This window comes from Neisseria sp. MVDL19-042950, from assembly GCF_030504625.1.
GTDB lineage: Bacteria > Pseudomonadota > Gammaproteobacteria > Burkholderiales > Neisseriaceae > Neisseria.
On the sequence record NZ_JAUKWH010000003.1, the window covers coordinates 1 to 227,548 of the forward strand.

Genomic DNA, 227,548 nt, shown 5'->3' on the forward strand with positions numbered 1-227,548 from the left:
CTACGTGCGCCTGTTGCCGTCTGAAAGACAGTTCAGATACCCGATTATCGGGTATCTGAGGGGAATAAAAGGATATTTAGAACGGAAAACAGCCGAAACCCTGTGTTTGGTTTTCGGCTGTTGGGTAAAGGGGCTATTTTGCAAAGGTCTCAGGCCGTCTGAAATATTTTCAGACGGCCTGTTTCTTATCAACGTTCCCGCAAAACGCAGAAATATATCGTAAACGGTATTGCCGCCACGGTTTCGGGCTATTTCGGATTTATTGACAGATTAATCCACCCTTGTCCGACATGCCGTATGCCGTCTGAAACTTATTCGTTGGAATACTTTGTTTTACGTTACAATGCAGCTTCTTTTAATGATGATTTTCAAAAACATGCTGTATCAATTATTGCGTGATATGTGGGACATATTACGTTTGCGCTATAGATCTCCTACCGAATATCTCTACACTCTGCCTGTATTATCGGCCGTATTGCTGCTTATCGGCTTGGTTAATGCTGCCGGAATGTCGCAACTGTTCGGCAAAAGCACGGCGGCAATCATATTTTCCGTATTACTGAGTATTTTTAAATGGCTGCTTCTCAGTCGCGCGATGAGCGGAGTGCTCCACTATTATGGCTCACCCAAACTGCCATTTTTGGGGTTTGTGTTGGCAACGGAAGCACTGGTTATTCCTGCGCTGCTCGTGTTTTATGTACCTGCTCTCGGCTCAATCGGTATTTTTTGGCAAGTATGGACTTTTTGGGTGCAGGCCATCGGTTTCATGAAAATGGGACAACAATCCGCCTGGAAAGTATTACTGGGCTATATTGTCTATCTGGTTGCTTTGATGTTTTTCGGATCTTTATTGATACTGTTGTTCACTCAGATGGGTTGGATGGATTTACAGAGTATTAATGAACAGGCGAACGCCATTTGGGGAGCATCAACCAAGACTCTTTAAAAAAATTAAAAATTGAAGCGGATAAACAGCCATGCGAAACCGCTTCGGTCTTTTTATATTATGTTTTTTTATTGAAAAGCCGACATATTTTCATATGTCGGCTTTTCTGTTTTCAATTTTTTATTTCAACAAATACAAGTTGTTCCTACAACATATCCGATTAAACACTCTTCACAATCCAATTTGATATTCTTGGATTTTATACATCAAAGCCCGTTTACTGATACCTAAAGCTTTAGCCGTACGTTCCCGATTACCATTATGCTTTTTCAACGCCTCGCGAACCATACTGCATTCATAATTTTTCATCGACTCCCGTAATGTTTTTTGATTTACCCCTTCTTCATCCGTAGTATCCGGTTCTGCCAAAAGGCGTTTACTTTCTCCCAATACAACGGGGGGCAAATCATCCGGATAAATAGACAGCCCTGTCGACATGATTACTGCATGTTCGATTGTGTTGGAAAGCTCGCGAACATTACCGGGCCAAGTATAGGATTTTAAAACTTTTATTGTGCTTTCATCCAATTCTAAAAAATTATGTTGATGCTCGACACAAAACTTCTGCACAAAATGCCGAGCCAATAATGTGATATCTTCAGGTCTCTCGCGCAACGGCGGTAACACCAGCGGCATAACATTTAAGCGATAAAATAAATCCAAACGGAATTTATTCTCTTCGACAAGCTCCGCCAAATTACGATTTGTAGCGGCAATAAGGCGAAAATCCGTTTTAATGGTTTTACTGCTGCCAATCGGCTCAAACTCTCTTTCTTGCAAAACACGCAACAACTTTACCTGCAGATTGGTAGACATTTCACCTACTTCATCCAAAAACAATGTCCCGTTGTGAGCCCTTTCAAACAATCCTTGCTGACGGCTTTGTGCTCCCGTAAATGCACCCTTTTCATGACCGAACAAAGTACTTTCAAGCAGACTTTCCGGCAATGCACCACAGTTGATTTTAATGAAAGGCCCTGCAGCCCGCTCACTGTAATGGTAAATTGCTTTTGCTACCAACTCCTTACCGGTTCCACTTTCACCCGTAATTAAAACAGTTGCATTGGTTTGGGAAACTTTAGCAATCTGTCGGCACAATTCCATCATTACCGGACTGCTGGTTAAAATTCTCTGAGGATTTCCTTCTTCGTCGTAAAGTTCCAATTTATCAATAATGAAACTTTCTTCTTGGGATGACTGTTTATATTGCAGAGCCTTTGCGACCAGCGCTTGTATTTCATCCAAATCAAACGGCTTGATAATGTAATCGAATGCACCGGATTTAAGCGCAGTAACAGCCGTATCTACTCCGGCGTAGGCCGTCATCAAAATGACAGGAACATCCGGTCTTGCATTTTTTAGATGCTGCAATACCTGTAAGCCATCCATTTCCGGCATTCGGATATCCAATAAAACCAAATCAATAGTTTCATTAAACTTATCAACGGCCTCTTTGCCGCTTTTTGCCGATTCTATTTGATGACCACTCTCTTCCAATACGATGGAAAGCAATTTTCTGACGTTCTCTTCGTCATCAGCTATCAATATCTTCATATACTATTTTCAAAATTTTTATCTTCAAATGGAAGGAAGACTAACCGTGGCTACGGTTCCTCCATTGATATTATTTTTAATCTGGATTGTCCCTCGGTGTGAAGTAACAATCTTTTCTACCATCGCCAAACCCAATCCGGTACCTGAAGGCTTTGTAGTAAAAAAAGGTGTAAACAAATGGTCTTTGAGATCCTCGTTAATACCACATCCTGTATCAATAATCTCAATATATTGGCAATGACTGTCTTCTGAAAGGTATGTTTTAATTGTTATAGTTCCCTCGCCCGAAATAGCCTGAATCGCATTAATAATTAAATTTAACAACATTTGTTTAATCATAGCCGCATCTAAATAAACTGGCGGCAACGAATCATCCAATATTAATTCAAAATGAATGGTCGGAGAATATTTGGATGTATTCACCAAAATCAATGTATCTTTAATTACCTGATTAAGAGAAGCAGGAGAAAAATAATTCTTATGCGGTTTTGATAAATCCAATAACTGACGGATAACTTCGTTAATCGAATCTACCTCCTTCAAAATAATATCAATATATTCTTTACGATGCTTTTCAGATATATCGTTTTTCTGTAAATACTGCACAAATCCCCGGATAGCAGTTAATGGATTACGGATTTCATGTGCAACTCCGGCCATTAATTCTCCAATTGCGACCAATCTTTCAGTTTGCTGAATAATCCGTTGCATTTCTTGCTGCTCGGACAAATCCTTAAACACCAGCACTGCGCCGATGATTTTCCCATTATGGTTTTTCAAATGACTGGTACTTAAGCTGAGATGAACAACTCTGCCTGAAACCGGAAAATCCATTTCAATGCCTAAATGATTAGTACCATTATGCAATGTATCTAAAAGTGGGCTTTGATAATTTTCATCATCAATGATTGAATGATACGGTTTACCAATGACATCACTACGTTTATACCTAAAAATCTTTTCGGCTGCCGGATTCAGCATGGTAACCAAACCATTGTTATCTACTGTAACAACACCATCAATGATGCTATCCAAGATCATTTCATTTGTTGATTTACTTTCATTAAGTGCCAACGCAAGCTGGTTTATTCCTTCGACAATAGCATTCATTTCACCCTTAATATTTGGTAAAGGAGTACGCAAGTCCAAAGGAAGTTTCTTTAATCCCTGCCTAATGATATCTATATCAGTATTCATCCGACGGGAAAGAACCCATGTCAGAACAATACTGGAAATTAATCCGAGCGAACATACCAATACTATACGTTTGTCTAAACCCATCGCTTGAAGACTGATATCTTCTGCCAATTCGTTAGTCCAAATATATCCTTGTATTTTTCCGCTACGGATAATCGGCACCATCGCGTTCATAATATTGCCGCGTACTTGCGGACCTTGCCACACAAGCGGCTTACCGGAAGACATGACCATTCTCCCCGGATGGTCATTTGAAATTGTGATTCCGACCTTATCGCCATATTTAATATGCGGCCCATACACAACTACCGCATCAAGCCCGCGATGGTAGTAACCGGCAGCTATTTTAGGATTATTTTGTAAAATTCTTTCCAAATAAGGGGAAAGTTTATTATTTAATTGTTTGATTTGCTCATCCCGTGGTAACTTTGAGTTAACCTGATCGAAAGTTTCCCCCAACTCTAAATCCAACACATGCGCGATGGTAAATAATTTTTGCTCTTTTTCTTGTAACAAAAGAGCAATACCTTCCCTTTCGACCAAATAAGCGATAGAAAAAATTGAAATACAAGTCAGGAATACGCTGAGAAACATAATTCTGATGCGTAATTTTTCCGGATATAGCTTCTCTCCAAGACGAAGCATTATTCCCCTTAAATAGGATTTGAAAGTCATTGCAGGTGCAAATCTCCATGTTTCTATAAAACAGGCTTATACCTGATTTAAATCAGGTATAAGCCATTGTTATGACGAAAAATTAATTAAATACGCTCAATAATCATGGCAATACCCTGACCGCCCCCGATACAGAGGGTAGCCAAACCAAGATTAACATCGCGTTCAATCATACCATACAACAAAGTCACTAAAATACGGGCACCGCTAGCACCTACAGGGTGGCCTAAAGCAATGGCACCGCCATTCACATTAGCCTTGTCTAAATCAAAGTTCAACTCACGTCCTACTCCGAGGAATTGAGCAGCAAACGCTTCATTGGCCTCAATTAAATCAATATCCTGTAAAGTTAATCGGGCTTTTTCCAATGCTTTTCTAGTAGCCGGTACCGGACCTAAACCCATAACGGAAGGATCAACCCCCGCACTAGCATAACTACGAATTCGGGCTAATGGTTTTAATCCCAATGCTTTGGCTTTACTTTCTTTCATAACCAACAATGCAGCGGCACCATCGTTAATGCCGGAAGCATTTCCAGCCGTTACCGTACCGTCTTTTTTGAACGCGGGTTTGAGTTTAGCCAACCCTTCCGCCGTACAATCCAGCTTCGGATATTCATCTTTTGAAACAATGAATTCACCTTTTCGAGTTTTCACTACTACGGGAGTGATTTCTTTTTCAAAAGCCCCGCTCTGCAATGCTTTTGCCGCCAGTTTTTGTGAGCGCAAAGCAAATTCGTCTTGCTCTTGACGACTGATACCGTATCTTTCTGCGATATTTTCCGCTGTTATCCCCATATGGTAGTGGTTTATCGCACAAGTCAACCCATCTTCAATTAAAGAGTCTCGAAGCTGTTGATTACCCATACGGCATCCTGAACGGATATGGCTATCCAACAAGAAAGGAGCTTGGCTCATATTTTCCATACCGCCGGCTACAATAATTTCAGCATCACCATTGGCAATCGCTTGAGCAGCCAACACTACACTTTTCATACCTGAACCACAGGCTTTGTTGATGGTAAAGGAAGAAATATGCTCTTCAATCCCTGCTTTTAAAGCAGCTTGGCGTGCAGGATTCTGACCAATTCCGGCTTGCAAGAGATTTCCCATGATAACTTCATCAATGGCGGTTTTATCCACCCCGGCTCTTTTCAAAACATCTTCAATTACTACCGCACCAAGATCTACCGCGCCAACACCTGCAAATGCTCCGTTAAAACTTCCCAGCGGGGTTCTGGCTGCGCTTACAATAACAATATTTTCCATTTTTCAAATCCTTATATAGGTCACAAGAAATATAAACCAATCACAAAGATCGGGGCAGTAAAGATCAATGCTGTCATGCAATAACCCATCACATCACGCACACCCAAACCGGCGATACCAAGGGCGGGCAATGCCCAGAAAGGTTGCGCCATGTTCATCCACTGCTCACCATATGCAATAGCCATAGTTGATTTGCCAAGATCGGCACCAAGCGCTTGAGCGGCAGGGATAACGAACGGACCTTGGATAACCCAGTGGCCACCACCTGAAGGGACAGCAAAGTTAATCAAAGCAGAACTGAAGAAAGTGAGCACAGGGAAAGTATCTTTAGTGGCAATATTGATGAAAAATTCAGTGATCAACCCACCGAGACCGGAATGCTCCATCATCAGTTGAATACCGGCATAAAAAGGGAATTGGATGAGAATGCCCGAAGTGCTTCTTGTCGCATTAACAACGGCACGCATATAAGCCATCGGAGTGCCGTGCAACAATATTCCTGTAATCAGAAAAATAAGGTTGACGTTGTTAATGGTCAGATTGAAGCCATTCTTGTAGAAATACATCCCCAAGTAACCATATCCCAATGCGCCGATGGCATAAGCAAGCAGGCGACTTTCTTCCATACGTTCGGCTAAAGTGGCATCAGGGCCGAGTTGTTTGGTAAACACCGGATCGGGAGCCAGCAATGCGGGATCTATACTTCTTGCTTCACCTTCTTTAGGCATCATCATGCGAGTAATGAAAGGTAAACACAGAACTAACAAACCGATGATGAAGATGTTGTAACCGGAAAAGAGCGTGGAAGAAGCCGGAATAATGCCTTGCGGATTACTTTCCGTGATCATGAGATGGGCAACCGGATTGCCGGGAGTGGCGGCCAGCAACGGCATGGAACCGGAAAAGCCACCTCCCCAAGTCATGAAACCTATATAGGCACAGGCAATCAGAAGAGCATAATCGGTACCCTTGATACGTCTTGCTACTTCTTTGGCAAACATCGCGCCTACTACTAGGCCAAACCCCCAATTGATGATGCTGGCAATCGCCCCCATGAAGGTAACGAGCATGACACCTTGTGCCGGTGTTTGTGCTATTGAAGCCGTACGCCCCAAAAACGACTTAACCAGCGGAGACGTGGCAAGGGCATTACCCGTTACCACAATCAGTGCCATTTGCATACCGAAACCGAGTAGGTTCCAGAACCCGTCACCCCACATATTGACAAGATCAACAGGGGTACTGTCGGTTAATCCCCAAGCACACAGAAAAGTGACAAAGGAGAGAAGGACGGCAAAGATCAGCGGGTCAGGCAAATATTTGCTGACCAGTGTCGTCATCACACGGGAGACTTTGCTGATCATGATTCCAGTCCTTTCCGACTAATGCACATTTCTTTAAAGTCGTCGCAAACAACAAAATCGGCTTCGGTATTTGCTTTAATGGTTTCGAGGTCTACGCCTGGTGCATGCTCGGTAAGAACCAACTGGCCATCGATGAATTTGAATACCGCCAACTCAGTAACAATAATGTGCACTTTTTTTCTTGCGGTAAGCGGCAGGGTGCATTGTTTGAGGATTTTTGAGCTACCGGATTTAGAACAGTGTTCCATGCCGATAATTACTTTGCGGGCACCGGTAACCAAGTCCATGGCTCCGCCCATGCCGGGTACCATCTTACCGGGCACCATCCAGTTAGCTAAATTACCTTCCTGATCCACTTCCAATCCGCCCAATACGCAAGCATCCACATGCCCGCCGCGGATCAGAGCAAAAGAAAATGCGCTGTCAAAAGTGCAACCGCCTTTCTTAATACTGCAAGGCTGGCCGCCGGCATTTACCATGTTCGGATTTGCTTTTTCCGGATCAAAAGCAGCCAAGCCTAAGAAACCATTTTCAGACTGCAAAGTAATTTCCACATCATCCGGCAAATAATTCACAACTTGCGTGGGTAGCCCAATGCCTAAGTTCACTACATCACCGTTTTTCAATTCCATTGAAATTCTGCGGGCAATCAATTCTTTAGCGTTCATAATCAAGCTCCTTATTCCGGGTAAACAATGTAATCAACAAGTGCAGCGGGAGTAACCACTTCATCCGGTGAAATTTCGCCAACACCTACAACCTCTTCTGCTTCAACGATTACTGTTTTCGCAGCCAATGCAATTAACGGGTTAAAGTTTTGTGCGGCCAATTCATAAACAAGATTACCCTCCTCATCAGCTTTTTTTGCTTGCACGATTGCCAAATCTGCTTTGAGCGGAAGTTCCAATAGATAATCGATTCCGTCTACTTCAATCTTTTGCTTTCCTTCCTCAACAACAGTGCCAATACCGGTTGGCGTTAAGAAACCACCCAAACCGGCTCCCCCCGTACGAATGCGTTCAGCCAAAGTTCCTTGCGGAACCAATTCCACTTCCATTTCCCCTGCAATCATCTTCTTACCTGTTTCAGGATTGGTACCGATGTGAGATGCAATGACTTTTTTCACACGGTTATTTACAACCAACGGGCCCACGCCGGTATCAACCAAAGCCGTATCGTTACCGATTAATGTCAAGTCTTTAACGCCTGAGTCCAAAATCGCTTGAACCAATTTGGCCGGAGTACCAATACCTATAAATCCGCCGAACATAATCGACATACCATCAGATAAGTGATTTTGTATTTCGGATATTTTGATTCTCTTTGTTGCCATAACAGACCTCCAAAACATTTAATTAAACAATTGCACAGCAAGTGCTGTTACTAAATGTTTAGCAATCCATATGCCAAGATAGAATTTATGCAATATATCGATACAACTTATTAATACTTATATGTTTATTTTTCAAATAAAAAATGACTTCAACATTTTATTTGTTAGCGGCCATGCAATTTTTTGCACTTGGTATGCAATTTTTTTCGCCCTTTTTACTTCAAAAAAGAAAAAATTTGCATGAATTAAGACAGAAAGCCTTTTAAGACTTACTTTCCACTTGTACCGATAACAATATTTCGATAACAAGCTGCGGCGATACGACGAAACACAAAGTTACCATCTTCCTTACGGAATGATTGCAATCTTTATAAGGCTGAGTTTCGGCATTACATACTGAATTTATTGGATTGGAATGGAATCTATATTCGATTCGCTTTTTGACAGATACTTTTAAGATAGGCATAAAATAATTTTACGCCATTGGGATGTTTTGTTTTCCAAGAAATTATGATTTTAAAATGAAGAAATTCCCTTATATAACCAGATATGAAAAGAAGCTGGGCTGCTACACACAGGTTGGTTGCTTTGCACAAAGATTGCATTTTAATTCAAAGCTTCTCTGCTTATTTCTATCATCAACAGCCCGCTTTATTATTATGCTATACGTCATCCGCACAGAAAAACGTATGTAGCAACTGAATGGTTTCGCTAACCCGTCCATCGGCAATGTAATACAAGCGTTCCCGATGGCGTACTTCGCAATTGACCAATCCGGCTTCACGTAACAAAGCCAATTGGCTTGATGTTGCAGCTTGGGGCAAGCCGGTCATTTCTGCCAGCTCGGTAACATTCCGGCGCTGATCCAACAAAGTGCAAAGCACCGTCAAACGGTTGGTATTAGCAAGCAATTTTAAGAAGGCAACAGCTTCATTACATTTGGAAAATAAATCTTCCATCATTCATTCTCTTCACTTCGATTTCAAAAATATGTGCTGCACTACGCAAGCACTTCGGCAAATGGGAGATACAGCTTTATCCCATCTGCGAATCGATTGTACAACGATTTAAAGGTTGCCGACTCGGAGTTTACAAACTGATACACCTCACCGGTAAATCAGTATGCCTCCGATATCGACAACCCTTTAATCACTCTGCTTTAAAAGAAAGAAATAAAATCTTTCTAAATTAGCAGATTAACAAACTCCTCTATTCCACAGCGTAAAGGCCAGCAATCTGGCCATACCGCAAAATCCGGTTATACCGGCCACCAACAAACTGACAACAATCTGAACTTGCCGCATCAGCTCTATCGGTTGCGAAGTATTGATTTGCGTCGGCTGACCGGCGGCTTTCCAGCCGTCCAAACCTTTTTCCAGAATATAAGGTCTCTTTGCCGTTTGTCGTCTGTGCCAATAAATCGACAGCCCCTTTGGTACGCATGCCCGATTTGCAGTGGGAAATCAGACAATCCGCCTGCGTCGCTGCTTTCGGCAAGCCTTGCATTTGCAATTGGGCTAAAGGCTGCAATACTGCGCCTTCAATATGTTCGCGGCGATATTCGTCCGGCCGGCGGATATCAATCAATAACGCCCCTCGGGTAACTTTGTTCGCGGCATCGGCTGCCGTAATGGTAGAAATAGCCATAAATCTTTCTTTCTAATACCGCAATCTTGCCGCACAAAACCGGTTTTGGCCGGTGCGGATTAAACGCTTCAAGCGGTACGTTTTCCTTTATTTTTTATTGAGCGGGCAAGTGTTAATGCCCAGCAAAGAATACACAACACAATAAGACATCAATCCGGTTGCAAGCGGGATTACGCCCAGCCAACCCCACCAGCCGATCACTCCGGTAGCGGCCATTATCATCAAAGCCGCTCCCGCTACAATACGCAATACTTTATCGATTCCGCCCACGTTGCGTTTCATAACGCCCTCCTTGCTTTTTAATTTAAGAATGATTTTCATATAGAAAAAATTCCATATATGTAAAATAATATATAAGGTTTTGCAATGTGTCAAAGTGATTTTCGGACGGCCTTTTGAAAAACAACAGCCGAAGCGCGCTTCAAACACGCTTCGGCTGTTTGACACTGATTCATCGGCTTATTCGCCGATTTTCAGTTTACTCTTCATACGCGCTCATCGGCGGGCAAGAGCATACCAAATTTCGGTCGCCGTACACATCATCCACCCTGTTCACGCTCGGCCAGAATTTGTTTTCGCGCACATAAGGCAGCGGGAACACGGCTTCTTCGCGGGTGTAGGGGTGTGTCCATTCGCCGTCGGTTACGTTGGCGGCGGTGTGCGGGGCGTTTACGAGCGGGTTGTCGTCTTTCGGCCATACGCCGTTTTGTACGTTCAGCACTTCCTGTTTGATGGACTTCAGCGCGGCGATGAAGCGGTCGAGTTCGGCTTTGCTTTCGCTTTCTGTCGGCTCGATCATCAGCGTACCGGCCACGGGGAACGACACGGTGGGGGCGTGGAAGCCGTAGTCCATCAGGCGTTTGGCGATGTCGGTTTCGGTGATGCCGCTTTCGGCTTTGAGCGGACGCAAATCAACGATACATTCGTGCGCGACGCGGCCGTTTTTGCCGGTGTAGAGAATCGGGTAATCCGCGCTCAGTTCTTTGGCGACATAGTTGGCGTTCAGCAATGCCCATTGGGTGGCCTGCTCCATGCCGGTTTTGCCCATCATGGTGATGTACATCCAAGTAATCGGCAGGATGCTGGCGGAGCCGTAAGGCGCGGCGGATACGGCGCTCATGCCGTCGGTTGTGCCTTCCACGGGCGATACGGTGTGGCTAGGTGCGAACGGGGCGAGATGGGCTTTCAAACCGATGGGACCCATGCCTGGGCCGCCGCCGCCGTGCGGGATGCAGAAGGTTTTGTGCAGGTTCATGTGCAGCACGTCCGCGCCCACTTCGGCGGGCTGCATGATGCCGATTTGGGCGTTCATGTTCGCGCCGTCCATATACACTTGGCCGCCGTGGTCGTGGATGATTGTGCAGATGTCGCGAATGCCTTCTTCGTACACGCCATGGGTGGACGGATAGGTAATCATCAGCGCGCCCAAGTTTTGTTGATGCTCGGCGGCTTTGGCTTTCAAGTCTTCGATATCGACGTTGCCTTTTTCGTCGGTTTTCACAATCACCACTTTCATGCCGAGCATTTGCGCGGTGGCGGGGTTGGTGCCGTGTGCGGATTGGGGAATCAGGCACACGTCGCGGTTAGGCTGGCCGTTGGCTTCGTGATAGCGGCGGATAGACAGCAAGCCGGTGTATTCGCCTTGCGCGCCTGAGTTCGGCTGGATGGAAATCGCGTCAAATCCGGTGATGGCTTTGAGCTGGTCTTGCAAATCGGTGAGCATCTGCATGTAGCCCGCCACTTGGTCGCGCGGGGCGAAGGGGTGGATGCTGCTGAACTCGGGCCATGTAATTGGCAGCATTTCGCTGGTGGCGTTCAGCTTCATGGTGCAGCTGCCGAGCGAAATCATGCTGCGGTTCATTGCCAAGTCGCGCTCTTCCAGCTTTTTCAGGTAGCGCAGCATTTCGTGTTCGGTGTGGTAGCTGTTGAACACGGGGTGCTGCAAGATGGCATCTTTTCTCAAGAGGCCGTCTGAAAGTTTGCTCGAGGCTTTTTCAGACAGGCATTGTGTTTTGCCGGTGAAGAGCTCCACCAGCTTGGCAAAATCGTCGGCGGACGTTTCTTCGTGGAATGCCACGGCCAACACGTTTTCGTTCACTTGGCGCAGGTTGTAGCCCGCGTTTAAGGCGGCCTGATAAATCTCTTTGGCTTTGGCGCCGCAATCTACGGCCACGGTGTCGAAGAACACTTCATGCACCACTTTGAGGCCGTCTGAAACCACCGCGTCGGCAAACGCAGCCGCCAGCGCGTGAATGCGGTTGGCAATGCGTTTCACACCTTCGGGGCCGTGGTAAACCGCGTACATGCCCGCCAAATTGGCCAGCAGAGCCTGCGCGGTACAGATGTTGGAAGTCGCCTTTTCGCGGCGGATGTGCTGCTCGCGGGTCGATAAAGCCATGCGCAGCGCGGGTTTGCCCGAAGCGTCTTTCGACACGCCGATAATACGGCCGGGCGACGAGCGTTTGAATTCGTCTTTAAACGCAAAGTAAGCCGCATGCGGGCCGCCGAAGCCCATCGGCACGCCGAAACGCTGGGTGTTGCCCAAAGCAATGTCCGCGCCCAAAGAAGCAGGCGATTTCAGCAGCACCAAGCTCATCACGTCGGCCGCCACCGCCACAATCACGCCTTTTTCTTTCAGACGGCCTACCACGGCTTCCAAATCGCGCACATCGCCGTCTTTGCCGACATATTGGAACAGCGCGCCGAAGAAATCGCCTTCGGAGGCCGTCTGAAAATCGCCTACCACCAGCTCAAAGCCAAAATATTTGGCACGGGTTTTCATCACGTCGAGCGTTTGCGGATAAACGCGCTCGTCCACAAAAAATTGATTCGATTTAGACTTACTCACGCGCTTGGCCATCGCCATCGCCTCGGCCGCCGCCGTCGCCTCGTCCAACAACGACGCGCCCGCTACTTCAAAGCCGGTGAGGTCGATACACATTTGCTGGAAGTTCAACAAAGCCTGCAAACGGCCTTGCGCCACTTCCGACTGATAAGGCGTATAAGCCGTGTACCAGCCCGGGTTTTCCAGCACGTTGCGCAAAATCACATTCGGCAGGCGGGTCGGGTAATAACCCAAGCCGATATAGCTTTTGTTTACCTTGTTTTTCGCCGCCACACCTTTGAGCTTCGCCAACGCATCGGCCTCGCTCAAGGCCTCGGGCAGATTGAGTTCAGACGGCATACGGATGCTTTGCGGCACGGTATTGTCGATAAAACCGGCCATGCTGCTTTCGCCGAGTGCTTTCAATAGCGCCGCTTCGTCTTTGAAACTGATGTGGCGTGATGCAAATTCGTTTTGGTTAAACAAATCTTTGAAATCCATGATTTTTCCTTTGTGGATGAATTAAAGTTTGATTGGAGGCCGTCTGAATAATTTCCGATTATTTCAGACGGCCTGATTCTTTAGCGAACCGATATCTGTTTGTTATTTTTTCTTTTTCAGACGGCCATATACCCAACTAAATAATGCAAGCAACATGCCGCCGGCTGCAACCCAAAGCGCCGGTTGCATATGCTTCCGCAACGTTTGTTCAAAAACCGCCGCTTCCTGCAACACATTCTGCCTGTTGTCCACATACAATTTTCCGCCTCCCAAAGGTAATACATATTGAGCGCGGACGACACGGTATTCACGCCGCTGAAAACGTACCAAAGTCAAATCCACTTGCGTTAATTCGACATTTCTCATGCTTTCGCTGCACAGCGTATCTTCAAGACCGTTACAGGAAACCGGTACGGTACCGCCTTCCGGCAAATACCAGCGCAAAAAGTGTGCGCAGCCGCTTTTATTACATTGAAACACGCTACGGAGCCGTGCATCTGATTGGCTGATTTCCTTAATATTCAGGCCATACCGCAGCGTTTGTCTGTTCATAGCATACTGAAAACCGTAAACCGTCAGAGCACATACGGCAACCGCCAGTCCCAACACCATCATTCCGACAGCATGATTGCTTTTAGTCGGAACGGGCTGCACATAGACCAAACGCAAACCCAAACGGCTGCATAAGTTTTTTACCAGCGAAACCATCTTTTTTTGCGATATAAAACCGTCGCAAACAAACAATTCGCCTTTTTCGCCCTGCTGCGCATGGGTCAGATGAACTGCCCCCATGTCGCACCATAAACCGTATTGTCCGTCCAGCTGCCATGATTCATCCAAACGGCCTTTGGTGTAATAAGCAGCAGTTTTTTCCTGCACGTCCAAACAAATGCAACGCTTCGGATTTATACTCAAACCGACATAAAAAAACCAGAACACACTGGCAAACAATATCCTATCCAAAAACGGCCAAACCGTATCTCTTGGCAACGCCAACACGTCGAACCAAAACAAAGCGTCAAGTATCCAGCAAACTACAAAAAACAGATTGACGCCGCGCAAAACCGCCGCGCTCAACATGGGCGGATACATGGAAAACCAAAGCAATGTTTTGCCGATTGCCAGCTCCGCACTCAAACGCTCGAGCATTTGACGGCTGTTTTCCCGAAAAACATATTCGGGAATTTGCCGAGCGGGAATGTTTAAGCTGTCTGTTGATTTATCCATTTTTCAGACGGCCTCCAAAGGTTTGATGGCCGCTCCCTCTGGCGACACTTCCAAATACCCGCCCTGCGCCCCATACCAATCCGGCAGCACATAACGCTTCACCGTTCTGCCGTTGAAAGTATGCTCATGCACATCCGGCCGGTGCGTATGGCCGTGGATGATGGCTTCGGCCTGCGGATAACGGCTTAAGGCCGTCTGAACGCCGCGTTCGGTAACGTCGGAAATCGGCGTTTGCCCCACTTGCCGTTTCCTCCGTTTGCTGGCGGCACGGATTTTGGCAGCGATTTTTCGGCGGCGGCTTTGCGGCAGGGCAAGCAGCAGTTTTTGCAGCCACGGCCGGCGTATGATGCGGCGGAAGCGTTGGTAGGAAATATCGTCGGTACACATTTCGTCGCCGTGGGTAATCAGATAGCTTTTGCCGTAAAGTTCGACGGTTTGGTTTTCAGGCAGCAGCGTCATGCCCGCTTGGGCGGCATAACGTTTTCCGAGCAGAAAATCGCGGTTGCCGCAAATAAAATATACCGGCGCGGTTCGGCCGAAGTCTTTTAAAGCCGAGGCCGTCTGAACGGCGGTGTCGCTTAATACGTCATCGCCCAGCCATACTTCAAACAAGTCGCCCAGTATGTAAAGCGCATCTGCGTTGCCCCGCCAGTTTTCCAGCGCTTGGAAAAACAAACGGTTCAATTCCGGCGTGTCGTCGGACAAATGCAAATCAGCGATAAATACGGTTTTGGGCATCATGTTTTATTCGGATATTCAAAATTGCGGCATTCTAGGGTGTTTAAATTCTCAAGGTAAAGTGTGCGGTTGTTTTCAGACGGCCTTCTTCGCCATCTTGGTTTTTACCATGCCTTTGCCTGCAATCAGCAAAGCCAGCGCTTGCACGCCCAGCAACACCCACACCACGCCGTGCCAGCCGCTTTGTTGGTATGCCAGCCCGCACAGCCACGCGCCGAAGGTGCCGCCGCCGTAGTAAGCCATGTAATACAGGCCCGAAGCCAGCGACCGCCCTTCTTTTACGTTGACGGCGATATAGCTGATGGTAGCTGCCTGCGTAACGAACACGCCCGACGACATCAGCACCAGAGCGACGACAATCCCCGCCAGCGGTTCAGCCGACGTAGCCAGCACGCCGGTCATGGAAACCACCACCGCCGCCATAACCGTGCGCGCGCTGCCGAAACGGTTAATCAGTTTGGCCGATAAAGGCGTAATCACCATACCGATTAAATACACGGTGAAAATATTGGCCAAGCTGCCGCTGTCGAGGCGGTAAGGTGCTTCGGCCAAATGCAGGTTGATGTAGGTAAAGCAGCCGACCAGCGAACACAGCACACAAGCCCCGAGCGCGCAGGCTGTCAACACGTAACGGTTGCGCAGATGGCCGCCCAGAGTGTTCAAGGCCGTCTGAAAATCGGGTTTCGGCACAAACCGTTTCGACTTCGGCAACTGCTTCCGCACAAAAAACGCACCGGCCAAACTCAGCACTGCCATCACGTAAAATGCTGCGCGCCAACCCATCATTTCGCTGAGGTGGCCGAGCAGAAACCGCCCCGAAAAGCCGCCCAACACCGTACCCGCCACATACAGCGACATCAGCCGCGCCAATGCCGTGCCGATAAACTCCTCGCCGATGTAAGCAATCAGTACCACCGTAATCCCCGGCACGGCGATGCCCTGCAAAAAGCGGTAAAACATCATCTGCTCGATGGTTTGCGACGTGGCCAGCAAAGCCGTCGGCACGCCGAGAAACAACAGCGAGCCGACAATAAAGATTTTGCGGCCGGCCGCGTCGGAAAGCATACCCATAAACGGCGACATCAACGCCACGCCGAGCACTGTCGCGCCCACCGCCAAACCCGCCTGCACTTCGGTTGCGTGCAACTCCCGTATCAACACCGGCAGAACGGCCTGCACGGAATACACTTGGATAAATGCAAACACGCCAACCAGCGTAACGGCGAGCATCAACAAAAGGTTGGGTTCGGCATAAGACGGAGCGTCGGTATTCATGAAATCTGCTTTAATCGGTTTAAGACGGCATTTCGGCCGATTCGGTTATCCTTCCGCCCATTTCGGTTTGTGCCGCAATACTTCCGCATAAACCGGACAATTTTCCGCATGCGCCCCTTTGAGATAGCCCGTGCTCATCAAAAATTCGTTCACAATCTCGCCGCCGACAAATTTGAAATGCTTTTTAAACAGTTTCGTCCATTCGGGCAGGCTTCGCGGATGGTGGCGGTCGAGCCAGTTTTTAAAAGAACCGTATTCGCGCTGCAATGCCAAAATCTGCCCGGCGTTGTAAATGGCGGCATTGATTTTCAAACGGTTGCGGATAATGCCCGCATCGTTCAGCAAACGTTCGCGGTCGGCCTCGGAATAGGCGGCAACGGCGGCGATATCGAAACCCGAATAGGCCGTCTGAAAAGCCTGCTGCTTTTTCAGCATCAGCGTCCAGCTCAAACCGGCCTGGTTGATTTCCAACACCAGCCGTTCAAACAATGCGTTGTCGTCGTCGATGGGAAAGCCATAGGCATGGTCGTGATAGTGTTTGTTCGGGTTGTCCGTGCCGTGCGGCAAGGCATTGGCAAAATCGCAATAACTCATTTTCAGACGGCCTCTTCATCTCTTCTTCATTCAACCGCTGCCGACTAACGGCACAAAGCGGCGATGGTTTCCGCCGCACGCACGCACTCTTCCACATCAGCCACCAGCGCAATCCGCACGTAGCCTGTGCCGGGGTTGCCGCGCTCGGTATCGCGCGCCAGAAAACGCCCGGGCAGCACCTGAATCGCCGCTTCGCGCCATAATTTCCGTGCGAACGCCAAATCATCGCCGTCCGGCACTTTCAGCCAGATGTAAAACGAAGCATCCGGCATGCCGACATCGAATTTTTGCTGCAATATCGGCACCACTTTTTCAAACTTTTCCTGATACAGTCGGCGGTTGTCGTTAACGTGTTCTTCGTCGTTCCAAGCCGCAATGCTGGCACGCTGTATCGGCACGCCCATTGCGCTGCCGTGATAGGTACGGTAAAGCAGAAAGGCTTTGAGCAATTCGGCATCTCCGGCCACGAAGCCGGAACGTAGGCCGGGCACGTTGGAGCGTTTGGAAAGGCTGGTGAACATCACCAAGCCCTTGTTGCTGCGCCCCAGTTGTGCGGCGGCCTGCAAACCGCCGATGGGTTTGTCGTCGCCGAAATAAATTTCCGAATAGCATTCGTCGGAGGCAATCACAAAGCCGTATTTGTCCTGCAAGGCAAAAAGCTCTTTCCAATCGTCAAGCTGCATCACGCTGCCGCTGGGATTGTTGGGCGAGCATACGAATACAAGTCGGGTACGCCGCCAGATGTGTTCGGGCACTTGCGCCCAATCCGGCATGAAGTCGGGGGCATTACAGTTGGCAAAATAGATTTCGCCGCCGCCGAGCAATGCCGCGCCCTCGTAAATCTGATAAAAAGGATTCGGGCTGACCACTATCGGTTTGAGGCCGTCTGAAACGGGCTCCAACACCACTTGGGTAAAAGAAAACAAGGCTTCGCGGCTGCCGAGCACGGGCAGGATTTCGGTATCGGGGTTCAGCACCAAGCCGTTGTAGCGGCGCTTTGCCCAATCCGCGCAGGCTCGGCGCAGTTCGGGCAATCCGGCGGAGAGCGGGTATTTTTCCAACTCGCCCAAAGAAGCGGTAAGCGCGTCGGTAATCACTTTGGGCGTAGCGTGTTTCGGTTCGCCGATGTGCAGCGGCACGGGTTTCATGCCTTGCGGCGGTTCGATGCCCTGCATGGCTTCGCGCAGGCGGGCAAAGGGGTAAGGTTGGAGGCGGTTTAATAAAGGGTTCATGATTGGCACGGGAAAGCTGGTTCGGAGCGGGTTATCTTAACATTATTCAGTATGGTTTTGGGGAGCTAATTCGGTGTTTTTCCTGCATAAAAAACCGCAGTTATGCACAGGGGCTGCCGTTTCTCCGCAAAAAAGCCGGCCGGTCGGGAACGATAAGCCCGATTTTCCGTACCGTTTTGGCAGGCGGCCGCAATCTATGATTGAATTTTGTGAAAAAAATCAAGCTGCAAAAATATAATTCATACAAAAACAAATATTTTTCACAAAAAAATCTCTTTTTTATGTTGATTTCAATGGCTTAAGCCCATAACCTAGCAGCAGTTGAAAAATAAAGAAGGCCGCGAATCATGATCTCAAGCCAAAAGAAACTCAGTTTTGAATTTTTCCCCACCCGCACGCCCGAAGGCCGCGCCAAACAAGTGGTAACGCGCAAGCAGCTCAGCCAGTTCAATCCTGAATTTTTTTCCTGCACGTCCGGTGCGGGCGGTTCGACCAAACAAGGCACGATGCAGGCCATTCGGGATATCTTGAGCGAAGGCGTGCCCGCCGCGCCGCATCTGCCGTGCGTGGGCATGCACCACGAAGAAATCGTTGATTTATTGAACGAATATAAAAAAATCGGCGTTCGCCATATTGTTGCTTTGCGCGGCGATATTCCGTCGGGTGTCGGCGTGGGCAGCGAAGGGCTACGTTACGCCAACGAGCTGGTTTCTCTGATTAAAAACGAGTTCGGCGACGATTTCCATATCGAAGTGGCCGCCTACCCCGAATATCATCCGCAGGCACGCAGCGCGGAAGACGATATCAATAATTTTGTCCGCAAAGTCAAAGCGGGGGCGGACTCGGCAATCACGCAATATTTTTACAATGCCGACGCTTATTTCCGCTTTGTCGACGACGTAACCGGCCGCGGCGTGGATATTCCCATCGTGCCGGGCATCATGCCGATTGCCAGCTTTTCCAAACTGGCGCGCTTCTCCGATACTTGCGGAGCGGAAATTCCGCGCTGGCTGCGTTTGAAACTGCAATCTTATGCCGACGACACCGCTGCCATTAAAGCGTTGGCTTTGGACGTGGTTACGGAAATGTGCGAACGCCTGCTGCGTGAAGGTGCGCCCAGCCTGCATTTTTACACGTTGAACCAAGCGGGTTTGGTATCGACGATTTGCCAACGGTTAGGTTATTGATTGGATTGGGTTTGCAGCCGAGTTTGCAAACAGAAGCGATTTAAAGGCCGTCTGAAAACCGCTTAAAAGTTTTCAGACGGCCTTACCATTTGCCCGCACGTTGCCGGTCGTTTTGCGCCAAAGTGTCGGCGTATTCGCTCAAGGTTTGGTATTTGCGGTCTTGCTTCAAGCTGTCCGCCACATAACTCAAATGCCCCTCGGCAACCCGCGCCGCTTCGTGCGGCTGTTTGTTTTTAATCGCCTCGTAAAGGGCGCGGTGCTGTTTGATAAGGGTGGGACACGGATCGTCGATTTGGGCAGTGTGCATGATGTGGCTGCGGGTGGAGCGGTAAAGCATATTGAGCAGGCTGCCCGACAAATGGGTAAACAAGATGTTGTGCGCAGCTTGGGCGATGGCCTGATGGAAGCTGAAATCGGCTTCGGCCTGATGCTCGCGGTTTTTATCCCGATACGCCTGCTCGAATTTTTCCAGCCAGAATTCGATCCGTTTCAAGTCCGCGTCGATACGGCGTTCGGCGGCAAGCGCCGCCATGCAGCCTTCCATACTGCGGCAGAAATCGAAAACATCGGCTTCCCAATCGGGATGGCTGCCGAGCAGGTTTTGCCAATCGTGCAGAAAATCCTGCTGCGACTTGGTGGAAACATAATACCCGTCGCCCTGCCGGGCTTCGAGCATGTTACGCGCCACCAGCATTTTCAACGCCGCACGCACGGAAGGTCGGGACACGCCGAACTCTTCCGCCAATTTGCGCTCTGGCGGAAGCCTGCTGCTGACGGGATACTCTCCCGACACGATGCGCTCTTCCAAAATATTGAGGATTTGCTCGCTGAGTTTTTGAGGTTTGATCAAAATATTGGCATTCATAAAAGTATCGCAGGCCGTCTGAAAAAGAGATTGATTTTGGTATAAAGAGTTTACCAATTTATATCTAAGGTTGCATTATAAAATGCTTTAGAAAACTACATCACACTACTTTTTTATGCTTTTTACGCGAAAACAGGCATTTTATTTTTCATCTTTACAATAATATATAAACATTTTTTTATTATAAAAATCATAATATTAAATTTTCATATGGCAAAATCTGACAAAACGGGCACGTTTTGCCGTTTATTTGCCGTTTTCAGGCTATTGACCGTCAATGTAACTTTTCGTAAAGTAAAAAGCGCTTTGAAAAATTGGTTATACCAATTTGCCAATTTCTTTCCCTGCAAAATCAGCCGGGAAATAACAAATTCACTGAAACAATAACGACACTTCATCTCGGAGAGGATTATGAGTATTCTTAATACGTTATTGGCTTTGGCACCGATTATCACCGTGTTTTTGCTGTTGGTGGTATTCCGGTTGTCGGCCAAAATCTCAATGGCTGCGGCTTATGTGGTTACCGCACTGCTGTCTTTGTTTGTTTGGAACGCTTCCTTCAATGTGGTTGCCGCCGCCACGTTTAACGGCGTGGTAATCGCTTTAACTATTCTCTATATCGTGTTCGGCGCGATTCTGATGCTGAACACGCTCAAAGAAAGCGGGGCGATTCATTCTATCCGCGAAGGCTTTATGGGTATCTCGCCCGACCGCCGCGTGCAGATGATTATTGTGGCATGGCTGTTCGGCTCGCTGGTAGAAGGCTCTTCTGGTTTCGGCACGCCTTCGGCTGTCGGTGCGCCGTTGCTGCTGGCATTAGGCTTCCCTGCGATGGCTTCGGTAATGGCGATTCTGATTATCCAATCGGCTCCGGTATCGTTCGGTGCCGTCGGCACGCCGCTGTTGGTGGGCGTATGGTCGGGTATCAGCAATAAAGACGACATTACCACCGCCGTTGCCCCTCAAACCGTAGAACAATACCTGTTGCAGATTACCGGCAACGTAGGGTTGCTGCATGCTTTGGTGGGCTTTTTGATTCCGCTGATTCTGTGTGGCATGCTAACCCGCTTCTACGGTGAAAAACGCTCGTTTGCCGAAGGCTTGAAAGCATGGAAATTCGCACTGTTCGCCGGCGTTGCTTTTACTGTGCCTTATTATCTGGTTGCCCGCTATATGGGGCCGGAATTCCCTTCTCTGGTGGGCGGCTTCATCGGCCTGCTGCTGGTGGTGCCTGCGGCCAAACGCGGTTGGTTCGTGCCTAAAGAAACATTCGATTTCCCGCCGCAGGAACGTTGGGAAAGCCGCTGGGTAGGTACCATCGACGGCAAACGCCATGATGATGACGATACGCCGTCTTTCTCGGTATTTCGTGCGTTTTCACCGTACTTCATCGTTATCTTCCTGTTGATCCTGACCCGTGTGATTCCTGAATTGAAAGCGTTTCTCACCGGCGATCTGACCACCATCAAACTGGCCAATTTATTCGGCACCTCGATTACCAGCAAAGTGCAATTCGGTTATTCTCCCGGCACGATTCTGATTATGGTGGCGATTATGTGTATCTACATCTTTAAGATGGACATCAAACGCTTCCAGCGCGGTTGGGGCGATGCCGGTAAAACGCTGATTGCCGCGGCTCCCGCACTGTTTTTGGCCGTGCCGATGGTACAAGTGTTCATCAACTCGCAATCCGGCGATACAACCGCCGCCGATGCTTTGCCGGCCATGCCGATGGTGTTGGCTCAGAGTGCGGCGTATTGGTTCAGCAGCGTGTGGCCAAACATTTCTCCGTGGATCGGCGCGCTGGGGGCGTTTATTGCAGGCTCAAACACCATCAGCAACATGATGTTCTCTTACTTCCAATTCTCTACCGCGCAGCAAATCGGGCTGAATACCGATCTGTCTTCCGTGGTGGTGGCTTTGCAGGCGATCGGCGGGGCAGCCGGTAATATGATTTCGGTACACAACGTGGTGGCCGCGGCCGCAGTCGTGGGCTTGTTGAACCGCGAAGGCGAAGTAATCCGCCAAACGCTGATTCCGATGGGCTACTATGTATTGCAGGCCGGCTTGATCGGGCAGGCGCTGATTACCGGCAGCATAGGCTGGTGGGTTGCCGCCGTCGCATTGCCGCTGCTGTTCTTTACGGTTATGTCGCTAACCGGCAAAAAACAGTAACCGCCGTTTGTTGCAAATTTCAAAACGCCCGCTTCCGACAAGCGGGCGTTTTTTTCGACTAACGAAGCAACGATATGCCATAGCAATTATGCTTAATGGGTTTAAATTAACATAAATTCTATTTAAAACATCAATTTTGGCATTATCTTGCGAAATTTTAGAAACTAAATAAAACGAGATTACTCTCACTACACAATGCAGCTTAACCTGCATCTGTTCGGCTTTAATGCCGGTTACGGTTGTCCGGTTCGCCGGATCTCCGTCAATCAATTGAAGAAAGGATTTATTTCATGAAAAAAGTATTAATCGCTGCTGCTTTTGCCGGTCTGATGTTGTCTGCTTGTTCAAGCAGTAAAACTGAAAAAGCTCCCGAAGCCAATCTGACTGTTGAACAAGCCATGCAAGAATGCCAGCAAGTTGTTGGCACTCAAGACCGTGCTGCTTTCGATGCTTGCATGAAAGATAAAGGTTTTGAGCGTCCGGCTGCCGATGCCGGCGCAGCTGCTCCTGCTGCTCCCGCAGCTCCCGCTCCTACCAAGTAATCAGGTTGCGGAGAAAAACGGCTGCCCCGCTCTGGCAGCCGTTTTTCTATCGGCGGAGGCCGTCTGAAAAGTTGTTTTCAGACGGCCTCCGTGCATCATTGATGCCTTAAACCGCTTTGTCCGTATAAAGCGGCACGTTGGTTATTTTGCTCATTTCGGCCACATAAGCCTGTACGTTCGGCGGCAGTTGCAAGCCGCGCACAATGGTCAGATTGCGCAGAATGGGAAACACCAAAATATCTTCCATGCTCCATTCGCCGTTTAAACCGTCGGCCCGTTTAACCAACGGCTCGAGCACGGCTAAATCCGCATGCAGCCCATCAAGATATCGGCGGGTGTCGAGCAGATTGGTTTCAAAATTACCGATATTCTGCTCTTTTTTGCGGACGAAATAATCAATCGCCGCTTGCGTGGCAAATTCCGGCAGGCCGATAAGCACATCGCGCGGTTGGATCAGCTTATTGGCGTATTCGTCCACCTTATCCAACCAAGCCTGTATTTCGGGGCGGATTTCTTCTTTCAGACGGCCTTTCCCTGCCAGCCCGTCGACAAAGCGCACAATATCCAAACTTTCCCCCATATGCGAACCGTCGGGCTTTTGCAGAATCGGCACCTGTTTGGCACCTATCATGCCGATGGGCGTATCTTCGTCGTCGTTCAACAAAACCACCTCTTCAAACGGTATGCCGCGCAAACCGAAAATCATGCGCGCACGTATGCAGAAAGGGCAATGGTCGTAAGTATAGAGTTTCATCATGGCTCTCCGAATCATCGTTTCCAAATAAAGATATGACCGAACCTTAGCACCGCAGGCCGTCTGAAACAACTTTTTCAGACGGCCTGCGGTATTGTGCAAATACCGTAGGCCAACCGTGCCGGCGAACAAGCCGAACTACCGCTTGCCCCAACAGCCGATTCCCGCCATAATCAAACCCGATGCAGGAGAGCGCTACACCGTATTACACGGCAAGCCACCGAAGGCGCAGACACCCTTAAATCGCTCAGGTAAAAGGACTGCATTCGTCAAATCATCTGGAGAGCGGCGCGGCTGCGCCCACCGAAGGGGAGAAGGCCGTCTGAAAACATTCGGGCGAACACACAGGCATTCGATTCAGACGGCCTGTTGCCGAAAATCTCAGGTTCAAGGACAGATAGGGGCGCGTGAAAAGCATCGCAGCCCTTAACCTATGGAGAACCAGAGCAATGACTACCCTCAAAACCACCCCGTTCAACCAAGCCCATAAAAACGCAGGCGGCAAACTTGTCGATTTTGCCGGCTGGGAGCTGCCCGTCAACTACGGCTCGCAAATCCAAGAACACGAAGCCGTGCGCACCGACGCAGGCATGTTCGACGTATCCCACATGCTCGTTTCCGACATCAAAGGCAGCCAAGCCAAACCATGGCTGCAAAAACTGCTCGCCAACGACGTAGCCAAACTTTCGTTCGTCGGCAAAGCCCTCTATTCCGCCATGCTCAACGACAACGGCGGCGTGATGGACGACCTGATCGTTTACCGCACCAACGAAGCCGAAACCCAATACCGCATCGTATCCAACGCCGCCACCCGCGAAAAAGACTTGGCACAATTTGCCAAAGTCGGCGAAGCGTTCGGCATCGAAATCACCCCCCGCTACGACCTCGCCATGCTCGCCGTGCAAGGCCCCAAAGCCATTGAAAAACTGCTCGCCGTCAAACCCGAATGGGCCGAAACCGTCAACGCGCTCAAGCCCTTCCAAGGCGCAGATTTAGGCAACGACTGGTTTGTCGCCCGCACAGGCTACACCGGCGAAGACGGCGTAGAAGTGATTCTGCCCGGCACCGAAGCCACCACCTTCTTCACCTCCCTGCGCGAAGCCGGCGTACAACCCTGCGGCCTCGGAGCACGCGACACCCTGCGCATGGAAGCCGGCATGAACCTCTACGGCCACGACATGAACGACGAAACCAGCCCCCTGCAAGCCGGCATGGGCTGGACGGTGGATTTGAAAGACGAAAACCGCGACTTCATCGGCAAAACCGCCCTCGTCGCCCTCAAAGAAAAAGGCGTGGACGTGAAACAAGTCGGCCTGCTGTTGGCCAAAGGCGGCGTATTGCGCGAAGGCATGGAAGTCGTTACCGAACAAGGCAAAGGCATCACCACCAGCGGCGTGTTTTCCCCCAGCCTGAAACAATCCATCGCCATCGCCCGCGTGCCCAAAGCCTTTGAAGGCGACGCGGCCAAAGTGGTGATTCGCGGCAAAGAAGTGGACGTGCGCGTGTTGAAACTGCCGTTTGTACGGAATGGGCAGAAGCAGTTTGATTGAATGCTGGTTTGAAAATGTGGATATAAATATCTAGGTTGGGTTGCAGCTTGTAATCTAACCTCTTCATATTAGTTTTTAGTTCCAACTTATTGATCGAAAGGGAAGTAAATGTTAACTCATGAACAGATTGCGGAAGCTAAAAAAAAGACTAAATATACTAGTGAAATACTTCATGAGCATGATGATTGTATTCGTATTGCTTATGAATGGTTTGATGCACAAACTAAAACCAAAACAATCAACAAGAACCACATGCCTAGACCATTAAAGCATTTAATTGAGCGATGGGGAGGGCGTTATGTATCAGAATCAGATGTGCAAGTGGCTGCTACTTTGCATCCTGAGATAAAGGGTGAATATCCATATTACAATATTAGCGTTAAATTAACTGAACCAAAAAGATCTAGATTATTGGGTATAACAGAAGCGTTCACTCATGATTACAATCAAAGACATGACCCTAGTTCGTATAAAAAACAAGAACAAGAGTAAAGCAGTAAGTCAGTAGGTTGTATGCCACCGGCACGCACGCGTTGGCTGGGAATGGTTGAAACCGCGTGCGCGGCTTAGGCCGCACACCCTACTCGGTGCAAGCAAGTGTTGTTTTAACATACCAAACTTTCAGACGGCCTTTAAACCAAGAGGCCGTCTGAAAAAGATAAAGCGGTATTTTCAGGCAGGCTGACTATAAGGCCGAACACAAGAGGATTCACACGATGCGTAAGATATTATTTTTGGCTGCTGTTTTGTCGTCGCTGGCTTTAACCGGCTGCGATGCGAAAGATGCTTGCTTGGATCAAGGCGGCAGCTATAATGAAACCACCAAGCAATGCGAGAAATAGTCAATCAACTTAACTTTTACACGGCGTTGCTGCGGCTTGCTGCCTTGTATTAAAAATGTGTTCATTGACGGTAACGGCAGTGTTAATTTTGAAACCTATGGAGAACAAACCATGAGCAATATCCCCGCTGAATTGAAATATGTGTCCAGCCACGAATGGCTGCGTTTGGAAGCCGACGGCAGCGTAACCGTGGGCATTACCCATCACGCGCAAGAATTGTTGGGCGACATCGTATTTGTAGAGCTGCCCGAAGTGGGTGCGAATCTGGCTGCGGAAGAGCAGGCCGGCGTGGTGGAATCGGTGAAAGCGGCTTCCGATGTGTACGCGCCGATTGCCGGCGAAATCTTGGCGGTGAACGATGCTTTGGTGGATGCGCCCGAAACAGCCAACAGCGAGCCTTACGGCGCAGGCTGGTTCTTCAAAATCAAACCGGCCAACGCTGCTGATTTGGACGGTTTGCTGACTGCGGAACAATACGCTGCGGAAATCGGCTAACCCATCATGGAAAAGAGGCCGTCTGAAAACTTTGCTTTCAGACGGCCTCTTCCAATCGGGTTCGGTTAATCAAATATCGCCTTGCGCTTTGATTTTCTCTGCGCCGAATTCGAGCTTGCTCAAGGCCGAAAGATAGGCTTTGGCGGTGGCCACCAACACATCGGTGTCTGCGCCCTGCCCGTTTACCACGCGCCCGCCGCGGGCCAACCGCACGGAAGTTTCGCCCTGACTTTCGGTGCCTTCGGTAACGGCGTTCACGGAATAAATCTGCAAGCTCGCGCCGCTGTTGGCTACGCTTTCAATCGCTTTGAAAATCGCGTCCACGGGGCCGGAGCCGGTGGCGCTGGCTCTGTGTTCGGTGCCGCTTACGCTGAATACCACTTCGGCAACGGGCTGCTCGCCGGTTTCGGTGGTGATTTTTTGCGATATGAATTTGTAATGGTCGTGCGAGAGATTAACCATTTCGTCCGACACCAGCGCATGCAGGTCTTCATCGAAAATCTCGCGTTTTTTGTCGGCCAGTTCTTTAAAGCGGGCAAAAGCGGCGTTCAATGCTTCTTCGCTGCCCAAATCGATGCCTAAATCCAATAGTTTGGTTTTGAACGCATTGCGGCCGGAAAGTTTGCCCAAGGTCAGGCGGTTGGCCGCCCAACCCACCGATTCGGCCGACATGATTTCGTAAGTTTCGCGATGTTTCAACACGCCGTCTTGGTGGATGCCCGATTCATGCGCAAAAGCATTTGCGCCCACAATGGCCTTATTCGGCTGCACGGGATAGCCGGTAACGGTTGAAACCAATTTGGACGTGGGCACGATCTGCGTTGTGTCGATACCGGTTTCCAACCCGAATACGTCATGACGGGTTTTTAATGCCATCACCACTTCTTCCAAACTGGCATTGCCCGCGCGCTCGCCCAAACCGTTGATGGTGCATTCCACCTGCCGCGCGCCGCCCGACACGGCAGCCAAAGAGTTGGCTACGGCCAAACCCAAATCGTTATGGCAATGCGCCGACCACGTTACCTTGTCGCTGCCTTGCGTTTTGGCGATCAGTTCACGGAAAAACACTTCGGTGCGGTGCGGCACGGAATAACCGACGGTATCGGGAATATTAATCGTGGTTGCCCCCGCTTCAATTACAGCACCGCACACCTCGGCTAGGAAATTCACGTCGGAACGCAGCGCATCTTCGCACGAAAACTCCACATCATCGGTATATTCTTTCGCCAGCTTCACTGCTTTTACGGCCGCTTCCAACACTTGTTTGGGCTTCATTTTCAGCTTGTATTCCATATGCAGCGGACTGGTGGCGATAAAGGTGTGAATGCGGCGGTTAGCTGCCGGTTTCACTGCTTCGCCCGCAGCACGGATATCGCGCTCGGTAGCACGTGCCAACGAGCACACGGTGGCTGTCGTCAATGCTTTGGCAATGCTGTTTACCGCATCGAAATCACCGGGGCTGGCTGCGGCAAAGCCTGCTTCAATAACATCTACGCCCAATTTCTCCAATTGGCGGGCAATGCGGATTTTCTCCTCTTTCGTCATGGCGGCACCGGGCGATTGCTCGCCGTCCCTCAAGGTGGTGTCGAAAATAATCACGCGGTTGTTTTGCGGCATGGTCTGTTTCTCCAGAGATATTTGTTGTTGTAAAAAAGCGTTCAAATCCAACGGCCTGCCTTGTGCTTCGGCCAATGCCGTCAGTTTCTGCAATTGATTGAGTGGCAACGACCCGCGCGTGCGCCACTTATAAATGGCCGCCGTACTCGCCGCATGTTCGGGATCGTGCTGTTTCAACGCTTCGGCAAGCGCATTAACGCCGCCGAAATAAGCGATTAAGCGGTCAATGTCTAATTGCATGATATACCTTTGTCCAATTTTATTCAGATAGTGATTCGGATGAGCCTGATTATACGCAAATCAGACAAAACGACAACAATTAATTCAATTCCTTCAATCAATCTTTAAAGTTCAAATTTTTATCTACATTTTGTCTAAATTGTTTTCAGACGGCCTCATAAAGATATGAATACGACCCGATATGCGGCAGCGGAAAAAGCCATCAATATTTCATACCGATAACAAGGCAGTGGACACGGCACACAATGCAGAAACGGTATTCAAATAACGATTTTGCAAAATTTCCGGTTGATCTTTTTGACAGGGAACTTATAAAGCCGCTTACGCAACTTCGGGTTCTGCCGATTTGTTATAACGATAAAAAACTCCAATTGCCGGCACCATTTCCGATGAATATCTCTATGGCGCCCTCTCACGTCAATCATCACGTTGGCAATCAGATCCAAACACAAACTGAGGCATTTAGTCGGGCGCACATAAAAATAAAGCACACCGAAAAGGTGTGCTTTATTTATTGCGGCATGGATGAAAAATCAAATTTTTCCGCCTGATTGGTTCACCATGTAAGTAACGGCTGCTTTAACTTCGTCATCGCTCAAGCTCGAATTACCGCCTTTCGGAGGCATAACACCGCCCTGTTTGCCGGTAAAGCCTTCGATAGCATGCTTAAACAGCGTTTCTTTACCTTGTTTAATGCGGGGAGCCCAATCGGCATTGTTAGTAATTTTCGGAACATTAGGAATTACCGAATTGGCATTATGGCAAACCATACATATGCTTTCGAATATTTTTTTACCTTCTGCCTCAGATACCGCCGGACTGCTTTCGGATTTAGTCGCTTTTTTAGCAGCAGAAGGTGCAGCCGCCGCTGCTCCGCCTCCGGCAGACTCTTCGAGTTTACCGCCCGATTGGTTCACCATATAAATAACGGCTGCTTTAACTTCGTCATCGCTCAGGCTCGGATTACCGCCTTTAGGAGGCATAACACCGCCTTCTTTACCGGTAAAGCCTTCAATGGCATGTTTAAACAAGGTTTCTTTGCCTTGCTTGATGCGGGGAGCCCAATCGCCGTTGTTGGTAATTCGCGGCACATTAGGAATGGCTGAGTTTGCGTTATGGCAGGCCATACATGCGCTTTCGAATACTTTTTGGCCGTCTATCGCAGGTGCAGATACTGCCGGGCTGCTTTCCGATGCAGCCGTTTTGTCGGCAGCAGGAGCGGCCGCAGCATCTCCTACGGCAGGCACTTCGAATTTACCGCCGGACTGGTTTACCATATGGGCAATGGCGCGTTTCAATTCGTCGTCGGTCAAATCGGCTGCCCCGCCTTTGGCCGGCATGGCATTGAAGCCGTTCAATGCTTTGTTGAACATTGCCTCGAAACCTTGGGCGATACGGGGAGCCCAATCGCTGTTATTGGTAATTTTAGGTGCGTTGGGTACGTTGCTGTCGGCTGCGTGGCACTGGATACATATTTTTTCAAAGATTTTGTCGCCCGTGCGCTGCCCCACGGCAACGCCGTCGCCTTGGGTAACTTTGCCTACTGGCGTGATTCGTGTTTCAGTGGCAGATTGGGTACTTTCTTCTACGTCGCTGTAATAGCCGCTGGTTGCTAGCTTCACCAGAAAAAACAATACTGCAAGCAAGATAACGATGCCGCCCAAAAGGGTGGTTAATGCAGAGCCTTGGGCTTTATTGTTGTTCAGTTGATTCATGTGGTTGGCCTCGCCGTTTTTGGTAGGTTGTGACGAAAAATTTAAGTTGTCATTTGTCTGGATTTGTTAATTTCAATTAACAATAATTTGCTGGATTATACTGAATTCACGGTGTCTTTCCAATCTTTCTGATTGGGCTTTTTCTAAAAAAGTTTGCCGGTTTTATTTGTCGGGCCAAAGGCCGTCTGAAAAGCCCTGTATTATTCATATAACCAATTTGGATTGTGTGCATGCTGCAAATGTTTTGCCAATTTTGCGATTTTACGCTAATCTTACATCTTTTCGCACCCATAGCTCAGTTGGAAGAGCGTCAGTTTCCGAAGCTGGAGGTCACAGGTTCGATCCCTGTTGGGTGCGCCACAAATAATTCCAATCCGGCCGCACGCAACTTTAGGTTGATAAAGTAACACCAGCATGCGGCATCTTTTTTTAAGGCCGTCTGAAAATATATTTTCAGACGGCCTTAATCATATCGAAAAGCATTGTAGTTTACCGTAGTAAATTTTTATTTTGATAAAAATCAACAAGTAAGGGCTTTATGAATTTTTTATGTTAACAGATGAAAGTTTTTGTCTTGCCCGACATAGTGTGTTTAGGTTATCTTGCAATTTCTTCACTTTAATAAACTATAAAGCGTCTGAATCTAATTGATTGGGTTGCTTGGTTGTCGCCGTTTTCCTGTAATGCGCGTACCCTAAACCGTTGCTTGCAGGAATTGCATTACAGGTGCTGTGGCGAGGCCGGTTGCTCCTATTGGTTTACACGCAGAAATAGAGGCTGACATGCAATTATCAGGAGCACAAATACTCGTGCAAAGTCTTAAGGCCGAGGGCGTGGAATATGTTTTCGGCTATCCGGGCGGCGCAGTTCTGGAAATTTACGACGCGCTTTTCCAATTCAATAAATTAAAACACATTCTAGTACGACACGAGCAAGCAGCCGTACATGCTGCCGACGCTTATTCACGCACCAGCGGCAAAGTGGGCGTGGCATTGGTTACATCCGGCCCGGGTGCAACCAATGCGGTTACCGGCATCGCTACGGCATATTCGGATTCCATTCCGATGGTCATCATCACCGGTCAGGTCGGTACGCCTGCTATCGGCACCGATGCCTTTCAGGAAGTCGACACGGTGGGCATTACCCGCCCCTGTGTGAAACACAATTTCCTTGTAACCAATGTCAACGAACTGGCTCCCACCATTAAAAAGGCGTTTCAAATCGCTGCCAGCGGCCGCCCCGGGCCGGTAGTGGTAGACGTTCCGAAAGATGTTACGCAGGCGATGGCGAAGTTCAGCTATCCGCAGGAAGACATCTTCATCCGTTCCTACCAGCCTGTTACGCAAGGCCATACTGGACAAATTAAAAAAGCCATACAGATACTGGCCTCTGCCAAACGCCCTTTGGTGTATTTCGGCGGCGGCGTGGTGCTGGGCAACGCCCATCAAGAATTGGTTGATTTGGTGCGTTTAACAGGCATGCCATGCACAGGCACATTAATGGGCTTGGGAGCCTACCCGTCAAGCGACCGCCAATATCTCGGCATGCTGGGCATGCACGGCACTTACGAAGCCAATTTAGCCATGCAAAATGCCGACGTGGTGTTGGCCGTCGGAGCCCGTTTTGACGACCGCGTTATTTCCGTGCCGTCCAAATTCCTCGACAAACCTAAAAAAATCATTCATGTAGATGTAGACCCTTCAAGCATTGCCAAGCGCGTAAAAGTGGACGTGCCGATTGTCGGCGATGTGAAAAAAGTGCTTTCGGAAATGATTTGCCTGTGGAAAAAGCAGGAATTGTTGCTGAATCCGGCTGCATTGGAAAAGTGGTGGGAAACTCTGGAAACTTGGCGCGGCAGAAACTGCCTGTGGTTTGAATGTGAAGACGAACTCATCAAACCGCAATACGTCGTTAAAAAACTTGCCGAAGTTACCAACAATTCTGCCATCATTACTTCAGACGTGGGCCAGCACCAAATGTTCGCCGCCCAATATTATCCGTTCGAGCGGCCGCGCCAATGGCTGAATTCAGGCGGCCTCGGCACGATGGGCGTGGGTTTGCCGTATGCGATAGGTGCCAAACTTGCCGCACCCGACCAAGATGTGTTTTGCATTACCGGCGAAGGCTCGATTCAAATGAATATCCAAGAGCTTTCCACCTGTTTCCAATACAAACTGCCGATTAACATCGTTACCCTGAATAACGGCTATTTGGGCATGGTGCGGCAATGGCAGGAGCTGTATTACAGCAACCGCGAATCGGAAACTTATTTTGATTCGCTGCCCGATTTTGTGAAATTGACCGAAGCCTACGGGCATATCGGCATCCGTGTTGACAAAAAATCCGACGTAGAAGGCGCGTTACGTGAAGCCGTCAAGCAAAAAGACCGTTTGGTATTTTTGAACTTCATCACCGACAAAAAGCAAAACGTATTCCCGATGGTGGGCAACGGCAAAGGTCTGGATGAAATGGTGCTGCCGCCGCACATGCGCGAAACACCGATGGATTCCGACGTAAATGATGTCAAAGACCGTGATTACGATATAAGGAGCGTGCCATAATGCGACACATATTATCTATCTTGATGGAAAACGAATCGGGCGCAATGAGCCGCGTTGTCGGTCTCTTTTCGGCACGCGCTTATAATATCGACTCACTGGCCGTTGCCGCCACCGAAGACAAAACACTTTCCCGTATGACGATTGTTACCCATGGCGACGACACCGTGCTGGAACAAATTACCAAGCAGCTCAACAAACTGGTTGAGGTCGTAAAAGTGGTGGATCTGAATGAAAGCCGGTTTGTCGAACGTGAATTGATGCTGGTAAAAGTGCGCGCAATCGGCAAGGACCGCGACGAATTTCTGCGCCTGACCGAAATCTACCGCGGCCACATTGTCGACGTTACCGATAAAAGCTACACCATCGAAGTTACCGGCTCCTCCGAAAAACTGGATTCCTTCTTGGAAACCGTAGGCAGGGCCCAAATTCTTGAAACCGTGCGCACCGGTGCGGCGGGCATCGGTCGGGGGGAACGTATACTGAAAATCTGATTGGACCTTTCAGACGGCCTGCAACATATGCAAAACGCAACAGGCCGTCTGAAAAACAAATAGGAGCATGATTATGCAACCCGTGAAAATTGTCGCCGCCATTGTTATCAAACCGGAATACAGCCAAGAATTGTTCGACGTATTCCAACGATTAGTATTGGCCAGCCGGCAAGAAGCAGGCAATTTACGCTATGACCTTCATCAAGATATTGAAAATCCGGACCGCGTGGTATTTTTCGAAATCTGGCGATCGCAAGCCGCGGTTGATGCGCATGCCGCCACCGTACATTTCCAAGACTTTCTTAAAGCCATCGAAGGCAAAACCGAGAGCTTGGAAATCATACAAATGCACGACATCTCCGACAATTCAAGCCAATAAAAGCCTTTAATTCAAACATTTATTCGACAAAGGAAACAATATGCAAGTTTTTTACGATAAAGATGCCGACCTATCCTTAATCAAAGGCAAAACCGTAGCCATCATCGGCTACGGTTCCCAAGGTCATGCTCACGCCGCCAACCTGAAAGATTCCGGCGTAAAAGTAGTGATTGGTTTGCGTCGGGGAGGATCATGGAAGAAAGCCGAAGCAGCCGGCCATGACGTACGCAGCGTTGCCGATGCCACCAAAGCCGCCGATGTGGTAATGATTCTGCTGCCGGATGAAAACCAGCCGGTTGTGTATAAAAACGAAATCGAACCGAACTTGAAAGAAGGCGCGGTTTTGGCGTTTGCCCACGGTTTCAACGTCCACTACAACCAAATCGTGCCGCGTGCTGACTTAGACGTGATTATGGTTGCTCCCAAAGGCCCCGGCCACACCGTGCGCAGTGAATATTTGAAAGGCGGCGGTGTGCCTACTCTGATTGCCGTTTATCAAAATCAATCCAGCAAAGCCCGCGATATTGCCCTGTCTTACGCGGCAGCCAACGGCGGCACCAAAGGCGGTGTGATTGAAACCAACTTCCGCGAAGAAACCGAAACCGACCTGTTCGGCGAGCAAGCCGTATTGTGCGGCGGTGCAGTTGAACTGGTGAAATGCGGTTTTGAAACATTGGTAGAAGCCGGCTATGCTCCCGAAATGGCTTACTTCGAGTGCCTGCACGAATTGAAACTGATTGTGGATTTGATGTACGAAGGCGGTATCGCCAACATGAACTACTCAATTTCCAACAACGCCGAATACGGCGAATACGTTACCGGCCCCGAAGTGATTACCCCTGCAACCAAAGAGGCCATGAAAAAAGCCTTATACCGTATTCAGTCGGGCGAATATGCAAAAATGTTTATTCAAGAAGGCGCAACCAACTACGCCAGCATGACCGCCCGCCGCCGCTTGAATGCCGATCATCAAATCGAAAAAGTCGGCGCACAATTGCGCAGCATGATGCCGTGGATTTCCAAAAACAAATTGGTTGATCTGGATAAAAACTGATTAGTAAGAAATCTCTGCTAAAAAATAGCCGGATAATGTTTACGGGGTTGCTTTATACAGCTCGGTTTGTGCTGTTGTATCGCGGTATGCCGTAACATTATCCGGTTGTTTTTTTATATCGGCCCGAACGTGTAAAGGTTAAACGGGCACAGAAAAAAATATATGAGGAGGATTTATGGATGCTTTATCTGATCATGTTTTCAAATCGCTCAAAGAAATGGGCATTGATTATGATGTCGTACAACATCCGCCGGCCTTAACAACCGAAGAAGCCGACCGCTTTATCGAAGGCAAAGAAGGGGTTCGAACCAAAACTTTATTTTTAACCAATCGCAAGAAAACGGCCTTTTATTTAGTGGTTACAGATGATGCCAAGCGTTTGGATATGGACAAGCTGACGGACTTACTGCAAGCAAACAGGTTGAGTTTTGGCTCGGCCGAACGGCTAAAAGAAAAAATGGGGCTCGAACCGGGCGTGGTATCGTTATTCGGCCTGTTGAACAATAAAGATCATGACATTAAAGTGTATCTCGACAAAGAAATACTATCTCAGGAATGGATAACGTTTCATGGAAATGAAAACACCAATACTGTGTTTATCAAAATGGAAGACATGTATCGATTCTTAAAGCACCTTTCCTACGACTATCAAATCATCGATTTATAAAAAGAGGCCGTCTGAAACAGTGTTTTCAGACGGCCTCTTTACCTTTAAACAGCATCTGCCGATAGCAACCCAGCTTGGTACAGGCTATTCTTCTTCCATATATTCTATATGGTAAATCAACGGCCTGTTGGATTGGTAAACTTCCCCCTCTACCCGCGGATGCGTACCCAAGCCAGTGGAGTCGAGATTACCGTATTGGCCTATCATCGGCAGCGTTTTTTTCAGCAATTCGTCGCGCTCCGTTTCATCAAGCTCTTCCACATCTTTAACGGGAGGGTTCTGACGAACTTTGGTTTCATACTGCCGCACTGATGCAGCCACTTTTTCCGAGCTGACAACCGGCGTTACCGAGCTGACCGCCCTTGCAGGATGGCCGCCGCGGCCGGATTCGGAAGCTATCTGCTTGGCCTGATGCGACATTTTTCTAACGGAATGATGCCGTTCAGGGCGGGCGGAAGACGGCGTAACTTTAGGCTCCTTTCCGAATTGTCTGGCAGCCTCCTGCTTGCCGAGCTCAACGGCTGCCGCAGCAGGCTGTTCGTCTATGTGTGCACAAGCGGTCAAGGCGGCTACCGATAAACAGATGCCCAAACAACGGCGCTTTTGGAAATTGATAAAACCGAAAATCATCGAAAAATCCTTTCCTATGCCAATTTCAAGGACGGGTTAGGAAATTTGACTGCGGTAGCATTTTTTCTGCAATTGCAATTCCGGATAAGCCAAATCAGCCACCCACAAACTGGCAGCATCCAATAATACCTGCTGTGCACTTTGCACGCTTTCGATTTGCCCCGAAGAGAAAGAATACCCTATTCCGGGTTCCGTACCGGAAAGTTGCAAACTAAACTCTTTTCGAGTTGCGGAATATTTTAAATCAAAAGAAGTGGCATAAGCGATGGTATTGGTGGAAGGATCGGTTACATTCACGGCAAAACTGATGATTTTCGATGAATTGCTAACTCCGTAATCCAGATTACCGTTCACGCGTGCTTTGCTTTGTGAAGCATTCGCTCCTCGTCCTCTACTGAAAAAATCTTCATGATCATTGCGGGTAAAAGCACCTTCAATCGGTATCAGTTGCAAATAAGAAGCAGGAGGAAGCCCCGCATGGGTGCGTCCGAAATTCATCGAAGCCAAATTCCCTTGCTGGTACGCTTTCAGATAATCGGTATTAACCAAACCGAACGCATTGATCCCTATCGGCCCGTTCACCGCTCGGAAGATAATCGGCTCTTCTTTAACAATTTTTGCCAATGTTGAAGGAAACAATGCGTGAATACGTGTTCTCAAATGAAATGCGCCCGAATCAGCCAAAGGGCTGCTCAATGCTTGCGGCCGTACGGTGCCGTCCGTAATACCGGAAATAATAAATAGCGACACCCGAGGAGTTTTCGGCGAAAACTCGCTCAGTAATTTACCCGCACAATCCAAAGATTTATCTAAAGAAGATTGCGTATAGCTTGGAGTTGCTCGAGTAGAAACAAAATCTATCGATTGCGAAGAACAACCGGCAGTCAGTAAAGCCAAACTGAACATTTTCAAAAAAGAAAGCTTCATAGTTCCTCATTTCTTATCAAGTCGCTTACCTTAACCAGCTAATGGCAGCCTTGAATATCAACTTTTCCAATGTAAGCCTTGCTTATAATTTTTATCTTATTTGCTTTGTGTTCAGGAACATTCGTAGTGTCCACATGGTTGGCATAGAATGCACATCTGGGTTTGACAATATTGTCCACGTAAAAAGATCTACCGGTAGAATCAGTAACATGATAGCCATCGGTTTTGGTTTCTTGGGGACGTACCCGAGCCGCATAAATCATCATAGCCGGAGTGGTCGGGCTTCTGGAGATAGGAATTTGGGGAACGCCTGGATGTTCTGCCAAGGCAGGTAAAGAAGTTCCGCCAATCAACAATGCGCATAGCAACCAATTTGATTTTTTAGTCATTTCATTCTTCCTTCCCTTTTTAGCAAACTTCAATGTACCAAGTCGGCAGACAGCCATAAACGCTGCTGCCGACTCATATCACCTCATACAAGTGTTTTATTGCAGAGTGATTACGTTAACACCTTGAGTGTTAGAATTACCACCTTTTACATGCAGGTTTACGCGATCAAAAAAAGCCTCTTGCTCAACTTTGCTGTTTTTAGCAGCAACATTTGCTACGTTTGCACCTTGAACGGAAAAAGCAGCATCTTGCAATTGCAGATTTAGAGTTTTACCCACTACCCCTTGTTGCACATTGTCAACGCTTTTCGCATCAGCATCTACAACGTTAATACCTTGGATATTATAAACACCTTCTTTAATAGTCAAATGTGCTTGATCATTGATAAATGCAGCTTGTGCGAATGAACCTGCAGCGAAAGCAGAAGCGCTCAGACCCAAGCCAGCCAATACGACAACAGCAGAAACAAATTTATTCTTCATGATATATATTCCTTTAATAGACAGGTTTCATAAGCAGACCATTTATGCTAAACGATTTATTTAGCATGTTTAAACGGTCAGTTACAAAGGAGATTGTAAGACTCCCGACATTTAAGAAACTAACCAAACCACACCAAATCACAACAACACCTAAAAAAGTGTCATTTAATTCAATGTGTTCAATTGATTTCTTGAGTGAATTATAAAACAGCCTAAAAAAATTTCCATAACATGAACAATATTAATTCTAGTTATCAATATATGATGTAAGAATTTTATTATATGAATTTTATATGCATAACACATGAACATTCTTCATTAGGCCTCATGCACATTGACTTGTAATTTAATAACGAAATATTACGTTTTACAGTATTTTAAGGAATAATTTTTAAAAAACATTAAATGTTAAACAAATTTTTACATTATTTAATTTTCCTTTTCTATTATAAGACGAAAAAATATAAAAAAAGGCCAATATAACCATTAAATTATATTAGAGCTACTGCTCTTAATTTAATTACTTTATGGTTACATAATTTATTTTCCTATACTGTGTCGCCTTGTCCGCTCTCAGCATTTCTATTACCTACAACTCATTGTATCTATGGAATAATTATCTTTACTACAATCAAAAATCATTTGTTACATTATTTCCTGATACTAAAATCATTAATATATTTACATATAATTATTATTTCTACATTAACTATAAAGAAAGCCGTGCAAGACTATCTAACTTGCACGGCTTTAATAGCCATCAATATAATGAATAAAAAAACCCGAAAAATCTTTTCATCGGAATATACGGAATGCAAAATTCACAAAACTACTAACCGCCATCTTTCCGTATTACCTATATACTCCATATTTACTATATATAATGCCTGCGCTTGCTATGGCACAACTCCTTGAAAGGTCTTATAGTATTTTCAATGCTCATAATCCATTCAATCCCAGCCATTTTTCCAAGTCTTCCGCACTGATCCCCCCTTTATCTTCAAAATCGAGTTTATTGATTTGGCGGCGTTTCCCATATTTGGCCAAAACGGGCGTGCCTGTTAAGTTATATTGCTGTTTGAATTCAGCCCAAGCAAGTTTATCTTGATTTAACCGATGAACGTTGACAAAGTAGATTTTGTCTTGCAGTTTGCGATCACGGATATAACGTTTGAGCAACGGTTCGAATGCATTGCAATCTCCGCAACTCGGCCGCCCTATATAGGCATAAAACGTTTCTCCTTTGGCTACTTTAGCTTTGAAATTCTCAACAGTCAGGCTGTTCAGTTCGAAATAGATATCGGAATAAGTACTTTCCAACCTTTTCGTGTTTTCTGCGGAAAGTTTGACAGCAGTTTGCGCCTCGGCAAGCTGGTCGCGCAGGGTTTGGATTTCATTGGCGGTGCTACTGCAGGCAGCAAGCAATAAAGCAGATAAAATAAGGACGAAAGTTTTAGGTTTCATCGTCAGGCTCCTGTTGTTTGAAAGGCGGCCGGTTGTTTGAAACGGTTGGAATAAAAGATACTGTTTGATGTTGCTTTCAAATGATAAGGCCGTCTGAAATATACGCTTTTTCAGACGGCCTTTACCGTTTAATCAGATAAAAGTTGATTTAGCCCAACAATACACTTGCCTACCTATATTTTCAGACGGCCTATTCTTAGGCGGTTATCAACCATTCACTGATAACTGCTTTAATACTATTGTATCTGACCATATCGGCATCGCAGCCAACCTGCTTCCTCATAATCAAAAATTATTGGTCGGCTATAACTGCTCTATCGCTATCGGCTTCAAACGATACAAATAAGTCGTTTCCTTACTGCGGGCAAAAGCCAACGGGTCATTAACATCAACAGCCTTGCTATGGATCGGCTTGGTTTTCAGTACCTCCACCACCTCCAGAGAGGCCGTCTGAAAGCATTGTTCGAGAAAATCGGCAGCACACAAATGCAGATGTTCGGCCAAATCCGACATTACCAGCCATACTTCGCCATTTTCATGCAAATGTTCGCAAACGCCGTTTAAAAAGCCTTTCAGCATGGTGTTGTCGGGATCATAAAGGGCAGACTCGATGGCGGAAGTCGGCTTTGCCGGCAGCCACGGAGGGTTGCAAACAATCAAATCGGCACGGCCCGCGGGGAATAAATCAGCAGCTTTGATACAAACTTGGCGGTCAAACCCAAGCCGTTGCAGATTGGCTTGCGCACAGGCAATGGCACGCGGATTGGTATCGGTTGCGGTAATATCGGCAATACCGCGCTTGGCAAGCAACATGGCAATAACTCCGCTGCCGGTGCCGATATCGAAAGCCGTTTTACAAGCCGGCGGCAACGGAGCCTGAGAGATTAAATCGAGATATTCCCCCCGCAACGGAGAAAATACACCGAAAGGCACATGAACGGTATTTTCCAAAGCAGGAATATAAACACCTTTTTTATGCCATTCGTGGGCACCTATAAAGCCGAGCAACTGATTCAATGGCAGCAAGAACGGTCGGTTGTTTTCTTCGCCGTACACATCAAGCAACGCGGAATAAACATCGGGAGCACGCGGCAGATTCAAAGTAAAACCTACGCCGATTTCCACCGCAAGCATGTTCAGAACACGGCTTTGTTGTGCCTGTTGCATGCGATAAATATGAAAGGCCGTCTGAATATCGGCTGCTTTATTGGAAACAGGCTTGCGCACACGTTTTTTCATGGCGGCCAAAACTTGCTTGGCATTGTGGAAATCACCATTCCACACGCTGGCAATGTGGGCGTGGGCATTTTTAAGTATCTCGGCCGCACCGGTTTCATTCAGATAAACGGCTTGTTTAGGCGGCTTTTGCGAGCTCTCGTTACGCCATTCGATTCGGGCGGCACGGTCGGTAGGTATCAAGTGGCACATAGTCAGCAGAAAGTATCAAAGTGGCAGCAGTTTACTATATTTCCACAAAGGTTTCAGACGGCCTTTTCTTCTTTGACTAAACCGAAAGCCCTGCATGATAAGCCTGCAAAGTTAATCCCTACCCTAATAAAAACCTTAAGTGCTTTATCAATATCACAAATGCCCCTTATCATCCGACTTAACGTACATTTCCCTGTCGGATTGAGCCGATATTCCCGAAACAAGCATCACCATCGATTTCCAACTTGCCAATACCATCCGATTTCTCTATAATACGCGCCTTATTCGGAATGTAGCGCAGCCCGGTAGCGCACTTCGTTCGGGACGAAGGGGTCGGAGGTTCGAATCCTCTCATTCCGACCAAACATTTCAGGCAGCTTGGTTCAAACAAGCTGCCTGATTTCATTTTCAACAAATGCCGTCTGAAAACCTTTGCAAAACAATAACCATAAAACATACCGTTCTGTCGATTTACCGTTAGGAAAATCTCAAAAATTACCTTACAATACCTCTTCTCCCGCGAAACAACCATTCATTAGAGTAAAGACCACGCTATGCGATATGCCAAAATTCTCGGAACAGGTAGCTATTTACCCGCAAACCGCGTCAGCAATGATGATTTAGCCAAAAAAGTGGACACATCGGACGAGTGGATCACCACCCGAACCGGCATTAAGTTCCGCCACATTGCAGACGATAGCGAGAAAACCAGCGATCTGGGCGCAGAAGCCGCCCGCCGGGCATTGGCAGACGCAGGCATCGGCGCGGAAGAAATCGACTTGATTATTGTGGCCACTTCCACACCGGATATGCAGTTCCCTTCCACCGCCACCATTATTCAAAGAAAACTCGGCATCGCAGGCACAAGCTGCCCCGCATTCGACGTACAAGCGGTGTGCGCAGGGTTTATGTATGCATTGTCAACGGCCAACGCCTACATCAAAAGCGGCATGGCTGAAAAAGTGCTGGTTATCGGTGCGGAAATTTTCAGCCGTATTTTGGATTGGAACGACCGCACCACTTGCGTACTGTTCGGTGACGGCGCAGGAGCGGCAGTGCTCGGCGCATCCGACGAACCGGGCATTATCCACAGCAAATTACAAGCCGACGGCAATTACATCGATCTTCTAAACACACCCGGACAAATTGCCAACGGGCAGATTTGCGGCACGCCGTTTTTAAAAATGGACGGCCCCGGCGTATTCAAATTCGCCGTTAAAATGCTGGCAAAAGTAGCCGACGATGTCATCACCGAAGCAGGCTACACCGCCGAGCAAATCGACTGGATTGTGCCGCATCAAGCCAACAAACGCATTATCGAAAGCACGGCCAAACATCTCGGCCTGAGTATGGATAAAGTGATACTGACCGTTCAAGAACACGGCAACACATCCGCCGCTTCCATTCCCTTAGCCTTGGATAACGGCATTAAAAACGGACAGATCAAACGCGGACAACACCTGCTGCTGGAAGGTATCGGCGGCGGTTTTGCATGGGGGGCAGTATTATTAAAATACTGACCGTTTATATAGAGGCCGTCTGAAAGTTTTTTAAGACGGCCACACGGGAGCCCGGGGAGTATGCTCCTGATTAAAATAAATAATTTTAAAGATAAAAATGAACAAAGAAACACATTACGGCACGGTAACCCATTGGTTCCGCGAACTTCAACGTGGATCTATCCTATCTGACGATCACGGCGGGCAGCGCATCTATATAGATGCGCGTTCGCTGAGTTTGGATTATCTGCTTCCGGCCAGCGGCGACCGGATCAGCTTCAGCCTTTTCTACGACGAAAAAAACCGCCTGTGCGCAAAATCCGTCGAATTACTGCCTCCTCTGGTAGAAAACGAGCGAACCGAAGTATCTCTGGCCGAATGGGATTTCCAGCAAAACGGCGGTTACGGCATCCACAACATTCAGAAAACCACCCCGATATTCATACTCGGGCAGTTTCTGAATGATCAAACCCGTGTTCCCGAAGAAGGCGAAACTCTGGAAGGGCGGCTCGTCAAGCACAGCAACGGCCAATGGTTGATGACCGAAATCGACATTATCGAAAAAGAACCTGCAAGCCCGGAAGTGCCGCCCGAAATCATGCTGCCGCCGGAAACGCTTCCTACCGTTGCGTCTCCATCGGAAACCCAACCGGAACACCCGGTCAAACCTGCTTACAGTGCAGCCAAACCCTTACCCCACAACAAAGTGCTGAGCGGGCATATTGTCAGTTGGGACGATGAAAAAGGTTACGGCTTCATCCACGCCGACGAACGCGGCCAAACCGTTTTTTTCCATATTTCCGCCTTCCATTACGCCACCCGTCGTCCCCAAATAGGCCAGCCGGTCAGCTTTTATTGCAACCGGCCCGTCGGCGGCGAACCTCAAAAAGCGATCAAAGTGGTTTTAAGAGGGCATGAAGCATCCTTATTCTCCGACCGCCCCTACGATTCCCACAGCTTTAATTTGAATATGAAAAAATTGTTGTGCTTCGGCACTATCGGCACAGCCTATCTGCTGGCGGTCGCCTTCTTTTCCGTTAAACTGGCCATTGTTTATCTATTGGCCAGCATCGTAGCATTTTGGCTTTACCGCAACGACAAACAAACTGCCGTTACCCAATCCCAAAAACCGAGCAGCGGCTATATCGGCCGCATACCGGAACAAAAACTGCACCAAATCGGCTTGATCGGCGGCTGGCCGGGGGCTTTGCTGGCCCGCGCCTTATTCAACCATAAAACCCGTAAAACTTCTTTTATCTGCATATTTTGGGTGATGGCCGTCTTAAATATTGCCATCACCTACGCCATACTGATACATTACACCGATAATCCGATTGCTTCATTTTTGAAAAACTAAAGGAATATCATGTCTTTTGCATTCTTCTTTCCCGGCCAAGGCTCGCAAAGCCTCGGCATGATGAACGGTTTTGCCGGCAACGCTACCGTGAAAGCCACATTCGACGAAGCATCTGCCGCCCTCGGCCAAGATTTATGGGCGATGATAAACGGAGAAGATGCCGCTCCCATCAATGAAACCGTTAATACCCAACCTTTGATGCTGGCCGCCGGCGTTGCCACTTACCGCGCTTATTTGGAAGCCGGCGGCAAAACACCCTCCGTGGTTGCGGGCCACAGCTTGGGCGAATACACCGCGCTGGTTGCAGCGGGCGCGTTGGAGTTCGCCGATGCTGTCAAACTCGTCCGCCTGCGTGCCGAGTTGATGCAAAGCGCCGTACCGCAAGGAGAAGGCGCAATGGCGGCGATTTTAGGTTTAGACGATGATGTCGTACGCCAAGTCTGCACCGATGCCGCACAAGGCGAAGTGGTGGAAGCAGTTAATTTCAACTCTCCCGGGCAAGTAGTCATTGCCGGCGGTACTGCCGCAGTAGAACGTGCCATGAATCTGGCAAAAGAACAAGGTGCCAAACGCGCCCTGCCCCTTCCCGTGTCGGTGCCGTCGCATTGCAGCCTGATGAAACCCGCCGCTGAAAAATTGGCCGAGGCATTGAAAAACGTAACCGTCAACCAACCGCAAATCCGCGTAATCCATAATGCAGACGTTGCCGCTTACGACGATGCCGACCAAATCAAAGACGCATTGGTCCGCCAACTCTACAGCCCTGTGCGTTGGACGGAAACAGTCAACGCCTTGGTTTCAGACGGCATTACCCAATCTGCCGAATGCGGGCCTGGCAAGGTATTGGCCGGATTGGCCAAACGCATCAACAAAGAGGCCTCATGTGCAGCCTTAACCGATGCGGCACAGGTTGAAGCGTTTATCGCCGCACACAACAATTGATCGGTTAACCTTTTCAGACGGCCTCCGAAGCAATCCTTCCGGCCGATATCAATCATGTCAGAAATAGCACGCTCTTCCGTCTATATGGATGATTAGATAAATTACTCCAACTATGGTATAAGGCCGTCTGAAATTAACCGTAAAAAGGAAATACAATGAGTTCACAAGATTTAAGCGGCAAAGTCGCTTTAGTTACCGGTGCATCACGCGGTATCGGTGCGGCCATCGCCGACACTTTAGCCGCCGCAGGAGCGAAAGTGATTGGTACGGCCACTTCTGAAAACGGCGCAACCGCCATCAGCGAACGCTTGGCACAATGGAACGGCGAAGGCCGCGCTTTGAATGCAGCCGAAGAAGGCAGCATCGAAACCCTGATTGCAGAAATCGAAAAAGAATTCGGCAAACTGGACATTCTGGTGAACAATGCCGGCATTACCCGCGATAACTTGTTGATGCGCATGAAAGAAGAAGAGTGGGACGAAATCATGCAAGTCAATTTGAAATCCGTATTCCGTGCCAGCAAAGCCGTTTTACGCGGCATGATGAAACAGCGCAGCGGCCGCGTGATCAATATCACTTCCGTGGTAGGTGCCATGGGCAACGCCGGCCAAACCAACTACGCCGCAGCCAAAGCCGGCTTAATCGGTTTCTCCAAATCTATGGCCCGTGAAGTCGGCAGCCGCGGCATCACGGTAAACTGTGTTGCTCCCGGCTTTATCGATACCGACATGACCCGCGCCCTGCCCGAGGAAACCCGCAAGATGTTTGAAGCCCAAACTTCTCTGGGCAAATTCGGCGAAGCTCAAGATATTGCCAATGCCGTGCTTTTCTTAGCCAGCGATCAGGCCAAATACATTACCGGACAAACCCTGCATGTTAACGGCGGCATGTTGATGCCTTAATCCGATACATGGGCAAGAGGCCGTCTGAAAATTTTTCAGACGGCCTCTTTTTCAGATAAATATTATTTTGAGATAAACCCGTTATACTTTAAGATTAATTTTGACGCAGCGCGAACTTAACACCGGCACAAAGCAGCAACCCCGAATGTTAAGTTCTCAGCCAGCCATCAATCGATCCACCACCCGCCCATCAACTGATATTGATTTAAAACATGCACACCATTTCCCTCGCCCCGATCGTTATCGTACTACTGGTTGCGGTTATCGCCGTTATCATCTGCCGCAAGTTCAACATTCCTTCCATGCTCGGCTATTTATTATCAGGTTTTCTGGCCGGCCCCAGCGTGCTGCATCTGATTCCGAAAAGCGAAGCAACCGACTATTTGGGCGAAATCGGTATTGTATTTCTGATGTTCAGCATCGGTTTGGAATTTTCCCTGCCCAAACTCAAAGCCATGCGGCGTTTGGTGTTCGGCTTGGGCGGCATGCAGGTTGTGATAACCATCTTGGCGGTTATCGGCATTTTATTGGCAAGCGGCACCAAGTTTAATTGGGCTTTCGCCGTAGCGGGCGCGTTAACGATGTCGTCCACCGCCATCGTAAGCCGCATTCTTTCCGAAAAAACCGAACTGGGGCAACCCCACGGGCAAATGACCATGGGCGTATTATTGATGCAAGACATCGCCGTGGTTCCGCTGATGATTCTTTTACCCGCTCTGGCAGGAGGCAACAGCGGCAATCTGTGGCTGGAACTGGGTTTGGCCGTATTAAAAATGGTAGCGACACTCGGCGTGTTGTTTTTCGTCGGCAGCCGCGTCATGACCCCGTGGTTCCGTATGGTTGCCAAGCGCAAATCATCCGAACTCTTCATGATCAATGTATTGCTCGTTACTTTGGGTGTGGCCTACCTAACCGAACTGGAAGGTCTTTCGTTGGCCCTCGGCGCATTTGTAGCGGGCATGCTGCTTTCGGAAACGGAATACCGCTTCCAAGTGGAAGACGATATCCGCCCGTTCCGCGATATTCTGCTCGGTTTCTTCTTCATCACCGTCGGCATGAAGCTGGATATTCAAGCCTTGATTAACGGCTGGCAGCTTGTGCTCATCTTGCTCGGCATTTTGATTGCCCTCAAAGCACTGGTCATCTCCCTGATTGCCTACCGCATGCGCTACACCGTCGGCGACAGCATGAAAACCGCTTTCTATCTGGCACAAGGCGGGGAGTTTGGTTTTGTTATACTGGCGGTTTCCAGCAAAATCGATATGGTTTCCACTGAATTGGAGCAGGCTGCCACTGCCGCCATCTTGCTCTCTATGATTATTGCACCGTTTATTTTGAATGGCAGCGACAAGCTCGTGAATAAATTGGTGAAATCGAATTGGGACATGAAAGCCGTCGATCTGCAAAACATGCTAATCGCCACCATGAGCAAATCCGACCATGTATTGATTATCGGCTACGGACGCGGCGGACAAACCATAGGCCGTATTCTCGCCCAAGACAACATCCCCTATTACGCGCTTGATTTGGATGCCGAACGCGTACAAATTGCCCGAAGCGCGGGCGAGCCGGTTTCTTTCGGCGATGCCAAACGGCGCGAAGTGCTTGAAGCCGCCGGTCTCAGCCGTGCCAAAATGGTTGTTATCACGCTTAACAATATGCTCGAAACCCAGCATGTCCTCGACAATATCATGAGACTCCACCCCACCATGCCCGTGCATGTGCGCGCCGTTAGCGACGATTACCTGCAAGTTTTCACCCACATGGGAGCGGAAGAAGCAGTATCCGACACCAAAGAAACCAGCCTCGCACTCGCCTCATATGCCATGTTGGGTGCAGGATTATCGTATCAACATGTTCATCAAACCATCATGAACATCCGCCGCAGCCGCTATGCCATACTGGAAGATTTGTTTGTCGGCAGCGACGACGAATCCGGTTTCTACGATGAAAGCAACAGCATCAGCCGTTATGCATTCACTCTTACCGACGAAGCCTATGCCATCGGTAAAAACACGAGCGAACTTCCACTCAAGCATCTCAATGTCAAGCTGTTATTTGTGCGCCGCCATACCCACCGCATTGAAGAGTTCGATGAAAACTTCCGCTTGGAAGCAAACGACATTCTGGTCGTGGCAGGGAAAAAAGATAAAATAATTTCCTTTGAAAACTGGTCTTTACAAGGAAACTGATAAAACCTTAAAAAAACCGCTTGCATCGGCTATCAAGTTTTGGTTTAATCACGTTCTCATAGCGACACGGGTGATTAGCTCAGTTGGTAGAGCGTCTGCCTTACAAGCAGAATGTCGGCGGTTCGACTCCGTCATCACCCACCAAGTTTCTTGTGCGGAGTGGTAGTTCAGTTGGTTAGAATACCGGCCTGTCACGCCGGGGGTCGCGGGTTCGAGCCCCGTCCACTCCGCCAACTCAAATAAAAAAAGCACCGATAATTTCGGTGCTTTTTTACTTCAAATGCCTGCTTCTATCTTAAATAAAACGCCTGCTCTTATAGATATAAATAGAGGCCGTCTGAAAACAATAAAAGCCCAAGCAACCATAAGCTCGGGCTTTTACTATTTTGATGATATTCCTTACTATTCCAATACCACCTCTACGCGGCGGGCCTCGGCCTTATTACCACTGCCTTTTGCATTCTCAGGCTTACGCAATTCAATCTGAGATTCAGGCACACCTAAAGCCAAAAGTGCATCGCGCACGGAAAAAGCACGCTGCTTAGACAACTCTTCATTTTTCGCTTTATTACCGGTTGAATCATGAAAACCCGATACAATCGCCTTCTTGCCCTCACGCACACCGGCCAGCACATCTTTCAAAGCATCATCGGCACCTTGTGCCAAATCTGCTTTACCGGTTGCAAAATAAAACTTCACGATACCATTCTCAACAATCACTTTGGCATCGCTATCAACCTTATTTTGCATTTCAGATTCGGCAGCCAATACCACTTCGGCCGGACTGCTTGCCTCAATTTCCGCAGAAGCCGCAGCTTCGGAAGCTGCCGCTTGTTCAGCCGAAAGTTCTGTCGTTTCAACTGATGCGGCCCGGTCAGATTCCACTTGCACCACTTCAGTTTCACCATCAACAGACTTCGCCTCAGGATCCCATGCAGCAAAAAACAATACACCCACAGTAGCCAAAGCCGCAGCCGTACCGGCCACCCATAGTCCCAAACGTTGCTCTTTATTTTCGTTATCCGACATCCTAAATTCTCTCCTATCTAAGTAAACAAATCATATTAAACAACATTTAAAATCTTTTTCATTATACCCAACTTACCGCAGATACAACAGACAAGCCCTATTCAACTACCTGACAAAACAGTAGAATAACGCACTTAATTTCTGCTAACGATACCAACAAATTTACCATGCTTACCTTCCAACAAATTATCTTTAAATTACAGAATTTCTGGGCCGAACGCGGCTGCACCGTCTTACAACCTTTTGATCTGGAAGTCGGTGCCGGCACCAGCCACCCCGCCACTTGCCTGCGCGCATTAGGGCCCGAACCGTGGTATGCCGCTTACGTGCAACCCAGCCGCCGCCCCAAAGACGGCCGCTACGGCGACAATCCCAACCGCCTCCAGCACTATTACCAATTTCAGGTGGCCTTAAAGCCCGCCCCTGCCGACTTCCAAGAGCAATACCTTGATTCATTGCGCGAACTCGGCATCGACCCGCAAGTACACGATATCCGTTTTGTTGAAGACGACTGGGAAAATCCCACTCTCGGCGCATGGGGCTTGGGCTGGGAAGTATGGCTCAACGGTATGGAAGTAACCCAGTTTACCTACTTCCAACAAGTCGGCGGCCTTGATTGCTCTCCCGTTTTGGGCGAAATCACCTACGGCATCGAGCGTTTGGCTATGTATCTGCAAGGCGTGGAAAACGTGTATGACTTGGTATGGTCCAAAACCCCCGACGGTCAAATCATCACTTACGGCGACGTTTACCACCAAAACGAAGTGGAACAATCCACCTACAATTTTGAATACGCCAACGTCGAACTCCTGCTGCAAAACTTCAACAACTTCGAAGCCGAAGCCAAGCGCTTGCTGGAGGTGGAAGACACTTCGTTGGCACTGCCCGCCTACGAAATGGTACTCAAGGCCGGCCACACCTTTAACCTGCTTGATTCCCGCGGTGCCATTTCCGTAACCGAACGCGCCACCTACATCGGCCGCATCCGCGCTTTAAGCCGGATTGTGGCACAGAAATTTGTGGAGAGCCGCGAGAAATTGGGTTTTCCGTTGATTAAGGATAAAACTGTTTAAAACAGGCTTTAAGACTATGAGTAAAGTACCTTTTGATTTGAAACCAAATGACATTATTAAGCGTTCAGAATTACATGATAAATTTGGTGGAAGTCGTCAAAGTGGCATTTCTCCATCTTTAAAGTCGAATAGCGTTTTTATTTTCACCAATCCTGAACATGGTGAAGAGCACGGTTACTATGATAGCTGGGATAAAAATGGCCAAGTATTTCATTATTCAGGCGAAGGTCAAACTGGCGACCAAGAAATGAAACGTGGCAATAAAGCCATCTTTCAACACAAAAGCGATAATCGTGCTTTATATGTTTTTCAGCACACTGAAAAAACAGGCTATGTTCGTTATATTGGTGAGTTTCAAATTGACGAGCTAAAACCTTATTCGGTCAAACAAGAACATAGCACTAACAATGGCCCCAAACGAAATGTGTTCATATTTCATTTAAACAAACTGAAATAATTTCAGACGGCCTAAGCAAAAAATTAAACTTGAAAGCATCCCAAATGACCCAAACCCTGTTAATCGAACTCCTTACCGAAGAGCTCCCCCCCAAAGCCCTCAACAACTTGGGCAACAGCCTTGCCGCTTCCATCGTCGAAGGCTTGGAAAAAGAACAATTTATCGAAGGTGCGCCCGAATATACCGCCTACGCTTCGCCCCGCCGCTTGGCCGTGCAAGTGAAAAACGTTAAAGCTGCACAGGCCAACCGCTTGGTGGTGAAAAAAGGCCCGAGCGTTGCCGCCGGCATGAAAGACGGTGTGCCGACCAAAGCGTTGGAAGGCTTTGCCCGCTCTTGCGACACCGATATTGCCAGTCTGAAAATCGACAACGACGGCAAACAAGATGTGTATGCCTACGAATTTACCCAACAAGGCCAGCCTTTGGCGGCCTTGATCAGCGACATTTTGGCGCAAGCCGTGAAAAAGCTGCCGATTCCCAAAGTGATGCGCTGGGGCAGCAGCACACATACCTTTGTGCGCCCGGTACACGGTTTGGTGGTTATGCACGGCGCAGACACCGTACCGGCTTCGGTATTGGGTTTGAATAGCCGCAACCACACCCTCGGCCACCGCTTTTTAAGCAGCGGCGACATCGTATTCCCAAATGCTGACAGCTATGCCAAAAAAATGCGCCATGAAGGAAAAGTGATTCCTTCGTTTGCCGAACGCAAAGCCGCCATTCAGACGGCCTTAAACGAACAAGCAGGCCGTCTGAATGCCACGGTCGCCGCCGACGAAGCCCTGCTCGACGAAGTAACCGCGCTGGTGGAATGGCCGGTGGTGTTGGAAGCGCAGTTTGAAGAACACTTCCTCGCCGTGCCGCAAGAATGCCTGATTCTCACCATGCAGCAAAACCAAAAATACTTCCCACTGCTCGATCAAAACGGCAAGCTGATGAACCGCTTCCTGCTCGTTTCCAACCTGCAAGCCGAAGACCCGAGCCACATCATTCACGGCAACGAACGCGTATTGCGCGCCCGCCTCGCCGATGCCGAATTCTTCTATAAGCAAGACCAAAAAGCCACTTTGGAAAGCCGCCTGCCCAAACTGGAAAATGTGGTGTACCACAACAAACTGGGCAACCAAGCCGAGCGCATCAGCCGCCTGATGAGCATCAGCGGCCACATCGCCAAAGCATTGGGCGCCGACGTTGCCGTTACCGAACGCGCCGCCCGCTTGGCCAAAGCCGACCTCGTTACCGAAATGGTCGGCGAATTCCCCGAACTGCAAGGCACCATGGGCAAATACTACGCCCGCTTGGACGGCGAAAGCGAAGAAATAGCCCAAGCCATCGAAGCGCATTACCAACCCCGTTTCGCCGGCGACGACTTGCCGCAAAGCACAACCGCCACCGCCGTGGCGCTGGCCGACAAACTGGAAACCCTCGTCGGCATTTGGGGCATCGGCCTGATCCCCACCGGCGACAAAGACCCCTACGCCCTGCGCCGTTCCGCACTGGGTATCTTGCGCATGTTGATGCAACACGATTTGAACATCAACGACCTGCTTCAGACGGCCTACAACAGTTTCCCGCAAGGCAAACTCGCCGACAACACCGTTGCCGAAGTCGCCGAATTCATGCAGGCGCGCTTGGCCGTGCTGCTGCAAAACGACCATCCGCAAGACATCGTCGCTGCCGTATTGGCCAAACAACCCAGCCGCCTGAACGATCTCTCTGCCAAACTGCAAGCCGTGGCCGCGTTCAAACAACTGCCCGAAGCTGCCGCCCTTGCCGCCGCCAACAAGCGCGTGCAAAACCTGCTCAAAAAGGCCGATGCCGAATTGAGCGCGGTAAACGAAAGCCTGTTGCAGCAAGACGAAGAGAAAGCCCTGTTCACCGCAGCACAAGCCCTGCAACCGAAAATCGAAGCCGCATTGGCCGCCCAAGATTTTCAGACGGCCTTATCCGCTTTGGCTTCGGTGAAACCGCAAGTGGATGCCTTCTTCGACAATGTGATGGTAATGGCCGACGATGCCGCCGTAAAACAAAACCGCTTGAATCTGTTGAAACAACTGGCGGATTTGATGAACGCCGTGGCAGATATTGCCTTATTGGGAGAATAGCCCGATTCAACCGGATAAACAGGCCGTCTGAAATGCATTTTTCAGACGGCCTGTTTATCTATTAATGTCTATATTTTTGATACAATACCGAATCTATATCATCTTGCGGCCTGCAGGCCGTCTGAAAACAAAGCCCGCCATGTACGACCATATCAGCTTCCATACCGCGGAAAACTATCCGACCGACCTGCCTAAAACCCATGCCGCCCACCATATCGGCTATTACTATGCATGGGCCGTTTCGCAAAATCTGCACAGCCCCGAAGCCGAAACGTTGCCGCAGTTTGACGAGCTGCAAAACGGCACCGTTTCCGGTGCAGAATTCGTACTGAAACAACTAAAAGGCGGTATCGATAAAACCTGCTTCAACGACTTAGGCAACCGCTTCACCCAGTATTACTACGACGATGAAGATGAAGGCTATGGAAACTTTATGACTGATTATTTTCAAACATTGGGCATCGAAAGTGAAAACGAATTCTATCGCACTCAAGATAATCGAGAAAATCAAAGCCTCCTGAATCAAACTTTTCAGACGGCCTTTGACAAATGGTTGGACAGCTTAAAACCGTAACCCCCCCGACTCAAAGGGCATACTTACTATTACGAACTCGATAAAAACGGAAATGAATCATGGCTATATTGGTTACAGGAGGAGCGGGCTTTATCGGTTCGCACACCGTTGTATCGCTCGGAGAAGCAGGATACGACATCGTGATCATCGATAATCTCTGCAACTCTTCCCCCAACATCCTTCCGCGCCTTGAACAAATGATTGGAAAGAATATCCCTTTTTATCACGGCGATATTCGCAACAGAGAACTATTGCAACAAATATTTGCCGCCCACCCTATTGAGGCGGTAATACATTTTGCAGGATTAAAAGCCGTAGGCGAAAGCGTAGAACAGCCTCTTAAATACTATAACAACAATGTTTACGGCAGTTTGGTACTCATCGAAGAAATGAGCAAAGCCGGCGTTTTTAACATCATTTTCAGCTCTTCCGCAACCGTTTACGGCACACCTCCGCGCATACCGGTTACCGAAGACATGCCGACCGGTTTAACCGCCAATCCATACGGCCAAACCAAGCATATAGTAGAAAATATCTTGAAAGATACTGCTGCTGCCGATACCCGTTGGAGTGCCATTATATTGCGCTACTTCAACCCAGTCGGCGCACATGAAAGCGGTAGAATCGGCGAGAGCCCGCATGGAATACCCAATAATCTCCTGCCCTATATCTGTCAAGTAGCTTCAGGGAAAATCGAACAACTCAAAGTATTCGGCAGCGATTACCCTACCCCCGACGGCACGGGAATCCGCGACTACATCCATGTTGTCGACTTGGCAGAAGGCCATCTGAAAGCCATGCAAGTCAAACAAAACCAACCCGGCCTTCATATTTACAATTTAGGCACGGGAAAAGGGCATTCAGTATTAGAAATAGTTAAAACTTTTGAAGAAACAACGGGTATAACCATCCCTTACACCCTATGCCCGAGACGGGACGGCGATATCGCCGAATATTATGCGGACACAAAAAAAGCCAATCTTGAATTAGAGTGGAGTGCCCAGCGGAGTTTGCAAACCATTATGCGGGATGCCTGGCTTTGGCAATGCAGCAATCCTCACGGATATGCCAATTAAGCATTCTTCTTTATTTACCTTTTGTGCCGACATGCTCTTCATAACAGCTTACTGCGCCATCGTTAAAATACATCTAAATATACCAAGAGAATCCGAGATTTGATTATGCTAACGAATTACGTTATCAGTATTAAAACTGCTATAGAACGCAGACGGCATCTTCAACAACAATTTGCCCAACAAAATATTCCTTTTACTTTTTTCGATGCCTTAACTCCTTCTGAAACGTTAGATCAAGCCATCCGCCGGCACCTTCCCAATCTGGCACATGCCGATCATTTGACCTCCGGTGAAAAAGCATGCTTCATGAGCCACGTTTTATTATGGCAAAAATGCATTGATGAAAATCTGCCATATATTGCCGTTTACGAAGATGATGTTTTGTTAGGAGAAAATGCCGCTTGTTTTTTGCGTGATGCAAGCTGGCTGGATAAGCGTTTTTCTTCAGAACATACTTTCATCGTGCGCCTTGAAACTTCTTTATTGCCTTCGGTGTATTATCCCTGCCCGGCAGTATTACCGCATGTAAACCGACATTTTTCCTTACTCGGAAGCACGCAGTGGGGGACTGCAGGATATATTATTTCGTTTAAAGCAGCACAATTACTCCTTCAAGTATTGCCCACCTTTACCGACGAAGAACTCAAGGCAATCGATATCTTGATGTTCGGCACACTCATACTCCGCCCCGATTTATTAATCTGCCAAATGGAACCGGCCTTGTGTATACAAGAAGACAAATATAATGAAAAAATCACTCTGCACAGCCAACTGGAACAAGACCGCAAAGAAAAACACATCGCCTTACATGCAGAACCTCCCGTTCCAGCACCGCCGAAAAAATCATGGAAACAGCGTTTAATTCATGCTTTAACAAAAATCAGCCGCGAACGTGAAAAATATCGGCAACGGATTATTGACGAATATATCGCTGAGTGCGGGGATATACTCAAACAACATGAAGATAGCCGGAAAAAAATCGTCCCATTCCAATAAATAAAAGGCTTGCTCATTCTTTTAAATAGATAGAAACTAAAAAATAATGCATTTATTCAAAAAATTGATCGTTTTACTTTGCGGACGTAAAAAGCCTTGTCGGAATTTCGACTTCAAAAACGTCTCTTCGATCCTTATCCGTCCTTTCGGCTATGCTTTAGGAGACGCGATGATTCATCTTGCCTACGCCCGCCAATTAAAATCAATATATCCCCATGTCCGCCTCGGTGTGTTAGTAGGCCGAAACCGCGATATTTTCGCCCAAAGCCCTTTGTTTGACGAACTCGTTGACGATTCATTCGCGAGCTATTGGCGCAACCGTAAAAAATGGCAACTGATGTTGGATCTTTGTGAAACATTCAACACTCCGAATCTGATTGCCGACGCTGTTTTGGCTCCCGAAGCTGTGATGATTTTTTCCAAACAAAACAAAAAACACTATAATTTGGACAATATCTCCAATTACGATTTCCGTTGCCCGTTTAATCCCGACAGCCACGTTATCGAACATTTACGCACATCCAAATTTGCTGAATATTTCGATATTCCGCAAGTAAAACCCGAATTGTCGGTTTCACAAAGTGAAATCGATAAAATTATGGCTTTTTGGCAACCTGATACAGCCGCAAGCAATAGCACGATTAAAATTTTAGTTGCTCCTCAAGGCAGTTTTAAAGCAGGCAAATATATTCCCGAAGAAGAACTTGCGGCCCTATTAAACCAATGCAACAAAGAATATCTGCAATATGTCCGATTTATCATGTGCCGTACCACTAACAGCGAAGCATATTTCAATCGGTTAAAAAGCCTGTGTAATTCGAATGTAGCCATTTCCTTGTCTCCTCCCACCCGCTTAGGGCAATATCTGGCGTTGGCAGCATCGGCAGACATCGTTATCGGCGTAGACAGTGGTACAGTCCATTTGGCATGTGCCCTAAAAAAACCTTTATTAAGCTTTTATGCCAACCACAACTTGCACTTATGGCACCCGCTCCCCCACGACGGCGTACCCCATTTGATGGTTGTTGCGCCATCGGAAGATAAAAATTCTAAGGAAACTCGCAATTTCCCGTTGGAACAAGCTGCTGATTGGTTAAATACACAAATCAAAGCACACTTAGCCTAATAATACGATCATTTATTTTCCATAAGGCTGTCTGAAAACAACGGCTAAGGAATATTTAAGCATGAAACCAAAATTATCTAAGCAACTCGTTATCCGTTTGTTTGGGCAAAAGAAACCTTGCCCGGATTTTAATTTCGAACAGGTGGAATCGATTCTGATCCGCCCCTTGGGTGATGCGGTAGGCGATGCCGTAATCAATCTTGCCTATGCTCGGCAACTAAAAGATATGTATCCGAATTTAAAACTCGGCATATTGGTTACTGATAGGAACAAAGATATTTTTGCCCATTCCGATTTAATAGACGAACTCATTGAAAAAAAGCCTGCCAACTATTTGAAGCATCGTAAAAAATGGCAGTTGATGCTGGACTTTGAAGAGCAACTGGACAGCCGCAGCATTATCGCTGCGTCTGTATTGTCTCCCGATGCTGTCATGATTTTCAAAAAACGCGACCGCAAATATTACAGCATGCAAAACATCCGCAACTACGACTTCTACTGCCCTTACAATCCGGACAACCATGTATCCGAGCACTTATGCACTTCCAAATTTGCAGAATATTTCACAATTCCTCAACCACATTCATATCTGTCTATTCCCGAAGCAGAACAAAATCAGGTTGTTCCATATTGGCAGGAAAACGGTTCCCGCAAAGTCAGGATATATATTGCACCGCAAGGAAGTGTCAAATTCAAGCGTCTACCTGAAAACGAATTGGCTGAACTTTTAAACAAATGCGATAAATCGCTATTGCCTAAAGTACAATTCGTAATGTGCAACTCAAAAAACAGCGAAGAGTATTTCGCCCGTTTGAAATCGTTATGTGATCACGATATCCCTTTGATTTTATCACCCAAGACTTCATTGCCCCAATATGTTGCCCTTACCGCTTCTTCAGATATTGTTATCGGTGTCGACAGCGGCACCGTTCATCTTGCCTGCGCACTAAGCAAACCTTTACTGAGCTTTTACACTAGCCATAATATCCACTCGTGGAGTCCTCTACATAATGAAGGCGTTCCTCATTTGATGGTGGTAGCGGAATCCGGCATGAGAAAGTCGGAAGATGAATTGGCAAGTTGGACGGCAAGAGAAAAATTTCCTCTGGATAACGCTACACAATGGCTGAATGCACAAATCAGCGAACAAATTGCTAAACATCCTGTTCAAACGTCCCAACCAACTACAACATAATATCAGGCCGTCTGAAAGACCCTTATGCCTCAAAATATCGCCATCAGCATCAACCGTTTCAACCGCGGCGGCGGCATGGAAAGCTATACATTTGATTTAGTGCGCGGACTCACGGCAAATAATATATCTGTGCGCGTGTATGCCACACGTTTCGACACTTCCCTGCCCGAATACGCGCAAATCGACGCGCAAACCGTCAACCAAAAGCGCACTCCCAAAAAACTGCGCCCGTTTTTCTTTGCGCGCCAGTTGCAGAAACTGCGCCGAAACGGTGAACGGCTGATCGCCTGCAATCCCAGCGACCACGCCGATATTTTCGTCTGCGGCGGCACGCATCTGGGCTATTTGCGCGGCATGCAGCAGCAAGCCACCCTGCTCGACAAACTCACCATCCGCCGCAACCGCACCAATTACCGCACCGCCAAATCCATCATGGCGCATTCCGCTTTGATGCAGCGCGAGCTGGTCGAACTCTACGGCGTAAACCCGAACAAAATCCGCGTGGTGTACCCGCCCGCCGACACGCAACGCTTCTTCCCCGTGCCCGAAGAAACCGCCAACCTCCGCCGCAAATACGGCTTTGGCGAAAACGAAACCGTGTTCCTCTTCCCCTCCACCGGCCACAAACGCAAAGGCTTGGACATGCTGGCAAACTTTTTCGAACACACCCGTTTGCCGGTTAAACTTGCCGTGGCCGGTTCGCCGCTGCCCCGCCCGATGAACAATGTCATCGAACTCGGATTCTGCAAAAATATGCCCGAGCTTTACCGCGCGGCGGATTACACCATCATGGCCTCGCTCTACGAACCGTTCGGGCTGGTGGGCGTAGAATCGGTATTGAGCGGCACGCGCGTGGTGTTGTCCGACAACATGGCCTGCACGGAAGTGATGAACGACCATGCCGGTTTCTTCTTCTCGCGCACGCGCCCTGAAACATTGGCCGCCGCCGTGGAACAAGCCGTCGCCCTCAAACAAAGCGGCACGCACAAACTGGCCGACCCGCAACAGGCATTAACTTACAATCCCTCTTTAGAACAGCACATTACCGAGCTTCAAGCCATGCTTGAGGCCGTCTGAAAGGTATCGCATACATGAAACTGATTATTCTCGACCGCGACGGCGTGATTAACCACGACCGCGACGACTTCGTAAAATCCGTCGACGAATGGGTGCCCATCGAAGGCAGCATGGACGCGATTGCGTTTCTCGCCGAAGCGGGCTACACCATCGCCGTGGCCACCAACCAATCCGGCATCGGCCGCAAATTCTTCACCGTGCAAGACCTGACCGAAATGCACACCAAAATGCACCGCTTGGTACAACAGGCCGGCGGTAAAATCGACGGCATCTGGTTCTGCCCCCATCTTGCCGACGACAACTGCGACTGCCGCAAACCCAAGCCCGGCATGATTATCGACATCATCGAACGTTTCAACGCCGATGCCGCCGAAACCTGGCTGGTGGGCGACAGCCTGCGCGATTTGCAGGCGATTGACGCGGTCGGCGGGAAATCCGTGCTGGTGCTGACCGGCAAAGGTAAAAAAACGCTGGAAAGCCAAGGCGACGATTTGCCCGAAAACACCCAGATTTTCGACAACCTGCTGGCGTTTTCCCAATATTTGATGCAGGAAAACGCATGGCGGCAGGCCGCAGAAGAACAGGCCGTCTGAAAACCCGTTAAAGAAAGCTCCCGATGCTCTATATCCGCAATCTGATTTACTGGCTGGTATTGGTATTGATTACCCCGCCGATGTTCACCCTAATCATCCCCATCGCCCTGATTCCCAAAGGCGCCAATCACGTCGGGCGGGCGTGGGCGCTGATTTTGGTGTGGATGCTCAAACACATCATCGGCCTCAAATACCGCGTCATCGGCCGTGAGAACATTCCCGACCGCCCGTCGATTATTTGCAGCAAACACCAATCGGGCTGGGAAACGCTCGCCTTTCAGGAAATCTTTCCCCTGCACGTTTTCGTGGCGAAAAAAGAGCTGTTCAAGCTGCCCTTCTTCGGCTGGGGTTTGAAACTCGCCAAAACCATAGGCATAGACCGCAACAACCGTGCCCAAGCCAACCGCCAACTGCTCGAACAAGGCATGGTGCGGAAAAAAGAAGGCTTCTGGATCACCATCTTCCCCGAAGGCACACGCCTGCCGCCGGGCACGCGCGGCAAATACAAACTCGGCGGCGCACGCATGGCGCAGATGTTTGAAATGGACTTAGTGCCCGTCGCCCTCAACAGCGGCGAATTCTGGCCGCGCAATTCGTTTTTGAAATACCCGGGCGAAGTTACCGTCGTGATCGGCAAGCCCGTCGCCTACGACAGCGGCACGGCTGAAGAATTGATGAAGCAATGCGAAAACTGGATTGAAAGCCAACAGGAAAAAATCGACGGTGCCGGGCCGTTTGCTGCCAAAAAGGCCGTCTGAAAGCGAGCCTTGTGAGCTTCGTTAAAACGAGCTTGGCAGGTTTCGCCAAAAACACTTTCCAGACGACAAGCAATCTGCGTAGGGGCGGATGACACATCCGCCCGCAATCGGGTTTCAGTAATGCGAATGTAAATCCCGCAACGGTTTGGTTCTTGAAACCGGTATCTTTAGAATGCTTACCGCCCGACAAAGTTATCAGGCCGTCTGAATGTTTCAGACGGCCTCAACACCCACCCGACATCATATAAACCATATGAACAGCGACACCTATTCCGCCCTCATCTTCGCCCTACTGGTTACCCTGATCGGCGGAGCCTATTTCAACCGCGGTCTGCGCGACGCAGGTTTTTCAACCAACGCGCGTGCCGCCTTGCTTGCCGCGGGAACCGCCGTGATTATCGGCTGTGCGCTCCGCTATCTCGGCCTGATTTGACATGCAGCTTGCCCACACCCTTTCAGACGGCCTCGACATCACGCTCCATCTGAAACGCAGCGCCAAGAAAAACATCATTTTGCGGCCGTTGTCAGCAGCCGCTATCCGCATCAACATCCCGCCCTATCTGAGCGAACGGCAACTGCGTCTGTGGCTGCAACACAACGAGCCGCTGATTCTCCGCACTCTCCACCACATGCCGCCCGCACCCACGCCGCAAACCACGCCCGAACGGATTTGGTATCGTGGCGAACACCACCAACTCCACACCCACGCGCAACACCATATCAGCCACCAACCGCCGCACTTTCTGCTGCCGGAACAACCGTGGGCGCAGCAAAAAACGCATTTGCGCCGCTTCCTCACCGAACGCGCCGCCGAAACCCTGCTACCGCGTTTGCAGCAACACGCCCACGCCCTGCAACTCTTCCCCGCCGCCACCGCCCTCAGCAACGCCAAAACCTTTTGGGGCGTATGCCGACGGCGCACCGGCATCCGCCTGAACTGGCGTTTGATCGGCGCGCCTGATTTCGTGATTGACTATGTGTGCGTCCACGAGCTTTGCCACCTTCCCCATCCCGACCACAGTCCGCGGTTTTGGGCGCTGGTCAACCGCCACACGCCCCACACCACCAATGCCAAGCAATGGCTGAAGCAACACGGTAACGAGCTGTTTTTGCTGGATTGATGCGGGCAATACCGCCATCCGTCCCCACCGTAACGGCGGAACCTCGGAATCATAAAATGCAACTCTTGCAACCGCTCCGGAACGGCAGAGGCCGAGACCTTTGCAATAACATAAGTTACTAAAATTTTATGCTCAATAAAATTTTTAAAATGAAAAACCTTTCTGATTTTCCCACTTTTTTGCTCAAAATCAGAAAGGTTTTAGTCAATTGAAAATTTCTCAGCACATTTTTATGCGTCAAATTTCGTTAACAGACTATTTTTGCAAAGGTCTCAGGCCGTCTGAAAACATGTTCAGACAGCCTCTCCGTTATCCGACGATACGGTTTACACCCGATCAAACGCCGCGCAGCAATTCATTCACGCTGGTTTTGGCACGGGTTTGCGCATCCACTTTCTTCACGATTACCGCGCAATACAGGCTGTGGCTGCCGTCTTTGCTCGGCAGGCTGCCCGATACCACCACCGAACCGGCAGGCACGCGGCCGTAGTGGATTTCGCCGGTTTCGCGGTCGTAAATTTTGGTCGATTGGCCGATGTACACGCCCATCGAAATCACGCTGCCCTCTTCTACAATCACGCCTTCGACGATTTCCGAACGCGCGCCGATGAAGCAGTTGTCTTCAATGATGGTCGGGCTGGCCTGCAACGGCTCCAACACGCCGCCGATGCCTACGCCGCCACTCAAATGCACGTTTTTACCGATTTGCGCACACGAGCCGACAGTCGCCCAAGTGTCCACCATCGTACCTTCGTCCACATACGCGCCGATGTTCACATAAGAAGGCATCAGCACCACGTTTTTCGCCACGAAGCTGCCTCGGCGTGCCACCGCCCCCGGCACGACGCGGAAACCGGCGGCTTTGAACTCTTCTTCGCTCCAATCGACAAATTTGGTCGGCACTTTATCGAAATACTGGTTCACGCCGTCGTTTTGCACTTCGTTGTCTTGAATGCGGAACGACAGCAACACGGCTTTCTTCGCCCACTCGTTCACAACCCACTTGCCGTCTTTTTTCTCGGCAACGCGCAAAGTGCCGGCATCAAGCTGTTTCAACGTTTCTTCAACTGCCGCTTTCACTTCCTCGCTAACGGTGGCGGGCGTGATATCGGCACGGTTTTCAAATGCTGTTTCGATGATGTTTTGTAATGACATGATTCTGTCCTGAGTTAGTTAAATGGAAACGGAGGCCGTCTGAAGATCAGGCAAAGCCTTTCAGACGGCATTATATGCCTAAACCTTTGCAAAGCCACCCGTGCGGAGCAATCCGATGTTCGCAGGCGGCATGCAACGCAAACACGCGGCGCAAACGGCAACTTTGCAAACGTTTCACACCGCAAAACCGGCACCGGCATCTAACAATCCTGCGAAATAATCCGCTATACATCAATACCGTTATGCGCAATCAAATGCCTGCTTATTTTTTTGCGCAGCGGCATTACCGTCAGCTTCTTCAAGGCCGTCTGAAAATCCTCGAATGCCATCTGCTCCGAACCGAACCGCGCCAAATGGTGCGTATTCTGCTGGCAATCAATCAGCTCGATACCGCATTGCGCCAGATGCGGCACGGCGCGGGCAAACGCGATTTTGGAAGCATCGGGCTGTGCGGCAAACATCGACTCGCCGAAAAACACCCGTCCGATTTGCACGCCGTACAAGCCGCCCGCAAGTTTCAGACGGCCTTCCCCATCGGGATACCAACACTCAAACGAATGGGCATGCCCCATTTCGTGCAGTTTGATATAAGCCTGCCGCATCGACCAAGTAATCCATGTGCCGTGCTGTTCCGCTCTTGGCGCGGCGGCGCAGGCGGCAATCACGGCGGGAAAGTTTTCGTTTACGGTAACTATATAAGGCTTGTTGCGTAAGGTTTTTTTCAGCGAACGGCCGATATGGATTTTTTCGGGATACAGCACGGTGCGCGGCGACAACGCCCACCAGCACACGGGTTGGCCGTCTGAAAACCACGGAAAGATGCCCTGCGGATACGCCGCCAGCAACCGTTCGGGGCTTAAATCGCCGCCCACGGCCACCAACCCTTCCCGCTGCTCGATGGCCTCCCGCACATCGGGAAAAGCCTTGCTGTTATGGTTGAGTAAAGGAATATCCATGTGTCAGGCGGTTTGAAAAAATGGCACGATAGGTTGGAAAATCTGATTACGGCGAAACGGATTTACCGCGGCCTTAATACGTTTCAGACGGCCTCAATATCATTAAGGCCGTCTGAAAAAAACGGTGTTTTACGTTCAGCGCGGGGTTTTCTTTTGGCAATTTCCGCAGATACCGTACATATACAAAGCATGGTCGACAACGCGGTAGCCGTTTTCTTCGGCGATTTTCTCTTGCAGTTCCTCGATTTCTTTATTATGGAATTCGGTTACCACGCCGCATTTCACGCACACGATATGGTCGTGATGGTCGCCTTGGTTCAACTCGTACACCGCTTTGCCGGTTTCAAAATGATGGCGGAGCAAAATACCGGCCTGCTCAAACTGGGTCAGCACGCGGTAAATGGTGGCCACACCGATTTCAATGCCTTCGTCCAACAGAATGCGGTAAACGTCTTCGGCACTCAAATGCGCATCAGCATGCGTTTCGAAAAGGTCTAAAATTTTCAGGCGCGGACCGGTTACTTTTAAGCCGTTGTCTTTTAACTGCGCGATATTGTTGAAATTATTTTCCATAATTGTATCCTTTCCCGTGTGGTGCTATTCTCGTTATAATACGCACTTTTGGCTCCTTTGCCCACTATAAGATGATAGAGGCTTTCAATTACCCGAACCTTTTCCGGCATACTGATACCTAACGGATTTTCAACGAAAGGCAAAACCGTGAACAAAACCTTATGTCTCACCCTAGCCGCCCTGCTGGGCTTAGCAGCCTGTTCTGCCGAACGGGTATCCCTGTTCCCTTCGTACAAGCTCAAAGTCATACAAGGCAACCAGCTTGATGCCCGTGCCGTCGCATCGCTGCAACCCGGCATGAGCCGCGACCAAGTGCAGCTTATGCTCGGTACGCCGCTGTTGCGCGACCCGTTCCATGCCGACCGCTGGGACTACACTTATAACATCGCCCGCAACGGCGTGGTGGAAGATATACGCACCCTGACCCTGCATTTCAGCAACAACCAATTGGTTAAAGCCGAGGGCAACGCCATCGAATACGCCATCCAGCAGCTTCAGGCTGAAGAGGCGGCCGCCCAAAAAGCGCAACAACAGTAACAGGACTGCAACATGACCGCATTGAAAGTAGCCGTTGCCGGTGCAGACGGCCGCATGGGGCGCGTATTGGTGGAAGCGATTAACCGCCATCCCGATACCGTATTGAGCGGCGCACTCGAGCACAGCGGCTCCGCCGCAATCGGCTTGGATGCCGGATACGCCGTCGGCCTGAACACCGGCATCGCCATCAGCAGCGATATTGATGCCGTGCTGAAGGCAAGCGACGTATTAATCGACTTTACCCGCCCTGAGCCGAGCTTGGTTTACATCGAAAAATGCGCGGCGGCGGGCGTAAAAATGATTATCGGCACCACTGGTTTCGACGAAGCGGGCAAAGCCGCCATTCAGACGGCCTCTGAAAAAACCGCCATCGTATTCGCCGCCAATTACAGCGTGGGCGTAAACCTCACCTTTCACATTCTCGATACGGTTTCCCGCGTGCTGAACGAAGGCTACGACATCGAAATCATCGAAGCCCACCACCGCCATAAAGTCGACGCTCCCAGCGGCACGGCCTTGCGTATGGGCGAAGTGATTGCCAACGCTCTCGGACGCAACCTGAAAGAATGCGCCGTTTACGGCCGCGAAGGGCATACCGGCGCGCGCGACCCGAATACCATCGGCTTTGCCACCGTGCGCGGCGGCGATATTGTCGGCGACCACACCGCCCTTTTCGCCACCGACGGCGAGCGCGTGGAAATCACCCACAAAGCCAGCAGCCGCATGACGTTTGCCGCCGGAGCGGTGCGCGCCGCCGTTTGGTTGCGCAACCATCCGCACGGCTTGTTCGACATGCAGGACGTACTGGGGCTGAAAAACCGATAAGCCGTTTTAACTAAGCAACCGAAGAAGGCCGTCTGAAAATTTTCAGACGGCCTTCTTCGGTTAAACAGGCAATGCAAGCCGGAATCTTAATCCGCAATCACATCAAAATTGTTGTCGGCAAACTTGGTATCCGGCACTTTCACAATCAACGGATCCACTACGCCGATGGCTTTTTCATCTTTGCCCGGATAATCCAACGCATGCAGGAAATAGCGGATACAGTTCAAGCGTGCGCGTTTTTTATCGTCCGACTTAACGATTGTCCACGGCGCGTCGCCCGTGTGGGTGTGGAAGAACATCGCGTTTTTCGCATCGGTATAATCGTCCCAGCGGTCGAGCGACTGAACATCGACGGGGGAAAGTTTCCAGTGTTTCAGCGGGTCGTCGCGACGGGAAATAAAGCGGCGCAACTGCTCTTCCCTGCTTACCGAAAACCAGAATTTAAACAGATGGATACCGCTGGAAACCAGCATACGCTCAAATTCGGGCGTTTGGCGCATAAACAGCAGATATTCGTGCGGCTGGCAAAAGCCCATCACACGCTCCACGCCGGCACGGTTGTACCACGAGCGGTCGAAAAACACCATTTCGCCCGCCGTCGGCAAATTTTGGATATAGCGTTGGAAATACCACTGTCCGCGTTCGGTTTCAGTCGGTTTTTCCAAAGCCACCACGCGCGCGCCGCGCGGGTTCAAATGCTCCATATAACGCTTGATCGTACCGCCCTTGCCCGCCGCATCACGGCCTTCAAACAGGCTTACGATGCGTTGGCCGGACTCTTTTACCCAGCTTTGAACTTTCAGCAACTCGATTTGCAGCTTTTTCTTTTCCCTCTCATAAACACTGCGGCTCATGCGCGTGCGGTAAGGATAACTTTCCGGCAAAGGAGCGGAGCTGGAATCTTCATTGGTAATGCGGCCTTTATGTTCCAAAACCGCTTTTTCAAAAACCTTTAATTCTTCTTTTTTCTCCCCCAGATGAACTTGTTCAAACGGCTTTAACTGGTGATCGGTCATGCAGCGCTCCTTGTATGTTAATCGATTGGAAATGTTTAATTCTTTGGAACTATTCTACTCCTATTTACATAAACAAACAAAAAACTACATCGTACTAGACCGCTTTTTACCATGTCGCCGCCACTTTTTTTTGCAACAGAAAAACACAAGAACGCCCGCGCCATTACCGTTATAATACCGGCTTTTATCCCGCCCTCCCGCCATGCCTTATTTCGCGCTCCTAGACGACGCAGCCGCCAACCGCGCCAAACTTTACCAAACCCACACCGGCAGCCGTTTTTTCACCGCCGCCGACCTCGACGGGCTGGATGCCGCCCTGCGCGAAGGTTGGCAACAAGGTTGGCACGCCGTTTTGTTTGCCGACTACGAATTCGGCCTGCCGCTGCTCGGTCTGCCCGCCCAACCGCCCGCCCATCTGGCCCTGCATTGGTTTGAACGCTGCACCGAAACCAACCCCGAAACATGGTTCGCCCAATCCTGCACCGACGAATCCCCCGCCGGCATCAGCACCCCCGCAAACGACACCGCCGAAGCCGACTACCTGCAAGCCGTGCGCGACATTCAGACGGCCATCGCACGCGGCGACACCTACCAAATCAACTACACCACCCGCCTGCACCTTACCGCCTACGGCAACCCCATAAAACTCTACCGCCGCCTGCGCCAACCCGTACCCTATGCCGCCCTGAGCCGCCTGCCCGACCACCGCGGCGAAACCCGCTGGACTTTATGCTTTTCGCCCGAACTCTTCCTCAAAATCGGTTCAGACGGCCTTATCACCACCGAACCCATGAAAGGCACCGCCCCCATTCTCAACGACGGGCAAGACGAACAACGCGCGCGCGATTTGCAGGCCGACCCCAAAAACCGCGCCGAAAACATCATGATTGTCGATTTACTGCGCAACGACCTCGGCAAAATCGCCCAAACCGGCCGGGTGCGCGTGCCCGAACCCTTTAAAGTCTCCCGCTTCGGCAGCGTGTGGCAGATGACCACCGCCATCGAAGCACAAGCCAAACCCCACATCGGCGCGGCCGACATTTTCCGTGCCGCCTTCCCCTGCGGCTCGATTACCGGCGCGCCCAAACGCATGAGCATGCAGATTATCCGCGACATCGAAACCGCCCCGCGCGGCCTCTACACCGGCAGCATCGGCTTTCTCAACCCCTGCGGCAGCGGTTTGGGATTCAGCGGCACCCTCAACGTCGTAATACGCACCTTGCAGCTCACCCCGCTTTCAGACGGCCTCTACCACGGCGTGTACGGCGTAGGCTCAGGCATCGTCGCCGACAGCGTGCCCGCCGACGAATACACCGAATGCCGCTGGAAAGCCCGTTTCCTCACCGACCTCGCCCCCGAGTTCGGCATCTTCGAAACCATGCGCGTGCATCAAAAACAATGCCCGCTGCTGCCCCTGCATTTAGGCCGTCTGAAACAATCCGCCGCCGCCCTGAACCTGCCGTTCGCCGACCATATCGAACAGCAGATACACGGCTACCTCGCCCAACTACCCGACCACGGCCTCTACCGCATCAAGGCCGTCTTAAACCCTTCAGACGGCCTCAGCCTCAGCCATGCACCGCTGAACGAATTGCCGCCCGAGCAAACAGTATGCCTGTCCGCAACCCCTTTGCCGCCGCAAGACTACCTGCGCCGCTTCAAAACCACCTGCCGCAGCATCTACGACCACGGCTGGCAGCAAGCCGAACGGCAAGGCGCGTTTGACAGCCTGTTTTTCAATTCAGACGGCCTCCTGCTCGAAGGCGGCCGCAGCAACATCTTCATCCGCCTCGGCAACGAATGGCACACCCCCGCATTGGATCTGGACATCCTCAACGGCGTGATGCGCCAAGCCGTACTTGCCGACCCGCAAACCCACCTCGGCACCGACACCGTGCACCAAAGCCGCATTACCCGCGAAATGTTCGCTCAAGCCGACGAAATCCGCTTGAGCAACGCTTTGCGCGGAGTGTTTCCGGTGAAGATTGAAAAAACATAACCCGTAGGGCGGGCATCCCTGCCCGCCGTGTATTTTCAAATATCACACGAACGTCAGGGGGAAAAAAGCTGTGCCTACAGCGGCGGGCAGGGATGCCCGCCCTACGTCGAAAATAAAACTAAGGCCGTCTGAAAATTTTCAGACGGCCTTTATTTCAGAATAAAAAAATCGGAACCCTATTATTTCTAGGTTCCGATTTTTCAAGTTAATGGCGATTACTTGGGAAGAAGGACACTGTTTGATGCGCCATAGGCTCCGTTGTAGCCTTTGTGCTCGCCCTCTTTGACATTGTAAACGCCGCCCAAATCAGCACCGCCGGGGCCGAAGAAGCCGCCTTTGGTTTCAATATTGTTTTGCGTACCGCTGAACGTATTGCCTTTGATTTCGCCGCCGAATTTCAACGGAGAACGGTCGGCTTGGCCGGAAATATTCGGCGGGGTGATGGTTATATCTACGGTTTTCTTGCCGAAATCTACAATAGCTTTGGTGGTGGCTCTGTTATATTTGCCGTCTTTGCCGTAAACCGCATGACCGTCATATGCGTATTTTGCTGTTCTATACATCGTTTGGGTTGGATTACCCTGTACAAACAGGTGCGATTTGCCGTCAACGGTATAAACGCCATAACGGACGTTTTGAAAATGGTCTTGGCGTGGATCAAGACCGGTGCTGCCAACAAAACCTTTGCCTTCCGCTGTATAGCCGCCATTAGGGAAATCACGTTGGGCCAAAGGACGCATACTGATTCCGTTTGTTTTATCTTGCGCACTTGCCAATAAAAGAATTTTGGTTCCGTTGAGCATGAGTTCGTTGAACGCCTCAGTTTTTGGAGGAAGCTGGCCGGTTACTGTACCGCTAGCATTGTCGATGCTCAATAAAATACCGTTTACCGATTTACTGTCCATGAAATCTATTTTTTTGGAATCATTGGCAGCAAAGCCTTTCGCCAAAGCCTCTGCAAACGAACCACCTTTTTCCGGCTGGGGTTTAGGGTTATTATTCGCTTGATTTTTGGCATTTTCTTCAGCTTTTTTGCGTTCGGCTTCCGCTTTAGCCAACTCTTCGACTTTTTTACGTTCGGCTTCCTGTTTGGCTAACTCTTCGGCTTTTTTGCGTTCAGCTTCCTGTTTGGCTAACTCTTCGGCTTTTTTACGTTCAGCTTCCTGTTTGGCCAACTCTTCGGCTTTTTTACGTTCAGCTTCCTGTTTGGCCAACTCTTCGGCTTTTTTGCGTTCGGCTTCCTGTTTGGCCAACTCTTCGGCTTTTTTGCGTTCAGCTTCTGCTTGAGCTAACTCTTCTTCTTTGCGTCCGGCCTCCGCTTTGGCTTGCTCTTCGGCGTTTTTACGTTCGGCCTCTGCTTTAGCCTGTTCTTCGGTTTTCTTACGTTCGCCTTCCTCTTTCTCCTCTTTTTGATTTTGAGCTTGGTTTTGATTATTTTGAAGCGTAGACAAAGAAGACGGTACAGAACCTCCTCCTGAAGAGCATGCGTTTAAAACAATTGCGCATGTAACCGCCAAAACTGTTTGTAATGATAATTTTTTCACTGAGCTACTCTCTCTATAAGAAATTTAAAAAAATGTGTGTAAACAAAAAAGATAAATCAACCGGAATCATTAAAAACAAAAATCACGATCTGCTTTATCCGTTCAAAATACAATAATTAACAACATTATTAGTATTTCTTTAATTTTATCAAAAAATAATAATAATTATCAATACTTGATATAAATTTTCGAATTTCTTTAAAAAACACTTTAAATTTAGGTTTGCGTATACCTTTCTTTCTCCTTCTTACAGCGATTCTCGATCCGAATGTTGGAAACACTACATACAACATTCAAGCCGCCTAGCCTCCGGCCAGCCAATAAAACCCATACATTCAACCATCCCCTATAAAGCCTCTGAAAAATAACCGTTTTACATTGGCTCCAGGCCGTCTGAAACATGATATAGTGCACGCGCTTTACCATTTTCAGACGGCCTGTTACATCATGGACACATCTACGCTTTACCTTATCCTCACCGCCCTTGCCGCCGCCTTTCTCGGCATCCTCATCACTGGGCTGATCCTGCGCAACAAACATCAGGCCGAGCAAAGCCGCTTGAACAGCCAGCTTGCCGAACGCACCCAGCAATACCAGTTCGCCGCGCAAGAGCAGGCGGAGGCGGAAAACGCGCTTGATGCCCTGCAAAAGCAGTTTCAGACGGCCCAAACCGCCCTTGCCGCCGCCGAAACCCGCAGCAGTCAGATCGAGCCGCTGCAAAACGAGCTGGCGCAAAGCCGCCGCCACGCGCAGGATTTGCAGGCTGAAATGCAGGAAATCCACAGCCGCTTTGCCGCCGCCAAACAGCACATCGAAGGCTTGCAGGCGCGTGAAAGCGAATTAGGCCGTCTGAAAGAAGAGCACGCCGGCTTGCAGCAAATCGTGGCCGATTTGAAAGTGCGCAACGAAAGGCTGCACACCCAAATCGAGCAGGAACGCCTCGCCTCGGAAGAAAAACTCGCCCTACTGAGCGAAGCACGCCAAAGCCTTGCCGACCAGTTTCAAAATCTCGCCAACAACATCCTCGAAGAAAAAACCAAACGCTTCACCGAACACAACACCGAAAGCATCAACCGCCTGCTCACCCCGCTCAACGAGCGCATGGGGCAGTTCAGCCAACTGGTGCAGACCACCTATGAAAAAGAAGCCAAAGAGCGGCTCACCCTTGAAAACGAACTCAAACGCCTGCAAACCCTCAATACCCAGCTTCACACCGATGCCAAAGCCCTTACCGACGCGCTCACCGGCGTGCAAAACAAAACGCAGGGTAACTGGGGCGAAATGATTCTGGAAACCGTGCTTGAAAATTCAGGTTTGGTGAAAGGGCGCGAATATTTTGTTCAGACGGCCTCCGTGCGCCACGAAGAAGACGGCAGCACCCGCCGCCTGCAACCCGACGTGCTGGTCAACCTGCCCGACAGCAAACAAATCATCATCGACAGTAAAGTATCGCTTACCGCCTATGTGCGCTACACGCAGGCGCAAACGCCCGAAGAGGCCGAGCGTGCACTCGCCGCCCACGCCGCCAGCGTACGCGCCCACATCAAGAGCCTGTCGCTCAAGCAATACAGCGATATCGAAGGCGTGAACACGCTCGATTTCGTGTTTATGTTTATCCCCGTCGAACCCGCCTACCTGTTGGCCTTGCAACACGACGACAACCTGTTTCAAGAGTGCTTCGACAAACGCATCATGCCCGTCGGCCCCAGCACCCTGCTGGCGACGCTGCGCACGGTGGCGAATATTTGGCGCAACGAGCAGCAAAACCAAAACGCCATCGCCATCGCCGAAGAAGGCGGCAAGCTGTACGACAAATTCGTCGGCTTCGTTACTACGCTGGAAAGCGTCGGCAAAAACATCGAGCAGGCGCAAAGCCAGTATCAAGCCGCGTTCAAACAGCTTTCCGAAGGCCGCGGCAATCTGGTGAACCGCGCCGAAAAACTGCGCAAACTGGGCGTGAAAGCCTCGAAACAGCTTGAAAAAAATCTCGCCGAACGTGCACAGGAACCGGAACGGCGGCTGGACGCACCCGATGACGGCGGCGACACGCAAACGGATTAATCTCCACCGCATTCTTCAAGCCGGCACCCCCGCAGTACAAAGAGGCCGTCTGAAAACGAGCTTTGCGAGTTTCGCTAAAACTTTTTCAGACGGCCTCCGCATATCCGCCGCATATTGTGCCAAGCAGCCGAATGAAAACCGGCTGAAACTCAAAATAACGTATCATTCGGCCATAATCTGCCGCTTTTCGATTTGACTTATATTAAACAGGCATTAAACAGACAAAAAACTTTCACATTATCTGTATCTTTTGGTTTATCCTAAGCGGAATTTTCTAATCGGAGGAATCAGCTTATGAATTTTCACAGCGACATCATCATCGTCGGCGCAGGCCCTGCCGGATTAAGTTTTGCCGCGGCATTGGCAAACAGCGGGCTGAGCATCACAATAATCGAAAAAAGCCCGTTGGAATCACTGCAAAACCCCGCATACGACGGCCGCGAAATCGCGCTTACCCATCCGTCGAAAGCCATCATGCAGCAGCTCGGCATGTGGCAGCTTATTCCCGAAAACGAAATCTACCCGCTGCGCGATGCCAAAGTATTGAACGGGCAGTCTTCCTACCAACTGCACTTCCCGCAACCCACCGAAGCCCGCGGCAAACCCGCCGACTGCTTGGGCTATCTGGTTTCCAACCACAACATCCGCAAGGCCGCCTATGATGTGGTCTGCAAACTGGATAACGTTTCGATCGAGTGCGGCAGCGGTGTGAAAGACGTTCGAACCGGCCCCGAACAAGCCGAAGTGGTTTTGGAAAACGGCGAAACCCTAACCGCCCGCCTGCTGGTTGCCGCCGACAGCCGTTTTTCACAAACGCGCCGCCAGCTCGGTATCGCTTCCGACATGCACGATTACAGCCGAACCATGTTCGTCTGCCGCATGAAACACACCCTTTCCAACCACCATACCGCCTACGAATGCTTCCACTACGGCCGCACCATCGCCCTGCTGCCGCTGGAAGAGCATTTAACCAACACCGTGCTCACGGTAGACAGCGACCAAGCGGCGAGCATTCAAAACCTCAGTCCGGAAGAACTCGCCGCCAGCGTTAAAAAACAACTGGGCGGCCGTTTGGGGGATATGGAACTGGTGAGCACCATCCACTGCTACCCGTTGGTCGGCATGCATGCCCAACGTTTTTACGGCACCCGCAGCGCGTTGATCGGCGATGCCGCCGTAGGCATGCACCCCGTTACCGCCCACGGCTTCAACCTCGGCCTTTCCAGCGCCGACATTTTGGCCAAACTGGTGTCGGAGGCGGCCAAACAAAGCAAAGACATCGGAGCCGCTTCGCTGCTTTCGCAATACGACAGCAAACATATGCTCCAGTCGTGCCCGCTTTATCACGGCACCAATATGCTGCTGAAGCTGTTTACCAACGAAACCCCGCCCGCCAAACTGCTGCGCGGTTTGGTTCTGCGCGTGAGCAACAACCTGCCGCCGCTCAAAAAACTGATTACCCACCAGCTAACCGGCTGATAATGGAAGAAAGGTTTTAAAAAGGCCGTCTGAAAAGAATTTTTCAGACGGCCTTCTTGTTTATTTATACCTGCCTACCCGTGCCAAAAATAACGCACGATATGGAAAAACACCGGCGCGGCGAAACAGACCGAATCCACCCGATCCAACATACCGCCGTGGCCCTGAATCATATTGCCCCAGTCTTTCACACCGTAATCGCGTTTGATGGCCGACATCACCAAACCGCCGAAAAAGCCCATCAAACAAAGTACCAGCCCGATCAAGGCCGCCTGAACCGGTGAAAACGGCGTAATCGGCGACATCAGTACCGCCACCAGCACGGCCGAAGCAATGCCGCCCACCGTGCCGGCCACGGTTTTGGACGGCGACAACGACGGCATGATTTTGCGTTTGCCGATGGTTTTGCCCCATACGTATTGCAGCACGTCGCTCGACTGCACCACCGCAATCATAAAAATCAACAGCAGCACATTCTGCTCATGCGGAAAATCATCCAAGTGCAGGCTCATCAGCGCCGGCACGTGCGACAGACAGAAAATCGAAATCATCGCCGCCCACTGCGTTTTGGCGGTGCGCTCCAAAAACTGTTCGGTTTTACCGCTCAGGCTGGCGATGATCGGCAGCAGCAGAAAACCGTAAACCGGAATGAAAATGGAAAACATGCCGTACCACTCGGTGAGCACGAAATAATATTGCACCGGCAGCAGCAGGTAGAAACACGTTACCATCACTTTGTAATCGCTGCGGCGTTGGTAAACCAACGTGAGAAACTCGCGCAAAGCGGCGAAGGAAATCAGGAAAAACAGAATCACCGTGCCGGTTTTGCCGAACCAAAAAGCCAGCAGCAGCACGATGGTCATGATCCACCACGCATAAACGCGGGCGTTCAGGTTGGCGATAGTCGGATTATCTGCACCTTTTTTACGCTTCAGCCATTGCCCGATCACACCGGCCAAGACCAAAACGGCAAAAATCACCATGAAAATATAACCGGCCTGCGGCGGGATGGCGTGCGTGGAAACGGTGGAAACAAACGGATTCATGCTGCGTTCTCCTGATTATCGTGAAACAAGGCTTGTTGTTGTTTTTCAGACGGCGCAAGCGCCAATAATGCGGCACGGGTGCGCAGCAGAAATGCCTCTTTGCCTTCGTTTTCCTGCAAGGCGATTTCTTCGCCGATGTTCACATCGCACAATAACGGCACCGGCAGAAACGTGCCTTTCGGCAGCACATGGTTGATGTTGTCGATCCACATCGGCACGAGACGGACATCGGGATTTTCGCGCGCCAGATGATAGATGCCGCTTTTGAACGGCAGCAGCACGGTATCGTCGTCGGTATTGCGAGTGCCTTCGGGGAAAATAATCAGCGAATCGCCGTTTTGCAGCGCGGCAGACATCTGCCCCGTTACTGTGCGCGGGTCGCTGCCGTCGCGGTCGATCAACAACGCATTGAACACGTTTTGGATAATAAAGCGTTTGATCTTGCCGCCCAACCAGTAATCGGCTCCGGCAACCGGCCGCACGCATGCCCGCCAGCGGCGTGGCAGTGAAATCCACACCAGCACAAAATCGCCGTGGCTGCTGTGGTTGGCGTAATACACTTTTTTAGCGGGAGAAAATTTGAGGCTGTTCGCCGCTTTGGGACGCACGCCGGTGATAAAAGACACAAATAGGCACAACGCTTGGTCGGTCAGCCAAGCGAGCTTTTTCTTGAAAAATTCCATCGCGTTTTCCTGCTTTAGTATAAAAATCGAATTTTGTTTTATGGCCGGAGGCGGCAGGCAAAACTGCCCTGCCTACGCTGTTGCCGAAGCTACCGATAGATAATCTGTACCGCCAATATACCGCATTGCACGGCGGTTAAGCAGATACTTTTTTTCAATAATTTCAACGCTCCCAAACAACGTTGCGGCATCTCGGCCGCGTTTGCCGCACGCCCGAGCCCCAGTACCGCGCGGCATTCGTCGAAATTTTCGGGTTTCAGACGGCCTGAAGCAAAGTCGGCAAACAGGCGGCGGTCGAAATCCATACGCAGATGCAGATAAACCAACACTGCAAACAGCAACACCTGCACCGCGCTCAAATAGCCGCCGTTCCAGATTGCCGAAGCGAACAGCAAAACATTCCCCACCGCCGCATAGCGCGTGCTTGCCAGCAAATGGGCGGTGGTTTGCGCCAAAGCATACCGTGTATTTTCCGCCATCAAACCGCTCCGTAAACTGCGCCGTCAGGCAGGGTTTGCAAATCGACTGCCGCCAGAACCGCCGCGGCGGTTTCAGACGGCAGCACCATCTTCGGCCTGGCCTGCTTCACAACGGCTAACGCGCTTTCCAAATCGGCGCAACCGCCGTATTTCAGCAGCCAAGTCAGCACCACTGCCGCACTGCGCCCGTAGCCCAGCGCACAACACACCAGCACCGGCGCACAGTTCCGTTCAATCAGCTTGTTCAGCACATCCGCCGCCCGGGCCAAATTCGCGGCGGGTGGCGGCACCATGTCCAGCATGGGCAGGGAAACATAGTTTTCAGACGGCCTCTTAACAGGCAGTTCGGCGCACACATCTAAGGCCGTCTGAAAATTATTGAGCGCAAGCATGCTGCCGATATGCACTTTGCCCCGCACCACTTCCGCACTTAACGGCTGCCCGCGCAGCCACAGCAGCATGTTCAGATAAGCACCGACACGGTGCGGCAACAGCAGCAAAGCCGCCGCCAAAGTATGCCTGCCGTTTTCCTGCTTCTGCATGGCAGTCACACCGAAACGTGCGTAAGCCGCTGCCACCAACAGGCAGGACGCGGCAAGCCAAAGCAGCCACAGCCACGCGCCGCCGAATGCCGACAACGCCGCAAAAACAAGGGCGAGCAACAGATAAAATCCCGTCCACAAGCGATGCCGTCTGAAAACACGGATACGCGCACGCAAAGGCGATTCGGCCGCTTCGTTCTCCCGCCACGGCAAAGCCCACAACACCAGCGCGCCGGCCAGCAAACCGGTGGGCACGTCGATGAAATGATGCTGCCACGTGGTCAACACCGATACAGCGATTAACGCAAACCAAGCCGCCCAAAGCGCGCGCAAATACCTAGGCAAACGGTACCAATAAAACCGCCCCACAATCAGCACCAAAATAATATGCAGCGACGGCGCTTGGTTGTACGGCTGGTCAAACGCCGCCAACGAAGCGAACAGGCCGTCTGAAAGCCCGTCCGTCGGCGGTTTTGGCCAAGTAAACTGCAAAGGAAACAGCAGAAAGCACGTTACCGCCAACGCCTGCGCCGCCAGCAGTTGCGCGATATAGCGGTTTTGCTGGCGCGTATCGGCGCACAGAAAAAACGCCAGCGCATACAGCACATTGAGCGACCAATACGGCACGATGGTCCACGCCCCAAACGGGATACCGTGCTCCCAAGCAAAAGCGATTTCGGGCACGCCGCTACGTTGTGCGGCAAACCAGTTGGTAAAACCGTAGGTGGTGTAAAACAACACCCCTACGGCTAAGAGTTTGATTAAAGTGGTTTTAAACGCGGGCTTCATATTTTCAGACGGCCTCTACGCCTTTACCGCCAAACTCACGGTAAAGATGCCGTCTTCGTCAATCCATTGGTGGATTTTCGTAAAGCCCGCCTGCTCCACCAATTGATCCATTTCCTGCTGGCTGCGGCGGCGCATCACCCAGTTGGGGCTGCCTTCTTTGTGGCTGGTCAGTGCGCGGGCAATCATTTCGAGCTGCGGATGCCACGGCTGGCCGGTGTAGATGAGGTAGCCGCCGTATTCGAGTGCGTCGCAGAAGCCTTTGAGCGAGCGCATGATTAAGTCGTTGTCGGAAAACAGTTCGTGCAGGCCGGAGACGATGCCGAGCGTGGGGCGTGGGTTGAGATTTTGGTAGTTGGCACGGTCGTAGGCGTTCGCTTCTTCAAAAGTAACGATGTCTTGTAGCTTTCGTTCGGCAATCAGTTTGCGCCCTGCTTCCACGTTGACGGGGCTGTAATCGCGCAGGCGCACGCCGTCGGGCAGGCTTTCGGCGGTGAGTGCGTCGAGCACATAACGCCCGTGGCCGGAAGCGATGTCGAGCACATGCACGGGTTTGCCGTGTTCGCGTAGTTCTGCAAAGGCCATCTGAATGGCTTTGCCGATGTTTTCTTTGCGTTGGCGGATGCCGCGCCAGCCGATGGCGTTGAGATAATATTTGTCGACCGCTTCGCCGAATTTGTTGGTGCCTTGCGGTTGGTTGCGGTACACATAATCGAGGGTGCTGCCGGAATCGAAACCGGTTTCTTTGCCGATTTTCAAGCCTTCGCTCCAGTTTGCGCCGAGGCCGATCAGCCAGCGTTGCGCCGCCCAGTATGCGCCGCGCGGGGTGAACGGCGACAGCGGCGTGGCCAGTTCGTCGGCTTCGCGGCGGCTGTCGCTGTGGATATGGGCGCGGGTAACGTCGACGGTTTGCAACGATTCGCCGAAACGCTCGCGGATAAAGCGGCGCATTTCGACAAACGCGAGTTCGCGCTTTTCTTCGCCGAGGGTGTCGTGATAAAAGCCGCTGAAAATGTGGCGTTCTTTAATGTGGCTGCCGAGGCGGTTGTAGAAATCGTGCTGCGGTTTGTGATGCACCACCCAATCGCTGCCAGACACCAACAACTGTATCGGCGTAGTGATGGCTTGAGCATCGGCCACCACGCGCTCGGCGGCATCGTACAAACCCAACAGGATACGCACGGAAATGGCGCGGGCGATCAGCGGGTCGTTGTCGTAGCTGGTTTGGCGTTCTTTGTTGTGGGTCAGGTAGTGTGATTTAACATAACTGTTCACAAAGAAATTGCCGCGCCATTTCTGCATCAGTTTCAAGCCGGTGCGGGCAAACGGCACATACAGTTTTACCTTGAACGCGGGCGAGGCCAACACGGCGCAGCGGATTTTCGGGGCGTAATCATGCAGCCATGCCGACACCAGCATGGCACCGACGCTTTGGGCGATAACGGCGATGTTTTCCGGTTTAATGCCGTATTCGCGCCCGATGTGCTGCACGAAATCCTGAATGTCGGCCACCGACGTGCCCAAACTTGGGCTGTCGCCGCGTTCGCCCGGGCTGTGGCCGTGGCCGCGTGCGTCCCAAGCGAAATAGGCGAAATCGTCGAAGCCGAGTTCGTCGGCCACAAACATCATGCGGCCGGAGTGTTCGTGCCCGCGGTGGAACAAGATGACGGCTTTATCGTTGCTGCCGTCCTGTGCGGGGCGGTAGCGGTAGAAAAGTTTGGTGCCGTCGGCGGTAGTAAATGTTTTTTGTTGTTCTTGCATGATGTTTCCTTACTCAAATAAGGGATAAGTTTTTCAGACGGCCTCTTGCAAGCCGTTACGGATACGCCGCACGCAGGTATAAACCAGCAATGCAGCCAACAGCCACATACCCCACTCCAGCCATTGCGGAAGGCCGTCTGAAAGCGCATACCACAAGCCCAAAGTGCCGAACAAAAACGCGCGGTCGCTTTTACCCACCGGCCCGTCGTAACGGCGGCCGTTGCCATGCACCTGACCGAGCACGCCGCACAATTCGCTCATTGCCGCCAACCAGATAAACAAGCCGATCTGCACACCGCTAAACGGAGCGATAAACGCAAACGGCAGATAAAGCGCGGCATCGGCGGCCACATCGGTCACTTCGTTCAGATAACCGCCCAGTTTCGACTGCTGGCCGAACTCACGCGCCAGCATGCCGTCGACCGCATTCAAGGCCATGCGCACAAACAACCACACCGGCAGCAGCCAAAACCATGCCGGCGTATCGGCAAAAACACTCAGCCACACGCCGAGCGCAATCGAAACCGCACAGGCAAACAGCGTTACCTGATTGGCGGTAACACCCCGCACATACAAGATTCGCACCAGCGGGCGCAACAGATTTTGAAATTTGGGTTTGAGGGCGTAGATGCTCATAGAAAAATGAAGAAGATTAAAGAGTTAAGAGACCACCTAAAAAACTTAACAATATGTTATCATTTTCAAACAAAGATATTCCAGACTACACTCCCAACGGTATATTTCTATGACTGCGGGGTAATGCCAATCTTTAAATCATAAAAAAACAAAAGCTGTTTTTCCCGCCAAAGCCTGCCCGAACCGCTCGCTTCCCTTTTGCAGTCGCAACAAAAACAGCCTGTACCTGCGTTAAAAACAAAAAAGTGCCGGATATTTCTATCCGGCACTATCGGCATATCGACATTTGATGAATTCAGATTACCACTCGAAATTCACACCTACGTTGTAAGACCCGCTACCACCTTTTTTGGTATTGAACGCCGCACCCGCTTTGGTAGCGAAGTGTTCGTTAAAGCGGAAACCGGTACCCACGGCAACGGCAGTTTCAGAGCCGTATCCGCCTACGGCAGCAGAAACGTTCAATTTGCCTACGTTATAAGGTTGGAACAACCCGCCCAAGGCAGCTTGCGAAGCCAAACCGCGGCGTATTTCTTTATCAAGCTGTTGGATTTTGGCAGCATTTTGTGCCGTTTTCGCTTCAACACGGTCAATCGCGTTTGCATTTCTCCTAACACCGCCATCAAGCTGTCTTATGGCTACCGTATTGTCATTAATTTTTTCGTTCTGAACCCTATCTGCCTCTTTAAGCTGAGCAGCCTCCTCTTTATTAGCCTTTATATCCTTCGCAAAACTGCCGCTGTTTATGCTTAAAATTTCCAATATTAAATTACGTTCGTTATATTGCTTTTGAAGATCGGCGATACCTTTCTCATTTTGTGTCGTCCTTGTTTCAACACTTCCCAATCGTGTATCAGCAGCTTTTTTGTTAGCGGCAATATCCGCTGTATTTTTATCGATTTGCTCTACTTTTTTCGGATCAACGCCTTTACCCAAAGAAATTCGTTTAATGGCTTCAGCATTTCTCGTAATACCGCCATTAAGCTGATTTATGGCCGTCGTATTGTCGCTAATTTTTTCGTTCTGAACCCTATCTGCCTGTTTAAGCTGCATAATATCACTTGCATTTTTCTTAATACGAGCATCAAAATCATTCGATTGATTATTCTGCCCCATCGCATAAGCCTGTCCTGCAAAAACAGTGAATACTGCTGCCGCAGTTAATGAAAGCAAAGTACTCAAAGATTGTTTTTTCATTTTAATATTCCTTCAGATTGACTAGAAAAAAACGGATGCCGGCGGGCATTACTGCATAGTTGTGAGCAGACGTAAAACTACCGGTAAACGATCTCCCCGGATACCACCGCCTATTGCATAGCCAAATGACGTAGAAATAAAAAAATTCTTACTAATATTTTAGATAAAATATGTTAATATTTGAAATATGTTACTTACAATGGAACTAAAATTCCCATACTAAACAATCCATTAATTATCACTCTAAATATTAAAACACAATTTTCCATCCTGCTTTGCCAACATACCGAGGCCGTCTGAAAGCGAAGTGCCGTCGGTTTAACCTAAACGGCAGTCTTCACATTCAGACGGCCTCAAACCTTTTCGTGTATAATTTCCGGTTTCTTTTCAACGCGGTTCGAAATCCTCCCGCGATACCAAAACTAGGAACTTTAAATGCAACACGAAAAAGCACTGGTCATCTTTTCAGGCGGCCAAGACTCCACTACCTGCCTGATTCAGGCGATTCAAACCTACGGCCGCGAAAACGTACAGGCCATCACATTCCAATACGGCCAACGCCACGCCGTCGAACTGGATTGCGCCCGCCGGATTGCCGAAGACTTAGGCGTCGCACAAACCGTGCTTGATTTAAGCCTGATGCAGCAAATCACCCACAACGCCTTAATGGACGACACCGCCGAAATTCAGACGGCCTCAAACGGCGTGCCGAATACTTTTGTCGACGGCCGCAACGCCCTGTTTCTGCTTTACGCCGCCATTTACGCCAAAAGCCAAAACATCAAACACATCATCGCAGGCGTGTGCGAAACCGACTTTTCCGGCTACCCCGACTGCCGCGACGTATTTGTGAAATCCATGAACGTTACCCTCAATCTGGCCATGGACTACGCCTTCCAAATCCACACACCGCTGATGTACCTCACCAAAGCACAAACATGGGCACTGGCCGACCGCTTGGGCTGCCTCGACTACATCCGCAAACACACCCACACCTGCTACCACGGCGTAACCGGCGGTTGCGGCGAATGCCCTAGCTGCGTGCTGCGCGAACGCGGGCTGGCCGAATATCTGGCCGCAAAACGGCCCTCCTCAACATAAACCAAGCCGTAAAACACAAAGGAGCAACCATGAAACAACTATATATGTTTTACCTCGGCGGCAACGCAGGCCGTTCCAATATCGAAGTACACGACGTACAGTTTGCCGTATGCAGCGATTACCGCGAAGCCATTCCCGAACTGAAAACCGCTTGGTTCGGCGATACCGACAAAATCCATATCGACGGCTGGCAAACCGTAAGTTGGGCCGACGGCTACGACATCCGCCTTTCAGACAAGCCGTCTGAAAGCAAAGAACGCCTGTATTTCGTCAATGTGGGCGGCTACACCGCCGAAACACTGGCAGAAGCCCATGCCTTCGGCCTCTTTGTAGCGGCAAACCCGTCCGAAGCCAAACAAAAAGCCTTGCAAAGCCTGTTGCCCGACCATACGCTGCAACACAGAGACAACCTGAAAGACATCGACAACCTGCTTGAATTAAGCGAAATCAGCGGCCTGCATATCCACCTTGCACCCAATCCCCACGGCAAGCCCGACGAAATCGGTTTTCAAGGCTATATGCCGATTTAAGAACATTAAAACAGACACAAGGCCGTTTGAAATTCAGACGGCCTCACCCATACAAACCATGAAAATCACCAAAATCTTCACATTCGATTCATCCCACATGCTCGACGGCCACGACGGCAAATGCCAAAACCTGCACGGCCACACCTACAAACTCGAAGTCGTCGTTTCAGACGGCCTCATACAAGGCGGCGCGAAAGACGGCATGGTCATAGACTTTTCCGATCTCAAAACCATCGTCAAACGCACCATCATCGAGCCGTTCGATCACGCCTTTATCTACAACGGCAACAACCCGCGCGAAAGCCAAATCGCCGCCCTGCTCGAAAGCTGGAACATGAAAACCCTGCGGCTCGGTTTCCGCACCACCGCCGAAAACATGACCGTGGAAATGTTCGGCCGTCTGAAAAACGCCGGCCTGCCCGTCAGCCTGATCCGCCTGTGGGAAACGCCCACATCCTGCGCCGAATACGACGGGGAATAACGACGCCATGACCGAAATCCGCCCCGAAAACCCGCAATACCGTATCGTCGAAATCTTCGAGAGTCTGCAAGGCGAAGGCTACAACACCGGCATGCCCGCCGTATTCATCCGCCTCGGCAAATGCAACCTCGCCTGCTCGTGGTGCGACACCGACTACCTCACATTCAACATGATGAGTTTGCAGGATATTTTAGGCCGTCTGAAGAACCATACAGCCCGCAACATCATCATCACCGGCGGCGAACCCACCATCCAGCCTCACCTCGATATTCTGCTCGACGCGCTCAAAGCCGAAGGTTACACACTCTGCATCGAAACCAACGGCCTCAACCCCGCACCGCCGCAAATCGACTTTGTCGCCACCAGCCCCAAAGCCTGCTACGCCGAAAAATACGAAAAACAGTGCATAGCAACCGCCGACGAAGTACGCATCGTGGCCGACGGCGACGTGCTGGCCTTTTGCGAACGCATGGAACAAAAAATCCGCGCCAAACACTACTACCTCTCGCCCTGCGAGCAAAACGGCGAAATGAACATCTACGACACCATCCGCCAAATCGGACTGCTCAACAGCCGCCCCGATGCCCTCGCGCATTGGAAACTGAGCGTGCAAACGCATAAATGGGCGGGGATCGAATAGCCGCCATCAAAAGGCCGTCTGAAAACGAGCTTTGCGAGTTTCGCTAAAACTTTTCAGACGGCCTGCCGCTTCATTTGCCAAACGGAAACGTTATACATTAGAATCCGCAACTCATTTATTTTTTAATAAATTGCAGGAGAAAACAAAATGTCTGACATTCAACAACACCACACTAACCTACCCCCCATGTATCAAAACACCGCCGCACCCGCCGTCGGCTTGGGAGAATGGATTGTTACACTGATTGTGCTCATGATTCCGCTGGTAAACATTATTATGTTATTGGTATGGGCGTTCAGCAGCGGCACCAATCCGAGCAAAGCGAATTTCTGCAAAGCACAATTATTGCTTATGTTGGTTTCAATCGTGATTGCGATGGTTTTGTTTTTCGGAATGGGGCTCGGCGCAGCTGCAATGCAGCAGTAGGATTCCATAAGTTTGACAAAGAGGCCGTCTGAAAACATCTTTTCAGACGGCCTCTTTAGCTCCGCTTCAGGTCAAAAGCCATCATAAGCGCATTACGCTCAACACGCCTTTTACTTCGGCCAAGCTCGCCAGCACCCGCGGCAGGTCGCTTACCTGACGCACTTCCAGCGTAAACCGCATACTGGCTTCCAAATCGCGCGATTGGGTTTGCACGGCGGTTACGTTGAGCTTGTGGCGGGCAAGGGTATCGGATACGTCGCGCAACAGGCCGCTGCGGTCTTGGGCGCGGATTTCGATATCGACGGCAAACACCTGCCCTTCCTGCTCCCCTGCCCAGCTTGCGGTAAGCACTTTATCGGGCGACTGTTCGGCCAGATGCTGAAACGATGGGCAGTTGCTGCGGTGTATCGAAATGCCGCGCTCGCGGGTAACGAAACCGACGATATCATCGGGCGGCGCAGGCTTGCAGCACTTGGCCAACGTCGTCAGCAAACCGTCTTCGCCGTCGACCAACACGCCGCCGTGCCCGCCTTTTTTGATTTTAGACTGTTTGACGATGGTGGTTTCGCTCAGCGGCTCCGGAGGCGGTTCCACCAATGTGCCGCAGGCTTTTTGGATGGCACGCGGGGAAATTTCTCCCTGCCCTACGGAGGTGTATAAATCGTCGATTTTTTTGAAGCCGAGTTTTTCCGCCAAATCTTGCAAATTGGGTTTGAGCGACACTTTCAGTAACTGTTTGTCGAGCTGGTTGCGGCCGTTTTCACGCACGGCATCGGCGTTTTGCTGGCGGATAAACGCGCGGATTTTGCCGATGGCCTTATTACTTTTCACCCAACCTTCGTACAGCCAGTTTACCGACGGTTTTCCTTCTTTGGCGGTAATGATTTCTACACGCTGGCCGTTTTCGAGCGGGGTGGAAAGCGGCACAATCTGGCCTTCCACTTTTGCGCCGCGGCAGCGGTCGCCGATGCTGCTGTGAAGTGCGTAGGCAAAGTCAATCGGCGTTGCCCCCACCGGCAGCGACAATACTTTGCCGTGCGGGGTCAGCACATAAATGGTGTCGTTAAACAGCTCGGTGCGGAAGGCGGATGCCAAGTCTTCGCGGTCGTTATCGGCCATGTTTTCGCGCCAGTCGAGCAGTTGCCGCAACCAAGCGATTTTCTGCTCGTAGGCGCTGTCGCCTTTGCCGCCTTCTTTATAACGCCAGTGGGCAGCCACGCCGAATTCGTTAAACTGGTGCATCTCGAACGTGCGGATCTGCACTTCCACGCCTTTGTCTTCCGGCCCGACAATCACGGTATGCAGGCTCTTATAGCCGTTGCCTTTGGGCTGGGCGATATAGTCGTCAAACTCGCCCGGCACGGGTTGCCACAGGCTGTGGACGATACCGAGCGTGGTATAGCACTCCGGCACGGTATCGACCAGAATCCGCACGGCGCGGATGTCGTAGAGCCCTTCGAAATCGAGCTTCTTCTTAACCATTTTTTTATAAATGGAATAGATGTGCTTGGGGCGACCGGCCACGTCGTAGTGGATGCCGTATTTGTCCAGCTCGGTTCGCAGGGTTTGCAGGAAATCTTCGATATATTCCAACCGTTCGGTGCGTTTTTCATCAAGCAAACGGGCAATTTCGCGGTATTTTTCGGGATTTTGATGGCGGAAACCCAAATCTTCGAGCTGCCATTTGAGCTGCCACACGCCCAAGCGGTTGGCCAACGGTGCAAAAATATCCAGCGTTTCTTTGGCCAAAGCACGCTTTTCTTCGCTGTCGGGCAGCGTGCCGATAAAGTGCATGGTGCGGGTGCGCAAGGCGAGCTTAATCAATACCACGCGGATATCCGACACCATCGCCAACAGCATTTTGCGCATACTCTCGGCTTGCTGGGCGCGCTCTTCGGGAGTGTTGAGGTTGTTCACACGTGCAAACTGCGTGAGCTTCTGCACTTCGTCGATACCTTTTACCAGATTGCACACTGTGGCGTTGCATTGCCCGGTTACTAATTCCTGCCAGTTGCCGCAATAAGAAGAAATATCGGCCAAAACGGTGGCGGCTACGGCATCGGGAAGCAAATCCATGTCGGCCACCAATTGGGCGGACCCCATCAGATTGCCGAGCAAAGGCTCGCCGTAAGGCGTAAGTGCGTCGAAAGGATAATGCTGCTCGGCAAGTTTGCGGGCGTTCAACAATAATTGGGCATCGTTTACGGGAAGTTTGGCGACATACTCGTCAAACCACCGGCGGTAGTTGTCCAAATCAGGAGTGATGCTGCTGGGAACTTGTCTGATATTAGCCATTGTTTTGCCCGACGGATTTTTTATAGAAAGGTTATTGTAGCAGGTTGTATCGGCTGTTTGATATAGCAGGAAAATCAAATCGTTTAAGGGGTCTTCCCTTATATTGCGTTAACGCTCCAGCATGTTGTCCCTCATAATTATTCCGCCGCAGGGCCTGCAAACCGTGTTTTACCCGTTTTGCAAAGATTGTTTGCCGTCTGAAAATCTTTTCAAACGACCTTTTAACCAAATGAACCAGAAACGGTTTATATCCCTACACATAATTTTAAAAAGCTATGTTGTTTTAAACTATTGTGCGTTAAGTTAAATTAGAATATATTAAGACTGTGCTTCCGGCACAACACCCATTCAGAAGAAAAAAAGGTATCAGCATGGCACAAATTACTTTAGATAAAACCGATCTTAAAATTTTACAAGTCTTACAGGAAAATGGCCGCCTGACCAATGTGGAGCTTTCGGAACGCGTGGCTCTGTCGCCTTCCCCCTGTTTGCGCCGTCTCAAACAGTTGGAAGACGCGGGCATCATCCGAAAATACGCAGCTTTGCTTTCTCCTGTATCCGTGCAACTCGGCCTGCAGGCATTTATCCGCGTTTCCATCAATAAGGCCAGTGAAGCACGCGATAATTTTTCAGCCGCAGTGCAAAGCTGGCCCGAAGTATTAAGCTGCTTCGCGCTCACCGGTGAAACCGATTATTTATTGCACACATTTTTCACTGATATGAATGCGTTTTCACATTTTGTACTCGATACTTTGCTTTCGCATCCGGGCGTTGAAGATGCCAAGTCAAGTTTTGTATTGAAAGAAATCAAAAATACAACCGCTTTGCCGCTCAGCCATTTGCAGCAGCAAGATTGACGGCGGCATCCGGCTGAAAAACAAAACAGGCCGTCTGAAAGTTTAAGCCCGCTTTCAGATGGCCTGTTCCTTTTATGGCCGAAAAGCTTTATCATTAGAAGCTATTATTAATATAAGTAAAATATATACACTCATGTCAATCTCTGACGAAACCGTTATCGACCATACCTGCCAATGGCTGGAAAAAGCCGTTATCGGTTTAAACCTCTGTCCGTTTGCCAAAGCGCCATACGTTAAAAACCGCGTACGTATCGCAGTAAGCCATGCCAAGCATCTGGATGGTTTCTTGGAAGATCTTGACCGTGAATTGCAATTGCTCGCCGCCTCCGAGGATGAAATCGAAACCTCTTTACTGGTTCACACTACTTTATTCGGTGATTTTTTGATTTTTAACGATATGTTGGACATTGCCGATGCAGCGGTTGCCGAAAACGGTTTGGAAGGCGTGATTCAGATTGCGCCGTTTCACCCCGATTTTCAGTTTGAAGGCACGGACGCAAACGACATCAGTAATTACACCAACCGTTCCCCCTACCCCACCCTGCATCTCATCCGTGAAAGCAGCATCAGCAGAGCGGCCGAATCGTTTCCCGATGCAGAGGCCATTTTCGGGCGGAACATCAAACTTTTAGAAGAAATGGGGCAACAAGGCTGGGATGATTTGAATATCCCGCGTTGTCCCCTCCATAAAAAATAATTAGGGAAAACTATGGTCTTACGTTCTGTATTTTGGTTATTCGGTGCATGTGCACTGCTATTGGGGATTATCGGCATCTTCCTGCCCGTGCTGCCGACTACGCCTTTTGTTATTTTAGCGGCCGCATGCTGGGCCAAAGCATCGCCCCGCTTCCATCGTTGGCTCCACCAACACCGTCTCTTCGGCCCCATGGTTAAAGATTGGGAAGAACGGCGTGCCGTCCCCAAAAGGGCCAAACTGTTCGCCTTTTCAATGATGACCGCTTCCTGCACCTTTCTATGGTGGCAATTTCCCGAACGCTGGTGGGTGGCCGCTGTTTCGTCAATATTCTGCTTCTGCGTCGCCGTATGGATGTGGCGGCTTCCGCATGCCTGAACCGCAAAAATCATTTTTGCTTTAAACATCGGATGGAGGTATCCGTGCCGCAAACAAATGCGGGCGGAGGTATTCTTACGCCCCGCCCGATCATAAATAAATTCCAATACCGTACGCCAATTTATAGAAAAATTGCCGTCTGAAACCCGATGCCATCGTTTTAGACGGCCTCTTCAATATTCGACACAATTTTCTGTTTTTACAAGCAAAGTCTCCCTTAGGCCGTCTGAACTGTGTAAAAAACATTAACAAAAACCCGTGAAAACTGGAACCGGCATTGTTTTTCTTTTACAATTTGCCACATTACTGCTTTTCAAAGCTGTTTCTCAAAGTAAATCTGGACTTTAATTTTCAAAGTTATGCACATGGCAAGTAGATTGCTCATGCATCTTGCCGAAAAAAGTGCTGCAAGCGTTTCAAACAGACTTACTGCATACCGAAATTCAGCCGCATCTGTTTTCAGACGGCCTGAATGTGTTATCAAAATAAAAAAGGAAAGCTGATGCGTTTTCAATCCGCCCTTCTACCCTTGCTACTGATGCCGTTGGCAGCCCAAGCTGCCGATTTTGACGGTGCCAGTTTGAGCATGCTTTGGGGTATTCCCTTTCTTCTCATTTTGTTATCCATCGCTACCGGCCCGTTGTTCATGCCGCGCTTTTGGCACCACCATTTCGGCAAAATCACGGCTTTTTGGACCATTGTTTTCTTAATCCCTTTCGTTGCCGTTTTCGGTTTGAATGCCGGGATACAAACCGTAGCGCATGCCTTGGTTGAGGAATACATACCGTTTATCCTGTTATTATTGGCTCTCTATACGATTTCAGGCGGCATTTTGGTATGGGGTAATCTGCATGGTAGTGCGCGCCTGAATACAATTATTCTGGCCATCGGCACGGCTTTGGCATCTATCATGGGGACAACCGGTGCTGCGATGCTGCTTATCCGCCCGCTGCTGAAAGCCAACGACAACCGCAAACACCGTGTGCATGTGGTTGTTTTCTTTATCTTCCTTGTTGCCAATATCGGCGGCGGCCTCACACCGCTCGGCGATCCTCCACTTTTCTTGGGTTTCTTAAAAGGAGTCGACTTTATGTGGACGGTACAGCATATGCTTGTGCCGGTATTACTGAGCTCAGCCATCCTGCTCACCATATTCTATTTTCTCGACCGCCATTTCTTCTCACTTGAAGATGAAATAGAAGCACCGGATCCCACCCCCGACAGCAAATTGCAAATTTTCGGCAAATGGAATTTCCTGCTGCTGGCCGGTGTAGTAAGCTCGGTATTGATGTCCGGCCTATGGAAACCCGACCACCCGGGCTTCGAAATTTTCGGCAGCCACTACTTGCTGCAAAACTTGGTACGTGATTCAATCCTGCTTGCTTTAGCCGTTATTTCATTGGTTATCACCCCCAAACAGGTTCGCTCCGGTAACGAATTCAACTGGGATCCGATTTTAGAAGTCGGCAAACTGTTCCTCGGCATTTTCATTACCATTGCTCCGGTGCTGGCTATTTTAAAAGCCGGAGAAGCAGGTGCATTCAGCCCGCTGATTGCTTTGGTGCACGACGAAGCAGGTAATCCCGTCAACGCCATGTATTTCTGGATGACCGGTATCTTATCTGCATTCTTGGATAATGCACCGACTTATCTCGTATTCTTCAATATGGCCGGTGGTGATGCCCAAGCATTGATGACAGGGCCGTTATTCCATACTCTACTGGCTGTTTCAATGGGTTCCGTATTTATGGGAGCACTGAGCTACATCGGTAACGCACCGAACTTTATGGTGAAAGCAATTGCGGAACAACGTAAAGTAAAAATGCCGAGCTTCTTCGGATACATGGCTTGGTCTTTCGGCATCCTTGTTCCATTGTTTATCGTACACACCTTTATTTTCTTTGTTTGGCAGCTTTTATAAACCCAAAGGAGTACGAAAAAGGCCGTCTGAAATATTTCAGACGGCCTTCTTCGTATAAGTATCACCTTTTCTCTACCATAACCATGCCGGCAACGGTGGCGTTTCAATGCCCCATTCAGGAGGATAATCCACTCCCGTCAAATATAATCCGTCGGGCATAAAAGTCGGCGGAGCTTTCAAACGGCTCTTTTCCTCAATTAAATCGGCAAATCCTTGCACGCTCAAACGCCGGTTTCCAACATATACCAGCGCCCCCATAATATTGCGTACCATATGGTGCAAAAATGCGTTGCCATGTAAATCCAAAGCCATTAATTCGGGCGTACCGCTCAATACTGCACTATACATCGTTTTCACAGGAGACTTTGCTTGACACTCGGAAGCACGGAAACTGGAAAAATCATGTGTACCCACTAAAAAAGCAGCGGCTTTTTGCATGGCTTCCATATCCAACGGAGTATGTATCCATCCGGCCCGCCCTACCAATAAAGGAGAACGTACAGGAGATGACTGCAACACATAACGGTAACGACGGCCAAAAGCATCGAAACGGGCATGAAAGCGGCCATCAGTCCGTCGTGCTTTCCATACTGCAACCCCCTCAGGTAAATGAGTGTTAACACCCCGTACCCACGCTTGCTCAGAGCGGTCTGCCATAGTATCAAAATGCACCACCTGCGCCGTTGCATGCACTCCGGTATCAGTGCGCCCCGCAACAACCACATGAATCTGCTCACCAGCAATCCTGCTTAACGCATTTTCTAAGGCGGATTGCACAGTAGGAATATTTCCCGCCTGTTTTTGCCAACCATAAAAACAACCGCCATCATAGGACAACATTAACGCCCAACGCTGGGCAGAGTTTTCATTTTCTTTTTCAACTTCAAACATTTTTTAAATTCATGGAAATATATTCTCGATAAATACCTTAAAAAAACGAGCTACCTTATTGAATAAATTGCCTTTAATAACACAAAACTAAAGATTATTTTACGGCACTCTCTACCGTCATCCAAAGAAAAACAATTTCACAAACCCTTAAATGACAACAGTACCGGTTATCCTCACCGATACTGCATACCTCGGATTGCCTTTTACAGTTGTTTGGTTGTTTGATTCTATTGCCGTATCTCAAAATGGCTTTAATTATACTGTTTCAAAACTAAACCAAAATACACAAAACAATAGTATATACAAAAAAATAAACTTATTTTTGATACAAGGCCTCAAGCCGACAAACCCTACAAATAATACGGAACTGATCTGTTGCCGCTTTATCGGCTTACAAAATTGTTCTCTTTGAACTAATGCACAACAACGCAATAGCAAGTTAAATTTATTCACAATAAAGGTTAATTGAATAATCCTACGGTATACTCCAATTTCTTTTCCCTATACATATATTGTTCATGCAGCTCACTACACGATTATCCGATTTATCTATTGAAAAAAAAGATGCCGTCCTGATCAGACGGCATCTTTATCAAAAATTAGTTATCCAGCTCTTCCAACATCGTTTTCGCTCTTGCAAAAATATCACCACTTGATTCTTCCAATAGCTCCAACAAGGTTTCTCTAGCTGCTTCAGGATCGCCAATTTCCATATACATCTGCGCCAATTCGTATTTAGCTTCCAACGGTGCGGTCATGCCTACGGATTCAGAAATAAATCCACTTCCACCGCGAGTATCTTCATCAGCTACATTGATGCTTTCCCATTCAATGGTTTCGCTGTCATCCGCATCCGTAACCACTTCGACATCGGCAAAGTCTTCACTGTCTTGGAACGCAATACCATCATCTTGCATTTTAACATCAAACCATTCAGAATCGCTTGATGCCGCCACAGAAGAGTCTGCTATCTGTTGCTGTTGTTCCGCTGAAGATTCTTCACTATCTACAGTTGCCGAAAGCTCCTCTGCAAGTGCGGCCTCCGTAGAAACATGAAGTTTATCTTCTCCTACGGGTACCTCGTCTTCTTTGGTAACGGTAGTGAATTCCAACGGCTCCAAGTTAGAAGCAGATTGCACTTCTTCTTGTTCATCTGCTTGGATATCCAGTGGTTCAACTACAGAAGAAATGGCATGCTCTTCCTCTGAAGCATCGCTTATTTGAACTGTTTCAGTCTGTAATTGATCAATTCCAGCTTGTGCTTCTTCAGAGTAAACATCCAGCTCAATATGCCCAACTTCTTCCTGCTGAGTTTCTCCAACAGGTTCTTCAATCTCAGGAGAATCTGCTTCAATATCAACTACATTATCAATCTGCTCAGGAACTTCTTCTTTAACAGCTTCCAGTTCCACAGCAACATGTTGATATGCATTTTCAGGTTCAGGCTCATATACACTTTCTGTGGACTCAATTTTGTCCCAGTCAGCATATTTACGTTGCTCCGTTTCTTCATCTTGAGTCAACGCCCCGGATACGATCCCCCCTTGTTGGCGATCAATTGAACCTAAATCTAAATTGATATTCTCTTCAGTTTCTTCAACAGGTACATTTTTTGCTTCAGTAAAGAAAATTTCGTCGTCGAAATCATCTTCTACGCTTAACTCATCAGTCCCTACACCGTCTTTCTTGGGCATCAATCCTGCCCGAGCCGCTGCCAAACTTGCAGCCGCTTTTTCACGGTTCAAAGGCTCGATATGACTCGGATGTGCTACGGGCTGGTGTGTACGAATCTCTGATATATCTGATGGCTGCTCATCAAATAACTGTTCATCTTCCTGAATATCATCACTATATTCTTCATATTCTTCATCAGCAGCTTTTCTCTTGCCGGCTTTCTTCAATAACAGCAATAAAGCAATTAAACCTAAACCGCCGAATAGCAACCAACGCCACCACCCACCGGACTCTGTTTCACTTTCTGCATCCGCTTTCGGAGCTTCAACAACAGATGCCGGCAAATCAGATGCTGCCGGAACTTCTACTTCAGAAGCTGGTACCGGTACAACCTTAGCAGCTTCTGTTTCTGTAACTTCTGAGGCCGGGACTGGAACTTCAATCAATCCTGTTTCTGCCGGAGCAGATGCACTAGGAGTAGAAGCAGATGGCTTTTCAACAGGAACCTGGGATGTAGGAGCAGAGGCTGCACCAGGAATAGCTGAAGGCTCTTGTGTAGCAACTTGAGCTCCCTCTTTTGCAAACCGCTTTAATTCTGCCGCAGAAGGAATATTGAGAATAGCACCTGCAACAATTTGGTTTGCATTTCGATTTTTAAATGATTCGGGGTTAGCCAATACCAACGCTTGAACTGTTTGGCTTACCGTTAAACCATTCGGACGAATTCTACTGGCGATAGCAGTAAGAGTTTCGCCCTTGCGAACTGTGTATTCGCCTTTCAATTGGGGTTCAGATCTGCTATCCGCTACTGTTTTTTCAGTCGACGCTACAGCTTCTGATCCCTTATTGGTATTGGTTTTATCAACAGAATCAGTTTTTTGCTGTGCTTGCTTAGATTGCTTTTGCTCCTGAGCTTTTTTATCTTTGAGTTTCCCAGTTCCGGAAGAAGTAAGCTCAGATTTTTCTGCATCAGGTACTGTTGAGAAAATACGATCACGAACATTTTGTTGTTCTTCAGCAACGGAAGCACGTTGTGTATTTTCTGGAGAATAGTCAGGGGGATCTATAATGGCTGTGTATTGACGCGACTGAGCCCCGACATTGATTTGGAACACCAATACCGGGTCTTGCACAGGGCTGTTAGAACGGATGTTGATAATAGCATTGTCACCAGATTTTCTAACACTAGTACGCAAGCTACCATCTGAAAGGGAGGCTGCCCCTCCATTCAGCAAAATCTTGGCTTCTTCCCCTGTTACCGTTACCGTACCGGCAAACGGTTCGCCAAGATTCGATTGCACATTTAAACCGCCCAACCCTGCAACAGCAGAAAATGACGTTATCAAAGCCACTGACGCAGCAATCAGTTTGATTCTATGATTATTTTTCAAATTTTATCCCCTGTTCAAATTCGCAGTTTGGCTGCCTTACACTATATAGGCAGCATGATATATTCTAACCGCCTACTCTGCCAAGCAAATTTGCTAATTTATGTAAACATTAAACCAGAAAATGCAACTTTATAACCACTCTACGTTTCCTTTTGGGAAAAATCTGACAATCGGCTCTTTTTCAAGACAGCCTGAAACCTTTGCAAATAATTTCATCATAAACAGTTACAACCGAATGACAAGATTTCAAATGTTTTTATTTCAATATTTTCCAAACGACATTTCAAGCAGTCGCTAAATTTACTACTATCAATCCTACTCTAAGAATTAATAGTTAAATGATTAATTTCATTATATCTATTGGGCAATAATCAGTTACGGCAATTATATAATATGCCCTAATATCTTAGCTTTAAAGATAACTCTATTAACTACTAATTAGTTACCCATTTCAATTTTAATCATAGTATAACCGTATAGCCCAAATTATTCCATTGGTAAAAATTATTATATCGCACAATCCCCAAAGTCAATTACGTATCCACTTTTCAATAGTTGATAGCTTGATTTGTAAAAGTAACTATATTTATAAAAAATCCTCTAAATCTACTGAAGATGATTTAGAGGATTAACTTACAAGCACAACGGTTCACTTTAATATATTAATATCCTAGCGACGGTGCACTAAGCGGTAGTAGGTTTCTCCATCTTGGATATAACCTAAATCCACTCGTGCGATTTCTGCGATGGCATCTTGTCCTTCAGCCAAATCTTCCACTTCTGCCGACAATGCACCGTTACGCAAAGTGAGCGCCTGATTTTTCTCTTCCTGCTCCACAACTTTATCCTGCAAGCGCCACATATCACGCCAACCGCCTTTGGAAAGCCAAAGACTGTATTGGAACCATATAATGGCTGCGATTAAAACCAGTGTTACCCACTTCATATGTCGATACCTTATTTACCCAATTGATAGAAAGCAGCTTTGCCGGGATAGTAAGCAGCTTCGGCCAACTCTTCTTCAATACGCAACAGTTGGTTATATTTGGCCATGCGGTCCGACCGACTCAATGATCCGGTTTTAATCTGCATACAGTTCGTGGCAACCGCCAAGTCGGCAATGGTACTGTCTTCAGTTTCACCCGAACGATGGCTCATCACGCTGGTATAGCGGTTGCGTTTGGCCAACTCAACGGCTTTCAAAGTTTCACTCAGTGTACCGATTTGGTTCACTTTTACCAACAACGCATTGGCAACGCCTTTTTCGATGCCTTCTGCCAGAATTTTCGGGTTGGTTACGAATAAATCGTCACCCACCAGTTGCACTTTGCCGCCCAATTTTTCAGTCAGGTGTTTCCAACCTGCCCAGTCATTTTCATCCATACCGTCTTCAATCGAAACAATCGGGTAAGTGTTGACCAATTTAGCCAAATAATCGGCAAATTCTTCACTGCTCAAAGCCAAACCTTCCGCGCTCAGATGGTATTTGCCATCTTTGTAGAACTCGCTGGAAGCGCAATCCAAAGCAAACAACACATCTTCACCCGGCACATAACCGGCAGCCGTTACCGCCTCTTGTATTAATTGTAAGGCTTCTTCATGGCTGCCCAAGTTCGGTGCGAAACCGCCTTCATCACCAACGGTAGTCGGGAAGCCTTTGCTGTCGCACAATTTTTTCAGGGCATGGAAAATTTCAGCACCGCAGCGCAAAGCTTCGCGGAAACTTTTGGCTCCCACGGGCATAATCATAAATTCTTGAATATCCAAACTGTTGTTGGCATGAGCACCGCCATTGATCACATTCATCATAGGCACAGGCATTGCCATCGGGCCGGCACCACCCAAATAACGGTACAGCGGCAAACCGGCATCTTCCGCAGCCGCGCGGGCTACAGCCATAGACACAGCCAATGTAGCGTTTGCACCCAAACGGCCTTTGTTATCGGTGCCGTCCAATTCAATCATTACTTGGTCGATATAACTTTGCTCGGAAGCATCCAAACCGATCAAGGCTTGAGCGATTTCATTGTTTACATGCTCCGCCGCCTGCAACACACCTTTGCCCAAATAACGGCTTTTATCGCCATCGCGCAGTTCCAGTGCTTCTTTTTGGCCGGTTGACGCACCTGAAGGTACGGCGGCACGACCCATTACGCCGGATTCCAGCAGCACATCACATTCAATGGTGGGGTTACCGCGGGAATCCAAAATTTCGCGAGCAAAAATATCAATAATCGTACTCATAGGAAATCTCCTGTATATAGTAATGAATGACCAATTCTTTTTCAGACGGCCCCATATAGCAACCAATCCGAACAATCTTGAAATAATATTACATCGAGGATTATACCGAACTAAAGCTGTCTCAAACGGGTATCCAGATAATAAATCCAACAAAACTTGTCAGATATCAAGGCCGTCTGAAATATTGCTTTCAGACGGCCTCATTTTTACCCTACATCAGCGATGGTAATTCGGCGCTTCTTTAGTGATTTGTACGTCGTGTACATGCGACTCGCTCATACCGGCCGAAGTAATTTCCACAAATTCCGCTTTTTCGTGCATTTCAGCGATGCTAGCGCAGCCTAAGTAGCCCATACTCGAGCGCAAGCCACCCATCAATTGATGGATAATCTGTACAATCGGGCCCTTATATGGTACACGGCCTTCAATGCCTTCCGGCACATACTTATCGGCATTGTCTTCCTTATCTTGGAAATAACGGTCGGAAGAACCTTGGCTCATTGCTCCCAACGATCCCATACCGCGATATGATTTGTAAGAGCGGCCTTGATACAGTTCGATTTCACCCGGCGCTTCTTCCGTACCGGCAAACATACCGCCCAACATCACCGTGCTGGCACCGGCAGCCAACGCCTTGGCAATATCGCCGGAAAAGCGGATACCGCCGTCGGCAATCAACGGCACACCCGTACCTTTCAAAGCCTCGGCAACATTATGAATCGCCGTCAGTTGCGGCACGCCCACTCCGGCCACAATACGGGTGGTGCAAATCGAACCCGGGCCGATACCTACTTTTACCGCATCCGCTCCGGCCGCCACCAAATCGCGTGCCGCTTGAGCCGTAGCAATATTACCGCCGATAACCTGAACTTTCGGAAAGTGCTGTTTTACCCAACGCACACGATCAAGCACGCCTTGGCTGTGGCCGTGGGCGGTATCCACCACCAACACATCCACGCCGGCTTCAACCAATGCTTTCACACGCTCGTCGGTATCCGCGCCGACACCAACCGCCGCACCCACGCGCAAACGGCCGTCTGAATCTTTATTGGCATTGGGAAATTCCGTGGTTTTCAGAATATCTTTAACCGTAATCAACCCTTTCAGTTCCCATGCTTCGTTCACAACCAATACACGCTCCACCTTATGATCGTGCATCACATCGCGCGCATCCTCAATACTGGTGCCTTCGGGCACGGTAACCAATTGGTCCCGCGGGGTCATAATGGCAGAAACCGGCTGATCAAGACGTTTTTCAAAACGTAAATCACGATTGGTTACCAAACCGACTACTTTGCCGTTCTCAACCACCGGCAAACCGGACATTTTACGCTTACGTTTCGCCAGCATTTCCACCAAATCACGGATCGGCATTTCGGGCACAATGGTTACAGGGTCTTTAACAATACCGCTTTCGTGGCGTTTTACCTTAGCCACTGCTTCGGCTTGACGCTCCGCCGTCATATTTTTATGAATGATACCGATTCCGCCTTCCTGAGCCATAGAAATGGCCAGCTTGGCTTCGGTAACAGTATCCATGGCAGCGGAAAGCAAAGGAAGATTTAAGGTGATTTCACGGGTGAGAAGGGTTTGGAGCTTAACGTCTCGCGGCAGCACTTGGGAATGTGCGGGAACCAACAAAACATCGTCAAAGGTATAAGCTTTTTCTACGATACGCATGATGCTCGAGCTTTCAGTTTGTGCAAGATGCACGGCATTGTATCAAATTTGCGGGGCGCTTAATAGCAGTCGCCGCCATTTTATTACCCGCCCGGCCTTAGAAAAATCGTCATGGAAAGCATGGTACTTCGTTGTAAGGATGCCGAAATAATGAACGGTTTATTGCAAATATGATTACAATTCATGACAACAGTTTTACAAAACAGTACAATATAGGCCGTCTGAAAACAAAACAGAAAGAATAAGACCATGCACATTACCCGTTTGGCACAATTTGTTTTACTCGGCAGCCTTTTCGCAGCCGGCCCCCTTTCCGCTGCAGAAGTGTACACTTGGAAAGGCAAAAACGGCAGCATAAGCTATTCCGACGTACCGCAAAACCTCCAACCTTCCCGCGCGGGTACCGTCAACGTGCGCACCCATACCGTTACCCCTTCCGCCTCCGCCCAATCCGCTTCGGCGGATGGCGACTCTTTGGCAGACAAGCAAAAACAGCTTAACGACCAAATTGCCGAAGAAAACAGAAGGGTTGAAGAACAGAATAAAAAGATTGAAGAACAAAACCGCCAATTCAAAGAAGACAACTGCAAAACAGCCCGCCTGAACCGCCAGTTTGCCGAAACAGCACGCAGCGCCAACCGTGACGAACTGATGAAGCGCTACGATGCCGACGTTTCAAAATATTGTAACTAATCCGCTTTAACATGATGCCGTCTGGAAATTTTTTTCAGACGGCATCATTCTTGTTCCATCCGAGCGGGAGCGCAGACTGCCGAATAGCGGCATTCCTGTATCAACACCAACAGGCCCATTGATTTCCCGTATAATTCAGGCCGTCTGAAACCTGAATCCGCCTCCTGCCGTGTCCACTCCGTTCGACTTAACCGTTTTTTTGAAAAACCTGCCGAATCTGCCGGGCGTTTACCGCATGCTCGACAAAAGCGGGCAGGTTTTGTACGTCGGCAAAGCGGTCAACCTGAAACGGCGGGTGTCGAGCTATTTTCAGAAAAGCGACCACTCTCCGCGCATCACCTTGATGGTGAAGCAGGTGCATTCGGTGGAAACCACGGTTACCCGTTCCGAAGCCGAAGCATTGATTCTGGAAAACAATTTAATCAAAGCCTTATCGCCGAAATACAACATCCTTTTCCGCGACGACAAAAGCTATCCTTATCTGATGCTGAGCGGGCACAAATTCCCGCAGATGGCCTATTACCGCGGCACGCTCAAAAAGCCCAACCAATATTTCGGCCCTTATCCAAACGGTTACGCCGTGCGCGACAGCATTCAGATTCTGCAAAAAGTATTCCGCCTGCGCACTTGTGAAGACAGCGTGTTCGAACACCGCGACCGCGCCTGCCTGCTGTATCAAATCAAACGCTGTTCCGGCCCGTGCGTCGGCCACATCACTTACGAAGACTACCAAGCCAGCGTGCGCGAAGCCGTTACCTTTCTCAACGGCAAAACCGGCGAACTCACCCAAACCCTGCACCACAAAATGAATCAAGCCGCCGCCGCGCTGCAATTTGAAGAAGCCGCCCGCTACCGCGACCAAATCCAAGCGCTCGGATTAGTGCAAAGCCAGCAGTTCATCGACAGCAAAAATCCCAACAATCCCAACGATATTGACCTGCTGGCGCTGGTGGTGGAGCAAGGCAGCGTGTGTATTCATTGGGTCAGCATCCGCGGCGGGAGGCATGTCGGCGACAAAAGTTTCTTCCCCGACGTGCGCAACGATCCCGAACCCAACGGGCAGGATTACGCCGAAGCCTTTGTCGCCCAACATTATTTAGGCAAAAGCAAGCCCGACATCATCATCAGCAACTTTACTTTGCCCGAAGTTCTTCAGACGGCCTTAAACGAAGAACACGGCAAGCAAATCCAATTCGTTACCAAAACCATAGGCGAGCGCAAAATCTGGCTGAACATGGCAGAGAAAAACGCCAAACTCGCCATTGCCCAACACCGCTTGCAGCACAGCAACCAGCAACATCGCATCGAAGAACTGGCACGCGTGTTAAACATGGATTCAGACGGCCTCCAACGTCTCGAATGCTTCGACATCAGCCACACGCAAGGCGAAGCCACCATCGCTTCCTGCGTCGTGTACGACGAGCAAAACATCCAACCGAACCAATACCGCCGCTACAACATCACCACTGCCAAAGCAGGCGACGACTACGCCGCCATGCGCGAAGTGCTTACCCGCCGCTACGGCAAAATGGCCGAAGCCGAAGCCAACGGTGAAACCGTCAAATGGCCCGATGCCGTCTTAATCGACGGCGGCAAAGGGCAGGTCGGCATGGCTGTCGCCGTGTGGGAAGAACTCGGCCTGCACATCCCCATCATCGGCATTGCCAAAGGCCCTGAACGCAAAGCCGGCTTGGAAGAACTGATTTTGCCGTTCACAGGCGAAACCTTCCGCCTGCCACCCAACAGCCCCGCCTTGCACCTACTGCAAACCGTGCGCGACGAATCCCACCGTTTTGCCATTACCGGCCACAGAAAAAAACGCGACAAAGCCCGGGGAAGCTCATCACTCAGCGAAATTCCCGGCGTAGGCACCAAACGCCGCCAAGCCCTGCTCACCCGCTTCGGCGGCTTGCGCGGCGTAACGGCGGCCAGCATAGAAGACTTGGCACAAGTCGAAGGCATCAGCACCGCATTGGCCGAAAAAATTTACGAACATCTTCATTAAAGCAAACAGGCCGTCTGAAACATTCAGACGGCCTCGAAACACGGAGCAGCTTTTCAGTAATATAGCTGTGGTTAATATTGGTCTGTTTCGACAACCTTGCCGCATGAAAATCGGAGTGCCTATACCCTTTTGCTGACATCGAACACTATTTCCGCATCAAAAGTAGCACCCACACAGGCGCAAACCCGCCGACAACCAATAAATTCGCTATAATAAACATCTTTTTTCAGACGGCCTGCCTATCGGCATGCCCAAAGGCCGTCTGAAACATCATCATCTTCGGAAAGCAACCCCAACATGCCGTGGAACATACCCATTTTCCTTACCTGGATGCGCGTTTTACTCATTCCGGTATTTACCATACTGTTTTACCTGCCACACGGATGGCTGGATATGCAAACCATCAACTGGACTGCGGCAATCATCTTTGCCGTGGCCGCCGTTACCGACTGGTTTGACGGCTTCCTCGCCCGCCGCTGGAAGCAAACCTCCGACTTCGGCGCATTTCTCGACCCAGTTGCCGACAAACTGATGGTAGCCGTTGCCTTGCTGCTGCTCGTCAGCCTCGGTCGCACCCACGCCATCTTCGCCATGATCATCATCGGTCGCGAAATCACCATTTCCGCCCTGCGCGAATGGATGGCACAAATGGGCAAACGCAACAGCGTCGCTGTTGCCACCATCGGCAAATTAAAAACCACCGCACAAATGGCAGCCATTTTGCTGTTGCTCATCGGTTTGCAGGATTATCGCGGCTTTAATCTGCTCACCGTCGGTAACATATTGATGTGTATCGCATCTGTATTAACCATCTGGTCGATGTTCTATTACTTGAAAATGGCATGGAAAGAATTTAAGCATTAAAATCCAACAAAACCCTTGACAGTAAATTTTCAGATACTATAATAGCTTTCTCTTTTGCCTAAGCCCACAAGCAGAAGCAAAACCCAAGCGGGAATAGCTCAGTTGGTAGAGCGCAACCTTGCCAAGGTTGAGGTCGCGAGTTCGAGACTCGTTTCCCGCTCCAACAGCTTACATTTGAATCCAAGCGGGAATAGCTCAGTTGGTAGAGCGCAACCTTGCCAAGGTTGAGGTCGCGAGTTCGAGACTCGTTTCCCGCTCCAACAGCTTACATTTGAATCCAAGCGGGAATAGCTCAGTTGGTAGAGCGCAACCTTGCCAAGGTTGAGGTCGCGAGTTCGAGACTCGTTTCCCGCTCCACAATATCAAGCCGTTTACACCACTTAAGCGGCTTGAATAGCTTTAAGGCGGGATAGCAAAGTGGTTATGCAGCGGCCTGCAAAGCCGTCTACGCCGGTTCGATTCCGACTCCCGCCTCCATATTTTCAAATACATCCCTTCATGGCGGGGTGGCAGAGTGTTTATGCGATAAGGGGTGCAACCCTTATACAGGCCGGTTAAAATCCGCGCCCCCGCCTCCAAAGATATTTATCTTTGATATCTAAACAAACAGATATAAAAGATAAAGCCCGGGTGGTGAAATAGGTAGACACAACGGACTTAAAATCCGTCGACCCTAAACAGGTCGTGCCGGTTCGATTCCGGCTCCGGGCACCATAACCATCATGATTTTCCTAAGAAAATTATCTTTTCGTATCAAATAATCCTCAAGCAAAATCTTTCCGGTTAAAGTTACTGTGACAAATTTGTGTCGTCATTTTGCGAATGGCTCACCAAATCAGACAGTATTTGAGCATGTGACTGCAAATGCTCCGACGACAGGTGAGCATAGCGTTGAACCATAGACAGTGTTTTCCATCCACCCATCTCTTGTAACACCCTCAATGGCACTCCGCGTTGAACTAACCAACTTGCCCATGTGTGTCTCAAATCGTGCCATGTGAAATCTGTTATGTTGGCCAACTCAAGACTTCTCTTCCAGTACCTACTATTTATACCAACAATAGGATTTCCACGTTTGTTTACGAAAACGTACTCGGAATGTTTTCCTATCTGCCGCTTTAAAACCTCAATTGCGGCATCATTCAAAACAACACCCAAAGCTTTCCCAGCTTTCATCTCATCAGGATGGCACCAAGCAACTTTACGATCTAAATCTATTTGGTCCCACTTAAGATTTAAAACATTGCTTTGTCTTAAACCAGTATTGAGACTAAATATAATCAAATCAGCAAAGTATCGTGGTTTTGCCACCACTATAAGCCTTTGAGCTTCAGCAGGCTTTAACCAGCGTACTCGCCCTGCATCCTCCTTATATTTTTCAATGAAAGGTGCTTTGTCTATCCATTTCCATTTTTTTGCAGCTGCATTCAAAATAGAAATGATAAGAGATAAATAGCGGTTCTTCGTGCTGTCTTTGCATTTCAGATTGCCTACCACATTCATCACGAACTCGTTATCAATGTGATGCAAATAAACGCCTCTGAATTGTGTCAGCATTCGTATTTTTGACTTATCGTCATCTATACTTCTTTTTGCCGCCTTTTCTTTAAGCCACTTTAAAGCGGCTTCATCCCATAAACGCTTGGGCTTTTCGCCAAGTTGGGAAACCCGCCAAGCATCATGCTTGAGTTTATCTCTCAGTTCTTCGGCTGATTTTTTGTCTTTTGTGCGAGCAGAGCGTCTAACTCTTTTTCCGCTGGGTGTTGTAAAGTCAATGTACCAGACACCGTTCCCACGGCGATATAATCCTTCAGTTTTAAGCATTTTTCTTCACTCCTGTTAGCAAGTGAAGCCTGCAATTGCTCATTCTCTTGATTAGAAAGGAATGCGTCAAGTGCACGCTGTGTAATGCAATATTTCCGTCCCGGTTTTGAGGCGTTCAGACGGCCTTCACGGATATGCTCTCGAATCGTTTCGGGATGGCATTTGCAATATGCAGCAGCCTCTTCAACATCATATGTATTCATAGCGGTTCACTCATATACTGTTTCATACACCGTGTACGTTGCTGTTTTTAGAAATTCGGCCAGTTTTCCAATGGCAAGATGCCGTTTTATTTTCGGCTCGAGTATCAAAAAAATCTTGGGGCTGACGTAAAAAAACAGGCAGTAAAATCTGCCTGTTTCTGTTTGTACCGGCAACAGCCGGTAGTGCGGATAGTTGTTCTCCGGCGGAGTAAAGCCGGGCTGTGTTTTAATGGTACGGATACTTGGAGTAGCTTCGCTTAGCATAAATACACCTCAAAAAGTAAGGTAAGACTTTGGGTATTTATAAATCATTACTCTTCTTTTAAGAGGAGCGATCTAAAGAATATATTAAACAAACAGTAATCCATATAGTATTCAAAAAACCTATGTTTAATAAGAATTCAATATTCTCTAGCTTAAATATCGTACCATTTAAGATATAAAGCAGACTTAACAATACCTGTAAACCAAAACCTACGGACAATAAAAAATTTGCAACAATCTTCATGCTCTACTCCTTACTACGGGCTATTTAAAAACGACAACCCCGACCAGTAGCAGCAATCCGATACCCCAAGCCGCAGAAACAAACATCAACAGCTTTTTCAGACGGTCTATAAAGGCCGCATTAGCAGCCTCTACGTCCCTTACAACACGTTCAGAAACCGACGCATACACACGATTTTCAGTTCCCTGTATTTGATTGTTGGCTTGCTGAGCCAGCTCAATCAAAAGCTGTTCGCGGTAGGTTTCAAGTTTTGCAGCGGCTGCCGTGATGTTTTCGGCATGGGCGGCAATAGCTTCGGCGTATTGCTCTTGATGAGATGAAAGCTGTGCAAAAGCTTCATCAAACATCTTTTGTTGCATAAGAAGAACCGCCATTACCGGATCATCTTTGGTGATACGAAGACTGGTAAGGCGGAATACTTCAGATATGATGTGGTCAGTTTTACTACTCATCGACCGCACCGTTTTGCTGATTCACCCAAATGGGAAGATTTTTTAGTTGTGCGAATAAGTCGCGTTGAACTGTACGCAGGCGTTGGCGAGTCATAATGCCGAAGTCAGGCGATGCGTCAGCTTCATTGAAAGTAAGGTTGGCAGCTGTCATGGCTTGTATGTCTTTACCAAATGTGTCGGGATTGCGCCGTGGAAGGGAAACGATGCCGATAATTTTGTTTTTGTTGTCTTTATAGACAGGTAGATCGGTAAAGTTTTTTCCTTCCGGTGATTTGACATCTCCGTTAAATTCGTTTGACCAAACCACCACTTCGGCATCAATAGCGCCCAATGTTTGCTGAAGCCCGAAAATACAGTCTCTAAGTGCCTACCCGCCCATTATAGGCACATGCAGTATCATGCGAACCCCGCTCTCTTTCAAAAGTTCGTCCATATGATTCTCTGCCATATATGACATCAAAGGTACAAAAGTTGCCGCTCCGTTATCCACTACAGCCATGCCGTCAGCCTCAATCATCTTCTCGATCAAGCTATCGAAACGACGAGTGTCTATGATGTTATCTGCCGTCATAATTTTTATCATTTCGGTTTGCAAAGCAGTAAAACGGCTGAACGTCTGATTCACAGGGTCTGTATCGAAGCAGTAAACGGGGATTTCCTCATTAGCCGCCGCTTTTAAATACTGAGCGAGCAAGGCTGCCGTCAAAGATTTGCCCACACCACCCTTGCCCTGAACAATCAAATGAACTTCTTTCATTGTTATTTCCTTTTATCAAACGGCCACCAGCGGCCAATCTTTTTACACATTAAAAAACGCCCTAAATCAGGCGCGCTTTAGTCTGTAAAAAGACCGGCGGAGAATGCTAACTCCGCCGGTTGAAGTTGCTCCGGTAGGGTTGGATGGAGGAATGAAACCGGAGCCGAGTGAACTATTTCATATCTACCCAACGCCCGCCTTCTTTTTCATTGCCGACATATTTCACTTTTTCGCCCACGGTCGTCCAACCGTGTTCAAAATAGGCGTTGCAATAAGATGGTTTTGCATTTCGGATATAGCTTTTAGTCACATATTTGTAATCCCAATCGCTGCGCCGCCCGATTTTGTCGGGGATTTTTTCTGTATAAGTCACTCGGTTAACGCGATTAAGCTCGGCTGCATCGCAACGGCCGGCACCGTTGACCAATGCGTTTACCAAGTCGGGCATGTTTTGTTCATTGCTGCTCGGACAAAGATTCAGGAAGTTCCGGCGTGCCTCAAGCGTTTTGTGGAATTTTTTATGCCGGATGTCAAAATAACGTTTAATTGACGCCGCGCACTCATGCGGTCGATCGCCAGTGGATAAACACAGAATGGCTTCACACGCCAGCTTGGTGTCGCCGGTCAGTACATCTCCCGCTTGAGCCGGGAGAGATGTAAAAATAGCGGCTGATGCCGCCAAACTTGCAAGGATTTTCTTCATTGATAACTCCAATTGACTTAATTCCGCAAAGAAAGGGTAATCGCCATACCCCTATGGATGATTATCCTTTTAAACAAGAGGCTGCTTTGGAAACAAAGCGTTTTTTTATTGCCATTTAACTGCCTGCACCGTGTAGCCGGTTCCTTTTTCGGCCGGCACGATATTCGCGCAGGCATCAGGATCGTTTTTCAGCATAAATAGGTCAACCTGCCGCGATGCGGCTTCGAGTGAATCGTAAGTACCGATAACCGATACCGGCACAGGCTTGCGGATTGGTATATTGAACATAGTCGTTCTCCTTTTACGTAAAATTGGTGGATGAAAAAAGGCCGTCTGAAAATCATGGTTTCAGACGGCCTTTGTTGTAAGGCGGGCGTTTCAATGTCCGTGTTAAGATTGGATTTCCACATCTTCTCTTTACACAAAACAGGAAACGCCCATGAAAGAATATCAAAACGCACCTACGTTATGCGAAAGCATAGCGATTATTTTAGTGCTTATCCTTTATTACTACTTCAGCATGAACGGAAATATCGTTTTTGCCCATTGCGGTTTTTTGATCTTTTCAGTATGGACTTTTTTTCAAAAACGTAAGCAAATTATTTTTAAAGTTCGCAGGGTAGTAGGTTTTTTCATTTGCTCCGCAATGTCGTTTTTCGTAACCAAGATGATTGCAACTTGGCACTTCAATAACAAATATGGAATTTTTAAGGAAAATCTTGATTTTTCAGTTACTGCGTGGGCAGCTTGTATTGCTTGTACCGTTTTGCTGTGTATTCCTTTATTCTGCCAATCAATCAAATTTGCATGTCAAGCATTTCATTCAGGGAGCATCATTCTTTCCTTTCGTTATGCTATCTATTCAGGCTCATGCCTCCTACTTATCGTTATTTTGGGCTACGCCTACCGAAAAGTGGAGCAATACGATTTATGGCTGCTATGGCTGGATGCTTACCGGTATTCAGATTGCGGAATGATACAAAACGGATATGCCATTCGTAAAAATAGCGAAGCCTGCTATCAATTTATTTTTCAGTCTTTATTTCAGACGGAATTGAGGGAATATCCTGCTCCCAAGCCATAGGAAAACATTCAGCAAGTTGTTGTTCTGCCTGCTCACTATATTTCAACCTGTCTTCCGTAAAGGTTTTGCCAAGACTATCCGTCAATTCCAATCTGCCCGTGCGGCTGAATGTGATACGGCAGATTTTTTCAGATGGCCGGTAGAACGTCTCTTTCCCAATAATTGCGCCATTATCCCAGTAGAAGCCGTTTTGCCCAAAGCGGAATACCTGATCTTCGTCTGTGTAGGAATAAGTAAGAAAAAGCATGTCGACTAAGAAAAAGATCATCAAGCCGATATAGAAATAATACGCTGCCGTTTCCCTCCCGAACGGAAAACCGAACAGCAAGTGTTTATCAAACAGACAGGAAACAATAATCGGTAAAATACCGAATATTAAACCTGCAAAATAATTCTCATATTGAACACGTGGTACTTTTTTTAAATCGTATTTAAAATGCATGGACATCGCAATCTCCTTTAGGGCGAATGGTAAGCAGAAAAGCGGGCCTTCCACCCGCCCGAACCGGACGCGAGGTCTGTAAGCGTCTTCCCACCCCCTTTCGGCCGGAGCAGGTCGAACTCTAAAAGGCTGATTGAGTGCGTTAACGCCCTGCCAAAGGCGAACTGTGGTGTGCGAAAAAACATAACGGAGGCCACACCCGAGTCGCTTGCTGCATCCTCCCTGCCGAATGGGATTCAGCCCCAACCTCCGTTATGGTGAGGCCGTCTGAAAATCATCTTTCAGACGGCCTGCTAAAACTACTTAAAAAAATCTACGAATTGCGCTTTGAAATCAGCAGCTTCTTTTTCAATATCGATATCGAGTTCCTTAATCAGCGGGGAATCGAGCAAGTACCATGCAAACTTGTGTCGATAACGATTAGCAGTACCGGCAAGAGCAATGCTTTCTTCCACATTTTCACGGTTCATGTTGAAAAGCTCTTCACCCAATGCCAAATAACCGCCAACTTTCTGCTCATAGAACACAGTGATCTCGTCGGCTTTGTCTCGCAACAATCTTATTTCGTCTTTCATAAAATGCTCCGCTATCCGTTTCCCAAAAGCAAAGCCCGCTTATTAATATAAGCGGGCTTTTCAATATTGAGACCGTCTGAATTATTCGGGCATAAACTCGTCATTTAAGATGTCGGCCATACTCCAAATCGCCTGTTCGGGGAAGGTGTTTTCCAACTCGGTTCCCCGTAATGCAGCAGCCACGCCGTATGACCATACATCTGAGCAAAATTCACTATCTTCCAACCTGCTTTTCAAGCTGGGGGATTCAGCAAGAAGCCTTTTAATCTTAAGCCGTTGCTCTTTAATGGTTGCTTTCCAAGAATTACCCTGCCGTTCAGGCTGAAACTTCCATTTCAGCAAATGGCAGATCAAAACCTGCAAACGGCTTTCCAAAGCCCGCTGTTCGCTTTTGCCCATATCCTCGATTTCCTCGGCCAAGTTCCTAAAATCAATATTGTTTACCAACCCCGCCCGCAACAGGCCTGCCTGCTCGGCAGCCCATGCGGCGAAGTCGGTTTCATAAGAAGTCGACATTGTTCATTCCTCCTTAAAATCAAATGCCTGTATTAGTTAAATCATATCATATTTATAAAAATCAATGGGTTTGCAAATCTACTTATCCGGCTCAATTAAACCGTCATAAAAATAACTTTCGTTACTTTCTCAAAAATTCGGTGTAAAATACCCACACGGAAGCCCGCTTTAACAAACGGGCTTGGGTCTGGGTACAGACCTAAGACGGTGTGCGAGACCGTCTTATAAAGAGTGTGCATCTAAAGAGTGTGCATCATCGGCACACTGAGGGCGGTAAAGCCCTGATTCTGCCCGCCAAGAGGCAGCCTCAAAAAATCAGTATGTAGTTTGGAGCTTGTCCGTAGATTATCGCTCCGCATCGGGGATACGCCCCGATTGTCAAATACGTTCAACAGCCGCCTGTTACCGGACGCTTCACTGCGCTACCCGGATGCGCGGCTTTTCTTTTGGTGGCGTGTTGAATGCCGCCAGCAACCGTTTGTGCTCCCACCGTTTCAGCGGTTTTGCTTACCCAAAGGCTCGAAGCCTTTTCTACGCCTGCCGCGTTGTTCCTGAGTGAAGCCTGCATTGGTTTTCAAATAAGGAACGGCACGGCTCCGAAGGCCGGTTGCTACGATTTCGAGTTGTTAAAGAACTATTCGGCATTACCCGTTGACTTAATTTTAAGATAACTTAAATTTAATCGCAAGAATTATTTTAAGAATACTTAAATTATAAACATATCTATCTGAAAAAAAAGGAAATTTGATAAATAAATAAGCCGTCTAAAGTGATTTAGACGGCTATAAAAGAATCAATATTTATGAATATGATAAAAAAGTGATTTTAAGTCATTGAAATTACAGAATTTAGATGAACATGGAATCTAATTGAAGTTAAATTCATCTTTTTCTTCGATAAATTCTATGCTCAACTAATATTCCGATGATCTGAATTTCTGCTTCATTTGAAGAGATAGTTGGGTAGTCAAGATTTAATGGCTGAAGACTGAACTGCCCAATATTGTCAATTTTATATTTTCTGAACAATACATCATCTCCAACTCGTGCTAATACAAACTCGCCAGGCTCGGGTTTCACAGCAATATCAATGAAAATAGTATCTCCTTCTAAAAACTCGTTTGCCATTGAATCACCTTTTAGAGTAAAGGCGAATGTTGATTCTGAATTTTTCAGTTCACTTATGATGAAGTCTCCTGTTATTGGTATAAAAGGAGTTGCAACATCAAGATTTCTAATGTCATCGTAGCTCAAAATAGGAATTTGTGTGGCGGTAATGCTCGAGATTAGTTTTACGTTTGTAGTCTCTCCTTCACCGCCTTTTAAAAGCCAACCAAAATCACAACCAAATAAAGCTGATAACTCATATAAATTTTCAGCATTAGGCTTGGTTGTATTTGATTCCCACTGTGAGATAGCAACATGGGATACATCCTTCAATTTTTTCGCTAAGTCTTGTTGGGTCAAATTCATATCTTTTCTAAGTTTACGAATTCGCTCACCGATAGTTTTCATCTGCACAATCAAATCCAACTCTCAATTTTTCAAGGTTTAAGTTATCTTAACTGATGTTGATTTAAGTGTTCTTTATACATATAATTTAAGCAAACTTAAAAAAGAAAGTTCAATGATGCTTACGAAAGATGTTATCGACTTTTATGGAACTAAAATCGCGGTAGCAAGGGCGTTAGGTATTAGCCCTTCGGCAGTTACTCAGTGGAAAGAGATAGTCCCCGAAAAACAGGCATACCGCATTCAAAGGATGACGGGGGGTAAACTAAAAATAAATCCCCGTCTATATCAAGTACAAGAAGTCTTAAAAGCAAAGAAGCCGTAAACGAGAGTGGCTTTCCATGCTTATTTCTGAACTGCGCCCACGCCTAACCAATAAATTCGTGCAAGTCTATGACGAGTTTATACCCCTATACGCACATAAAAAAACAGAGCCTGTTACGGCTCCGTTGTATGGCGGTTGTTGCGGTTGTTTATGCCTGCATGGGGATAATGTGGTCGATTTCCTGTTTCAGAGACTGTTCCGCCATTTTCAGATCGTAGGCGTTTTGCAGGTTCAGCCAGCTTTGTGCATCGCCGCCGAAATAGCGGGCAAGCCGCAAGGCGGTGTCGGGACTGATGCCCCGCTTTTCGCGCACGATGTCGTTAATGCGCGGTGCGGGCACATGCAGGGCGACAGACAGGGCGTTGGCCGTCATGCCCAGCGGAATCAGGTATTCTTCGCGCAAAATTTCGCCGGGGTGTATGGGTCTCATCTGGTTATTCATGGTGGCTCCTTAATGGTAATCAACAATTTCAACATCGTAGGCATGTCCGTTTTCAAAACGGAAGCAAACCCGCCATTGGTCGTTGATGCAGATGCTGAACTGTCCGATACGGCTGCCTTTGAGTGCTTCAAGCCTGTTGCCGGGCGGGGAACGCAGAAAATCCACGGTAACAGCAGAATCCAACATTTGCAGCTTGCGTTCCGCCGTCTTTCGGATAGCCCTGAATTTCAATGGGCAGCGGCCTTGAAACAGTTGCTCGGTATGTTTGCAGTTAAAAGTTTGAATCATGGATATATTATATAACGCATAGCGTTAAACGGAAATCATTAAATGCTTATCGCTGACCTGCGCCCACACCTAAGCGAAAAATTCGTCCAGATCTATGACGAGTTTATGCCCGTGTGCGCACATGATTTTCAGGCGGCCTCGTTTCTATCTAATCTATTTTGGTGGAGCGATGTGGCCGATAAAGAGCCGAAGCGGTGCGGCTGGCTCTACAAGACCGCTGCGGATTTGAAGCAGGAACTCGGTCTGACACGGCGCGGCTATGAAAAAGTACGCCGCACCCTGCTTAAGCTCGGCTTGGTGCAATATCGGCGTAGCGGTGTCCACGGTAAGATGCACTGGCTACTCAATTGTGAAGTGCTGTTGGCCAAAATCTACGAATTGCGGGGCATTCCCGTTCCCGAGGCGAACAGCCGCTATCACTATGACCGAGATAATTACCGACTGCCGAAATTCATTCCGCTGGATTTGTGGCACAACTATCTCGATATGCGGATTGAGGCCGGTAAAAAAGCGGGCACAGGGGCAAAAAAAACCGCCATTAAGCAATTGGCGGCATTCCACAATCAAAATCTCGATATTCGCCCCATTATGGAGCGGAGTATTCTTAAAGGCTGGTTAGGTTTTTATCATAACGATAACAACCAACCGAACAGGCCGTCTGAAGCGGCATTGAAAGCACAGGAAGAACGCACGCGGCGAGAACTGGAGGCAGCTGCAAAAGAGCGTCAGAAGTACGCTCCACAGCAAGAAAAGCCCGACAAACCCCCGCCCTCAAAACCTGATCTATCAGGTAATGACGGGTATCAAGCAATACAAAACTATTTGAAAAAAGGCGGTATGAAATCAGGCTAATAAGACCTGACGCCATACCGCGCCTTGTCTTTACCCAAACGTCTTAAACAAATGGTTTTCACCCTGCTTTTGAGCGATTCAAAGGCATTTTGATACGGTCGATGCACTGCATTGGCCGTTTTTTTATGCTTTTTTCGTAAATTCGGGTATTGAGGCCGTCTGAAACCGGTGGTATCCGTTTTCAGACGGCCTTTTCTATTGCTACAATTTATTCAATTAAATCATGTCTTTGTACATATTGTACAAAGTACACTGAACATATTGAACAAAGAACTTTGTACGCCGAGGACAATATCTATACAGAGATCACATCAGAGATCACTTACAGATATTAATAAGGCCATTCGGCCTGATGATTTTTTGTGCAATTCTTTTTTTGTTTTGGAAATAACCGTTTAAAGTGTTTAGCAGGCGGGATATTCAGATTTTTTGTGGATAAGTTGGTTTTGGAAGGCATATTTTTGACACCCAAATCCAAAGTATCTACAATGTAGATACATATCAATGGGAGTATCAGTATGAAGTTACAGAAATGGGGAAACAGCGCGGCAGTGCGCTTTCCCAAAGAGATTATTAGCCAGCTCGGTTTGCAAATTGGTGATGAACTGCAAACCGAAGTCAGAGGGCAAACTATCGTGATTAAGGCAGTGAAACGACCACGATATAAGCTGTCTGAATTGCTGTCAGAGATGCAAGGTGATGTCTCTCGTGTTGAAGGGTGGGAAGAAATGCCGGATGTTGGCAAGGAGATTGCCAAATGACGTATATCCCGGAAAAAGGCGATATTATTCATCTCCGATTTGACCCGGCATCAGGAAAGGAAATGCAGGGAGATCATTTTGCTTTGGTGGTATCGGCCAAAGCATTTAACAAAGCGATGGGACTGGTTTTTGCCTGCCCAATTTCACAAGGTAAAGCCGAAGCCGCTAGAGGGATGCTTTCCAGCCTGCTCGGATCCGGAACCCATACTCAAGGAAATATTCATTGCCACCAGCTCAAATCTCTTGACTGGAAGGCACGAAAAGCAGCGTTGAAAGAAAAAGTCCCTGATTACGTAGTGCAAGATGTTTTATCCCGCATTGCGGCTATTTTGGAACTTGATTGAAAATGGTGATTGGAAGCCGTCTGAAAAGATTCAGACGGCTTTTTCATAACCAAAAAGTCCTTTTACTACAATTAATTGAATAAGGATCACATGTGTATTTGTGAATAAATTCGATAAGACTCAGACTAAAAGTAAGGTATAATAAGCCTTACTTTAGAATGAAAATGAAAAGGAGCAGTTATGGCGACGACTTTGAAAATTACTGCGAAAAATCAAGTAACGTTTAAGAAAGAGTATTTACAGCACCTAGGCATCGGTACTGGTGACGAGTTAGAGGTGTTAAAACTGCCTGGCGGAGAACTCAGAATCAGGGCAAAACAAAACCGATTAAAATCTGCCCGTGATTTTGCCGGTTGTATGGAAAATGTTGCCGGTGTGCACTTAAGCGTTGAAGAAATAAATGAGGCAATTGCGGACGCTGCCGCTGAATCAGGAATTGCAGGATTGGAGAAAAATGTATGAGCAGTTTGGCTGTTGATACGAATGTATTGGTCAGATTGTTTATCGGTGACGATAAAAACCAGCAGGAGACGGCTATCCGTTTATTTGAGGCTAATGATGAGATTGTAATTCCGACCTCAGTATGGATGGAAACGGTGTGGGTTTTGCTTAGGGCTTATAAAATACCGTCAGAAACGGTAGTAGCCCAGCTCAGAAACTTTATCGGCTCAGTGCCGAATTTAGTCGTGCAGGAAGATGAAGTTGAAGCAGGACTGTCTGTAATGGAAAACGGCGGCGATTTTGCTGATGGGGTGAATGAATATCTTGGCAGCAGGTTGGGTGCGGAAAAATTTGCCACTTTTGATAAAAAAGCGGTTGGCATCTTAAACAGACTGGGTAGGCCGGCGTTGTTGTTGAAATAAGGTTATTTTGTGATGGAAAAGCCGCCTGAAAGGTTTCGGGCGGCTTTTTTAGTAGAATTGATATATGTACATATAACCTGTACAATAAAATCATACCTAAATTTGGAGATGAAAAATGGACAATGTAGTCAGTTACACCGCTGCTCGAGAAGACTTGGCCAACATCATGACCAAAGTGTGTGATGATCATGTCGTTACACATATTACCCGCCGCAACGGTGGCAATTGTGTTTTGATGTCGGAAGAAGAGTACAACTCAATTATGGAAACGCTTTATCTGTTTGGCAACCCGACCAATGCTGCCCGTTTGGAGCATTCTTTGGCTCAAGCCGAGCGTGGCGAGTTTGTGGATGTCGAATTATGAAACACCGCTTTACCGCAGATGCAGCAGAGGACTTAGCCTACTGGGTAAAGCATGATGGACGCAAGGTGGAACGGATTAAAGTTCTGTTGGACGATATTAAAATCAACCACCCTAAAGGCATCGGTAAGCCGGAGCCACTTAGGCATCAGAAATCAGGTTTGTGGTCGCGTAGGATAGATCGGGAACACAGACTGGTTTACTCCGTAGAAGAAGATACGGTAACAGTTTATGCTTGCCGCTTTCACTATGGACGTTAGGTACAAGTTTTTTTGAAGAGGCCGTCTGAAAAGATTCAGACGGCCTTATTTACATCAAATTTTTCGCATCAACTTCAGAAGGTTTAAATTTAAATTTCCGAGGCTCACCCGGCGGAGTTTCAGGGGATTCTGAATTAGCCTCATTTGTTGGCTTAACATTACCAGAGATTTTTACAGTTTGTTGGGCTACATCTAGTTGCGTTTTTTGCACTTCTTCTTGCTGATTTTTTGTCAGGACACTCTCGGTTATCTCCGATTTTTCCGAAGACGCCTGACTAGGAATTTTCTGATTCTGCCGCACAGATTTTTTTTCATCAGTTTCTGTCCGGCTACGGATAAACCAGTTTAACGTAGTCATCCCCACAGTAATGCCATTCATCTTCAAAAAATCTAGTATTTGCTGCTGGGTGTAACCATGAGATTTAAGCAGCAGAATATCTTCTCGGTACGGTTCCAGCTTTGAACTTCTACCTCTTTTCTGATGAGCTTGAATAAATTCGGCTGCTGATATTTTCGGCATACTAATCCTATCCAATTATTATCTAAATTAATCCAATAAAGTCTATATTTATCTATAAATATATCAATTAATATCTATTTTTGTCTAGCTAAATATCAAATAAATACCAATAACAATCTAATCAATATCTATCATCATCTAATTAATATCCATATAAAACTATTTGTAACTAATGTAATCTAAAATTGCAAACGTTACTATCTAAGTCCGCGCGTACCTCACCCCTGCTAAAAACGCAAAATTTCCCAAATAAACCAATTTTAAAACTAGACGCAGGATAGGCAACGAGTGCCAAAAAACGCCCTAAAGCGTTTTAAAAAATTCCGCCAAGGCGGAAACGCCGCAGGCGGCTGTCCCGTAAACAACCATCGGGGGCGGTCGCCGCCGTGTTGTCTCCAGATGTCTAAATTTCAAAGCGCAAAAAGTCCAGACCAAGACGAGTGTCTTTGCACGTCTTCCACCTTTCCCACCACGCCGCTAGGGGCGCACCGGACAAAGATGAAAGCCGCACAAAGCCAGTCTGGACTTTTTGCGCTTTGAAATTTTTAACGACATCACAACACGGCGGCGACCGCCCCCGATGGTTGTGTGTTGTTAATTATTTCGCATGAAAGGAATGACTATGGGATTGGACATGTACGGCTACACCATGCGCGCCGAGTTTGCGGGCGACCGACAAACCGATGTAATGCCGCAAACCGATGAAGAGCGCGAGCAAGCGCAGTTAACCGATATTGCCTACTGGCGGAAATTTAATCATCTGCATGGTTGGATGGAAGAGCTTTACAGAGAAAAAGGCGGGCAAGACGAAGTGTTTAACTGCCGAACGGTAAGGCTGGAGTTAGCGGACTTGGTACGGTTGGAGCAGGCGTTGGACAACGACGAATTGGAATATACGCCGGGCTTTTTCTTCGGTGGAGAAGAGGTGTACCCCGAAGACATAGAAGAGACCAAGAAATTTATTGCAGCCGCCCGCGAAGCCATAGCAAACGGCTTGGCAGTCTTTTATGACAGTTGGTGGTAATCGTTAACCATGTTTCAGACGGCCTGTTGAGGCCGTCTGAACGACACAACGGAGATTAAACGGTATGGCCGACATCAATAAAGAGATTGTCAGACTGTTTCAGTCGTTTGGTACAGCCTATCGGGTTGCGGATTTATTCAGGGATTTTATTGAAGTAACCGCCATTGTATTAATTAACCAATACGCATTTGACGATAAATGGGAGCATCGGGAGAACCGTTACCACGAAATCCGCAAACAGTATGCGGAAAGTGATTTTAAGCGGTTTGCTGAAATACTGGGCTTATTGATTGTTGAAACCCATAGCCACAGAGAACAAGGCTTATTTGCCGATATTTTAGGCTGCCTGTATATGGATTTAGGTTTGGGCAACCCAAACAGCGGGCAATATTTTACCCCTTACAACATCAGCAAACTGATGGCGGCCATTGTTAATCAGGATTTGGCCGAAAAGCTGAAAACCGAGCCATTTGTAAGCGTTTTAGAGCCTACCTGCGGCAGCGGGGCGAATGTGATTGCTTTTGCCGATAAAGTTTCTGAGCTGGGCTACACACCTGCATAGCACATGGCCGCTATCGGAATTGATATTGATGCCTTGTGCGTTTGGATGTGTTTTATCCAATGTGAGTTATACCGTATCCCTGCCAAGATTGTGCATGGCAACAGTTTGACGAACGAATTTTGGGCAGTTTGGTGTACTGCCGATTGGATACTCGGCGGCTTCGGTCAGGCAATGGCAGACAGAATATCCGCCGACAAGAAAGAAGCCGCAGAAAGCAAAGAAAATCTGATTACGGTAATTCCACAGCGCATGTTTACGCTTGAGGAACAGCTTGTTTTATTTTGACTGTTTCAGACGGCCTTAAGTGGCCGTCTGAAAAGAAAGGAAGTAGCGATGAAATACCACTTTCAATATGGATATACAGGTACGCGCGAGATAGTTATTTTTTTAGATGAAGAAGGACTACAAGACAATATATGGGCTGATGATGATGGGGATATTTGTGTTTATAAGGATTTAACGGTTACGTTCGATATAGACCGTTATTTACGGCTGATGCAACATTTAAAACCCTTGCAAGAAATTGACACACAATTCGGGCGGGTACACATGACCGCGGATATTGAAAGTAAGAGCGCGGCCGAGACTTGCAAAATACGCGGTACATTTATAGAGGTGTACTACAAAGGCAACCTTTATATAGATGCACGTTGGTATTGCGATTGGTCGATGATTGATTTTGGTGTGTATTTAAACATGCCGAATCAGTTTTACACCGACCCCGCAGCATGGTTTGAAAAAGAGATTGCAGCGAAAGGGATTCAAAAGGCTAAAGAAGTTATGGAGGCGGAACAATGCAAGTAAACAATGTTGACCATATTCTCACTCAAATATCAGAACTTCACCCGAAGCAAATGCGGGAAGTATTTATGACGATGTGGCGCAATATGGACAGTTTAAACGATGGTTTAACCGCGGACGACTGCATAGAAATTTTTGCTTCGGCCTTAAAAGGCAGTTCCGATTTTACTTACGACTTACTGGCTCAAACATGTGAGGATTACAGCGTCGGTACTATGACGGAAACATTTTCATTATTGCCCCGCGCAACGTATGACAAGTTGTTTTCAGACGGCCTGAAAGGGGATATTCCACCTAATACAAGGCTGGATACGGTAGCTTTAACTAATCTGTTGATGCTTGAAAATGTCGCCAATGTGGAGGCCAGTATTAGAAATGGTTGTATAAGAGCAACACATTTCATAGGCTCTGATGGAAAATTTATCTATGATACAGGGATTGATGATGAAGAAAATCTATGGGAAATTGACGAATTTAGAGAAGCATACCCTAAAACGTGGTGGACAATTGAGCAAGTAATCTTTAATTTTTGATGTAGCAGGCCGTCTGAAAAAGACGGTTTCAGACGGCCTGAATATGGCAGATGGGAAACCCGTTTGTCAAAATCCAGCCCGCAGCAGCCCCGTTCCCGGCTCCGTACCTCCGCCCGAAACGTCCCCACGCCCCCAAGCCGGACTTGACCATGCCGACCGCTCCGGCACCTGCGGCAACCTACGCAACCGGCAAGCCCAAGCCCGACTTGCCCCCTCCTGCGGGAATTATCATCATTTTTTTCTTATTTATTATTAATGTATGCTACTCCCCAATAAAATCATTCATTTGTTCTCGCAACCAAGATAAAAATTTAATTCTGCGATAATCAGTTTCAAAAGCTATCTCTGATAGCAAATAATATCCAGATCCATCCTCCTTGAAATCATAAGGTGCGATTAATATTCCTTGCTTTATTTCGTCTTCGACCATCAGCTCAGAAGCCATAGCGGTTCCCAGTCCCGCGATTGCAGCTTGAATGGATAGATAAAAGTGTTCAAAAAACATATTCTCTTTACATGAAAATTTATTTCCATGACACTTCTCCCAATCTTTCCATGCATGAGGGCGTGTGTATGTATGCAACTTTTTTGTATCCGTAGCAAGTGAAGGGATATGTACCGGCCCCATTCTTTCATTACACAAAAATTCCGAATAAATTGTTTTAGGCCATGAAAAGTCATTTCGCCGTATAGCCACATCAATCTTTTGATGATGAAAATCTACTTTCCCCCCAGCCGCTAAAATCACCACATTAAAGCCAAACTCCTTTGGGAAACGAGTAATTCTAGGAATTAACCATCTCATCGCCAAAGTAGGTTCGCACGAGACCACCAAATCTTTATCTTTACCATGATCTAATTTAGTTAATGTGCTTTGGAGTTCTGAAAAAATGTACTGGCAGGATTCATATAATATTAATCCTGCAGAAGAAAGTCGGAGATTACGGCCTTGCTTAACAAATAATGTTTCATTCAAGTGCTCTTCTAGAAGCTTTAATTGCTTGCTTACCGCACCATGTGTTACATGAAGTTGCTGCGAAGCAGCAACTAGACTTCCATATTTTCCAACGAAATAAAAAAACTTGAGTGCATTAAGTGGTAATCGTCTAATGTTTTCCATAATCTCACACATGAAAAGATAATAATTCGATTTTTTTAGTTTAAATTTTGGAGCAAAATTCTTCGCACATAATGGCTCATACAATTTCAAAGCGAGGAATTATTATGATATATCAAAATATTAAATCGAACTCTTCATCTATTGAAACCATCAAAGAGCAAGTTAAAAGTAACTATTTCTCACACATTCCTTCAGAACAAGCAAGACAGATTATTGGAGAGATTCTACTGCATTATCCTTCTAAAGAATCAATAAATGAATTTATCAACACTTGGTTCAATTTAGAAGAAGACACTTTCATGGCTGATGGAGGTAAATATCGTGAAAGAACACATGCGGTTTTCGCTTCGTCGGTATCCGACAATTCGGTGTGCCTATTACTGTACCAACCACATTTCCAAACAAAATATTACAATGAGCTAAATGGAGGGGTAGCTAGATACTTTAAAGAAATCCCTGAACAAGTGTTAAAAAATGAGGTGTTTGAGGGATTGATGAAATTTGCCTACCTACTATTTTCAGGGCTTAAACCTACAAACTATTTTATTGAGATCCATCAGTTCCGTATAAAAGCTAAAGAAGGTGTTATCGGATTACCCACGCCCGAAGGTATCCATCGTGATGGCGTTTCATACGTTTTAATGGCGATGGTTAAAAGAAATAACGTTCAAGGTGGAGAAACGACAATTTACGATTTAGATAAACAACCATTAGCACAATTTACCTTAATGGATACTTTGGATATCGCTATTGTAGATGATACAAAAGTATTCCACGGTGTATCTCCTGTTTACAAACATTCAGCAATTGAAGGCGAAGCATATCGAGATATATTAGTTATCACCTTTAAAGAAACGGATTAAGTCATGCAAGAACTCATAGCCGTAGCCTTAATTACCATACTTGCGGTTATCAGTCCCGGTGGGGACTTCGCCATGGTCACTAGAAACAGTTATCTGCATGGCAGGAGAGCAGGAGTATTGACATCTTTAGGTATAGCTTCTGCCGTTTGGATCCATGTAGGTTACACACTTCTAGGTGTCAGCATATTGTTGCTCAAATTTCCTACATTGTTTCATTTTATAAAGATATTGGGCGCAATTTATTTAGTTTATATCGGATTTAAAACATTTAATCATCACAACGTAACCGTGGATTTAAATGCCTCATCAAAGACACTTAGTGATATCGAAGCATTTAAAAATGGTTTTGTAACAAATGCTTTAAATCCCAAAACAACTCTATTTGTATTGAGTACGTTTACTCAAATAGTAAAACCAACCACTTCTATTTACATCCAATTAGGGTATGGGGCATTTATGTCTATTGCACATCTAATTTGGTTTGTATTTGTAGCGGAGGTGTTATCCAGCCCATTAATTAGAAATAGATTATTGCAAAAACAGAAATATGTTAACCGTTTTATCGGAGCAATTTTAATTTTGCTGGGTGGAATGCTGATATTTTCATCAATTCCGTTTTGAGCGAAATTAAACAAGGAGAAAATATTATGGAACGTTTTGCTTTTTTAGACTTGGAAGGGGTCCTGTATCCCGAGATTTGGGAAATTTATGCACACAAGCTTGGATTGCCGGAGTTGGGCAAAACTACTAGAGAAGAACCTGATTTTAAAAAATTGGTTAGTGAAAGAATCAAAATACTGAAAAAAACAATGTCCAATTGCAACATCTATCCACGTTATCTAAACAAATTAAGCTACTAGATGGTGCCTTGGACTTTGTAAAATCCTTACAAAAAATGCATTTTGACATTTATATTGTTACTGATGCCTTTGTGGAAATTATTGGGGATAACGTTAAAAATTTGGGAATATGTAATATTTATCCTAACCACTTTATATGTGATGAGTCGGGGTATATTACTGACGCGATTTATATGCGAGAAAAAGGGAAATATGAAGTCTTGGAACAAATATTAAAAGAGAAGCGAAACGCTTATTCTATTGCGATAGGCGATACTTTTAATGATTTCACTATGCTTGACTATGCAGATGATGGCTTTTTGTTTAATCCTTCTCCACAGGCTTTGTTGATGGCTTTCCCAAATTTTAGAGTAGTACGAAACTATGATCAGATAACAGAATATTTAAAAGGAAAATTAGAATAGGGTATATGAAGTATTTCTTTATTGAGTATTTACAAGTTATTTATCAATTATCCTTTAGAAACAATAATGAGGTTGACGCATGAGGAAAGTTAAAATTACAGAAGCATACTGCGTTGAATTGGGAGATGTAGTAGACATTGACCGTGCTCATGAAGAATCTATGAGAGGAGGAGCACCTTATAAAAGATTTGAGTTTCTGTGCTCTGACCCTAGATGCAGGGAAAAGGGTGTGAAAATAATAGGGGTAAACTACGATAAACCTATCTCTCAACAGCAAAATGCAATGCATTTCCGAGAAAATCACGAATATAAACATCATCCCGATTGTGAATGGGTAATCATGCATAATTACCTGAGCCACCCATCTCCACACCCGGGTGAAACAGAACGTTTAGCTGTAATCCGGCAACAAACTTACAATACAGTTTCTGACTGGATTACAACATACACACCTTATGAACCTGATACCGGGGTTCGTACAGAAAGCAGTCCAGTAACTGTTTTGGGTTCAAATACAGTCAATCCCTCTTCCCAGTCCCAAGACAAAATACATACGGGCAGCCATGGAAGAACAACTCATTCCTTTCAAAAAATTTGCCAATATCACTATGAACTTGCAAAAGTACTGCCAAATTTAAATGACTTAAAAGAAATCCCATTGCACGTAATAGGCTTAGGAGATACCAATTTCTATAAGTATTTTCGGTTAATCAAATATGCATTAATACTGGACAATGAAGAACATGAGTATGACTGCATATTATTTGGCCAGCTTTCCAACAATAATGGAATAAAAAAATATGGAACAGGTTTTAGAGTTAAGTTCTGGGCGAAAATAAATGAGCTAGCAGTCACTATTTATATATCACCAGAGCAAATACGCGAATACCGCCATCGTAATGCTCTGCTTGATATATTGAACAATCATGAGAAATTTGAAAGTTTGACCGCGTATTTTATACCAAAGCCTAACATCGTTACTGAGTATAAATTTGATTCCGGTTGGAAGGAAATACAAATAACCATCTCTGATTTGAATTTTTTTAGATTAATTGGTACGCCTAAAAAAACATAATTGATTGTTTTCAGATATACAAGTATCCAGCTCGTACTGATGAAGGATGAAAGTGACCAACTTATGAATATCGACTGTATCCAGCATTTGAATATCCGCATCCTCAGCTTTTTTTAATCTCTCAAAAAGCTCAGAGGGCCAAACATTCTCTCTTCCTACCGCCAGCGTCAGAGAAAAGGTTTCTCCGTTTAATCCGTGCATGTCCACCGCAGAAAAACAACCATCTTTATAACGGTAAAAATCCCAATGGATTTTATCAATCCCGTTCAGATGTTTATCAAGATATGTAGTCAATTGATTAAGTTTGGCTACACACTGTGGGGTTATTTCATCTCGCCCCAGTGTTGAATCAAAAATATAATTTGTGGTGTATTGATGTAATTTGTTTTTCATATCAGATTCCTTTTTGATTTCTAGTTTGCTTAATTGCCGAATAATAATTTAGGAAACTCCTGTCGAAGTTCCCCATTGAGCAAACATCCATTGGCACGCTTACTGCGCTTTATGCCGTCTGCTCCCCAGCTGCCCCATTGTTTGAAGAAAAACGCGGCTCCGGCAGCTTCGCATTGTTGCCGGATGTTATCCGCCCAAGTAGGGAACATCCGTCTTGCTTTGGAGCCGGATTCCCCGCCGACGATAACCCACTCGATGTTTGCAAGGTTTAAAGGCCCCAAATCTTCCAGCAGCGGTTCGCAGGAAATAAAACGGACGGTTGCCGGAATATTCCTCAGCAGTTCGATCCGGGGCAGTCCGTAACGCCGGTCTTCTACCGATACGCCGAGCCATACGTTTTCGGGAACGGTTCGCGTAGCGAAGTATTCCGCCATTCTTTCCGCCCGTTTGGTCAGCACCTGATAAGTGTGCTGCGGTGTTTGCCGGATGGTTTCAAAAATACGGTCGATGTAGGCAAACGGTACGTCTTCGTGAAACGTGTCGGACATGGAGTTCACAAAATAAACCGCCGGCTTTTTTCTATCGGCGGGTTCTTTCAGACGGCCTTCCATCAGGGTAAGGGCAAAACCGTTTTCATAACCGGGCGTGTTCATGGACTGCAAACGCTTCGCCATTGATTCGGCGTAGCAGTTTTTGCATCCGGGCGATATTTTGGTACAGCCGGTTATGGGATTCCATGTACGTTCCGTCCACTCGATATTGCTGTTGGCCATAAAAACTCCCCCAATATTAAAAGCCGATTGCCTGCTGCGCTGTCCGCTGTTCGTGCAAATTGACGAAAGCAGGATTCAATTCAATACCTATCCACTTTCGCCCCAAGCGGTTGGCCGTTTCCGCAACCGTGCCGCTGCCTGAAAACGGATCCAGCACCCAATCACCCGGGCGGGAACCGGCCAAAATACACGGCTCGATCAGTTTCGGCGGGAAAGCCGCCAAATGGTCGTGGCGGGCGGCTACGGTGGATACCGGCCATACGCTGCGCTTGTTACGCAGCGGCCGGGCAGGTGTGTGCTCACGGTTACTGCGGTGTTGGGTTGCACGTTGGCCGGGATTCGGCATTGCCGTATATTTTCCTTTCGTCCGGCAGAAATCATTTTGCCGGTTTGCACCGGGGCGGTCGTAACTGTCCGATGGCTCCCGGATGGCTTCGTGATCGAAGTAGTAACGGCTGTTTTTGGAAAGCAAAAAGAGATATTCGTGTGAGCGGACGCAGCGGTCGGTAACGGATTCGGGCATCGGGTTGGTTTTATGCCAAATGATGTCTTGGCGCAGATACCAGCCGTCTGCCTGCAAAGCCAGGGCGACACGCCACGGAATGCCGATCAGGTCTTTGGCTTTGAGGCCGTCCGACAGCGGTGTGCTTTTCAGACGGCCTGTCAGTTGGACGTTTGTCTGAAACGAATCTTGATACCCGCTAAACGGGCTGCCGTCGGCATTGCGGCCTTTGCCGCTGCCTGCATAACTGTCGCCGAGGTTGAGCCATAAGGTTCCGTCATCGGCCAATACATCACGCACCATACGGAACACTTCCACCAAATTGCCGACGTACTCATTCACGGTCGGTTCCAAGCCGATTTATCCGTCATAACCGTAATCGCGCAAACCGTAATACGGCGGTGAGGTAATACAGGTTTGGACTTTCACGCCTTGTCGGGTCAGCCGGGGCAGCACTAGGCGGCAGTCGCCGGTAAACAGGCGGTCATTGTCAGGTTGGGCGGAAGAAATCATGACTACACCTTTCATACTCGAAAGGCAGGCAGGGACAACTCCCAAGCCTGCCTTTGTTGATATATGGAACACCATTTGCCGCTTTAATTCTTGCCGCTGTTTTCCATTTCATGTTGCAAACGGTCAATTTCCGCTGCGATCAGCGCACCGGCGCGGACGAGATTTTCAATCGGGCTTTGCAGTTTCCATGTATTTTCACTCCACGGCCATCCGCGCGGGCATTTGTCGGATTGTGTCGAGGCGGCTTTCGCATAAGCCAATGCCGCCTCGACCAGCTCGCCGTTACGGTAGGCCATGTCTTTTTGCGTGGTGAAACCAAGATCATCGATTTGATGGCGGCGTTCTTCTGCGATCAGTTCCACGCCGGAAAGATTAGTCTTCATAAAAGCTCCTTATATAGAATTAACGGACTACGCCGTCTGAAAAAAAAAAGATGCTTCCCGACAGGAAACATCTCTCTAAAAAAACGCTACTGTGCAAATTACCGTGATATGTCGTTATCTTGTCTGTCTTGATCGTGTGGGCTGAATTGCTGTTGCTGCTTATCGTGTGCAGGCTTGATGCCCTTAACGGTGTCGTACTGGTTTTGCGCTTTGGTATCAAACGATTGCCCGGCCACTTCTTTTGCCAGTTGGCTGATGATGCGGGCTTCGGTTTTATTGCCCATCTTGTATAGTTCTTTGGCTATTAGGCCGTATTGTTCCAGGACAATGCCGCGCGTCTGCATGGTTTCTTTTAGATACGGATGCTTGGGGCGGTCACTATTTTTCAGGGCTTCCATCAACTCAACCGCCTGTTGCCTTGCCGCATTAGACAATACACCACGTTGCCGCATGGCGCGCAGCAGGCTGTTTTCCGGTTTCTGTACTTTGCCCCGGTGTTGCCGCTTGGTGGCCGCACACATCACGCCTTCTTCGCGTAACTTTTCGGCAAACCGGACACGCCACTCGAACAAATCGGCTTTGCGCGGGTTGAGCCGCCGCCCGAACTCGTCCCGCATCAACACGCATAAGTGGACGTGTGGGTGTTTCGGTTCGTCGGAATCGTGGCTGTCATGGTGCAGTCCGAACACATAATGATGCCCGGCAAACTGTTCGGCGGCGAAGTTGCGGGCGGCATTCAATACTGCGTCCGGCGGTGTGCCTTCGGGCATGGACAACACTATGTTCAGGGCTTCTTTATGCTTGCTCTCTTCGGGGATACCGAGTTTCCGCCAATCGTCTGCAAAACCCATGACCGCCCGTTTGCCGACCAGCTTTTCGCCGGATTGCGTTTCCAGCGGCACTTCGCCGTTACGCGATACATAATCCAAATGGTTGCGGACACCGCGCATACCTTTGGAGTTGTTACTGAGCCGCTTGGGGATTTTAACCATCACTTCGGGATGTTTAAGTGCGGCGGCGCGCAAGTTGGCCAAACCGCTGCCGGGCTTCAACGGCTTGGCGTTGCTACGGCGGCTACTGCCGAAATACAGCCCGCCGTCTTTTTTGGCTTTGACGGCACGGGTTTTATAGCCCAAAAACCAATCGTCTATTTTACGGTGCAATGTCATCATCACTCCTTTCCGGCTACTCCCGCTTCCTGCGGCGGTTGGTTTGCAGCACATGGTTTACCCTGCCGACGTGTGCATCAATGAACTTTTTAAGTTCGGTAATCTGTTGGCTGCTCAAAGATACGTTTTCGCCCGCATTCAGGCGGCGGGCGATTTGGTTGAGATTGCGGCCTATCATGACCAACTGGTAGTTAGACTGCGACAGCACATCGGCTTCAAATGCCGACAAAATCGGATGGTGCGAGATATGGGATTGGATAATGTCTCTGACAACATCGTTGATGGAGCCGCGACGTGTCTCCGCTGCCGCCTCAAGATAGGCGCGGTCTTTATCCGGTAGGCGCAGGGTGATGCGCTTTTTACATTTGGGCGGTGGCAGTTGTACCGGATCGGGTTCGGCGGCCGCTTCTAACTCTGCCTGTAACAGTTTTTTGGACAACAAAGACACACTGGCTTTTCCGTAACGTTTAAAGGCCACTTCGCGAAGAGAATGTAATTCGTGTTCTTTTAGACCAAATACCCTGACAGGTATTGATTTCGCTTGGTTAGCTGTATCATTCATAAATCATACATCCCGAAAAAGCCTGCATCCACGACAGATGCAGGCCAATCTACGACCGCTATTCAAAATCACCGCTCAATACCGGTTTCAGTTTGCCGCTCCGGCGTGGTCTCATATTTGTTTGCGACTGCCTGAGTTTGCGAACGGTAAAAATTAATCCTTGCCTGTAACTGCACGTCAGCGGGCAGGCCGGATATGGTTTTTTCCAACGCATGTTCCAAAACGGTGCGGTGCTGTTTATCCGCTGTGGACAAAGTGGCCGTCTGCATCAGGTATAGATGTTTGAGTACATTCAGGCTGCCTTGCGTACTTTGCTCCGCTTCACCATTGGAAAAGGCCGTCTGAGCTATTTCAGACGGCCTCATTGAGCTACTTAAACTTTTTTCAGATGGCTCTGTAAAGAGACCGTCTGAAACATTGTCCGGCGAAGCAGATTGCCATGCTTTATCGGCAACGGTATCTTGAGCGGGGTTTTCCATACTGTTTGTTTTCAGCGTTTTTTCGCGTTCCTGCTTATGCAGGGTACGGATATGATTATAGGTATCGCGGAATTTGGCGTATTGTTCCCCTTTAACGCCTTGCAGATGGCTGTAACCGAACTCCTGTTTGTCTTCGTGCCACACAATACGGGCTTTTTCCACGCCCGGCACGAAAAAGCGGTTGGGATATTTGCGCCACTGCGTAATTTCTCCCGCTTCCAACATAGGCTTTAAAAATTCGGGAATCGGGGTGCGTGCGACATGATCTATTTTCCGCTGCTCCCGCTCGATGGCCGCCTCTGTTTTTTCGATGCTTTTTTGAAGGGTGCGCAAACTCTCGTTCTGCCGTTCCCAACGGTTCATGGTCGCTTGGCCGTTGCGTTTGTCGTTAAGCGGTTGGCCGTTTGCAGACTGTACGTCGTCGAAATGCGCCTGTAATTTGTTGTCGAAAGCAGTCTGCTTTTTGGCCAAAGACTGCTGCAAAATCTCCATGCGTTTACTGCCGGCGGGTTTGCTTTCGTTCTCCATACACTTTCTCCGAAACAAAATAAGCCCGAACTGAGGTGTCCGGGCGGTATGGTTCAAATGTGAATAAGGCCGTCTGAAATTTCAGACGGCCTTTTGACAATTGCAGATTGTGAATACGGATTGATTTACTCATCAGGCCATTTTGGCCATTGGGGCAGTACGGCAACAACGGTCAGGTGGTTTTCTGATACTGTGTAAACTATGCGGTAGCGCATTAGAAATAATTCACGGGTACCGTTAACGATTCCCGGTTTTCCCATTTGAGGTTGAGTTGCTGCCAAATCTAATAACCGCTTCATTTCCGCATAGGCTTTTCGGGCCGAAGCGGAACCGGCATAATCCCGTCGGGCTGCCAAAAGCTGCTTGCGCTGCTGTACGGCCTTATCCGTCCATTCTACCTGCATCTGCATTTCTTTCTTCATCAGCCCATTGCTCCAATAATGCTTCCATTTCCCGATCAACTTCTTCCCCGCTACGCACTCTGCCTGCGGCAACATCGGCCAAGCCTTTTTCCACTTCCGCCCTCACATAGGCCTCATAACGCTGCTTTTCAATGAAATCGCGCATAAATTCCCGTACCAGTTGGGAGGCATTGCGATCAGACAGGCGGGCAGCTTCCATAAATGCCTCTTTTTCGGCATCAGGAACATTCATAATAAATTGTGCCATTTTCAATCTCCTTTCAAGAATATATATATACAATATATATCAGGAAGTTTTTCCCATCAACTGACAATTCAGCAAAAGGCCGTCTGAAATTTCAGACGGCCATAGGCGATAAACAGAATATAAGGTTACGGATATTCTTTCCGTACATGAAGTACCGACAGGATTTTCACACGGCTTGGGGATACTTCGTAAATAATCAAGTAATTGGGGTGTATCACATATTCTCTGGTATCGGCCACGCGACCTTTTCTGCCTATATACGGCAGAGTGGACAAATGCTGAACCGAATCATGTATCAGCAAATCCATTTCAACGGCTGCATGAGGGTTGTCTGCAAACATAAAGTCGAGAATATCGTCAACATCAGACAATGCGCCTGCCGACCATTCAATGATGTGCATTTTTCAGGCGTTCCAGTCTCTTCATCCGTTGCTGCTCAAAGTGCGCCAATGCTTCTTCATGGCTGACTGTGGGAGCAGCACGGGCGGCCTCGACCTTGTTTTCAAGCCATTGCAGGTAAGAATCGGCTTCGTTCGGAGAATCGAATTCCGAAAGTCTCGGATCAAGTTTCAATGCGGTTTCTGCCATCGCGGAACCTCTTTCAAAAGATTGGATAGGGCTATCGTGCCTGATACGGCTTTGTTTTGTCAATGGATAAGGCCGTCTGAAATTTCAGACGGCCATATCTCGAGACGGCTGCATTAACGCTCGATTTCCATTTCTTTACCTTGCGAACGTTCATGCCGTTGGTTGCGTTCGGTTGTTTGGTTGGTCGGCGTTTGCTGATGGGCGGGCTGCTTAATCGGCTTCGGCAGTTTCAGCTTGGAACCGCTCATCTGTTTGGCCGTATGCTCGTAATAGTTTGTCAGTGCCAACGTGCGGGCATCGCCTTTCAGACCGCGTATGGTATCCAAGACATTCCGCTCGTGCCATTGCAGGTGCTGTTTGTTGGCCTTCGACAATTTGGACGCTTTATCCATATACACCGATCGTGCCGAAATAAAGTTGGTTTCCAGTGCGGCCGTTTTCATACGGTTGGCCTGTACGACCACTTCGGAGCGGATTTCGGATTGTCCGACGGCTTGCAACGGCACACCCGGTTGCGTGTCGGCGGCAGGAGAAGAATTGATCGTGGCATCGGACGGCAATTCATTCTGCGCCATCATCTTATCGGCTTTCGACAACATCTCCACGTCGGGCTTGGCGGACACCTTCTCCGGTTCGCCTTTAGCAGGTGCTTCTTTTTCCTGCTGCTGCCGGTGGTCTTGCACGATTTCCATGCGAAACAGATTGCGCTCGACTTCTTTTTTCTCGGTACCGGTGATTTTTCCGTTTTCATCGCGCACGTTCACTTCGATTTCAACCGGTTGTTTACCCAACTTGTGCAAATGGATGCGGTCGCCGATTTCGGCTCCGCTGCGTGCCATTGCATCCGGTATATCCACGCCCCACACGGTACGCTCCTTGCCCTCTCTTTCCAGCACGATATACGGACTGATTTGCTCGTTGGGGTTGTGGCGATAGTGTGCCGTGCCGACATCCACAATCCGCTCTCCCACTTCTGCGGCCGCTGCGGTTTTGGCCGCTACACCCGCTTGGGTTTCAGACGGCCTTTGCCGCTTGTCGCCGGGATACGGGGCGGGTGCGACTTTTTCCTTTACCGGCTCTACCGTCGGTGCGTGTTCGGGCTGCGGTTCGATGGCATTCAACGACCGCTCTTGGCGCATCCGCTCCAACAAGGCCAAGTCTTCGGGTTTGGGGCGGTATCCAGTGGTGCGGATACCCCGGCTTTCAGCCGCCACATACATCATGGATTTAAACTCTTGGCTGCCGCTGATTTTGATGCTGTCCCAGCCTTTCTCTTTGGCCACCTCAAGCATATCGTTGATGGTTTGCATGTCAGTCTTGGCGGTGCTGATTTTTTTGCCCGCGTCGGTAAACATCACGGTGGTATGGTTGGCCGCCGACAAATACTTTCCACCGGCTACAACGTAACGGCTTTCAATGCTCTCCGGCGGGATGCGGTAATTCAGATCGGTTACGGGCTTTTTTACGGTTGCAGCTTCCGGCTCCGGTACAGCGTCGTTTTTTTCCGCTTGGTCGGGTTCGGATGTTTGTTCGGGCGCGTTACCCGGTAACGGGGATTCCCACCCTTCAGCAGTTTTGCTGAACGGCACCAATTCACCGTCATGGGTTAAACCTTCATATCCGTAAATATCCCCTGCATTATCCAAGTCAGCTTGGATTTCCTGCGGGGTCTTTCGCAAATATTGGATATTGGTGCGCGGGTCGTACATTTCATAATGCCTGAAATCGCCTTCATAATACGCACGGCCGGATACTCCGTCGGCGGTACGGCCGCCGCCAAAAACGTGATCGGGATCGACACCCTGATAAGGTTCGGGTTCTTTAGCCTGACGTAACGAAGCGTATTCGATCGTGTTTTCCGGCAGAGGGTTTTTAGACGGCTTCTCCGGTGTAGCTTCCGTCTCAGGTGCATCGTGTTGATTACTGTTCATCTCCTGCTCCTGCTTATGTAAAACAGAAGCCGCCTCGGTTGAGGCGGCTTGGTGTGGCGGTTCGGCGGGCGGCGGCGCGGAATAGCCCGATAAGCGGGCTTCTTCGGCAACTACGGCTGCCCACTCTTCGTCGCTGATGGCAGGCGCGGCGGCAGGTATCGGCTCGGCTTGCGGCGTGGCAGCCGGTGCAGTTTCAGGCCGTCTGAAAACCGATTCCATTTTTTCACGGACGGCTTCGAGACCGGCCAAATGGTGCAAGTCGTTAAAATCGCTAGGCAACTTGGGACGGCCTTGTTCGTCCATGCCGTTTTCTTGCTGGTATTGTCTGATTTGGGTCATGGTAAATTCCGGTTCGACAACCTGTGCCCGACCGCCGAAGTATGCCGCTGCCTGTAAAGCCTTTTTCATACCTGTCTGACTGGCATCGTTATCTACTGCAAGCGTAATAGGTACGTTTTCAGGCAGACTTTTGGATAAACGTTCCGATACCGTTACCATATTTCCGGCATTGAACGCCACGATTACGGTTTTACCCGTAGCTTGATGGATACTTGCCGCCGTCGCTAAACCTTCGGCGATAACGATACCGTTTTGCGTGTTGGCGGCGTCGCCCACTACCGCGAAGCCGCCTTGTACTTGGCCGTCAGCCAAAAACCGTTTGCCGCCGTCCTGATTGATGGACTGGACGTTGACAATCTCACGGTTGTAATACACGGGCACCAACAGATTATTGTCGCCCTGATACATGTTTTGTCGCAGCCCGGCAATTGTGGCCGGATCCGTAATGCCTTTGGCTGCCAAATAGGGATGGCTGATTTGGGCAGGTGTAGCACCCGCCCAAATCCGTTGGGCGAGATGTTTTACTTGTTCCCGACGTTCGGCTTGGGCTTGTTCTTCGGCCAAGCGGGTTGCCTCCCGTTCGGCCTTAATCCTTGCCTGCTCTTCGGCTGACGGCTGCGTGTAAGGCTTGTCGGGACGGTAGCCGTTAAGCCGGGCATCGTGGAACAGCGAACCGATGGAGCGTGTCGGGTTTTTAATGCTTTTCCATACGCTGCGTGCGGAGCGGGCATCGTAGTTGTCAGCCTGTTGTGACCATTGATCCCACAGGTCAAAGCCATTCTCGCCTAACTCGTTTTTGAGTGAATATCCGGTGTGCACCCATGTTTCCCGATCATGCGGGTCAATGTAACTTAAGGCATTACGGATGTCGTCGTAGTTGCTCATAACTGTTCTCCAAAAATGAAAAAGGCCGTCTGAAAATATTCAGACGGCTTGAGGGGTAAAAAAAGAAGATTCATCGGGACTTAAGGTTGCCTAAGGGATAAAAAAGCCGGTCATGGCGGTCAGGAAACGGCAGAAAGCCGAAATGACGGTAAAAGGCGGTGGCATGAGCGTCTTTGGCTTCGACAATCATGGCGAATACGGCAATTTCCGCACGGGCAGAACGTATCAGTGCATCTGCCAACAATATGCCTCCCAAGCCCCTGCCGGCGTGCGTCCCATCTACAGCCAACCTGCCCAACAATACGGCAGGTATGGACGGATAACGCGGCAGCTTTTTGCCGATATGTTCAGGCAGGTTGTCCAATGGAACGGATGCGGATGCCAGCGTGTAGTAGCCGGCTATCGAACCGTCCAGTGCTACGGCTGTAAAGCAGGCGGAGATACGGCGCTTGATGTCTTGAGTTACTTGGGTATGGAAATAACGGTTTAACGGTTCCGATGCACTCCGGAAAGATTTGCGGTCTGCTGACGGATCCAATGGAACGATACGGTAATCAGTCATGGCCGATCAGTCGGTTGTGTTGTTCCAAAGCACGTTGCAACGCAGTATTGGGCTGCGGCGGGTTAAGCAGAGCTGCGGCAAAAGCGGTTTGATCGGCCAACGATAGATTGAGTATCTCCGCCTCTGCAATAGTTTTGCGGGCGGCCTCCTGTGCTGCACGAATAACGAAATCGCTCAGACTGCGGCCTTCAAGTTCGGCAGCACGTTTCAACAAAGCGTGGGTATCCCGGTTTACTCTGGCTTCAAAACGGGCGGTTGCGGCGGCCATGATGGTTCTCCTAATGGTTCACAGTTAAATTGTACGGTTTTTACCCGTACAATTCAAGTGCAGGCCGTCTGAAAATATAAAATATTCAGACGGCCTGTGTATTACCGTTAATTAAGCCGCTTTCGGCGGCTGTTGATTATTGCTGCCTGTCGAAGTGTTTTTCAGGATTTCCGACACGATACCAAAACGGCCTTCACCCCAGTTTTGGATGATTACCGGCACTATTTTTTCCACAAAGTCCGGCGGGCTATCCGGCTTAACCAGTGATGTGAGCAGCGCACGGGCAATTTCATCAGAGTTGGCCGCGTCTCCCCATTTGAAGCTCGCCATATCTTCGGGGGATACATAATCAGGTGTAACCACTTGTGGCGGCTGCTTCCGAGTAAGGGTGACTTGCAATTCAGGCACATGGGGAACCGGTAAATTGGCACGCTCACACAAAATCGGGTCTTCGTGGTAGATGATTTTGTCGGCATAGATAGGCCGGATACCGGTCATGTTGATAATCACATCACTATCGGGCATGATTTTGAGCTCGTCGGGATTCATGACCGCGCGTTTTTGATCGCTCACACTGTTACTGCTGCTACTGCTGTTTTTGCCTCGGGAGCGCGAGGACGACTTGGCTTTGTAGGTATAGTAACCGATCAGCTTGCTGAGTTCTTCAGCTTCATCCTGCTCACGCGGGGCAAACACCAAGCGGCAAGTGAAGTTACTGAAAAACGTTTGACGGCCGGTTCTGCCGTAAACCTTCTCAACTTGTCCGGGCGTCTGAAATACAATGGTTGGGCGGATACCGTAACCGGCCAAGTAACCGACACCTTCTTCGATAGCTGGGATGCGGCCAAGTGCCGTAAATTCATCCAACATCAGCAAACATTGGTATTTCAAATCTTTATTGTCTTTCGGCAGCCCTTGTCGCACGTTGACATCACACAACTGGCTGAAAAACAGATTCAGCAGCGTGCCGTAAACTTTGATTTCTTCCGGCGAAATGCCTAAATAAATCGTGGTAAGTTTACGGCACACGTTGTCTAGGTAAAAATCATCACCGCCGGTGGCCGCTTCAACCGCCGGATCCAAAAAAATCGCCAGCGGCGCGGTCATAGTGGACAAAACATCACCGCTAGTTTTGGCATTGCCGTTGGCAAAGCCCATCAGCAGGGTTTTACAGTTGCTGCTGAGTTGTGTTGTCTCAGGCTGCGCTGCCCGCAATTCAAACTCTGCCCGTATCCACTCTTGTAGGGTTTTGCCGTCAGTAGGGGTAGTGAGGCGGAACAGGTTGGCCATCGTAGTTTTGTTTTCGATCTTGCTTAAATCGCGCTCCTTTTCGGTCTCGATCATATAAAGCAACAATCCAACAAACAGCTTTTGCGCCTCCTGCTGGAAAAACTTTACGCTACCGCGGTCTTCCGTTGGTAACGGGTAAAATACCGCTGCTACCGCCAGCGCATCCTTGTATGTATTGATCGGGTTTCGGCGCACATAAGTCAGCGGGTTCCACCGGTGACTGATAAGGGGAGCACTAGGATCGCGGTCATGGTAGGGCATGGTGCCGGAAGGATTGAAGAAAAACACCTTGTGACCGCAGCGGGCACGGAAGCCCGCCGTGATCAGGAAGTTTTCTTTTTTTGGGTCATTGACGGCCATGCTGTGTCTATAATGTAAACAGTTAGGGACAACAAAGCCGACACCCTTACCGCCACGGGTACGCGCGGCCAAATACACAAATCCGTCGTTTGCCCACCGCAGGTATTCGCCTTGATACTTGCCCACCAGTAAATCGGGCGGGTCTGAATCTTCAAAATCGTTTCTCAGCAGCCCGGTCTTCTTTATTTCCCGAAGGTTGGCAAAACGCGCCGAACCGTGTAGTTCCTTTTGAGGGCGGGAAAACACTGTTGTCAACACTACAACTAAAACAAAAACCGGCAGGATAGCTGCGGCAATAGAAGAAACATACAGCCACAAAATCATGTTTTCAGGTAATTGTTCTATATGCTGCCAATATTTGATAAGCAAAGATACCGACGGTTCGGTTTTTAATCCCAGCCATTCTGTGTAAAGCATGGCTCCGATATACAAACCTCCGCAGACGGCTACTACCATCAACAGGCCAAACAACAGAGCCGTGGACAAATATTTCTTCATGGACGAACTCCCAAACAAAGGCCGTCTGAAAATTTCAGACGGCCTAAAAAACAAGCTCAGATTACATCATGTCGTATAAACTGCCATCCGGCGAAACATCATTACCGGATTGTGTATGACGGTTTGCAGTATGGATTATCTGCATTTCATTGCAGATTACTTCAGTTACGTTTCGGTCGTTACCGCTTTGATCCTTATATTGGCGCGTCCGCAATTTGCCATACACTTGTATGCAGTCGCCTTTTTTCATGTACTGACAGACGACCTCAGCGTGCCGACCGTATAGCAAGACAGGGAACCACTCAACATGCTCTTTAAGCTCCTTCGTTTTTTTGTCTGTCCATTTTTCGGCAACGGCCACAGTGATTTTAGTCGTCGGCGTACCATCGGGCATGTAACGTAACTCCGGGTCTTTGGCTAAGTTGCCCATTACTTCGATTTTGTTGATGTATGGCATACTACCTCCCTTTGACTTAATTATCCGTTTCAAAGGCTTTAAGAGTTGTATACTCTCCACCGGTTTTACCGCTTCCCGTAGTACCTAATACCATATAGGGTGTCAGCGGCCAGCTGACAGGAGTAATTGACTCGACATCGATCATTTCGTTTTTTCCAATACACATCTTTGCGAATTCAGGCAAGATGTGTTGAACAACATCATCCCAATACCGTAGTGGCGGAGTTTCCACTATCAGACTGGCAGCGCGAATTTTTTTGTCCAAAAATACGCCGCCGTCTTTTCCAGCATCGTAAAAGGATACTCGGACGAAATAGCTGAATTTTTCGGGAGCAGATAAAGTCATTGGAAAACCTTTCTTTTTGTAAATCACCAAAAAAACAGCCGTTACAGACGGCCGCGCATAGCATAGAATTTTTCAACTGGATCGAAATACAACTCGGTCATATAGGTTTTATCGAAAAAGGCAACAATATCAATTGTGGCTTTAACCGAATTCAAAATGTAGTCATAGTCCATCGTTCGGCCAGTAGCCGATTCTTTGGCCAACTGAGCGATGCGATAGTGCACGCTGCGAGCATCGTTAGCGTGAACCGAAGTTAGGCCACCCGGGTGTCCGGTGTTGAGTAGCGAAAGATAGTCCCACGCTTCATCTCCCCGTAGCTCAGTCAGGAATACCCGATCGGGCTTCAAGCGCATACAGGCGGCAATCAACGTTTTGGCAGTAATGTGACCTTTATAGAACAGATGTGCATGGTTGGGGTGATTAGGCAAATCCAACTCATGTGTGTCCTCCAGCGTGACTATCCTGGTATTAGATGGTACTTTGTCTGCAATAGCCTTGGTGAACGTTGTTTTCCCCGAGCCAGTTGGCCCCACAGAGCAAACGTTCAGCTTGTGCATCACTGCTAAGTCAAAAAATGCGTCCATGTTACGATTAGCTTTGTGTTCCAGCATTTCATATTGCCAATCAAGCAACGGCACATCGTGGGGCAGTTTCATCTTATCGGCAATATCACGGAAACGGCTGCCGTTGATTTCAATTGAACTGGTATTGATGCCATTTGAAAAACTACCGTATGTGGACACATCATTAAAAGTATTAACGCGACCACTGTCGATATAGTCGTCCAAAGAAAAGCGTGTTTTAGACGGCTTACGGAAGGCGTACACGATGGTTTTGTCTTCGCAAGATGGCGGTATCATGATGTGTCCGCGCTCCCCGTCAGGCAGAGTTACCGAATGAATCGGGTTTTCCATATTGATATGTTTACTGTTATAGGTACACAGAGCCACGGCCAATTGATTCAACACTGGCAGACTTAATCGCGTATCTTCAATCCGCTGAAAACCCGTAGATGTTTCCAAAAATACTTCGTTTGCACGGTTAATGATGACCTCAGTAACTCCTTGGGTATTCAAATATACGTCCAAGCCTGTTTTCTGCAAAAGATTACGGACAGTTGCGTCCGATTGAATGCTGTTCATGGATTTTCCCTGCAAAAAAGAAATGGCCTGCCGCAAAGGACAGGCACTCTGAATCAGTATCCGTAGGGATTGACTAATTCGTAAACATTGCTGAAATCAACATCGCGCGCCACCATGATGTTAATCAGTGATCCTTGATTAATTGTGCCGGTTGGTGGGATGTTGATACTATTTTTCAGAGCTTCGGTTGCCAACTGCTGCGCCGAATCTACTGAATTTTCATAGGTGATGTTGTTATTGTTACCGGAAGTTTTGTGATTGCTCAGGTTGTCTGTTGCATCACCAATCAGACTAATCATCATCGCGCCGCCGAAACGCCGCCAAAAGTGGTAGTTCACATACGCACCGTGGCCGCCTTCACCCAAAGAGCCTGCGCCTGGGCTGCGTAAGGATACTTTCACGCCCGATGGTGTTTCGACTTCATTCCATAACACAAACACACGTGCCTGACCTTGCAGTAAAGCTGATGTCTGCTCACCGATGACCTTACTTCCTCGCTCAATAAGCAGCGTTTGCCCATTGGCTGAATACACATCTTTAGACACAATGCAGCGTGTAAACCCCGGCTGCGTGGTCACGATTTTGGTATCTAAGCCGCATCGGATATTGGTTCCCTTAGAAAGCAGATAGCTGCTGTCGCCGATCTGTTGGGCTTGTACTGAATCTGTTGCGGTAGGATTCAAACGTGAAGCGAAATTACCATTCGATGCACCGCCTTGGTTGCCGTCTGAAAAGGTTGAATTACTAACAGGTATGCCTTGGCCGTCAGAATGTCCCACGCTAGACGAAACCTTAGACAAATCTGAATCCACGTTGACTAATACATCACCGCCCAACTTTCGGTCTTTGGCGGTTTTTTCAGGGGAAACAGTTACTGCTGGCTGGGTATTGCCGTAGTCGTACTGGGCAACAGGCTGCTGGCTCACAACTGGTTGAGAAGCTGCAACAACTGGCTCAGAAGCAACACCTTCTAACTGCACTTCTGAAGCAGCTTGTGCTTCCATCATCGCCATTTCGTTTTTATCACGCTCAAAATCCTTTTTCTGCGTAACCTTTGGCTCCGAAGCCGCCTGCGTTTCGGCAGTCTGTGCTTCGTCTTCGCCACCCGTCATGCCAATTAAACCTGACACTAACACTCCAGCAGCAATCAAACTGACACCGGCTAATGCTACTCTGCGCATATTACTGTTTGGTACGAACGTATCAAAGTTGAGCGGCATACCAGGCTCAATCTTATCGTTTTTCACTGTCTTGGCCAGCGTTTCCGGCTCGGTAAAATTACCATCAGGAACTGGGGTATCGTTATAAACCTGATCTGTTTTTTTACGTTTGAATTTTTCAAAAATGCTCAGTTTCATTTGCCTTCCTTCTCTTTGCTGAGACGCACAAAGTCGCCGTTTCCTGTACCTGTGCGGTTGAAAGAACCTTTTTCGTTATAGCCGCGGTTTTCCAAACCCAAAACTGACTTGCCCAAGCGCAGAACATACTTCTTCGCCGTTTCATGTATCACCACTGTATCGCCATCAACATGACTATTAAGAAGAGCTTCAGAACCATCCTCCATCACTTTATAAATAAGCGGGAGTTCGCGACCATTATCAAAACTTAAATAAGTAAAGCGGCCATTGTCGTAGGCCGCTGTCGGTGCAAGGGATTTGTCGCCTTTTCCCCAGTAGTCATAATTATGTTTAGCATTCCGACGATGGCCTGCCTGTTTAAGCCGTTCCAAAGCTCGAGCGTGTTTTTTAGCTTCAGCTTGAGCTTTATAGGCTGCCGTATCAGGATATACGAAACGCAGGACGTAAGTTGTCTGCTGTGCTTTCTTGCCTTTCGGAGCTGAAGTTGACAGGTCGAATACATACGTCCGCTTCTTATTCGTTGTGATAATCATATTGGTGTTTGGTGAAGCAGCAGCCGGTTTAAAAATGATGTTGTTGCCCTTAACGGATAGCTTCCACGCATCTGCGTCCCCCATACCCAGGGCAGTAGTGTCATCACCGGTCAAACGTTCGCCATCTTCCAGTTGCACCAATACCGCGTTTCCCACACGTGCACGGATATGCACTACATCGTTTGGGCTGTACATTACCGTCTGAATGCGGCCGTCCTTAGGCGAGCCGGTCGGCACCACTACCGCCGATGCACCGGTCGACAGCACCGCCGCCAATACCCATGCTGCTGATTTACTGTTGAATTTCATCGATTACCCTTTCTTTTTTTAAGGCGCGGTTTCCGGGTCAACACGGTAGCTCTTCACTTGGAAGCCCAATGGATTGATACGGCGCGCTTCTTCACTCATCGGCTGACTGGCGTATTCATAGCCGACGGTGGCAATCATGTTCTGCACCGGAATCTCTTTGCTCAAATCACCTGTTACCGGGATCATGCGTTTTTCGAAGCGGATTTGCGCGGTATTACCTATAAAGGTAATGGCTTTTACCTTGGCGATTACCTTGTATTGGTTCTTAAGAATTTTGTGCGGCGCTTGAGGATTGTCATTGTAGATTTTTGCAAATGCTGCCTGAATTTCGGGTGAACTGAACAGTATGGTCGCATCATAACTGTCTTGAATCGTTACCCAATCATAGCTCTCACGATATTGGATATATTGACTTAGCCAATGCTTATCTATGACTTCTCCATAACTCTGTTCTTTGGTTTTCATCACCGTAACAATGTCGGTCAGGCCGGTATTGTTATCCACCTTTACCACATACGGCCGTGTTTCTTTTAATGGTGTCAGTCCGGCCACCGCTCCCACAGCTAAACCGGTAATCAGAAGACACGCACCGCAGATACGCCATGCAATTTTGGCCGACTTGTGGACGCGAACAATTTCCGCACTCTCAAACGCCTTAGCTGCATTGATGAACTCAGTGGCCATTTTATTTTTTGCGGTTTGGCCGGCCGCTTTGTTGTTGCTAGGTTGAGCCATTATTTAACCTCTTGAACCGTTATGTTAATCGGGAACGCCGAACCATGTGGCTTAGGTGGTTTTTTGCTTGAGCAGCCGCACAGTACTGCGGCAGTAATAGAGATGAGAAGAAATGTTTTCATAATTTATTCCTTTGGTGGAGACGTAAAAAAACACCTCACAGGGAGGTGTTTTTTTAGAGATAAAATTAAAAACGGTTGACTTGATACTTCGTTTTTTGAGTATTGAAACGGTTCCCGTCAGTCAGCGATACTGTAACGACCGTATTATTAATTTTGACCCTTTCTTTAGCCGGCATATGCACATCGGTCATCACAGAAGAAACATAACGACCCTGCTTATCGTAGATTGGGACATGGATACTCACAACCATTAAGCGACTGGTTTTGTTGCGACCTTCACCGGTAAATGTTACTTCCGTCTGAGGCAATGCACCCTCATAATTGCCGCCCAATTGACGAACAAACATCTTCAGGTTGTTCAACTCATACTGTTCGGTTGTTTTTGTGCCGAGCGACAATGTACTTGAAGCATTACCCGATGAGCCGGACAAGCCTGAATTGATACCGGCTAAGGTATCGTTTACAGCCTGAAGACCGTCTGAAAGCTGAGCACAACCTGAAACAGCCAAGCTCAACATCATAATTGGCAAAAGAATTTTCATATAAGTTCCTTAATCTTCGTCTCTATGGATAACCACCACATTCCGTTTACTCATCATTACCAAAAACAGCCCGATAATGGAGGTCATGGTAGTACCTACAACCAATGGTATGGCCTTGTGATCCGTTCCCCAAAACTCAGTGATAATAATTAATGCTAGTATGGAGCCAAGAAGCATCGCGCCAAAAAATTTACCGAGAGACATAATCAAACTCCTTAATTTTTGGAAATTTTCCCGCCTTTTCTACCGCCAAAATTGAGATTTTTGGTTTGAGTGTAAATCGACATTAGCGTCCGACTGAAGCCGTTTGCCGATGCACCACCGGTGAGTGCTGAAGCAATCGAAGGGATATTCCAAGCCACAATAATGAACAGAATTGTTCCTGTAATAAATACAGGTAATGTCATTATGACTTCCGCAACAGAAAAAGATTCCCTTGTAAATACATTCTGCATATGGTTTACAAAGAAATCATTTTGTAACGTCCCCAAAATGGTAAAGAATGTGACGGTTATAGCGTAGTTTAAAATCTGTCCAATCCAATTCATTCCCCATTGCCGCGTAGAAGGAAAGAGCATGGAACCAATAAACAGGGGACCGATTAAAATAACCATTGCCAAAGAGAGCTTGGCAATTAGATAATAGGCAAATGTGACAGCAAAAAACAAGCAGCCTAAAATAAAGATGAACACACCAACTAAATACAGCAGCAGCTTGTCTGAGATCTGATCCCAATCCAATTCTGCCGCATAAGCTTGTATCTTACCCCAAGTCTCTACGATGTTATTTATATTGCTGTCTAAAGCACTAGCAGTATATTCAGCCGTACCGAACACGCCGCTCAGATTATCGGGCAAATTCCAAGCAATATCGGCAATTTTTGCATACTGCGAAGCATTAAACGCACAGGCAATAATAACCAGCCAACCTATCATACGCTTGCCCAAATCTACGGCTTTTTCATCAAAGCCACGATTGTAATAATCCAAAACAACCAAAAGCATATAAATACCAAAGCCTATTTGAAAAACAGGTGCAATGGCACTGATGAGATTGCCTGCTTTGGAAAATAGATTGCTGCCCATTCCATTCATCAGGATATTGGCAGCATCTGAAAAGTAACTGCTGGGCATATTCCGCTCCTAAAAAATGCCCGACATCAGCCGGGCATATGGTTTAGATTATTTGCAGGCAGCGTAGTTACCGGACGCCATATGCTTTGCCATACAAGCTTCTCGCGCAGCATAATTGCGCTTATTTAGTTCCTGTTGTCGTACATACAGACGATCAAGCATATCCAGCTTGGTTTGATTGTTGGCAATTTTGGCTTGCTCTACTGCAATGCGGTTTTGCAGATCGGCCGCAGCCTTCATATCCTGGGTTTGGTTAATCTTATTCATCATAGCATCTAGACTAGCTAGCTGCTCCTTCATGGAATCAAAGACCTTCTCCATTTCCTGATAATTCTGAACTGTCATACGGTCGGCAAACTTGGAATCATAACCCTTGCTGTTGATCACCGATTTATAATCGATGTCCTTTGCCCCCTTATAAATTGTGCTCCATTCAGACGGCACTTGGTCTTTCACGGCATCTTTTAAGATATTGCCTAAATTACGCGAACCGGTCATGGATTTGAATTGTTTAAGTTGCTGCTCATACTGCTTTTTCATTTCCGTCAACTGCTTGCTGTATTCGGCCATTTGTTTTACAAAATTAGCCGCATCTTGTGCAAGTTGCAGTGGGTTGGTAACTGGGACACCTGCCGAAACCGTCAGTGGCATAACCGCCATACTTACGGACAAAATTACACCTGCCGTCTTTTTCAAATTGATTTTCATCGTTAAACTCCTTATTGAAGAAAGCCGCTTGAAGCGGCAAAGGAAAAGGCCGTCTGAAAATGCTCAAACGGCCTCAATTAGGTTTAAAACATGGTTAAACTGTACGGACATTTTTCTTCTCTGCACGACGTTGCTGCAAAGCTTCTACAAACGGGCGATACCAAACTTCAGGATTTTCACTGCCAACGTCTTCCATCACGCGGTGCAGCAGCTCCACATTGTCCGACGAGCCGGACAAAAACGCCATTTCATCTTGAAAACCGTATAAGTCTAGCATTGCAAATGCCGATTGTTTCGATTGCTTGACCAAGAAGGTTCGGCTTTCCAGCGAGAGTTTAGCCAGTTCGTCAAACTCTTTTTCTGTCAGACCGCAGCGTTCATAGCTGTTTTCGTACTCCGCATCAGGATTGGGCAGAAAAACCTTTGTCGGTGTCTGCTGCACAATCGCTGGGAAAATTGGACAGTTAATGGCGTCTTCGGGGGATTGCGACACCAAAATCAGCCAGCCGCCTAATTTACGGTCAGTTTTCAGGATTTTTAGCATGATATCCTGCAAGGCTTCAAAACGCGCTGCATACCAAAATTCTTCGATAATCGTTGCTAAAATACCGTTTTCCTTGGCAACTTTGTCCATCATGATATTGCGGAGGTGAAACATATACGCCAGTACCGGAGCGGTCGGGGGATAGTTGTCCTTAAGAATATCTGTCAAGTCAAAACCGACGCGGTAAAACTGCTCTGGATTAAACAAATTGGTCGGATTGTCCAAGCACCACGCAAAACGGCCACCTTCGCTACGGCACCATTTCGATAAGCGCACACGTAGAGAGTTGGGATCCGGCGAGATGGGGATGCTTTGTAGCAGGTGGCTAAAATGCCGGTTTTCAAAATCCAAACTAAACACTGTATCCACCGCAAACTGGATCTCCTGTTCTTCCGTAGCCGTAAGCTTCCCGTTTTCGTCTGCACCACACATACCTACCAAGCCGTAGAGAAACTCCCTGTTGGCGGGTGTATCAACCAGTTGGAATGGGTTTAGTCCAGTCGGCTCACCTGCCTCAAGTGCAAAGTATGAACCGCCGATGGAGCGGATAAATATTTCCATTCCCTTGTCTAAATCCATCACAAACATATACGGCTTAAAGCGTTCGGCAAAGGCCATCATAGCCGTTTGCAGCGTAGTTTTACCTGTACCGGTTGCGCCCAACATTAACGTGTGACCGGCGATTTTGTCGCCGACATTGTCCTCTTTCGGATTGGAAAAATGGAAGTTGAAGTCGTAAATCGTTTTGGACGTAGTTTGCAGCGGTATAATCGCTGTACCATCGCCAATTGGATTACCAAGTTTCTTACCGTGCGAGTAGTTATGAATGCCAAAGGTACAGGCAAAATTGGTGGTAGTTTTGGGGAAAGAACGTGGCTTTTCGCGGCTGCCGGGCACTTGACTAAAAAATGTTGCAGGGGCAGACAAGCCTGCTTTGGTAAATCGGTAGCTACCTGAATTCAGGAATGTGGAATAAGCACGTGCACCGTTGGACGCTGCCTCTTCCGCAGTCTTGCCGTAAACAACTAAGGCAGCATGATAATCACCGAACATTAATTCGCCTGAGGTCAATAATCCCTGACCTTCCTCCAACTCTTCAATCTGTCTAACAGCCTTGTCATTTACCGAATCCAAGTCATTTAACTTTTTGCGGATTTCACCTTGCATTTCATAGGGATTGATGAATACGAGACTTTGCGTAAATGTGAATTCACAAGGTAATCGCAAAATCGAAGTAAGTATTTTCGGCTTGCTTACTCCAAAATCCCTTAGGTCAAACATCTGCGCGAATTTGCGAGTACCATTTTGGGCTCGGATTTCACACAAATCTGAGCCGAAGTGTAGATTACTGCCTGCAATAGTCTGATACGCATCTACGGTTGACAGAGGAATCTCTTCATAAGACCCATTAATCAAACTACCGAAAAAACTGTACACTTCAGAAAAAGGTACGCCGTTTTCATTCTGATATGCAGTCAGCAAATACGGATCGTAAGGCTCAAGTGAACGCATTAGAATCTGAATCTGCTCTTCTGCTTCTTTTATACCTGCATCCAAGTAGTCAGTTTTAATTACAACCGTTAAGTGATAAACATTTTCGTAATAATCTGCTTCTTGAAAACGCTTAAGGTACTTGTCTGCAAAGTTTTGGCAAAAAGTTGTTTGAAAGCCGTATTCACGCTCGAACACTATTTTTTGGCGTTGCAACGTACCCCATACACCAAGACGATTGCCCAAAGTTTTGCCCATACCGGCCAAAAGCGTACGCAACCCTACAAATTGTGTAAACAAATGCTTGTCGTCCACACCATCGAAGGGTAACCCTTCCATACGTATTACGAAGGCCAAGTGACCTGTTTTGTAATTAACGATGTTGTTTGTAACGTGTTGGCAAATCTGAGGCAGAAAATCTGACTGCGCCGGTTGAGCTTTTAACGCATTCCTCAATAAATCGCTGATAATCACTTTGTTGTCTCCCAAATTTCGTGGCGAGAATGGTATTAGTACCGTTAAACATTTTGGCATTGCGGCGGCGCAAGAAATACATCACTTCATAATAGTAAATTCGAAGAGCTTGGTCGTCGTTGGCGCAGATAGTGCGTAGAAATGCCAAAAACGGCAGTGGCAGCAGTAAGAAAAGCAACGCTCGCCACCCAAGGAAATATGTCATGGGTAAAGAAAACATCATTCCTGAGAATAGGCAGGTTGCAACGGCTTGAAGTGGAATCCCGAACATCATCGCCTGACGGTTCAAACCGTTAAATGTCGGATGTTCAGTATGAATGTCTTCTCTTTTCATCGAAACCTCTGCTTAAAACGTCATTGATCCGCCTTTGGTAAATAGGTAAGTAGCGTAGGCAATTGAAGCACCTGCACCAACTACATATAAGCAAATTTCAAAAAAATCACCCCATGTTTTACGACCGCTTTTTGCCTGAAGGAAGAACCAAAGCATAGAAATGCCACAAATAACGCCGACAATGGTGTAAATACCCGTCCGAATTTTTATTGCAAGTTGAGCACCTTCGTTAAATCCATCTGCCAAAACCAAGGGAGCTGCCATCATCAACATAACAGTTGCAATGGTTTTGGGGTTGTTTACTGCTTTTTTGATGTTGTTCATCATGATTTTTTCCTTTTTAAAATACAAACAAAAAAAGCCGCATAAGGCGGCAAATGAAAAAAGCCCGAAGGCCACATTTAAAATTCTCGAAACACATCCCAAGAAGCATATTGTTTCGGTGCTTGGGTATAAACCATTTCAGCTGGCTTGATCCGTCCCACTTTGGCAACAGGTTGTGTGCGGTGAGCGGCTTTAACAAATGCAGTGCGTATTCTAGCAGCATGAGCGGGATTGCCACTCAATTGTGCGTAGCGGTTACGCACCAATCGGACGTAATTTTGTGTCTCCCTGTATGGGGGGATACCTTTATACTTGTCCACGGCCTCCTCTCCGGCGTTATAACCGGCAAGCATCAAGTCAATATTACCGTTATAACGCTTACTTAAGAATTTCAAGTAACGTGTTCCGGCCAGAATATTGTATTCGGGAATATAAAGATGCTTAGGGTTAACACCCATTCGTGCAGCAGTCGGCGGAATAACTTGCATCAATCCGCGGGCGTTCTTATTTGACAATGCGTAACGGTTGCCACCGCTTTCACGAGCCATAACCGCCCATACTAGATTTGCGTCTAAACCTTGCGCCGCCGCATGTTTTTCTACTAAATGTTGATATTGCGGATACGGTGCTGCGGTACAGATGGCGGAACAGAATGCTGTCGCCAATACGAAAATAGTTTTATTTCGTTTCAATTTAGATACTCCTTTGTGAAGGGTAAAAAAAGCCGTCTGAAATACTTCAGACGGCATCACGCTAAATGATATATAAACATTAGTTTGTTTACGCTTTTCCATAGCTATATTCAAAATAAAAACGAAAATTTAAACATACCCTTTACGATAGGCAGGCTTAAGTTTTCGTTTTTTAGCTGTGACAAATTTGTGACTGAATATCTATTTAATTCACTGTTTGTGACTGTATTTGCAGGCTTCACTATCTTTTAAAACAATTAGTTATAATTTATTGTTCGGTCTTAAAATCCGTCGACCCTAAACAGGTCGTGCCGGTTCGATTCCGGCAACGGCGAACAGCTTTGAAAAAATCGCCCGTGAATGGCATCAAAACCAACTGCCGCGCTGGACGGGCACCCACGCCGACCGCGTGTTGCATTCTTTGGAAACAGATGCTTTCCCGATGCTTGGAAAATACCCCATTACCGAAATCAAAGCCCCTTTGCTACTGGAAGCAGTAAGGGCGATAGAAGCGCGGGGAGTGCCGGAAACCGCCGCCCGTGTGTTGCAGCGTATCAAGGTCGTTTTCAATTACGCCATTCAGACGGGCAGAGCGGTAGAGAATCCCGCTTTTGCCCTTAGCGGCGTGATTGTGCGTGAGAAAGTCAAACACCAGCCCGCCTTGCCGCAAAGCGGAATCACGGAGTTTTACCGCCGTTTAATCCGCGAGCCGATGCGCCAAGAAAACCGAATTGCCATGATGTTTATCATGCTTACCTTTGTCCGATCGGGAAATATCCGCCTTGCAGAATGGGAAGAAATCGACAAAGACAAGCGGTTATGGGTTATCCCCGCCGAGAAGATGAAGATGCGGGCCGCGCACATTGTGCCCTTGTCTGATTGGGCGTTGGAGCTTTTGGAGAATCTATACCCTATTACGGGTTACAGCCGGTATCTGTTCCCGAACTACAAAGACGGCAGCAAGCCAATGAGTGAAAACACCCTAAGCTATGCAATGGGACGCATGGGTTATAGCGGCACCGCCACCCCGCACGGTTTCCGCAGCTTGGCTACCGATGTACTGAATGAAAACGGTTTCCCGCCCGATGTAATTGAGCGGCAGCTGGCCCATGTAGAACAGAACAAAGTGCGGGCGGCATACCACCGCACGGAGTATCTGCCGCAGCGGATAGAGATGATGCAATGGTATTCAGATTATTTGCGGGAACGGTATAACCAAGCCCGCGAGATGATCGAGAGTGAAACAGGCAGCCGAGAATAGGCCGTCTGAAAAGTTTACAGCCACACCTAGCCCGCGATTAGCTACCAAAGGCGAAAACAGGGCAATCCCTAGTCTTGCTGGTGTGGTTTTCTATTTTGCAGGGAATTGACGTTTTGGGAGCGTTTGAAATGGTTTGGAGAGCATATTACACACTTAAAGATGCAGCCGATGAATTAGGCAGAGAATTTAATGAAACATACACACCGGCAGATTTAGTACATTATGGAGCAGTTGGCATAACTGATTTATGCTTAAATGTATTTTCAGAAAATGAAAATATTGCGCATATAGCAACAGCCCCTATGTCAAACAATATCGAGGGAGGAAACGCACAACGTTTTATTACTTCTATCATGCCCGATGGTTTCTTGTTAATACCTAAATGTTTATTAAAAAGATTGGAGTGCGAAGAACAGGTTTCTATTAGTTCGTTTGAATATTTGAAAAATGAAGATGGAGAAAATATTTCCCCCGAAAAATATCTTTTGGATTTTTATTGGCAAGAATTATCAGAAATTGAGAAGAAAACAGTATTTTTTAGGCTAATCAAAACCAATGTTCACTTTCAGAATGTCAGATACAGGTGGAGAAATTTTACCACCTGATAGCAGCGGCTACATGGATAGCAAAATAATATTTTCTTACAAAGACTTATATATAACGCGTGTCGATTTTGACAGATTGAAAAATTTATTAAGAGAAAAAATAACAGAAAAAAAAGCAAAACAAACTGATGACAGGAAATCGTTATTCAACATCATATTAGCCCTGAGAGATATGCTGATTGATAAAGGAATCTACAAGAACCAAGCCGAAATCATTGAATATCTGGCAAACGAAGAAGAAGGTTACGGATTGTCGGGATCCAATCTGAGAGACAAGTTTGCAGAAGCAAACAAACTGAAAAAATCTAATTAGACTTCAAAAAATCTAATTGTACTGAAACCGCCCGCAATGGGCGGTATCGTTTTGCCATATTTCATCAACCCCGCCCACACGGGCAGAAAGCGATTGACTTATGGCAACCATCTTACGACAACACGAAGTAACCAAACGCTTAGGCATTTCATCAAGCACACTTTGGTATCGTCTCGACCCTAAAAACCGCCGCCACGACCCCGATATGCCCCGCCCGTTTAAGTTGTCCGGCAGCGGTAATGCAATCGGCTGGCTGGAAAGCGAAATAGACGACTATATCGCCAAACAAGCGGCAAACCGTATCTAAGGGGCGAGCCATGAAAAACGAAACCGCCCAAAACGCACAAAGCATTTCAGACGGCATCAATCCCCCTAAATCAAGCCGCCATTATGCCCCGTTTGAGCCTGATTCACAATGCGGCGAAATCCTGAACCATATCCGCACCCACGGCAGCATCACGAGCTACGAAGCCTCACAGATGGGCATCATGGGCTTTCAGGCGCGTATCTATGACTTGCGCCATGCAGGTTATCCCGTTGTCTGCACCATGCAGCCGTACATCAACAAAAAGGGCAAAACCGTTAAACGCGGCATCTACACGCTGGCAAACTAAAAAGGAAAGTAAACAATAGATTTTCAATATACAAAACAAACGCTTAAAACAATAAAGAAATTATTTGCACAAGCACAAAAGCAGATGAAGGAGCTAGATACCCAAATAGCAGCAACAGAAACGGGCGCGGCGGCAGCAAAAGAAACCGTTGCCGAGGCCGAGCATTTACGCAGCGAGCGGAAAAGCCTTTTTGCCCGCCTGCTTTCAATAGGCAAGACCGATTTTGAAAACAGCGAAGTGAAAGAGCTTGATGCGGCCATTGCCGCCAAGAGAGACCAAGCCGACCGAGCGGCCGATATTTCGGCAGCCCAATCCGAGCTTTTGGAGCGTCTGTATGCCGAGCGTTTGGAACTGGCAAACCGCATTGAGGAATTGCGCCGTTTATTGTTTGGATCGCAATATGAAATGTTTATCGCTGAAATCGAGCATGAACATATCCCCGAATATTTGAAAGCGGCGGAAACATTTGCACAGGCCGCCGCCAAGCTGGCCGGATATGGTAAAGCAGCCGCTATGATGCGCGATAAGCTGATTGAAAACGGTATCAGGACAACCGCCCCCGCTTACGGGCAGCACATACCCGCCCGCGCCGTTGATTTACGCATTGCCGTTCCCGTTGCCTGCTATCCCGAACTGGACGCTACCGGCTGCAAATGGCTTTCACTTGGCACATTTGCCGACAAACAAGCCGCAGAGCAGGCCGTTAAAGCCTATTCCAAGCCTTACGATGCCTACCTGATCCAACAGGCATAACCCCCTTTGCTATTCCCCCAGCTTTGCCCCGCGCGGGCAAGGCGGGGTAAGTGCAACCTTTTTTCAGGCGGGTATTGAGATAAGGCCGTCTGAAACGGAGTAAACATCATGAATATCACATTACACCGCAACACCATCAATCACGAAGAGCAGCAAACCGTAAACGCCCGTGAGCTTCACGCTTTTTTGGAAGTAGGCAAAGACTTTTCAACATGGATTAAAGAACGTATCGAGCAATACGGATTTATTGAAAATCAAGACTTTGTAATTTTCACCGAAATTGGGGAAAAATCAGAAAGAGGCCGCCCCCGTGTTGAATATGCCCTATCGCTAGAGATGGCCAAAGAGTTATCGATGGTAGAGCGCACCGACAAAGGCAAACAGGCACGCGCCTACTTTATCGAGATGGAGCGGCAGGCCAAACAAGCGGCACCGACCCTACCCGACTTTACCAACCCCGCCATAGCCGCCCGGGCATGGGCGGACGAAGTGGAAAAGAACGCCGAGCAACAGAAACGCCTTGCCGTAGCAGAGCCGAAAGCCGCCGCCCTTGATTTACTGGCAGACAGCAAAGGAGCAAGCAATATCACATTGACCGCCAAGCACCTGAAGATGACGCGGAAAGAACTGATCGGGTTATTGAGAGAGAAAAAATGGATATGGGGCACGCGCCCGATACAGGCTACACAGCAGGTTATCAATCAAGGTTTGATGATTCAGGTAACCGGCATTTCAGACAGAAACGGGCAGCCCTACACGCAAGCACTCATTACCCCGAAAGGTTTGGCAAAGCTGGCCGTAATCTTGCAGGAAAGCAACGCATAAACACAGCACGGAAAGGAAAGCATCATGACAAACATCAAAACGGAAAACACCAAACAGACCGAAACCAAGAAAACACCCCCGCCGCCGAAAAAATGCCTACTGGCAATCGGCTATCCCACAGACGAGCCGTTGACTTACCGATACGAAACAATCGGCTATTTTCCTACCAAGACGGCCGCCAAGAAAGAAATTGCCGAGCGTAGGGAAAAGCAGCCCGATTTACTGTTTCTGATACTGGAAACCAACGCCGATCCACGCGCCGCCGTGTATCAGAAGTTCGCCGACGCGCTGGAGCAGTAAAAAGGCCGCCTGAAAAACGCCAACCGAAAAGGAATGGAAATATGGCAAGAAAACACCAAAGGGGCAAACGCACAATCCGACCATACCGGCAGCTACCGGTAGAAGTAATCCGCGCCCCGCAATTTCGGGCATTGAGCGGCACCGCCGTAAAAGTGCTGCTATATCTGTTATCGCAATATACCGGCAGCAACAACGGCAATCTTTCCGCCGTACAATGCAGCGAAACCGCCGCTGAAATAGGCATAGGTTCGGATAAGACTTTACGGCAAGCCATCACGGAGCTTAAAAATAAAGGCTTCATCACAGTAAGCAGGCAAGGCGGAAAGAACCGATGCAGCCTATACGCCCTAACCTTTTTTGCCGTTGACGATTGCGGCGGCATATTGGACATACCGGCCACCCACACGTTTACAGACGATTGGAAAACAGCCGTCTGAAAACGAGCTTGCGAGTTTCGCCAAAACAGTTTGAGATGCTAACATTTGCTAACAACACCAGCCATCACCGCTGGTGTTTTTTTATCCGTAATACGCTATTGGATTGTTTCAGATAATACAAAGTAGTAACATAGATACAAACACAAAAGAAAGGAGCGACATCATGGCAGCCATCATGACAAGCAGGGAATTTAACCAACACACGGGCCGCGCCATGCGTGAAGCAGACAATGCCCCGTTAACGATAACCAACAGGGGGAAGCCCACATTGGTTTTATTGAGCTATGCCGAATATCAAAGGTTGGCAGGAAAGCCCCGAAATGCCCTAGAAGCATTAACACCTTCCCCCGAGCTATCAGCAGAATTGGAAAAAATAGATTTTGAAATACCGCCGCGCAGCAAAGCACAACGGCGTGAAGTGGATTTTGGGGAGTAACCGTGTATTTGCTGGATACCAACATAATCAGCGAAACGCGCCGCCCAAATAGAGTAAACAGCGGAGTAAAAGCATGGCTGGAATCAACAGATGCCGCTATGCTTTACACCAGCGCAATAAACATCATGGAGCTTGAACGGGGCGTATTACGCATGGAACGCAAAGACCAAGCACAAGGGCAGGTATTGAGGGCATGGCTTGAGCAAACCGTGAAGCCCACGTTTGAAAACCGCATTTTGCCGATAGATGAAACCACCGCTGCCATTTGCGCCCGATTGCATACCCCAGACCCCGCACCCGAAAACGACGCGTGGGTAGCAGCGGCGGCCATACAGCACTGCTTGATATTGGTAACGCGCAATACCGCCGACTTTGCCCATACCGGCGTAAAGCTGTTTAACCCCTTTGATGTCGTCTGAAATATCGGCAGCCCGATTCAATCCCCGAAAACCGCCTAAACAAGGGCGGTTTTTTTCATGCCCCCGCCAACACCCCTATTTTGCATTTACAGCGCGTTTCCCCTTTCAGACGGCCTTACCCCCTACTTAGACGGGCAACACCCCGAACAGGGCAGATCTACCCCGTTGCATACACGGAGCGGGAAATTTTTGACTCGTAAAAAAGTAAGCAAAAACGCCGATACCTCCTATCCGAAAAACGAGCCGATGATAATTTAATGACACATTGGATATGTGAAGCAAGCACATCAACAACCACGAAATGCAGAATCAAAAATGCTTAAGAAATAGGCAAAACACCGATTGAAAACTAGACAGATTGTTGACAATTTACCCTGATTTTCATTCAGAAACTGCCCTTGCTTTGAGATGGTTTAGTGGTTAGATTGTCAACAATTTAGGGTAAATTCATTCAAAATTAATTAATTCTTGATAGGTACTTTTTGCAATAATAAGGGTACTTTTTACCCATCACTTGCTTAAAAATTAAGCAAAAAGGCGTTTTGATGGGTATTTTTTACCCAAGTCATGCCATTTTTACCCCCTTTTGATAGGTATTTTTTACCCACCTTTATAAATTACCATACGCAGTATGGTTCTGATGGCGCAGCCTTAGCTTTTCGATTTTCAGTTTTTCAAAAAAAATACAGCGAAAATGCACGGGGGCGAAAATCGCCGAAACTGAAAAATCCGAAAAAACAAAAAATCACGAAAACGTGAAAAACGGGCAGACGGATTTTCAGACGGCCTGAAGACAGAAAACACAAACAGGAAAAGGAAGCCGCCGCGCAGCGGGGGCAAAGGCATGGAGTTCCTGAAACAGTCGAACAACCGACGGAGCCGGCAACCGTGCCATGCAGACGGAGCGGAAACGGAAAGCCACCGCACCGATATTGCAGACAGCAGACGAGCAAGGCAGGGCGCGCCCCCTGCAAAAGATGCGCTACCTATCGGCAAAAACGCCGATACCCCCTAGCGAATCTCTTACGTCCCTGCACCTGCAAATCCTGCATTTTCAAAATCAATCCCATGCAAACGGCGGGGGTATTAAAATGTGAAGCAAATACATCAATTTAAATAAAGGCTGAAAAGAAGCGCGCAGAATCGATTTAACGGCTTGCCTATGATTTGCATTCCAAGATGATTGAAACGCAATCTGATGCGAAAATAGACGGTTTACAGCGCATTTTGAAAATACAGGCACTACTCAAACACCAAAATAGCAGATTCACCGCCGCAAATCTCATAACCTTTCACGGCCATAAAACACCTTTCTTACATGGGGTTGATTTCAAAATGAAAAAAATCCAATAAAATCAAATACGATTTTAAGAACCGCTAAAACGGTTTTCCCGCCTTGCCCGATTCCGCCATTCAGGCAAAATCAAATACTTGAAAAACAACCCCACGGCAAAGCGCAAACAGGGGAAAGCCCGAACAGGGGAAGCGGAATTTTCTGACATATTGGCCGCGTGAATTTTTGATCCATAAAAAGGGCAGGCATTTTTGCCTTTTCGCAAACAACACCAGCCCCGCCGCCAAACGCTTTGACCTTTGCAAAATGTTGGTAAAATTGTTGGTAACTGAAAAATCAAATTAAAATAAATATATTCAATATATTAATTTACTGTTTCGATAGAGGCTCCGACTATAAGCGGTTCTCTTTTATCTGATAGTCCCTCTTCCTCACTCTCCTTATCCTACTTAACATCAAATTTTCTAAAGTATTGTCAATAATATATTTCACTTAAAACTAATCGTATCATCTAAATGAAAGTTCAGATAAAGATGCCAATCTCAAACTGAAGCTTTTACTAAACTCCTATTAACAAAGAGCCAAATTATTTGCTCTTTTTATACCAAACAACATCTACTTTTTGCTGAAATAATTTTTTATAACCAGAAAACCTAATATTTAGTACAAGACAGTAAACTTCAGGTAGCATAGGGAATCCCTCAAAGCGAGGGATGCTGTAATGGATATTAAGTTTCCCGGCCATGTTGCTTTTAAACGCTATAAAGAACCATGCAGTTTTCCACACCCTATGATATTCTTTACATTCCTAAGAAATCTCAAATTGAATGTTCATACAAGAAAAGGAAAATGTAAAAAAAAACGTCGGAATCCTCCTCCTTTTTATTATTAAAGCAAATCTATAATTTTCATAACCATCTTAGCAGAATTACCCGATGCAACCTGCAAAAACTCTTCAAAACTCATACTTGCTTTTTCATTCGCCAAATCTGAAATAGCACGTATAACAACAAAAGGAATTGCTAATTGATGGCAAGTTTGAGCAATTGCTGCCGCCTCCATCTCTACCGCAAGTACCTCTTTAAAATGTGTACGGATATACTCTACTTTCTCAGTACTATGAACAAATTGATCGCCGCTAACAATTAAACCACGATGTACAGTAGCTCCCTGAAAAGCAGTAGCAGCCTGACTTGCAACCTCCAACAACTTCGAGTCAGTTTCGAACGAAACACCAAGCTTGGGTACCTGCCCTAAAACATAACCAAACGCTGTAACATCCACATCATGATGGGCAACCCGCTCTCCAATTACTACATCCCCCACTTTTAAACCTTGCCCTAATCCGCCTGCACTGCCGGTATTAATGATGCAATCAGGACAAAAGCGACTGATGACTAATGCTGTAATAGCAGCCGCATTTACTTTACCGATTCCACTCAATGCCAATATGATTTTTTTATCTGATAGAGAACCATGATGAACAGTAAAATGACCGAATTGCATACTTTCCACATTTTCCATACTGTGTTTCAACAATTCGATTTCTTGTTCCATTGCACCGATAATGGCTATTGTTGAGTATTTTTTGGATATTTTTTCAGTCATTTTATTACCTTATTAATTTAAATTGACAAGTATTATACGCACCCATTATCAGGCAGGCCATTATCAACTTTTTCAAACAGAATAATGGCAAATAAGCAAATATTATTGCTTCATGCAATCTGAAATTTGCTATAATATTAAATATATTAATGCAATTTTACTCAAGTAACAAAATGGAACAAAATAATACTCTCTCCGCAAAAGAAGAAATTTATTCATGGCTGCGTACATTAAATAAATATAAAGGCTCCGACCTTTTTATTACTGCCAACTTCCCGCCTGCAATGAAACTTGATGGCAAAATTACCCGTATTACTGATACGCCCTTAACTCCGGAACGCTGTATGGAGATTGCTTTTGCAATTATGTCCCCCAAGCAGTCGGAAGAATTTATGGCAACCAATGAATGCAACTTTGCTATCAGCACTCCCGATACCAGCCGCTTCAGGGTTAATGCTATGGTGCAGCGTGGTGCTACGGCATTGGTTTTCCGTACCATTACCAGCAACATTCCCAAATTTGAAACACTCAATTTACCGCCTATACTGCAAAAAGTTGCCATGCAAAAGCGGGGATTAGTCATTTTTGTCGGAGGAACGGGTTCCGGTAAATCTACTTCTCTCGCATCGATGATTGATTATCGCAATGAAAACAGCCAAGATCATATCATCACAATTGAGGACCCCATCGAATTTGTGCATGAACACAAAAATTGCATCATTACCCAGCGCGAAGTTGGTGTTGATACTGAAAACTGGTTTGCTGCCCTGAAAAATACACTTCGCCAAGCACCGGATGTAATTCTAATTGGCGAAATTCGTGATCGCGAAACAATGGATTATGCTATTGCTTTCGCAGAAACGGGCCACTTGTGTATGGCCACTCTACACGCAAACAGTACTAACCAAGCACTCGACCGCATTATTAACTTTTTCCCGGAAGAACGTCGTGTACAATTGCTAACTGACTTGTCATTAAACTTGCAGGCTTTTATTTCACAGCGTTTGATTCCAAGGGAAGGGGGCAAAGGTCGTGTTGCAGCGGTTGAAGTATTACTCAACTCTCCCTTAGTAGCTGAATTAATTCATAATGGTGACGTACACTCTATTAAAGAAATTATGAAAAAATCACAAGCTCTCGGCATGCAAACTTTTGACCAAGCTTTGTATGAGCTATATGAAGGAGGTCTGATCAGCTTCCAAGACGCGATTAAAAATGCAGATTCCGCCAATGACTTACGCTTGGATATCCAATTACGTAGTCGCCGCGCCCAAAATGCAGGTCCCGATTTAGAATTGATTTAATAAAAAATTTATTGATAAGGCCGTCTGAAAAATATTTTCAGACGGCCTTTTATAAATGTAATGAACCTCAAATTACTATTTGAACAATACAATCAATAGTAATGCCACTGCTATCACAGCCAACCAAAAATTTTGCCTTTGCTGGATTTTAACTAAATGAATATAAGCATCGCGCATTTCTTGCTGACGGGTTTCATCAACCAATAAATTAATTTTACGCGGTAAGCTAGGCAGAATCTGCGCCCAATCGGGAGCTTCTTTTTTCAAGTTATTCAATAAAGCTTTCGGCCCCACCTGCTCATTCATCCACTTAGTTAAAAACGGTTTAGCTGTTGCCCACAAATCCAAATCAGGATCAAGCTGGCGCCCTAACCCCTCAATATTCAACAACGTTTTTTGCAATAAAACGAGCTGCGGTTGAATTTCCACATTAAAGCGGCGGCTGGTTTCAAACAATCTCATCAACACCATGCCAAAAGAAATTTGCGACAATGGCTTGTTGAAAATGGGTTCGCATACTGCGCGAACAGCTGCCTCCAATTCCTCGGCTCGGGTATCTGGAGGAACCCAACCCGATTCAATATGGGCAGTAGCGACGCGGTGATAATCACGGTTAAAAAAAGCTAAAAAATTGATGGCAAGATAACGTTTGTCATATTCGGTCAAACTTCCGACAATACCAAAATCAAGAGCAATATAACGACCGCTATCCGTCACTAAAATATTGCCGGGATGCATATCCGCATGAAAAAAACCGTGCCGAAACACTTGTGTAAAGAAAATCTCGACACCATAACGGGCAAGTTGATGCAAATCTACATTTTTTTCCTGAAGCGTTGCAATGTCAGCTACCGGTATACCTTCCATCCATTCAATGGTAAGTACATTACGGCTGCAATAGTCATAATATACTTTTGGCACCAGCAACATATTGCTGTCTCTAAAATTACGCCCAAGCTGGCTGGCATTTGCAGCCTCTTTCATTAAATCCAGCTCATCATGAAGGTATTTATCAAATTCAGCAACCACTTCTCGAGGTTTCAAACGCTTGCCGTCTGAAAACAATCTCTCAACCCAGCCTGCACCAAAGCGCAGCAAGGCCAAATCTTGTTCAATGATCGGCGCAATGTTTGGCCGTAACACTTTTACCGCTACTGCTTCACCACTGTGTAAGCGGGCTTTGTGCACTTGTGCAACTGAGGCACTGGCCACCGGTGTGGTTTCAAATTCAGCATACAGCGTTTCGATTGATTGCCCTAACGATTCTTCAATCTGGTGGCGTGAAAGCTCTGCATCAAAGGGAGGAACACGGTCCTGCAACTTGGCCAGCTCTAAAGCATAGGCCTGTGGAATTAAATCCGGCCTAGTCGATAAAACCTGTCCGAACTTAACGAAAATCGGCCCCAAACTTTCTAAAGCCAAGCGTAAGCGAACCGGCAAAGCTTCATCTGATGCAACTGAGGACTTGGGAATTTTTTGTAATAAAGAACGCAACCAAAACCTATCGGTATGTCCTGCGACAAGATCGCTCAATCCGTAACGGTAAACGGTTTTTAAAATAGTAGAAGAACGTTTGAGCCACTTCATGACTTATCAAACCAAATATAAATACTGAAAGTTTGGATTATAAAGCATGAATATACAGTTAGGGATAATATGGCATCTACTCACTACTTGTATTTTACCCTACAACTTTATAAATATTAGGCCGTCTGAAAACCAAATATAATCGGCCCTCAATTATCAACATAAATGATATTTCATAGATTTATAGATAAGCATTGCAACGCACATCAATACCATAAAAAAACCGCTCCTTAAATAGGAGCGGTTTTATATTCATATCAGCAAAGAACTACTAGCCTTCAACCTTTACTTCTACCTTACGACCACTTGCATCATTTCCTTGCGCAGCAGTAGTATCTTCAGGCTTGCGTAATTCGATGTTTTTAGCATCAACCCCTTGAGCTTCTAAGAACATTTTAACTGCTTCGGCACGTTTTTTTGATAATTTGGCATTAGCAGCCACATTACCAGTACTATCTGTATAACCGCTGATGATCAATTTTTTGCCATCCTTGCCGGCTTTAATCACATCAAGTAAAACTGTTGCCGCATTTTTAGCTATCTCACTCTTACCGGTTGCAAAATAAAAAGTGGCAACCGCAGAACCTGCTTTAGTATCAAAAGTTACTTCAGCTTTATCTTCAGTCGGAACTGCAGAAGCAACGGGGCTGGAAACTGTTTCTTTCGGAGCTGTTTTTTCAGCTTTCGCAGTAACTGCTTTAGCATCTTTATTAGACAATCCCCAAACATACGCAGTCATAATATGCAATTTGTCTTTATCCAAGAAATTGTCCCAAGCAGGCATTTGGTTATGACGGCCATTGGTAATGGTCTCAATGATAGATTTTTGGGTACCACCCCATAACCATACATCATCAGTCAGATTCGGCCCCAATCCTTTGATACCCTGCCCTTTATCTCCATGACAAGTAAAACAGTTTGCAGGAGGACCACTAAACAAAGCTTTGCCACGCTCGGCACGTTCCGGATCATATTGGTCTTTGCCTTTGGATAAAGACATTACATAGTGAGCAACATCTTTAACGCGCTCCTCACCTAATGCAGGCCCCCACGCCAACATCGTGCCAATACGGCCCTTTTTGATGGTTTCCTGAATTTGTGCAGGCTCTCCGCCCCATAACCAGTCATGGTCAGTCAAATTAGGGAAACCTTTCGAGCCTTTTGCATCAGAACCATGACATTGGATACAGTAAGTATCAAACAGATTTTTACCGATACGCTGTGCCTGAGGATCTTTGGCTACTGCTTCAATGGGCATGTTTGCAAACTTGGCATAAATCTTGCCATATTGCTCATCGGCTTTTGCAACCTCTTTCTCGTATTGGTTTTGACTTGTCCAATTCAAATAACCTTTATAGTCACCTAAACCGGGGTACAAAAACAAATATGCCGCCCCAAAAATCATAGTCAGGATAAAAAGAAAAAACCACCAGCGAGGCAAAGGATTATTGTATTCCTCAATGCCGTCCCACGAATGCCCCATTGTTTTGACTTCTTCGCCTTTGGGCGGAGCTTTGGTTTTATTTTGTGACAATAGCAACCAAGCCAAACCGACAAAGCTGAGCACTACGATAATGGCAATGTATATGTTCCAGAAATTACTGGTAAATTGGGAAGTTGTGTTCATTATTTTACTCCGTTATCACGGTATTACTGGTTAGCGCCCGCTCTCATCATCAGGGGTATCGTTATCCTCCATAATGCTGTTTGCCGCATCATTGTAGTTTTGCTTATTACGCTTGTTCAGTACGATATACAAAACCAATAAAAAGCTTACAAACACCCATATGGTAAATAGCGAGCGCGCCCAGTTAATATCCATGATGTTACCTTACGTTTTTCAATGCCAAGCCCAAGCCTTGCAGATACGCAATTACTGCATCCAGCTCTGATTTATTAGCCAGCTCTTGGGGAGCTTTTTCAATTTCTTCATCACTGTAAGGTGTACCGACCGCACGTAAGGCTTTCATGTTGCCAACAGTAGCTTCAATATCCACTTTGTTACGTGCCAACCACGGGAATGCAGGCATATTGGATTCAGGAACGACGTCGCGAGGATTTAACAAGTGGATACGGTGCCATTCGTCTGAGTAACGACCGCCGACTCGTGCCAAATCTGGACCTGTCCGTTTAGAACCCCATTGGAACGGGCGGTCGTACACTGATTCACCACCAACAGAATAGTGGCCGTAACGTTCGGTTTCCGCACGGAAAGGACGGATCATTTGCGAGTGGCAGTTATAACAGCCTTCACGTACATAAATATCACGTCCCGCTACTTGCAGCGCATTGTAAGGCTTTATACCTTTAATCGGTTCCGTTACCGACTTGGTAAAAAACAGCGGCACAACTTCAATCAGAAGGCCAACGCTGATTACCAAGAAGGTAAACAAAATCAATGCACCGACTTTTTCTTCAGCTAATTGTTGTAATTTCATTTTGGTAGCCTGTCTTTCTTGTGTCTTTAATGATGTTGCGCTTGAGAAACGGCAGGAATTTCAGCATCCACGGGTTTACCGCTAACAGCAGTACGATAAACGTTGTAAGCCATCAGGAACATGCCGCTCAAATACAACAGACCGCCGGTAAAACGAATAACGTAGAAAGGGATACTGCGTTTTACAGATTCCACAAAAGAGTAGGTCAAAGTACCGTCGTCATTCAATGCACCCCACATCAAGCCTTGCATCACACCGGAAATCCACATAGATGCGATGTAAAGTACAACGCCAATCGTGGCAATCCAAAAATGCACTTCAATCAGTTTGATGCTGTACATTTCTTTGCGGCCAAATAAACGCGGGATCAAATAATAGATGGAACCGATGGTGATGAAACCCACCCAGCCCAGAGCACCGGAATGAACGTGTCCGACGGTCCAGTCTGTATAGTGGCTCAAAGCGTTAACCGTTTTGATAGACATCATCGGGCCTTCAAACGTAGACATACCGTAAAAAGACAAAGATACTACCAAAAACTTCAAAATCGGATCTGTGCGCAGCTTATGCCAAGCGCCCGACAGAGTCATGATACCGTTAATCATACCGCCCCAAGACGGCGCAAACAGAATTAAAGACAATACCATACCGAGTGACTGGGTCCAGTCAGGCAATGCCGTGTAATGCAGATGGTGCGGACCCGCCCACATATAGGTAAAAATCAACGCCCAGAAGTGAACTACTGATAAGCGGTAAGAATAAACGGGGCGACCTGCCTGTTTCGGCACAAAGTAATACATCATGCCCAAAAAGGCTGCCGTTAAGAAGAAACCTACAGCATTATGCCCGTACCACCATTGAACCATTGCATCAATCGCACCCGAATACACGGGGTAAGATTTCATCACGCCTGAAGGAATGCTGATATTGTTTACGATATGTAACAATGCAACTGCTAAAATAAAGGCTCCGTAAAACCAGTTCGCCACATAAATATGTTTGATTTTACGGGTAGCGATCGTGCCGAAGAATACTACTGCATAAGCAACCCACACCAATGCAATCAAAATATCAATCGGCCATTCCAGTTCTGCATACTCTTTACCTTGGGTATAGCCCAACGGCAGAGTAATGGCTGCCAAGACAATAACAAGTTGCCACCCCCAGAACGTGAATGCGGGTAAAAACTTACCGCCAAATAAACGTACATTACATGTGCGTTGCACTACATAATAAGATGTGGCAAACAAACCGCAACCTCCGAATGCGAAAATAACGGCATTCGTATGCAGCGGGCGCAAGCGGCCGAAGTGGAACCACGGCCCAATATTCGACAAATCCAGAGCAGGTGCAAACAGTTGGGCTGCGATAATCACGCCAACCAACATGCCTACAATGCCCCAAACTACAGTCATGATGGCGAACTGGCGCACCACTTTGTAGTTATAAGTTTGCGTTTCCATGAGGGTCTCCATTAAACATGGCAATTAACACCATCGGTTTGCTTCAGCCTGCTCAAACATAACCAAAGATATACCCGATTTTTCTTAATTTAACACCGTCGGCAGTTAAGATTTACTTGCGCCGAACAGAAGCTTAATCGGCGCATTTTAAATCAAAACCTTTACTGCACCAAGCCAAATCATCAGAAAGCCGCTTTTTTTGCGGTTTTTACAAGGTTGCTTTCGGTCATATTTTGTTAGATTATAGGTTAGTTACATTATGTTTCTTGACCAAAATCAAATCCTTTTAATTCAACACACAAAACTTAACAAAAAAAGAATGGCTATGCTTTGCTATCAAATAAAACCCAACCCACTGAAACATATATGGAAAATATGTTTAAACCTATCTCAACAAAATAACACTCCTTTACATATAAGCTTACCGAACTGGGTTCCCGGCAGTTATCTCATCCGCGATTTTTCCCGCAATATTATTGAGATAAAGGCAATGTGTAACGGCCAACCGGCTGAAATCACCCAAACTGCAAAAAACGTTTGGCAAACGGAAGCAAAAAGCGGTAAGTGGCAAATTTACTACACCGTCTATGCTTACGATCTATCTGTCAGAAGCTCTTTTTTAACGGTTGACCGCGGTTTTTTTGACGGGGCCTGCCTGTTCCTCAAAATAGCAGGTTTCGAGGAACAGCTACATCGAGTTACATTTGATGGCTTACCTGAAACGTGGCAGATAGCCACCACACTGCCCTCTTCCGGAAACCATACTTTTCAGACGGCCTCTTACTATGAATTGATTGACCACCCTTTTGAATTGGGTCATTTTGAAATGCTGGACTTTGAAGCCGGCGGTATTGCACACCATATAGCAATAAGCGGCCACTATCCGGATTTTGACCGCAACCGCTTAATCAGTGATATTCAGAAAATTTGCCGAACCGCTCTGAGCATGTTCCCTTCTCCTGCTCCTTTTCAAAAGTATCTGTTTTTATTACATGTTGGCGATAAGATTTATGGTGGTTTGGAACATATCAGCAGTACTGCTTTACTTGCCGACCGCAACAGCCTCCCTCCTCTAGGCATGAAAGAAGCAAATGATGACTACACCCAATTGCTCGGCTTATTCAGCCACGAATATTTCCATGCATGGAATGTCAAATCCATCAAACCTGCGGCATTTATACCGTACCGTTTAGACAGTGAAAGTTACACGGAACAATTATGGGCATTTGAAGGGATTACTTCTTATTACGATGATTTGATATTGGTAAGAAGCAGCGTGATTTCGCCCGAAGCATATTTGAAACTACTTGCCCAAAATATCACTCGGGTGCAGCAAGGATCAGGCCGTCTGAAACAAACACTTGCGGAATCTAGCTTTACTGCATGGAACAAATATTACAAACAGGATGAAAACAGCCCCAATGCCATTGTCAGCTATTATCAGAAAGGCGCTCTGGCCGCTTTATGCCTAGACTTACTTATCAGACAAAATAGCAATGGCAAACAAAGCCTTGATAATGTTATGCAGCAGCTTTATCTCGACTGGCAAGAAACCCGGCAAGGCATCCCTGAAAAACAATGGCAAGTGCGATGCCAACAGATTACCGGTTTGGATTTAGAAGAATTTTTTCAGACGGCCTTATATTCCACCGAAGACCTGCCTTTAACAGCTTGCTTGGAAAAAACAGGTATCGCTTTGCACTGGCACGCAGCTCCACGCCATCACGGAGGAGGCTTGGCTGAGAAATGGCTGCCTAACACCGAACCAATTCCCGACTTTGGGGCACGGTTTAAACAAAATAGCGACAGCATCACCTTGACGCATGTTCTCAATGGAGGCAGTGCCGAAAATGCTGCATTATGCCCGCAAGACCGCATCATTGCTTTGAATGGCTTTGCCTGCACCGCCTTTGAGCAGCAGTGGGCACAGTTTTCGGTTGGAGAAAAAATCCAAGTGCACTACTTCCGCCACGGTGTATTACGTGAAACCGAATTGACCGTACAGGCCGCACAAACCGATACTGCCATTTTGCAAATTACCCACCGTCACTTATTGGAAAACTGGTTGCAACCAAACCGTTAAATTCAATCTTTCAGGCGGCCGCAGTATCATAAGCCACCTACACGACCAATGATAAAAGGAGCCTCTAATGAGTATTTTGAAACTGGCAGACAATCTTTATATTTCTCCCCAGCTGACTCAAAGCGATCTTAAAGAAGCGGCAAAGCTCGGCATCCGCAGCATCATCTGCAATCGGCCTGACGGCGAAACCGATGATCAGCCTTCTTTCAAGCAACTCAAACAGTGGCTTATTGATACGGGAATCGACCAAGCCGTCCACCAACCTGTTGTTGCTCCTGCCATCAATGGCCATGATGTAGCAACTTTCCAAAAACTACTCGCAACCTTACCTATGCCCACGCTTGCTTTCTGCCGCACTGGTACCCGAAGCTCATTATTGTGGGCTTACCATCAAGTTCAAAACGGCATGGCTGTTTCGGATGTCATTACTGCCGCCAAACAAGCCGGCGTAGATCTGAGTAATTTTGAAGCAAACTTGCATGCCGTATCACAAAACGGCATGTCTTAATACTCAATATAGTAAGAGGCCGTCTGAAATTTTCAGACGGCCTGATTGTGATCATCAATGACGTATTAAATCCGATAACGGTTCTTCCTCTTGCGCGGGCAGATTGTAATCTTCATTAGCCCACGCTCCCAAATCAATCAGCTTACACCGCTCACTACAAAACGGACGATATTGGTTTTCTGTAGTCCACGCCACTTGCTTACCGCAAGTCGGGCAATTTACTATAGTAACTTCCGAACTCATAATTCATTCCACAACAGGATCAAAACTGCACATAACCAGTTTGAAAGATACATCTTGATTTAACGGCCTACCCCGCGCATGCTCTTGAGATGCTTCCAAAAAGCGGATGTGAGTGAAATATTTATTGGCCGACACTTCCGGCAAAGCACAACTTTGTTGTTCCACTTCAATTACCAGCATATGGATATTTTGCGCCAAGCTATTGCGCTGATAATTACCTTTTTGTGCCACACAGTCCACGGTAAGGGTATTGCTGCGCAAAATATTGAGCAAAAGGGCAATTGCTTGCTGTGTAGGCAGTAATGTACCAATCCACTTCTTCAAATCTGCCAAACGTCGCTCAAACGGCAGCTGCTGCCAAAAGTGATAAGACGACAAATCAAACGGGCTGGTTCCACCCGGCACAAACATTCGTTGTTTGATGGCCATCAGCCAATCATTCTCACGCAAATGCTGACCGAATTTTTGCTGTATGCCTTGCAAGTTTTCTGCCGTTTTTTGCAATTGCTGCCGCTGCTTTTCCGCCTCTTCCGGTTCAACCAAACGGCTATTTACCAGCAATTGCTTTTGTCGTTCAAGTTCTTGCAGAATATCCAACTTTAATTCTGCCCTGCCCGCACACTCCATAATTTCGAACAGAGTAAACAAGGCCAAATGATGGGCCCAAGGGCTATCGGCACGAATACATTCAGCATCAAAACGATTAAACAAATGCTCGATACGTAAAAAACTACGCACGCGCTCAGACAACGGATGCTCGAAATAAATCATGATGTTACTCTGGATAAATAAGAAAACCTCGACTGATAATAGCCATGTAATTGCCGAACCTTGGCTGCCAATGCTTGAGAGATTCCCTCATTTGTCAAAACATCATCAGCAGCCAACAAACGCTCTTTACGGCAGGCTTGCGTGGCCATAATCCGCTCAATTTCATCAGCCTTAAGACCGCTACGGCTACGCACACGTTCAATTTGCGTTTGTTCGGAAACATCAATCACCAATACTCTATCAACCAATGCTAAAAATGCCGGTTTCTCTATTAACAAAGGAATATCAATTATTCCATACACAGTAACACAACTTTCTTGAAGAGCTCGGACTTCAGACAAAATAAGAGGAAACATAATGGATTCAAGTCGTGTTTTAGCTTCAGGCCCTCTGAAAACCAAACCACGTAAAACAGCTCTATTCAGACGGCCATCATGGTTAAATACTTCACTACCAAATGCCGCACGAATAGCAGATAAGGCCTTTCCGTTATCCGCAGTCAGTTCCCGGCTAACTGCGTCTACGTCAATCACCGGTACGCCCAAATAGAGAAATTCGGCAGCTGCTTGTGATTTGCCGCTGCCGATGCCACCTGTTAATCCTACCCAAAAAGTCATGGTTTAGAATCCCGAAGCTTTCAGCCACCATCCGACTGCTGTCATAACCTGCTCATTAGCAATAAATATTATCCAACCTGCAATTGCCAAACTGGGGCCGAAAGCAAACTGCTGACCTTTTGCCACACGCATGATAACGGCAGCCACTACGCCAGTTAAAGCAGCCATAAATATCAAAACGGGCAACACACTAACCCCCAGCCATGCTCCCAAAGCAGCGAGTAATTTAAAATCACCGCCCCCCATACCTATTTTTCCGGTCAGTAATTTATAAGCATAGCACAACAGCCACAAGCTCATGTAACCGAAAACTGCACCTAAAACAGCCGACATTAGGGGCACAAAAGTACCATTCAAATTGAACAATAATCCCAGCCAAACCAAAGGCAGTGTAAGTTGATCAGGAAGATATTGCGTATCCGCATCAATAAAGGTCAAAGCAATTAACATAGCGGTTAAAATTAAACCACCCAACGTCGTCATACTCCAACCATATTTCCAAGCAACTGCTGCAAATAATGCGCCGGTTAACAACTCCACTAAAGGATAACGTTTGCTGATGGGTGTTTTACATGACTCACACTTTCCACCGAGCATCAGGTAACTGAGTACTGGGATATTTTGCCAAGCCTTTACAGGAGCCTGGCACGAAGGGCAACGAGAATCAGGTTTAACCAAATTAAACGGCTGTTGCTCTTCTTCGGTCAAAACCTGACCCAGATGCTCTTTCGCAAACGCTGTCCAAACACGTTCCATCATGACTGGTACGCGGTAAATTACTACATTTAAAAAACTGCCTACTAGCAAACCAAATAATGCAGAAAGAGGCACCACAAAGGGTGCCCAGAGATTCATCCATTCAGGCATACCGTTAACCTACCACGTTACCCAAATTGAACAACGGCAAGTACATAGCAACAAGGATCACACCAATAATTGAGCCAAGTACCACCATAATTATCGGCTCCATCAAGGAAGATAATTGAGCTACGGCATTATCTACCTCATCTTCATAGAATTCAGCTGCCTTATTCAACATGCCGTCCAATGAACCAGATTCTTCACCGATTGCCGCCATTTGAAGTACCATATTAGGAAACATATCAGTGCCCTGCATACTGGAAGTCAATGACAAACCTTGTGTTACTTTAGCACGGATATCATGCGTAGCCTCTTCGTACAAGATATTACCGGCGGCACCGGCCACAGAATCCAGCACTTCAACTAAGGGCACACCGGCAGCAAATAAAGTAGACGTAGTACGAGCCCAACGCGCAATTGTTGCTTTCCTTACAATCGCTCCGAAAATCGGCAGTTTCAATAACATGGCATCCACTCTTTTTTGAAGAGCTGGAGATTTTTTATACCATTTATATAAGCCAAACCCTACACCGATAGTGCAAACTACCATTACCCAAGCATATTCAACAAAAAACTTTGACATATCCATAACAATTTGTGTTAATCCCGGCAGCTCCGCTCCCATGTTACTATATACTTCACCGAATGCAGGAAGAACAAACACCATCATGATAAACACCAACACTATTGCCACTACAATAATAGCTATCGGATAGGTAAGCGCACTTTTCACTTTTTTCTTAATTGCTTGAGTTTTTTCTTTATAAATAGCAAGCTTATCCAACAAATTTTCTAACACACCACCAGCTTCACCAGCAGCGATCAGATTACAATAAAATCGGTCAAAGTATTTAGGGTGCTTCGCAAAAGCTTTACCCAATGCACTACCTTGCTCGACATCTGCTCGAATTTGCATGAGCATCTGAGTCATAGAAGGATTAGAGTGTCCTCTTGCTACAATCTCAAATGCCTGCATCAATGGCAATCCAGCTTTCATCATCGTAGCAAGCTGACGGGTAAATACCGTAATATCTTCTTGTGTAATACGTTTTTTACGAACAGCTTTAACTTTACTAACACGCAGCGGTTTAATACCACGACGTTGCAGCTTTTTTTTGGCTTCCTCTTCATTTTTGGCCACTACCTCACCACGTACAATTTGTTCGGTTTCAGTATTTCTGCCTTCAAAATTAAAACGTATACCCTTATCTGCCTTAGCAGAACGCCCACCCAGTTTTACTTGGTTCATAATTACCCCTTAAAATAATTTCGACGTTTCCAGATTCATTAATCATTAGTATGTGCAAGTACTTCTTCCAATGAAGTAATTCCCTGCATTACTTTTAGCAAACCTGCACGACGCAGATCCACCATCCCTTCTTTATAGGCCATATTCATAATATCAACTTCAGTGCCATTTTCCATGATTACCCGCTGCATTTCTTCAGTAATAGGCATTACCTCATATACACCGGCACGGCCTCTATAACCTTTGCCTCGACAGCTGTCACAACCCACCGAACGATACATTGTCCAATCTTTGGCCAAGTCCTCATCAGTAAAACCTGCTTTCTTTAATGCCGACACAGGAGGACGTTCGGTAGGAGCTTTACAAGAGGGACACAATCGGCGCAATAACCGTTGTGCCATAATCAAACTTACCGAACTGGCAATATTGAATGGTGCCACCCCCATATTTAACATCCGCGACAAAGTAGCCGGCGCATTATTCGTGTGCAGCGTAGAGAATACCATATGGCCGGTTTGTGCCGCCTTAATAGCAATATCAGCTGTTTCTAAGTCACGGATCTCACCAACCATAATGATATCCGGATCTTGACGTAAGAATGCTTTCAAAGCAGCAGCAAATGTTAAACCTTGTTTATCATTTACGTTAACCTGATTAATACCCGGCAAGTTAATTTCTGCAGGGTCTTCTGCAGTAGCAATGTTAACATTCTCAGTATTTAAAATATTCAAACAAGTATAAAGAGATACTGTTTTACCCGAACCCGTCGGACCGGTAACCAATACCATTCCATAAGGGCGGTTAATGGCCTCTAACAGCATTTCCTTCTGGAAAGGCTCAAAACCAAGTTGATCAATATTCAAAGATCCCGCATCCGAATTCAAAATACGCATTACTACTTTTTCGCCGAATAATGTCGGTAACGTACTTACACGAAAATCAATCGGACGGCCGTGCTTATGAAAGGCAATTTGGATACGACCATCTTGTGGTACACGTTTTTCCGAAATATCCAACCGTGCCATTACTTTGATACGTGAAGCCAATTGCCCTCTTACTGCTACAGGAGGCTGGACAACTTCACGCAATTGGCCATCGACACGGAAACGCACCCGTGCCATCTGTTCATAAAATTCAAAGTGGATATCTGAAGCCCCTGCATTAAGCGCATCAGACAAAGTTTTGTGAATAAAACGCGGAATCGGCCCATCTTCAGCTTCTTCATTATCAATATAAAGAGCTTGTGTAGGCGCAGCAGCCTCTTGTTCTTTACTGATTTCATTCAAAATGGTGGTAGAGCGCTGTCCCAACCATTCCAATAGTGTGCTCAACTGATCATCGCATACCACAACCAAGTCAATTGAAACACCAGACGAGAAAGCAATTTTCTGAAAATTTTGAATTTGAGTGGGATCGGATACCGCCAAATAGACTTTTCTACCCCGCCTAAAAATCGGCACACAACGATTTTGCAGCATTTGTTCCTCAGTAAGAACGTCCATTAAAACGTTATTACGAGAAAAATGACGGAGATCCAACAAAGGATAACTGAATACTCGTGCAAGTAATTCACCCAATGCTTTTGGTGTAATTACCCCTTCTTCAAACAACATCGGAATAATAGGCTTATTTGCTTTTAATACATCTTGATACCGCTCTGCCTGATTTCCATCTATAACTTGGCCTTGCACCAATACTCTTAATAAACCGACGCTCATTTTTTCTTACCTGTATCTATTTATATTATCCGCTTATCATGCAAATATATTTGATTATGGCATATGTCGTTTTCAAAATTATAGGCTATATTTTTTAATAGGCCCTTCGGACATAAAACCAACCCGTAATGTTTTTTTACTGCTTACATTAAAATGCTTTTATAGTAAAAACTTTTTTATTATAAGCGAATAGACTGGGCAAACCTACCCAGTCTATTCTTAATCGTTCATTCTTTACAGTATTATTGTACTTAAAAACAACAGGGAAACTGCAGACAAAAAAATAACCGCAAAAGCGGTTTATTTTAATGGTGGCCAGAGGCGGGATCGAACCGCCGACACACGGATTTTCAATCCGTTGCTCTACCAACTGAGCTATCTGGCCTTGCCTTAAGAGAGGGGTATTAAAACAGAATTACGCTTTCCCTGCAAGTTTTTTTCAAAAAAATAATCCGAGACCAAGATAACAATTTATTTTTTATCAAAATAAATATTTCTATACCTTATAAATTTATCTAAAGTTCCGCTACAGCATCAGATTAAGTTGTAGCAAACATATTACAAACCAACCCTTTTCTACCCATATGCACTGAATAAAACTTGCCAAGAATACCGCTTATCTATAATATCAACCGAATATCAAGAATAAAACATCATTTCTTTTTTATATTTTCGATCAGGCCTTCTTATGAGCATTGTCGCCATTGATATTCATCCGCAGAAAACTTTTTCTGAACTATGCCCCGACGAACTACCTATTCCTGATGCACTTTCTATTGTTCCGCACCTCAACCGCCAAGCGGCACTGGCTGATTACCGCGTCATTACCAAAGATGCCCACAGCAATAATGCCGAATGGCATATAGAGCATCAGAGTGAATACCTGGCATTGGACAAAGCGCAAAACTGGGTCAGCCATGCTGTTTTGGGCAGCGAAGGCTATGAAAATTTACCCGGCCTTCCTACTTCCGACAGCTATGACTTTCTTGTTCATATCGGTTTGGAAAATAACGTGCATACTTTCGGGGCATGCTTTCATGACATGGCTGAGAATATCAGCACCGGTTTGATTGAATGGCTGCAAAGCCGTAATGCCGCAACTTTAATCGTCGGCGGACTGGCCACCGAGTATTGTGTACAAGCAACCGTATTACAATTGTGCTGGTACGGCGAATGGCAGGTAATTGTCAATTTAGATGCTTGCCGCAGTTTAAACTCCGCCGAAGCCTCCCGTGCCGTCCAAAATATGAAAAAAGCCGGAGCAATCATTGTGGAACATACTGATGAGCTTGCCGCATTATTAAATTAGAAATGAAAACATATACTCAATAATCAAATTTTCAGACGGCCTGACGATAAAGCCGCCACTTTCACAGAAAGGAAAGCGGCGGCTTTAGACTTTGGCTCACTCAAAATTCAAACTTGCTCAATCCAATTGGGCAACAGTAACGGTTAAATTACGCACCGCCGCCAGAGTACTACTATTTTTTCGCTGTTGTTCTTTGAATTCCGCCATATTGTCCGGTGTCAATTTAGGAGTCGGTAAAGCGACAGTTGAAGGATTCACCGGTTCGCCGTTTTTACGTGCCTCGTAATGCAAATGCGGACCGGTCGAACGGCCTGTGCTGCCTACATAACCGATAATGTCTCCGGCGCGAATCGCCCCCTGTGCGGACGAAAACTCACTCATATGGGCATACAATGTTTCGATGCCGTTGCTATGCTGCAATACAACGGTATTGCCATAACCGCCCTTCCAGCCTTTAAAAGTAAGTATACCGTCTGCCGCGGCACGAATCGGCGTGCCGGTCGGAGCCGCATAATCGATACCGGTATGCATTTTTACCGTACGCAGGATCGGATGCAAACGCAAGCCGTAAGGCGATGATATACGGGCATTGCCTACCGGCTGTACATTGAAGCCTTCCCTATGGCGCAATGATTTGCCGTTTTGATCATAATAGCTGCCGCTTTCTTCGTCGCCTTTGCCTTGGCTGTAATAGTAAGCCTGATAGGTTTTGCCATCTTTAACAACTTCGGCAGCCAGAATATCGCCCGTTGCCATTTCCTGCCCGCGGAAATACATGCTGTTATACAGCAAACGGATGGCATCGCCGCTACCTAATTCTTCGATGTTGACCACATCGTTGAAAATCTCACTCAGCGATTCGCGGATTTCTACGGGAATACCCGCCTGAGCCATTGCTCCTCGCGCCGAAGTACGTACCTGAACGGAACGTAAAGTAGGCATGGTTTCCATTTCAACGGTAGAAGCCGATTTCTGCCATTTACCGTTAACTTTCTCAATGGCGATTAAATAGCCTTCACCGTTGTCATCGTCACTGAAAAACTGAATATCGGTAACGTTGCCCGCAGCGTCAAAACGTGCGCTGACCGACTGGCCTGCCCTCAAAAGCGCCATCTTCCGGTCGAGTGCGTTTTTAACCATCACTTTTTTGATGTCTTCGGCGGTAACGCCTATCCGCGCCAAAACATCGGATAAAGTATCGCCGGGCTGAACGGCTTCCTGCGACCAATAGCTGCCTTGATAAGTGCCGCTTTCAACATAAACGGCAGGCAGCTCTTCCAATACCCGTTCCACTTGAAACAGGCTTTTCTGGGGCTGTGGCTGAGGCTCGGTAACGGCATAAGCCGTCATAATGCCGGATACGGGCAGCATGATGCCCACCATCGACCAGCGCACCGGTTTGTTGTTCCAAACACGGTTAAACAATGCCAGCGTATACTGAAACATCGGTTTCAGCTTGGCGGTCGGATTAAGTGTGGTTTTTTGGTCGGCAACCAACTTGTTTCTCAAAACAAGCCTGTTTTTCAAAGCAGTTTTATTTTTAAACGCAAGTTTGTTTTTCAGCGCAAATTTACTTTTGAATATAGGCTTTTTTGTCGTTCTAACATGTTTGGTTTGAACAGTGCGCGCTTTGTCTGTTTGGCGGACGGCAACCGTTTCCGCTGCCGCCGTGGGTGCAGCGGCCTCATGCCGAGCGGCATCTGATATGCTCTGGCTCTTGCCCGAGCCTTGATCAGGTGCTTTCAAAAATTTGTTTAAGGATTGTTTCATTTTAAGCGGCCTTTTCAAAATACCTTTACAACACATGCGGTTTTTTCGCCGCAAATACGGTATTGCTTTGATTTACACCAAAGTTTTCCATATTCCTTTTCACCTGAAAGTTTATCACAAAACCGCTTACCATGTTTTAAGCCGGAGTTGCATCAAGTCAAAAATACGCGTGATAGCGTAAAATACCTCTTACTTTCACTCTATGCAAACCATTGTCATGAATCTGACTTTAGTCTTACCCGCTCTCAACCGTCATACTTCCGACACGCTGCCGCCACTTGATTTACCTTCATTCAATCAAATGTTGCGTTTCGGCACTTTTACGCCGCACTCCATTTCTTCCTCGGCACTTTATGCCCGTTTTTTATGGGAAGGCAGCTTACTCGGCCATGCACTGAACCGTTTATGTCTTCCACCCGATCAACCTTCCGTGCTTGCCAGTCCGGTATGGCAGCAAATGGGCATGCACAATATGAATATGATCAGCGGCACCGACATTCAGATTCAGGCACATGAAGCGGAACGGCTGTGCGGCGGGTTGAATGATTTTTTTCGTGAAGACGGTTGGGCATTCCGCCCCGTTCGTGCCGATTTATGGCTGGTAACAGTTCCCCGAATACCAAACTGGCAAGTGCCGCCAGTTTTGGATGTGCTGGGGCAGGTAGACGGCTCCATCCGTGCGGAAGGGCCTGATGGTTCAAGCTGGCTGCAAAAACAGACTGAAATACAAATGTGGCTGCACAACCATCCGCTCAACGCCGAGCGTACCGCTGCCGACATGCCTGCCGTAAACGGGGTGTGGTTGTGGCAGGATTTGGAAGGCGGACAAACCGCCGCACCGGTATTGGCTTGCGACAGCCCGTGGGCGCAATTTTATTCCGGCACCCGTTTTGACGCACCTTACAATTTCACCGCATGGGAGGCCGTCTTAAAAGAAAGCGGCCAAAACGTTTCAGACGGCCTGCTGTTTCTCGACGACTTGGCCGTAACCGACCACACCGCCGATGTTTGGGCTTATAAAGACACGCTCGAAAGCTGGGAGCAGCGCTGGTTTGCACCTTTATGGCAGGCTTTGTGCGAAGGCCGTCTGAAAAACCTGCGCATCGTTACCGACGGCACACGCGGAGGAGAGCTGCATATTAAAGCCAAAGCGGGGCGGGCATTCTGGAAAAAGAAAAAAACATTCGCCGGACAACTCTGATTGAGATTTTCAGACGGCCTGTCTTAAATATAAGAACAGGCCGTCTGAAAAATTCCCCGCTTCGCGTTACAATAACGGCTTTCCGGCCGCACCGATTCATTACTTTATTCCATGTCAGTCAAAATCCGTACCCGCACCATCAATCAAAGCGTTTGCCAAACCCTGATTCAGGCCGGCACCGACCCGTTGCTCGCCCGTCTGTGCGCCGCCCGCGACGTAGCCTCCCCTGCCGAGTTGGACGACAAACTCTCCGCCCTGCTGCCCTATCAAACCTTAACCAACTGCACCGAAGCCGCCGTGCGCTTGGCCGATGCGGTACAACGGCAGGAAAACATTTTAATCGTGGCCGACTACGATGCCGACGGCGCAACCGCCTGCGCGGTCGGCATCAAAGGGCTGTCGGCCATGGGCGCGTCGGTGGACTTTTTGGTGCCCAATCGCTTCGAACACGGCTACGGTTTAACGCCCGAATTGGCGGAACTGGCCGCCACGCAAAAAGTAAAACTGCTGGTAACGGTCGATAACGGCATCGCCAGCTTGGCAGGCGTGGCGCGCGCGCAAGAATTGGGGTTGGACGTCATCATTACCGACCACCACCTGCCTGCCGAAACCGTGCCCGACTGCATCATCGTCAACCCCAACCAATGCGGCTGCAACTTTGCCAGTAAAAGCCTCGCGGGCGTGGGCGTGATTTTTTATGTGCTGATGGCTTTACGCGCCGAACTGCGGCAGCGCGGCTGGTTCAGGCCGTCTGAAAACCCGCTTTCAGACGGCATCAATGAACCGAATCTGGCCGAACTCTTGGATTTAGTCGCACTCGGCACCGTTGCCGATGTCGTGCCGCTCGACCACAACAACCGCATTCTCGTTTCGCAAGGCTTGAAACGGATGCGCGCCGGCAAAATGCGCCCCGGCATCCGCGCCTTATTTGAAGTGGCGCGGCGCGACTGGCGCAAAGCGCAACCGTTCGACATGGGTTTCGCGCTCGGCCCGCGCATCAACGCCGCCGGCCGGCTCGACGATATGTCGGTCGGCATCGCCTGTCTGCTGGCCGACAACGAAGCCGAAGCGCAAAGCCTCGCCGCCCAACTCAACGATTTGAACATCGAGCGGCGCGAAATCGAACAATCCATGCTGCAAGACGCGCTCAACGCCTTCCCCGATTCCCTGCCCGACGGACAAACCACGCTGGTGGCCTACCGCGACGACTTCCATCAAGGCGTGGTCGGCATCGTGGCCAGCCGTCTGAAAGACCGCTTCTACCGCCCCGCCATCGTGTTCGCCCCCGCAGACAACGGCGAAGTGCGCGGTTCCGGCCGCTCCATTCCCGGCCTGCACCTGCGCGATGCGTTGGATTTGGTGAGCAAACGCCATCCCGACATGATTCTGAAATTCGGCGGACACGCCATGGCCGCAGGCTTGAGCATACGCGAAGAACACATCGCCGCGTTTCAGACGGCCTTCGAACACACCGTGCGCGAACTGATCCATGCCGACGACTTGGCGCAAACCTACATCACCGACGGCAGCCTGCCCGCCGCCGACATTACGCTCACGCAGGCGCAAAACCTCGCCCGCCAAGTGTGGGGACAAGGCTTCGCACCGCCGAGCTTTACCGACGAATTCGCCGTCATCCGCCAGCAAGCCATGGGCGTGAACCACAAAAAAGTGTGGCTGCGCAAAGAAGGCCATGAATTTGAAGCCATGTTTTGGCGCTGCACCGAAGAAATCCCCGCACGCATCCGCACCGTGTACCGCCCCGTGGCCAACGAATGGCGCAACCAGATCGAATTGCAGCTTTATATCGACTATTGGGAAGCCGCATAGCACAGAGGCCGTCTGAAAGCGAACTATGCGAGCTTCGCTAAAAACCTTCAGACGGCCTCCTTATACTTTTACCCTTGTAAAAACACTTTGATGCCCATATAGTGCATAAAATCTATGTTCATCCCAATATTCAGGATATCCATGCAGCCCGTTACCATGTACACCGGCCCTTATTGCCCCTACTGCATCATGGCGAAAAAATTTCTGAAATCACAAGGCATTACCGAAATCAAAGAAATCCGTGTCGACCACAACCCCGCCGACTTCGCCGAAATGCAGCAAATTACCGGCCAACGCAGCGTACCGCAGATTTTTATCGGCAGCACCCATGTGGGCGGCTTCACCGATTTATACGCCATGCACCAGCGCGGCGAATTGAAAAACCTTTTGGAAAACGAAACCGATTAACTTTTTTATCCCGCTGCTTTGGCAGCACAACCCTTTGTATAGAAAGAACCCGATATGAGCGAAGAATTGCAACCCGTATTCAGCATTGAAAAACTGTATATAAAAGACCTGTCGCTGGAAGTGCCCCACGTACCCCAAATTTTTCTGGAGCAAGGCGAGCCCGAAGTGGACATGCGCGTTGCCACCGACAGCAGCAAACTGGAAGAAGGCTTCCATGAAGTAACCGTTACCGTTACCGTTACCGCCAAATTAGCAAACGACCGCGTGATGTTCCTCAACGAGGTATCGCAAAGCGGCATCTTCCGTTTGGAAAACATCCCCGAAGAAGACATCAAACTGCTGCTTGCGGTTGCCTGCCCGAACATTCTGTTCCCGTATGCCCGCGAAGCGGTTTCTTCTTCCATCACCCGCGCAGGCTTCCCGCCCGTATTGCTGGCTCCCATCAACTTTGAAGCCATGTACCAACAAGCGCAAGAAGGCAACGCTTAATCCGCCCGCTTTTTTCCGCATACAAACAGGCCGTCTGAAACCTGTGTTTCAGACGGCCTGTTTGTTTACCCACTCAATCAATAGTAATTATCAATACTGTTTACGGATTAGAGGCTCGGCTCTATAATGGCAAAATAATCTTAATTCGGACAAATTTATGCCAAATAATACAAATTTACGTGTCATTTATGCTTTATTGCTAGCCGCCTTTCCACTTGCCGCACAAGCGGAAGCATCCGATGGCAGTCAGGAAATTTACACCGCCACCCTGCCGACGGTAAAAGTGGAAGCGCAGGCCGACAGCAATATTCTCAAAGGCTATATCAATTACGACGAAGCAACGGTAACGCGTAACGGCCAATTGGTTAAAGAAACCCCGCAAAGCATCGACACGCTCAATATCCAAAAAAACAAAAACTACGGCACTAACGATTTAAGCTCGATTCTCGAAGGCAATGCCGGTATTGACGCTGCCTACGACATGCGCGGCGAAAGCCTGTTTCTGCGCGGTTTCCAAGCCGATGCCAACGATATTTACCGCGACGGCGTGCGTGAAAGCGGGCAAGTGCGCCGCAGCACCGCCAATATCGAACGCGTGGAAATCCTCAAAGGCCCCGCTTCCGTGCTCTACGGGCGCACCAGCGGCGGCGGCATCATAAACTTGGTCAGCAAATACGCCAATTTCAAACAGAGTCGCACCATAGGCGCATCTTACGGCTCTTATGCCGCACGCAGCCTGAATCTCGACATCAACCAAGTGCTGAGCGACAACGTAGCCGTGCGCTTGAGCGGCGAAATCGGCAAAACCAACTCGTTCCGCTCCGGCATCGACGGCAAAAACGGCATGATCTCGCCCAGCATCACAGTGAAACTCGACAACGGCCTGAAATGGACGGGGCAATACACCTACGACAAAGTAGAACGCACGCCCGACCGCGGCCCGGAAAGAGCCGTTTACGACAAACTCGGCTTATCGTACCGCCACGGTTTCGCCCATCCCAACGATTTCGTGAAAGACAAATTACAAATATGGCGTTCCAACCTCGAATATGCCTTCAACCCGAATTGGCACCTGCAATGGCAGCTTGCCCACCGCCGCGCCTCGCAGGATTTCGACCATTTCTACGGCGGCTCGCTCGACGAAGCCACAGGCCGTCTGAAACGCAACTACGCATGGCAGCAAACCGACAACAAAACCTTGTCGAGCAACGCCACCCTCAACGGCGATTTTAAAATCGGCAATTTCGACAACCACCTCACCGTCGGCCTCGATTACAGCCGCGAAGAGCGTAACCCCACTCTGGCGTTCAAGCGCAACTTCACCACCATCGACCCGCACGACCGCACAAGCTGGCCGCCGTCGGGCCGGCTGCTGCCCGTCGGCACCCGCAACCGCCACAAAGCCGACTCGCACGGCCTGTTTGCACAAAACATCTTCTCGGTTACGCCCGACATCAAGCTGACGGCGGGCATACGCTACGACAAATACCGCTACCGTTCCACCGACATCAAAGACAACTCGCGCGAATACAGCGGCCATTCGTTCAGCCCCAATTTCGGAGCCACATGGAACGTTACCCCCGCACACACGCTGTATGCGGGCTTCAACAAAGGCTACGCACCCTACGGCGGCTACGGCGGAGCGGGCATTTCCATTACCACCCTCGGTGCCAACACCCCGCCCGAATCGTTCAAACAATACGAAACGGGCGTGAAGAGCAGTTGGTTTGAAGACCGCCTCAACACCACATTGGCCGCCTACCAAATCGAACGCAGCAACGTTTATTACCAACCCGACCGCAACGACCCGTTTACCTTCAAACAACGCGGCAAAGACCGTTCGCGCGGCATCGAACTGAGCGGCATCGGCCGGATTGCCCCCAAATGGTATCTGCGCGGCTCGTTCGGCGTGATGCAGGCCAAAACCGTTGAAGACGCACAAAACCCGAAAAACGTCGGCCGCCACCTCAAAAACACCAGCAACGTTACCGGCAACCTGTTTGTGCGCTACACGCCCACACAAAACTTCTACGGCGAACTCGGCGTTACCGGCACCGGCAAACGCTACTACTATGCCGATAAAGGCGGCGATGCCCATATCCCCGGCTTCGCCCGTGTCGACGCGCTGGCAGGCTGGAACCGCAAAAACCTCAACCTCACGCTGGCGGTCAACAACCTGCTCAACCAAAAATACTGGCGTTCCGATGCCATGCCCGGCGCACCGCGCGGCGTAACGGCACGGCTGAATTACAGCTTTTAATACAGCCTTGCCGCAAAGGAATCATCAGGCCGTCTGAAAGCGAACTGTGTGCGCTTTCAGACGACCTCCCCTACTCCCCATCCTCCCCCCGCTCCAAAATCATTTAAAATGGCCGTCTGAAACCGTTTTCCCCCAGCCGCCATGACACCCGAACACCAAAAGCTGCTCAAAATCACCGACACCGCCGCCAAAAAGCTCGAAAAGCTCAACCTGCACACCCCGTGGGACGTTGCCCTGCACCTGCCGCTGCGCTACGAAGACGAAACCCACATCATGCCGATTAAAGACGCACCTATCGGCGTGCCGTGCCAAGTCGAAGGCGTAGTAACCCTGCAAGAAGTACAGTTCAAACCCCGCAAACAGCTCATCGTGCAGATTCAAGACGACTCCGGCAGCGTGCTGTTTCTGCGCTTCATCCACTTCTACCCCAGCCATCAAAAACAAATGGCGCAAGGCAAACGCATCCGCGCCGTAGGCGAAATCAAACACGGCTTTCACGGCGACGAAATGATCCACCCCAAAATCCGCGATGCCGACAACAGCAGCCTCGCCGAAAGCCTCACCCCCGTTTACCCCACCGTAAACGGCCTCAACCAACCCACCTTGCGCCGCATTGTTCAGACGGCCTTAGAAGCCCTGCCCCTGCACGACACCCTGCCCGACGAACTCCTAGGCCGTCTGAAACTGCCCCACCTGGCCGAAAGCCTGCGCCTCCTGCACGCCCCGCCGCCCGATTACAGCATCCGCCAACTTTCAGACGGCACCCTCCCCGCATGGCAGCGGCTCAAATTCGACGAACTGCTCGCCCAACAGCTCTCCATGCGGCTCGCGCGGCAAAAACGCATCAGCGGGCAGGCCGCCCCCCTGCACGGCAACGGCTCGCTCACCCAACCCCTGCTCAACGCCCTACCCTTCGCCCTCACCGCCGCCCAACAGCGCGCCTTAAACGAAATCCGCGCCGACATGCGCCAAACCCACCCCATGCACCGCCTGCTGCAAGGCGACGTAGGCAGCGGCAAAACCATCGTCGCCGCCCTTGCCGCCCTCACCGCAGTCGAAGCTGGCAGCCAAGTCGCCGTCATGGCACCCACCGAAATCCTCGCCGAACAGCACTACCTCAAATTCAAACAATGGCTCGAACCGCTCGGCCTCGAAGTCGCATGGCTTTCCGGCAGCCAGCGCAAAAAAGCCAAAGATGCCGCCAAAGCCGCCCTTTCAGACGGCCTCACCCCCATCGCCGTCGGCACCCACGCCCTCTTTCAAGAAGACGTACAGTTCCACAACCTCGGCCTCGTCATCGTCGACGAACAGCACCGCTTCGGCGTCGCCCAACGCCTAGCCCTCAAAAACAAAGGCCAAGACGTACACCAGCTCATGATGTCCGCCACCCCCATCCCCCGCACCCTCGCCATGAGCTTTTTCGCCGACCTCGACGTTTCCGTCATCGACGAACTGCCCCCCGGCCGCACCCCCATCAAAACCCGCCTCGTCAACAGCCAGCGCCGCGCCGAAGTCGAAGGCTTCGTACTCAACACCTGCCGCAAAGGACGGCAAGTTTACTGGGTCTGCCCCCTCATCGAAGAAAGCGAAACCCTCCAACTGCAAACCGCCACCGAAACCCAAGCCGCCCTTCAAGCGGCCCTACCCGAACTCAGCATCGGCCTCGTCCACGGCCGCATGAAAGCCGCCGAAAAAGCCCAAGTGATGGCCGAATTCAGCGCAGGCCGTCTGAACGTACTCGTTGCCACCACCGTTATCGAAGTCGGCGTAGACGTACCCAACGCCGCCCTCATGGTCATCGAACACGCCGAACGCATGGGGCTGGCGCAACTGCACCAACTGCGCGGACGCGTAGGCCGCGGCGCCGCCGAAAGCGTGTGCGTACTCCTCTTCGCCGAACCCCTGAGCGAGCTGGCCAAAGCCCGCCTCAAAGTCATCTACGAACACACCGACGGCTTCGAAATCGCCCGCCAAGACCTCAACATCCGCGGCCCCGGCGAATTTCTCGGCGCACGCCAAAGCGGCGTACCCATGCTCCGCTTCGCCAACCTCGAAGAAGACCTGCACCTTTTAGAAAAAGCCCGCGAAATCGCCCCCCAACTGATTGAAGAACGCCCCGACATCGTCGAAGCCCACCTCAACCGCTGGCTGGCGAGCAGGGAGAGTTATTTGGGGGTCTAGCATTTTCGATTAAGGGATTTTATTTATAATTTAGACATGAAACTTTTAAGGGAAGCACAATGATTGATTCGCTGTCAGATAAAGATTTACTTCAACAATTTTCTAGTAAAGGTTTGGAAGCATTGAAAAATAATACTGCTTCTATTGAAGATAAAGTTACTTCGAGAAAAATAGAAAGTTGTCGCCCCATTTTGGAAACGATAAATAGACGTGATCACTTCGACCAAATATGTCCATTTAATACAAAACGTCACAAAACAAATATTCTAAGTCAATTGGAGAATTGGGCGAAAAAACCGCACAATCTAAATTATCTCGATGAGCTGTTTCTCATATCTATGGCTTTTTCAAGGGAATATTTATTATTCCAAGAACGGCATGCAATCTCTCCCCATTGGGGAATACATGATTATTGGGCAAAATTTAAAGCTGATGTAGAACAAAAAATATATCCTCTCAAAGAAGATTATTTAAAAGAAACAGCTAAATATATTCGCAATAACATGGATTTTGATATTCTCAATCATTATTTAGGTCAAAAAGATTATCAGGCTTTTTTAAACTACGAAAAAACAGTAAAAGACGCTGAAGAGAGAATTGGCAAGCTGAAAGAACAACTTAATGATAAAGAAGAACAATTTAATGAAAAAATCTTAGAGCGGGAAGAAAAAGTTGATAATCTCAAAGCCAGTTTGGAGAGTTTTCAGACGGCCTTTAATTTTGTCGGCTTATCTCAAGGCTTCGAGAATTTGTTAAAGAAAAAATCAAGAGCAAAATGGCTAACATTTGTAGGCTTGATTGCATTATTTGTATTGACATTATTACCCCTTAGCTTGGTTGCGATTCATTTACTGTCAGATATGATTCCGCAATTAATGAAGTACCTTTTGTCTATTCCAACTGAAGCATCCATCCCGAGTGGAGCAAATGCTAAACCTGAACTAACCAATATCGCCGAAGTAGCTACGTGGTCTTGGCAAAAAATGCTTCCTGTCATCGGCTTGGAGTTTGTTTTAATCTACTTCTTCCGAGTGGTGCTAACCCATTACCATTCCATACAAACCCAAATCATGCAGCTCGAATTGCGCCAGTCCTTATGCCAATTTATCCAAAACTATGCCGAATACGCGAAAGAAATCAAAGCATCGGATAAAGACGCATTGGAAAAATTTGAAAACCTGATTTTCAGCAGCATCCTGTCAAATCCTGATAAAGTACCCGGCACGTTCGACGGTATCGACAGCTTGGCATCGCTGCTTAAAGAATTAAAAAGCAAATAATTTTCGAGTTTCTCCGCTTTACATACCGGAAAGGCCGTCTGAAACATTTCAGACGGCCTTTATCCTTGCTGCAAACAACAGCTATTTATCGAACCGGTGCGCAGTTTTTCATCAAAACATTATCCACGTCCATCACTTCGCTGGTCACTTGCTGTTTTTCGTGGCGTGTCCAGAAGCCGTTTTCTTCTTTATAGAAATCGGTTTGGAATTGGTTGTCGATGGTCCACGTATATTCGCCGTTGCCGAACGCCGTTAAGTCGTCATTGCTGCCTTCGCGATTATACGGCAGGGTAAAGGTTTGGCCGTCGGCACGAATCTGCGCCGCCGCTCCGTCCGCATCGCGGTAGTAGCGTGCGTCTAAGGTTTTGCCGTCGGCGCATTGGTAAGAGAGCCAGCGTGCGTCGTCTGCTTTGGCGGCGAGGTTTCCGCCCAAGCGGTTGTCGGCGGGTTGCGGTGCGGCGGCCTGATCGGACGGAGCCGCTTCGGAAACAGCGGATGCGGCAGGCGCGGGCGGGACTTCGGCGGTTTTTTGTTCGCCGCAGGCGCTTAATGCGAGCAAGGCCAGCAAGGGCAGTATTTTTTGAGATACGGTCATGTTTCCTCCAATCTGAACTGGGTGATGTTTCGTTTAGTGTAAAAGAATCCGGCAAAAATTTCATGTGCCCGCTCCGGCGGCGGATTTGTGTTTTCAGACGGCCTTTTCGATATGCCGCGGCTCCATTCTCTTGCTATAATCTGCCGTTAACGCAGCAAACCATCGACAGAAAAAGAGCGAATATGAGCCAAACCCCTTTACTCGACACCATCAGCCTGCCGCAAGACTTGCGCTGTTTGCCTAAAGAACAGTTGCCGCGCGTAGCGGAAGAATTGCGTATGTTTCTGTTGGAATCGGTCGGTAAAACGGGCGGGCATTTCGCCAGCAACCTCGGCGCGGTCGAGCTAACCGTCGCGCTGCATTATGTGTATGACACGCCCAACGACAATTTGGTTTGGGATGTCGGCCATCAAAGTTATCCGCACAAAATCCTCACTGGCCGCAAAAACCGTATGCACACCATGCGCCAATACGGCGGTTTGGCGGGCTTTCCCAAGCGCGGCGAGTCGGAATACGACGCATTCGGTGTCGGCCATTCTTCCACTTCTATCGGCGCGGCGCTCGGCATGGCGGTGGCCGACAAACTGGCGGGCAACGGCAAACGCAGCGTGGCGGTAATCGGCGACGGCGCGATGACGGCAGGTCAGGCGTTTGAAGCCTTAAACTGTGCGGGCGATATGGATATCGACCTGTTGGTGATTCTCAACGACAACGAAATGTCGATTTCCCCCAATGTCGGCGCGCTGCCCAAATATCTGGCGCGTAACGTCGTGCGCGATATGCACGGCCTGCTCAGCACCATCAAAGCGCAATCCACCAAAGTGCTCGACAAGCTGCCCGGCGCGCTGGAAATCGCCCAAAAAGTCGAACACAAAATCAAAACCATCGCCGGCGAAGCGGAGCACGCCAAGCAGTCGCTGTCGTTATTCGAAAACTTCGGCTTCCAATACACCGGCCCCGTCGACGGCCATGATGTTGAAAATCTGGTCGACGTGCTGAAAGACTTGCGCGCCAAAAAAGGCCCGCAGATTCTGCATGTGATTACCAAAAAAGGCCAAGGCTACAAACTCGCCGAAAACGATCCGGTGAAATACCATGCTATCGGCAAAACCAACGCTCCGAGCGAAAAGCCAGCCGTTCCCAAGCCCACCTACACGCAGATTTTCGGCAAATGGCTGTGTGATCAGGCCGCCGCCGACCCGCGCTTGGTTGCCATCACGCCCGCCATGCGCGAAGGCAGCGGTTTGGTCGAATACGAACAAAAATTCCCCGAACGTTATTTCGATGTCGGCATCGCCGAGCAGCACGCTGTTACCTTTGCCGGCGGCTTGGCTTGCGAAGGCGCGAAACCGGTGGTGGCGATTTATTCCACTTTCCTGCAACGCGCCTACGACCAACTCGTCCACGACATCGCCCTGCAAAACCTGCCCGTGCTGTTCGCCATCGACCGCGCCGGCATTGTGGGCGCAGACGGCCCCACCCACGCCGGTTTGTATGATTTGAGCTTTTTGCGCTGTGTTCCGAATATGGTCATCGCCGCGCCGAGCGATGAAAACGAATGCCGCCTGCTGCTTTCCACCTGCTATCAACTCGATGCGCCGACTGCCGTGCGCTATCCGCGCGGTTCGGGCATCGGTGCAACGGTTTCAGACGGCCTCGATACCGTGCCCGTCGGCAAAGGCGTTGTCAGACGCGAAGGCCGCCAAACCGCCGTTTTCGCTTTCGGCAGCATGGTTCAGCCCGCACTGGAAGCGGCCGAAACGCTGGACGCAACCGTGGCCGATATGCGCTTCGTCAAACCGCTGGACGAAGAATTGATTTTAAAACTGGCGCAGTCGCACGATTATCTGGTGAGCGTCGAAGAAAACGCCGAGCAAGGCGGCGCGGGCAGCGCGGTGCTGGAAGTGCTGGCGAAACACAATATCTGCAAACCCGTGCTGGTTTTGGGCGTGGCCGACACCGTTACCGACCACGGCGACCCGAAAAAACTGCTCGACGACTTGGGCTTGAGCGCAGCGGCGATATTGCGGCGGATACAAAATTGGCTGGCCGAAGTTTGAGCATCGCCGCTTCCCATCGTAAACAAACTTACTTTATCAAGGCTCGTTATACTCGGCCTTAGCCCAAGTATGGTACGTGCCATTTTTTTAAGTCGGTTCATTAGTTAAGAGGCCGTCTGAAAAGGTTTTCAGACGGCCTCTGCCTTTGCAGACGGAAACAAAGTGCTTGCAGAATGCAAACCGTTGGTTCGGCCTTTCTTCCCAACCCTTTTCCATGCGGGAAAAGAAATGGGGGATGGAACTTTGCGCGGCGATTTATTGGTTCAAGATATGAAACCAAGAGGCCGTCTGAAAACCTTTTCAGACGGCCTCTCAATCCTAACCGACCCTTTACTCTTCCGGCGGCAGCGGCGCACCGGCGGTATGTTTGAAACGGTTATAGGCAAACAGATATTGCTCGGGAAAACGGCGCACCCAATATTCCACATTTTCGTTAATCACTTGCGCATCATGCACTTTGTCGCCGTTCAACTCTCCCTGCATCGGTTCGATGTGCAGCACAAACCCTTTCCCGCTTTGCAGCCTCTCTCCGCAGAAAAACAGCGTCCGCACGCCTTTCACTTGCGCAAGTTTCGCCGCCAGCGTCATGGTATAGGCGTAACGCCCGAAAAACTTGGCCCATACGCCGTCGCCGCCCTCTTCGGGATCGGGCACATGATCGGGCAGCACAATCGTGGCTTCGCCCGCACGCAGGGCTTTGATAATCTGTTTCACGCCTTGGATATTGGTCGGTGCCGTGCGCCCTTTGTCGCGCACGCGGCCTGCCTGCATCACTTGGTCGAACACTTTGATTTTCGGCGGTTTGTACATGGCGGTAAGCGGAAACGGCAGGCAGTGGCTGAGATAACGGCCGGCCAAATCATAGCTGCCGATGTGCGGCGTAATAAACAGCAAGCCTTCGCCTTTTTCCAAGGCCGTCTGAACATGCTCCCAGCCGTGCACTTCCCGAAACAGCGCGGCCACTTGTTCAGGCCGTCTGAAAAAGGCTACCGGCAGCTCCAAGCCGCCCTTGGCCGTTTCCTGCAATACGGTTTTCACCATCGCATCGTCATCCGGCAAACCGGCGGTTTTCAAGTTGGCGCGGATGCGCTCGCGGTCTTCGTCGAAGAAATAAAACGAGCAGCTTCCCAGCAGCCGCCCGAAAAAATGCAGCCAGCCCAGCGGCAAGACGGCTAAGCTGCGGAATATAAAAGAAACAATCGCTTGCATGGAACATTCACTTGTAGAAGAAACGGCATTGTAATGTAAAACCCCAACCACGCCCAAACAGGCCGTCTGAAAACGCCGCCGCATCTCTCAATACAACAGCCCCCTCTTTACCGGCCTGCTGCCGCGCTCCTGCCGCCGCAATTTAAGCAGCCCCGCCCTGCCGTTTCTGCTATAATTTCTGCCGTTTGTTTGATTACCATTCGGCTGCCCTCTCCGGTTGGTCGATTTTCTCTTGTCAAGAAAGCCTACCCACAATGAGCGAAGAATACCTATTCACTTCCGAGTCCGTATCGGAAGGCCATCCCGATAAAGTGGCCGACCAGATTTCCGATGCCATTCTCGATGCCATTCTGGCGCAAGACCCGACCGCACGCGTAGCCGCCGAAACGTTAGTCAACACCGGTTTGTGCGTGCTAGCCGGCGAAGTTACCACCACCGCCCATGTCGACTACATCAAAGTGGCGCGCGAAACCATCAAACGCATCGGCTACAACTCTTCCGAACTCGGCTTCGATGCCGACGGCTGCGCGGTCATGATGTGCTACGACCAGCAATCGCCCGACATCGCCCAAGGGGTGAACGAAGGCGAAGGCATTGATTTGAACATGGGTGCGGGCGATCAGGGCTTGATGTTCGGATACGCCTGCGACGAAACCCCCACGCTAATGCCGTTTACCATTTATTACAGCCACCGCCTGATGCAGCGTCAAAGCGAAGTACGCAAAGACGGCCGCCTGCCGTGGCTGCGCCCCGATGCCAAAGCGCAATTGACCTGCGTGTACGATGCCGAAACCGGTAAAGTAAAACGTATCGACACCGTAGTATTGTCTACCCAGCACGATCCGGACATCGACCGCGAAGAGTTGATTAAAGCGGTGAAAGAACACATTATCTTCCCCGTGCTGCCGAAAGACATGCTCACCGAAGACACCAAATACCTGATCAACCCCACCGGCCGTTTCGTGATCGGCGGCCCGCAAGGGGACTGCGGCTTAACCGGCCGTAAAATCATTGTCGACACCTACGGCGGTGCCGCTCCGCACGGCGGCGGCGCATTCTCCGGCAAAGACCCCACCAAAGTGGACCGTTCCGCCGCTTATGCCTGCCGTTACGTGGCCAAAAACATCGTAGCCGCAGGTTTGGCCACTCAGTGCCAAGTGCAGGTTTCCTACGCCATCGGCATCGCCGAACCGACCTCAATTTCCATCGACACTTTCGGCACCGGCAAAGTGGACGAAGCCACGCTGATCCGAATCGTGCGCGACAATTTCGACCTGCGTCCGAAAGGCATCATCCAAATGCTCGACCTGCAACGCCCGATTTACAGCAAAACCGCCGCCTACGGCCACTTCGGTCGCGAAGAGCCTGAATTCACTTGGGAGCGCACCGACAAAGTGCCCGCCTTGAGAGCTGCCGCAGGGTTGTAACATTCCGCTGATTCAAAGGCCGTCTGAAAAGAAGTTTTCAGACGGCCTTTTGTTGTTGCGGCATACTTAGGAAACGGACTGCCGACACAATACACAGCAAATCAACTTAAAAAATAACACACGTCATCCTCAAAGTTGCCCCGAGTATGATGAACCGCGATAAAGAAAGTATCTTTACCATAGGCCGTCTGAAACCATATTTTTCAGACGGCCTATATTGGTTTATATTTGCAAATAGCTGCTGCGACAACCGCAAAGCACCATACCGAAACCATACCGGCACGCAACACCGTAAAGCGATCGGATTTCACGGTTGCACACATTGGCCGACACATCGAAAAACATCAGGAGCCGCATCATGCCGAACCAGCCTCCCGCATCCCTGTTCACTCCCGCCCGCCTTATCGTTGTCGGAGCCAGCGAACGGCCGCACAGCTTGGGCGAACGCGTGCTCACCGCCCTACTCCGCACACCTTTCTGCGGGCAGATTACACCCGTCAACCTGCGCCATAAAACCGTCGGCGGCCTGAAAGCCTATGCCAATATCGGCCGCGTTCCGGAAACCGCCGATGCCGCAATCATCCTTACCCCGCCGCCTAGTTACGAAGCATTGTTCAAAGCCTGCCATAAGCAGCAAATCCCCTATGCGGTGCTGGTTCAGGATTGGGACAGTCTTTCCGCTGAATCATGGGCGGAAGCCCAAACCGCGATTGAAAAAGCACGCAAACTCGATCTGCGCATCGCCGTTTGCCATCCGGCTGCCATCCAAACACAGGCGGCGGGTCTCAACACCGGCATTTATCCCGCCGCACCTGCCGGAAACGTCGCCGTCATCAGCGGCCATGCTTCGTTCGGTGCCGAATTAACCGAACAGTTGCAACAGATCGGATTAGGCATTTCGCGCCATATCTGTATCAACTTCGCGCTTAGCCCCATCAAGTCCGCCGACATTCTGCACGATTTCGCCGTAAGCCCCGACACCCGTTTGATCGTGGCGGAATACAATCCGAACGAAAACTTACGCCGTCTTTTCAGCACCTTGCGCCAAACCGCCCGCCGCAAACCCGTTATCCTTCATGTCAGCCACCATGCCGATGCCGAAGAGCAAGCGATACTGCATTACCTCTCCCGACATTGCGGCTGCCTGCTGACCTTTACCCGCGAAGAACTCGCAGCCGCCCTTCACGCCCTCGGCAGCCGCAGCCATACCGCCCGCAAACTGCACATTATCGCTAACGAACCATGCGGTTGGCTGCAAACGCAAGCCGCCTCCCTCGGCCTTTCCCTGCAACTGCCTCCCGATAACGACAGGCCGTCTGAAAACAGCTACGGCTACATCGGCAGCAACCCTTCCACCATGCACTACCGGGCATTGGCGGAAAGCTGCCTGCAACACAACCAAACAGAGGCCTTGCTCGCCATAGTCTCCCGCACCGCAGACGGCAGCGAAGCGGAAATCACCCGTATTTTAAGCAACCTCCAAGCCCGGTCTGAAAAGCCCGTATTGATCAGCAGCCCGTTTTCAGACGGCCTCCTGCAATTCAAACAAGCAACGCAGGCTTTGCAGGCTTTCCAATTCCAATCGGAATATAACGAATTGAAACGTCTTAAAATCCAAACCGCCAAATCGTATCCCGCCTACCTGAAAACGCCGAGCGTCGGCAACATACAAGAAGCCCTCGGAGACCTGTCGCAACTTGCCAAAGCCCTTTACCTGCCCGAATACAAAACACGGGAAGCGGGCGCGCAAATCGAATTTATTTTCAGACGGCATCACCGCTACGGCGGCGTACTCTATGCCTTTACCGCCGACCGCACCCTTGCCGTTTTACCACCATTTACCACCATCGACGCAGAGCGGCTGATCCAACAAACCGATTCAAAACGCCACCAAAAAACCATACACCAACTGCTGCACAGCCTGAACACCGTTGCGGATAACATGCCCCGCATCGACACGATAGCGGTTTCCATCGTCAACGGCAGCCCTGGCACGGATATTACGCTTACCACGGAAAACAGCACTGCCGAAAACGTGCTGGCTCCCTACCCGATCCGGTCCGCCCACGACTTTACTCTAAAAAACGGCCAAACTCTGCACATCAGACCGTTAATACCCGAAGATGCCGAGTCCAAACAGCAATTCGTCCAAAACATGAACGAAGCAGACCGCCACAGCCGCTATATGATGCACATCAAAGCCCTCAGCCCTGCCATGCTGTCGCAAGCCTGCAATCTCGACTACTGCTGCGAAGGTGCTTTCACCGCCGAAAGCGAAGACGGCACTCTGCTCGGAGTCAGCCGTTTCAGCAGCACCGACTCCCCGGGGCAATGCGAATTCGGCATCGGCATCGCCACAGCCGCACAAGGCCAAGGCTTGGCCATACATCTGATGCAGCAAATCATCGGTTTGGCCAAACAACAAGGTTACCGGCAGATGACTGCCGAAATCCTCAAAACCAACCGTTCCATGCTGAAGCTGGCCGAAAAACTCGGTTTTGAAACCCGCCCGTCCCTTCACGACAAAGAATTGGTAGAAGCCCGCTTAAACCTTTTCCCGCCTGCAAACAACATAAAACGTAATTTCAGGCAACAAATCCTTGCAAAGAAACCATAAATTGCCCTAAAATTAGCAGTTTTCTATATATCCGATTTTCACAAAAGGAATTACCATGGTAGTTATCCGTTTAGCCCGCAGCGGCTCAAAACACCGTCCGTTTTACAACGTAGTCGTTACCGACTCACGCAACCGCCGCGACGGCCGCTTCATTGAGCGCGTAGGCTTCTACAACCCTGTTGCCAACGAAAAACAAGAACGCGTGCGCCTGAATGCCGAGCGTTTGAACCACTGGGTCGCACAAGGCGCACAAGTAAGCGATGCCGTGGCCAAGCTGGTTAAAGAACAAAAAGTTGCCGCTTAATTAAACACTACTGCCATGACCGACACTCAGCAACGGGTAGCCATGGGCTACATCAAAGGCGTATTCGGCATTAAAGGCTGGCTAAAAATCGCCGCCAACACCGAATACGCCGACAGTCTTTTGGACTACCCCGAGTGGCAGCTAAGCAAAAACGATCACCGCCTGCAAGTTACCCTGGAAAGCGGCAAAGTAATTAATGGCGAATTACAGGTAAAATTCGAAGGAATAGACGACCGTGACGAAGCATTTGCACTGCGCGGCTATACCATCGAAATTCCCCGCGAATCTTTCGCCCCTGCCGAAGAAGACGAATATTACTGGGCCGATTTAGTAGGCATGAGCGTAGCAAACACCGAAGGCATTAATCTCGGCACCGTTAAAAACCTCATGGAAACAGGTGTCCACGATATCTTGGTTATCGACGGCGAGCACGGTCAAAAATTGATACCTTTCGTATCCCACTATATCGAAAACGTGGATACGGAAAATAAAACCATTACTGTTGATTGGGGTTTGGATTACTGATGCTGATTCAGGCCATTACCCTATTTCCGGAAATGTTTGAAAGCATTACCGGGTACGGTGTAACCGGACGGGCATTAAAACAGAACCTCTGGCAGTTTCAGGCCATCAACCCCCGCCGTTTTGCCGACAACAAACTGGGCTATATTGATGACCGTCCTTTTGGCGGCGGCCCCGGTATGATTATGATGGCTCCTCCATTGCTAGCAGCCATTGAAGAAGCCAAATCTCACCATAGCAATAACAATAGCAGAGTGATTTACCTCAGCCCGCAAGGCGTGCCGCTAACCCACGCGAAAGCTACTGAGCTGGCAACATTAGATAACCTTATACTACTCTGCGGTCGCTATGAAGGCATAGACGAACGCTTGTTGCAGAGCAGCGTAGATGAAGAAATCAGCATAGGTGATTTTGTCGTATCCGGCGGCGAATTACCGGCCATGATGCTGATAGATGCCGTCTTAAGATTAATTCCCGGTGTATTGGGCGATGCACAATCGGCTGAGCAAGATTCTTTTGCAGACGGCCTGTTAGACTGCCCTCACTACACCAGACCAACAGAATTTCAGGGTATGGAAGTTCCCGAAGTGTTACGCTCGGGCAACCATAACCTGATAGCCGAGTGGCGATTAAAAGAATCGCTACGACGCACCTTGGTGCGCCGACCCGACTTATTGGAAAAGCGCAGTTTAATCCCAAAGGAGTCCCGCCTCTTGGCCGAAATCAAACAAGAGCAACAGGACACCAATCATAATTAGGAAATAAACACATGAACTTGATTCAACAATTAGAGCAAGAAGAAATTGCTCGTTTAAATAAAGAAATCCCCGAATTCGCCCCGGGTGATACCGTTGTGGTATCCGTACGCGTAACCGAGGGTAGCCGTACTCGTCTACAAGCCTACGAAGGTGTGGTTATCGCCCGTCGTAACCGCGGTTTGAACAGCAGCTTCATCGTACGTAAAATTTCCAGCGGCGAAGGTGTTGAGCGTACTTTCCAACTGTACTCACCCAACGTAGAAAAAATCGAAGTTAAACGCCGCGGTGATGTACGCCGAGCCAAGCTGTACTACTTACGCGGTCTGACTGGCAAAGCTGCCCGCATTAAAGAAAAATTACCAGCACGTAAAGGTTAATTTAACCATAATAAAAATACCCGTCTTTATAAGGCGGGTATTTTTATATCGAATCAGAATAATCACCTTTCTTTATTCAATGGACATCAACACCTTTGTCTGTAACAGTTTGATCGACAGTGTCCCCCTTTTTATCTAGGAGATAAAAAGGGGGACACTATTTAAAGTATGCTTCTAAATTTGGTTAGTTAGGTAAAAATAGTCAAGACTCCCTCCTCAATATACTTGAGGAATTTGGCCTATAAAGTTTTATTAATACAAAATTTGCTAGGTACCCGTCAAGAGAGGTGATATAACGAGAATTTATATTTATTAGATTTTACAAAAACCGTACTTTTTTTAATTTAATAGAAAAATAAAATTTCTGTAAGCTAAGAATATAAACGATCTAATGAGCCAATTAAATTAACAAAATAGGCCACAAGAAATTGTGGCCTATTTTGTTAATTTAATTGGCTCCCCGACCTGGGCTCGAACCAGGGACCTGCGGATTAACAGTCCGTCGCTCTACCGACTGAGCTATCGGGGAAAGGTGTTAAATTATATTATTAATCTAAATATCTGTCAATTCATGCTACTTACTTATAATAATTTTCAAAACAACATGGTAATTAGTACAAACGTCCCCAATTAATTACCAAATTCAATATATCAATTACTCAACAAGAAATCATGAACACATTTCAACAATGATTTTACAGAATATCTGCAATATGTTTTGCTGCACGTTTTGCATCCAGCAGAATTAATCCCAACTTACCACTTTCCTTAGCCATTAATGCTAATACCGCATTATTTCCAGCCTGACTTAACAAAACGTAGCCATTTTTACCCTTCACCATTACTTGGTCTAATTCTCCGCAAGCCAATTCATGCACTGCCCGGTTACCTAATGCCAAAAGAGTAGCGGACATCGCACCTACTCGATCAGCATTAAGATTACTAGGCAATAAAGTTGCAATAGGTAAACCATCCGTTGATATTACTGCCGATGCGGTAATATCAGCAGAGGTATTATTCAAATCACTTAACACGGAAATTAATAATTGTTCGCGCATTTTTATTCCAATCCAAACTTAAATGAAAGGCTGTTAACCCATCACTTGTAATATCCATAAATTTAATTTCTACTTACTGTCTTCCGTAGCGGTTATATAAAACCTTCACTAAAGTAACAAAAGCGTCTTTATTCAAATCAGGCAGTCCACCAATTACTAAAATTAGCTTACTCATACCAATATACAATGGGAAAAAAGTTAGCTCAGTTTGGCCTGAAGGGTCACAAATACCCCAAGCGTTATGGTGAATATGTAAATTATTCTTAATTAAGAGTTGATGCCTATCCGAAACCTCTGCAACCTCACTTGCCAAGATACCCAGTTCTTCTGCTGCTTCATGATGAAATCCAGCATTAGCAAAATATAAACCGTTTTCATCCGCCAACAAAGCCCTCCCTGAATTGGAGAGTTGCGCCAATAATTCAGGCAATTGCTCATCTGACAAATACACATCGTCTGTACTGATATTTTCTTCTCCATAAAGGAATTCAAGGCGCTGCAAACGATAAAGCAAATTCAAGGCGCTATCAATATCACTGGTATCCGCCCATGCTAATAATTTTTCACTACTGATGGTTTCCGTTGCATCTGCACGTAATAAACCATACAAAAGGGTTCGGCTGGCACTTGGTGTATCTCCTGAAACCGCATAATAAGCGCCTGCCGGAGTGATTTTAGGGTACAAATTCGATTGTAAAGAAAGTGTTGATTCCATTTTATACCTCTAATCCCGGATCAATTGAGAACAACATCGCACTAACCAGTTGTTTTACATCATCCTCGCGACGAGCATCAATTTCAAAAACCGGTACATTAAAATTATTCTGTGCTAAATATTTTTGGTACACATCCACTCCGGGCAAAGAACGGATATCCATCTTGGTAACACCTACGACCAATGGAGCTGTTTTTAGCAATTCTCGGAAAGCATCTAAGAAAAATTGCAAATCTTTCAAAGGATTGGTACGTGTATTATCCAGTAATAGGATTAAGCCCATACTCCCTTGGCTTAAAATTTCCCACATAAAATTGAAACGTTCCTGCCCTGGTGTGCCATAGAGATGAACCTTTGTTTCTTCATCTAAACGAATTACACCATAATCCATAGCTACCGTAGTATACCCTTTTCTGACTAAAGTCATATCAGAAGCATCTGCGTCGGTTTGGACAGGTGGTTCATCAGATAAAGCTGAAATAGCTGTTGTCTTACCTACGCCGACGGGACCGGTAAAGATAATCTTATTTTCCTTCATTACATACCCCTTAAATATTAGCGTTTACCGATTAATTTACGCATCAAGCGTTGGAGTAGACTGCGTGGTTGTTCTGCTGACGGGCTAATAGCTTTTTGAGCATCTTTAGCCATTTGGCTATCAGGCACATCACTATTAACATTCACGCTATCAGTTGAAATGTTTTCTTGTTTATCTTGTGCTGTGAATTCACTATCAGTAGCCAAAAAGCCTGTAACAGAAGTGGCCGCCAAATAATTTAAAATATCTGGCATATCTAAAGGCATAACTTTATAGAGAATATTCAGATTCACAGAAGTTTTGGTTAGAAAAGCAGACAAACGCATTGACTCGGATACCGGTGCAAGACGTGTAAGATTCGGCCAACGTTTTAATGTGAAAACAGTCTGCGGTGTCATCGGATAAATCAGTCTCCCCTGAGCTGTCCAAATAGCCATTTGCCACAAGCAAGACATAATCGTTACCTTAGCTTTTTCTTTCCATTGCGGGTTATCGGGCACTGCTTTACATACGACTACAAGGTTATCATTCTTACTTAATTTTTCTAACTCTGCCGCACTAATTGTAAGTAATACGCGCTGGATACTCGGAAATACGATTAAAACCGGTTTTCCCTCATGCAACACAGCAATGTCTTGATGTCCTTGGCTAGCAAATTTTAATGCGCCAAGCAAGCCTTTCTGCGGATTGAATCGATGAATCGTTGTTTTACGTGCCCCTGCTGTATGATTAGCATTCGCATCCTGTTCCGAATTTCTGCGTTCGGAAGCATCAAAAATACCCCCGCCTTGAGATAAGCTGCGAAGTATAGGAAACAAAGTATCGAATTTAATCGGTTTAGCTAAATAAGGTGTAGTAACAGTAGGTTCTTGGCTAGAAAACATGACTACCGGAATATCCTGATAGGTTTCTTTCAAAGTTTTCCATTTTTCCAAACCTTGTTCAGTATCAGTATCAACCAACACCAAATCAGGCTTCCCTTCTGATTCTAAGGTAACAATTTCATAATTGGTGGTATTATGCATTTTAAATGCCATACGAAATACGGCATCTTGTTGTTCGCCCATTTCTTGCAGCATAATCCGCACAGTTTTAATTTTTGGTAACAGATTGTCCATTATCGGTACTCTTCAAAAGTATTTGGTTATTTGGAATGTTGGTTGACACGGCGGAGCAAACGGCTCATAGCCAAAACAACTTCTTCTGGCAAACTTTCCACACGCTCACGCAATAAGCGTAAGAATTGCTCCAATCGAGGCCAGTCTTCTGCACGCTCATATAAGTCGAACAACATAATATAAAGCTGCGACTCTTGCGGGTATTGCAGGACAGCCTGCTCCAAAGTACCGATAGCCTGTTCCAATTGCCCGTACATCAGCAAAGACTCCACTTCTTTGATAGCTTCTTCTGCAGGAGAAGAATTGGCACTGATAAGTGAAGCATCTTTTTGCACCAGATCACGGTATTTGGCTTTCAGTTGCAAGGAAGTCGGTTGCAAATAACCTCTTTCCAATCCAATCTCGCGAACTTTCTGTTCAGACGGCCCCTTTTCTAAATCATCAAATACTTCATGATAGCCAAGGCTATATCCCCACCCCAGCATACGTTCTTTTACTTGACGTCCATATTGCCCCAAAGCGTAATATAACTTCCATAAGTGCTTGGCAAACTGATTGACTTCTTCATGTTGATAATCCAACTTCAGTGCATCAATAATCAAGCTTGCCGGCTTGGAAGATTTTTGAATGGCACGGTTATATTGTTGCAATGCCGTTTCATAATCTACTTTATTATTCAGAATTCTTGCACTCTTCTCGGGCTTCACAAAGCCGATAACAGCGCTCATTTCCTCACTGCTTACATCGTTCCAATCGACTTGGCCGATGACAATCGGGCTGCGTGTTGATTTTGCACCACCATTTGGAGCTTGTGCATCCGCAGCATTATTAATAGTTAATGTCGGGCTTGCAGCTTGAAGATCTTCCAAACCGGTTTTCTCGCCTATTTGACGGGCAACCTCTCTCATACCCCAACCTAAGCGGCGTTCAGCCATAACCCGTAAAGGCAGATGGGTGGAGTTTGCTACCAAGCCGGCTTTGACATATTCAGCCAAGCTCTCCTCTGTTAACACTTCGCCATGTTTATCAAGCGTATCTGCAAGCAGGTCGATATCATTAGTACGCAGGCTCAATCCGATTAACTCATGTACGAGTTTTTCGGGAGCTCCGTCTTTTAAACCGCTGAGATACCCCGCGAGAGAAGCTGCTGCTTTGCTTTCGTAGCCGAACTGCTTATATACTTGATATTCGGTCAGTGGATCGACTTCTTGTACGGAAACGGATGCTGTAGCAGTCTCAGCATGACTCCCACTGTCCCATTCCCAATCTTGATTTTCCGTTTCAGCAACTGATTGCGAAACTTTATCCATCCAATCGCTGCCACCGGCTGTATGCCCTGCTCGTGCAACATGGCGACCCGATCCGGATGTTTTGGCTGATTTGATTTGCTTTTTCGTTGCTTTGGCGCCACTTTGCTTGTAGCGCACAAACAACAATACTAGCAAAAGCAGTGCCAGTAATATGATTAAAAGTGAATAATTCAAGGATATCTCCCGATACGTGTAGCAACCCAATCAGGTAAACAATGTTACTGCCTGATAAGTATTAGGCATATTAAAGCCATGTTGTCCCCCAAGTGCATCATGATAACATGATTTAACTGATTATTACATCAATAAACTATTTTAACATCTTTTTTGTTTTGATGTTAATGTAACTCAAACCACCCTATGGATTCCACATGCGCGGTTTGGGCGAACATATTCATCACACCTGCCGCTTTGAAGCGATAACCTTTGTCCACCAAAACTGCGGCATCCCGTGCGAATGTGGACGGATTACAGGATACATAAACTATTCTTTTGGGCAAATACAGTCCATGTAGGGCCTGAACAACTGCATATGCCCCGCTTCTGGGCGGATCAAGCAGCATTTTGTCGAAGACACCCCATGACGCTACGGCGGCGGCATCGGTTTTAAACAAATCGGCCGTCTGAAATGATGCTTTACTACCACAATTATTCAATCGTGCGTTTTCTGAAGCCCGTCGGGTTAAAAAATCAGCACCTTCGATACCGACAATGTCAGCACCTTGTTTGGCCATAGGAATGCTGAAATTTCCCAAGCCGCAAAACAAGTCTGCTACTCTTTCTCCTGCCTTGGTATCCAACAAACGTAATGCCCTGCTGACCATCAGAGCATTCAAGTGTGGATTGATTTGAGTAAAATCACCGGGGCGGAAAGGCATTTGCACGCCGAACTCCGGCAGGTTGTAAGCAAGTTGTGGCGCTTGTTCGGGATAAAATGGAAAGGCTTTACCTTCCCCGTATTGCAGCCAAATTTGCCATTCCTGAACATTTGTTCCATTCAGGCCGTCTGAAAACTGCCGGAGCGCCTGTTTTGTTTTTTCGCACGGTTCATCCTGTATACAGACATTTAAAACCGTAACCTGTTCCCCAATCGAAAACTCTATATGGCGGACACGTTCTTTTCTATCGGCGCAATTTTGCAGCAAATTTCTTAATTCAGGCAACATATTTGAAACATGCTTTGGCAAAATCAGGCAATTACTGACATTAACAACATCATGCGTTTTACGGGATTGAAACCCTAATTTCAGACGGCCTCCTTCATTTACCGACACGCTAAGCCGTGCACGGTAACGATAAGCCCACGGCATACCGTAAACAGGAGGAAGCAATTGTTCGGGAAATACTTTACCTATACGTAACAATTGCTCTTCTAATATTCTCTGCTTGAAAGCAATTTGTGCCGCCGGTAAAACGTGCTGCAAAACACATCCTCCGCATGTATTAAAATAACAACACTCAGGTTCCACTCTTTCAGCAGATGCTTTTATAACGGCAACGGTTTCTGCTTCGTCAAATTGTTTTTTACTTCGGGTAAGACGGTAACTTACCTGCTCAGTAGGCAGCGCCCCTTTAATAAAAACCGTTTTCCCGTTTACACGAGCCACTCCCCTTCCTTCGTAATCTAATGAAAAAACTTCTGCAATATTTTCTGATTTCATGCATTTATCCTGCTCCAGGCCGTCTGAAAATATATTCCGGCACCCTACCGTTGAATGGTATTTCATCGCCAAATTCTTTATTTTCTCACAAAAATCCAGATATTACTGTATGATTCTTTAGCTGTTTTCTATTTATGAATCACCCATTACCAATACAAGCAATGAAAAAAAACGAATTCGGCTTGCTGGCACTGTCAGTTAGTGCGGTAGCTTTTGCCAATACCCCTGTACCGGACTTTCCACCCATCGACGCAGGCCAGCACGTTGTGATTAACATTCCTCAACAACGTTTGTTCGTGTACACCGACGGCAAGCTGACTAAAGCATATCCTGTTGCCGTCGGCAAAGCTTTGACGCAAACCACCTTGGGCGAACACAAAATCGGTGCCAAGGCGTTTAATCCTACTTGGCACATCCCCAAAAGCATTCAAAAAGAACGTAACGACGGTATTAAAACCATCCCACCCGGTCCAAAAAATCCGTTGGGGCCCGTATTCGTGCGTATGGGCGACCCGAAACTGGGATTGGGCATTCACGGCACCAATGCGCCGAGCAGCGTACCCGGGGTGCGCAGCCACGGTTGCGTACGCATGAAATCGCCGGATGCACTTGAGTTTGCCAATGCTATTACCAGCGGCTCCCCTGCTTCCGTGATTTACCAAATGGCCGCGCTGAACACCGATGCCAACAACAATCTGTGGCTGGCGGCCTTCCGTGATCCCTACGACAAAAAAAATCTTGATGTTGCGGCTTTGCGTAAAAGCATTAATGCGTGGGCGAAAGCGCATGGGAAAAACATTAACGCCAAACGTGTCGAAGCCATTTTGAAAAACAAAACAGGCCAGCTCAACTGTTTGACCTGTGCCAAAGGTATCAAACTTAAAGGCCCGTTGCAGTCGCTGGCATGGACCAACGGTTTGGCCGAGCCGACCAAACCGAAGGCCGCGCCTGTTCCGCCTCCTGTTAAAGACGAAGTTTTGCCGTCGGGCACTGCGATTGAAGTGGATGAGGAAATGACCAAACCCGAACCGGGAGTTTCTTCCAACATCGTGCCGGCACCTGTACCTACTGCTCCGCCTGCGCCGAAACCTGCTCCGGAGCCTTCCGCCGAACAGTATCGCCCCTCGAAAAACAAGGAGCTGATAGAAGAGCTATTCTAAACGCTTTTCTAATCGAATCAGGCCGTCTGAATTCTTTCAGACGGCCTAACACCTTTGTTTTAACCTCTCGGCGGCGGGCAAACATCCGCGCCTGTGTGAAATTTTGCTAAAATATTCCTTATATTTTTCAGACGGCCTTGTTACTTATGCATAACCTGAAGGCCGTCTGAACTACTTTTGATATTTGAGAAGCTGATTATTTTCAGACGGCCTTCCGCCAACGGCCGAACCGGTTGCCGATGCCGTCTGAAACACCCATACCATGTATAAAGTTATACCGATTATCCATATTCTTTCCAAACTCGGCGTGCTGTTTTCGATACTGCTGCTGGTGCCGACGTTTGTGTCTTATCTTTATCTGGACGACGCACTCTTAGCGTTCGGGCGCACCGCATTGGTTACGATCGTGGCTTCTTCCGCCATATGGCTGCTGACTTTGCAATACGATCGCGAACTGCGCCCGCGCGACGGTTTTACACTGGTATTTATGCTGTGGCTGGGCTTCGCCTTGGTGGCCGCCATGCCGCTTTATCTCTATTTTCCGCATATAAGTTACACCGATGCCTTTTTCGAAGCCATGTCGGGGCTGACCACCACCGGTGCAACGGTTATTACCAGTTTGGACACGCTGGCTCCCTCCATTAATTTCTGGCGGCACATGCTCAACTGGTTGGGCGGCATGGGGATTATCGTCCTCGCCGTCGCCATTTTGCCGATGTTAGGCGTGGGCGGCACACAGCTTTTCAAGGCAGAAATTCCGGGTATCGACAAAGACAGCAAAATGGCACCGCGCATTTCGCAGGTGGCCAAAAAACTATGGCTGCTCTATGTGGGCTTTACCGCCGCAACCTGCCTAGCCCTGCATTGGGCGGGCATGAGCTGGTTTGATGCCGTATGCCACGCCATGGCCGCCCTTGCGCTGGGGGGCTTTTCGACACATGATGACAGCATTGCCTACTTCAACTCTCCTACCGTCGAAGCCGTGATTATGATGGCTACTTTGGCCGGAGCAATCAGCTTTGCCAGCCATTTTTCCGCATTGAAGAGCCGTTCGCTAAAAAGCTACTGGCGCGACGAAGAATGCCGCGTGCTGCTGACTACGTTAACCATCAGCATCACGACAGTCAGTTTTTATTTATGGCACTTAAACCACTACCCTTCGCTTGAGGAAGCATTCCGTTTTGTCAGTTTCAATTTCATATCCGTCGGGCTGGCAAGCGGATTTGCCAATGCCGACTTCTCCCAATGGCCGTTGATTGCTGCTTTATGGATGTTTTTTCTTTCCAACATACTCGCCAGCTCGGGCTCTATGGGCGGCGGCATGAAAAGTGTGCGCGCGATTGTGCTGTTTAAATTCAGCCTGCGCGAAATGATGATGCTGCTGCACCCGAAAGCCGTGCGTAACGTCAAAGTAAACGGCCGTACCATTCCCGAACGGATGGCGCTTACCGTGATGGCCTTCGTTTTCGTGTATTTTATGACGGTGGTACTGTTTACTTTCCTAATGATGGCTACCGGTTTGGATTTTATCTCGGCATTTACCGGCATCATTGCATGCATCACCAATGCCGGCCCGGGTTTGGGCGAAGTCGGCCCTGCCCGCAACTATGCAGGACTCAGCGATTTTCAAAAATGGTTGTGTACTGCCGCAATGTTGCTGGGACGGTTGGAAATTTTTACCGTTGCCATCTTGTTTACTCCTGCTTATTGGAAAAAATAGGCGGCATTGCAAAACCTCTTTTTCAGACGGCCTCTTATCCAAACACCTCATACCCCGAAACAAGCAAAGTTTTCAGGCCGTCTGAAAATCCTATCCTTTCAAGAATGTAAATCCCGCCTTATCGTTTTGAGGGGCGGTATAAATCGTTTAGAATCGAACATTCCAACAATAAAATCTAAAGAAAGCATACGCATGGCTCTGAAACAAACCCTCCAGCTCACCTTGACCGCCGCAGCCGTTTTGATCGTGGCGGCCTGTTCCTCGCACGAACAGCCGGTAGAACCCGTTAAACACGGCGATGCCCACGGTGCCGGCAGCGCTACCGAAACACCTTCTAAAACATTATCGGATTACAGCCTGTATCAAAGCACTTTGGATGCCGTCAAAATAGACGACGACATGCTCCCCTCCCAATTCCTCGACCAAGCAGGCAACAGCGCCATGGCGGAAACCGTGCGTAACGAATGGTTGAAAAGCTTGGGCAACCGCAACTTATGGGCGCAATTCAACCAACAATATGCCAAACTCGACCAAGCGGGCCGCTCGCAAGAAGTACAATGCTATGCCGAATACAACAATCGTAACTTCGACGGACTAGCTAAAGAATTATCCAAAGAAATCAACCGACTGCCCAAAGGTTGCAACGTATTGATCGAAGCCGCCGCCGCATCAGGCCGTCTGAATGCAAAAGACGCTTGGCGGCGTGTGCGCGGGCTCATCAGCAACAACCAAATTACCGACGCACGCAACCTTGCGGCGGCTTTAGGCAGCCCGTTTGAAAGCGACGGACAAGGCGCACAGGAATACAGCCTGATTAACGTTATCGGCAACACCTCGAAAAAAAATCCCGCTTCCGCCGCCATACTGGAAAGCATGTCCGACAGCCTGAGCCGCGAGCAAAGCAGCTTTGCATGGGGCGTGCTCGGCCACATGCAGGCATTGAACCGCAACATGGGTGCGGCAATGAGCCATTACAGCCGCGCCGACCGCAGCCAGTTGAGTAACGAACAGTTTGAATGGTACGCACGCGCCGCACTGCGCCTGCAACGCTGGAGCGAACTGGCCAACATTATCGAAAGCATGCCGGAAAAACTGCAAAAAGACCCGACATGGCAATACTGGCTGGCCCGCAGCTATGCAGCACAAGGCGACAGCGCACGTGCCCGCGGCCTGTATGAAAAAACCACCCAAACCGGCCGCAATTTCTACGCTGTAATGGCAACGGAAGAATTAGGCCGCCGCATCAACACCCGCAACAATGTCGGCGAAGTGCCGAAAAGCGAAATCAACAAACTTACCCGCAACGCAGCCATCGACCGTGCTCTGACCTTATTCAAAGCCAGCCGCGACAACGGCGACTGGAAAATGCGCCGCCAAGCGCAAGCCGAATGGCGTTACGCTACGCGCGGTGCCGGCGAAGATACACTGCTTGCCGCCGCGCAACTGGCGTTCAACCACCAGTTTTATGAAATGGCAATCAACAGTGCGGAACGTACCGACCAAAAACTCAATTACAACTTGCGCTACATCTCGCCGTTTAAAGAAACCACCACACGCTATGCCGAACAAGCCGGTGTCGACCCCGCTTGGGTATACGGCCTTATCCGCCAAGAAAGCCGTTTTATGCTGGGCGCTCAATCCAGCGTCGGCGCACAAGGGTTGATGCAGGTAATGCCTGCCACAGCCCGTGAAATTGCCAATAAAATCGGCATGAGCAGCGGAGAACTTTACACCATGGACGGCAATATCCGCATGGGCACATGGTATATGTCTGACGTGAAACGCCGCCTGCAAAACAACGAAGTGCTGGCTACCGCAGGCTATAACGCCGGCCCCAGCCGCGCCCGCAACTGGCAAGACAGCAACCCGTTGGAAGGAGCTATTTATGCCGAGACCATCCCTTTCAACGAAACCCGCGATTATGTGAAAAAAGTGATGACCAACGCCACTTATTACGCCAGCCTGTTCAACGAACCGCAAACTTCCTTAAAACAGCGCATGGGCGTGGTGCCGGGGCGTTATTGATCGGTAGAATGTTTTGATAAGACTAAGGCCGTCTGAAACTTATTTTCAGACGGCCTTTCTGCTTTATACGGCGAACAAACTTAAGTTACCGCACTATGGCGGACGGAATATTCGGGCTTAATCCGAGCATCTCGCAACAACCCTAGTAAAACCTAAGATATTCGGGTCAGGCCCGAGCATGACGAATCGTGATAAAGTAAGTTCATCGGTTATAGAAAAACGAAGTTATCCGCCGATATAAAAAGGACGCTGAAACAGCGTCCTTTTTGGTTCCGATCAGGCCGTCTGAAAACGGCTCGTGAGCAGGTTTAGTCTTTTTTGTCTTTCACTTCTTCAAACTCGGCATCCACTACATCGTCGTTGCCTTTGGCACCGCTGTCGGCTTGTTGGCCGGCTGCCGCACCGTTAGCTTCGGCTTGTGCTTGGGCATAAACCATTTCGCCCAGTTTTTGGCTGGCTGTGCCCAATGCTTCGGCTTTAGCGTCGATGTCGGCTTTGTCGTCGCCTTTAACGGCTTCTTCGGCGGCTTTCAAAGCATCTTCGATTTTTGCTTTTTCGTCAGCATCCAGTTTGTCGCCGTATTCGCCCAATGATTTTTTCACCGAGTGAATCAGAGCTTCGGCTTGGTTGCGTGAAGAGACGAGTTCGGTCAGTTTTTTGTCCTCTTCGGCATTGGCTTCGGCATCTTTCACCATGCGTTCGATTTCTTCCTCGCTCAAACCTGAAGAGCCTTGGATGGTAATCTTCGCTTCTTTGCCGGTGCCTTTGTCTTTGGCAGACACGTGCAGAATACCGTTGGCATCAATATCGAAGGTTACTTCGATTTGCGGAATGCCGCGCGGTGCGGGTGCGATGTCGCCCAAGTTGAAGTTACCCAGCGATTTGTTGGCAGAAGCACGTTCGCGTTCGCCTTGCAGCACGTGGATGGTTACTGCGCTTTGGTTGTCTTCGGCAGTCGAGAACACTTGCGACGCTTTGGTCGGGATGGTGGTGTTTTTGTTGATGAGTTTGGTCATCACACCGCCCATGGTTTCGATACCGAGCGACAACGGGGTTACGTCGAGCAGCAATACGTCGCTGCGGCCGCCGCCCAATACTTCGCCTTGGATCGCTGCGCCCAAAGCCACGGCTTCGTCGGGGTTTACGTCTTTACGCGGCTCTTTGCCGAAGAAGGCTTTAACGGCTTCTTGTACTTTCGGCATACGGCTTTGACCGCCCACCAGAATCACGTCGTCGATGTCGCCCACGCTCAAGCCGGCATCTTTTACGGCTACGCGGCAAGGCTCGATAGAGCGTTCGATCAGGTCTTCAACCAAGCTCTCGAATTTGGCGCGGGTGATTTTCATTGCCAAGTGTTTCGGGCCGGTGGCATCCATGGTGATGTACGGCAGGTTAACTTCGGTTTGTTGACCGCTGGACAATTCGATTTTGGCTTTTTCGGCCGCTTCTTTCAGGCGTTGCAGTGCCATCACGTCTTGTTTCAGATCAATGCCTTGTTCTTTTTTGAACTCGGCGATGATGTAGTCGATCAGGCGTTGGTCGAAGTCTTCGCCGCCCAAGAAGGTGTCGCCGTTGGTGGCCAACACTTCAAATTGTTTTTCACCGTCCACATCGGCGATTTCGATGATGGAAATATCGAATGTACCGCCGCCCAAGTCGTAAACGGCAATTTTGCGGTCGCCGGTGGTGTTTTTATCCATACCGAAGGCCAAGGCTGCTGCAGTCGGCTCGTTGATGATGCGTTTCACGTCCAAACCTGCGATGCGGCCTGCATCTTTGGTGGCTTGGCGTTGGCTGTCGTTAAAGTAAGCCGGTACGGTGATCACGGCTTCGGTTACCGGCTCGCCCAAGTAGGCTTCGGCGGCTTGTTTCATTTTGCGCAATACTTCGGCGGAAACTTGGGGCGGAGACAATTCTTTGCCTTGTGCTTTCACCCATGCGTCGCCGTTGGCGGCTTTGATGATTTCGAAAGGCATCAGGTCGATGTCTTTTTGTACTTCTTTGTCTTCGAATTTATGGCCGATCAAGCGTTTGGCGGCATAAATGGTGTTTTTCGGGTTGGTAACGGCTTGGCGTTTGGCCGGTGCGCCGACGAGGATTTCGCCGCCGTCGAGGTAAGCGATGATAGACGGGGTAGTGCGTGCACCTTCGGCGTTTTCGATTACTTTGGTTTGGCCGTTTTCAGAAATAGCCAAACATGAGTTGGTTGTACCTAAGTCGATACCGATTACTTTTGCCATTATGATATAACTCCTTAATGTTTTTAAATTCTTTGCGGGCTTCTCGCCCTGTCGGATGGGTAAATAAGGTGGTTTCGCTGCTTTTCAAGTGTCGGCGTTCAAATTATTTTTCCAACAATAAAAATTTTTAATTCAAATACTTGCATTGATTTCAGACGGCCTTTTGCTTTCACGGCCGTCTGAAAATCCTATGACGGATAAACCGCAAACAACGCTGCTTTCAGTTTTCGCCTTTCGCCACGGTAACCATGGCAGGGCGCAATACGCGGTCGGCAAGCTGGTAGCCTTTTTTCATCACGCTTACGATGGTGTTCGGTTCTTGTTCGCTTTCCACCAACTGCATGGCTTGGTGGTGGTGCGGATCGAGTTTGTCGCCCGGTTGCGGGTTGATTTCGGTAATCTGGGTGTGCTCGAACGCTTTGTTCAATTCGTTCAGCGTCATCTGTACGCCCATTTTCAAGGCTTCGAAGTTGCCGCTTTGGTCGAGCAGCGCCATTTCCAAGTAGTCTTTTACCGGCAGCATTTCGGCGGCAAACTTTTGCCCTGCATATTTGTGCGTGGCCTGTAATTCTTCGGTATGGCGGCGGCGCAGGTTTTGCTCGTTGGCCAAGCCGCGCAATTGTTCTTCTTTCAGCATGGCTTCCAATTCGGCCGCTTTAGCTTCCAATTCTTCATAGGAAGGCTTTTCCGATACCTCTGCCCCTTCGGGTGTTTCCAATGTTTCTTCAACTTCTACGGATGGGTTTTGTTCGGTCATTTTGTCTATCCTGTGCAGGTAATAAAATGTGAATAAACTTCAATATAAGGCCGTCTGAACGATATTCAAGCCGTTTGGCGCATCAAAAGGCGCGGGCCGTTCGAAACGTTTTTCAGACGGCCTGCACCCTTGCAAAACAGCCTAAAACAACATAAGGTTACATGAATTAAAAACAAAACGGCCCCTCAAACCGGAAAGGCCGTCCTAACAACTACAAAGGAAAATAAATGACTCTGCGACTCACCCAGAATCTGGGGCGGGAGGTTGCCGAAACCATGCTGGCCGGTTTCAACAAGCACTACCGCCTTTACCGCGAAGTTACCGCCCGTGCCAAAGAATTGTTCGAACAGCGCAACTGGCGCGGCATTCAGGATTTGGTGGCCGAACGTATCCAAATGTACGATCAGCGCGTGCGCGAAGCGGTTGATTCGCTCAACCGCGAACATGCCGCCACGACTTTGAACGACGAAGTGTGGGCGGCAGCGAAAACCGAATACATCGCGCTGTTGGTCAACCACAAGCAGCCTGAGCTGGCCGAAACCTTTTTCAATTCGGTATCCACCAAACTGCTCGACAAAGAGTATTACAACAACCAGTTTATTTTCGTCAAACCCTCCACCAGCACCGAATACATCGATTCCGACCCGCCTACTTTCAGCTCGTTTTATCCCGACAAAGAAGGTTTGCGCGGCTGCCTGCGCGATATTTTGAAGCACTTTAACTGGAACGTGCCGTTTGCCCGCATGGCACGCGACATCGGCAATATCTTGCGCGCCGCCCGCCTGCATTTTCAAGCGGAGTGGCCGCCTGAAGAAATGAACCTGCATGTGCGAGTGCTGAATTCGCCGTTTTACCGCAACAAAGGCGCGTATGTATTCGGCCAGATTATCAACGGCAGCACGCGCCATCCGTTTGCGCTGGCCGTGGTGCATGACGAGTCCGGCCGCTTGATGGTCGATGCCGCTTTGTTTGAGCCGCAGCAGATCGCCGTGCTGTTTTCTTTTGCCCGCGCTTACTTTTTGGTGGACATGCCCGTGCCCAGCGGCTACATCCATTTTCTGCATGAAATGCTGCCGATGCGTTCGCGCGGTGATTTGTACACCATGGTCGGCCTGCACAAACAGGGCAAAAACATCTGGTGGCGCGAATTTGCCCAGCACCTTGAATACTCGCACGACAAATTCATTCTCGCGCCCGGCATCAAAGGGCTGGTGATGAGCGTGTTTACCCTGCCCTCGTTTCCTTATGTGTTTAAAGTGATTAAAGATACTTTCGGCCCAAACAAGGATTTCGACCAAGAATATGTGCGCCGAAAATACCTGCTGGTGAAAAAACACGACCGCGTCGGCCGCATGGCAGATACGCTCGAATTCGCCAATGTCGCCCTGCCCAAATCGCGCTGCGACGAAGAGTTTTTGGAAGAAATGCGCACGCTCGCGCCGAGCCAGTTTGAAGAAAACGACGACTGGGTAATCATCAAGCACGTTTATGTGGAATACCGCTTAAAACCGCTCAACCTGTTTATGCAGAAAGCCAAGCCCGCCGACAAAGCCGCTGCGGTAATCGACTACGGCTACGCACTCAAAGAGCTGGCCTCCGCCAATATTTTCCCGGGCGACATGCTGTATAAAAACTTCGGCATGACCCGTTTCGGCCGCGTGATTTTTTACGATTACGACGAAATCGAGTACATGACCGACTGCAATTTCCGTAAAATCCCACCCGCGCCCAATCCCGAATACGAAATGTCGGGCGAAGTGTGGTATCCGGTGAACAAAGGCGACGTGTTTCCCGAAGAATTCGGCCCGTTCCTGCTTGGCGAACCCGATGTGCGGCAGGTGTTTTTGCAGCACCACAAAGACTTGCTCACCGCCGAATTCTGGCAGGGTAAGAAAGAACGGCTGATGCAGGGGCTGTATGACGATTTCTACCCTTATCCGCAGTCGGTAAGGTTTACGACCGAAAAAGTCGCCAAAGGCTTTTCGGACACCGCTGATGCCTGATATCCGGTTGCCGCACCCACTTCCCGAGGCCGTCTTAAAACTTTTTTCAGACGGCCTCCGAGGTTTATTCCGTTTGCTTCGCACGTCCGAGCCGTGCGATATTGCCGTGAAAACGAATGTTTCATCGCCGTAAAACTTTACTTTCCACATGACCGACCAGAGGCTGTTTATGAAAAAAGACCACCTCAACACCCCCGATTTCGATTTGTGGCAGGCCATCCGCCAAGAAACACAGGAAGCCGCCGAAGCCGAACCGATGCTGGCCAGCTTCCTGCACCAAACCGTGCTGCAACATCACTCCCTCGGCTCCGTGCTCGCATTCCACCTGTCCAGCAAACTTTCCGGCGCGATGATGGATGCCCGCATTCTGTTTGAAATCTACCAACAGGCATTGTGCAGCGACAAAAGCATCGTCGAAGCCGTGCAGCGCGACCTGCTGGCCTGCTACGAGCGCGACCCCGCCTGCGACGAATACTCGCTGCCGCTGTTGTATTTCAAAGGATTCCACGCCATTCAGGCACACCGCATCAATCATTGGCTGTGGAACCGCGGCCGCAAAACGTTGGCGTATTTCCTGCAAAACCGCTCTTCCGAAGTATTCGGCGTCGACATCCACCCCGCCGCCCGTTTCGGACGCGGCCTGATGCTCGACCACGCCACCGGTTTCGTGGCCGGAGAAACCGCCGTACTCGGCAACGATATTTCCATCTTGCACGGCGTAACACTCGGCGGCTCGGGCAAAGAAAGCGGCGACCGCCATCCGAAAGTGAGCGACGGCGTGATGATAGGTGCCAACGCTTCGGTGCTGGGTAACATCCGCATCGGCGAAAGTGCGAAAATCGGCGCAGGCAGCGTGGTGGTGGCCGACGTGCCGCCGCACACCACCGTTGTGGGCGTGCCTGCCAAGCCCGCCGGCAAAGCGGCCAACGTGCCGGCGGAAGAAATGGACCAACGGATTTAAACCGCTTGTATAATAGGCCGTCTGAAAACTTTTTCAGACGGCCTGTTCGTTACCAATTTACCCATCTATTCTCTAACCCACGGAATAAAAATCATGTGCCAACTTTTAGGCATGAACTGCAACACTCCTACCGATATCGTTTTTTCTTTTGAAGGCTTCCGCCGCCGCGGCGGGATTACCGACCACCACGCCGACGGCTTCGGCATCGGCTTTTTCGAAGGCAAAGGCGTGCGGCTGTTTCACGACGACCGCCCGAGCGCAGGTTCGCCCGTTGCCGACTTGGTAAAAGCCTATCAGATTAAGTCGGAAAACGTGATTGCCCACATCCGCAAAGCCACGCAAGGCCAAACCTCGCTGGCCAACACCCATCCGTTTATACGCGAAATGTGGGGCGAATACTGGCTGTTTGCCCACAACGGCCATCTTAAAAACTTCCATCCCGAAACGGGCGGTTTTTACCGTCCCGTCGGCAACACCGACTCCGAGCGCGCGTTTTGCTATATTTTGGAACAACTGCGCCAACGGTTTTCCGAACGCCCCGACACCGACACTTTATTTAACGCCGTTGCCGCGCTAACCGCCGAAATCCGCAGTTACGGACTGTTTAACTTTATGATGTCCAACGGCGAATACCTTTTCGCCCACGCCAGCACCCTGCTCCATTACATCGTGCGCAAAGCACCGTTCGGCGAAGCGCATCTGCTGGACGACGACGTTACCGTCGATTTCGCCGCCGTTACCACGCCCAATGACAAAGTCGCCGTTATCGCCACCTTGCCGCTGACCGGCAACGAAACATGGTCGCAACTGGCGGTAAACGAATTGGTGCTGTTCCAAGCCGGCGACATCATCCGCAACGACACGCCCGAAAATCCCGTGTACATGGGCGTAGAAGAAGGCTTGGCCGTGGCGCGTGCCGCGGGTGTGTCGGTATGAACGGCAAGAAGCCGTAAAGACCGGCAGGCCGTCTGAAAACCCGTTTTCAGACGGCCTGATTGAAAAATAGCACACCCATGCGGAAATCCTGCGTTTACGTTACAATAAAATACTTATACACAAGCGGTTTACACCCATGAAATGCCCTTTCTGCCACCACCCCAACACACAGGTTACCGACTCGCGTCTGCTGGAAGAAACCAACAGCATCCGCCGCCGCCGCCGCTGCCCGTCTTGCGAGCAGCGGTTCAGCACATTTGAAACCGTGGAAATGCGGATGCCGCAAATCATCAAAAGCACGGGCGCGCGCGTGGCGTTCAACCCGCACAAGCTGCGCACCAGCTTGGAACGCGCCCTGCACAAACGCCCAATTGATGCGGAAACCATCGACGACACCGTGGCCTTAATCGAACAACGCCTATACAGCCTCGGGCATAAAGAAGTGTCGTCGCAACTGGTCGGCGAGATGGCCATGGAAGAGCTGGCTAAAATCGACCAAGTGGCCTATGTACGCTTTGCTTCCGTATATAAAAGTTTCAACGACGTATCCGAATTTACCCAAGCCATCGCCACCTTGCCCAAAGAGGCCGGGCGTGATTGAAACACTGCCCCTCTTCAAGCAAACAACTCTATTCTTTACCAACGTATAAGTTTGCAAGCACTCCACCATAAACGGCAGGAATTTGATATACTTAACGTTATTTCTTATAACACTTACGGAATTTGCCAATGAAATTATCCGCCTTTGCCCTTGTTGCCGCCGCCGTTTTGAGTTTAAGCGCATGCAGCCAGCAAGCCGAAACTTCCGTACCGGCCGATAACGCGGCCGAAGCGTCTTCTTCATCCGCCGCCGTGTCCGCTCCCGCCGCCAATGCCGTACAAACCCTAACCAGTTCGGACGGCAAAATCAGCATTGTCGTGCAAGGCAGCCAATTTGAAGATGCCATTCAAGACGAAGCCGCCCGCCCCGAAGGGATCACCGCCGAAGAGCTGACTATGATGCAGCACGACGAAGGCAGTAATATTTCGCTTTACATTGTGAATTTGGGCACGCCGCACACCGATGCCAAAAACTATTTCAACAATCTGAAAAACGCCTTGAAAACCGCCGAAGGCCTGAGTGAAGTGCAAACGGGCGTAGCCACCGAAAACCGTATGAACTACCGTTTCGCACAAAACGATTCCAAAGGCAATCTGCTGCGTGAAAACTGCATTTCCATCTACGAAACCAACCTCTACAACGTCTGCGCCAGCAGCAACACGGCTTCGCAAGACGAACTGGCAGCCATCTTAAAAGAAGTGAATTTGGTTAAATAACAAATCAAAGGCCGTCTGAAAAATGTTTGACGCAACCGACATCCAAATGATGCACAACGCCCTCGCCCTCGCACGGCAAGGGCGTTTTTCAACATCGCCCAATCCGCGCGTAGGTTGCGTGGTCGCACACGGCACCCAAATCGTCGGACAAGGGTTTCATATTCGCGCCGGCGGGCCCCATGCGGAAGTACATGCTTTGCGGCAGGCCGGAACATTGGCACGCGGAGCCACCGCTTATGTAACACTCGAGCCGTGCAGCCACTACGGACGCACGCCGCCCTGTGCCGACGCCTTAATCGAATCGGGCGTATCGCGGGTAGTGGCGGCCATGACCGACCCGAATCCGCAAGTGGCCGGAAAAGGCTTATCCATGCTTCAGGCGGCAGGCATCCGTGTCGAAAGCGGCCTGCTCGAAGCCGAAGCGCGCGAACTGAACCGCGGTTTTCTTTCCCGCATCGAACGAGACCGCCCGTTTGTACGCCTGAAATGTGCCGCCGGCCTCGACGGTAAAACCGCCCTTTCAGACGGCCGCAGCCAATGGATTACCGGCGAAGAAGCGCGAGCCGACGTGCAGATACTCCGCGCCGAAAGTTGTGCCGTTATTACCGGTATCGGTACAGTACTGGCCGATAATCCGCAACTCAACGTGCGCAGCTTCCCTACCCTGCGCCAACCCGCCCGCGTGGTGCTCGACAGCTGTCTGAAAACACCGCTTACCGGCAAATTGGTACAAGACGGCGGCAGCCCGACCATCATCGCCACGCTGGAAAATGACGAACAACGCCTGCTTGCCTACACGCAATATCCGCATATCCATATCATCAGGCCGTCTGAAAACAACGGACGGATAGATTTGCACGATTTATTGAAGCAACTGGCGGCAAAAGGTTGCGGTGAAGTGATGGTTGAAGCCGGAGCGACACTGGCGGCAGCTTTCCTGCAAGCAGATTTGGTAGATGAAATCGTGCTCTATCAAGCTCCGAAAATCTTAGGCAACAACGCTCGCGGATTGTTCGACATTCCTGAAAATACGGAGGTTTTGCAAACAGAAAGCCTTTGGCACACCGCTTCTTTAACAACCGTCGGCAACGACATCAAATGGATATTGCGCAGGAAATAACCACCCACTAAAAAATATTATCTTCATAATAATTTTTCCAAAAACCTTAAATTTTGTGTGAAAAATTTTGTAAACAGATTTTGCTTTAATGTTGCGAGTGGCATCTCGTCGGCCACACTCAAATTCCTGATCAAACGCAAAGCATACATTCTTATGTAATTCTTCTTTCAAGGAATTCGTACCTTCCCTAACCACTAATATCTATTATTTCAAAAGCATTTCTTAATATTGCATATCGCATATTCCATATGCTGTAACACTTCGTTTTGTTGGTGTTTTGTAAACTTCCCCCCTATCTCCTCATCATAACGAAACCGATTCACTCCGAATCTGTCTGAGACTAAGTAAGTCAATATAACTGTCCGCTTAAAAATTCCTTCTATATTCCACGAGAGCCATCATGAAAAATACCACCATTCAAAAATTCGCCGACAAATCTGCCAAAATCGGTATTGTCGGTTTGGGTTATGTCGGTCTGCCGCTAATGCTGCGCTATGTCGACATCGGTTATCAAGTTCTAGGCTTTGACATTGACGAAGAAAAAGTATGCAAGCTCAACAACGGCGAGAGCTACATCGAACATATTCCCGCCGATAAAATCGCCGCCGCCAGCAAAAGCCTGTTTGAAGCCACTACCGATTTCTCGCGCATCGGAGAAGTGGAAGCCGTTATTCTGTGCGTGCCCACTCCGCTCAACAAATACCGCGAACCGGACATGAGCTTCGTTATCGATACCACCGATGCGGTGAAACCGTATCTGCGCGCCGGTCAGGTATTGTCTTTGGAATCCACCACTTATCCCGGCACCACCGAAGAGGAACTGCTGCCCCGCATCGAAGAAGGCGGCCTGAAAGTGGGCGAAAACGTATTCTTGGTTTACTCGCCCGAACGCGAAGACCCGGGCAATCCCGATTTTGAAACCCGCACCATTCCCAAAGTGATTGGCGGCCACACGCCTGCCTGTTTGGAAGTGGGCATCGCGCTTTACCAACCCGCCATCGACAAAGTGGTGCCCGTCAGCTCCACCAAAGCAGCCGAGCTGACCAAACTACTGGAAAACATCCACCGCGCCGTCAACATCGGCTTGGTTAACGAAATGAAAATCGTGGCCGACAAAATGGACATCGACATCCACGAAGTAATCAACGCCGCCGCCACCAAACCGTTCGGCTTCGTCGCCTACTACCCCGGCCCGGGCTTGGGCGGCCACTGTATCCCCATCGACCCGTTCTATTTAACTTGGAAAGCCCGCGAATACGGCGTGAACACCCGCTTCATTGAATTGGCAGGTGAAGTAAACTCAAGCATGCCCGAATATGTGGTCAACAAAACCGCATTGGCGCTCAACGATCACCAACGTTCGATCAAAGGCAGCAAAATCTTGGTATTGGGCATCGCCTACAAGAAAAATGTGGACGACATGCGTGAGAGCCCTTCAGTGGAAGTGATGGAACTGCTGCGCGATTTGGGTGCGGAAGTGGCGTACAGCGACCCGCATGTGCCGGTATTCCCGAAAATGCGCGAGCACACATTCGATTTGAAGAGCGAACCTTTCACCGCTGAAAACATTGCCCGCTTCGATTGCGTGGTGCTGACGACCGACCACGATAAATTCGATTACGACTTGCTCAAACAGCACGCCAAATTGATTATCGACACACGCGGCAAATATTTGGGCAAATCCGATAACGTCGTCAAAGCATAAAGAGGCCGTCTGAATATGTTTGAAACCATCAAAGACCGTAAAATCAAATTTGCTTTGGTCGGCTGCGGCCGTATTTCCAACAACCATTTCGGTTCGTTCGAAGCCTTGAAAGACCAATGCGAAGTCGTCGGCGTGTGCGACATCGACCCCGCCAATCTGCAAGCCGCCGTCGAGCGCACGGGAGCCAAAGGCTATGCTTCTTATACGGAAATGCTGGCAGACACCGATGCCGACATTATCGTGCTCACCACGCCCTCCGGCCTGCACCCTGACCAAGCCGTGCAGGCTTTGGAAGCGGGTTTTCATGTGGTTACCGAAAAACCGATGGCCACCCGCCTGCATGACGGCGAGCGCATGGTGAAAGCGGCCGACAAAGCCGGCAAACGCCTGTTTGTGGTGAAGCAAAACCGCTTGAACGCCACTTTGCAGATGCTCAAACGCGCCGTCGAAGAAAACCGCTTCGGCAAAATCTGCATGGTGCATTTGAATGTATTCTGGACGCGCCCGCAGTCTTACTACGACCAAGGCGGCGGTTGGCGCGGCACATGGGAATTCGACGGCGGCGCATTTATGAATCAGGCCAGCCATTATGTTGATTTGATGGAATGGCTGATCGGCCCGGTACAAGACGTGCAGGCGATGATTTCCACCCACCGCGACATTGAAACCGAAGACACCGGCGTGATGAACATCCGCTGGCGCAACGGCGCGCTCGGCTCGATGGCCGTAACCATGTGCACTTACCCGAAAAACCTCGAAGGCTCGATTACCATTTTGGGCGAGACCGGCACGGTGCGCATCGGCGGCATGGCGGTGAATGAAATTCAGGAATGGAATTTCGCCGATTCCCGCGATTACGACGAACAAGTGAAAACCGCCAACTACGAAACCACCTCGGTTTACGGTTTCGGCCACCCGCTCTATTACAAAAACGTGGTTGACGTAATGCGCGGCGAAGCCGAACCGATTACGGACGGCCGCGAAGGTTTGAAATCGCTGGAATTGCTGATCGCCGCCTATCTCTCCGCCCGCGACAACAAAACCGTTTCGTTACCTTTGGTTTATTAACAGGCTCCGACACACAGGGCGACGCAAAAATATCGCCCTGTGTGTTGCCCGCTTAACAAGAAGCCTCACTTTTTCCAAACAACACAAATCCTACCTTCCTAAACGGCGGGATTTCCGGTCAATAAGGAATTTTTGATGAAAATCGCCGTAGCAGGCGCAGGCATCATCGGTGCATGTACCGCTTGGGCAGCGGCAAAACAAGGCCACGCCGTTACCCTGTTTGAACAGGATACGGCAATGGCACACACCAGCCGGTCATCATCCAAGTTGTTACACGGTGGTCTGCGTTATCTCGAAACCGGGCAGTTTGCTTTAGTGAAAAAGGCTCTGCTCGCCCGCCGTTTCTGGTTGGAACGCGCACCCGAATTGTGCCGCCCGCTGGAGTTGCTGTTTCCGATTTATAAAGGCCACGGCCGCCCGAAATGGCAAATCGGCATCGGTACCAAACTGTATGATCTGCTGGCATCCGGCAGCGGCTTTCCCCGCAGCTCTTGGCTGGATAAAACAGAAGTGCTGAACCGCTGTCCCGCCCTGCTTTCAGACGGCCTCAAAGGTGCGTTTTCCTTTTACGATGCCCAAATGGACGATTTCGCACTGGGACAATGGGTGGTCGGCCAATGCCGTGATTTGGGCGTGGAAGTGGTCGAACACCACAAAATCGAAACGTTCGACAGCCTCGCCGGTTTCGACCACATCGTCAATGCCACCGGCCCGTGGGCAATGGAGCTGCGCACTCAGCAAGGCGGTTCGCCCGCTTATACCATCGATTGGGTGCGCGGCAGCCATATCTTTATCGACCGCGAACGCACGCAGGCTTTGATGCTGCCGATTCCGCAGGAAAAACGGATTTTCTTCGTGCTGCCTTATCAGGGCAAAACCTTAATCGGCACCACCGAAGTCCGCCAAGACCACCCCGAAGCGGAGAGGCCGTCTGAAGAAGAAACCGATTACCTTCTGGCCGCCTACAATGCCTATCACAGCGAAAAGCTCACGGCAGAAGACATCAACGGCAGCTTTTCCGGCGTGCGCCCTTTGTTGAAAAGCGCCGCCAATCCCAGCGATGCCACCCGCGAATGGGCGTTCGAACGCGTCGGCAACGTGCTGCACATCTACGGCGGCAAATGGACGACGGCACAGATTCAGGGCGAAGCCGCCTTACAGGAGCTATTGAAATGACCGACTACACCGTACACCCCAGCGCCATTGTCGACGACGGCGCGAAAATCGGCGCAGGCAGCCGCATTTGGCATTTCGCGCATATCTGCGGCGGTGCCGAAATCGGCAAAAACTGCTCGTTCGGCCAAAACGTGTTTGTCGGCAACAAAGTGAAAATCGGCGACAACTGCAAAATCCAAAACAACGTTTCCGTGTACGACAACGTTTATCTCGAAGACGGCGTATTCTGCGGCCCCAGCATGGTGTTTACCAACGTCTACAACCCGCGTTCGCTGATCGAGCGCAAAAGCGAATACCGCGACACACTGGTTAAAAAAGGCGCGACTTTGGGCGCAAACTGCACCATCGTGTGCGGCATAACCATCGGCAAATTCGCCTTTGTGGGCGCAGGAGCGGTGGTGAACAAAGACGTGCCCGACTACGCCCTGATGGTCGGCGTGCCCGCCCGCCAAATCGGTTGGATGAGCGAATACGGCGAACAGCTCGACCTGCCCGTGCACGGCAGCGGCAAAGCAAGCTGTTCCCACACCGGAGCTGTTTATACGCTTTCAGACGGCCTCTTAACCAAATCAGAATAATATTTCAGAATAATATTAGGGAAACCATCATGCAATTTATCGACCTCGCCGCCCAACAAGCCCGAATCAAAGACCAAATCGATGCCAACATCCAAAAAGTGCTGGCACACGGCGGCTATATCCTCGGCCCCGAAGTCGCCGAACTGGAAGAACAACTCAAAGCCTATTGCGGCGCACAATACTGCATCACCTGCGCCAACGGTACCGACGCACTGCAAATCGCGCTGATGGCCTTGGGCGTGCAGGCCGGCGACGAAGTGATTACCCCCGGTTTTACCTACATCGCCACCGCCGAAACCGTGGCCCTGCTCGGCGCCAAACCCGTATATGTCGATATCGACGAAACCACCTACAATATCGACCCCGCCAAAATCGAAGCGGCCATCACCGACAAAACCAAAGCCATCATTCCCGTATCGCTCTACGGCCAATGCGCCGACTACGACGCCATTAACGCCATCGCCGCCAAACACAAGCTGCCGGTGATCGAAGATGCCGCCCAAAGTTTCGGTGCCACCTACAAAGGCAGAAAATCCTGCAACTTAACCACCATCGCCTGCACCAGCTTTTTCCCCAGCAAACCACTGGGCTGCTACGGCGACGGCGGCGCGATTTTCACTAATGACGAAACGCTGGCGACCGTTATCCGCCAAATTGCCCGCCACGGCCAAGACCGCCGCTACCACCATATCCGCGTCGGCGTAAACAGCCGCTTGGACACTCTGCAAGCCGCCATCCTGCTGCCGAAACTGGCGATTTTTGAAGAAGAAATGCAGTTGCGCCAGCAAGTTGCCGCCATGTATGCCGAAGCCCTGCAAGATGCGGGCATTGCCGTGCCGTTTATCGAAGCGCACAACCGCAGCGCCTATGCCCAATACACCATCCGCGTGAAAAACCGCGATGCCGTTCAGACGGCCTTGAAAGCAGCGGGCATTCCCACCGCCGTGCATTACCCGATTCCGCTGAACAAACAGCCCGCCGTCGCCAACGATGCCGTGCTGCCGGTGGGCGATTTGGTGGCACAGGAAGTCGTGAGCCTGCCGATGCACCCGTATATGACGCACAAACAAGTACGGCAAGTGGCCGACGCACTCAAAGCGGCCGTTTAAGCGGCCGGCCTCTTCGGAGGCCGTCTGAAAACATACTGACATGAATGCACGCAAACTTTTAGGTTACGCTCTCGGCCCGCTCGGCAGTGCCGCTGTCGGCATTATCTCCCTGCCGCTGATTTCTTGGTATTTTCCGGCGGAAGACATCGGCCGCATCATCATGCTGCAAACCGTGTCGGCATTGATACTGATTGCCGTGGGATTGGGGTTGGATCAGGCGTATATCCGCGAATATTACGCCGCCGGAAACAAAGCGGCTTTGTTTAAAACCACCGTGGTTCCGCCTGTTTTGCTCACTGCGCTGCTGATTGCCGGCATTGCAATATGGAACTTGAACTGGCCGTCTGAAAAGATATTTGAGCTGGACGATACCGCTTTAAGCATATTGTGCCTGTTGTTTTTTACGGGCATGCTGCTGGTGCGTTATTTCTCGCTGATTTTGCGGATGCAGGAAAAGGCTTTTGCATTTTCATTCAGCCAGTTCACGCCGAAAGTGTTGATTTTGGTATTGGTGCTGTGCTGCGTGTTGCTCAGGCTGCCCACCAATACGTTTACTTTGGTATCGGCTTATACGCTGGCCCAGTTGGTTACCGTCGGCGTATTGGTTTTGCAAACCCGTACCGAACTGAAAGCCGCCGCCGCTGCGCCGTTGTCGCCCCGACAATTGAAAGACACCCTGAATTACGGCCTTCCGTTGGCTTTAGGCGGGCTGGCGTATTGGGGGTTTACTTCGGTAGACCGTTTTTTGCTGAAAAGTTTGGGCGGCCTGTCGGAGTTGGGTATTTACTCGATGGCGGTCAGCTTTGGTGCCATTGCGCTGATTTTTCAAAGCATCTTTTCCACGATTTGGGCACCGATGGTGTTCAAATGGGTCAAAGAAGAAACCAACTTGGATAAAATCGGCCGGATTACCGGCTTGATGACGGATTTAATCGCGGCAATACTCTGCATAGTGGGTATTTGCTCGCCGTTGGTTGCTTGGATACTGCCGGAAAAATACGCACCGGTGCAGTTTATCCTGCTTTCCAGCATGTTGTTTCCATTGCTGTATACTCTGACCGAAGTAACCGGCATCGGCATCAACGTGAGCAAGAAAACTTGGTTGATTACCGTGTTTTCAGTCGTTGCCCTGCTGTGTAATTTAGGCTTGCTCTATCGGCTGGTTCCCGCTTTGGGCGCGAAAGGTGCGGCAATGTCGACCGCCATCTCTTTTTGGGTGTTTTCCGTTTTGAAAACGGAAGCCTCTGTGCGCTTGTGGCAGCCGCTGCCGCGCATACAGCTCTACGGCACCATGTTTGCCTGCCTGATCTGCTGTTTGGCCTATACCCGTTGGGGAAATACCGGCAATTATTTTGTTTTCGCCGCCGTTTGGCTGCTGGTGTTGGCAATATTATTGATGAAACACAGAAAAATACTTCTTCAGGCGGCCTCGATTATCAAAGGCCGTCTGAAAAAGTAGGATTTTGAAAACAGAAAATTAAAAGCGTATAGCCATGCATGTATTGATTATCCCTTCGTGGTACCCTGCCACCCGCCAAGATATGAACGGCATCTTCTTCCGCCAACAGGCTCAGGCTTTGCAGCATTCCGGCCTGAAAGTGGGCGTGATTGCACCGATTTTCCGCTCCGTGCGCGGCGAACCCGCTTCTATTTTTACCGGTGGCTACGGCATCCGCAGTTATGTTGAAAAAGGGGTTCCGACTTATGTGTATAAAAGCATGTATTTTTTCCCGCGCACCGCACTGGACCGCAACCGCTGGATAAAAGCCGGACGCAAACTGTTCGAACTCTATGTGCGCCAACACGGCAAACCGGACGTTATCCACGCCCACTGCATGAATCATGCCGGAATTCTGGCCCATCAAATCCACGCTGAAACACAGATACCCTACGTCATCACCGAACACAGTACCACTTATGCGCGGAAACTCATTCGCGACTGGCAATGGGATGCGATGCACAAAGCGGCCGAACAATGCGCATCAAGAATTGCGGTCAGCAAAGATTTCAAACAACTGCTGGAAAAAGAATACCGCGGCCTCGGTTGGAAATATATTCCCAATATTTTGTCCGCCAACTTCGAAGCGCCCGTCGACTTAAGCAACAAACCATCGAATACCGACTTTACTTTCTGTTCGGTTGCCCACTTACAGCACAAAAAAGGTTTTGATATTTTATTGCCCGCCTTCGCCGAGGCTTTGAAGAAATATCCGCAACTGAAACTGAAAATCGGCGGTACGGGGCCGGAGGAAGGCAAACTGCACCAATTGGCGGAAAGCCTCGGCCTTAAAGGATCGGTCAGCTTTTTAGGCGGGCTGAAAAGCGATGAGGTGTTGGATTTGATGTATAACAGCGATGCCTTCGTGCTGCCCAGCCGCCATGAAACGTTCGGCGTGGTGTTTATCGAGGCGCTGTCGCAAGGGCTGCCGGTGATTGCCACGTGCTGCGGCGGCCCCGAATCTATCGTTAACGACGATAACGGCCTGCTCATCCCCTCCGAAAACCGGCAGGCCCTTACCGAGGCATTGGTCAATCTGTATGAAAACCGCCGGCATTACGATGCCGCCGTGCTGCGGGAAAACTGTTTGAAAGAATTCGGGGAGAAAAGCGTAACCGCACAAATCACAGCCGAATACGAGCAAGCCGTTTCCAACAAATAAACAAGCATCAATAAAAAAGCCGGAGTTATCGTGAAACTCAGAAGCCAAACTTTATACATTTTGATGATTTACACCATGCTCTGCGCATACATGGTGGGGCCGATGCTTTCTTTCATGGCGGGCATTCCCCGTATCGACAACCCTCTGTCGTTATTATTCGTATGCGGCACACTCGTTATCGCCTTCTTTGAAAACAAGCGTTTTCCAACCCAAATCGGCATGCCTTTGATATGCCTGAGTTTCATGGCCGCTTGGAGCGCTCTGCACCTGCTTATCTCTACATTGAGCAACACACAATTCGCCGACCTGATGTTTTTCCTCGTCGTGCCCTGCTTTTTCTACATTCTCTACCTTTGCATTTCGAGACATGAAGACCCGCTCGGCTTTATCCAGCGTTTGATGATCGTATTCACTTTATTCATCGCCCTGCCGCCGTTAGCAGAAATAGCCATAGGCATGCCTTTTGTAAGCACCTCGGGAGAAGAGCTTTCGATTGAAGCGGGATCGGCGAAAGGTTTCTTCTTCAACCCCAATAACATGGCAGCCACGGCTGTTTGCGTCGCTCCCGCAATTTTAATATTTTTCAACTACTTCGGGCGTACGGCAAAAGAAAAAACGGCGGGTTGGGTGTTGTTTGCTTTATTGGGCGCGGCTATTTTCATCAGTGCTTCCCGCACCGCAATCGCCTGTTATCTCGCCTTGCTGGCTTTACATTTTATCTATCGGAAAAACGGCTTGGCCACGTTAATCGCTCTGGCGGGTGCTTATCTGCTGTTTGCGATCACGCCTTCGTACGTCATCCAGAATTTCCTATTGTCTCTTAACAGCAATCCGTTTTTAGAGCGTTTTTCATCGCGCCTGTATTTATTTCTGTATGATTTCGGCAGCGATAACTCCGTATCCTACCGCCAAGAAATTTACAACTACTTTTATGACAATCTGCCTTTTCTGTATACCGGATACGGCCCGAAAAATTTCAGCGAATACTTCGGCGGGCACCTCAGTTACAGTTTGGGCTTTGAAAACCCGCATAGTTTCATCATCGAACTTTATTTGGGCTTCGGCATCATCTCGTTACTGGCTTTTATCGGGTATGTTGCCGTGTATTGCATCGGAATGGTTTTCGCCAAAGCGCCTGAAAACAAAATACGCTTTTTCGCCTTAATCGGCATGGCGGTTTTTCTGGTGGCGGGCTTTATTCCTTCTTCCATTTTGCGGCTGCCTTTCGTTTGGATTCCCTGCTTTTTAATTTTTATTTACATCGTTCTCCATACTTCGCAATACAACCGTACTCCGATTTCCGGGTTTACCCGTTCCTCTTGGAAACATTTATGAAAATTATCCTAACTTCTTCCATGAGCGGCCTTGGCGGAACAGAGCACGCCACCTTCCGTCTCGGACGTTTACTGAGCGAACAGCGCCATACTGTTATTTTGGCCTCTTCAGACGGCCCTTTGATTCAAGATGCAGAGAAACTGGGCATAAGATGGTATGAAATTGATTTCTACCAAAGCACGGCCGGCTATTTCAAAGGAATGCTGGCATTCGCCAAAATGCTGAAACTCGAAAAACCGGATATCGTGCACTGCCAGATGGCCCGCATCGTGCCTGCCTGCGCCGTGGCGGCGAAAATCGCTTCGCCCAAAACCAAAGTGTTCTACCATGCCCGCGGCCTCAACCCTGAAACTTATCCGAAAATCGCCAAACTTTTCGACAAACTCGGCGTGTATATCATCGCCAATTGCAGACACGAGCAGCAAAAACTGATCCGACATGGTTTTCCCGCCTCCCGCATTGACTACACCTACAATGCCTTGCCCGAAATCGATTCGATTCCCGAGAAAACCGAAAAAGATTATGTGATGCTCGGCACGCTTTCCCGTTTGGATAAAGTTCGCGCGGTTAATCTGGCAATCGATATGGTGAAAGTACTGCTCGACCGCAGCTTATCCGTACGGCTTTCGGTTGCCGGTATCGGCGAAGAGTTAGAAAACCTGAAAGCACAAGCCCGCCGCTTGGGAATGGACGACAAAGTGGTTTTCCTCGGAGGAGTACGCGATTTGAACGCTTATTTCAAAGAAGTCGACATTTTGCTCAACACGCCCGTTTTGGTAGGAGATCACGGTGCCGGAGTCGGCAACAATACGCTTGAAGCAGGCTTGTACGGCGTGCCCGTGGTTACTTATGATGTGGCGGGCGTATCCGAAATCGTACTCAACGGCAAAACGGGCTATTGCATTCCGTTTGAAGACAAAACCGCCTTTGCCGATGCGGTCGAAACGCTGGTACGCGACGCCTCTCTGCGCCGACAAATGGGAACCGCTTTAAAACAACATGTCGAAACCCTCTGTTCCGACGAAGAGATTTACCGCACCACCATGGCAGCATACAACATGTAAACAAGAGGTAAGCCGGATGAGAATTACCATTGTCGCCCCTTATTGCTCGCTGCCTGCCGAGCCACATTTCAACCGCTTCTGGTATCTCGCAGAGCTGTTGTCCCAATCGCATGACGTTTTGCTGATTACCAGCAACTTCAAGCATTACGACAAATGTTTCAGACGGCCTCGGGATGCCGAAACAGCTTCCAGAGGCCGTCTGAAAGTGATGTTGCTTAACGAAAGCGGCTACAACAAAAACGTATCGCTGGCGCGGGTGCAGAGCCATCATGTATTTGTTAAAGAATTCGAACGATGGCTTGCCGGCTGCTACCCCGGTGATCAGGATATTGTGTATTCCGCCTATCCGCTGATTGCCACCAACATTCTGCTGGGGCAGCATAAATCACGTTTGGGCTATAAGCTGATTATCGACGTGCAGGATGTTTGGCCGGAATCTTTTTCTTCGGTTGTGCCTTTCTTGAAAAAAATACCGCACAACCTGCTGCCGTTCGCCTCTCGCGCCAATGCCGCCTACCGCTGTGCAGACGGTTTGGTTGCAGTATCCCGAAGCTACCTCGACCGCGCCAAAGAAGCCAATCCGAACGCGCCCGGCGAAGTGGTTTATATCGGTGCTGATTTTGAAAAACTGGCTACCGCTCCGGCCAAAACATTCAGCGACGACAAAACCCGCTTTTTCTATTTGGGCACACTGAGTTTCAGCTACGATGTCGAAACCGTTTGCAAAGGCATACAGATACTTTTGGATGAAGGCGAAAACGTGGAACTGCACATCATGGGGGGCGGCCCTGATTTGGAAAAGCTGAGCCGATATGCCGGTGATTCGATCAAATTTTACGGTTTCCTCCCCTATGCGGAAATGATGTCAGTAGCCAAAGGTTGCGATATTGCCGTCAACCCGATTCATTCTTATGCCATGCAATCGATTACCAACAAACTCTCCGACTACATGGCTTTGCAGAAACCGATTCTCAACAGCCAAGTAAATCAAGAAGTTGCAGAAGTACTCACACTGGTTCCCCATGCCGATTACCAATCGGGCGATGCGGCAAGCTTTGCAGCGGCAGCCAGAAAAATCCTGCTGCATAAAAACGGTCCCGTGCAGTCGGAAGAAATCAAACGCCGCTTCAAACGCGATATCTCCTATCAAAAAATCGTCAACCTTATCGAAAGGTTAGGCCATGAATAAACTGCTCAAACGCCTGCTCGACATCGTTGCCTCGGCATCGGGGCTGATTGTTTTATCCCCCATGTTTCTGGTGTTGATTTATCTGATCCGCAAGAATCTCGGTTCGCCGGTATTTTTTACCCAAACCCGCCCGGGCATGAATGGCAAGCCTTTCAAAATGGTTAAATTCCGCTCGATGCGCGATGCAACGGATTCAGACGGCCATCCCCTTCCCGACAGCGAACGCCTGACCCCGTTCGGCCGCAAACTGCGCTCCACCAGCCTCGACGAACTGCCGGAACTTTGGAATGTCTTAAAGGGGGAGATGAGTTTGGTCGGCCCCCGCCCGCTGCTGATGGAATACCTGCCGCTGTATAACGCTTTCCAATACCGCCGCCATGAAATGAGACCCGGCATTACGGGGTGGGCGCAAGTAAACGGCAGAAACGCCATTTCATGGAACGAAAAATTCCAACTGGATGTCTGGTACATAGACAACCATTCTTTTTGGTTGGATTTGAAAATTTTGCTGCTTACCATAAAAAAAGTATTCGTCCGCGAAGGCATCTCCGCAGAAGGCGAAGCCACCACGGCTAAATTTACAGGCAATGAAGAAAATGAATAACAAACTGGCCGTTATCGGCGCAGGCGGGCACGCCAAAGTGATACTGGACGCGGCTTTGCTGATGGGGAAGTGGGGAACCGTGGTTTTTCTCGACGATTATCACAACGGCAGAACCGAATTTATGGGCTTCCCTCTGCTCGGCGGCTGCGGGCTGCTCGGACAAACCGTTATCCCCGACCAATATGATGTCGCCCTCGCCATAGGCGACAATGCTGCCCGCAAGAGGCGTTTTGAAGAAATAGAAAAAATGGGCTTCCGCCTGCCCGTTATCACCCACCCCTCCGCCGCCGTCAGCCGTTTTGCCGAGGTGGAACACGGCACGGTTATATTCGCGCAAGCCGTTGTAGGTGCCGGATCGCACATAGGAAAAGGGGTCATCATCAACACTTCGGCTTCGGTCGATCATGATTGCCGGATAGGTGATTTCGTACACATCAGCCCCGGCTCTCATTTGGCAGGAAACACTTCTATCGATGAATTGAGTTGGATGGGAATCGGCAGTTGCACCCGACAAAACAGCAAAGTAGGAAAAAATTGCATCATCGGCGCAGGGTCTGTCGTTATCGAAAATATTCCCGACAATGAAACCGCATTCGGTATCCCCGCAAAAAAACTGACAAGGTAGAAAAACATGCTAAACACTTCACTTGCCCCGTGGCCTTCATTCACCCAAGAAGAAGCCGATGCCGTATCCCGCGTACTGCTGTCCAACAAAGTCAATTATTGGACGGGAACGGAATGCCGTGAATTTGAAAAAGAATTTGCCGCTTTTACCGGCACGCAATATGCTGTCGCGCTCGGCAACGGTACGCTGGCTTTGGACGTTGCCTTGAAAGCCGTGGGCATCGGCGCGGGTGACGATGTAATCGTTACCCCGCGCACGTTTTTGGCTTCCGCCTCTTCCATCGTTACCGCCGGTGCCAACCCCGTGTTTGCCGACGTGGATTTAAACAGCCAAAACATTTCCGCCGAAACCATTCAGACGGCCTTAACTCCGAACACCAAAGCGATTATCGTGGTGCATTTGGCCGGTATGCCCGCCGAAATGGACGCCATTATGGATTTGGCAAACAAGCATAAATTATGGGTTATCGAAGACTGCGCCCAAGCGCACGGTGCGAAATACAAAGGCAAACCGGTCGGCTCTATCGGCCATGTCGGTGCGTGGTCGTTCTGCCAAGACAAAATCATGACCACCGGCGGCGAAGGCGGCATGGTAACCACCAACGATGAAGCGTTGTGGTCGAAAATGTGGTCGTACAAAGACCACGGCAAAAGCTACGATGCCGTGTACAACCGCCCACACCCGCCCGGCTTCCGCTGGCTGCACGAAAGTTTCGGCACCAACTGGCGCATGATGGAAATGCAGGCCGTTATCGGACGCATCCAACTCAAACGTATGCCGGAATGGACGGCCAAACGCCAAGCCAACGCCTCGCGGCTGGAGGCCGTCTTAAAAAACTTCGGCAGCATCCGCTTGGTGAACATTCCCGATTATATCGAACACGCGCAATACAAATTCTATGCGTTCGTCAAACCCGAAAACCTCAAAGCAGGCTGGAGCCGCGACCGCATCGTCGAAGAATTGGGCGCGCGCAAAGTGCCGTGCTATCAGGGCAGCTGCTCGGAAGTGTATTTGGAAAAAGCCTTCGACAACACGCCGTGGCGGCCGAAAGAGCGTTTGAAAAACGCGGTGGAATTGGGCGGCACCAGCCTGATGTTTTTGGTGCATCCGACCATCACGCCCGAACAAATCGATTTCTGCTGTAAAAACATCGAAGCCGTGTTGAAAGAAGCGACAAAATAAATACAAACCTGCTTTCTGCCGAAGGCCGTCTGAAAGGCAGGATATTGCGTGGGCCCGCCCCATATCAACGTCATAACAATCTTACTCAGAGTACACCGCCATGAATCTGGAAACGCTGTTGACGCTACCCCGTAATGTCAAAAAAACCTTTTTCGTGATCCACGATGCCGTTGTAATCTTCGTGGCTTTCTGGTTTGCCCAAAGCCTGAAAGCCAGCTACGACGAAGAATGGTCCAACCCCGCCAACTGGCTGGCTTTCGGCAGCACCGCCGTGCTGACCGTTCTGCTGTTTATCAAACTGGGTTTGTACCGTGCCGTTACCCGCTACGTGAGCACCCGCGTTCTGACTACGGCGGTGTTCGGCTGTTTCATCTCGGCAGTGCTGTTTTTCTTAAGCGTGTTGATATTCGAACAACGGCTGCGGTTGGCTTTGCCGATTGTTTACTTCCTGCTGCTGGTCGTGTTGGTTACCAGCTCGCGCATGATACTGAAAACCATTTTATCCGACCGCCGCGGCAGAAAACAGATGATTCCCGTCATCATCTACGGCGCAGGCCAATCGGGACGGCAGCTTCTGGAAGCCATCAAACAAGTCAGCGAAT

Annotated in this window: 236 protein-coding genes, 11 tRNA genes, 1 pseudogene and 2 riboswitches (1 of these 250 cut by a window edge); of the genes and pseudogenes, 130 read left to right on the forward strand and 118 right to left on the reverse strand. The window is 48.5% G+C overall.

Going from position 1 to position 227,548, the window contains the following annotated elements:
• Positions 1-358: 358 nt before the first annotated feature.
• Positions 359-946: a hypothetical protein gene (locus Q0X97_RS03250; RefSeq protein ID WP_302066136.1), complete on the forward strand. Its 588-nt coding sequence runs from the start codon at positions 359-361 to the stop codon at positions 944-946.
• A 171-nt stretch (positions 947-1,117) separates the two neighbouring features.
• On the opposite strand, the gene Q0X97_RS03255 is transcribed toward Q0X97_RS03250, so the two are convergent.
• The 15 genes from Q0X97_RS03255 to dapC form a co-directional block, all read right to left on the reverse strand.
• Positions 1,118-2,500 carry a sigma 54-interacting transcriptional regulator gene (locus Q0X97_RS03255; RefSeq protein ID WP_302066134.1) on the reverse strand — a complete coding sequence of 461 codons (1,383 nt, stop codon included), beginning with the start codon at positions 2,498-2,500 and terminating at the stop codon, positions 1,118-1,120.
• A gap of 24 nt (positions 2,501-2,524) precedes the next feature.
• Positions 2,525-4,372: a two-component system sensor histidine kinase AtoS gene (gene atoS / locus Q0X97_RS03260; RefSeq protein ID WP_302066132.1), complete on the reverse strand. Its 1,848-nt coding sequence runs from the start codon at positions 4,370-4,372 to the stop codon at positions 2,525-2,527.
• Positions 4,373-4,458: 86 nt separating this feature from the next.
• Positions 4,459-5,640, reverse strand: a complete 1,182-nt coding sequence (locus tag Q0X97_RS03265; RefSeq protein WP_302066131.1) for an acetyl-CoA C-acetyltransferase — start codon at positions 5,638-5,640, stop codon at positions 4,459-4,461.
• Positions 5,641-5,660: 20 nt separating this feature from the next.
• Positions 5,661-7,004 carry a TIGR00366 family protein gene (locus Q0X97_RS03270; RefSeq protein ID WP_302066130.1) on the reverse strand — a complete coding sequence of 448 codons (1,344 nt, stop codon included), beginning with the start codon at positions 7,002-7,004 and terminating at the stop codon, positions 5,661-5,663.
• Entirely contained in the window at positions 7,001-7,672 is a 672-nt protein-coding gene (locus Q0X97_RS03275) for a 3-oxoacid CoA-transferase subunit B (RefSeq protein ID WP_302066129.1), read from the reverse strand. Before Q0X97_RS03275 ends, Q0X97_RS03270 begins: the two co-directional genes overlap by 4 nt.
• A gap of 11 nt (positions 7,673-7,683) precedes the next feature.
• A complete protein-coding gene (gene atoD, locus Q0X97_RS03280; protein ID WP_302066127.1) occupies positions 7,684-8,337 on the reverse strand; it encodes an acetate CoA-transferase subunit alpha in 654 nt (217 codons plus the stop codon).
• A 662-nt stretch (positions 8,338-8,999) separates the two neighbouring features.
• Positions 9,000-9,296 (reverse strand): helix-turn-helix transcriptional regulator, encoded by a 297-nt coding sequence (locus Q0X97_RS03285; protein ID WP_302066167.1) that lies wholly within the window; start codon positions 9,294-9,296, stop codon positions 9,000-9,002.
• 250 nt (positions 9,297-9,546) lie between these two features.
• Positions 9,547-9,984: a rhodanese-like domain-containing protein gene (locus tag Q0X97_RS03290; RefSeq protein ID WP_302066125.1), complete on the reverse strand. Its 438-nt coding sequence runs from the start codon at positions 9,982-9,984 to the stop codon at positions 9,547-9,549.
• Positions 9,985-10,071: 87 nt separating this feature from the next.
• On the reverse strand, positions 10,072-10,266 hold the full coding sequence (locus Q0X97_RS03295; RefSeq protein ID WP_302066123.1) for a DUF2892 domain-containing protein: 195 nt from the start codon (positions 10,264-10,266) through the stop codon (positions 10,072-10,074).
• A 196-nt stretch (positions 10,267-10,462) separates the two neighbouring features.
• Positions 10,463-13,309: an aminomethyl-transferring glycine dehydrogenase gene (gene gcvP / locus Q0X97_RS03300; RefSeq protein ID WP_302066122.1), complete on the reverse strand. Its 2,847-nt coding sequence runs from the start codon at positions 13,307-13,309 to the stop codon at positions 10,463-10,465.
• A 102-nt stretch (positions 13,310-13,411) separates the two neighbouring features.
• A complete protein-coding gene (locus tag Q0X97_RS03305; RefSeq protein ID WP_302066120.1) occupies positions 13,412-14,536 on the reverse strand; it encodes a hypothetical protein in 1,125 nt (374 codons plus the stop codon).
• A gap of 3 nt (positions 14,537-14,539) precedes the next feature.
• Positions 14,540-15,274 (reverse strand): UDP-2,3-diacylglucosamine diphosphatase, encoded by a 735-nt coding sequence (locus tag Q0X97_RS03310; RefSeq protein WP_302066165.1) that lies wholly within the window; start codon positions 15,272-15,274, stop codon positions 14,540-14,542.
• Between the two features lie 75 nt (positions 15,275-15,349).
• The gene (locus tag Q0X97_RS03315; RefSeq protein ID WP_302066118.1) at positions 15,350-16,549 is read right to left on the reverse strand and encodes an MFS transporter; all 1,200 of its coding nucleotides are present in this window, start codon (positions 16,547-16,549) and stop codon (positions 15,350-15,352) included.
• 45 nt (positions 16,550-16,594) lie between these two features.
• The gene (locus Q0X97_RS03320; protein ID WP_302066116.1) at positions 16,595-17,143 is read right to left on the reverse strand and encodes a DNA-3-methyladenine glycosylase I; all 549 of its coding nucleotides are present in this window, start codon (positions 17,141-17,143) and stop codon (positions 16,595-16,597) included.
• Between the two features lie 44 nt (positions 17,144-17,187).
• A complete protein-coding gene (gene dapC / locus Q0X97_RS03325) occupies positions 17,188-18,375 on the reverse strand; it encodes a succinyldiaminopimelate transaminase (protein WP_302066113.1) in 1,188 nt (395 codons plus the stop codon).
• 347 nt (positions 18,376-18,722) lie between these two features.
• Here dapC and metF point away from each other — a divergent pair, with 347 nt between their 5' ends.
• Complete coding sequence (gene metF, locus Q0X97_RS03330) at positions 18,723-19,562, forward strand: methylenetetrahydrofolate reductase [NAD(P)H] (RefSeq protein WP_302066111.1); 840 nt, start codon at positions 18,723-18,725, stop codon at positions 19,560-19,562.
• Positions 19,563-19,644: 82 nt separating this feature from the next.
• On the opposite strand, the gene Q0X97_RS03335 is transcribed toward metF, so the two are convergent.
• Entirely contained in the window at positions 19,645-20,427 is a 783-nt protein-coding gene (locus Q0X97_RS03335; protein WP_302066108.1) for a FadR/GntR family transcriptional regulator, read from the reverse strand.
• A gap of 411 nt (positions 20,428-20,838) precedes the next feature.
• Between Q0X97_RS03335 and Q0X97_RS03340 the strand changes: the two genes are divergently transcribed.
• Together Q0X97_RS03340 and Q0X97_RS03345 are read left to right on the forward strand one after the other, a co-directional pair.
• Positions 20,839-22,602: an L-lactate permease gene (locus Q0X97_RS03340; RefSeq protein WP_302066107.1), complete on the forward strand. Its 1,764-nt coding sequence runs from the start codon at positions 20,839-20,841 to the stop codon at positions 22,600-22,602.
• 290 nt (positions 22,603-22,892) lie between these two features.
• The gene (locus Q0X97_RS03345; protein WP_302066106.1) at positions 22,893-23,144 is read left to right on the forward strand and encodes a hypothetical protein; all 252 of its coding nucleotides are present in this window, start codon (positions 22,893-22,895) and stop codon (positions 23,142-23,144) included.
• Between the two features lie 106 nt (positions 23,145-23,250).
• Here Q0X97_RS03345 and grxB read toward each other — a convergent pair whose 3' ends face one another.
• Positions 23,251-23,898, reverse strand: coding sequence for a glutaredoxin 2 (gene grxB / locus Q0X97_RS03350; protein WP_302066163.1), 648 nt, complete (start codon positions 23,896-23,898; stop codon positions 23,251-23,253).
• Positions 23,899-24,073: 175 nt separating this feature from the next.
• Positions 24,074-24,171, forward strand: a riboswitch (glycine riboswitch).
• A 176-nt stretch (positions 24,172-24,347) separates the two neighbouring features.
• On the opposite strand from grxB, the gene gcvT reads away from it, so the two are divergent.
• From gcvT to gcvH, 4 genes are all read left to right on the forward strand, one after another.
• Entirely contained in the window at positions 24,348-25,448 is a 1,101-nt protein-coding gene (gene gcvT / locus Q0X97_RS03355) for a glycine cleavage system aminomethyltransferase GcvT (protein WP_302066105.1), read from the forward strand.
• A 108-nt stretch (positions 25,449-25,556) separates the two neighbouring features.
• Positions 25,557-25,940 carry a hypothetical protein gene (locus Q0X97_RS03360; protein ID WP_302066104.1) on the forward strand — a complete coding sequence of 128 codons (384 nt, stop codon included), beginning with the start codon at positions 25,557-25,559 and terminating at the stop codon, positions 25,938-25,940.
• A 224-nt stretch (positions 25,941-26,164) separates the two neighbouring features.
• Complete coding sequence (locus Q0X97_RS03365) at positions 26,165-26,290, forward strand: hypothetical protein (RefSeq protein WP_004282815.1); 126 nt, start codon at positions 26,165-26,167, stop codon at positions 26,288-26,290.
• A gap of 111 nt (positions 26,291-26,401) precedes the next feature.
• Positions 26,402-26,785 carry a glycine cleavage system protein GcvH gene (gene gcvH, locus Q0X97_RS03370; RefSeq protein ID WP_302066098.1) on the forward strand — a complete coding sequence of 128 codons (384 nt, stop codon included), beginning with the start codon at positions 26,402-26,404 and terminating at the stop codon, positions 26,783-26,785.
• A 69-nt stretch (positions 26,786-26,854) separates the two neighbouring features.
• Here gcvH and Q0X97_RS03375 read toward each other — a convergent pair whose 3' ends face one another.
• The 3 genes and pseudogenes from Q0X97_RS03375 to Q0X97_RS03385 form a co-directional block, all read right to left on the reverse strand.
• Positions 26,855-28,642: a 2-isopropylmalate synthase gene (locus Q0X97_RS03375; RefSeq protein ID WP_302066096.1), complete on the reverse strand. Its 1,788-nt coding sequence runs from the start codon at positions 28,640-28,642 to the stop codon at positions 26,855-26,857.
• Between the two features lie 533 nt (positions 28,643-29,175).
• Positions 29,176-29,562, reverse strand: coding sequence for a cytochrome c5 family protein (locus Q0X97_RS03380; protein ID WP_302066162.1), 387 nt, complete (start codon positions 29,560-29,562; stop codon positions 29,176-29,178).
• Positions 29,539-30,357, reverse strand: a pseudogene (locus Q0X97_RS03385) (cytochrome c5 family protein); the annotation flags it as partial. The gene Q0X97_RS03380 and the pseudogene Q0X97_RS03385, both read right to left, overlap by 24 nt.
• Before the next feature lie 284 nt (positions 30,358-30,641).
• Between Q0X97_RS03385 and Q0X97_RS03390 the strand changes: the two are divergent.
• The 6 genes from Q0X97_RS03390 (at position 30,642) to Q0X97_RS03415 (ending at position 35,509) form a co-directional block, all read left to right on the forward strand.
• A tRNA-Arg gene (locus Q0X97_RS03390) sits at positions 30,642-30,717 on the forward strand.
• Between the two features lie 422 nt (positions 30,718-31,139).
• The gene (gene ilvB, locus Q0X97_RS03395) at positions 31,140-32,918 is read left to right on the forward strand and encodes a biosynthetic-type acetolactate synthase large subunit (protein WP_302066094.1); all 1,779 of its coding nucleotides are present in this window, start codon (positions 31,140-31,142) and stop codon (positions 32,916-32,918) included.
• The gene (gene ilvN / locus Q0X97_RS03400) at positions 32,918-33,409 is read left to right on the forward strand and encodes an acetolactate synthase small subunit (RefSeq protein ID WP_302066092.1); all 492 of its coding nucleotides are present in this window, start codon (positions 32,918-32,920) and stop codon (positions 33,407-33,409) included. The genes ilvB and ilvN overlap by 1 nt, the downstream gene beginning before the upstream one ends.
• 73 nt (positions 33,410-33,482) lie before the next feature.
• The gene (locus Q0X97_RS03405; protein WP_302066090.1) at positions 33,483-33,788 is read left to right on the forward strand and encodes a putative quinol monooxygenase; all 306 of its coding nucleotides are present in this window, start codon (positions 33,483-33,485) and stop codon (positions 33,786-33,788) included.
• Between the two features lie 40 nt (positions 33,789-33,828).
• On the forward strand, positions 33,829-34,842 hold the full coding sequence (gene ilvC / locus Q0X97_RS03410; RefSeq protein ID WP_302066089.1) for a ketol-acid reductoisomerase: 1,014 nt from the start codon (positions 33,829-33,831) through the stop codon (positions 34,840-34,842).
• A gap of 175 nt (positions 34,843-35,017) precedes the next feature.
• Entirely contained in the window at positions 35,018-35,509 is a 492-nt protein-coding gene (locus Q0X97_RS03415) for a prolyl-tRNA synthetase associated domain-containing protein (protein ID WP_302066088.1), read from the forward strand.
• A gap of 84 nt (positions 35,510-35,593) precedes the next feature.
• Here Q0X97_RS03415 and Q0X97_RS03420 read toward each other — a convergent pair whose 3' ends face one another.
• From Q0X97_RS03420 to Q0X97_RS03445, 6 genes are all read right to left on the reverse strand, one after another.
• Entirely contained in the window at positions 35,594-36,139 is a 546-nt protein-coding gene (locus Q0X97_RS03420) for a hypothetical protein (RefSeq protein ID WP_302066086.1), read from the reverse strand.
• A 36-nt stretch (positions 36,140-36,175) separates the two neighbouring features.
• Positions 36,176-37,066: a hypothetical protein gene (locus Q0X97_RS03425; protein WP_302066084.1), complete on the reverse strand. Its 891-nt coding sequence runs from the start codon at positions 37,064-37,066 to the stop codon at positions 36,176-36,178.
• Positions 37,067-37,104: 38 nt separating this feature from the next.
• Positions 37,105-37,455 (reverse strand): hypothetical protein, encoded by a 351-nt coding sequence (locus tag Q0X97_RS03430; RefSeq protein WP_302066082.1) that lies wholly within the window; start codon positions 37,453-37,455, stop codon positions 37,105-37,107.
• Between the two features lie 96 nt (positions 37,456-37,551).
• Positions 37,552-37,938 carry a hypothetical protein gene (locus tag Q0X97_RS03435; RefSeq protein WP_302066080.1) on the reverse strand — a complete coding sequence of 129 codons (387 nt, stop codon included), beginning with the start codon at positions 37,936-37,938 and terminating at the stop codon, positions 37,552-37,554.
• Positions 37,939-38,877: 939 nt separating this feature from the next.
• Positions 38,878-39,402, reverse strand: a complete 525-nt coding sequence (locus Q0X97_RS03440; protein WP_302066078.1) for a thioredoxin family protein — start codon at positions 39,400-39,402, stop codon at positions 38,878-38,880.
• A 303-nt stretch (positions 39,403-39,705) separates the two neighbouring features.
• Positions 39,706-40,830, reverse strand: coding sequence for a class I SAM-dependent methyltransferase (locus Q0X97_RS03445; RefSeq protein ID WP_302066076.1), 1,125 nt, complete (start codon positions 40,828-40,830; stop codon positions 39,706-39,708).
• Between the two features lie 286 nt (positions 40,831-41,116).
• Here Q0X97_RS03445 and Q0X97_RS03450 point away from each other — a divergent pair.
• The 8 genes from Q0X97_RS03450 (at position 41,117) to Q0X97_RS03485 (ending at position 47,955) form a co-directional block, all read left to right on the forward strand.
• Positions 41,117-41,193 (forward strand) — tRNA-Pro (locus tag Q0X97_RS03450).
• A gap of 191 nt (positions 41,194-41,384) precedes the next feature.
• The gene (locus Q0X97_RS03455; RefSeq protein WP_302066074.1) at positions 41,385-42,350 is read left to right on the forward strand and encodes a beta-ketoacyl-ACP synthase III; all 966 of its coding nucleotides are present in this window, start codon (positions 41,385-41,387) and stop codon (positions 42,348-42,350) included.
• A 97-nt stretch (positions 42,351-42,447) separates the two neighbouring features.
• The gene (locus Q0X97_RS03460) at positions 42,448-43,686 is read left to right on the forward strand and encodes a DUF1294 domain-containing protein (protein WP_302066072.1); all 1,239 of its coding nucleotides are present in this window, start codon (positions 42,448-42,450) and stop codon (positions 43,684-43,686) included.
• 9 nt (positions 43,687-43,695) lie between these two features.
• A complete protein-coding gene (fabD, locus tag Q0X97_RS03465) occupies positions 43,696-44,628 on the forward strand; it encodes an ACP S-malonyltransferase (protein ID WP_302066070.1) in 933 nt (310 codons plus the stop codon).
• 155 nt (positions 44,629-44,783) lie between these two features.
• Positions 44,784-45,530, forward strand: a complete 747-nt coding sequence (gene fabG, locus Q0X97_RS03470; RefSeq protein ID WP_302066068.1) for a 3-oxoacyl-ACP reductase FabG — start codon at positions 44,784-44,786, stop codon at positions 45,528-45,530.
• A gap of 212 nt (positions 45,531-45,742) precedes the next feature.
• Positions 45,743-47,722 carry a monovalent cation:proton antiporter family protein gene (locus tag Q0X97_RS03475; protein WP_302066066.1) on the forward strand — a complete coding sequence of 660 codons (1,980 nt, stop codon included), beginning with the start codon at positions 45,743-45,745 and terminating at the stop codon, positions 47,720-47,722.
• 68 nt (positions 47,723-47,790) lie between these two features.
• Positions 47,791-47,866 (forward strand) — tRNA-Val (locus tag Q0X97_RS03480).
• A gap of 12 nt (positions 47,867-47,878) precedes the next feature.
• Positions 47,879-47,955, forward strand: a tRNA-Asp gene (locus tag Q0X97_RS03485).
• Positions 47,956-48,124: 169 nt separating this feature from the next.
• On the opposite strand, the gene Q0X97_RS03490 is transcribed toward Q0X97_RS03485, so the two are convergent.
• Positions 48,125-48,679: an OmpA family protein gene (locus Q0X97_RS03490; protein ID WP_302066160.1), complete on the reverse strand. Its 555-nt coding sequence runs from the start codon at positions 48,677-48,679 to the stop codon at positions 48,125-48,127.
• Positions 48,680-48,918: 239 nt separating this feature from the next.
• Between Q0X97_RS03490 and glyQ the strand changes: the two genes are divergently transcribed.
• The 13 genes from glyQ to Q0X97_RS03555 all read left to right on the forward strand — a co-directional run bounded on the left by glyQ (position 48,919) and on the right by Q0X97_RS03555 (position 60,902).
• Entirely contained in the window at positions 48,919-49,824 is a 906-nt protein-coding gene (gene glyQ, locus Q0X97_RS03495) for a glycine--tRNA ligase subunit alpha (protein WP_302066065.1), read from the forward strand.
• 16 nt (positions 49,825-49,840) lie between these two features.
• A complete protein-coding gene (locus Q0X97_RS03500) occupies positions 49,841-50,281 on the forward strand; it encodes a restriction endonuclease (protein ID WP_004285866.1) in 441 nt (146 codons plus the stop codon).
• A gap of 44 nt (positions 50,282-50,325) precedes the next feature.
• Positions 50,326-52,386 carry a glycine--tRNA ligase subunit beta gene (glyS, locus tag Q0X97_RS03505; RefSeq protein WP_302066061.1) on the forward strand — a complete coding sequence of 687 codons (2,061 nt, stop codon included), beginning with the start codon at positions 50,326-50,328 and terminating at the stop codon, positions 52,384-52,386.
• Positions 52,387-52,525: 139 nt separating this feature from the next.
• Complete coding sequence (locus tag Q0X97_RS03510; RefSeq protein WP_302066158.1) at positions 52,526-52,960, forward strand: hypothetical protein; 435 nt, start codon at positions 52,526-52,528, stop codon at positions 52,958-52,960.
• Between the two features lie 59 nt (positions 52,961-53,019).
• The gene (galE, locus tag Q0X97_RS03515) at positions 53,020-54,036 is read left to right on the forward strand and encodes a UDP-glucose 4-epimerase GalE (protein ID WP_302066059.1); all 1,017 of its coding nucleotides are present in this window, start codon (positions 53,020-53,022) and stop codon (positions 54,034-54,036) included.
• Positions 54,037-54,141: 105 nt separating this feature from the next.
• Positions 54,142-55,032 carry a glycosyltransferase family 25 protein gene (locus Q0X97_RS03520; protein ID WP_302066057.1) on the forward strand — a complete coding sequence of 297 codons (891 nt, stop codon included), beginning with the start codon at positions 54,142-54,144 and terminating at the stop codon, positions 55,030-55,032.
• 169 nt (positions 55,033-55,201) lie between these two features.
• Positions 55,202-56,158, forward strand: coding sequence for a glycosyltransferase family 9 protein (locus Q0X97_RS03525; protein ID WP_302066055.1), 957 nt, complete (start codon positions 55,202-55,204; stop codon positions 56,156-56,158).
• 61 nt (positions 56,159-56,219) lie between these two features.
• Complete coding sequence (locus Q0X97_RS03530) at positions 56,220-57,353, forward strand: glycosyltransferase family 9 protein (protein WP_302066054.1); 1,134 nt, start codon at positions 56,220-56,222, stop codon at positions 57,351-57,353.
• 24 nt (positions 57,354-57,377) lie between these two features.
• On the forward strand, positions 57,378-58,430 hold the full coding sequence (locus tag Q0X97_RS03535) for a glycosyltransferase family 4 protein (RefSeq protein ID WP_302066053.1): 1,053 nt from the start codon (positions 57,378-57,380) through the stop codon (positions 58,428-58,430).
• Positions 58,431-58,444: 14 nt separating this feature from the next.
• A complete protein-coding gene (gene gmhB / locus Q0X97_RS03540; protein WP_302066051.1) occupies positions 58,445-59,023 on the forward strand; it encodes a D-glycero-beta-D-manno-heptose 1,7-bisphosphate 7-phosphatase in 579 nt (192 codons plus the stop codon).
• Between the two features lie 23 nt (positions 59,024-59,046).
• Positions 59,047-59,781 carry a 1-acyl-sn-glycerol-3-phosphate acyltransferase gene (locus Q0X97_RS03545; RefSeq protein WP_302066049.1) on the forward strand — a complete coding sequence of 245 codons (735 nt, stop codon included), beginning with the start codon at positions 59,047-59,049 and terminating at the stop codon, positions 59,779-59,781.
• A gap of 253 nt (positions 59,782-60,034) precedes the next feature.
• Complete coding sequence (locus Q0X97_RS03550; RefSeq protein WP_302066047.1) at positions 60,035-60,214, forward strand: hypothetical protein; 180 nt, start codon at positions 60,035-60,037, stop codon at positions 60,212-60,214.
• 1 nt (position 60,215) lies between these two features.
• Positions 60,216-60,902, forward strand: coding sequence for a M48 family metallopeptidase (locus tag Q0X97_RS03555; RefSeq protein ID WP_302066046.1), 687 nt, complete (start codon positions 60,216-60,218; stop codon positions 60,900-60,902).
• 336 nt (positions 60,903-61,238) lie between these two features.
• Here Q0X97_RS03555 and dapD read toward each other — a convergent pair whose 3' ends face one another.
• The 3 genes from dapD to fur form a co-directional block, all read right to left on the reverse strand.
• Positions 61,239-62,057 (reverse strand): 2,3,4,5-tetrahydropyridine-2,6-dicarboxylate N-succinyltransferase, encoded by an 819-nt coding sequence (gene dapD, locus Q0X97_RS03560; protein ID WP_302066044.1) that lies wholly within the window; start codon positions 62,055-62,057, stop codon positions 61,239-61,241.
• 224 nt (positions 62,058-62,281) lie between these two features.
• Complete coding sequence (gene aat, locus Q0X97_RS03565) at positions 62,282-63,013, reverse strand: leucyl/phenylalanyl-tRNA--protein transferase (RefSeq protein WP_302066042.1); 732 nt, start codon at positions 63,011-63,013, stop codon at positions 62,282-62,284.
• A 135-nt stretch (positions 63,014-63,148) separates the two neighbouring features.
• On the reverse strand, positions 63,149-63,586 hold the full coding sequence (gene fur / locus Q0X97_RS03570; RefSeq protein ID WP_085391068.1) for a ferric iron uptake transcriptional regulator: 438 nt from the start codon (positions 63,584-63,586) through the stop codon (positions 63,149-63,151).
• A gap of 147 nt (positions 63,587-63,733) precedes the next feature.
• On the opposite strand from fur, the gene Q0X97_RS03575 reads away from it, so the two are divergent.
• Together Q0X97_RS03575 and dapB are read left to right on the forward strand one after the other, a co-directional pair.
• Positions 63,734-64,123, forward strand: coding sequence for an outer membrane protein assembly factor BamE (locus tag Q0X97_RS03575; protein WP_302066039.1), 390 nt, complete (start codon positions 63,734-63,736; stop codon positions 64,121-64,123).
• Positions 64,124-64,135: 12 nt separating this feature from the next.
• On the forward strand, positions 64,136-64,948 hold the full coding sequence (gene dapB, locus Q0X97_RS03580; RefSeq protein WP_302066037.1) for a 4-hydroxy-tetrahydrodipicolinate reductase: 813 nt from the start codon (positions 64,136-64,138) through the stop codon (positions 64,946-64,948).
• A gap of 86 nt (positions 64,949-65,034) precedes the next feature.
• On the opposite strand, the gene ppk2 is transcribed toward dapB, so the two are convergent.
• The gene (gene ppk2, locus Q0X97_RS03585) at positions 65,035-65,964 is read right to left on the reverse strand and encodes a polyphosphate kinase 2 (RefSeq protein WP_302066036.1); all 930 of its coding nucleotides are present in this window, start codon (positions 65,962-65,964) and stop codon (positions 65,035-65,037) included.
• Between the two features lie 202 nt (positions 65,965-66,166).
• Here ppk2 and Q0X97_RS03590 point away from each other — a divergent pair, with 202 nt between their 5' ends.
• Positions 66,167-67,963, forward strand: a complete 1,797-nt coding sequence (locus tag Q0X97_RS03590) for a bifunctional chorismate-binding protein/class IV aminotransferase (protein WP_302066034.1) — start codon at positions 66,167-66,169, stop codon at positions 67,961-67,963.
• 215 nt (positions 67,964-68,178) lie between these two features.
• Here the strand turns inward: Q0X97_RS03590 and Q0X97_RS03595 are convergent, their stop codons facing one another.
• Complete coding sequence (locus tag Q0X97_RS03595; protein ID WP_302066032.1) at positions 68,179-69,414, reverse strand: transferrin-binding protein-like solute binding protein; 1,236 nt, start codon at positions 69,412-69,414, stop codon at positions 68,179-68,181.
• A 540-nt stretch (positions 69,415-69,954) separates the two neighbouring features.
• Between Q0X97_RS03595 and rmuC the strand changes: the two genes are divergently transcribed.
• A complete protein-coding gene (gene rmuC / locus Q0X97_RS03600) occupies positions 69,955-71,568 on the forward strand; it encodes a DNA recombination protein RmuC (protein WP_302066030.1) in 1,614 nt (537 codons plus the stop codon).
• 294 nt (positions 71,569-71,862) lie between these two features.
• Positions 71,863-73,047 (forward strand): 5-demethoxyubiquinol-8 5-hydroxylase UbiM, encoded by a 1,185-nt coding sequence (gene ubiM / locus Q0X97_RS03605; protein WP_302067670.1) that lies wholly within the window; start codon positions 71,863-71,865, stop codon positions 73,045-73,047.
• Positions 73,048-73,121: 74 nt separating this feature from the next.
• Here ubiM and Q0X97_RS03610 read toward each other — a convergent pair whose 3' ends face one another.
• The 7 genes from Q0X97_RS03610 to Q0X97_RS03640 all read right to left on the reverse strand — a co-directional run bounded on the left by Q0X97_RS03610 (position 73,122) and on the right by Q0X97_RS03640 (position 80,177).
• Positions 73,122-74,093 carry a phosphatidate cytidylyltransferase gene (locus Q0X97_RS03610; RefSeq protein WP_302066026.1) on the reverse strand — a complete coding sequence of 324 codons (972 nt, stop codon included), beginning with the start codon at positions 74,091-74,093 and terminating at the stop codon, positions 73,122-73,124.
• Positions 74,090-74,776, reverse strand: a complete 687-nt coding sequence (locus Q0X97_RS03615; RefSeq protein WP_302066024.1) for a 1-acyl-sn-glycerol-3-phosphate acyltransferase — start codon at positions 74,774-74,776, stop codon at positions 74,090-74,092. Before Q0X97_RS03615 ends, Q0X97_RS03610 begins: the two co-directional genes overlap by 4 nt.
• Positions 74,777-74,865: 89 nt before the next feature.
• The gene (locus tag Q0X97_RS03620; RefSeq protein WP_302066023.1) at positions 74,866-75,255 is read right to left on the reverse strand and encodes a hypothetical protein; all 390 of its coding nucleotides are present in this window, start codon (positions 75,253-75,255) and stop codon (positions 74,866-74,868) included.
• The gene (locus Q0X97_RS03625) at positions 75,255-76,586 is read right to left on the reverse strand and encodes a phosphatase PAP2/dual specificity phosphatase family protein (protein WP_302066021.1); all 1,332 of its coding nucleotides are present in this window, start codon (positions 76,584-76,586) and stop codon (positions 75,255-75,257) included. The genes Q0X97_RS03620 and Q0X97_RS03625 overlap by 1 nt, the downstream gene beginning before the upstream one ends.
• A 15-nt stretch (positions 76,587-76,601) precedes the next feature.
• Positions 76,602-78,344 carry a bifunctional alpha/beta hydrolase/class I SAM-dependent methyltransferase gene (locus tag Q0X97_RS03630; RefSeq protein ID WP_302066019.1) on the reverse strand — a complete coding sequence of 581 codons (1,743 nt, stop codon included), beginning with the start codon at positions 78,342-78,344 and terminating at the stop codon, positions 76,602-76,604.
• A gap of 33 nt (positions 78,345-78,377) precedes the next feature.
• Entirely contained in the window at positions 78,378-78,980 is a 603-nt protein-coding gene (locus Q0X97_RS03635) for a CDP-alcohol phosphatidyltransferase family protein (protein ID WP_302066017.1), read from the reverse strand.
• A 300-nt stretch (positions 78,981-79,280) separates the two neighbouring features.
• Complete coding sequence (locus Q0X97_RS03640) at positions 79,281-80,177, reverse strand: YadA-like family protein (RefSeq protein WP_302066015.1); 897 nt, start codon at positions 80,175-80,177, stop codon at positions 79,281-79,283.
• Between the two features lie 386 nt (positions 80,178-80,563).
• Positions 80,564-80,609, forward strand: a riboswitch (PreQ1 riboswitch).
• A gap of 3 nt (positions 80,610-80,612) precedes the next feature.
• Between Q0X97_RS03640 and queC the strand changes: the two genes are divergently transcribed.
• From queC to Q0X97_RS03665, 5 genes are all read left to right on the forward strand, one after another.
• Positions 80,613-81,278: a 7-cyano-7-deazaguanine synthase QueC gene (gene queC, locus Q0X97_RS03645; RefSeq protein WP_302066013.1), complete on the forward strand. Its 666-nt coding sequence runs from the start codon at positions 80,613-80,615 to the stop codon at positions 81,276-81,278.
• Positions 81,279-81,307: 29 nt separating this feature from the next.
• Positions 81,308-81,808 carry a DUF1543 domain-containing protein gene (locus Q0X97_RS03650; protein WP_302066012.1) on the forward strand — a complete coding sequence of 167 codons (501 nt, stop codon included), beginning with the start codon at positions 81,308-81,310 and terminating at the stop codon, positions 81,806-81,808.
• 58 nt (positions 81,809-81,866) lie between these two features.
• Positions 81,867-82,289, forward strand: a complete 423-nt coding sequence (gene queD / locus Q0X97_RS03655) for a 6-carboxytetrahydropterin synthase QueD (RefSeq protein WP_302066010.1) — start codon at positions 81,867-81,869, stop codon at positions 82,287-82,289.
• Between the two features lie 7 nt (positions 82,290-82,296).
• Positions 82,297-82,929 carry a 7-carboxy-7-deazaguanine synthase QueE gene (locus tag Q0X97_RS03660; RefSeq protein ID WP_302066008.1) on the forward strand — a complete coding sequence of 211 codons (633 nt, stop codon included), beginning with the start codon at positions 82,297-82,299 and terminating at the stop codon, positions 82,927-82,929.
• A gap of 147 nt (positions 82,930-83,076) precedes the next feature.
• On the forward strand, positions 83,077-83,355 hold the full coding sequence (locus Q0X97_RS03665) for a hypothetical protein (protein WP_302066007.1): 279 nt from the start codon (positions 83,077-83,079) through the stop codon (positions 83,353-83,355).
• Positions 83,356-83,436: 81 nt separating this feature from the next.
• Here Q0X97_RS03665 and Q0X97_RS03670 read toward each other — a convergent pair whose 3' ends face one another.
• On the reverse strand, positions 83,437-85,650 hold the full coding sequence (locus Q0X97_RS03670) for a bifunctional (p)ppGpp synthetase/guanosine-3',5'-bis(diphosphate) 3'-pyrophosphohydrolase (RefSeq protein WP_302066005.1): 2,214 nt from the start codon (positions 85,648-85,650) through the stop codon (positions 83,437-83,439).
• A gap of 371 nt (positions 85,651-86,021) precedes the next feature.
• On the opposite strand from Q0X97_RS03670, the gene Q0X97_RS03675 reads away from it, so the two are divergent.
• The 4 genes from Q0X97_RS03675 to Q0X97_RS03690 all read left to right on the forward strand — a co-directional run bounded on the left by Q0X97_RS03675 (position 86,022) and on the right by Q0X97_RS03690 (position 89,500).
• Positions 86,022-86,507 carry an Lrp/AsnC family transcriptional regulator gene (locus Q0X97_RS03675; RefSeq protein WP_302066002.1) on the forward strand — a complete coding sequence of 162 codons (486 nt, stop codon included), beginning with the start codon at positions 86,022-86,024 and terminating at the stop codon, positions 86,505-86,507.
• 133 nt (positions 86,508-86,640) lie between these two features.
• On the forward strand, positions 86,641-87,204 hold the full coding sequence (locus tag Q0X97_RS03680; RefSeq protein ID WP_302066001.1) for a DUF1415 domain-containing protein: 564 nt from the start codon (positions 86,641-86,643) through the stop codon (positions 87,202-87,204).
• Between the two features lie 12 nt (positions 87,205-87,216).
• Positions 87,217-87,579, forward strand: coding sequence for a YbaN family protein (locus Q0X97_RS03685; protein WP_302065999.1), 363 nt, complete (start codon positions 87,217-87,219; stop codon positions 87,577-87,579).
• Positions 87,580-88,081: 502 nt separating this feature from the next.
• Entirely contained in the window at positions 88,082-89,500 is a 1,419-nt protein-coding gene (locus Q0X97_RS03690) for a sodium:proton antiporter (protein ID WP_302065997.1), read from the forward strand.
• Between the two features lie 72 nt (positions 89,501-89,572).
• Here Q0X97_RS03690 and truA read toward each other — a convergent pair whose 3' ends face one another.
• The 5 genes from truA to guaB all read right to left on the reverse strand — a co-directional run bounded on the left by truA (position 89,573) and on the right by guaB (position 97,380).
• Entirely contained in the window at positions 89,573-90,391 is an 819-nt protein-coding gene (truA, locus tag Q0X97_RS03695; RefSeq protein ID WP_302065995.1) for a tRNA pseudouridine(38-40) synthase TruA, read from the reverse strand.
• 599 nt (positions 90,392-90,990) lie between these two features.
• Positions 90,991-93,456, reverse strand: a complete 2,466-nt coding sequence (locus Q0X97_RS03700; protein ID WP_302065993.1) for a FimV/HubP family polar landmark protein — start codon at positions 93,454-93,456, stop codon at positions 90,991-90,993.
• Positions 93,457-94,126: 670 nt separating this feature from the next.
• Positions 94,127-94,402 (reverse strand): cell division protein FtsB, encoded by a 276-nt coding sequence (gene ftsB, locus Q0X97_RS03705; protein WP_302065990.1) that lies wholly within the window; start codon positions 94,400-94,402, stop codon positions 94,127-94,129.
• Between the two features lie 11 nt (positions 94,403-94,413).
• Positions 94,414-95,700 carry a phosphopyruvate hydratase gene (gene eno / locus Q0X97_RS03710; RefSeq protein ID WP_302065988.1) on the reverse strand — a complete coding sequence of 429 codons (1,287 nt, stop codon included), beginning with the start codon at positions 95,698-95,700 and terminating at the stop codon, positions 94,414-94,416.
• 216 nt (positions 95,701-95,916) lie between these two features.
• Positions 95,917-97,380, reverse strand: coding sequence for an IMP dehydrogenase (guaB, locus tag Q0X97_RS03715; protein ID WP_302065986.1), 1,464 nt, complete (start codon positions 97,378-97,380; stop codon positions 95,917-95,919).
• A 249-nt stretch (positions 97,381-97,629) separates the two neighbouring features.
• Here guaB and Q0X97_RS03720 point away from each other — a divergent pair, with 249 nt between their 5' ends.
• Positions 97,630-98,073, forward strand: a complete 444-nt coding sequence (locus tag Q0X97_RS03720) for a DUF4124 domain-containing protein (protein WP_302065984.1) — start codon at positions 97,630-97,632, stop codon at positions 98,071-98,073.
• 169 nt (positions 98,074-98,242) lie between these two features.
• Positions 98,243-100,078: an excinuclease ABC subunit UvrC gene (gene uvrC, locus Q0X97_RS03725; RefSeq protein WP_302065982.1), complete on the forward strand. Its 1,836-nt coding sequence runs from the start codon at positions 98,243-98,245 to the stop codon at positions 100,076-100,078.
• Positions 100,079-100,317: 239 nt separating this feature from the next.
• Here uvrC and Q0X97_RS03730 read toward each other — a convergent pair whose 3' ends face one another.
• Complete coding sequence (locus Q0X97_RS03730) at positions 100,318-100,440, reverse strand: hypothetical protein (RefSeq protein ID WP_302066169.1); 123 nt, start codon at positions 100,438-100,440, stop codon at positions 100,318-100,320.
• On the opposite strand from Q0X97_RS03730, the gene pgsA reads away from it, so the two are divergent.
• The 6 genes from pgsA to Q0X97_RS03760 all read left to right on the forward strand — a co-directional run bounded on the left by pgsA (position 100,409) and on the right by Q0X97_RS03760 (position 101,656).
• Positions 100,409-100,942, forward strand: a complete 534-nt coding sequence (pgsA, locus tag Q0X97_RS03735) for a CDP-diacylglycerol--glycerol-3-phosphate 3-phosphatidyltransferase (protein ID WP_302066156.1) — start codon at positions 100,409-100,411, stop codon at positions 100,940-100,942. The two genes, Q0X97_RS03730 and pgsA, sit on opposite strands and share 32 nt — an antisense overlap.
• 87 nt (positions 100,943-101,029) lie before the next feature.
• Positions 101,030-101,105, forward strand: a tRNA-Gly gene (locus Q0X97_RS03740).
• Between the two features lie 21 nt (positions 101,106-101,126).
• Positions 101,127-101,202, forward strand: a tRNA-Gly gene (locus tag Q0X97_RS03745).
• Positions 101,203-101,223: 21 nt separating this feature from the next.
• Positions 101,224-101,299, forward strand: a tRNA-Gly gene (locus Q0X97_RS03750).
• A gap of 46 nt (positions 101,300-101,345) precedes the next feature.
• Positions 101,346-101,419 (forward strand) — tRNA-Cys (locus Q0X97_RS03755).
• A gap of 147 nt (positions 101,420-101,566) precedes the next feature.
• Positions 101,567-101,656 (forward strand) — tRNA-Leu (locus Q0X97_RS03760).
• A 75-nt stretch (positions 101,657-101,731) separates the two neighbouring features.
• On the opposite strand, the gene Q0X97_RS03765 is transcribed toward Q0X97_RS03760, so the two are convergent.
• The 8 genes from Q0X97_RS03765 to Q0X97_RS03800 form a co-directional block, all read right to left on the reverse strand.
• Positions 101,732-102,718, reverse strand: a complete 987-nt coding sequence (locus Q0X97_RS03765; protein WP_302066155.1) for a site-specific integrase — start codon at positions 102,716-102,718, stop codon at positions 101,732-101,734.
• Positions 102,640-102,969, reverse strand: coding sequence for a helix-turn-helix domain-containing protein (locus Q0X97_RS03770; protein WP_302065981.1), 330 nt, complete (start codon positions 102,967-102,969; stop codon positions 102,640-102,642). The genes Q0X97_RS03765 and Q0X97_RS03770 overlap by 79 nt, the downstream gene beginning before the upstream one ends.
• 6 nt (positions 102,970-102,975) lie before the next feature.
• Entirely contained in the window at positions 102,976-103,233 is a 258-nt protein-coding gene (locus Q0X97_RS03775; protein ID WP_302065979.1) for a lipopolysaccharide heptosyltransferase, read from the reverse strand.
• 264 nt (positions 103,234-103,497) lie between these two features.
• The gene (locus tag Q0X97_RS03780; RefSeq protein WP_302065977.1) at positions 103,498-103,929 is read right to left on the reverse strand and encodes a hypothetical protein; all 432 of its coding nucleotides are present in this window, start codon (positions 103,927-103,929) and stop codon (positions 103,498-103,500) included.
• The gene (locus Q0X97_RS03785; RefSeq protein ID WP_302065976.1) at positions 103,922-104,260 is read right to left on the reverse strand and encodes a hypothetical protein; all 339 of its coding nucleotides are present in this window, start codon (positions 104,258-104,260) and stop codon (positions 103,922-103,924) included. Before Q0X97_RS03785 ends, Q0X97_RS03780 begins: the two co-directional genes overlap by 8 nt.
• 36 nt (positions 104,261-104,296) lie before the next feature.
• Positions 104,297-104,686 carry a hypothetical protein gene (locus Q0X97_RS03790; protein WP_302065974.1) on the reverse strand — a complete coding sequence of 130 codons (390 nt, stop codon included), beginning with the start codon at positions 104,684-104,686 and terminating at the stop codon, positions 104,297-104,299.
• Between the two features lie 172 nt (positions 104,687-104,858).
• Positions 104,859-105,389 carry a TrbM/KikA/MpfK family conjugal transfer protein gene (locus Q0X97_RS03795; protein ID WP_302065972.1) on the reverse strand — a complete coding sequence of 177 codons (531 nt, stop codon included), beginning with the start codon at positions 105,387-105,389 and terminating at the stop codon, positions 104,859-104,861.
• 105 nt (positions 105,390-105,494) lie between these two features.
• Positions 105,495-105,677, reverse strand: coding sequence for a hypothetical protein (locus Q0X97_RS03800; RefSeq protein ID WP_302065971.1), 183 nt, complete (start codon positions 105,675-105,677; stop codon positions 105,495-105,497).
• A gap of 151 nt (positions 105,678-105,828) precedes the next feature.
• Here Q0X97_RS03800 and Q0X97_RS03805 point away from each other — a divergent pair, with 151 nt between their 5' ends.
• Entirely contained in the window at positions 105,829-106,473 is a 645-nt protein-coding gene (locus Q0X97_RS03805) for a hypothetical protein (RefSeq protein ID WP_302065969.1), read from the forward strand.
• Here Q0X97_RS03805 and Q0X97_RS03810 read toward each other — a convergent pair.
• From Q0X97_RS03810 to Q0X97_RS03830, 5 genes are all read right to left on the reverse strand, one after another.
• Positions 106,415-106,921: a hypothetical protein gene (locus tag Q0X97_RS03810; RefSeq protein WP_302067671.1), complete on the reverse strand. Its 507-nt coding sequence runs from the start codon at positions 106,919-106,921 to the stop codon at positions 106,415-106,417. The two genes, Q0X97_RS03805 and Q0X97_RS03810, sit on opposite strands and share 59 nt — an antisense overlap.
• Positions 106,922-107,214: 293 nt before the next feature.
• Positions 107,215-107,490: a hypothetical protein gene (locus Q0X97_RS03815; RefSeq protein WP_302065964.1), complete on the reverse strand. Its 276-nt coding sequence runs from the start codon at positions 107,488-107,490 to the stop codon at positions 107,215-107,217.
• An 81-nt stretch (positions 107,491-107,571) separates the two neighbouring features.
• Positions 107,572-108,006 carry a DUF29 domain-containing protein gene (locus Q0X97_RS03820; protein WP_302065962.1) on the reverse strand — a complete coding sequence of 145 codons (435 nt, stop codon included), beginning with the start codon at positions 108,004-108,006 and terminating at the stop codon, positions 107,572-107,574.
• Positions 108,007-108,394: 388 nt separating this feature from the next.
• Positions 108,395-108,574 (reverse strand): hypothetical protein, encoded by a 180-nt coding sequence (locus Q0X97_RS03825; RefSeq protein ID WP_302065961.1) that lies wholly within the window; start codon positions 108,572-108,574, stop codon positions 108,395-108,397.
• A 313-nt stretch (positions 108,575-108,887) separates the two neighbouring features.
• Positions 108,888-109,520 (reverse strand): LexA family transcriptional regulator, encoded by a 633-nt coding sequence (locus tag Q0X97_RS03830; RefSeq protein WP_302065959.1) that lies wholly within the window; start codon positions 109,518-109,520, stop codon positions 108,888-108,890.
• Positions 109,521-109,632: 112 nt separating this feature from the next.
• On the opposite strand from Q0X97_RS03830, the gene Q0X97_RS03835 reads away from it, so the two are divergent.
• Positions 109,633-109,842, forward strand: a complete 210-nt coding sequence (locus Q0X97_RS03835; RefSeq protein WP_232005234.1) for a Cro/CI family transcriptional regulator — start codon at positions 109,633-109,635, stop codon at positions 109,840-109,842.
• Between the two features lie 148 nt (positions 109,843-109,990).
• Here Q0X97_RS03835 and Q0X97_RS03840 read toward each other — a convergent pair whose 3' ends face one another.
• Positions 109,991-110,284 (reverse strand): HigA family addiction module antitoxin, encoded by a 294-nt coding sequence (locus tag Q0X97_RS03840; protein WP_302065953.1) that lies wholly within the window; start codon positions 110,282-110,284, stop codon positions 109,991-109,993.
• A 9-nt stretch (positions 110,285-110,293) separates the two neighbouring features.
• Complete coding sequence (locus Q0X97_RS03845) at positions 110,294-110,572, reverse strand: type II toxin-antitoxin system RelE/ParE family toxin (protein WP_302065951.1); 279 nt, start codon at positions 110,570-110,572, stop codon at positions 110,294-110,296.
• Positions 110,573-110,614: 42 nt separating this feature from the next.
• Between Q0X97_RS03845 and Q0X97_RS03850 the strand changes: the two genes are divergently transcribed.
• The 7 genes from Q0X97_RS03850 (at position 110,615) to Q0X97_RS03880 (ending at position 114,013) form a co-directional block, all read left to right on the forward strand.
• Positions 110,615-111,424 (forward strand): hypothetical protein, encoded by an 810-nt coding sequence (locus tag Q0X97_RS03850; protein ID WP_302065949.1) that lies wholly within the window; start codon positions 110,615-110,617, stop codon positions 111,422-111,424.
• 518 nt (positions 111,425-111,942) lie between these two features.
• Entirely contained in the window at positions 111,943-112,185 is a 243-nt protein-coding gene (locus Q0X97_RS03855; protein WP_302065947.1) for an AbrB/MazE/SpoVT family DNA-binding domain-containing protein, read from the forward strand.
• Positions 112,182-112,529 (forward strand): type II toxin-antitoxin system PemK/MazF family toxin, encoded by a 348-nt coding sequence (locus Q0X97_RS03860; RefSeq protein ID WP_302065945.1) that lies wholly within the window; start codon positions 112,182-112,184, stop codon positions 112,527-112,529. The genes Q0X97_RS03855 and Q0X97_RS03860 overlap by 4 nt, the downstream gene beginning before the upstream one ends.
• A 180-nt stretch (positions 112,530-112,709) precedes the next feature.
• A complete protein-coding gene (locus tag Q0X97_RS03865) occupies positions 112,710-112,991 on the forward strand; it encodes an AbrB/MazE/SpoVT family DNA-binding domain-containing protein (RefSeq protein WP_302065943.1) in 282 nt (93 codons plus the stop codon).
• Complete coding sequence (locus Q0X97_RS03870; RefSeq protein WP_085419044.1) at positions 112,988-113,392, forward strand: type II toxin-antitoxin system VapC family toxin; 405 nt, start codon at positions 112,988-112,990, stop codon at positions 113,390-113,392. The genes Q0X97_RS03865 and Q0X97_RS03870 overlap by 4 nt, the downstream gene beginning before the upstream one ends.
• 115 nt (positions 113,393-113,507) lie before the next feature.
• Positions 113,508-113,756, forward strand: coding sequence for a type II toxin-antitoxin system Phd/YefM family antitoxin (locus tag Q0X97_RS03875; RefSeq protein WP_085360212.1), 249 nt, complete (start codon positions 113,508-113,510; stop codon positions 113,754-113,756).
• On the forward strand, positions 113,753-114,013 hold the full coding sequence (locus tag Q0X97_RS03880; protein WP_085360210.1) for a Txe/YoeB family addiction module toxin: 261 nt from the start codon (positions 113,753-113,755) through the stop codon (positions 114,011-114,013). The genes Q0X97_RS03875 and Q0X97_RS03880 overlap by 4 nt, the downstream gene beginning before the upstream one ends.
• A 49-nt stretch (positions 114,014-114,062) precedes the next feature.
• On the opposite strand, the gene Q0X97_RS03885 is transcribed toward Q0X97_RS03880, so the two are convergent.
• Positions 114,063-114,533: a hypothetical protein gene (locus tag Q0X97_RS03885; protein WP_302065931.1), complete on the reverse strand. Its 471-nt coding sequence runs from the start codon at positions 114,531-114,533 to the stop codon at positions 114,063-114,065.
• Positions 114,534-115,155: 622 nt separating this feature from the next.
• Between Q0X97_RS03885 and Q0X97_RS03890 the strand changes: the two genes are divergently transcribed.
• The 5 genes from Q0X97_RS03890 to Q0X97_RS03910 all read left to right on the forward strand — a co-directional run bounded on the left by Q0X97_RS03890 (position 115,156) and on the right by Q0X97_RS03910 (position 117,453).
• Entirely contained in the window at positions 115,156-115,557 is a 402-nt protein-coding gene (locus Q0X97_RS03890) for a phosphoglycerate kinase (protein ID WP_302065929.1), read from the forward strand.
• Positions 115,558-115,621: 64 nt separating this feature from the next.
• On the forward strand, positions 115,622-116,119 hold the full coding sequence (locus Q0X97_RS03895) for an N-6 DNA methylase (protein ID WP_302065927.1): 498 nt from the start codon (positions 115,622-115,624) through the stop codon (positions 116,117-116,119).
• Between the two features lie 3 nt (positions 116,120-116,122).
• A complete protein-coding gene (locus Q0X97_RS03900; protein ID WP_302065926.1) occupies positions 116,123-116,404 on the forward strand; it encodes a hypothetical protein in 282 nt (93 codons plus the stop codon).
• Between the two features lie 48 nt (positions 116,405-116,452).
• Positions 116,453-116,923, forward strand: a complete 471-nt coding sequence (locus Q0X97_RS03905) for a hypothetical protein (RefSeq protein ID WP_302065924.1) — start codon at positions 116,453-116,455, stop codon at positions 116,921-116,923.
• Positions 116,914-117,453: a hypothetical protein gene (locus Q0X97_RS03910; RefSeq protein ID WP_302065922.1), complete on the forward strand. Its 540-nt coding sequence runs from the start codon at positions 116,914-116,916 to the stop codon at positions 117,451-117,453. Before Q0X97_RS03905 ends, Q0X97_RS03910 begins: the two co-directional genes overlap by 10 nt.
• 262 nt (positions 117,454-117,715) lie before the next feature.
• Here the strand turns inward: Q0X97_RS03910 and Q0X97_RS03915 are convergent, their stop codons facing one another.
• A complete protein-coding gene (locus tag Q0X97_RS03915) occupies positions 117,716-118,573 on the reverse strand; it encodes a LysR family transcriptional regulator (RefSeq protein ID WP_302065920.1) in 858 nt (285 codons plus the stop codon).
• Between the two features lie 104 nt (positions 118,574-118,677).
• Here Q0X97_RS03915 and Q0X97_RS03920 point away from each other — a divergent pair, with 104 nt between their 5' ends.
• The 5 genes from Q0X97_RS03920 (at position 118,678) to Q0X97_RS03940 (ending at position 121,775) form a co-directional block, all read left to right on the forward strand.
• Complete coding sequence (locus Q0X97_RS03920) at positions 118,678-119,436, forward strand: 2OG-Fe dioxygenase family protein (protein ID WP_302065918.1); 759 nt, start codon at positions 118,678-118,680, stop codon at positions 119,434-119,436.
• Positions 119,437-119,439: 3 nt separating this feature from the next.
• Positions 119,440-120,057 carry a LysE family translocator gene (locus tag Q0X97_RS03925; protein WP_302065916.1) on the forward strand — a complete coding sequence of 206 codons (618 nt, stop codon included), beginning with the start codon at positions 119,440-119,442 and terminating at the stop codon, positions 120,055-120,057.
• Between the two features lie 26 nt (positions 120,058-120,083).
• Positions 120,084-120,296, forward strand: coding sequence for a hypothetical protein (locus Q0X97_RS03930; RefSeq protein ID WP_302065914.1), 213 nt, complete (start codon positions 120,084-120,086; stop codon positions 120,294-120,296).
• Complete coding sequence (locus Q0X97_RS03935) at positions 120,254-120,700, forward strand: HAD-IB family phosphatase (protein WP_302067672.1); 447 nt, start codon at positions 120,254-120,256, stop codon at positions 120,698-120,700. Before Q0X97_RS03930 ends, Q0X97_RS03935 begins: the two co-directional genes overlap by 43 nt.
• Positions 120,701-120,779: 79 nt before the next feature.
• On the forward strand, positions 120,780-121,775 hold the full coding sequence (locus Q0X97_RS03940) for a hypothetical protein (RefSeq protein WP_302065911.1): 996 nt from the start codon (positions 120,780-120,782) through the stop codon (positions 121,773-121,775).
• Here Q0X97_RS03940 and Q0X97_RS03945 read toward each other — a convergent pair.
• The 30 genes from Q0X97_RS03945 to Q0X97_RS04090 form a co-directional block, all read right to left on the reverse strand.
• A complete protein-coding gene (locus Q0X97_RS03945) occupies positions 121,749-122,168 on the reverse strand; it encodes a hypothetical protein (protein WP_302067673.1) in 420 nt (139 codons plus the stop codon). The two genes, Q0X97_RS03940 and Q0X97_RS03945, sit on opposite strands and share 27 nt — an antisense overlap.
• Positions 122,169-122,197: 29 nt before the next feature.
• Positions 122,198-122,941 carry a phage Gp37/Gp68 family protein gene (locus Q0X97_RS03950; protein WP_302065907.1) on the reverse strand — a complete coding sequence of 248 codons (744 nt, stop codon included), beginning with the start codon at positions 122,939-122,941 and terminating at the stop codon, positions 122,198-122,200.
• A 16-nt stretch (positions 122,942-122,957) separates the two neighbouring features.
• Positions 122,958-123,785: a site-specific DNA-methyltransferase gene (locus Q0X97_RS03955; RefSeq protein ID WP_302065905.1), complete on the reverse strand. Its 828-nt coding sequence runs from the start codon at positions 123,783-123,785 to the stop codon at positions 122,958-122,960.
• Positions 123,786-123,803: 18 nt separating this feature from the next.
• Positions 123,804-123,956, reverse strand: a complete 153-nt coding sequence (locus Q0X97_RS03960; RefSeq protein WP_302065903.1) for a hypothetical protein — start codon at positions 123,954-123,956, stop codon at positions 123,804-123,806.
• 83 nt (positions 123,957-124,039) lie between these two features.
• Positions 124,040-124,339, reverse strand: coding sequence for a hypothetical protein (locus tag Q0X97_RS03965; protein WP_302065902.1), 300 nt, complete (start codon positions 124,337-124,339; stop codon positions 124,040-124,042).
• A gap of 98 nt (positions 124,340-124,437) precedes the next feature.
• Entirely contained in the window at positions 124,438-125,508 is a 1,071-nt protein-coding gene (locus Q0X97_RS03970; protein WP_302066153.1) for a traS protein, read from the reverse strand.
• A 16-nt stretch (positions 125,509-125,524) separates the two neighbouring features.
• Complete coding sequence (gene mobC, locus Q0X97_RS03975; RefSeq protein WP_367881730.1) at positions 125,525-125,956, reverse strand: plasmid mobilization relaxosome protein MobC; 432 nt, start codon at positions 125,954-125,956, stop codon at positions 125,525-125,527.
• 182 nt (positions 125,957-126,138) lie between these two features.
• Positions 126,139-127,077 (reverse strand): hypothetical protein, encoded by a 939-nt coding sequence (locus Q0X97_RS03980; RefSeq protein WP_302065900.1) that lies wholly within the window; start codon positions 127,075-127,077, stop codon positions 126,139-126,141.
• A 125-nt stretch (positions 127,078-127,202) separates the two neighbouring features.
• Positions 127,203-127,481 carry a type II toxin-antitoxin system RelE/ParE family toxin gene (locus Q0X97_RS03985; RefSeq protein ID WP_302067674.1) on the reverse strand — a complete coding sequence of 93 codons (279 nt, stop codon included), beginning with the start codon at positions 127,479-127,481 and terminating at the stop codon, positions 127,203-127,205.
• Positions 127,459-127,746, reverse strand: a complete 288-nt coding sequence (locus Q0X97_RS03990; RefSeq protein WP_302065896.1) for a CopG family ribbon-helix-helix protein — start codon at positions 127,744-127,746, stop codon at positions 127,459-127,461. Before Q0X97_RS03990 ends, Q0X97_RS03985 begins: the two co-directional genes overlap by 23 nt.
• Before the next feature lie 125 nt (positions 127,747-127,871).
• Complete coding sequence (locus Q0X97_RS03995; RefSeq protein ID WP_302065894.1) at positions 127,872-128,147, reverse strand: type II toxin-antitoxin system RelE/ParE family toxin; 276 nt, start codon at positions 128,145-128,147, stop codon at positions 127,872-127,874.
• A complete protein-coding gene (locus tag Q0X97_RS04000; protein WP_302065892.1) occupies positions 128,134-128,334 on the reverse strand; it encodes a hypothetical protein in 201 nt (66 codons plus the stop codon). Before Q0X97_RS04000 ends, Q0X97_RS03995 begins: the two co-directional genes overlap by 14 nt.
• Before the next feature lie 113 nt (positions 128,335-128,447).
• Entirely contained in the window at positions 128,448-131,489 is a 3,042-nt protein-coding gene (locus Q0X97_RS04005) for an LPD7 domain-containing protein (RefSeq protein WP_302065890.1), read from the reverse strand.
• Between the two features lie 70 nt (positions 131,490-131,559).
• Positions 131,560-132,051: a GNAT family N-acetyltransferase gene (locus Q0X97_RS04010; RefSeq protein ID WP_302065888.1), complete on the reverse strand. Its 492-nt coding sequence runs from the start codon at positions 132,049-132,051 to the stop codon at positions 131,560-131,562.
• A complete protein-coding gene (locus Q0X97_RS04015; protein WP_302065886.1) occupies positions 132,044-132,319 on the reverse strand; it encodes a DUF1778 domain-containing protein in 276 nt (91 codons plus the stop codon). Before Q0X97_RS04015 ends, Q0X97_RS04010 begins: the two co-directional genes overlap by 8 nt.
• A 111-nt stretch (positions 132,320-132,430) precedes the next feature.
• Complete coding sequence (locus tag Q0X97_RS04020; RefSeq protein WP_302065884.1) at positions 132,431-134,467, reverse strand: type IV secretory system conjugative DNA transfer family protein; 2,037 nt, start codon at positions 134,465-134,467, stop codon at positions 132,431-132,433.
• 61 nt (positions 134,468-134,528) lie between these two features.
• Positions 134,529-134,924 carry a single-stranded DNA-binding protein gene (locus Q0X97_RS04025; RefSeq protein ID WP_302065882.1) on the reverse strand — a complete coding sequence of 132 codons (396 nt, stop codon included), beginning with the start codon at positions 134,922-134,924 and terminating at the stop codon, positions 134,529-134,531.
• A gap of 16 nt (positions 134,925-134,940) precedes the next feature.
• Complete coding sequence (locus Q0X97_RS04030) at positions 134,941-135,300, reverse strand: hypothetical protein (protein WP_302067675.1); 360 nt, start codon at positions 135,298-135,300, stop codon at positions 134,941-134,943.
• 11 nt (positions 135,301-135,311) lie between these two features.
• Positions 135,312-136,403, reverse strand: a complete 1,092-nt coding sequence (gene virB11, locus Q0X97_RS04035; protein WP_302066148.1) for a P-type DNA transfer ATPase VirB11 — start codon at positions 136,401-136,403, stop codon at positions 135,312-135,314.
• A 62-nt stretch (positions 136,404-136,465) separates the two neighbouring features.
• Positions 136,466-137,770: a type IV secretion system protein VirB10 gene (gene virB10, locus Q0X97_RS04040; RefSeq protein ID WP_302065878.1), complete on the reverse strand. Its 1,305-nt coding sequence runs from the start codon at positions 137,768-137,770 to the stop codon at positions 136,466-136,468.
• A complete protein-coding gene (virB9, locus tag Q0X97_RS04045) occupies positions 137,767-138,612 on the reverse strand; it encodes a P-type conjugative transfer protein VirB9 (RefSeq protein ID WP_302065877.1) in 846 nt (281 codons plus the stop codon). Before virB9 ends, virB10 begins: the two co-directional genes overlap by 4 nt.
• An 18-nt stretch (positions 138,613-138,630) precedes the next feature.
• On the reverse strand, positions 138,631-139,347 hold the full coding sequence (locus Q0X97_RS04050) for a virB8 family protein (RefSeq protein ID WP_302065875.1): 717 nt from the start codon (positions 139,345-139,347) through the stop codon (positions 138,631-138,633).
• A gap of 187 nt (positions 139,348-139,534) precedes the next feature.
• Complete coding sequence (locus Q0X97_RS04055) at positions 139,535-140,011, reverse strand: hypothetical protein (protein WP_302065874.1); 477 nt, start codon at positions 140,009-140,011, stop codon at positions 139,535-139,537.
• A 9-nt stretch (positions 140,012-140,020) separates the two neighbouring features.
• Positions 140,021-140,215 carry a hypothetical protein gene (locus Q0X97_RS04060; RefSeq protein ID WP_302065873.1) on the reverse strand — a complete coding sequence of 65 codons (195 nt, stop codon included), beginning with the start codon at positions 140,213-140,215 and terminating at the stop codon, positions 140,021-140,023.
• An 11-nt stretch (positions 140,216-140,226) separates the two neighbouring features.
• Positions 140,227-141,144, reverse strand: a complete 918-nt coding sequence (locus Q0X97_RS04065; protein WP_302065871.1) for a type IV secretion system protein — start codon at positions 141,142-141,144, stop codon at positions 140,227-140,229.
• A gap of 48 nt (positions 141,145-141,192) precedes the next feature.
• Entirely contained in the window at positions 141,193-141,852 is a 660-nt protein-coding gene (locus Q0X97_RS04070; protein ID WP_302065869.1) for a type IV secretion system protein, read from the reverse strand.
• Positions 141,853-141,946: 94 nt separating this feature from the next.
• Positions 141,947-144,226, reverse strand: a complete 2,280-nt coding sequence (locus Q0X97_RS04075; RefSeq protein ID WP_302066147.1) for a conjugal transfer protein — start codon at positions 144,224-144,226, stop codon at positions 141,947-141,949.
• A 34-nt stretch (positions 144,227-144,260) separates the two neighbouring features.
• Complete coding sequence (locus Q0X97_RS04080) at positions 144,261-144,695, reverse strand: VirB3 family type IV secretion system protein (RefSeq protein ID WP_302065868.1); 435 nt, start codon at positions 144,693-144,695, stop codon at positions 144,261-144,263.
• 12 nt (positions 144,696-144,707) lie between these two features.
• Positions 144,708-145,022 carry a hypothetical protein gene (locus Q0X97_RS04085; protein WP_302065867.1) on the reverse strand — a complete coding sequence of 105 codons (315 nt, stop codon included), beginning with the start codon at positions 145,020-145,022 and terminating at the stop codon, positions 144,708-144,710.
• A gap of 74 nt (positions 145,023-145,096) precedes the next feature.
• Positions 145,097-145,813 (reverse strand): lytic transglycosylase domain-containing protein, encoded by a 717-nt coding sequence (locus Q0X97_RS04090; protein ID WP_302067676.1) that lies wholly within the window; start codon positions 145,811-145,813, stop codon positions 145,097-145,099.
• A gap of 307 nt (positions 145,814-146,120) precedes the next feature.
• On the opposite strand from Q0X97_RS04090, the gene Q0X97_RS04095 reads away from it, so the two are divergent.
• From Q0X97_RS04095 to Q0X97_RS04155, 13 genes are all read left to right on the forward strand, one after another.
• Complete coding sequence (locus tag Q0X97_RS04095) at positions 146,121-146,972, forward strand: tyrosine-type recombinase/integrase (protein WP_302065864.1); 852 nt, start codon at positions 146,121-146,123, stop codon at positions 146,970-146,972.
• A 113-nt stretch (positions 146,973-147,085) separates the two neighbouring features.
• Positions 147,086-147,577 carry a hypothetical protein gene (locus tag Q0X97_RS04100; protein ID WP_302065862.1) on the forward strand — a complete coding sequence of 164 codons (492 nt, stop codon included), beginning with the start codon at positions 147,086-147,088 and terminating at the stop codon, positions 147,575-147,577.
• Positions 147,578-147,590: 13 nt separating this feature from the next.
• Positions 147,591-147,890 (forward strand): hypothetical protein, encoded by a 300-nt coding sequence (locus Q0X97_RS04105; RefSeq protein WP_302065860.1) that lies wholly within the window; start codon positions 147,591-147,593, stop codon positions 147,888-147,890.
• A 100-nt stretch (positions 147,891-147,990) separates the two neighbouring features.
• On the forward strand, positions 147,991-148,197 hold the full coding sequence (locus Q0X97_RS04110; RefSeq protein WP_302065859.1) for an AlpA family transcriptional regulator: 207 nt from the start codon (positions 147,991-147,993) through the stop codon (positions 148,195-148,197).
• A gap of 10 nt (positions 148,198-148,207) precedes the next feature.
• Complete coding sequence (locus Q0X97_RS04115; RefSeq protein ID WP_302065857.1) at positions 148,208-148,504, forward strand: helix-turn-helix domain-containing protein; 297 nt, start codon at positions 148,208-148,210, stop codon at positions 148,502-148,504.
• 84 nt (positions 148,505-148,588) lie between these two features.
• Positions 148,589-149,257, forward strand: a complete 669-nt coding sequence (locus Q0X97_RS04120; protein ID WP_302065856.1) for a hypothetical protein — start codon at positions 148,589-148,591, stop codon at positions 149,255-149,257.
• Positions 149,258-149,365: 108 nt separating this feature from the next.
• Positions 149,366-150,082, forward strand: a complete 717-nt coding sequence (locus tag Q0X97_RS04125) for an antA/AntB antirepressor family protein (RefSeq protein WP_302065854.1) — start codon at positions 149,366-149,368, stop codon at positions 150,080-150,082.
• A 24-nt stretch (positions 150,083-150,106) separates the two neighbouring features.
• Positions 150,107-150,382, forward strand: coding sequence for a hypothetical protein (locus Q0X97_RS04130; RefSeq protein ID WP_302065852.1), 276 nt, complete (start codon positions 150,107-150,109; stop codon positions 150,380-150,382).
• A 41-nt stretch (positions 150,383-150,423) separates the two neighbouring features.
• Positions 150,424-150,819 carry a hypothetical protein gene (locus Q0X97_RS04135; protein WP_302065851.1) on the forward strand — a complete coding sequence of 132 codons (396 nt, stop codon included), beginning with the start codon at positions 150,424-150,426 and terminating at the stop codon, positions 150,817-150,819.
• Positions 150,820-150,982: 163 nt separating this feature from the next.
• Complete coding sequence (locus Q0X97_RS04140; RefSeq protein ID WP_302065849.1) at positions 150,983-151,255, forward strand: type II toxin-antitoxin system prevent-host-death family antitoxin; 273 nt, start codon at positions 150,983-150,985, stop codon at positions 151,253-151,255.
• 2 nt (positions 151,256-151,257) lie between these two features.
• Entirely contained in the window at positions 151,258-151,674 is a 417-nt protein-coding gene (locus Q0X97_RS04145) for a type II toxin-antitoxin system VapC family toxin (RefSeq protein WP_302065848.1), read from the forward strand.
• Positions 151,675-151,731: 57 nt separating this feature from the next.
• Positions 151,732-151,932: a hypothetical protein gene (locus tag Q0X97_RS04150; protein ID WP_302065847.1), complete on the forward strand. Its 201-nt coding sequence runs from the start codon at positions 151,732-151,734 to the stop codon at positions 151,930-151,932.
• Positions 151,933-152,518: 586 nt separating this feature from the next.
• Positions 152,519-152,689: a hypothetical protein gene (locus Q0X97_RS04155; RefSeq protein ID WP_302065845.1), complete on the forward strand. Its 171-nt coding sequence runs from the start codon at positions 152,519-152,521 to the stop codon at positions 152,687-152,689.
• A gap of 1,167 nt (positions 152,690-153,856) precedes the next feature.
• Here Q0X97_RS04155 and Q0X97_RS04160 read toward each other — a convergent pair.
• Complete coding sequence (locus Q0X97_RS04160; protein WP_302065844.1) at positions 153,857-154,576, reverse strand: 5'-methylthioadenosine/adenosylhomocysteine nucleosidase; 720 nt, start codon at positions 154,574-154,576, stop codon at positions 153,857-153,859.
• Positions 154,577-154,749: 173 nt separating this feature from the next.
• Here Q0X97_RS04160 and Q0X97_RS04165 point away from each other — a divergent pair, with 173 nt between their 5' ends.
• On the forward strand, positions 154,750-155,880 hold the full coding sequence (locus tag Q0X97_RS04165; protein ID WP_302065842.1) for a PilT/PilU family type 4a pilus ATPase: 1,131 nt from the start codon (positions 154,750-154,752) through the stop codon (positions 155,878-155,880).
• 75 nt (positions 155,881-155,955) lie between these two features.
• Here the strand turns inward: Q0X97_RS04165 and ubiB are convergent, their stop codons facing one another.
• From ubiB to ccoN, 5 genes are all read right to left on the reverse strand, one after another.
• Complete coding sequence (ubiB, locus tag Q0X97_RS04170; RefSeq protein ID WP_302065841.1) at positions 155,956-157,467, reverse strand: ubiquinone biosynthesis regulatory protein kinase UbiB; 1,512 nt, start codon at positions 157,465-157,467, stop codon at positions 155,956-155,958.
• Between the two features lie 271 nt (positions 157,468-157,738).
• Entirely contained in the window at positions 157,739-159,094 is a 1,356-nt protein-coding gene (gene ccoP, locus Q0X97_RS04175) for a cytochrome-c oxidase, cbb3-type subunit III (protein WP_302065840.1), read from the reverse strand.
• A 30-nt stretch (positions 159,095-159,124) separates the two neighbouring features.
• Complete coding sequence (locus Q0X97_RS04180) at positions 159,125-159,289, reverse strand: CcoQ/FixQ family Cbb3-type cytochrome c oxidase assembly chaperone (protein WP_302065838.1); 165 nt, start codon at positions 159,287-159,289, stop codon at positions 159,125-159,127.
• A gap of 4 nt (positions 159,290-159,293) precedes the next feature.
• The gene (ccoO, locus tag Q0X97_RS04185; protein WP_302065837.1) at positions 159,294-159,905 is read right to left on the reverse strand and encodes a cytochrome-c oxidase, cbb3-type subunit II; all 612 of its coding nucleotides are present in this window, start codon (positions 159,903-159,905) and stop codon (positions 159,294-159,296) included.
• A gap of 26 nt (positions 159,906-159,931) precedes the next feature.
• On the reverse strand, positions 159,932-161,368 hold the full coding sequence (gene ccoN / locus Q0X97_RS04190) for a cytochrome-c oxidase, cbb3-type subunit I (protein ID WP_302065836.1): 1,437 nt from the start codon (positions 161,366-161,368) through the stop codon (positions 159,932-159,934).
• A 325-nt stretch (positions 161,369-161,693) separates the two neighbouring features.
• On the opposite strand from ccoN, the gene Q0X97_RS04195 reads away from it, so the two are divergent.
• Together Q0X97_RS04195 and Q0X97_RS04200 are read left to right on the forward strand one after the other, a co-directional pair.
• On the forward strand, positions 161,694-163,451 hold the full coding sequence (locus Q0X97_RS04195; RefSeq protein ID WP_302065835.1) for a M61 family metallopeptidase: 1,758 nt from the start codon (positions 161,694-161,696) through the stop codon (positions 163,449-163,451).
• A 67-nt stretch (positions 163,452-163,518) separates the two neighbouring features.
• A complete protein-coding gene (locus tag Q0X97_RS04200) occupies positions 163,519-163,959 on the forward strand; it encodes a TIGR01244 family sulfur transferase (RefSeq protein WP_302065833.1) in 441 nt (146 codons plus the stop codon).
• A 54-nt stretch (positions 163,960-164,013) separates the two neighbouring features.
• Here the strand turns inward: Q0X97_RS04200 and yacG are convergent, their stop codons facing one another.
• From yacG to Q0X97_RS04235, 7 genes are all read right to left on the reverse strand, one after another.
• Entirely contained in the window at positions 164,014-164,202 is a 189-nt protein-coding gene (gene yacG, locus Q0X97_RS04205; protein WP_085391163.1) for a DNA gyrase inhibitor YacG, read from the reverse strand.
• Between the two features lie 3 nt (positions 164,203-164,205).
• Positions 164,206-164,973, reverse strand: coding sequence for a cell division protein ZapD (zapD, locus tag Q0X97_RS04210; protein ID WP_085391164.1), 768 nt, complete (start codon positions 164,971-164,973; stop codon positions 164,206-164,208).
• On the reverse strand, positions 164,970-165,590 hold the full coding sequence (gene coaE, locus Q0X97_RS04215) for a dephospho-CoA kinase (protein WP_302065832.1): 621 nt from the start codon (positions 165,588-165,590) through the stop codon (positions 164,970-164,972). The genes zapD and coaE overlap by 4 nt, the downstream gene beginning before the upstream one ends.
• Positions 165,591-165,593: 3 nt before the next feature.
• Positions 165,594-166,457 carry an A24 family peptidase gene (locus Q0X97_RS04220; RefSeq protein WP_302065831.1) on the reverse strand — a complete coding sequence of 288 codons (864 nt, stop codon included), beginning with the start codon at positions 166,455-166,457 and terminating at the stop codon, positions 165,594-165,596.
• A gap of 4 nt (positions 166,458-166,461) precedes the next feature.
• Positions 166,462-167,700: a type II secretion system F family protein gene (locus Q0X97_RS04225; protein ID WP_302065830.1), complete on the reverse strand. Its 1,239-nt coding sequence runs from the start codon at positions 167,698-167,700 to the stop codon at positions 166,462-166,464.
• A 38-nt stretch (positions 167,701-167,738) separates the two neighbouring features.
• Positions 167,739-169,418, reverse strand: coding sequence for a type IV-A pilus assembly ATPase PilB (gene pilB, locus Q0X97_RS04230; protein ID WP_302065829.1), 1,680 nt, complete (start codon positions 169,416-169,418; stop codon positions 167,739-167,741).
• A gap of 309 nt (positions 169,419-169,727) precedes the next feature.
• A tRNA-Phe gene (locus Q0X97_RS04235) sits at positions 169,728-169,803 on the reverse strand.
• A 303-nt stretch (positions 169,804-170,106) separates the two neighbouring features.
• Here Q0X97_RS04235 and Q0X97_RS04240 point away from each other — a divergent pair.
• Positions 170,107-170,727 carry an isochorismatase family protein gene (locus Q0X97_RS04240; protein ID WP_302065828.1) on the forward strand — a complete coding sequence of 207 codons (621 nt, stop codon included), beginning with the start codon at positions 170,107-170,109 and terminating at the stop codon, positions 170,725-170,727.
• Positions 170,728-170,844: 117 nt separating this feature from the next.
• On the opposite strand, the gene Q0X97_RS04245 is transcribed toward Q0X97_RS04240, so the two are convergent.
• Complete coding sequence (locus Q0X97_RS04245) at positions 170,845-172,173, reverse strand: LysM peptidoglycan-binding domain-containing M23 family metallopeptidase (protein WP_367881737.1); 1,329 nt, start codon at positions 172,171-172,173, stop codon at positions 170,845-170,847.
• Between the two features lie 541 nt (positions 172,174-172,714).
• On the opposite strand from Q0X97_RS04245, the gene Q0X97_RS04250 reads away from it, so the two are divergent.
• The 7 genes from Q0X97_RS04250 to Q0X97_RS04280 all read left to right on the forward strand — a co-directional run bounded on the left by Q0X97_RS04250 (position 172,715) and on the right by Q0X97_RS04280 (position 182,143).
• Entirely contained in the window at positions 172,715-173,698 is a 984-nt protein-coding gene (locus Q0X97_RS04250) for a hypothetical protein (RefSeq protein WP_302065827.1), read from the forward strand.
• Between the two features lie 111 nt (positions 173,699-173,809).
• A complete protein-coding gene (recJ, locus tag Q0X97_RS04255; RefSeq protein ID WP_302065826.1) occupies positions 173,810-175,525 on the forward strand; it encodes a single-stranded-DNA-specific exonuclease RecJ in 1,716 nt (571 codons plus the stop codon).
• A gap of 141 nt (positions 175,526-175,666) precedes the next feature.
• Positions 175,667-175,933, forward strand: a complete 267-nt coding sequence (gene grxC, locus Q0X97_RS04260) for a glutaredoxin 3 (protein ID WP_302065825.1) — start codon at positions 175,667-175,669, stop codon at positions 175,931-175,933.
• Positions 175,934-175,987: 54 nt separating this feature from the next.
• Positions 175,988-176,422: a protein-export chaperone SecB gene (gene secB / locus Q0X97_RS04265; protein ID WP_302065824.1), complete on the forward strand. Its 435-nt coding sequence runs from the start codon at positions 175,988-175,990 to the stop codon at positions 176,420-176,422.
• Between the two features lie 157 nt (positions 176,423-176,579).
• Positions 176,580-178,682 carry a TonB-dependent siderophore receptor gene (locus Q0X97_RS04270; protein WP_302065823.1) on the forward strand — a complete coding sequence of 701 codons (2,103 nt, stop codon included), beginning with the start codon at positions 176,580-176,582 and terminating at the stop codon, positions 178,680-178,682.
• Positions 178,683-178,823: 141 nt separating this feature from the next.
• A complete protein-coding gene (recG, locus tag Q0X97_RS04275) occupies positions 178,824-180,863 on the forward strand; it encodes an ATP-dependent DNA helicase RecG (protein WP_302065822.1) in 2,040 nt (679 codons plus the stop codon).
• Between the two features lie 59 nt (positions 180,864-180,922).
• On the forward strand, positions 180,923-182,143 hold the full coding sequence (locus Q0X97_RS04280) for a hypothetical protein (protein ID WP_302065821.1): 1,221 nt from the start codon (positions 180,923-180,925) through the stop codon (positions 182,141-182,143).
• Positions 182,144-182,228: 85 nt separating this feature from the next.
• On the opposite strand, the gene Q0X97_RS04285 is transcribed toward Q0X97_RS04280, so the two are convergent.
• Positions 182,229-182,738: an MliC family protein gene (locus Q0X97_RS04285; protein WP_302065820.1), complete on the reverse strand. Its 510-nt coding sequence runs from the start codon at positions 182,736-182,738 to the stop codon at positions 182,229-182,231.
• Positions 182,739-182,920: 182 nt separating this feature from the next.
• Here Q0X97_RS04285 and dxs point away from each other — a divergent pair, with 182 nt between their 5' ends.
• Positions 182,921-184,798 (forward strand): 1-deoxy-D-xylulose-5-phosphate synthase, encoded by a 1,878-nt coding sequence (dxs, locus tag Q0X97_RS04290; RefSeq protein WP_302065819.1) that lies wholly within the window; start codon positions 182,921-182,923, stop codon positions 184,796-184,798.
• A 330-nt stretch (positions 184,799-185,128) separates the two neighbouring features.
• Here the strand turns inward: dxs and Q0X97_RS04295 are convergent, their stop codons facing one another.
• Positions 185,129-186,007, reverse strand: coding sequence for a lysophospholipid acyltransferase family protein (locus tag Q0X97_RS04295; RefSeq protein ID WP_302065818.1), 879 nt, complete (start codon positions 186,005-186,007; stop codon positions 185,129-185,131).
• A 254-nt stretch (positions 186,008-186,261) separates the two neighbouring features.
• Here Q0X97_RS04295 and metK point away from each other — a divergent pair, with 254 nt between their 5' ends.
• The 6 genes from metK (at position 186,262) to rplS (ending at position 192,012) form a co-directional block, all read left to right on the forward strand.
• Positions 186,262-187,434, forward strand: coding sequence for a methionine adenosyltransferase (metK, locus tag Q0X97_RS04300; RefSeq protein ID WP_302065817.1), 1,173 nt, complete (start codon positions 186,262-186,264; stop codon positions 187,432-187,434).
• 358 nt (positions 187,435-187,792) lie between these two features.
• Positions 187,793-190,051, forward strand: coding sequence for a bifunctional acetate--CoA ligase family protein/GNAT family N-acetyltransferase (locus Q0X97_RS04305; RefSeq protein ID WP_302065816.1), 2,259 nt, complete (start codon positions 187,793-187,795; stop codon positions 190,049-190,051).
• A gap of 55 nt (positions 190,052-190,106) precedes the next feature.
• A complete protein-coding gene (rpsP, locus tag Q0X97_RS04310) occupies positions 190,107-190,355 on the forward strand; it encodes a 30S ribosomal protein S16 (RefSeq protein ID WP_302065815.1) in 249 nt (82 codons plus the stop codon).
• Positions 190,356-190,370: 15 nt separating this feature from the next.
• Positions 190,371-190,880: a ribosome maturation factor RimM gene (gene rimM / locus Q0X97_RS04315; protein WP_302065814.1), complete on the forward strand. Its 510-nt coding sequence runs from the start codon at positions 190,371-190,373 to the stop codon at positions 190,878-190,880.
• Positions 190,880-191,635, forward strand: coding sequence for a tRNA (guanosine(37)-N1)-methyltransferase TrmD (trmD, locus tag Q0X97_RS04320; protein WP_302066143.1), 756 nt, complete (start codon positions 190,880-190,882; stop codon positions 191,633-191,635). Before rimM ends, trmD begins: the two co-directional genes overlap by 1 nt.
• An 11-nt stretch (positions 191,636-191,646) precedes the next feature.
• Positions 191,647-192,012: a 50S ribosomal protein L19 gene (rplS, locus tag Q0X97_RS04325; RefSeq protein ID WP_085391184.1), complete on the forward strand. Its 366-nt coding sequence runs from the start codon at positions 191,647-191,649 to the stop codon at positions 192,010-192,012.
• Between the two features lie 453 nt (positions 192,013-192,465).
• Here rplS and Q0X97_RS04330 read toward each other — a convergent pair.
• From Q0X97_RS04330 to rlmD, 7 genes are all read right to left on the reverse strand, one after another.
• Positions 192,466-192,541: transfer RNA gene (locus Q0X97_RS04330), tRNA-Asn, on the reverse strand.
• A gap of 166 nt (positions 192,542-192,707) precedes the next feature.
• On the reverse strand, positions 192,708-193,070 hold the full coding sequence (locus tag Q0X97_RS04335) for a roadblock/LC7 domain-containing protein (RefSeq protein WP_302065813.1): 363 nt from the start codon (positions 193,068-193,070) through the stop codon (positions 192,708-192,710).
• Positions 193,071-193,143: 73 nt separating this feature from the next.
• Entirely contained in the window at positions 193,144-193,785 is a 642-nt protein-coding gene (locus Q0X97_RS04340) for a peptidase M23 (protein WP_302065812.1), read from the reverse strand.
• Between the two features lies 1 nt (position 193,786).
• Positions 193,787-194,323, reverse strand: coding sequence for an ATP/GTP-binding protein (locus tag Q0X97_RS04345; RefSeq protein WP_054617398.1), 537 nt, complete (start codon positions 194,321-194,323; stop codon positions 193,787-193,789).
• A gap of 17 nt (positions 194,324-194,340) precedes the next feature.
• The gene (locus Q0X97_RS04350) at positions 194,341-195,441 is read right to left on the reverse strand and encodes a response regulator (protein WP_302065811.1); all 1,101 of its coding nucleotides are present in this window, start codon (positions 195,439-195,441) and stop codon (positions 194,341-194,343) included.
• A 26-nt stretch (positions 195,442-195,467) separates the two neighbouring features.
• A complete protein-coding gene (locus Q0X97_RS04355) occupies positions 195,468-196,925 on the reverse strand; it encodes a lipopolysaccharide assembly protein LapB (protein ID WP_302065810.1) in 1,458 nt (485 codons plus the stop codon).
• A 164-nt stretch (positions 196,926-197,089) separates the two neighbouring features.
• Positions 197,090-198,412, reverse strand: coding sequence for a 23S rRNA (uracil(1939)-C(5))-methyltransferase RlmD (gene rlmD, locus Q0X97_RS04360; protein WP_302065809.1), 1,323 nt, complete (start codon positions 198,410-198,412; stop codon positions 197,090-197,092).
• A gap of 161 nt (positions 198,413-198,573) precedes the next feature.
• Between rlmD and Q0X97_RS04365 the strand changes: the two genes are divergently transcribed.
• The 3 genes from Q0X97_RS04365 (at position 198,574) to Q0X97_RS04375 (ending at position 203,317) form a co-directional block, all read left to right on the forward strand.
• A complete protein-coding gene (locus Q0X97_RS04365; RefSeq protein WP_302065808.1) occupies positions 198,574-199,572 on the forward strand; it encodes a L,D-transpeptidase in 999 nt (332 codons plus the stop codon).
• Positions 199,573-199,834: 262 nt separating this feature from the next.
• Positions 199,835-201,292, forward strand: a complete 1,458-nt coding sequence (locus tag Q0X97_RS04370) for a TrkH family potassium uptake protein (RefSeq protein WP_302065807.1) — start codon at positions 199,835-199,837, stop codon at positions 201,290-201,292.
• A 192-nt stretch (positions 201,293-201,484) separates the two neighbouring features.
• Positions 201,485-203,317 carry a lytic transglycosylase domain-containing protein gene (locus Q0X97_RS04375; protein WP_302065806.1) on the forward strand — a complete coding sequence of 611 codons (1,833 nt, stop codon included), beginning with the start codon at positions 201,485-201,487 and terminating at the stop codon, positions 203,315-203,317.
• Positions 203,318-203,625: 308 nt separating this feature from the next.
• Here Q0X97_RS04375 and dnaK read toward each other — a convergent pair whose 3' ends face one another.
• Both dnaK and grpE read right to left on the reverse strand, forming a co-directional pair.
• Positions 203,626-205,557, reverse strand: a complete 1,932-nt coding sequence (gene dnaK, locus Q0X97_RS04380) for a molecular chaperone DnaK (RefSeq protein WP_302065805.1) — start codon at positions 205,555-205,557, stop codon at positions 203,626-203,628.
• 220 nt (positions 205,558-205,777) lie between these two features.
• Positions 205,778-206,314, reverse strand: a complete 537-nt coding sequence (gene grpE, locus Q0X97_RS04385; protein ID WP_302065804.1) for a nucleotide exchange factor GrpE — start codon at positions 206,312-206,314, stop codon at positions 205,778-205,780.
• A 227-nt stretch (positions 206,315-206,541) separates the two neighbouring features.
• Here grpE and aceK point away from each other — a divergent pair, with 227 nt between their 5' ends.
• The 20 genes from aceK to Q0X97_RS04485 form a co-directional block, all read left to right on the forward strand.
• On the forward strand, positions 206,542-208,317 hold the full coding sequence (gene aceK / locus Q0X97_RS04390; protein WP_302065803.1) for a bifunctional isocitrate dehydrogenase kinase/phosphatase: 1,776 nt from the start codon (positions 206,542-206,544) through the stop codon (positions 208,315-208,317).
• A 169-nt stretch (positions 208,318-208,486) separates the two neighbouring features.
• Entirely contained in the window at positions 208,487-209,278 is a 792-nt protein-coding gene (cysE, locus tag Q0X97_RS04395) for a serine O-acetyltransferase (protein ID WP_302065802.1), read from the forward strand.
• 93 nt (positions 209,279-209,371) lie between these two features.
• Positions 209,372-210,214 carry a class II glutamine amidotransferase gene (locus Q0X97_RS04400; RefSeq protein WP_302065801.1) on the forward strand — a complete coding sequence of 281 codons (843 nt, stop codon included), beginning with the start codon at positions 209,372-209,374 and terminating at the stop codon, positions 210,212-210,214.
• A gap of 136 nt (positions 210,215-210,350) precedes the next feature.
• Positions 210,351-210,815: a transcriptional regulator NrdR gene (gene nrdR / locus Q0X97_RS04405; protein WP_302065800.1), complete on the forward strand. Its 465-nt coding sequence runs from the start codon at positions 210,351-210,353 to the stop codon at positions 210,813-210,815.
• Positions 210,816-210,943: 128 nt separating this feature from the next.
• Positions 210,944-211,531 carry a cytochrome C gene (locus tag Q0X97_RS04410; RefSeq protein WP_302067677.1) on the forward strand — a complete coding sequence of 196 codons (588 nt, stop codon included), beginning with the start codon at positions 210,944-210,946 and terminating at the stop codon, positions 211,529-211,531.
• Between the two features lie 22 nt (positions 211,532-211,553).
• Complete coding sequence (ribD, locus tag Q0X97_RS04415; protein WP_302065798.1) at positions 211,554-212,651, forward strand: bifunctional diaminohydroxyphosphoribosylaminopyrimidine deaminase/5-amino-6-(5-phosphoribosylamino)uracil reductase RibD; 1,098 nt, start codon at positions 211,554-211,556, stop codon at positions 212,649-212,651.
• Between the two features lie 400 nt (positions 212,652-213,051).
• Positions 213,052-214,356 carry a nucleotide sugar dehydrogenase gene (locus Q0X97_RS04420; protein ID WP_302065797.1) on the forward strand — a complete coding sequence of 435 codons (1,305 nt, stop codon included), beginning with the start codon at positions 213,052-213,054 and terminating at the stop codon, positions 214,354-214,356.
• A gap of 15 nt (positions 214,357-214,371) precedes the next feature.
• The gene (locus tag Q0X97_RS04425; protein ID WP_302065796.1) at positions 214,372-215,424 is read left to right on the forward strand and encodes a Gfo/Idh/MocA family protein; all 1,053 of its coding nucleotides are present in this window, start codon (positions 214,372-214,374) and stop codon (positions 215,422-215,424) included.
• Positions 215,425-215,559: 135 nt separating this feature from the next.
• Complete coding sequence (locus tag Q0X97_RS04430; RefSeq protein WP_302065795.1) at positions 215,560-216,600, forward strand: glycerol-3-phosphate dehydrogenase/oxidase; 1,041 nt, start codon at positions 215,560-215,562, stop codon at positions 216,598-216,600.
• Complete coding sequence (locus tag Q0X97_RS04435) at positions 216,597-217,178, forward strand: acyltransferase (protein ID WP_085391120.1); 582 nt, start codon at positions 216,597-216,599, stop codon at positions 217,176-217,178. The genes Q0X97_RS04430 and Q0X97_RS04435 overlap by 4 nt, the downstream gene beginning before the upstream one ends.
• A 29-nt stretch (positions 217,179-217,207) precedes the next feature.
• Positions 217,208-218,287: a DegT/DnrJ/EryC1/StrS aminotransferase family protein gene (locus Q0X97_RS04440; RefSeq protein WP_302065794.1), complete on the forward strand. Its 1,080-nt coding sequence runs from the start codon at positions 217,208-217,210 to the stop codon at positions 218,285-218,287.
• A gap of 40 nt (positions 218,288-218,327) precedes the next feature.
• Complete coding sequence (locus Q0X97_RS04445) at positions 218,328-219,746, forward strand: lipopolysaccharide biosynthesis protein (protein WP_302065793.1); 1,419 nt, start codon at positions 218,328-218,330, stop codon at positions 219,744-219,746.
• A 34-nt stretch (positions 219,747-219,780) separates the two neighbouring features.
• Positions 219,781-220,947: a glycosyltransferase gene (locus Q0X97_RS04450; protein ID WP_302065792.1), complete on the forward strand. Its 1,167-nt coding sequence runs from the start codon at positions 219,781-219,783 to the stop codon at positions 220,945-220,947.
• A 30-nt stretch (positions 220,948-220,977) separates the two neighbouring features.
• Positions 220,978-222,282 (forward strand): O-antigen ligase, encoded by a 1,305-nt coding sequence (locus Q0X97_RS04455; RefSeq protein ID WP_302065791.1) that lies wholly within the window; start codon positions 220,978-220,980, stop codon positions 222,280-222,282.
• Entirely contained in the window at positions 222,279-223,346 is a 1,068-nt protein-coding gene (locus tag Q0X97_RS04460) for a glycosyltransferase family 4 protein (protein WP_302065790.1), read from the forward strand. Before Q0X97_RS04455 ends, Q0X97_RS04460 begins: the two co-directional genes overlap by 4 nt.
• A 16-nt stretch (positions 223,347-223,362) precedes the next feature.
• Complete coding sequence (locus Q0X97_RS04465) at positions 223,363-224,535, forward strand: glycosyltransferase (RefSeq protein WP_302065789.1); 1,173 nt, start codon at positions 223,363-223,365, stop codon at positions 224,533-224,535.
• The gene (locus Q0X97_RS04470; RefSeq protein WP_302065788.1) at positions 224,528-225,139 is read left to right on the forward strand and encodes a sugar transferase; all 612 of its coding nucleotides are present in this window, start codon (positions 224,528-224,530) and stop codon (positions 225,137-225,139) included. The genes Q0X97_RS04465 and Q0X97_RS04470 overlap by 8 nt, the downstream gene beginning before the upstream one ends.
• The gene (locus tag Q0X97_RS04475; RefSeq protein ID WP_302065787.1) at positions 225,132-225,764 is read left to right on the forward strand and encodes an acetyltransferase; all 633 of its coding nucleotides are present in this window, start codon (positions 225,132-225,134) and stop codon (positions 225,762-225,764) included. Before Q0X97_RS04470 ends, Q0X97_RS04475 begins: the two co-directional genes overlap by 8 nt.
• A gap of 6 nt (positions 225,765-225,770) precedes the next feature.
• Positions 225,771-226,946, forward strand: a complete 1,176-nt coding sequence (locus Q0X97_RS04480; RefSeq protein WP_302065786.1) for a DegT/DnrJ/EryC1/StrS aminotransferase family protein — start codon at positions 225,771-225,773, stop codon at positions 226,944-226,946.
• Positions 226,947-227,046: 100 nt separating this feature from the next.
• Positions 227,047-227,548, forward strand: the 5' portion of a protein-coding gene (locus Q0X97_RS04485; protein ID WP_302065784.1) for a nucleoside-diphosphate sugar epimerase/dehydratase. Its footprint extends 1,403 nt past the window's final position; the window shows 502 of its 1,905 coding nt (coding positions 1-502); it begins with the start codon at positions 227,047-227,049; its stop codon lies off the right edge, out of view.

What these genes read in the sequence shown, in the direction of transcription:
- Q0X97_RS03250 (WP_302066136.1), top strand. Translation starts at nt 359, where the DNA reads ATGATGATTTTCAAAAACATGCTGTATCAATTATTGCGTGATATGTGG.
- Q0X97_RS03255 (WP_302066134.1), bottom strand. Translation starts at nt 2,500, where the DNA reads ATGAAGATATTGATAGCTGATGACGAAGAGAACGTCAGAAAATTGCTT.
- atoS (WP_302066132.1), bottom strand. Translation starts at nt 4,372, where the DNA reads ATGACTTTCAAATCCTATTTAAGGGGAATAATGCTTCGTCTTGGAGAG.
- Q0X97_RS03265 (WP_302066131.1), bottom strand. Translation starts at nt 5,640, where the DNA reads ATGGAAAATATTGTTATTGTAAGCGCAGCCAGAACCCCGCTGGGAAGT.
- Q0X97_RS03270 (WP_302066130.1), bottom strand. Translation starts at nt 7,004, where the DNA reads ATGATCAGCAAAGTCTCCCGTGTGATGACGACACTGGTCAGCAAATAT.
- Q0X97_RS03275 (WP_302066129.1), bottom strand. Translation starts at nt 7,672, where the DNA reads ATGAACGCTAAAGAATTGATTGCCCGCAGAATTTCAATGGAATTGAAA.
- atoD (WP_302066127.1), bottom strand. Translation starts at nt 8,337, where the DNA reads ATGGCAACAAAGAGAATCAAAATATCCGAAATACAAAATCACTTATCT.
- Q0X97_RS03285 (WP_302066167.1), bottom strand. Translation starts at nt 9,296, where the DNA reads ATGGAAGATTTATTTTCCAAATGTAATGAAGCTGTTGCCTTCTTAAAA.
- Q0X97_RS03290 (WP_302066125.1), bottom strand. Translation starts at nt 9,984, where the DNA reads ATGGCTATTTCTACCATTACGGCAGCCGATGCCGCGAACAAAGTTACC.
- Q0X97_RS03295 (WP_302066123.1), bottom strand. Translation starts at nt 10,266, where the DNA reads ATGAAACGCAACGTGGGCGGAATCGATAAAGTATTGCGTATTGTAGCG.
- gcvP (WP_302066122.1), bottom strand. Translation starts at nt 13,309, where the DNA reads ATGGATTTCAAAGATTTGTTTAACCAAAACGAATTTGCATCACGCCAC.
- Q0X97_RS03305 (WP_302066120.1), bottom strand. Translation starts at nt 14,536, where the DNA reads ATGGATAAATCAACAGACAGCTTAAACATTCCCGCTCGGCAAATTCCC.
- Q0X97_RS03310 (WP_302066165.1), bottom strand. Translation starts at nt 15,274, where the DNA reads ATGCCCAAAACCGTATTTATCGCTGATTTGCATTTGTCCGACGACACG.
- Q0X97_RS03315 (WP_302066118.1), bottom strand. Translation starts at nt 16,549, where the DNA reads ATGAATACCGACGCTCCGTCTTATGCCGAACCCAACCTTTTGTTGATG.
- Q0X97_RS03320 (WP_302066116.1), bottom strand. Translation starts at nt 17,143, where the DNA reads ATGAGTTATTGCGATTTTGCCAATGCCTTGCCGCACGGCACGGACAAC.
- dapC (WP_302066113.1), bottom strand. Translation starts at nt 18,375, where the DNA reads ATGAACCCTTTATTAAACCGCCTCCAACCTTACCCCTTTGCCCGCCTG.
- metF (WP_302066111.1), top strand. Translation starts at nt 18,723, where the DNA reads ATGATCTCAAGCCAAAAGAAACTCAGTTTTGAATTTTTCCCCACCCGC.
- Q0X97_RS03335 (WP_302066108.1), bottom strand. Translation starts at nt 20,427, where the DNA reads ATGAATGCCAATATTTTGATCAAACCTCAAAAACTCAGCGAGCAAATC.
- Q0X97_RS03340 (WP_302066107.1), top strand. Translation starts at nt 20,839, where the DNA reads ATGAGTATTCTTAATACGTTATTGGCTTTGGCACCGATTATCACCGTG.
- Q0X97_RS03345 (WP_302066106.1), top strand. Translation starts at nt 22,893, where the DNA reads ATGAAAAAAGTATTAATCGCTGCTGCTTTTGCCGGTCTGATGTTGTCT.
- grxB (WP_302066163.1), bottom strand. Translation starts at nt 23,898, where the DNA reads ATGAAACTCTATACTTACGACCATTGCCCTTTCTGCATACGTGCGCGC.
- gcvT (WP_302066105.1), top strand. Translation starts at nt 24,348, where the DNA reads ATGACTACCCTCAAAACCACCCCGTTCAACCAAGCCCATAAAAACGCA.
- Q0X97_RS03360 (WP_302066104.1), top strand. Translation starts at nt 25,557, where the DNA reads ATGTTAACTCATGAACAGATTGCGGAAGCTAAAAAAAAGACTAAATAT.
- Q0X97_RS03365 (WP_004282815.1), top strand. Translation starts at nt 26,165, where the DNA reads ATGCGTAAGATATTATTTTTGGCTGCTGTTTTGTCGTCGCTGGCTTTA.
- gcvH (WP_302066098.1), top strand. Translation starts at nt 26,402, where the DNA reads ATGAGCAATATCCCCGCTGAATTGAAATATGTGTCCAGCCACGAATGG.
- Q0X97_RS03375 (WP_302066096.1), bottom strand. Translation starts at nt 28,642, where the DNA reads ATGCAATTAGACATTGACCGCTTAATCGCTTATTTCGGCGGCGTTAAT.
- Q0X97_RS03380 (WP_302066162.1), bottom strand. Translation starts at nt 29,562, where the DNA reads ATGGTGAACCAATCGGGCGGTAAACTCGAAGAGTCTGCCGGAGGCGGA.
- ilvB (WP_302066094.1), top strand. Translation starts at nt 31,140, where the DNA reads ATGCAATTATCAGGAGCACAAATACTCGTGCAAAGTCTTAAGGCCGAG.
- ilvN (WP_302066092.1), top strand. Translation starts at nt 32,918, where the DNA reads ATGCGACACATATTATCTATCTTGATGGAAAACGAATCGGGCGCAATG.
- Q0X97_RS03405 (WP_302066090.1), top strand. Translation starts at nt 33,483, where the DNA reads ATGCAACCCGTGAAAATTGTCGCCGCCATTGTTATCAAACCGGAATAC.
- ilvC (WP_302066089.1), top strand. Translation starts at nt 33,829, where the DNA reads ATGCAAGTTTTTTACGATAAAGATGCCGACCTATCCTTAATCAAAGGC.
- Q0X97_RS03415 (WP_302066088.1), top strand. Translation starts at nt 35,018, where the DNA reads ATGGATGCTTTATCTGATCATGTTTTCAAATCGCTCAAAGAAATGGGC.
- Q0X97_RS03420 (WP_302066086.1), bottom strand. Translation starts at nt 36,139, where the DNA reads ATGATTTTCGGTTTTATCAATTTCCAAAAGCGCCGTTGTTTGGGCATC.
- Q0X97_RS03425 (WP_302066084.1), bottom strand. Translation starts at nt 37,066, where the DNA reads ATGAAGCTTTCTTTTTTGAAAATGTTCAGTTTGGCTTTACTGACTGCC.
- Q0X97_RS03430 (WP_302066082.1), bottom strand. Translation starts at nt 37,455, where the DNA reads ATGACTAAAAAATCAAATTGGTTGCTATGCGCATTGTTGATTGGCGGA.
- Q0X97_RS03435 (WP_302066080.1), bottom strand. Translation starts at nt 37,938, where the DNA reads ATGAAGAATAAATTTGTTTCTGCTGTTGTCGTATTGGCTGGCTTGGGT.
- Q0X97_RS03440 (WP_302066078.1), bottom strand. Translation starts at nt 39,402, where the DNA reads ATGAAACCTAAAACTTTCGTCCTTATTTTATCTGCTTTATTGCTTGCT.
- Q0X97_RS03445 (WP_302066076.1), bottom strand. Translation starts at nt 40,830, where the DNA reads ATGTGCCACTTGATACCTACCGACCGTGCCGCCCGAATCGAATGGCGT.
- Q0X97_RS03455 (WP_302066074.1), top strand. Translation starts at nt 41,385, where the DNA reads ATGCGATATGCCAAAATTCTCGGAACAGGTAGCTATTTACCCGCAAAC.
- Q0X97_RS03460 (WP_302066072.1), top strand. Translation starts at nt 42,448, where the DNA reads ATGAACAAAGAAACACATTACGGCACGGTAACCCATTGGTTCCGCGAA.
- fabD (WP_302066070.1), top strand. Translation starts at nt 43,696, where the DNA reads ATGTCTTTTGCATTCTTCTTTCCCGGCCAAGGCTCGCAAAGCCTCGGC.
- fabG (WP_302066068.1), top strand. Translation starts at nt 44,784, where the DNA reads ATGAGTTCACAAGATTTAAGCGGCAAAGTCGCTTTAGTTACCGGTGCA.
- Q0X97_RS03475 (WP_302066066.1), top strand. Translation starts at nt 45,743, where the DNA reads ATGCACACCATTTCCCTCGCCCCGATCGTTATCGTACTACTGGTTGCG.
- glyQ (WP_302066065.1), top strand. Translation starts at nt 48,919, where the DNA reads ATGCTTACCTTCCAACAAATTATCTTTAAATTACAGAATTTCTGGGCC.
- Q0X97_RS03500 (WP_004285866.1), top strand. Translation starts at nt 49,841, where the DNA reads ATGAGTAAAGTACCTTTTGATTTGAAACCAAATGACATTATTAAGCGT.
- glyS (WP_302066061.1), top strand. Translation starts at nt 50,326, where the DNA reads ATGACCCAAACCCTGTTAATCGAACTCCTTACCGAAGAGCTCCCCCCC.
- Q0X97_RS03510 (WP_302066158.1), top strand. Translation starts at nt 52,526, where the DNA reads ATGTACGACCATATCAGCTTCCATACCGCGGAAAACTATCCGACCGAC.
- galE (WP_302066059.1), top strand. Translation starts at nt 53,020, where the DNA reads ATGGCTATATTGGTTACAGGAGGAGCGGGCTTTATCGGTTCGCACACC.
- Q0X97_RS03520 (WP_302066057.1), top strand. Translation starts at nt 54,142, where the DNA reads ATGCTAACGAATTACGTTATCAGTATTAAAACTGCTATAGAACGCAGA.
- Q0X97_RS03525 (WP_302066055.1), top strand. Translation starts at nt 55,202, where the DNA reads ATGATTCATCTTGCCTACGCCCGCCAATTAAAATCAATATATCCCCAT.
- Q0X97_RS03530 (WP_302066054.1), top strand. Translation starts at nt 56,220, where the DNA reads ATGAAACCAAAATTATCTAAGCAACTCGTTATCCGTTTGTTTGGGCAA.
- Q0X97_RS03535 (WP_302066053.1), top strand. Translation starts at nt 57,378, where the DNA reads ATGCCTCAAAATATCGCCATCAGCATCAACCGTTTCAACCGCGGCGGC.
- gmhB (WP_302066051.1), top strand. Translation starts at nt 58,445, where the DNA reads ATGAAACTGATTATTCTCGACCGCGACGGCGTGATTAACCACGACCGC.
- Q0X97_RS03545 (WP_302066049.1), top strand. Translation starts at nt 59,047, where the DNA reads ATGCTCTATATCCGCAATCTGATTTACTGGCTGGTATTGGTATTGATT.
- Q0X97_RS03550 (WP_302066047.1), top strand. Translation starts at nt 60,035, where the DNA reads ATGAACAGCGACACCTATTCCGCCCTCATCTTCGCCCTACTGGTTACC.
- Q0X97_RS03555 (WP_302066046.1), top strand. Translation starts at nt 60,216, where the DNA reads ATGCAGCTTGCCCACACCCTTTCAGACGGCCTCGACATCACGCTCCAT.
- dapD (WP_302066044.1), bottom strand. Translation starts at nt 62,057, where the DNA reads ATGTCATTACAAAACATCATCGAAACAGCATTTGAAAACCGTGCCGAT.
- aat (WP_302066042.1), bottom strand. Translation starts at nt 63,013, where the DNA reads ATGGATATTCCTTTACTCAACCATAACAGCAAGGCTTTTCCCGATGTG.
- fur (WP_085391068.1), bottom strand. Translation starts at nt 63,586, where the DNA reads ATGGAAAATAATTTCAACAATATCGCGCAGTTAAAAGACAACGGCTTA.
- dapB (WP_302066037.1), top strand. Translation starts at nt 64,136, where the DNA reads ATGACCGCATTGAAAGTAGCCGTTGCCGGTGCAGACGGCCGCATGGGG.
- ppk2 (WP_302066036.1), bottom strand. Translation starts at nt 65,964, where the DNA reads ATGACCGATCACCAGTTAAAGCCGTTTGAACAAGTTCATCTGGGGGAG.
- Q0X97_RS03590 (WP_302066034.1), top strand. Translation starts at nt 66,167, where the DNA reads ATGCCTTATTTCGCGCTCCTAGACGACGCAGCCGCCAACCGCGCCAAA.
- rmuC (WP_302066030.1), top strand. Translation starts at nt 69,955, where the DNA reads ATGGACACATCTACGCTTTACCTTATCCTCACCGCCCTTGCCGCCGCC.
- ubiM (WP_302067670.1), top strand. Translation starts at nt 71,863, where the DNA reads ATGAATTTTCACAGCGACATCATCATCGTCGGCGCAGGCCCTGCCGGA.
- Q0X97_RS03610 (WP_302066026.1), bottom strand. Translation starts at nt 74,093, where the DNA reads ATGAATCCGTTTGTTTCCACCGTTTCCACGCACGCCATCCCGCCGCAG.
- Q0X97_RS03615 (WP_302066024.1), bottom strand. Translation starts at nt 74,776, where the DNA reads ATGGAATTTTTCAAGAAAAAGCTCGCTTGGCTGACCGACCAAGCGTTG.
- Q0X97_RS03620 (WP_302066023.1), bottom strand. Translation starts at nt 75,255, where the DNA reads ATGGCGGAAAATACACGGTATGCTTTGGCGCAAACCACCGCCCATTTG.
- Q0X97_RS03625 (WP_302066021.1), bottom strand. Translation starts at nt 76,586, where the DNA reads ATGAAGCCCGCGTTTAAAACCACTTTAATCAAACTCTTAGCCGTAGGG.
- Q0X97_RS03630 (WP_302066019.1), bottom strand. Translation starts at nt 78,344, where the DNA reads ATGCAAGAACAACAAAAAACATTTACTACCGCCGACGGCACCAAACTT.
- Q0X97_RS03635 (WP_302066017.1), bottom strand. Translation starts at nt 78,980, where the DNA reads ATGAGCATCTACGCCCTCAAACCCAAATTTCAAAATCTGTTGCGCCCG.
- Q0X97_RS03640 (WP_302066015.1), bottom strand. Translation starts at nt 80,177, where the DNA reads ATGAAAAAACAATCTTTGAGTACTTTGCTTTCATTAACTGCGGCAGCA.
- queC (WP_302066013.1), top strand. Translation starts at nt 80,613, where the DNA reads ATGCAACACGAAAAAGCACTGGTCATCTTTTCAGGCGGCCAAGACTCC.
- Q0X97_RS03650 (WP_302066012.1), top strand. Translation starts at nt 81,308, where the DNA reads ATGAAACAACTATATATGTTTTACCTCGGCGGCAACGCAGGCCGTTCC.
- queD (WP_302066010.1), top strand. Translation starts at nt 81,867, where the DNA reads ATGAAAATCACCAAAATCTTCACATTCGATTCATCCCACATGCTCGAC.
- Q0X97_RS03660 (WP_302066008.1), top strand. Translation starts at nt 82,297, where the DNA reads ATGACCGAAATCCGCCCCGAAAACCCGCAATACCGTATCGTCGAAATC.
- Q0X97_RS03665 (WP_302066007.1), top strand. Translation starts at nt 83,077, where the DNA reads ATGTCTGACATTCAACAACACCACACTAACCTACCCCCCATGTATCAA.
- Q0X97_RS03670 (WP_302066005.1), bottom strand. Translation starts at nt 85,650, where the DNA reads ATGGCTAATATCAGACAAGTTCCCAGCAGCATCACTCCTGATTTGGAC.
- Q0X97_RS03675 (WP_302066002.1), top strand. Translation starts at nt 86,022, where the DNA reads ATGGCACAAATTACTTTAGATAAAACCGATCTTAAAATTTTACAAGTC.
- Q0X97_RS03680 (WP_302066001.1), top strand. Translation starts at nt 86,641, where the DNA reads ATGTCAATCTCTGACGAAACCGTTATCGACCATACCTGCCAATGGCTG.
- Q0X97_RS03685 (WP_302065999.1), top strand. Translation starts at nt 87,217, where the DNA reads ATGGTCTTACGTTCTGTATTTTGGTTATTCGGTGCATGTGCACTGCTA.
- Q0X97_RS03690 (WP_302065997.1), top strand. Translation starts at nt 88,082, where the DNA reads ATGCGTTTTCAATCCGCCCTTCTACCCTTGCTACTGATGCCGTTGGCA.
- truA (WP_302065995.1), bottom strand. Translation starts at nt 90,391, where the DNA reads ATGTTTGAAGTTGAAAAAGAAAATGAAAACTCTGCCCAGCGTTGGGCG.
- ftsB (WP_302065990.1), bottom strand. Translation starts at nt 94,402, where the DNA reads ATGAAGTGGGTAACACTGGTTTTAATCGCAGCCATTATATGGTTCCAA.
- eno (WP_302065988.1), bottom strand. Translation starts at nt 95,700, where the DNA reads ATGAGTACGATTATTGATATTTTTGCTCGCGAAATTTTGGATTCCCGC.
- guaB (WP_302065986.1), bottom strand. Translation starts at nt 97,380, where the DNA reads ATGCGTATCGTAGAAAAAGCTTATACCTTTGACGATGTTTTGTTGGTT.
- Q0X97_RS03720 (WP_302065984.1), top strand. Translation starts at nt 97,630, where the DNA reads ATGCACATTACCCGTTTGGCACAATTTGTTTTACTCGGCAGCCTTTTC.
- pgsA (WP_302066156.1), top strand. Translation starts at nt 100,409, where the DNA reads ATGCGCGTTTTACTCATTCCGGTATTTACCATACTGTTTTACCTGCCA.
- Q0X97_RS03730 (WP_302066169.1), bottom strand. Translation starts at nt 100,440, where the DNA reads ATGGTAAATACCGGAATGAGTAAAACGCGCATCCAGGTAAGGAAAATG.
- Q0X97_RS03770 (WP_302065981.1), bottom strand. Translation starts at nt 102,969, where the DNA reads ATGAATACATATGATGTTGAAGAGGCTGCTGCATATTGCAAATGCCAT.
- Q0X97_RS03775 (WP_302065979.1), bottom strand. Translation starts at nt 103,233, where the DNA reads ATGCTAAGCGAAGCTACTCCAAGTATCCGTACCATTAAAACACAGCCC.
- Q0X97_RS03780 (WP_302065977.1), bottom strand. Translation starts at nt 103,929, where the DNA reads ATGAGTAGTAAAACTGACCACATCATATCTGAAGTATTCCGCCTTACC.
- Q0X97_RS03790 (WP_302065974.1), bottom strand. Translation starts at nt 104,686, where the DNA reads ATGAAAGAAGTTCATTTGATTGTTCAGGGCAAGGGTGGTGTGGGCAAA.
- Q0X97_RS03795 (WP_302065972.1), bottom strand. Translation starts at nt 105,389, where the DNA reads ATGAAGAAAATCCTTGCAAGTTTGGCGGCATCAGCCGCTATTTTTACA.
- Q0X97_RS03800 (WP_302065971.1), bottom strand. Translation starts at nt 105,677, where the DNA reads ATGTTCAATATACCAATCCGCAAGCCTGTGCCGGTATCGGTTATCGGT.
- Q0X97_RS03805 (WP_302065969.1), top strand. Translation starts at nt 105,829, where the DNA reads ATGAAAGAATATCAAAACGCACCTACGTTATGCGAAAGCATAGCGATT.
- Q0X97_RS03810 (WP_302067671.1), bottom strand. Translation starts at nt 106,921, where the DNA reads ATGTCCATGCATTTTAAATACGATTTAAAAAAAGTACCACGTGTTCAA.
- Q0X97_RS03815 (WP_302065964.1), bottom strand. Translation starts at nt 107,490, where the DNA reads ATGAAAGACGAAATAAGATTGTTGCGAGACAAAGCCGACGAGATCACT.
- Q0X97_RS03820 (WP_302065962.1), bottom strand. Translation starts at nt 108,006, where the DNA reads ATGTCGACTTCTTATGAAACCGACTTCGCCGCATGGGCTGCCGAGCAG.
- Q0X97_RS03825 (WP_302065961.1), bottom strand. Translation starts at nt 108,574, where the DNA reads ATGCAGGCTTCACTCAGGAACAACGCGGCAGGCGTAGAAAAGGCTTCG.
- Q0X97_RS03830 (WP_302065959.1), bottom strand. Translation starts at nt 109,520, where the DNA reads ATGAAAACTATCGGTGAGCGAATTCGTAAACTTAGAAAAGATATGAAT.
- Q0X97_RS03835 (WP_232005234.1), top strand. Translation starts at nt 109,633, where the DNA reads ATGATGCTTACGAAAGATGTTATCGACTTTTATGGAACTAAAATCGCG.
- Q0X97_RS03840 (WP_302065953.1), bottom strand. Translation starts at nt 110,284, where the DNA reads ATGAATAACCAGATGAGACCCATACACCCCGGCGAAATTTTGCGCGAA.
- Q0X97_RS03845 (WP_302065951.1), bottom strand. Translation starts at nt 110,572, where the DNA reads ATGATTCAAACTTTTAACTGCAAACATACCGAGCAACTGTTTCAAGGC.
- Q0X97_RS03850 (WP_302065949.1), top strand. Translation starts at nt 110,615, where the DNA reads ATGCTTATCGCTGACCTGCGCCCACACCTAAGCGAAAAATTCGTCCAG.
- Q0X97_RS03855 (WP_302065947.1), top strand. Translation starts at nt 111,943, where the DNA reads ATGAAGTTACAGAAATGGGGAAACAGCGCGGCAGTGCGCTTTCCCAAA.
- Q0X97_RS03860 (WP_302065945.1), top strand. Translation starts at nt 112,182, where the DNA reads ATGACGTATATCCCGGAAAAAGGCGATATTATTCATCTCCGATTTGAC.
- Q0X97_RS03865 (WP_302065943.1), top strand. Translation starts at nt 112,710, where the DNA reads ATGGCGACGACTTTGAAAATTACTGCGAAAAATCAAGTAACGTTTAAG.
- Q0X97_RS03870 (WP_085419044.1), top strand. Translation starts at nt 112,988, where the DNA reads ATGAGCAGTTTGGCTGTTGATACGAATGTATTGGTCAGATTGTTTATC.
- Q0X97_RS03875 (WP_085360212.1), top strand. Translation starts at nt 113,508, where the DNA reads ATGGACAATGTAGTCAGTTACACCGCTGCTCGAGAAGACTTGGCCAAC.
- Q0X97_RS03880 (WP_085360210.1), top strand. Translation starts at nt 113,753, where the DNA reads ATGAAACACCGCTTTACCGCAGATGCAGCAGAGGACTTAGCCTACTGG.
- Q0X97_RS03885 (WP_302065931.1), bottom strand. Translation starts at nt 114,533, where the DNA reads ATGCCGAAAATATCAGCAGCCGAATTTATTCAAGCTCATCAGAAAAGA.
- Q0X97_RS03890 (WP_302065929.1), top strand. Translation starts at nt 115,156, where the DNA reads ATGGGATTGGACATGTACGGCTACACCATGCGCGCCGAGTTTGCGGGC.
- Q0X97_RS03895 (WP_302065927.1), top strand. Translation starts at nt 115,622, where the DNA reads ATGGCCGACATCAATAAAGAGATTGTCAGACTGTTTCAGTCGTTTGGT.
- Q0X97_RS03900 (WP_302065926.1), top strand. Translation starts at nt 116,123, where the DNA reads ATGGCCGCTATCGGAATTGATATTGATGCCTTGTGCGTTTGGATGTGT.
- Q0X97_RS03905 (WP_302065924.1), top strand. Translation starts at nt 116,453, where the DNA reads ATGAAATACCACTTTCAATATGGATATACAGGTACGCGCGAGATAGTT.
- Q0X97_RS03910 (WP_302065922.1), top strand. Translation starts at nt 116,914, where the DNA reads ATGCAAGTAAACAATGTTGACCATATTCTCACTCAAATATCAGAACTT.
- Q0X97_RS03915 (WP_302065920.1), bottom strand. Translation starts at nt 118,573, where the DNA reads ATGGAAAACATTAGACGATTACCACTTAATGCACTCAAGTTTTTTTAT.
- Q0X97_RS03920 (WP_302065918.1), top strand. Translation starts at nt 118,678, where the DNA reads ATGATATATCAAAATATTAAATCGAACTCTTCATCTATTGAAACCATC.
- Q0X97_RS03925 (WP_302065916.1), top strand. Translation starts at nt 119,440, where the DNA reads ATGCAAGAACTCATAGCCGTAGCCTTAATTACCATACTTGCGGTTATC.
- Q0X97_RS03930 (WP_302065914.1), top strand. Translation starts at nt 120,084, where the DNA reads ATGGAACGTTTTGCTTTTTTAGACTTGGAAGGGGTCCTGTATCCCGAG.
- Q0X97_RS03940 (WP_302065911.1), top strand. Translation starts at nt 120,780, where the DNA reads ATGAGGAAAGTTAAAATTACAGAAGCATACTGCGTTGAATTGGGAGAT.
- Q0X97_RS03945 (WP_302067673.1), bottom strand. Translation starts at nt 122,168, where the DNA reads ATGAAAAACAAATTACATCAATACACCACAAATTATATTTTTGATTCA.
- Q0X97_RS03950 (WP_302065907.1), bottom strand. Translation starts at nt 122,941, where the DNA reads ATGGCCAACAGCAATATCGAGTGGACGGAACGTACATGGAATCCCATA.
- Q0X97_RS03960 (WP_302065903.1), bottom strand. Translation starts at nt 123,956, where the DNA reads ATGATTTCTTCCGCCCAACCTGACAATGACCGCCTGTTTACCGGCGAC.
- Q0X97_RS03965 (WP_302065902.1), bottom strand. Translation starts at nt 124,339, where the DNA reads ATGAAGACTAATCTTTCCGGCGTGGAACTGATCGCAGAAGAACGCCGC.
- Q0X97_RS03970 (WP_302066153.1), bottom strand. Translation starts at nt 125,508, where the DNA reads ATGACATTGCACCGTAAAATAGACGATTGGTTTTTGGGCTATAAAACC.
- Q0X97_RS03980 (WP_302065900.1), bottom strand. Translation starts at nt 127,077, where the DNA reads ATGGAGAACGAAAGCAAACCCGCCGGCAGTAAACGCATGGAGATTTTG.
- Q0X97_RS03985 (WP_302067674.1), bottom strand. Translation starts at nt 127,481, where the DNA reads ATGCAGGTAGAATGGACGGATAAGGCCGTACAGCAGCGCAAGCAGCTT.
- Q0X97_RS03990 (WP_302065896.1), bottom strand. Translation starts at nt 127,746, where the DNA reads ATGGCACAATTTATTATGAATGTTCCTGATGCCGAAAAAGAGGCATTT.
- Q0X97_RS03995 (WP_302065894.1), bottom strand. Translation starts at nt 128,147, where the DNA reads ATGCACATCATTGAATGGTCGGCAGGCGCATTGTCTGATGTTGACGAT.
- Q0X97_RS04000 (WP_302065892.1), bottom strand. Translation starts at nt 128,334, where the DNA reads ATGGCAGAAACCGCATTGAAACTTGATCCGAGACTTTCGGAATTCGAT.
- Q0X97_RS04005 (WP_302065890.1), bottom strand. Translation starts at nt 131,489, where the DNA reads ATGAGCAACTACGACGACATCCGTAATGCCTTAAGTTACATTGACCCG.
- Q0X97_RS04010 (WP_302065888.1), bottom strand. Translation starts at nt 132,051, where the DNA reads ATGACTGATTACCGTATCGTTCCATTGGATCCGTCAGCAGACCGCAAA.
- Q0X97_RS04015 (WP_302065886.1), bottom strand. Translation starts at nt 132,319, where the DNA reads ATGGCCGCCGCAACCGCCCGTTTTGAAGCCAGAGTAAACCGGGATACC.
- Q0X97_RS04020 (WP_302065884.1), bottom strand. Translation starts at nt 134,467, where the DNA reads ATGAAGAAATATTTGTCCACGGCTCTGTTGTTTGGCCTGTTGATGGTA.
- Q0X97_RS04025 (WP_302065882.1), bottom strand. Translation starts at nt 134,924, where the DNA reads ATGCCATACATCAACAAAATCGAAGTAATGGGCAACTTAGCCAAAGAC.
- virB10 (WP_302065878.1), bottom strand. Translation starts at nt 137,770, where the DNA reads ATGAAACTGAGCATTTTTGAAAAATTCAAACGTAAAAAAACAGATCAG.
- virB9 (WP_302065877.1), bottom strand. Translation starts at nt 138,612, where the DNA reads ATGAAATTCAACAGTAAATCAGCAGCATGGGTATTGGCGGCGGTGCTG.
- Q0X97_RS04050 (WP_302065875.1), bottom strand. Translation starts at nt 139,347, where the DNA reads ATGGCTCAACCTAGCAACAACAAAGCGGCCGGCCAAACCGCAAAAAAT.
- Q0X97_RS04055 (WP_302065874.1), bottom strand. Translation starts at nt 140,011, where the DNA reads ATGAAAATTCTTTTGCCAATTATGATGTTGAGCTTGGCTGTTTCAGGT.
- Q0X97_RS04060 (WP_302065873.1), bottom strand. Translation starts at nt 140,215, where the DNA reads ATGTCTCTCGGTAAATTTTTTGGCGCGATGCTTCTTGGCTCCATACTA.
- Q0X97_RS04065 (WP_302065871.1), bottom strand. Translation starts at nt 141,144, where the DNA reads ATGCCCAGCAGTTACTTTTCAGATGCTGCCAATATCCTGATGAATGGA.
- Q0X97_RS04070 (WP_302065869.1), bottom strand. Translation starts at nt 141,852, where the DNA reads ATGAAAATCAATTTGAAAAAGACGGCAGGTGTAATTTTGTCCGTAAGT.
- Q0X97_RS04075 (WP_302066147.1), bottom strand. Translation starts at nt 144,226, where the DNA reads ATGGAAGGGTTACCCTTCGATGGTGTGGACGACAAGCATTTGTTTACA.
- Q0X97_RS04080 (WP_302065868.1), bottom strand. Translation starts at nt 144,695, where the DNA reads ATGAAAAGAGAAGACATTCATACTGAACATCCGACATTTAACGGTTTG.
- Q0X97_RS04085 (WP_302065867.1), bottom strand. Translation starts at nt 145,022, where the DNA reads ATGATGAACAACATCAAAAAAGCAGTAAACAACCCCAAAACCATTGCA.
- Q0X97_RS04090 (WP_302067676.1), bottom strand. Translation starts at nt 145,813, where the DNA reads ATGGAAAAGCGTAAACAAACTAATGTTTATATATCATTTAGCGTGATG.
- Q0X97_RS04105 (WP_302065860.1), top strand. Translation starts at nt 147,591, where the DNA reads ATGGATAGCAAAATAATATTTTCTTACAAAGACTTATATATAACGCGT.
- Q0X97_RS04110 (WP_302065859.1), top strand. Translation starts at nt 147,991, where the DNA reads ATGGCAACCATCTTACGACAACACGAAGTAACCAAACGCTTAGGCATT.
- Q0X97_RS04115 (WP_302065857.1), top strand. Translation starts at nt 148,208, where the DNA reads ATGAAAAACGAAACCGCCCAAAACGCACAAAGCATTTCAGACGGCATC.
- Q0X97_RS04120 (WP_302065856.1), top strand. Translation starts at nt 148,589, where the DNA reads ATGAAGGAGCTAGATACCCAAATAGCAGCAACAGAAACGGGCGCGGCG.
- Q0X97_RS04125 (WP_302065854.1), top strand. Translation starts at nt 149,366, where the DNA reads ATGAATATCACATTACACCGCAACACCATCAATCACGAAGAGCAGCAA.
- Q0X97_RS04130 (WP_302065852.1), top strand. Translation starts at nt 150,107, where the DNA reads ATGACAAACATCAAAACGGAAAACACCAAACAGACCGAAACCAAGAAA.
- Q0X97_RS04135 (WP_302065851.1), top strand. Translation starts at nt 150,424, where the DNA reads ATGGCAAGAAAACACCAAAGGGGCAAACGCACAATCCGACCATACCGG.
- Q0X97_RS04140 (WP_302065849.1), top strand. Translation starts at nt 150,983, where the DNA reads ATGGCAGCCATCATGACAAGCAGGGAATTTAACCAACACACGGGCCGC.
- Q0X97_RS04150 (WP_302065847.1), top strand. Translation starts at nt 151,732, where the DNA reads ATGCCCCCGCCAACACCCCTATTTTGCATTTACAGCGCGTTTCCCCTT.
- Q0X97_RS04155 (WP_302065845.1), top strand. Translation starts at nt 152,519, where the DNA reads ATGGAGTTCCTGAAACAGTCGAACAACCGACGGAGCCGGCAACCGTGC.
- Q0X97_RS04160 (WP_302065844.1), bottom strand. Translation starts at nt 154,576, where the DNA reads ATGACTGAAAAAATATCCAAAAAATACTCAACAATAGCCATTATCGGT.
- Q0X97_RS04165 (WP_302065842.1), top strand. Translation starts at nt 154,750, where the DNA reads ATGGAACAAAATAATACTCTCTCCGCAAAAGAAGAAATTTATTCATGG.
- ubiB (WP_302065841.1), bottom strand. Translation starts at nt 157,467, where the DNA reads ATGAAGTGGCTCAAACGTTCTTCTACTATTTTAAAAACCGTTTACCGT.
- ccoP (WP_302065840.1), bottom strand. Translation starts at nt 159,094, where the DNA reads ATGAACACAACTTCCCAATTTACCAGTAATTTCTGGAACATATACATT.
- Q0X97_RS04180 (WP_302065838.1), bottom strand. Translation starts at nt 159,289, where the DNA reads ATGGATATTAACTGGGCGCGCTCGCTATTTACCATATGGGTGTTTGTA.
- ccoO (WP_302065837.1), bottom strand. Translation starts at nt 159,905, where the DNA reads ATGAAATTACAACAATTAGCTGAAGAAAAAGTCGGTGCATTGATTTTG.
- ccoN (WP_302065836.1), bottom strand. Translation starts at nt 161,368, where the DNA reads ATGGAAACGCAAACTTATAACTACAAAGTGGTGCGCCAGTTCGCCATC.
- Q0X97_RS04195 (WP_302065835.1), top strand. Translation starts at nt 161,694, where the DNA reads ATGCTTTGCTATCAAATAAAACCCAACCCACTGAAACATATATGGAAA.
- Q0X97_RS04200 (WP_302065833.1), top strand. Translation starts at nt 163,519, where the DNA reads ATGAGTATTTTGAAACTGGCAGACAATCTTTATATTTCTCCCCAGCTG.
- yacG (WP_085391163.1), bottom strand. Translation starts at nt 164,202, where the DNA reads ATGAGTTCGGAAGTTACTATAGTAAATTGCCCGACTTGCGGTAAGCAA.
- zapD (WP_085391164.1), bottom strand. Translation starts at nt 164,973, where the DNA reads ATGATTTATTTCGAGCATCCGTTGTCTGAGCGCGTGCGTAGTTTTTTA.
- coaE (WP_302065832.1), bottom strand. Translation starts at nt 165,590, where the DNA reads ATGACTTTTTGGGTAGGATTAACAGGTGGCATCGGCAGCGGCAAATCA.
- Q0X97_RS04220 (WP_302065831.1), bottom strand. Translation starts at nt 166,457, where the DNA reads ATGCCTGAATGGATGAATCTCTGGGCACCCTTTGTGGTGCCTCTTTCT.
- Q0X97_RS04225 (WP_302065830.1), bottom strand. Translation starts at nt 167,700, where the DNA reads ATGAACCAAGTAAAACTGGGTGGGCGTTCTGCTAAGGCAGATAAGGGT.
- pilB (WP_302065829.1), bottom strand. Translation starts at nt 169,418, where the DNA reads ATGAGCGTCGGTTTATTAAGAGTATTGGTGCAAGGCCAAGTTATAGAT.
- Q0X97_RS04240 (WP_302065828.1), top strand. Translation starts at nt 170,107, where the DNA reads ATGAGCATTGTCGCCATTGATATTCATCCGCAGAAAACTTTTTCTGAA.
- Q0X97_RS04245 (WP_367881737.1), bottom strand. Translation starts at nt 172,173, where the DNA reads ATGTTTCAGTATACGCTGGCATTGTTTAACCGTGTTTGGAACAACAAA.
- Q0X97_RS04250 (WP_302065827.1), top strand. Translation starts at nt 172,715, where the DNA reads ATGAATCTGACTTTAGTCTTACCCGCTCTCAACCGTCATACTTCCGAC.
- recJ (WP_302065826.1), top strand. Translation starts at nt 173,810, where the DNA reads ATGTCAGTCAAAATCCGTACCCGCACCATCAATCAAAGCGTTTGCCAA.
- grxC (WP_302065825.1), top strand. Translation starts at nt 175,667, where the DNA reads ATGCAGCCCGTTACCATGTACACCGGCCCTTATTGCCCCTACTGCATC.
- secB (WP_302065824.1), top strand. Translation starts at nt 175,988, where the DNA reads ATGAGCGAAGAATTGCAACCCGTATTCAGCATTGAAAAACTGTATATA.
- Q0X97_RS04270 (WP_302065823.1), top strand. Translation starts at nt 176,580, where the DNA reads ATGCCAAATAATACAAATTTACGTGTCATTTATGCTTTATTGCTAGCC.
- recG (WP_302065822.1), top strand. Translation starts at nt 178,824, where the DNA reads ATGACACCCGAACACCAAAAGCTGCTCAAAATCACCGACACCGCCGCC.
- Q0X97_RS04280 (WP_302065821.1), top strand. Translation starts at nt 180,923, where the DNA reads ATGATTGATTCGCTGTCAGATAAAGATTTACTTCAACAATTTTCTAGT.
- Q0X97_RS04285 (WP_302065820.1), bottom strand. Translation starts at nt 182,738, where the DNA reads ATGACCGTATCTCAAAAAATACTGCCCTTGCTGGCCTTGCTCGCATTA.
- dxs (WP_302065819.1), top strand. Translation starts at nt 182,921, where the DNA reads ATGAGCCAAACCCCTTTACTCGACACCATCAGCCTGCCGCAAGACTTG.
- Q0X97_RS04295 (WP_302065818.1), bottom strand. Translation starts at nt 186,007, where the DNA reads ATGCAAGCGATTGTTTCTTTTATATTCCGCAGCTTAGCCGTCTTGCCG.
- metK (WP_302065817.1), top strand. Translation starts at nt 186,262, where the DNA reads ATGAGCGAAGAATACCTATTCACTTCCGAGTCCGTATCGGAAGGCCAT.
- Q0X97_RS04305 (WP_302065816.1), top strand. Translation starts at nt 187,793, where the DNA reads ATGCCGAACCAGCCTCCCGCATCCCTGTTCACTCCCGCCCGCCTTATC.
- rpsP (WP_302065815.1), top strand. Translation starts at nt 190,107, where the DNA reads ATGGTAGTTATCCGTTTAGCCCGCAGCGGCTCAAAACACCGTCCGTTT.
- rimM (WP_302065814.1), top strand. Translation starts at nt 190,371, where the DNA reads ATGACCGACACTCAGCAACGGGTAGCCATGGGCTACATCAAAGGCGTA.
- trmD (WP_302066143.1), top strand. Translation starts at nt 190,880, where the DNA reads ATGCTGATTCAGGCCATTACCCTATTTCCGGAAATGTTTGAAAGCATT.
- rplS (WP_085391184.1), top strand. Translation starts at nt 191,647, where the DNA reads ATGAACTTGATTCAACAATTAGAGCAAGAAGAAATTGCTCGTTTAAAT.
- Q0X97_RS04335 (WP_302065813.1), bottom strand. Translation starts at nt 193,070, where the DNA reads ATGCGCGAACAATTATTAATTTCCGTGTTAAGTGATTTGAATAATACC.
- Q0X97_RS04340 (WP_302065812.1), bottom strand. Translation starts at nt 193,785, where the DNA reads ATGGAATCAACACTTTCTTTACAATCGAATTTGTACCCTAAAATCACT.
- Q0X97_RS04345 (WP_054617398.1), bottom strand. Translation starts at nt 194,323, where the DNA reads ATGAAGGAAAATAAGATTATCTTTACCGGTCCCGTCGGCGTAGGTAAG.
- Q0X97_RS04350 (WP_302065811.1), bottom strand. Translation starts at nt 195,441, where the DNA reads ATGGACAATCTGTTACCAAAAATTAAAACTGTGCGGATTATGCTGCAA.
- rlmD (WP_302065809.1), bottom strand. Translation starts at nt 198,412, where the DNA reads ATGAAATCAGAAAATATTGCAGAAGTTTTTTCATTAGATTACGAAGGA.
- Q0X97_RS04365 (WP_302065808.1), top strand. Translation starts at nt 198,574, where the DNA reads ATGAAAAAAAACGAATTCGGCTTGCTGGCACTGTCAGTTAGTGCGGTA.
- Q0X97_RS04370 (WP_302065807.1), top strand. Translation starts at nt 199,835, where the DNA reads ATGTATAAAGTTATACCGATTATCCATATTCTTTCCAAACTCGGCGTG.
- Q0X97_RS04375 (WP_302065806.1), top strand. Translation starts at nt 201,485, where the DNA reads ATGGCTCTGAAACAAACCCTCCAGCTCACCTTGACCGCCGCAGCCGTT.
- dnaK (WP_302065805.1), bottom strand. Translation starts at nt 205,557, where the DNA reads ATGGCAAAAGTAATCGGTATCGACTTAGGTACAACCAACTCATGTTTG.
- grpE (WP_302065804.1), bottom strand. Translation starts at nt 206,314, where the DNA reads ATGACCGAACAAAACCCATCCGTAGAAGTTGAAGAAACATTGGAAACA.
- aceK (WP_302065803.1), top strand. Translation starts at nt 206,542, where the DNA reads ATGACTCTGCGACTCACCCAGAATCTGGGGCGGGAGGTTGCCGAAACC.
- cysE (WP_302065802.1), top strand. Translation starts at nt 208,487, where the DNA reads ATGAAAAAAGACCACCTCAACACCCCCGATTTCGATTTGTGGCAGGCC.
- Q0X97_RS04400 (WP_302065801.1), top strand. Translation starts at nt 209,372, where the DNA reads ATGTGCCAACTTTTAGGCATGAACTGCAACACTCCTACCGATATCGTT.
- nrdR (WP_302065800.1), top strand. Translation starts at nt 210,351, where the DNA reads ATGAAATGCCCTTTCTGCCACCACCCCAACACACAGGTTACCGACTCG.
- Q0X97_RS04410 (WP_302067677.1), top strand. Translation starts at nt 210,944, where the DNA reads ATGAAATTATCCGCCTTTGCCCTTGTTGCCGCCGCCGTTTTGAGTTTA.
- ribD (WP_302065798.1), top strand. Translation starts at nt 211,554, where the DNA reads ATGTTTGACGCAACCGACATCCAAATGATGCACAACGCCCTCGCCCTC.
- Q0X97_RS04420 (WP_302065797.1), top strand. Translation starts at nt 213,052, where the DNA reads ATGAAAAATACCACCATTCAAAAATTCGCCGACAAATCTGCCAAAATC.
- Q0X97_RS04425 (WP_302065796.1), top strand. Translation starts at nt 214,372, where the DNA reads ATGTTTGAAACCATCAAAGACCGTAAAATCAAATTTGCTTTGGTCGGC.
- Q0X97_RS04430 (WP_302065795.1), top strand. Translation starts at nt 215,560, where the DNA reads ATGAAAATCGCCGTAGCAGGCGCAGGCATCATCGGTGCATGTACCGCT.
- Q0X97_RS04435 (WP_085391120.1), top strand. Translation starts at nt 216,597, where the DNA reads ATGACCGACTACACCGTACACCCCAGCGCCATTGTCGACGACGGCGCG.
- Q0X97_RS04440 (WP_302065794.1), top strand. Translation starts at nt 217,208, where the DNA reads ATGCAATTTATCGACCTCGCCGCCCAACAAGCCCGAATCAAAGACCAA.
- Q0X97_RS04445 (WP_302065793.1), top strand. Translation starts at nt 218,328, where the DNA reads ATGAATGCACGCAAACTTTTAGGTTACGCTCTCGGCCCGCTCGGCAGT.
- Q0X97_RS04450 (WP_302065792.1), top strand. Translation starts at nt 219,781, where the DNA reads ATGCATGTATTGATTATCCCTTCGTGGTACCCTGCCACCCGCCAAGAT.
- Q0X97_RS04460 (WP_302065790.1), top strand. Translation starts at nt 222,279, where the DNA reads ATGAAAATTATCCTAACTTCTTCCATGAGCGGCCTTGGCGGAACAGAG.
- Q0X97_RS04465 (WP_302065789.1), top strand. Translation starts at nt 223,363, where the DNA reads ATGAGAATTACCATTGTCGCCCCTTATTGCTCGCTGCCTGCCGAGCCA.
- Q0X97_RS04470 (WP_302065788.1), top strand. Translation starts at nt 224,528, where the DNA reads ATGAATAAACTGCTCAAACGCCTGCTCGACATCGTTGCCTCGGCATCG.
- Q0X97_RS04475 (WP_302065787.1), top strand. Translation starts at nt 225,132, where the DNA reads ATGAATAACAAACTGGCCGTTATCGGCGCAGGCGGGCACGCCAAAGTG.
- Q0X97_RS04480 (WP_302065786.1), top strand. Translation starts at nt 225,771, where the DNA reads ATGCTAAACACTTCACTTGCCCCGTGGCCTTCATTCACCCAAGAAGAA.